Origin of the sequence: Glycomyces tenuis DSM 44171, assembly GCF_000427885.1 — a bacterium.
In the GTDB taxonomy this organism is placed as follows: Bacteria; Actinomycetota; Actinomycetes; order Mycobacteriales; family Micromonosporaceae; genus Glycomyces; species Glycomyces tenuis.
In genome coordinates, this window is record NZ_ATYW01000009.1 from 1 (window position 1) to 227,259 (window position 227,259).

The 227,259-nt window shown below is 71.2% G+C and carries 199 protein-coding genes, 2 tRNA genes, 1 pseudogene and 1 riboswitch (1 of these 203 only partly in view); of the genes and pseudogenes, 75 read left to right on the forward strand and 127 right to left on the reverse strand.

What is annotated here, in order from left to right; genetic code table 11:
* The coding region (locus tag YWW_RS29860) for an integrase core domain-containing protein (RefSeq protein WP_155830144.1) at positions 1–236 on the forward strand (236 nt) is incomplete at its 5' end.
* 170 nt (positions 237–406) lie between these two features.
* Positions 407–2,071 (forward strand): recombinase family protein, encoded by a 1,665-nt coding sequence (locus tag YWW_RS35075; protein WP_081687399.1) that lies wholly within the window; start codon positions 407–409, stop codon positions 2,069–2,071.
* Here YWW_RS35075 and YWW_RS0111675 read toward each other — a convergent pair.
* From YWW_RS0111675 to YWW_RS0111725, 11 genes are all read right to left on the reverse strand, one after another.
* Positions 2,034–2,110: transfer RNA gene (locus YWW_RS0111675), tRNA-Pro, on the reverse strand. The two genes, YWW_RS35075 and YWW_RS0111675, sit on opposite strands and share 38 nt — an antisense overlap.
* Before the next feature lie 83 nt (positions 2,111–2,193).
* A complete protein-coding gene (gene der, locus YWW_RS0111680) occupies positions 2,194–3,555 on the reverse strand; it encodes a ribosome biogenesis GTPase Der (protein WP_026930259.1) in 1,362 nt (453 codons plus the stop codon).
* A complete protein-coding gene (gene cmk / locus YWW_RS0111685; protein WP_026930260.1) occupies positions 3,548–4,228 on the reverse strand; it encodes a (d)CMP kinase in 681 nt (226 codons plus the stop codon). The genes der and cmk overlap by 8 nt, the downstream gene beginning before the upstream one ends.
* 84 nt (positions 4,229–4,312) lie before the next feature.
* Entirely contained in the window at positions 4,313–4,687 is a 375-nt protein-coding gene (locus YWW_RS0111690) for a YccF domain-containing protein (protein ID WP_026930261.1), read from the reverse strand.
* A 274-nt stretch (positions 4,688–4,961) separates the two neighbouring features.
* Positions 4,962–5,699 (reverse strand): pseudouridine synthase, encoded by a 738-nt coding sequence (locus YWW_RS0111695; protein ID WP_026930262.1) that lies wholly within the window; start codon positions 5,697–5,699, stop codon positions 4,962–4,964.
* The gene (gene scpB, locus YWW_RS0111700) at positions 5,686–6,450 is read right to left on the reverse strand and encodes an SMC-Scp complex subunit ScpB (RefSeq protein WP_026930263.1); all 765 of its coding nucleotides are present in this window, start codon (positions 6,448–6,450) and stop codon (positions 5,686–5,688) included. The genes YWW_RS0111695 and scpB overlap by 14 nt, the downstream gene beginning before the upstream one ends.
* Complete coding sequence (locus YWW_RS29865; RefSeq protein WP_245595405.1) at positions 6,443–7,309, reverse strand: segregation and condensation protein A; 867 nt, start codon at positions 7,307–7,309, stop codon at positions 6,443–6,445. Before YWW_RS29865 ends, scpB begins: the two co-directional genes overlap by 8 nt.
* 87 nt (positions 7,310–7,396) lie before the next feature.
* Positions 7,397–8,320, reverse strand: coding sequence for an AAA family ATPase (locus tag YWW_RS0111710; RefSeq protein WP_035699269.1), 924 nt, complete (start codon positions 8,318–8,320; stop codon positions 7,397–7,399).
* A 173-nt stretch (positions 8,321–8,493) separates the two neighbouring features.
* A complete protein-coding gene (ald, locus tag YWW_RS0111715; protein WP_026930265.1) occupies positions 8,494–9,612 on the reverse strand; it encodes an alanine dehydrogenase in 1,119 nt (372 codons plus the stop codon).
* Positions 9,613–9,813: 201 nt separating this feature from the next.
* On the reverse strand, positions 9,814–10,449 hold the full coding sequence (locus tag YWW_RS29870) for an NUDIX domain-containing protein (RefSeq protein WP_051325691.1): 636 nt from the start codon (positions 10,447–10,449) through the stop codon (positions 9,814–9,816).
* Positions 10,450–10,500: 51 nt separating this feature from the next.
* A complete protein-coding gene (locus YWW_RS0111725; RefSeq protein WP_026930266.1) occupies positions 10,501–11,040 on the reverse strand; it encodes a TetR/AcrR family transcriptional regulator in 540 nt (179 codons plus the stop codon).
* Positions 11,041–11,137: 97 nt separating this feature from the next.
* Between YWW_RS0111725 and YWW_RS29875 the strand changes: the two genes are divergently transcribed.
* Entirely contained in the window at positions 11,138–12,655 is a 1,518-nt protein-coding gene (locus tag YWW_RS29875; protein ID WP_051325692.1) for an MFS transporter, read from the forward strand.
* A gap of 58 nt (positions 12,656–12,713) precedes the next feature.
* Here the strand turns inward: YWW_RS29875 and YWW_RS0111735 are convergent, their stop codons facing one another.
* The 12 genes from YWW_RS0111735 to YWW_RS0111790 form a co-directional block, all read right to left on the reverse strand.
* Positions 12,714–14,414, reverse strand: coding sequence for a CTP synthase (locus YWW_RS0111735; protein ID WP_026930267.1), 1,701 nt, complete (start codon positions 14,412–14,414; stop codon positions 12,714–12,716).
* 70 nt (positions 14,415–14,484) lie between these two features.
* Complete coding sequence (locus YWW_RS0111740; RefSeq protein ID WP_026930268.1) at positions 14,485–16,713, reverse strand: hypothetical protein; 2,229 nt, start codon at positions 16,711–16,713, stop codon at positions 14,485–14,487.
* A 7-nt stretch (positions 16,714–16,720) separates the two neighbouring features.
* On the reverse strand, positions 16,721–17,899 hold the full coding sequence (locus tag YWW_RS0111745) for a glycosyltransferase family 4 protein (RefSeq protein WP_026930269.1): 1,179 nt from the start codon (positions 17,897–17,899) through the stop codon (positions 16,721–16,723).
* The gene (gene murJ, locus YWW_RS29880; protein ID WP_051325693.1) at positions 17,896–19,524 is read right to left on the reverse strand and encodes a murein biosynthesis integral membrane protein MurJ; all 1,629 of its coding nucleotides are present in this window, start codon (positions 19,522–19,524) and stop codon (positions 17,896–17,898) included. The genes YWW_RS0111745 and murJ overlap by 4 nt, the downstream gene beginning before the upstream one ends.
* On the reverse strand, positions 19,521–20,405 hold the full coding sequence (locus YWW_RS0111755; protein WP_026930270.1) for a hypothetical protein: 885 nt from the start codon (positions 20,403–20,405) through the stop codon (positions 19,521–19,523). The genes murJ and YWW_RS0111755 overlap by 4 nt, the downstream gene beginning before the upstream one ends.
* Positions 20,406–20,415: 10 nt before the next feature.
* Complete coding sequence (locus YWW_RS29885; protein WP_051325694.1) at positions 20,416–21,348, reverse strand: copper transporter; 933 nt, start codon at positions 21,346–21,348, stop codon at positions 20,416–20,418.
* Positions 21,345–22,526 carry a putative cytokinetic ring protein SteA gene (gene steA, locus YWW_RS0111765; protein ID WP_425402692.1) on the reverse strand — a complete coding sequence of 394 codons (1,182 nt, stop codon included), beginning with the start codon at positions 22,524–22,526 and terminating at the stop codon, positions 21,345–21,347. The genes YWW_RS29885 and steA overlap by 4 nt, the downstream gene beginning before the upstream one ends.
* A 145-nt stretch (positions 22,527–22,671) precedes the next feature.
* A complete protein-coding gene (recN, locus tag YWW_RS0111770) occupies positions 22,672–24,408 on the reverse strand; it encodes a DNA repair protein RecN (protein ID WP_026930272.1) in 1,737 nt (578 codons plus the stop codon).
* 84 nt (positions 24,409–24,492) lie between these two features.
* Positions 24,493–25,386, reverse strand: a complete 894-nt coding sequence (locus YWW_RS0111775) for an NAD kinase (RefSeq protein ID WP_081687403.1) — start codon at positions 25,384–25,386, stop codon at positions 24,493–24,495.
* Between the two features lie 5 nt (positions 25,387–25,391).
* Positions 25,392–26,189, reverse strand: coding sequence for a TlyA family RNA methyltransferase (locus YWW_RS0111780; protein ID WP_026930274.1), 798 nt, complete (start codon positions 26,187–26,189; stop codon positions 25,392–25,394).
* 113 nt (positions 26,190–26,302) lie between these two features.
* Complete coding sequence (locus YWW_RS0111785; RefSeq protein ID WP_026930275.1) at positions 26,303–26,512, reverse strand: hypothetical protein; 210 nt, start codon at positions 26,510–26,512, stop codon at positions 26,303–26,305.
* Complete coding sequence (locus YWW_RS0111790) at positions 26,509–26,925, reverse strand: phasin family protein (protein WP_026930276.1); 417 nt, start codon at positions 26,923–26,925, stop codon at positions 26,509–26,511. The genes YWW_RS0111785 and YWW_RS0111790 overlap by 4 nt, the downstream gene beginning before the upstream one ends.
* Positions 26,926–27,358: 433 nt before the next feature.
* Between YWW_RS0111790 and YWW_RS0111795 the strand changes: the two genes are divergently transcribed.
* Positions 27,359–27,697: an SCP2 sterol-binding domain-containing protein gene (locus tag YWW_RS0111795; protein ID WP_026930277.1), complete on the forward strand. Its 339-nt coding sequence runs from the start codon at positions 27,359–27,361 to the stop codon at positions 27,695–27,697.
* A 196-nt stretch (positions 27,698–27,893) separates the two neighbouring features.
* Complete coding sequence (locus tag YWW_RS0111800) at positions 27,894–28,241, forward strand: SCP2 sterol-binding domain-containing protein (RefSeq protein WP_026930278.1); 348 nt, start codon at positions 27,894–27,896, stop codon at positions 28,239–28,241.
* 74 nt (positions 28,242–28,315) lie between these two features.
* On the opposite strand, the gene YWW_RS0111805 is transcribed toward YWW_RS0111800, so the two are convergent.
* Genes YWW_RS0111805 through YWW_RS0111840 form a run of 8 tightly spaced genes read right to left on the reverse strand, consistent with a single transcriptional unit; the run spans position 28,316 to position 39,293 of the window.
* Complete coding sequence (locus YWW_RS0111805) at positions 28,316–29,347, reverse strand: HAD-IIA family hydrolase (RefSeq protein WP_026930279.1); 1,032 nt, start codon at positions 29,345–29,347, stop codon at positions 28,316–28,318.
* Positions 29,322–30,899: a hypothetical protein gene (locus YWW_RS29890; RefSeq protein ID WP_051325695.1), complete on the reverse strand. Its 1,578-nt coding sequence runs from the start codon at positions 30,897–30,899 to the stop codon at positions 29,322–29,324. The genes YWW_RS0111805 and YWW_RS29890 overlap by 26 nt, the downstream gene beginning before the upstream one ends.
* A 49-nt stretch (positions 30,900–30,948) precedes the next feature.
* On the reverse strand, positions 30,949–32,205 hold the full coding sequence (gene tyrS, locus YWW_RS0111815; protein ID WP_026930280.1) for a tyrosine--tRNA ligase: 1,257 nt from the start codon (positions 32,203–32,205) through the stop codon (positions 30,949–30,951).
* 42 nt (positions 32,206–32,247) lie between these two features.
* The gene (locus YWW_RS34055) at positions 32,248–34,101 is read right to left on the reverse strand and encodes an RNB domain-containing ribonuclease (protein ID WP_051325696.1); all 1,854 of its coding nucleotides are present in this window, start codon (positions 34,099–34,101) and stop codon (positions 32,248–32,250) included.
* 56 nt (positions 34,102–34,157) lie between these two features.
* Positions 34,158–34,877, reverse strand: coding sequence for a cupin domain-containing protein (locus YWW_RS0111825; protein ID WP_026930281.1), 720 nt, complete (start codon positions 34,875–34,877; stop codon positions 34,158–34,160).
* 2 nt (positions 34,878–34,879) lie between these two features.
* Complete coding sequence (locus YWW_RS29900; protein ID WP_035699256.1) at positions 34,880–35,791, reverse strand: DUF6807 domain-containing protein; 912 nt, start codon at positions 35,789–35,791, stop codon at positions 34,880–34,882.
* A gap of 40 nt (positions 35,792–35,831) precedes the next feature.
* Positions 35,832–36,929 (reverse strand): Gfo/Idh/MocA family protein, encoded by a 1,098-nt coding sequence (locus tag YWW_RS0111835; RefSeq protein WP_211228525.1) that lies wholly within the window; start codon positions 36,927–36,929, stop codon positions 35,832–35,834.
* Between the two features lie 54 nt (positions 36,930–36,983).
* Complete coding sequence (locus YWW_RS0111840) at positions 36,984–39,293, reverse strand: beta-glucosidase family protein (protein ID WP_051325697.1); 2,310 nt, start codon at positions 39,291–39,293, stop codon at positions 36,984–36,986.
* Between the two features lie 272 nt (positions 39,294–39,565).
* Between YWW_RS0111840 and YWW_RS0111845 the strand changes: the two genes are divergently transcribed.
* Positions 39,566–40,591 (forward strand): LacI family DNA-binding transcriptional regulator, encoded by a 1,026-nt coding sequence (locus YWW_RS0111845; protein ID WP_026930284.1) that lies wholly within the window; start codon positions 39,566–39,568, stop codon positions 40,589–40,591.
* A 16-nt stretch (positions 40,592–40,607) separates the two neighbouring features.
* Here YWW_RS0111845 and bioB read toward each other — a convergent pair whose 3' ends face one another.
* Positions 40,608–41,675 carry a biotin synthase BioB gene (bioB, locus tag YWW_RS0111850; protein WP_035699251.1) on the reverse strand — a complete coding sequence of 356 codons (1,068 nt, stop codon included), beginning with the start codon at positions 41,673–41,675 and terminating at the stop codon, positions 40,608–40,610.
* Positions 41,676–42,256: 581 nt separating this feature from the next.
* Between bioB and YWW_RS0111855 the strand changes: the two genes are divergently transcribed.
* The gene (locus YWW_RS0111855) at positions 42,257–43,168 is read left to right on the forward strand and encodes a C40 family peptidase (RefSeq protein ID WP_245595414.1); all 912 of its coding nucleotides are present in this window, start codon (positions 42,257–42,259) and stop codon (positions 43,166–43,168) included.
* Here the strand turns inward: YWW_RS0111855 and YWW_RS29905 are convergent.
* Complete coding sequence (locus tag YWW_RS29905) at positions 43,128–44,171, reverse strand: TerC/Alx family metal homeostasis membrane protein (RefSeq protein WP_081687405.1); 1,044 nt, start codon at positions 44,169–44,171, stop codon at positions 43,128–43,130. The two genes, YWW_RS0111855 and YWW_RS29905, sit on opposite strands and share 41 nt — an antisense overlap.
* Before the next feature lie 271 nt (positions 44,172–44,442).
* Here YWW_RS29905 and YWW_RS0111865 point away from each other — a divergent pair, with 271 nt between their 5' ends.
* Complete coding sequence (locus YWW_RS0111865; protein ID WP_026930287.1) at positions 44,443–44,736, forward strand: antibiotic biosynthesis monooxygenase; 294 nt, start codon at positions 44,443–44,445, stop codon at positions 44,734–44,736.
* Between the two features lie 287 nt (positions 44,737–45,023).
* Here YWW_RS0111865 and uvrB read toward each other — a convergent pair whose 3' ends face one another.
* The gene (gene uvrB / locus YWW_RS0111870; protein ID WP_026930288.1) at positions 45,024–47,081 is read right to left on the reverse strand and encodes an excinuclease ABC subunit UvrB; all 2,058 of its coding nucleotides are present in this window, start codon (positions 47,079–47,081) and stop codon (positions 45,024–45,026) included.
* A 147-nt stretch (positions 47,082–47,228) separates the two neighbouring features.
* Here uvrB and YWW_RS0111875 point away from each other — a divergent pair, with 147 nt between their 5' ends.
* On the forward strand, positions 47,229–48,581 hold the full coding sequence (locus YWW_RS0111875; protein ID WP_155830148.1) for a hypothetical protein: 1,353 nt from the start codon (positions 47,229–47,231) through the stop codon (positions 48,579–48,581).
* Between the two features lie 66 nt (positions 48,582–48,647).
* Here YWW_RS0111875 and coaE read toward each other — a convergent pair whose 3' ends face one another.
* The 4 genes from coaE to YWW_RS0111895 all read right to left on the reverse strand — a co-directional run bounded on the left by coaE (position 48,648) and on the right by YWW_RS0111895 (position 55,065).
* Positions 48,648–49,838, reverse strand: coding sequence for a dephospho-CoA kinase (coaE, locus tag YWW_RS0111880; protein WP_026930290.1), 1,191 nt, complete (start codon positions 49,836–49,838; stop codon positions 48,648–48,650).
* Between the two features lie 68 nt (positions 49,839–49,906).
* Positions 49,907–51,406, reverse strand: coding sequence for a 30S ribosomal protein S1 (gene rpsA, locus YWW_RS0111885; RefSeq protein ID WP_026930291.1), 1,500 nt, complete (start codon positions 51,404–51,406; stop codon positions 49,907–49,909).
* 281 nt (positions 51,407–51,687) lie between these two features.
* On the reverse strand, positions 51,688–54,387 hold the full coding sequence (gene polA / locus YWW_RS0111890; protein WP_026930292.1) for a DNA polymerase I: 2,700 nt from the start codon (positions 54,385–54,387) through the stop codon (positions 51,688–51,690).
* 60 nt (positions 54,388–54,447) lie between these two features.
* Complete coding sequence (locus YWW_RS0111895) at positions 54,448–55,065, reverse strand: ANTAR domain-containing response regulator (RefSeq protein ID WP_026930293.1); 618 nt, start codon at positions 55,063–55,065, stop codon at positions 54,448–54,450.
* Between the two features lie 196 nt (positions 55,066–55,261).
* Between YWW_RS0111895 and YWW_RS0111900 the strand changes: the two genes are divergently transcribed.
* Positions 55,262–55,338, forward strand: a tRNA-Leu gene (locus tag YWW_RS0111900).
* A gap of 144 nt (positions 55,339–55,482) precedes the next feature.
* Here the strand turns inward: YWW_RS0111900 and YWW_RS0111905 are convergent.
* Entirely contained in the window at positions 55,483–56,916 is a 1,434-nt protein-coding gene (locus tag YWW_RS0111905) for an MFS transporter (protein ID WP_026930294.1), read from the reverse strand.
* A 99-nt stretch (positions 56,917–57,015) separates the two neighbouring features.
* On the opposite strand from YWW_RS0111905, the gene YWW_RS0111910 reads away from it, so the two are divergent.
* A complete protein-coding gene (locus YWW_RS0111910; protein WP_211228529.1) occupies positions 57,016–57,870 on the forward strand; it encodes a helix-turn-helix transcriptional regulator in 855 nt (284 codons plus the stop codon).
* 39 nt (positions 57,871–57,909) lie between these two features.
* On the opposite strand, the gene YWW_RS29910 is transcribed toward YWW_RS0111910, so the two are convergent.
* The 5 genes from YWW_RS29910 to YWW_RS29915 all read right to left on the reverse strand — a co-directional run bounded on the left by YWW_RS29910 (position 57,910) and on the right by YWW_RS29915 (position 62,842).
* The gene (locus YWW_RS29910) at positions 57,910–58,578 is read right to left on the reverse strand and encodes a DJ-1/PfpI family protein (RefSeq protein ID WP_051325698.1); all 669 of its coding nucleotides are present in this window, start codon (positions 58,576–58,578) and stop codon (positions 57,910–57,912) included.
* A 58-nt stretch (positions 58,579–58,636) separates the two neighbouring features.
* On the reverse strand, positions 58,637–60,436 hold the full coding sequence (locus YWW_RS0111920; RefSeq protein ID WP_026930296.1) for an alpha/beta fold hydrolase: 1,800 nt from the start codon (positions 60,434–60,436) through the stop codon (positions 58,637–58,639).
* Positions 60,433–61,020: a TetR/AcrR family transcriptional regulator gene (locus YWW_RS0111925; RefSeq protein WP_035699231.1), complete on the reverse strand. Its 588-nt coding sequence runs from the start codon at positions 61,018–61,020 to the stop codon at positions 60,433–60,435. Before YWW_RS0111925 ends, YWW_RS0111920 begins: the two co-directional genes overlap by 4 nt.
* Positions 61,021–61,290: 270 nt before the next feature.
* Complete coding sequence (locus YWW_RS0111930) at positions 61,291–61,719, reverse strand: tautomerase family protein (RefSeq protein WP_026930298.1); 429 nt, start codon at positions 61,717–61,719, stop codon at positions 61,291–61,293.
* 100 nt (positions 61,720–61,819) lie between these two features.
* On the reverse strand, positions 61,820–62,842 hold the full coding sequence (locus tag YWW_RS29915) for an RNA polymerase subunit sigma-70 (protein WP_051325699.1): 1,023 nt from the start codon (positions 62,840–62,842) through the stop codon (positions 61,820–61,822).
* Between the two features lie 84 nt (positions 62,843–62,926).
* Between YWW_RS29915 and YWW_RS34060 the strand changes: the two genes are divergently transcribed.
* From YWW_RS34060 to YWW_RS0111950, 3 genes are all read left to right on the forward strand, one after another.
* Positions 62,927–63,730, forward strand: a complete 804-nt coding sequence (locus YWW_RS34060; protein WP_026930299.1) for a GNAT family N-acetyltransferase — start codon at positions 62,927–62,929, stop codon at positions 63,728–63,730.
* 118 nt (positions 63,731–63,848) lie between these two features.
* Positions 63,849–65,543, forward strand: coding sequence for a proline--tRNA ligase (locus tag YWW_RS29925; RefSeq protein WP_051325700.1), 1,695 nt, complete (start codon positions 63,849–63,851; stop codon positions 65,541–65,543).
* A 213-nt stretch (positions 65,544–65,756) separates the two neighbouring features.
* Positions 65,757–66,308, forward strand: coding sequence for a hypothetical protein (locus tag YWW_RS0111950; RefSeq protein WP_026930300.1), 552 nt, complete (start codon positions 65,757–65,759; stop codon positions 66,306–66,308).
* Positions 66,309–66,409: 101 nt separating this feature from the next.
* Here the strand turns inward: YWW_RS0111950 and YWW_RS0111955 are convergent, their stop codons facing one another.
* The 7 genes from YWW_RS0111955 to YWW_RS0111985 form a co-directional block, all read right to left on the reverse strand.
* Positions 66,410–67,261 carry a sortase gene (locus YWW_RS0111955; protein ID WP_051325701.1) on the reverse strand — a complete coding sequence of 284 codons (852 nt, stop codon included), beginning with the start codon at positions 67,259–67,261 and terminating at the stop codon, positions 66,410–66,412.
* 8 nt (positions 67,262–67,269) lie between these two features.
* On the reverse strand, positions 67,270–69,906 hold the full coding sequence (locus YWW_RS0111960) for a hypothetical protein (RefSeq protein WP_155830149.1): 2,637 nt from the start codon (positions 69,904–69,906) through the stop codon (positions 67,270–67,272).
* 15 nt (positions 69,907–69,921) lie between these two features.
* Positions 69,922–71,574, reverse strand: coding sequence for a phosphate ABC transporter substrate-binding protein PstS (locus tag YWW_RS0111965; protein WP_035704428.1), 1,653 nt, complete (start codon positions 71,572–71,574; stop codon positions 69,922–69,924).
* Positions 71,571–72,710, reverse strand: a complete 1,140-nt coding sequence (gene pstA / locus YWW_RS29930; RefSeq protein WP_081687406.1) for a phosphate ABC transporter permease PstA — start codon at positions 72,708–72,710, stop codon at positions 71,571–71,573. The genes YWW_RS0111965 and pstA overlap by 4 nt, the downstream gene beginning before the upstream one ends.
* Before the next feature lie 8 nt (positions 72,711–72,718).
* Entirely contained in the window at positions 72,719–73,741 is a 1,023-nt protein-coding gene (gene pstC / locus YWW_RS29935; protein ID WP_051325702.1) for a phosphate ABC transporter permease subunit PstC, read from the reverse strand.
* A gap of 54 nt (positions 73,742–73,795) precedes the next feature.
* Positions 73,796–74,158: a YegP family protein gene (locus YWW_RS0111980; RefSeq protein WP_155830150.1), complete on the reverse strand. Its 363-nt coding sequence runs from the start codon at positions 74,156–74,158 to the stop codon at positions 73,796–73,798.
* Between the two features lie 90 nt (positions 74,159–74,248).
* Positions 74,249–75,157 carry a phosphate ABC transporter ATP-binding protein gene (locus tag YWW_RS0111985; protein WP_081687407.1) on the reverse strand — a complete coding sequence of 303 codons (909 nt, stop codon included), beginning with the start codon at positions 75,155–75,157 and terminating at the stop codon, positions 74,249–74,251.
* A gap of 364 nt (positions 75,158–75,521) precedes the next feature.
* Between YWW_RS0111985 and YWW_RS0111990 the strand changes: the two genes are divergently transcribed.
* Positions 75,522–76,646: a PstS family phosphate ABC transporter substrate-binding protein gene (locus YWW_RS0111990; protein ID WP_026930306.1), complete on the forward strand. Its 1,125-nt coding sequence runs from the start codon at positions 75,522–75,524 to the stop codon at positions 76,644–76,646.
* A gap of 79 nt (positions 76,647–76,725) precedes the next feature.
* On the opposite strand, the gene YWW_RS0111995 is transcribed toward YWW_RS0111990, so the two are convergent.
* Positions 76,726–77,523 (reverse strand): inositol monophosphatase family protein, encoded by a 798-nt coding sequence (locus YWW_RS0111995; RefSeq protein WP_026930307.1) that lies wholly within the window; start codon positions 77,521–77,523, stop codon positions 76,726–76,728.
* Positions 77,524–77,685: 162 nt separating this feature from the next.
* On the opposite strand from YWW_RS0111995, the gene YWW_RS0112000 reads away from it, so the two are divergent.
* On the forward strand, positions 77,686–78,264 hold the full coding sequence (locus YWW_RS0112000) for an AAA family ATPase (RefSeq protein ID WP_035699209.1): 579 nt from the start codon (positions 77,686–77,688) through the stop codon (positions 78,262–78,264).
* 20 nt (positions 78,265–78,284) lie between these two features.
* Here YWW_RS0112000 and YWW_RS0112005 read toward each other — a convergent pair whose 3' ends face one another.
* A complete protein-coding gene (locus YWW_RS0112005; protein WP_026930309.1) occupies positions 78,285–79,733 on the reverse strand; it encodes a DHA2 family efflux MFS transporter permease subunit in 1,449 nt (482 codons plus the stop codon).
* A 191-nt stretch (positions 79,734–79,924) separates the two neighbouring features.
* Here YWW_RS0112005 and YWW_RS0112010 point away from each other — a divergent pair, with 191 nt between their 5' ends.
* Positions 79,925–80,311: a winged helix-turn-helix transcriptional regulator gene (locus YWW_RS0112010; RefSeq protein WP_026930310.1), complete on the forward strand. Its 387-nt coding sequence runs from the start codon at positions 79,925–79,927 to the stop codon at positions 80,309–80,311.
* A 42-nt stretch (positions 80,312–80,353) separates the two neighbouring features.
* Here YWW_RS0112010 and YWW_RS0112015 read toward each other — a convergent pair whose 3' ends face one another.
* Genes YWW_RS0112015 through YWW_RS29955 form a run of 7 tightly spaced genes read right to left on the reverse strand, consistent with a single transcriptional unit; the run spans position 80,354 to position 93,102 of the window.
* Positions 80,354–82,240, reverse strand: coding sequence for a glycoside hydrolase family 127 protein (locus YWW_RS0112015; RefSeq protein ID WP_035704431.1), 1,887 nt, complete (start codon positions 82,238–82,240; stop codon positions 80,354–80,356).
* On the reverse strand, positions 82,237–83,061 hold the full coding sequence (locus YWW_RS0112020) for a carbohydrate ABC transporter permease (protein WP_035699207.1): 825 nt from the start codon (positions 83,059–83,061) through the stop codon (positions 82,237–82,239). The genes YWW_RS0112015 and YWW_RS0112020 overlap by 4 nt, the downstream gene beginning before the upstream one ends.
* Positions 83,058–83,927 (reverse strand): carbohydrate ABC transporter permease, encoded by an 870-nt coding sequence (locus YWW_RS29940; RefSeq protein ID WP_051325704.1) that lies wholly within the window; start codon positions 83,925–83,927, stop codon positions 83,058–83,060. The genes YWW_RS0112020 and YWW_RS29940 overlap by 4 nt, the downstream gene beginning before the upstream one ends.
* A gap of 13 nt (positions 83,928–83,940) precedes the next feature.
* Positions 83,941–85,242: an ABC transporter substrate-binding protein gene (locus YWW_RS0112030; protein ID WP_026930313.1), complete on the reverse strand. Its 1,302-nt coding sequence runs from the start codon at positions 85,240–85,242 to the stop codon at positions 83,941–83,943.
* A 50-nt stretch (positions 85,243–85,292) separates the two neighbouring features.
* Positions 85,293–87,947, reverse strand: a complete 2,655-nt coding sequence (locus YWW_RS29945) for a beta-L-arabinofuranosidase domain-containing protein (RefSeq protein ID WP_051325705.1) — start codon at positions 87,945–87,947, stop codon at positions 85,293–85,295.
* Entirely contained in the window at positions 87,944–88,990 is a 1,047-nt protein-coding gene (locus tag YWW_RS29950; RefSeq protein ID WP_051325706.1) for a family 43 glycosylhydrolase, read from the reverse strand. The genes YWW_RS29945 and YWW_RS29950 overlap by 4 nt, the downstream gene beginning before the upstream one ends.
* A 26-nt stretch (positions 88,991–89,016) precedes the next feature.
* On the reverse strand, positions 89,017–93,102 hold the full coding sequence (locus tag YWW_RS29955) for an Ig-like domain-containing protein (RefSeq protein WP_081687409.1): 4,086 nt from the start codon (positions 93,100–93,102) through the stop codon (positions 89,017–89,019).
* A 260-nt stretch (positions 93,103–93,362) separates the two neighbouring features.
* On the opposite strand from YWW_RS29955, the gene YWW_RS0112050 reads away from it, so the two are divergent.
* Together YWW_RS0112050 and YWW_RS0112055 are read left to right on the forward strand one after the other, a co-directional pair.
* The gene (locus YWW_RS0112050) at positions 93,363–94,391 is read left to right on the forward strand and encodes a LacI family DNA-binding transcriptional regulator (RefSeq protein ID WP_026930314.1); all 1,029 of its coding nucleotides are present in this window, start codon (positions 93,363–93,365) and stop codon (positions 94,389–94,391) included.
* 63 nt (positions 94,392–94,454) lie between these two features.
* A complete protein-coding gene (locus tag YWW_RS0112055) occupies positions 94,455–95,288 on the forward strand; it encodes an aldo/keto reductase (protein WP_026930315.1) in 834 nt (277 codons plus the stop codon).
* 90 nt (positions 95,289–95,378) lie between these two features.
* Here YWW_RS0112055 and YWW_RS0112060 read toward each other — a convergent pair whose 3' ends face one another.
* Entirely contained in the window at positions 95,379–95,969 is a 591-nt protein-coding gene (locus tag YWW_RS0112060; protein ID WP_026930316.1) for a DNA-3-methyladenine glycosylase I, read from the reverse strand.
* Between the two features lie 287 nt (positions 95,970–96,256).
* On the opposite strand from YWW_RS0112060, the gene YWW_RS0112070 reads away from it, so the two are divergent.
* The 3 genes from YWW_RS0112070 to YWW_RS0112080 are packed head-to-tail and all read left to right on the forward strand — an operon-like array spanning position 96,257 to position 99,241.
* Complete coding sequence (locus YWW_RS0112070; protein WP_051325707.1) at positions 96,257–97,549, forward strand: cytochrome P450; 1,293 nt, start codon at positions 96,257–96,259, stop codon at positions 97,547–97,549.
* Between the two features lie 54 nt (positions 97,550–97,603).
* A complete protein-coding gene (locus YWW_RS29960; RefSeq protein ID WP_051325708.1) occupies positions 97,604–98,371 on the forward strand; it encodes a class I SAM-dependent methyltransferase in 768 nt (255 codons plus the stop codon).
* 33 nt (positions 98,372–98,404) lie between these two features.
* Complete coding sequence (locus YWW_RS0112080) at positions 98,405–99,241, forward strand: class I SAM-dependent methyltransferase (RefSeq protein ID WP_026930319.1); 837 nt, start codon at positions 98,405–98,407, stop codon at positions 99,239–99,241.
* A 15-nt stretch (positions 99,242–99,256) separates the two neighbouring features.
* On the opposite strand, the gene YWW_RS0112085 is transcribed toward YWW_RS0112080, so the two are convergent.
* From YWW_RS0112085 to YWW_RS29965, 3 genes are all read right to left on the reverse strand, one after another.
* Positions 99,257–99,877, reverse strand: coding sequence for a VOC family protein (locus YWW_RS0112085; RefSeq protein ID WP_026930320.1), 621 nt, complete (start codon positions 99,875–99,877; stop codon positions 99,257–99,259).
* 51 nt (positions 99,878–99,928) lie between these two features.
* Positions 99,929–100,390 (reverse strand): PPC domain-containing DNA-binding protein, encoded by a 462-nt coding sequence (locus tag YWW_RS0112090; RefSeq protein ID WP_026930321.1) that lies wholly within the window; start codon positions 100,388–100,390, stop codon positions 99,929–99,931.
* Between the two features lie 594 nt (positions 100,391–100,984).
* Positions 100,985–101,794 (reverse strand): TetR/AcrR family transcriptional regulator, encoded by an 810-nt coding sequence (locus YWW_RS29965; protein WP_211228530.1) that lies wholly within the window; start codon positions 101,792–101,794, stop codon positions 100,985–100,987.
* A 77-nt stretch (positions 101,795–101,871) separates the two neighbouring features.
* Between YWW_RS29965 and YWW_RS0112100 the strand changes: the two genes are divergently transcribed.
* Entirely contained in the window at positions 101,872–103,674 is a 1,803-nt protein-coding gene (locus tag YWW_RS0112100) for an ABC transporter ATP-binding protein (protein ID WP_081687411.1), read from the forward strand.
* Between the two features lie 2 nt (positions 103,675–103,676).
* A complete protein-coding gene (locus YWW_RS29970; protein ID WP_155830159.1) occupies positions 103,677–105,500 on the forward strand; it encodes an ABC transporter ATP-binding protein in 1,824 nt (607 codons plus the stop codon).
* Between the two features lie 74 nt (positions 105,501–105,574).
* Here YWW_RS29970 and YWW_RS0112110 read toward each other — a convergent pair whose 3' ends face one another.
* The 5 genes from YWW_RS0112110 to YWW_RS0112130 all read right to left on the reverse strand — a co-directional run bounded on the left by YWW_RS0112110 (position 105,575) and on the right by YWW_RS0112130 (position 109,696).
* Entirely contained in the window at positions 105,575–105,901 is a 327-nt protein-coding gene (locus YWW_RS0112110; protein WP_026930323.1) for a hypothetical protein, read from the reverse strand.
* A gap of 399 nt (positions 105,902–106,300) precedes the next feature.
* On the reverse strand, positions 106,301–106,780 hold the full coding sequence (locus YWW_RS0112115) for a GNAT family N-acetyltransferase (protein WP_026930324.1): 480 nt from the start codon (positions 106,778–106,780) through the stop codon (positions 106,301–106,303).
* A gap of 66 nt (positions 106,781–106,846) precedes the next feature.
* Positions 106,847–107,644, reverse strand: coding sequence for an energy-coupling factor transporter transmembrane component T family protein (locus YWW_RS0112120; RefSeq protein WP_026930325.1), 798 nt, complete (start codon positions 107,642–107,644; stop codon positions 106,847–106,849).
* Positions 107,638–109,080, reverse strand: coding sequence for an ABC transporter ATP-binding protein (locus tag YWW_RS0112125; protein WP_026930326.1), 1,443 nt, complete (start codon positions 109,078–109,080; stop codon positions 107,638–107,640). The genes YWW_RS0112120 and YWW_RS0112125 overlap by 7 nt, the downstream gene beginning before the upstream one ends.
* A gap of 7 nt (positions 109,081–109,087) precedes the next feature.
* Entirely contained in the window at positions 109,088–109,696 is a 609-nt protein-coding gene (locus tag YWW_RS0112130; RefSeq protein ID WP_026930327.1) for an ECF transporter S component, read from the reverse strand.
* Between the two features lie 33 nt (positions 109,697–109,729).
* Positions 109,730–109,832: riboswitch (TPP riboswitch) on the reverse strand.
* Positions 109,833–109,952: 120 nt separating this feature from the next.
* Here YWW_RS0112130 and YWW_RS0112135 point away from each other — a divergent pair.
* Positions 109,953–110,294 carry an MGMT family protein gene (locus YWW_RS0112135; protein ID WP_081687412.1) on the forward strand — a complete coding sequence of 114 codons (342 nt, stop codon included), beginning with the start codon at positions 109,953–109,955 and terminating at the stop codon, positions 110,292–110,294.
* 53 nt (positions 110,295–110,347) lie between these two features.
* On the opposite strand, the gene YWW_RS0112140 is transcribed toward YWW_RS0112135, so the two are convergent.
* A complete protein-coding gene (locus YWW_RS0112140; RefSeq protein ID WP_051325741.1) occupies positions 110,348–110,887 on the reverse strand; it encodes a DUF1349 domain-containing protein in 540 nt (179 codons plus the stop codon).
* A 111-nt stretch (positions 110,888–110,998) separates the two neighbouring features.
* Here YWW_RS0112140 and YWW_RS0112145 point away from each other — a divergent pair, with 111 nt between their 5' ends.
* Positions 110,999–113,110, forward strand: coding sequence for a RecQ family ATP-dependent DNA helicase (locus YWW_RS0112145; RefSeq protein ID WP_051325710.1), 2,112 nt, complete (start codon positions 110,999–111,001; stop codon positions 113,108–113,110).
* 19 nt (positions 113,111–113,129) lie between these two features.
* On the opposite strand, the gene YWW_RS0112150 is transcribed toward YWW_RS0112145, so the two are convergent.
* From YWW_RS0112150 to YWW_RS0112160, 3 genes are all read right to left on the reverse strand, one after another.
* Complete coding sequence (locus YWW_RS0112150; protein ID WP_026930331.1) at positions 113,130–113,945, reverse strand: SGNH/GDSL hydrolase family protein; 816 nt, start codon at positions 113,943–113,945, stop codon at positions 113,130–113,132.
* A gap of 119 nt (positions 113,946–114,064) precedes the next feature.
* A complete protein-coding gene (locus YWW_RS0112155; protein ID WP_051325711.1) occupies positions 114,065–114,850 on the reverse strand; it encodes an SGNH/GDSL hydrolase family protein in 786 nt (261 codons plus the stop codon).
* A gap of 143 nt (positions 114,851–114,993) precedes the next feature.
* Positions 114,994–115,938, reverse strand: a complete 945-nt coding sequence (locus YWW_RS0112160) for a DMT family transporter (RefSeq protein ID WP_026930333.1) — start codon at positions 115,936–115,938, stop codon at positions 114,994–114,996.
* Between the two features lie 122 nt (positions 115,939–116,060).
* Between YWW_RS0112160 and YWW_RS34065 the strand changes: the two genes are divergently transcribed.
* Entirely contained in the window at positions 116,061–116,684 is a 624-nt protein-coding gene (locus tag YWW_RS34065) for a hypothetical protein (RefSeq protein ID WP_026930334.1), read from the forward strand.
* On the opposite strand, the gene YWW_RS0112170 is transcribed toward YWW_RS34065, so the two are convergent.
* Complete coding sequence (locus YWW_RS0112170; RefSeq protein WP_026930335.1) at positions 116,681–117,184, reverse strand: Lrp/AsnC family transcriptional regulator; 504 nt, start codon at positions 117,182–117,184, stop codon at positions 116,681–116,683. The two genes, YWW_RS34065 and YWW_RS0112170, sit on opposite strands and share 4 nt — an antisense overlap.
* A gap of 90 nt (positions 117,185–117,274) precedes the next feature.
* Between YWW_RS0112170 and YWW_RS0112175 the strand changes: the two genes are divergently transcribed.
* Complete coding sequence (locus YWW_RS0112175) at positions 117,275–118,483, forward strand: MFS transporter (protein ID WP_035704436.1); 1,209 nt, start codon at positions 117,275–117,277, stop codon at positions 118,481–118,483.
* Between the two features lie 49 nt (positions 118,484–118,532).
* Complete coding sequence (locus tag YWW_RS0112180; protein ID WP_026930337.1) at positions 118,533–119,735, forward strand: sulfotransferase family protein; 1,203 nt, start codon at positions 118,533–118,535, stop codon at positions 119,733–119,735.
* A gap of 94 nt (positions 119,736–119,829) precedes the next feature.
* Here YWW_RS0112180 and YWW_RS0112185 read toward each other — a convergent pair whose 3' ends face one another.
* Positions 119,830–120,804, reverse strand: coding sequence for a carbohydrate ABC transporter permease (locus YWW_RS0112185; RefSeq protein ID WP_026930338.1), 975 nt, complete (start codon positions 120,802–120,804; stop codon positions 119,830–119,832).
* The gene (locus tag YWW_RS29980; RefSeq protein ID WP_081687415.1) at positions 120,801–121,745 is read right to left on the reverse strand and encodes a carbohydrate ABC transporter permease; all 945 of its coding nucleotides are present in this window, start codon (positions 121,743–121,745) and stop codon (positions 120,801–120,803) included. The genes YWW_RS0112185 and YWW_RS29980 overlap by 4 nt, the downstream gene beginning before the upstream one ends.
* 387 nt (positions 121,746–122,132) lie before the next feature.
* Here YWW_RS29980 and YWW_RS0112195 point away from each other — a divergent pair, with 387 nt between their 5' ends.
* The 3 genes from YWW_RS0112195 (at position 122,133) to YWW_RS0112205 (ending at position 126,805) form a co-directional block, all read left to right on the forward strand.
* The gene (locus tag YWW_RS0112195; RefSeq protein ID WP_026930339.1) at positions 122,133–123,140 is read left to right on the forward strand and encodes a hydroxyacid dehydrogenase; all 1,008 of its coding nucleotides are present in this window, start codon (positions 122,133–122,135) and stop codon (positions 123,138–123,140) included.
* A 126-nt stretch (positions 123,141–123,266) separates the two neighbouring features.
* The gene (locus YWW_RS0112200) at positions 123,267–126,209 is read left to right on the forward strand and encodes a glycoside hydrolase family 2 TIM barrel-domain containing protein (RefSeq protein ID WP_026930340.1); all 2,943 of its coding nucleotides are present in this window, start codon (positions 123,267–123,269) and stop codon (positions 126,207–126,209) included.
* 113 nt (positions 126,210–126,322) lie between these two features.
* Positions 126,323–126,805 (forward strand): deaminase, encoded by a 483-nt coding sequence (locus tag YWW_RS0112205; protein ID WP_026930341.1) that lies wholly within the window; start codon positions 126,323–126,325, stop codon positions 126,803–126,805.
* Between the two features lie 49 nt (positions 126,806–126,854).
* Here YWW_RS0112205 and YWW_RS0112210 read toward each other — a convergent pair whose 3' ends face one another.
* Together YWW_RS0112210 and YWW_RS0112215 are read right to left on the reverse strand one after the other, a co-directional pair.
* Positions 126,855–128,858 (reverse strand): acyltransferase family protein, encoded by a 2,004-nt coding sequence (locus YWW_RS0112210; protein ID WP_026930342.1) that lies wholly within the window; start codon positions 128,856–128,858, stop codon positions 126,855–126,857.
* A 264-nt stretch (positions 128,859–129,122) separates the two neighbouring features.
* Complete coding sequence (locus YWW_RS0112215) at positions 129,123–130,319, reverse strand: Gfo/Idh/MocA family protein (protein WP_026930343.1); 1,197 nt, start codon at positions 130,317–130,319, stop codon at positions 129,123–129,125.
* 110 nt (positions 130,320–130,429) lie between these two features.
* On the opposite strand from YWW_RS0112215, the gene YWW_RS0112220 reads away from it, so the two are divergent.
* A complete protein-coding gene (locus YWW_RS0112220) occupies positions 130,430–131,251 on the forward strand; it encodes a helix-turn-helix domain-containing protein (RefSeq protein ID WP_155830151.1) in 822 nt (273 codons plus the stop codon).
* A 94-nt stretch (positions 131,252–131,345) separates the two neighbouring features.
* On the forward strand, positions 131,346–132,098 hold the full coding sequence (locus tag YWW_RS29985; protein WP_051325714.1) for an alpha/beta hydrolase family protein: 753 nt from the start codon (positions 131,346–131,348) through the stop codon (positions 132,096–132,098).
* Positions 132,099–132,161: 63 nt separating this feature from the next.
* On the opposite strand, the gene YWW_RS0112230 is transcribed toward YWW_RS29985, so the two are convergent.
* Together YWW_RS0112230 and YWW_RS0112235 are read right to left on the reverse strand one after the other, a co-directional pair.
* Positions 132,162–132,422 carry a hypothetical protein gene (locus tag YWW_RS0112230; RefSeq protein ID WP_026930345.1) on the reverse strand — a complete coding sequence of 87 codons (261 nt, stop codon included), beginning with the start codon at positions 132,420–132,422 and terminating at the stop codon, positions 132,162–132,164.
* Complete coding sequence (locus YWW_RS0112235; RefSeq protein ID WP_026930346.1) at positions 132,419–133,231, reverse strand: phytanoyl-CoA dioxygenase family protein; 813 nt, start codon at positions 133,229–133,231, stop codon at positions 132,419–132,421. Before YWW_RS0112235 ends, YWW_RS0112230 begins: the two co-directional genes overlap by 4 nt.
* 70 nt (positions 133,232–133,301) lie before the next feature.
* Between YWW_RS0112235 and YWW_RS0112240 the strand changes: the two genes are divergently transcribed.
* From YWW_RS0112240 to YWW_RS0112255, 4 genes are all read left to right on the forward strand, one after another.
* Positions 133,302–134,066, forward strand: coding sequence for a helix-turn-helix domain-containing protein (locus YWW_RS0112240; RefSeq protein ID WP_026930347.1), 765 nt, complete (start codon positions 133,302–133,304; stop codon positions 134,064–134,066).
* 495 nt (positions 134,067–134,561) lie between these two features.
* On the forward strand, positions 134,562–135,296 hold the full coding sequence (locus YWW_RS0112245) for a GOLPH3/VPS74 family protein (protein ID WP_026930348.1): 735 nt from the start codon (positions 134,562–134,564) through the stop codon (positions 135,294–135,296).
* Between the two features lie 23 nt (positions 135,297–135,319).
* Positions 135,320–136,825, forward strand: coding sequence for an APC family permease (locus YWW_RS0112250; RefSeq protein WP_026930349.1), 1,506 nt, complete (start codon positions 135,320–135,322; stop codon positions 136,823–136,825).
* Positions 136,822–137,451, forward strand: a complete 630-nt coding sequence (locus tag YWW_RS0112255; RefSeq protein WP_051325715.1) for a GNAT family N-acetyltransferase — start codon at positions 136,822–136,824, stop codon at positions 137,449–137,451. Before YWW_RS0112250 ends, YWW_RS0112255 begins: the two co-directional genes overlap by 4 nt.
* Positions 137,452–137,562: 111 nt before the next feature.
* Here the strand turns inward: YWW_RS0112255 and YWW_RS0112260 are convergent, their stop codons facing one another.
* From YWW_RS0112260 to YWW_RS0112275, 4 genes are all read right to left on the reverse strand, one after another.
* Positions 137,563–138,618, reverse strand: coding sequence for a serine hydrolase domain-containing protein (locus YWW_RS0112260; RefSeq protein ID WP_026930351.1), 1,056 nt, complete (start codon positions 138,616–138,618; stop codon positions 137,563–137,565).
* Positions 138,615–139,145: a PadR family transcriptional regulator gene (locus YWW_RS0112265; protein ID WP_026930352.1), complete on the reverse strand. Its 531-nt coding sequence runs from the start codon at positions 139,143–139,145 to the stop codon at positions 138,615–138,617. The genes YWW_RS0112260 and YWW_RS0112265 overlap by 4 nt, the downstream gene beginning before the upstream one ends.
* Positions 139,146–139,377: 232 nt before the next feature.
* Positions 139,378–141,486, reverse strand: a complete 2,109-nt coding sequence (locus YWW_RS0112270) for a catalase (protein ID WP_026930353.1) — start codon at positions 141,484–141,486, stop codon at positions 139,378–139,380.
* Between the two features lie 116 nt (positions 141,487–141,602).
* The gene (locus tag YWW_RS0112275; protein ID WP_026930354.1) at positions 141,603–142,562 is read right to left on the reverse strand and encodes an SDR family oxidoreductase; all 960 of its coding nucleotides are present in this window, start codon (positions 142,560–142,562) and stop codon (positions 141,603–141,605) included.
* Between the two features lie 147 nt (positions 142,563–142,709).
* On the opposite strand from YWW_RS0112275, the gene YWW_RS0112280 reads away from it, so the two are divergent.
* Positions 142,710–143,552 (forward strand): helix-turn-helix transcriptional regulator, encoded by an 843-nt coding sequence (locus tag YWW_RS0112280; protein ID WP_245595408.1) that lies wholly within the window; start codon positions 142,710–142,712, stop codon positions 143,550–143,552.
* 60 nt (positions 143,553–143,612) lie between these two features.
* Here the strand turns inward: YWW_RS0112280 and YWW_RS0112285 are convergent, their stop codons facing one another.
* A complete protein-coding gene (locus YWW_RS0112285) occupies positions 143,613–144,194 on the reverse strand; it encodes a hypothetical protein (protein WP_026930356.1) in 582 nt (193 codons plus the stop codon).
* Positions 144,195–144,274: 80 nt separating this feature from the next.
* Positions 144,275–144,499 carry a hypothetical protein gene (locus tag YWW_RS0112290; RefSeq protein ID WP_211228533.1) on the reverse strand — a complete coding sequence of 75 codons (225 nt, stop codon included), beginning with the start codon at positions 144,497–144,499 and terminating at the stop codon, positions 144,275–144,277.
* 82 nt (positions 144,500–144,581) lie between these two features.
* Here YWW_RS0112290 and YWW_RS34070 point away from each other — a divergent pair, with 82 nt between their 5' ends.
* Complete coding sequence (locus tag YWW_RS34070; protein WP_051325716.1) at positions 144,582–145,061, forward strand: MarR family winged helix-turn-helix transcriptional regulator; 480 nt, start codon at positions 144,582–144,584, stop codon at positions 145,059–145,061.
* A gap of 295 nt (positions 145,062–145,356) precedes the next feature.
* Here the strand turns inward: YWW_RS34070 and YWW_RS34075 are convergent, their stop codons facing one another.
* Together YWW_RS34075 and YWW_RS0112310 are read right to left on the reverse strand one after the other, a co-directional pair.
* Positions 145,357–145,923, reverse strand: a complete 567-nt coding sequence (locus YWW_RS34075; RefSeq protein WP_162145943.1) for a helix-turn-helix transcriptional regulator — start codon at positions 145,921–145,923, stop codon at positions 145,357–145,359.
* 302 nt (positions 145,924–146,225) lie between these two features.
* On the reverse strand, positions 146,226–146,969 hold the full coding sequence (locus YWW_RS0112310) for an MBL fold metallo-hydrolase (protein ID WP_026930358.1): 744 nt from the start codon (positions 146,967–146,969) through the stop codon (positions 146,226–146,228).
* Positions 146,970–147,098: 129 nt separating this feature from the next.
* On the opposite strand from YWW_RS0112310, the gene YWW_RS37765 reads away from it, so the two are divergent.
* The 6 genes from YWW_RS37765 to YWW_RS30005 all read left to right on the forward strand — a co-directional run bounded on the left by YWW_RS37765 (position 147,099) and on the right by YWW_RS30005 (position 153,259).
* Entirely contained in the window at positions 147,099–147,230 is a 132-nt protein-coding gene (locus YWW_RS37765) for a hypothetical protein (RefSeq protein WP_281170998.1), read from the forward strand.
* A 104-nt stretch (positions 147,231–147,334) separates the two neighbouring features.
* Positions 147,335–148,612 carry a YcaO-like family protein gene (locus tag YWW_RS0112320; protein ID WP_051325718.1) on the forward strand — a complete coding sequence of 426 codons (1,278 nt, stop codon included), beginning with the start codon at positions 147,335–147,337 and terminating at the stop codon, positions 148,610–148,612.
* Entirely contained in the window at positions 148,591–149,178 is a 588-nt protein-coding gene (locus tag YWW_RS0112325) for a hypothetical protein (RefSeq protein WP_155830152.1), read from the forward strand. The genes YWW_RS0112320 and YWW_RS0112325 overlap by 22 nt, the downstream gene beginning before the upstream one ends.
* Positions 149,175–150,830 carry a hypothetical protein gene (locus YWW_RS34080; RefSeq protein WP_155830153.1) on the forward strand — a complete coding sequence of 552 codons (1,656 nt, stop codon included), beginning with the start codon at positions 149,175–149,177 and terminating at the stop codon, positions 150,828–150,830. Before YWW_RS0112325 ends, YWW_RS34080 begins: the two co-directional genes overlap by 4 nt.
* 12 nt (positions 150,831–150,842) lie before the next feature.
* A complete protein-coding gene (locus YWW_RS0112335) occupies positions 150,843–151,490 on the forward strand; it encodes a nitroreductase family protein (RefSeq protein ID WP_026930362.1) in 648 nt (215 codons plus the stop codon).
* Positions 151,487–153,259, forward strand: a complete 1,773-nt coding sequence (locus YWW_RS30005) for an ABC transporter ATP-binding protein (RefSeq protein ID WP_051325719.1) — start codon at positions 151,487–151,489, stop codon at positions 153,257–153,259. The genes YWW_RS0112335 and YWW_RS30005 overlap by 4 nt, the downstream gene beginning before the upstream one ends.
* Before the next feature lie 218 nt (positions 153,260–153,477).
* On the opposite strand, the gene YWW_RS35955 is transcribed toward YWW_RS30005, so the two are convergent.
* Complete coding sequence (locus YWW_RS35955; RefSeq protein WP_155830154.1) at positions 153,478–153,639, reverse strand: hypothetical protein; 162 nt, start codon at positions 153,637–153,639, stop codon at positions 153,478–153,480.
* Between the two features lie 199 nt (positions 153,640–153,838).
* Here YWW_RS35955 and YWW_RS0112350 point away from each other — a divergent pair, with 199 nt between their 5' ends.
* Complete coding sequence (locus YWW_RS0112350; RefSeq protein ID WP_026930363.1) at positions 153,839–154,690, forward strand: arylamine N-acetyltransferase family protein; 852 nt, start codon at positions 153,839–153,841, stop codon at positions 154,688–154,690.
* Between the two features lie 49 nt (positions 154,691–154,739).
* Here YWW_RS0112350 and YWW_RS0112355 read toward each other — a convergent pair whose 3' ends face one another.
* On the reverse strand, positions 154,740–155,237 hold the full coding sequence (locus tag YWW_RS0112355) for a hypothetical protein (protein ID WP_026930364.1): 498 nt from the start codon (positions 155,235–155,237) through the stop codon (positions 154,740–154,742).
* A 220-nt stretch (positions 155,238–155,457) separates the two neighbouring features.
* Here YWW_RS0112355 and YWW_RS0112360 point away from each other — a divergent pair, with 220 nt between their 5' ends.
* Entirely contained in the window at positions 155,458–155,892 is a 435-nt protein-coding gene (locus YWW_RS0112360; protein WP_051325720.1) for a universal stress protein, read from the forward strand.
* A gap of 57 nt (positions 155,893–155,949) precedes the next feature.
* On the opposite strand, the gene YWW_RS34085 is transcribed toward YWW_RS0112360, so the two are convergent.
* Together YWW_RS34085 and YWW_RS38240 are read right to left on the reverse strand one after the other, a co-directional pair.
* Positions 155,950–156,840 (reverse strand): phosphotransferase, encoded by an 891-nt coding sequence (locus tag YWW_RS34085; RefSeq protein WP_051325721.1) that lies wholly within the window; start codon positions 156,838–156,840, stop codon positions 155,950–155,952.
* A gap of 31 nt (positions 156,841–156,871) precedes the next feature.
* Positions 156,872–157,258: pseudogene (locus tag YWW_RS38240) on the reverse strand (arginase family protein); the annotation flags it as partial.
* Between the two features lie 78 nt (positions 157,259–157,336).
* Between YWW_RS38240 and YWW_RS0112370 the strand changes: the two are divergent.
* From YWW_RS0112370 to YWW_RS0112380, 3 genes are all read left to right on the forward strand, one after another.
* On the forward strand, positions 157,337–158,191 hold the full coding sequence (locus YWW_RS0112370; protein ID WP_026930366.1) for a class I SAM-dependent methyltransferase: 855 nt from the start codon (positions 157,337–157,339) through the stop codon (positions 158,189–158,191).
* A gap of 62 nt (positions 158,192–158,253) precedes the next feature.
* Positions 158,254–161,544 carry a DUF4132 domain-containing protein gene (locus tag YWW_RS34090; protein ID WP_155830155.1) on the forward strand — a complete coding sequence of 1,097 codons (3,291 nt, stop codon included), beginning with the start codon at positions 158,254–158,256 and terminating at the stop codon, positions 161,542–161,544.
* A gap of 218 nt (positions 161,545–161,762) precedes the next feature.
* The gene (locus tag YWW_RS0112380) at positions 161,763–164,342 is read left to right on the forward strand and encodes a family 78 glycoside hydrolase catalytic domain (protein ID WP_026930367.1); all 2,580 of its coding nucleotides are present in this window, start codon (positions 161,763–161,765) and stop codon (positions 164,340–164,342) included.
* Between the two features lie 24 nt (positions 164,343–164,366).
* On the opposite strand, the gene YWW_RS0112385 is transcribed toward YWW_RS0112380, so the two are convergent.
* Together YWW_RS0112385 and YWW_RS0112390 are read right to left on the reverse strand one after the other, a co-directional pair.
* Positions 164,367–165,083 carry a response regulator transcription factor gene (locus YWW_RS0112385; RefSeq protein ID WP_051325723.1) on the reverse strand — a complete coding sequence of 239 codons (717 nt, stop codon included), beginning with the start codon at positions 165,081–165,083 and terminating at the stop codon, positions 164,367–164,369.
* On the reverse strand, positions 165,076–166,512 hold the full coding sequence (locus tag YWW_RS0112390) for a sensor histidine kinase (protein WP_051325724.1): 1,437 nt from the start codon (positions 166,510–166,512) through the stop codon (positions 165,076–165,078). Before YWW_RS0112390 ends, YWW_RS0112385 begins: the two co-directional genes overlap by 8 nt.
* 108 nt (positions 166,513–166,620) lie before the next feature.
* Between YWW_RS0112390 and YWW_RS0112395 the strand changes: the two genes are divergently transcribed.
* The 3 genes from YWW_RS0112395 (at position 166,621) to YWW_RS0112405 (ending at position 168,686) form a co-directional block, all read left to right on the forward strand.
* Positions 166,621–167,226 carry a DedA family protein gene (locus tag YWW_RS0112395; RefSeq protein WP_051325725.1) on the forward strand — a complete coding sequence of 202 codons (606 nt, stop codon included), beginning with the start codon at positions 166,621–166,623 and terminating at the stop codon, positions 167,224–167,226.
* On the forward strand, positions 167,223–167,777 hold the full coding sequence (locus YWW_RS0112400) for a CDP-alcohol phosphatidyltransferase family protein (RefSeq protein ID WP_026930371.1): 555 nt from the start codon (positions 167,223–167,225) through the stop codon (positions 167,775–167,777). Before YWW_RS0112395 ends, YWW_RS0112400 begins: the two co-directional genes overlap by 4 nt.
* 162 nt (positions 167,778–167,939) lie before the next feature.
* Positions 167,940–168,686: a DedA family protein gene (locus YWW_RS0112405; RefSeq protein WP_026930372.1), complete on the forward strand. Its 747-nt coding sequence runs from the start codon at positions 167,940–167,942 to the stop codon at positions 168,684–168,686.
* On the opposite strand, the gene YWW_RS30020 is transcribed toward YWW_RS0112405, so the two are convergent.
* The gene (locus YWW_RS30020) at positions 168,608–169,255 is read right to left on the reverse strand and encodes a TetR/AcrR family transcriptional regulator (protein WP_051325726.1); all 648 of its coding nucleotides are present in this window, start codon (positions 169,253–169,255) and stop codon (positions 168,608–168,610) included. The genes YWW_RS0112405 and YWW_RS30020 overlap by 79 nt on opposite strands.
* A 59-nt stretch (positions 169,256–169,314) precedes the next feature.
* On the opposite strand from YWW_RS30020, the gene YWW_RS0112415 reads away from it, so the two are divergent.
* A complete protein-coding gene (locus YWW_RS0112415) occupies positions 169,315–169,767 on the forward strand; it encodes a nuclear transport factor 2 family protein (protein WP_026930373.1) in 453 nt (150 codons plus the stop codon).
* A gap of 69 nt (positions 169,768–169,836) precedes the next feature.
* On the opposite strand, the gene YWW_RS0112420 is transcribed toward YWW_RS0112415, so the two are convergent.
* Complete coding sequence (locus tag YWW_RS0112420; protein WP_026930374.1) at positions 169,837–171,015, reverse strand: ROK family protein; 1,179 nt, start codon at positions 171,013–171,015, stop codon at positions 169,837–169,839.
* Positions 171,016–171,257: 242 nt separating this feature from the next.
* Between YWW_RS0112420 and YWW_RS0112425 the strand changes: the two genes are divergently transcribed.
* Positions 171,258–172,295, forward strand: coding sequence for a glycoside hydrolase family 5 protein (locus YWW_RS0112425; RefSeq protein ID WP_026930375.1), 1,038 nt, complete (start codon positions 171,258–171,260; stop codon positions 172,293–172,295).
* Between the two features lie 263 nt (positions 172,296–172,558).
* On the opposite strand, the gene YWW_RS30025 is transcribed toward YWW_RS0112425, so the two are convergent.
* On the reverse strand, positions 172,559–173,434 hold the full coding sequence (locus YWW_RS30025) for an SDR family NAD(P)-dependent oxidoreductase (RefSeq protein ID WP_211228535.1): 876 nt from the start codon (positions 173,432–173,434) through the stop codon (positions 172,559–172,561).
* Between the two features lie 102 nt (positions 173,435–173,536).
* Between YWW_RS30025 and YWW_RS0112435 the strand changes: the two genes are divergently transcribed.
* Positions 173,537–174,118: a TetR/AcrR family transcriptional regulator gene (locus YWW_RS0112435; protein ID WP_211228536.1), complete on the forward strand. Its 582-nt coding sequence runs from the start codon at positions 173,537–173,539 to the stop codon at positions 174,116–174,118.
* 4 nt (positions 174,119–174,122) lie between these two features.
* Here YWW_RS0112435 and YWW_RS0112440 read toward each other — a convergent pair whose 3' ends face one another.
* Both YWW_RS0112440 and YWW_RS30030 read right to left on the reverse strand, forming a co-directional pair.
* Positions 174,123–174,860: an SDR family oxidoreductase gene (locus tag YWW_RS0112440; protein ID WP_035699912.1), complete on the reverse strand. Its 738-nt coding sequence runs from the start codon at positions 174,858–174,860 to the stop codon at positions 174,123–174,125.
* 124 nt (positions 174,861–174,984) lie between these two features.
* Positions 174,985–177,312, reverse strand: coding sequence for a M28 family peptidase (locus YWW_RS30030; RefSeq protein ID WP_051325727.1), 2,328 nt, complete (start codon positions 177,310–177,312; stop codon positions 174,985–174,987).
* 142 nt (positions 177,313–177,454) lie between these two features.
* On the opposite strand from YWW_RS30030, the gene YWW_RS0112450 reads away from it, so the two are divergent.
* Positions 177,455–177,676: a hypothetical protein gene (locus YWW_RS0112450; RefSeq protein ID WP_026930378.1), complete on the forward strand. Its 222-nt coding sequence runs from the start codon at positions 177,455–177,457 to the stop codon at positions 177,674–177,676.
* Positions 177,677–177,744: 68 nt separating this feature from the next.
* Here YWW_RS0112450 and YWW_RS0112455 read toward each other — a convergent pair whose 3' ends face one another.
* The 3 genes from YWW_RS0112455 to YWW_RS0112465 all read right to left on the reverse strand — a co-directional run bounded on the left by YWW_RS0112455 (position 177,745) and on the right by YWW_RS0112465 (position 181,236).
* Positions 177,745–178,176, reverse strand: a complete 432-nt coding sequence (locus YWW_RS0112455; protein ID WP_026930379.1) for a hypothetical protein — start codon at positions 178,174–178,176, stop codon at positions 177,745–177,747.
* 112 nt (positions 178,177–178,288) lie between these two features.
* Positions 178,289–178,777: a hypothetical protein gene (locus tag YWW_RS0112460; RefSeq protein ID WP_026930380.1), complete on the reverse strand. Its 489-nt coding sequence runs from the start codon at positions 178,775–178,777 to the stop codon at positions 178,289–178,291.
* Entirely contained in the window at positions 178,774–181,236 is a 2,463-nt protein-coding gene (locus tag YWW_RS0112465; protein WP_026930381.1) for a molybdopterin oxidoreductase family protein, read from the reverse strand. Before YWW_RS0112465 ends, YWW_RS0112460 begins: the two co-directional genes overlap by 4 nt.
* 190 nt (positions 181,237–181,426) lie before the next feature.
* Between YWW_RS0112465 and YWW_RS0112470 the strand changes: the two genes are divergently transcribed.
* Both YWW_RS0112470 and YWW_RS30035 read left to right on the forward strand, forming a co-directional pair.
* A complete protein-coding gene (locus tag YWW_RS0112470) occupies positions 181,427–182,527 on the forward strand; it encodes a cellulose binding domain-containing protein (RefSeq protein WP_051815766.1) in 1,101 nt (366 codons plus the stop codon).
* Between the two features lie 177 nt (positions 182,528–182,704).
* Entirely contained in the window at positions 182,705–183,568 is an 864-nt protein-coding gene (locus YWW_RS30035; protein ID WP_051325729.1) for a serine hydrolase, read from the forward strand.
* On the opposite strand, the gene YWW_RS37770 is transcribed toward YWW_RS30035, so the two are convergent.
* On the reverse strand, positions 183,562–183,870 hold the full coding sequence (locus YWW_RS37770) for a LysR family transcriptional regulator (RefSeq protein WP_026930383.1): 309 nt from the start codon (positions 183,868–183,870) through the stop codon (positions 183,562–183,564). The two genes, YWW_RS30035 and YWW_RS37770, sit on opposite strands and share 7 nt — an antisense overlap.
* Positions 183,871–183,953: 83 nt before the next feature.
* On the opposite strand from YWW_RS37770, the gene YWW_RS0112485 reads away from it, so the two are divergent.
* The 4 genes from YWW_RS0112485 (at position 183,954) to YWW_RS0112500 (ending at position 189,042) form a co-directional block, all read left to right on the forward strand.
* Complete coding sequence (locus YWW_RS0112485) at positions 183,954–184,922, forward strand: MBL fold metallo-hydrolase (protein WP_026930384.1); 969 nt, start codon at positions 183,954–183,956, stop codon at positions 184,920–184,922.
* Positions 184,909–185,745 (forward strand): MBL fold metallo-hydrolase, encoded by an 837-nt coding sequence (locus YWW_RS30040; RefSeq protein ID WP_035704442.1) that lies wholly within the window; start codon positions 184,909–184,911, stop codon positions 185,743–185,745. The genes YWW_RS0112485 and YWW_RS30040 overlap by 14 nt, the downstream gene beginning before the upstream one ends.
* A gap of 148 nt (positions 185,746–185,893) precedes the next feature.
* Positions 185,894–187,960 (forward strand): cellulase family glycosylhydrolase, encoded by a 2,067-nt coding sequence (locus YWW_RS0112495; protein ID WP_026930385.1) that lies wholly within the window; start codon positions 185,894–185,896, stop codon positions 187,958–187,960.
* 77 nt (positions 187,961–188,037) lie between these two features.
* Positions 188,038–189,042: an NAD-dependent epimerase/dehydratase family protein gene (locus tag YWW_RS0112500; protein WP_026930386.1), complete on the forward strand. Its 1,005-nt coding sequence runs from the start codon at positions 188,038–188,040 to the stop codon at positions 189,040–189,042.
* Here YWW_RS0112500 and YWW_RS0112505 read toward each other — a convergent pair.
* Genes YWW_RS0112505 through YWW_RS0112545 form a run of 9 tightly spaced genes read right to left on the reverse strand, consistent with a single transcriptional unit; the run spans position 189,039 to position 199,918 of the window.
* A complete protein-coding gene (locus tag YWW_RS0112505) occupies positions 189,039–189,968 on the reverse strand; it encodes a S66 peptidase family protein (protein WP_035700010.1) in 930 nt (309 codons plus the stop codon). The genes YWW_RS0112500 and YWW_RS0112505 overlap by 4 nt on opposite strands.
* Positions 189,965–191,959, reverse strand: coding sequence for a prolyl oligopeptidase family serine peptidase (locus tag YWW_RS0112510; protein ID WP_026930388.1), 1,995 nt, complete (start codon positions 191,957–191,959; stop codon positions 189,965–189,967). The genes YWW_RS0112505 and YWW_RS0112510 overlap by 4 nt, the downstream gene beginning before the upstream one ends.
* Positions 191,956–193,290 carry a M20/M25/M40 family metallo-hydrolase gene (locus YWW_RS0112515; RefSeq protein WP_026930389.1) on the reverse strand — a complete coding sequence of 445 codons (1,335 nt, stop codon included), beginning with the start codon at positions 193,288–193,290 and terminating at the stop codon, positions 191,956–191,958. Before YWW_RS0112515 ends, YWW_RS0112510 begins: the two co-directional genes overlap by 4 nt.
* Complete coding sequence (locus YWW_RS0112520; protein WP_026930390.1) at positions 193,283–194,116, reverse strand: M55 family metallopeptidase; 834 nt, start codon at positions 194,114–194,116, stop codon at positions 193,283–193,285. Before YWW_RS0112520 ends, YWW_RS0112515 begins: the two co-directional genes overlap by 8 nt.
* Complete coding sequence (locus YWW_RS0112525; RefSeq protein WP_026930391.1) at positions 194,113–195,099, reverse strand: ABC transporter ATP-binding protein; 987 nt, start codon at positions 195,097–195,099, stop codon at positions 194,113–194,115. Before YWW_RS0112525 ends, YWW_RS0112520 begins: the two co-directional genes overlap by 4 nt.
* Positions 195,096–196,100, reverse strand: coding sequence for an ABC transporter ATP-binding protein (locus tag YWW_RS30045; protein WP_051325731.1), 1,005 nt, complete (start codon positions 196,098–196,100; stop codon positions 195,096–195,098). The genes YWW_RS0112525 and YWW_RS30045 overlap by 4 nt, the downstream gene beginning before the upstream one ends.
* Positions 196,097–197,011 (reverse strand): ABC transporter permease, encoded by a 915-nt coding sequence (locus tag YWW_RS0112535; protein WP_026930392.1) that lies wholly within the window; start codon positions 197,009–197,011, stop codon positions 196,097–196,099. The genes YWW_RS30045 and YWW_RS0112535 overlap by 4 nt, the downstream gene beginning before the upstream one ends.
* Positions 197,008–198,084, reverse strand: a complete 1,077-nt coding sequence (locus tag YWW_RS0112540) for an ABC transporter permease subunit (RefSeq protein ID WP_026930393.1) — start codon at positions 198,082–198,084, stop codon at positions 197,008–197,010. The genes YWW_RS0112535 and YWW_RS0112540 overlap by 4 nt, the downstream gene beginning before the upstream one ends.
* A gap of 10 nt (positions 198,085–198,094) precedes the next feature.
* Entirely contained in the window at positions 198,095–199,918 is a 1,824-nt protein-coding gene (locus tag YWW_RS0112545; protein ID WP_026930394.1) for an ABC transporter substrate-binding protein, read from the reverse strand.
* Positions 199,919–200,256: 338 nt separating this feature from the next.
* Here YWW_RS0112545 and YWW_RS0112550 point away from each other — a divergent pair, with 338 nt between their 5' ends.
* Positions 200,257–200,631: a VOC family protein gene (locus YWW_RS0112550; RefSeq protein ID WP_026930395.1), complete on the forward strand. Its 375-nt coding sequence runs from the start codon at positions 200,257–200,259 to the stop codon at positions 200,629–200,631.
* Positions 200,632–200,662: 31 nt separating this feature from the next.
* Here YWW_RS0112550 and YWW_RS0112555 read toward each other — a convergent pair whose 3' ends face one another.
* Positions 200,663–201,553: an SMP-30/gluconolactonase/LRE family protein gene (locus YWW_RS0112555; protein ID WP_026930396.1), complete on the reverse strand. Its 891-nt coding sequence runs from the start codon at positions 201,551–201,553 to the stop codon at positions 200,663–200,665.
* Between the two features lie 364 nt (positions 201,554–201,917).
* Between YWW_RS0112555 and YWW_RS0112560 the strand changes: the two genes are divergently transcribed.
* The 4 genes from YWW_RS0112560 to YWW_RS0112575 all read left to right on the forward strand — a co-directional run bounded on the left by YWW_RS0112560 (position 201,918) and on the right by YWW_RS0112575 (position 207,017).
* Positions 201,918–202,682: an IclR family transcriptional regulator gene (locus YWW_RS0112560; protein WP_026930397.1), complete on the forward strand. Its 765-nt coding sequence runs from the start codon at positions 201,918–201,920 to the stop codon at positions 202,680–202,682.
* A 323-nt stretch (positions 202,683–203,005) separates the two neighbouring features.
* The gene (locus YWW_RS0112565; protein WP_026930398.1) at positions 203,006–203,791 is read left to right on the forward strand and encodes an MIP/aquaporin family protein; all 786 of its coding nucleotides are present in this window, start codon (positions 203,006–203,008) and stop codon (positions 203,789–203,791) included.
* 55 nt (positions 203,792–203,846) lie between these two features.
* Entirely contained in the window at positions 203,847–205,379 is a 1,533-nt protein-coding gene (gene glpK, locus YWW_RS0112570; RefSeq protein WP_026930399.1) for a glycerol kinase GlpK, read from the forward strand.
* 12 nt (positions 205,380–205,391) lie between these two features.
* Positions 205,392–207,017: a glycerol-3-phosphate dehydrogenase/oxidase gene (locus tag YWW_RS0112575; RefSeq protein ID WP_026930400.1), complete on the forward strand. Its 1,626-nt coding sequence runs from the start codon at positions 205,392–205,394 to the stop codon at positions 207,015–207,017.
* Between the two features lie 38 nt (positions 207,018–207,055).
* On the opposite strand, the gene YWW_RS0112580 is transcribed toward YWW_RS0112575, so the two are convergent.
* Complete coding sequence (locus YWW_RS0112580) at positions 207,056–207,583, reverse strand: winged helix-turn-helix domain-containing protein (protein ID WP_026930401.1); 528 nt, start codon at positions 207,581–207,583, stop codon at positions 207,056–207,058.
* 90 nt (positions 207,584–207,673) lie between these two features.
* On the opposite strand from YWW_RS0112580, the gene YWW_RS0112585 reads away from it, so the two are divergent.
* Positions 207,674–208,930 carry an MFS transporter gene (locus tag YWW_RS0112585; protein ID WP_026930402.1) on the forward strand — a complete coding sequence of 419 codons (1,257 nt, stop codon included), beginning with the start codon at positions 207,674–207,676 and terminating at the stop codon, positions 208,928–208,930.
* Positions 208,931–208,933: 3 nt separating this feature from the next.
* On the opposite strand, the gene YWW_RS0112590 is transcribed toward YWW_RS0112585, so the two are convergent.
* Together YWW_RS0112590 and YWW_RS30050 are read right to left on the reverse strand one after the other, a co-directional pair.
* On the reverse strand, positions 208,934–209,452 hold the full coding sequence (locus YWW_RS0112590; protein ID WP_211228538.1) for a GNAT family N-acetyltransferase: 519 nt from the start codon (positions 209,450–209,452) through the stop codon (positions 208,934–208,936).
* Between the two features lie 40 nt (positions 209,453–209,492).
* Positions 209,493–209,684, reverse strand: a complete 192-nt coding sequence (locus tag YWW_RS30050) for a hypothetical protein (RefSeq protein ID WP_035699933.1) — start codon at positions 209,682–209,684, stop codon at positions 209,493–209,495.
* A gap of 58 nt (positions 209,685–209,742) precedes the next feature.
* Between YWW_RS30050 and YWW_RS0112600 the strand changes: the two genes are divergently transcribed.
* Complete coding sequence (locus YWW_RS0112600) at positions 209,743–210,609, forward strand: sigma-70 family RNA polymerase sigma factor (RefSeq protein WP_026930404.1); 867 nt, start codon at positions 209,743–209,745, stop codon at positions 210,607–210,609.
* A gap of 60 nt (positions 210,610–210,669) precedes the next feature.
* On the opposite strand, the gene YWW_RS0112605 is transcribed toward YWW_RS0112600, so the two are convergent.
* The 9 genes from YWW_RS0112605 to YWW_RS0112645 form a co-directional block, all read right to left on the reverse strand.
* On the reverse strand, positions 210,670–212,781 hold the full coding sequence (locus YWW_RS0112605) for a beta-galactosidase (protein WP_026930405.1): 2,112 nt from the start codon (positions 212,779–212,781) through the stop codon (positions 210,670–210,672).
* Positions 212,782–212,860: 79 nt separating this feature from the next.
* Positions 212,861–213,769 carry a carbohydrate ABC transporter permease gene (locus tag YWW_RS0112610; protein ID WP_211228539.1) on the reverse strand — a complete coding sequence of 303 codons (909 nt, stop codon included), beginning with the start codon at positions 213,767–213,769 and terminating at the stop codon, positions 212,861–212,863.
* On the reverse strand, positions 213,766–214,695 hold the full coding sequence (locus YWW_RS0112615) for a carbohydrate ABC transporter permease (protein WP_026930407.1): 930 nt from the start codon (positions 214,693–214,695) through the stop codon (positions 213,766–213,768). The genes YWW_RS0112610 and YWW_RS0112615 overlap by 4 nt, the downstream gene beginning before the upstream one ends.
* Positions 214,692–216,053 (reverse strand): ABC transporter substrate-binding protein, encoded by a 1,362-nt coding sequence (locus tag YWW_RS0112620; RefSeq protein ID WP_026930408.1) that lies wholly within the window; start codon positions 216,051–216,053, stop codon positions 214,692–214,694. Before YWW_RS0112620 ends, YWW_RS0112615 begins: the two co-directional genes overlap by 4 nt.
* Entirely contained in the window at positions 216,050–217,138 is a 1,089-nt protein-coding gene (locus YWW_RS30055) for a LacI family DNA-binding transcriptional regulator (protein WP_211228540.1), read from the reverse strand. Before YWW_RS30055 ends, YWW_RS0112620 begins: the two co-directional genes overlap by 4 nt.
* Positions 217,139–217,311: 173 nt before the next feature.
* On the reverse strand, positions 217,312–218,649 hold the full coding sequence (locus YWW_RS0112630; protein ID WP_026930409.1) for an NAD(P)/FAD-dependent oxidoreductase: 1,338 nt from the start codon (positions 218,647–218,649) through the stop codon (positions 217,312–217,314).
* Positions 218,646–218,903, reverse strand: a complete 258-nt coding sequence (locus tag YWW_RS0112635) for a (2Fe-2S)-binding protein (RefSeq protein WP_026930410.1) — start codon at positions 218,901–218,903, stop codon at positions 218,646–218,648. Before YWW_RS0112635 ends, YWW_RS0112630 begins: the two co-directional genes overlap by 4 nt.
* Positions 218,900–220,081, reverse strand: a complete 1,182-nt coding sequence (locus YWW_RS0112640; protein WP_035700025.1) for an FAD-dependent oxidoreductase — start codon at positions 220,079–220,081, stop codon at positions 218,900–218,902. Before YWW_RS0112640 ends, YWW_RS0112635 begins: the two co-directional genes overlap by 4 nt.
* 180 nt (positions 220,082–220,261) lie before the next feature.
* Positions 220,262–221,161, reverse strand: a complete 900-nt coding sequence (locus tag YWW_RS0112645) for an NAD-dependent epimerase/dehydratase family protein (protein WP_026930412.1) — start codon at positions 221,159–221,161, stop codon at positions 220,262–220,264.
* Between the two features lie 133 nt (positions 221,162–221,294).
* On the opposite strand from YWW_RS0112645, the gene YWW_RS0112650 reads away from it, so the two are divergent.
* Positions 221,295–222,248, forward strand: coding sequence for a GlxA family transcriptional regulator (locus YWW_RS0112650; RefSeq protein ID WP_026930413.1), 954 nt, complete (start codon positions 221,295–221,297; stop codon positions 222,246–222,248).
* Between the two features lie 66 nt (positions 222,249–222,314).
* Here the strand turns inward: YWW_RS0112650 and YWW_RS0112655 are convergent, their stop codons facing one another.
* Positions 222,315–224,228, reverse strand: a complete 1,914-nt coding sequence (locus tag YWW_RS0112655; protein WP_026930414.1) for an elongation factor G — start codon at positions 224,226–224,228, stop codon at positions 222,315–222,317.
* 168 nt (positions 224,229–224,396) lie between these two features.
* On the opposite strand from YWW_RS0112655, the gene YWW_RS0112660 reads away from it, so the two are divergent.
* A complete protein-coding gene (locus YWW_RS0112660) occupies positions 224,397–225,605 on the forward strand; it encodes a serpin family protein (protein ID WP_051325734.1) in 1,209 nt (402 codons plus the stop codon).
* A gap of 52 nt (positions 225,606–225,657) precedes the next feature.
* Positions 225,658–226,407, forward strand: coding sequence for a hypothetical protein (locus YWW_RS0112665; RefSeq protein WP_026930416.1), 750 nt, complete (start codon positions 225,658–225,660; stop codon positions 226,405–226,407).
* A gap of 3 nt (positions 226,408–226,410) precedes the next feature.
* On the opposite strand, the gene YWW_RS0112670 is transcribed toward YWW_RS0112665, so the two are convergent.
* Positions 226,411–227,049 carry a maleylpyruvate isomerase mycothiol-dependent enzyme family protein gene (locus tag YWW_RS0112670; RefSeq protein WP_026930417.1) on the reverse strand — a complete coding sequence of 213 codons (639 nt, stop codon included), beginning with the start codon at positions 227,047–227,049 and terminating at the stop codon, positions 226,411–226,413.
* Positions 227,050–227,255: 206 nt separating this feature from the next.
* Between YWW_RS0112670 and YWW_RS0112675 the strand changes: the two genes are divergently transcribed.
* Positions 227,256–227,259 carry the start of a hypothetical protein gene (locus YWW_RS0112675; protein WP_035704444.1) on the forward strand. 434 nt of this gene lie beyond the right edge of the window, so the window shows 4 of its 438 coding nt (coding positions 1–4); its start codon is at positions 227,256–227,258; its stop codon lies beyond the right edge, outside the window.

Consider the following 227,259-nt stretch of genomic DNA (forward strand, 5'->3'; position numbering starts at 1 on the left):
AATCGCGGGCCCGGGTCGGATCCTCGGCTGACAACGCCCTCGCCGAATCGTTCAACGCCACGCTCAAACGAGAAGTCCTGCAAGGACGCCGGACCTTCGCGAACGCATTGGAGGCTCGCTTCCAGGTCGAGTCCTGGATCACCGATTACAACACGACCCGGAGACACTCGTCTCTGGGCCAGATCTCACCGATCGACTACGAACAACGGCAAGCTAGCCTCGCCATCGCCGCATAGGACGGTGTCAACACCAAAGGGGTAAGCCCCCCGTCGTGAACGACTCGACACTGCCGCACTCACCCGACTGCTCGCCGACCTCGCCGAGCAAACCGGGACGAACCCACCCCAGCAGCACCCGACCCCGTTCCACCCCGACCGCCCGGACGGAACAGAGAAGGACTAACCCGATGACCAAACCACGACCCCGCGCCGTCGCCTACCTGCGCGTCTCCACCACCCGCCAGATGGAGACCGACTTCGACCCCGACGGCAACTCCATCCAGACCCAACGCGAAGACTGCCAGGCTACGGCCGACCGCTACGGCTTCGACCTGGTCGACGAGTACTTGGAGCCCGGCAACAGCGCCACCTCGATCACCAAGCGCCCGGTCTTCCAACGCCTCCTCAAACGTATCAACGAGACCGGCGACATCCAGGCGGTCATCATCTACCGCCGTTCCCGCGCCTTCCGCGACGAGTGGGACGCGGCCATCACCGGTCGCGAACTCAAAGACCACGGCGTCCGCCTGATCTCCGCGCACGACTACACCGACGACACCGCCGAAGGCCAACTGGTCGCCTCGGTCCTGGACAGCATCAACGCCTACCAATCCCGCGCCCAAGGCAACGACATCAAACGCAAGATGGCGGGCAAGGCTGCCCGCGGCGGCACCCCCGGCCGCGCCAAACTCGGTTACCTGAACACCCGCGAAGGCATCGACGGCCGCACCGTCGCCACTATTGCCATCGACCCCGATCGGGCCCCGTTCATCCACACCGCGTTCGAGCTGTTCGCCACCGGCAAGCACAGCCTCCGGTCGCTGCGCGATGCGCTCACCGCCGCCGGGCTGCACAACCGGCCGACGAAGGCCCACCCGGCGGGCACCGAGGTCGCCGCGAGCCAGTTGGAGAAGATCCTGCGCGACCGCTACTACCTGGGCTATGTCGTCTGGAAAGGCCAAGAATATCCCGGCCGCCACCAACCCTTGGTCGAGCCCGAGCTGTTCGCCCAGGTCCAAGCAGTCCTGGACCGCCGTCACCGTGGCACGCGCGAATCGGTGTGGCGCCACTACCTCAAGGGTCTGCTGTGGTGCGCCCGCTGCGGCGCTCGACTGGTCTTCGAGCCCGCCCGCTCCCGCGACGGCCGCCCGCACTTTTACTACCGGTGCATCAACCGCCAAGGCCACCGATGCGACCTGCCCCGCTTGCGACTCACGGTCATCGAACACGCCGTCGAGGCCCACTACGCCACCATCGCCATCACCGAGACTGAACGGACCGACATCCGCGCCGCACTCAGCAAGCAGATGCAGGCCCAGCAAGCCACCACCAAGGAACTGCGCAGGCAACTCCGCACCGAACTGACCCGCCTCGACCACCGCGAAGACGCCTACCTCGACCTGGTCGGCGACCCGGCCTGGCCCAACGAGAAACTCACCCGGAAAATCCAGGAGATCCGCCTTGAACGCGACCGCCTCCACCAACGCCTCGCCGAGGCCGAAACCACCGACTACGCCACCGCCGAGCGCCGCATCACCGCCCTGCTCGACCTCCTAACCGACCCTCGCAAGCTCTACCGATCCATGCCCGACGACCACCGACAAGCCTTCAACGACCTCTGCTTCGACAAGCTCTACGTCGACGCCGACACCCCCGACGATCCGGCAATTACCAGCGCCGACCACGCCGCCGCCTACGCGCCACTGGGCCGCTACTGCGGCAAGCCCATCACGAACCTGTCCGGCAACAGGCAAAGGGACCGCAGCTTTCGCCACGGCCCCTCGCAAAGTGCCGAATGTTCAAACGAACGTTCTATGGTCGGGCTGACAGGACTTGAACCTGCGACCCCTTGACCCCCAGTCAAGTGCGCTACCAAGCTGCGCCACAGCCCGTTTTGCCGCCTTGACGGCGGCGGTGACAACTTTAGCCTATCGCTTGGGGTGCCTCTGAGGCGAGGTCCCCTCTGTGAGGCGGGCTATTTTCGTTTGCGAGGTTCGCGTGGTTTGACGGCGAGTTCGATCGGGGTGCCTTTGAAGCCGAAATCCTCGCGCAGGCGGCGCTGGAGGTATTTCAGGTACTGCTTGTCGAGCTTCGCGGTGGTGAAGAGGATGAAGCGCGGCGGCTCGGTGCCCGCCTGGGTGGCGAAGAGGATCTTCGGGGCCTTGTTGGCCCGGACCGGGTGCGGGTGGGCCGACTGGAGGGCGCTGATCCACTGATTGAGCTCGCCGGTGGCGATGCGCTGGGCCCAGCCGTCGAGGGCCTCGCGGAGGGCAGGGGCGAGCTTGGCGATGGCGCGACCGGTCAAGGCGGAGACGTTCACACGAGGAGCCCAGGCGACCTGTGCCAGCTCGCGGTCGATCTCCTTCTCGAGGTAGTAGCGGCGGTCCTCGTCGACTAGGTCCCACTTGTTGAAGGCGAGGACCATGGCACGGCCGGACTCGACCACTTGGGTCAGGACGCGCTGGTCCTGCTCCGAGATCGGCTCGGAGGCGTCCAAGAGGACGACGGCCACCTCGGCGGCCTCGACCGCGGACTCGGTGCGCAGCGAGGCGTAGTACTCGGTGCCCGAGGCGAACTTGACGCGTTTGCGCAGGCCGGCGGTGTCGACCAGCACCCAGTCCTCGCCGTCGATCTCGACGAGGGAGTCGACCGGGTCGACGGTGGTGCCGGCGACGTTGTCGACGACGGCGCGCTCCTCGCCGGAGAGGCGGTTCAGCAGGCTCGACTTGCCGACATTGGGGCGGCCGACGAGAGCGACGCGGCGCGGGCCGCGTTCCTTGAGCTGGCCGGTGGGCTTCTCGGGGAAGGCCCAGACGACCTGGTCGAGCAGGTCGCCAGAACCGCGTCCGTGCAGGGCCGAGACCGGGTGGGGTTCGCCCAGGCCGAGGCGCCACAGGTCGGCCACATCGGCGTTCTGGCGCTCCGAGTCGACCTTGTTCGCGACGAGGATGACCGGCTTCTTCGCACGGTGCAGGATGCGCGCGGCGGCTTCGTCGGCGTCGGTCGCGCCCACGCGCGAGTCGACGACGAAGAGCACTACGTCGGCGGTGCGGATCGCCAGTTCGGCCTGCGCGGCGATCGCCGCGGCCATGCCCTCGGCGTCGGGGTCCCAGCCGCCGGTGTCGACCAGGCTGAAGTCCCGGCCCGCCCACTCGGCGTCGTAGGCGACGCGGTCGCGGGTGACGCCCGGTTCGTCCTGGACGACGGCAGCGCGGCGGCCGAGGATGCGGTTGACCAGCGTCGACTTGCCGACGTTGGGGCGGCCGACCACGGCGACCGTCGGGACCGGCCCTCGCTCGACCTCGTCGAGTTCGGCCCAGGTCGCTTCGTCAGTCATTGATGTCCCTGTTGTTCAGCAAAGCCAAGATCTTCGCGACGACCTCGACGATCGGCAGCTCGGTGGAGTCGATCACCGTGGCGCCGTCGGGGGCCTCCAGCGGTTTCGTCGTCTTCGAGTCCGCCCCGTCGCGGCGGGCGATGTCGGCCTTCGTGACCGTTTCGTCTGCCCCGAATTCGAGGGCGCGCCTCCTGGCGCGGGCGTCGGGGTCGGCGGTGAGGTAGACCTTCACGTCGGCATCGGGGGCGACGACCTCGATGATGTCGCGGCCCTCGACGACGATGCCCTTCTTCGCCTCGGCGATGATGCGCTGCTGCTCGGCGATGAGGAACTTGCGGACGGCCTTGTTGCCGGCCACGGCGGAGACGGCCTTGGTGACCTCGTCGCCGCGGATGGCCAGGCTCGCGTCCTCGCCGTCGAGGCGGGTGAAGGGGTCTTCGGGGGTGGTGCCGAACTCGAGTTTCGCGTTCTTGACGGTCTTGGTGACCTGCGCGGTCTGGGAGGGGTCGACGCCGGCGTTGAGGACCGCGAGGGTGGCGGCGCGGTACATCGCGCCGGTGTCGAGGTAGGCGGCGTCGATAGCGGTCGCGAGTGTCTTGGAGACGGTGGACTTCCCCGCTCCCGAGGGACCGTCGATCGCGACGACCGGTGCGCTCGTGTTGTGCTCAGGCACTGTCTCGCTCCGTTCTTCTACTGCAAACCACGCAAACCTACATCATGCCTGGATGCGGTGTGGTTCATCCCCGACGGCGGCGCGTCAGGGGGCGTCGACGACGCGCGCGCCCATCGGCCACAGTGCCAGCGGGATCATCTTCCAGTTCGCCACGGCGAGCGGGATGCCGATGATCGTGATCGCCTGGAGCGCACCGGTGACCAGGTGCGCGAGCGCCAGTTCCCAACCGAACAGCACCAGCCACAGGACGTTGCCGAGCAGTGAGAGGCACCCGGACGAGGGGTCGCGCACGACGGTCCGCCCGAACGGCCACAGCACGTATCCCGCCAGCCGCATGTTCGCGATCCCGAACGGGATCGTGACGATGAAGATGCAGAACAGGAGACCCGTGAAGAAGTAGCCGATGGCGAGCCACAGGCCGGCGAGCACGAACCAGATGATGTTGAGAATGGTCTTCACGCCGAAAGCCTAACGGGCCCTTGCCGGGCTTGTCGGTACAGCTGGCTAGAGGGTGGCCGGTGGATCGGGGCGAGGCGGTGTCCGAGTCCGTTTGTTCGCTCGCAGTGCCAAGGTACGGCTCGCCAGCGTTGCCAAGAGGGCGGGGCGCCCGGATCCCGGTGTTGGATCCGGGCGCCCCGACAACGCAGCCTTCCGAGCGCAGCGAGCACGATGTCGGGTGGCGGTGGGCGACGGGCGGGCCGGATAGCGCCCGTCCTGATCCGCCGGCCACCTTCTAGAGTCCGACCTCCCGGTACAGCTCGCCCACCTCGTCGGGGGTGAGCCTGCGGATGGTGCCGGGTTTGAGGAGCCGCAGCTTGACCGGGCCGATCTCGGTGCGGACCAGCCGCGAGACGCGGTGCCCGACCTCCTCCATGAGCCGCCTCACAATATGCTTGCGTCCCTCGTGGATGGTGATCTCGATCAACGACTGCCCCGCGTGCTCGTCGATGATCTTCAGCTTGTCGGCCTTCGCCGGGCCGTCCTCGAGTTCGACGCCCGCCAGCAGCCGGTTCCAGGTGGGCTTGTCCAGGATTCCGTTGACCTGCGCCCGGTAGACCTTCGGCAGGCCGTGCGAGGGGTGCATGATCCGGTTGGCCAGCTCCCCGTCGTTGGTGAGCAGCAGCAGGCCCTCGGAGTCGGTGTCGAGCCGCCCCACGTGGAAGACCCGCTGCTCGATGCCGCCGGTGAAGTCGCCCAGGCAGGTGCGACCCTCCTCGTCCTCCATGGTCGAGACGACCCCGCGGGGCTTGTTGATCGCGTAGTAGACGGTGTCGACGTCGGTGATCACGCGCTTGCCCGAGACGTGGATGACGTCGTTGGCGGGGTCGACGCGCTGGCCGAGGCGCGCGGCCTCGCCGTTGACCTTCACCTTGCCCCTGGCGATCAGGTCCTCGGCGGCCCGCCTGGAGGCGATCCCGGCCTGGGACAGCACCTTCTGCAGGCGAATGCCCTCTGCGTCAGCGTTGTTCATCATCCTCGATATCCGTCACGTCGTCCGGCAGGAACGGGGCCAGATCAGGCAGCTGATCGACCGAGTCCAAGCCGAGTTTCTCCAAGAACAGGGTGGTGGTGCGGTACAGCGTCGCCGTCGAGTCGGGGTCGGAGCCGCACTCCTCGACCAGTCCGCGCGCCAGCAGCGTGCGGATGACCCCGTCGCAGTTGACCCCCCGGATCGCCGAGATGCGACCCCTGGTGACCGGCTGCCGGTAGGCGACGACCGCGAGCGTCTCCAGGGCCGCCTTGGTGAGGCGGGCCGAAGCGCCGTCGGTGACGAACCGTTCGACGTAGCGGGCGTAGTCGGCCCTGGTGTAGAACCGCCATCCGCCGGTCTGGCGACGCAGGTCGAACCCGCGCCCGTCGCCAGTGTATTCGGCGCTCAATCGGCCGAGCGTCTCGCGGACCTGCGTTAGTGGCCGCTCCAATACCGAGGCCAGGAACTCCTCGGCCAGCGGCTCCTCGGCGACCATGAGGATCGCCTCCAGGACGGCGCCGAGGTCGACGTCGTCGGGCACGGGCATCGGGGCCGCCCGGGGCGGCTCCTCGGCGGCCGCCCGGGGCGGCTCGGGGGCGTCCTGCGCGGCGACGGCCTGCGCGTACTCGTCGCTCGTGTCCGCCGGCTCGTCGTCCGGAGTGTCGGGCCTGGCCGCGGCCCCCTCCTCGCGCTGCCACGGCGGCCGCCACTCGGCGACCTGAGCCTCCAGGGAATCGGGCTGCTCACTCATCTGTCTGGTCCTCCCCCGTCTGCGGACTGCCCGCGTACTCGTCGACCTCGATCTCGGTGGCTCCGGTGCCGCCGAGCCAGCGCACCGTCAGCTCGCCGAGCGCCTGCATCTGCTCGAAGCCGACCAGCGCCTCCCGGTAGAGCTCCAGCAGGGCCAGGAAGCGCGCGACGACCTCCAGGTGGGTCTCGCAGTCGGAGACCAGGGCCCGGAAGGTGGCGGTCTGGACGCGCTGGAGCCGCCTCGAGAGGATCACGGCGTGCTCGCGCACCGAGACGCGCTGCTGGTGGACGTGGTCGGTGCCGACCTGGGGCGGCGGTTTGGGCTTCATCGCCCTGCCGGCCAGGGCGGCCAGCTGCTCGGGGGTGATGTCGAGGTCGAGTTCGGGGAGCAGGCCGCGGAACCGCTCTTCGAGGCCGGCCGCGCGCGGCATGCGCGCCGAGGCGGTCTCGGCGAGGGCGGCGAGGTGCCCGGCGGCCTCCTTGTAGGCCTTGTACTGGAGCAGGCGGGCGAAGAGGAGGTCGCGGGCCTCGAGCAGCGCGAGGTCCTCTTCGTCGTCGACGGCGGTGTTCGGCAGGAGCCTGGCGGTCTTGAGGTCGAGGAGGGTGGCGGCCACGAGCAGGAACTCACTGGTCTCCTCGAGGTTCCAGGCCTCGTCGAGGGCGGTGACGTAGGCGATGAACTCCGAGGCGATCTGGTGGAGGGCCAGTTCGGTGACGTCGAGCTTGTGCTTGCCGATCAGCTGGAGCAGCAGGTCGAACGGCCCCTCGAAGTTGTCGAGGCGGACGTGGAAGCCGGTCTCGGCCTCCTCCGGTTCGGCCTCCCGCCGGGTCGGGACGGAGCTTCGCTGCTGGTCGGTCACGCAGGCAAGCTTAGACGGCGGGCAGAGCACGGTCCTTGTAACGGTCCGTACCGGAGCCGCGGGGAGGAATCGGGCGGTCTCCGGCGCTCACTTGTCGGTGGCGGCTATCAGCTCTCTGGCGAGCTGTCGGTAGGCGCGGGCGCCGGAGGAGGCCGGGGCCCACGTGGTGATCGGCTCGCCGGCGACGGTGGTCTCGGGGAACCGCACGGTGCGGGTGATGACGGTGGAGAAGACCTTGTCGCCGAAGGCCTCGACGACCCGCTGGAGCACCTGCCTGGAGTGGGTGGTGCGCGAGTCGTACATGGTGGCGAGGATGCCGTCGAGCTCGAGGTCGTAGTTCAGCCGCTCGCGGACCTTGTCGACGGTGTCGAGCAGCAGCGCCACACCGCGCAGGGAGAAGAACTCGCATTCGAGCGGCACGAGGACCGAGTGCGCGGCGGTGAGCGCGTTGACCGTCAAGAGGCCGAGCGAGGGCTGGCAGTCGATGAGCACGAAGTCGAAGTCGGGGATGACCGGCCGCAGCACCCGAGCGAGGGTCTGCTCGCGCGCGACCTCGTTGACCAGCTGGATCTCGGCCGCGGACAGGTCGATGTTGGCCGGGAGGAGGCGCAGGCCCGCCACGTTCGTCTTCATCATGACGTCGTCGATGTCGACGTCCTCTTGCATCAGGAGGTTGTAGACGGTGAGGTCGAGCGTGTGGGGGTTGGTGCCGAAGCCGACGGACAGCGCGCCCTGCGGGTCGAAGTCGACCAGGAGGACCTTGCGGCCGTACTCGGCCAGCGCGGCGCCGAGGTTGATCGTCGTGGTGGTCTTTCCCACACCGCCCTTCTGGTTGGCCATGGCGATGACGCGGGCGGGACCGTGGCGCTCCAGGGGCTGGGGCTGGGGGATGTCGCGTTTGCCCGTGTAGGTCTCGGGGTCGGGCGAGGTGAAGTCGCCGTCCGAGTCAGCGGGCGGCACTTGCGCGGAGCGCAGGGCCTCCCACTTGTCATTGCTGTCCACACTGCTCATTTCTTCACGCCTCCGGGTGCAAGGACGGCACCGGGTGCCGGGCGTCTCACCGTTTGCCTGTTACTGCGACTGTACGTCAGTGTATCGATGGTGTCGACGGCTTGGGAGACTCCGAGGCACCCGGCGTGAGATCGCCCGCTGTCGGCTCGGGTTCGGCCTGGGGACAAGCGGATTCAGCTCGCGAGGACGCGCTCCACCGATGTCACCGGAAGGTGGTGGGTGAGCGCGACCGGTTCGTTGGTGACCTCGCCGGCGTGGGTGTTCAGGCCGCGGGCGAGCGCGGGGTCGGAGGCCAGCGCCTCCCGCCAGCCGAGGTCGGCCAGCTTCATGACATAGGGGAGCGTGGCGTTGGTCAGCGCGTAGGTGGAGGTGTTCGGGACCGCGCCGGGCATGTTGGCGACGCAGTAGAAGAGCTTGCCGCCGTGGGTGAAGGTCGGCTCGTCGTGGGTGGTGGGCCTCGAGTGGGCGAAGCAGCCGCCCTGGTCGATGGCGATGTCGACGAGGACCGCGCCGTCCTTCATCTCGGCGAGGACGTCGTCGTCGACGACGGTGGGGGCCTTGGCTCCCGGGACGAGGACGGCGCCGATGACGAGGTCGGCCTCGCGGCAGGCGCGCTTGATCTCGAAGCGGTTGGAGACGACGGTGCGCAGGCGGCCCTGGTAGAGGTCGTCGGCGACGTGGAGCTTGTCGTTGTTGAGGTCGAACAGTTCGACGTCGGCGTGCATGCCGACGGCGATGGCGGCGGCGTTCATGCCGGACACGCCGGCGCCGATGATGACGACTCGCGCGGGGCGCGTTCCCGGCACGCCGCCCAGGAGGATGCCGCGGCCGCCTTCGGGCCGCTGGAGGTGGTAGGCGCCGGCCTGGACGGCGAGGCGCCCGGCGACCTCGCTCATGGGGGCGAGGAGCGGCAGGCGCCCGTCGGCGGTCTGGACGGTCTCGTAGGCGATGGCGGTGACGCGGTGCTCCAGGAGCGCGTCGGTGCATTCGGCGCTGGCGGCGAGGTGGAGGTAGGTGAACAGGGTCTGGCCGGGCCGCATGCGGTGGTACTCGCCCTTGACGGGCTCTTTGACCTTGAGGACGAGATCGGCCGCGGCCCAGGTCGCGTCGGCGTCGGGGAGGATGAGCGCCCCGGCTTCGCGGAAGTCGTCGTCGGTGATGGCCGAACCGAGGCCGGCCCCGGACTCGACGGCGACGTCGTGGCCGGCGGCCACCAGTTCGTGGACGCCGGCTGGGGTGAGGGCGACGCGGTACTCGTTGTTCTTGATCTCGCGGGGGACGGCGACTTTCACGGCACGGGTTCCTTCCGAAACGTTGGGCCTGTTCACCAGTCGGTTTGCGACTCGTGGAGGCAGTCTATGTCGCGCCGTGCCCGAACTCGCGGCTTTCCCTTGTGAGGAGCCGCGCGTCGTCGGGTGGCGCCTTCGCCGATGATCGTATCGGTGCGATGCCGCCCTTGGCTATGAGAACAACGTTTCGAAACTATGTCGCCTTCACTTCGAAGCCTCGAGGTGGAGTCTGGCGAGGTTCAAGGCGAGTGCGCACACGCCGTTGCGGATCTCGCCGTCGGCGACGGCGGCGAGGGCCTTGTCGAGGTCCCACCAGACGAGTTCGATGTGGGTCTCCTCGTCGGTGCGTTCGTGGCGCTCGGCCTCGGGGACGCGGCTGAGCCCGCTGGCGAGGAAGTAGTGGATCCGCTCGTTCGAGATGCCCGGGGTGGTGTAGAACTCGCCGAGGCGCACCCAGTGGTCGGCGCGCAGGTCGACCTCTTCGGCGAGTTCGCGGGCGGCGCACACGGCGGGGTCCTCGCCTTCGACGTCGCGCAGGCCGGCCGGGAACTCCCACAGGACCTCCTTGGCGGGGACCCGGTACTGGCGGATGAGGCCGACGCGGCCGCTCTCGTCGAGCGGGACGGCGACGACGGCGCCGCAGTGGACGAGGAACTCCCGGCGGGCAACGTTCGGCGACGCTTGCGAGCCGTCAGTTGGTCCAGCCGACGCCGGCGAGCCGTCAATCGGCCCGGCCGACGCCGGCGAGCCGCCGCCCGGCATCGCGACGGTCTCGGCGACCAGGTCGTAGCACCAGCCGTGGTGGATCTGCTCGGTCTCCAGAACTCGGTATTCATGCACGGCGCCCACCTTAGCCGCGCCCGGGGGCGCGGGCCAGCGCCACGAGCGCCCCTACCGGCCGCCGGATTCGGTGATCAGCCGTTCGAGGACGGCGTCGAGGAGCTCGCGGCGGGGCAGCGGCAGGCCGGACAGGGCCGAGAGGAACAGCCCGTCGCCGACGAGGCGGACGATCTCGGCGGTCACCGGGTCGTCGATCGTCTCGTGGAGCGCCTCGGACCATCCGTTGAAGATGAACATGAGGTCGTCCCTGGCCCGCTCGGAGAGCTCGTCGGCGCCGCGCAGTGCGGTGAACAGCGCCCACAGGGCCGCCTCCGACTCCTCGGATTCGAGCTGCGAGGCCCGGATGAAGGCCTCCACCACGCCGGTGCGGCGGGCCTGGGCCAGGCGCTCCTCCTCCAGGACGCGGAAACGGCCGGCCAGGCCGTCGTAGAGCTCGGCCTTGGATTTGAAGTGGTAGAGCAGGCCGCCCTTGGACACGCCGGCCTCGGCGGCGACCTTCTCCAGGGTCACCCCGGAGCTGCCCTCGTCGACGAGGATCCGCTGCAGCGCGTTGAGAATTCGGTCACGAGTCGTGATCTGCGGTTGCGTCATGGCCCCTCCACGCAGATACTATACCGTCCGGACGGTACAGCACTCCAATGCCGTTTCACACCTTCGACCCACCGCCGTCACAGCAAAGGAGGCACCGATGACCGATGCGGACCGTGCCGCGCCCCGCCGGGCGCGCCTCACCGGCCGCCAGTGGGCGGCGCTGGCGGTCCTCGTGCTCCCGGTGCTGCTCATCTCGATCGACATGACAGTGCTCGGCTTCGCCGTGCCCTTCCTGTCCGAAGACCTCGCCCCCACCAGCTCGCAGCTGCTGTGGATCGTCGACGTCTACGGCTTCGTCCTGGCCGGGCTGCTGGTCACCATGGGCTCGATCGCCGACCGGATCGGGCGCCGCAGGCTGCTGATCATCGGCGCGGCCGCCTTCGCGGCCGCCTCGGTCGCCGCCGCCTACGCGCCGACGGCCGAAGCGCTCATCGCCGCCCGGGCCCTGCTGGGGCTCGCGGGCGCGACCCTCATGCCGACCACGCTGGGGCTCATGCGGAACCTGTTCACCGACGACCGGCAGCGCCTGTTCGCCATCGCCGTGTGGGGCACGGGGTTCTCGGCCGGTTCGGCGGCCGGGCCGGTCCTGGGCGGCTGGCTGCTCGAGCACTTCTGGTGGGGTTCGGTGTTCCTGATGGCCGCGCCGGTCTCGCTCGCGGTGCTCGTCGCCGCCCCGCTGCTGCTGCCCGAGTCGCGCAACGCCGAGCCGGGCCCGGTGGACTGGGGCGGGGTGGTGCTGTCGTTCCTGGCGATGTTCCCGTTCGTGTACGGCGTCAAGAGCTTCGCCGAGCACGGCCTCTCGGCCGTCGCCGTCGGCGCGATCGGCCTCGGCGCCGTGGCCGCCTGGCTGTTCGTCCGGCGCCAGCGGCGCCTGGATCACCCGCTGATCGACGTGGCGCTGTTCGGGCTGCGGCGGTTCAGCGCCTCGATCGCCACGAACTTCACGATCGTGTTCGCGCTGATCTCCTCGCTGTTCCTGCTGACGCAGTATCTCCAGTTGGTCCTGGGCTACTCCCCCATGCGGGCCGGGCTCCTGCTGCTGCCGGGCATGGCCGTCTCGATCGCGGCCGGCCTCGTCGCCGTGCGCCTGTCCGAGCGGTTCGGGCTGGTGCGGATCATCGTCGGCGGTCTCGGCTTCGTGATCGTCGGCTTCGGGGCGCTGGCGTTCATCGGCGTCGAGTCGGGCGCGCTGCTGGTCGTGGGCGCGTTCGTCCTCATCAGCGTCGGCGCTGGCCTGGTGCAGACAGTCACCAACGACGCGATCATCGCCGCCGCGCCCGCCGAGCGGGCCGGGGCGGCCGCCGCGATCTCGGAGACCGCGTACGAACTGGGCGGCGCGATGGGCGTGGCGCTGCTCGGCAGCGTCGCCACCGGCATCTACCGCAGCGAGCTCGACGCCGCCCCGGGCGGCGCCCCCGAGGCGGCGAAGGAGACGCTCGGCGAGGCCGCGCACGTGGCCGAGACACTGCCCGCCGAGGCCGGGGAGGCGCTCATGGACGCGGCGCGGACCGCGTTCACCGACGGGCTGCGGGCGACCTCGGTCATCGGCGCCGTCCTGGTGGCCGTGGCCCTGGTGTTCGTCGGCCGCGCGCTGCGCGCCAGAGCGGCCGAATAACGGCGCAGGCGGTGGCGGGGCCGGGCGACGTCGTTCGCCCGGCCCCGCCGTTCGCGCGTCAGGCCGCTTCCGTCCCGAGGTCGAGCTGCTCGGCGGCGGCGCGCTTGAGGGCGGCGGCCACGAGGCCGTCGAACAGCGGGTGCGGGCGGGTCGGCCGCGACTTCAGCTCCGGGTGGGCCTGCGTGGCGACGAAATAGGGGTGGGTCTCGCGGTCGAGCTCGATGAACTCCACCAGGCGGCCGTCGGGCGAGAGCCCGGAGATCACGAAGCCCGCCTTGGTCAGCTGGTCGCGGTAGGCGTTGTTGACCTCGTAGCGGTGCCGGTGCCGCTCGGTGACCTCGGTGACCCCGTACGCCTCGGCCACCAGCGAGCCCTCGGTGAGCCTGGCGGGGTAGGCGCCTAGGCGCATCGTCCCGCCCATGTCGCCGCGCCCGGCGACGATGTCGGTCTGGTCGGCCATCGTGGAGATGACCAGGTGCTCGGCCTTGCCGTTGAACTCCTCGGAGTCGGCCTCGTCCAGGCCGCACAGCTCGCGCAGCCCTTCGATGGCCATGCAGTGCAGGCCCAGGCAGAGCCCGAGCGTGGGGACGAGGCGGGTGCGCGCGTAGGTGAGCGCGGCGATCTTGCCGGGCACGCCGCGCTCGCCGAAGCCGCCGGGAATGACGATCGCGTCCACACCGGACAGCGCCTTCGCGGCCCCGTCCTCGGTCTCGCAGCGGTCCGAGACGACCCAGCGGACGTTGACCTTGGCGCGGTGGGCGAAGCCCGCGGCGTGCAGCGCCTCCACGACGGACTTGTAGGCGTCGGGCAGTTCGACGTACTTGCCGACGATCGCCACCTCGATGGTCGAGGCGGGGTTGTGGACCCGGTCGAGCAGGTCGTCCCAGGAGGTCCAGTCGACGTCCTTGAACGGCAGGTCGAGCTTGCGGACCACGTAGGCGTCCAGGCCCTCGGAGTGGAGCGTCTTGGGGATGTCGTAGATCGAGGGGGAGTCGGGCGCCGAGACGACCGCGGCGTCGTCGACGTCGCAGAAGCCGGCGATCTTCTGCTTCAGGCCCTGGGGCACGGGCCGGTCGGAGCGGCAGACGATCGCGTCGGGCTGGATGCCGATGCTGCGCAGCTGCGCCACGGAGTGCTGGGTGGGCTTGGTCTTCATCTCCGAGGACGCGGCCAGGTACGGCACCAGGGAGACGTGCAGGAAGAAGCAGTTGTCGCGGCCGATGTCGTGGCGGTACTGGCGGATCGCCTCCAGGAACGGGAGCGACTCGATGTCGCCGACGGTGCCGCCGACCTCGGTGATGACCACGTCCGGCACGCGGCCGGTCTCGGGGTCGGGGTCGGCCATGGCCGCCAGGCGGGCCTTGATCTCGTTGGTGATGTGCGGGATGACCTGCACGGTGGCGCCGAGGTAGTCGCCGCGGCGCTCCTTGGCGATGACGTCGGAGTACACCTGGCCGGTGGTGACGTTGGCGCGCTTGGACAGGTCCCGGTCGAGGAAGCGCTCGTAGTTGCCGATGTCGAGGTCGGTCTCACCGCCGTCGTCGGTGACGAACACCTCTCCGTGCTCGTAGGGGTTCATCGTGCCGGGGTCGACGTTGATGTAGGGGTCGATCTTCTGCATCACCACGTACAGGCCGCGCGCGGTCAACAGGTTTCCGAGACTGGCTGCGGTCATGCCCTTGCCGAGGGCGGAGGTGACCCCGCCGGTGACGAAGAGGTGCTTCGTAGAACGAACCTGACCGTTGACGGCGCTGGCCAAAGCGAACTCCCGTGGTTATCCGTGCTGATCGAGCGGTTCGCCGCCGAGGCGCAGCCGCCGGTGGATCGCATCATCCACGGGATTCCACACTAACACTTTCCCCGTCGTTCTCCTCGTCGACCCACGAGGGCGCGTCGACGATCATCGCCGAGTACTGGCCGTCCTTGACGTGGGCCCTCGCCAGCACCCGGTGGCTCATGATGATCGCGAGCGGCACCATGACCGCCAGCGCCGAGCCCAGGCTCATGAGGCCCTTGCCCAGGAGGAGGCCGGCGATGGCGGAGCCGACGACGGCCGCGGAGAACGCGGCCCGCAGCGGCGGGTAGAGCCCGAAGGCGCGCCGCAGGCCCCCGCCGGGGCGCAGCAGCACCATCCAGCAGTACAGGCCCGCCATGACGGCCAGGACGCTCAGCGGCGAGGTGAAGACGGCGACGACATTCGAGCCGACCCCGGCGCCGATGACACCGCGCGTCTCACCCATGAGGTCGGCCAGGAACGCGCCGAGCGCGCCCCGCTCGGCGACGGGCCGCTGGTAGTCGATCCACGACAGGCCCAGCAGGACCACCGCGCCGGCCAGGCCGGACCAGAGCAGGCGGGCGAAGGTGAACCAGCCGCCGGTCGCCAGGGCGGCGGCCAGGCAGGTGCCGACGGTGAGGGCGACGGCGGCGGGCACGGAGTCGCCGAGGAAGCCCGCGGAGACGACCATGACGCCGAGGCAGCCGATGCCGGCCATGACCGGGGACTGGAAGCGGCGCGGCAGCCGCGAGGCCGCCACGGCGGCGAGCAGCCACAGCGAGGCGATGAACATGCCGGTGGCGACCGGGCCGAGCTCGCCGGAGGCCGAGTCGGCGACGGTGTAGTCGCCCAAGAGCGTCCCCAGTGGAGCGGAAGCGTGGATGAGCATGGCCGTCATGGTGACGAGCAGGCCGAACACCGAGACGGCGACCATGAGCGCGGCCGGGGTGTGGCGCCGGGGCAGGATGATCGCGGCCACGGCGCACACGGCGCTGACGGCCAGCGCGGTGGCCGGGCCGACGAGGTCGGGTCGCGGGGCGTTCCACCAGCCGAAGAAGTCGGCGAGGATCCCGGCGGCGACGAACATGGCGCACACGAGGGCGACGACGATGTTGGCGCGCATGAGCCACAGCGGCGGCGGTTTGACGCCCGGCTCCCCGGCCCGGCGCAGCAGGTGCAGCAGCGGCCAGGCCACGAAGGTCAGCGCGAAGAACAGCAGCACTTGCAGCCATTGCGTGTTGGGTGCGGCGTCGGCGGCGGCGATGAGCCTGGTGTCGGTGTCGTCGAAGACCGCCTGGCGCTCCTCGTACGGCAGCGTGTCGGAGACGGCGCCCGCGGCGGCGCCGGTGACGTTCTCGGGCAGGGGCGCGTCGAGCAGCGTCAGGATCGTCGCGGTCAGGTCGGTGAGGTGGAGATAGCCGGGGCGTTCGGCGGACAGGTCGAGGAGGTTGTGGCCGTCGTCGCCGCCGAAGTTCGCGATCGCGGCGAGCAGCCGGTTGGGCTCGGTGGTCTGGCTCATGCCGGCGACCATGAGGGCGGTGTCGCCCTCGCGGGCGTCCATGAGCTCGCCGACGGTCGCGTCGAGGGCGGTCAGCGCGGCGGCGCGCTGGCTCTCCTCGATCGGCAGGACGCCGCCGTCGACGACGGTGAGCGGGCATTCGGCGAGCAGCTCGGTCAGGGCCTCGCCTTCGGGCAGGTCGGTCTCGTAGTCGGAGACGCGGCCGACGGAGTTGGCGGTGGCGTAGGCCGCGCCGGGGCCGACCGCGGTGGCGCACGAGGTGCCGGCGGCGAGCATGCCGAGCTCGGTGCCCTGGTCGAGTTCGCGGTTGAGCTCGACGATGTCGGTGAGGCCGTCGACGGTGGCGCCGGCGTCCTCGGCGGTGATCTGCTCGGAGCCGGCGGGGCCGCAGCTGGGGGTGTCGCCGAAGGCGGTGCTGGTGGCGGGCGAGCCCGCCGAGAGGGTGAGCCAGCCGTCGAGCGTGCAGGTGAAGTTGCGGGCCGAGTTGGTGTTGAGCTCGGCCAGGGAGCCGTCCGCGGCCAGGGCGCTCAGGTTCGGGGTGGTCTCGGGGTCGATGTCGGTCCAGGTGAGGCCGCCGACGCCGAGGAAGGTCACCGATTCGACGGCGTCGGGGACGCGCTCGTCGGTCGGTTCCGGCAGGATCTGCCAGGCGGCGAAGGCGGCGAGGACGGCGACGACCGCCCATGCCGCCACGGTGGCGCGGTGGTGGGCCGCGGATCTGAGGAACCGGCGGACGAAGCGTCCGGGTTCGAACTTCTCCAGCACAGGTCGGCTATCTTCCGGTCAGTTCGAGGTAGAGCGCGTCGAGCGCGTCGAGCATCTGCGCTTCGTCGGGCCAGGTCGCGGCCTTGGCGAGGCCCGCTTCGCGGAGCGAGGCGAGGCGGGCGGGGTCGGCCAGGAGCGAGCGGACGGCATCGTCGAAGGCGTCCGCGTCGCCGGTCTCGGTCAGGACGGCCGCGTCGCCGACCAGTTCGGGGATGCCGCCGGTGCGGGTGGCGACGAGCGGGACGCCGGCCTGGAGGACCTCCTGGGCGAACAGCTGGCGGGCCTCCCAGCGGCTGGTGACCACGGCGAGGTCGGCGGCGGCGAGCAGGTTGCCGACGTCGGTGCGGTGGCCGAGCAGGCGCACATCGGCCCCCGAGGCGTCGATGAGTCCCTGGAGGCGCCCGCGCTCGGGGCCGTCGCCGGCAATCGCGACCACCGGGGCTCCACTGAAGGTGCGAGCGCTGCTCGCTCCGGTTTGGGGAGCGGCGTCGCTTGCGACGCCGGCGGGCGGGGCGACGGGCGCGGGCCTCGAGGCGCCCCAGCGGCTCGCGACGCCGATGAGCATGTCGTAGTCCTTCTGGACGTGCAGTCGCCCAACCGAGAGGACGAGGGGGCGATCGCCGATGCCGAGCTCGGCGCGGATCGCGTCGGCGTCGCCGGTGGGGAGGCGGGGCGGGGCGGCGACGGGCGCGAGCCTGGCGTCGGCCGCGCCGAGGGCGACGAGGTGGTCGTGCAGGTCCGAGGAGGCGGCGAGGGCGACGTCGACACCGCGGGCCAGGCGCTTCTCGATCTGGTCGGCGAGCCTGCGCTTGAACCCCGAGGTGATGAGCTGGTTGTGCCAGGTGGTGACGAGCGCGGCGTGCCTGGGGCGGGCGGCCATCGCAGTGATCCCGGCGGTCAGGCCGTGGGCGTGGACGACGTCGACGCCGCGGCCGGTGACGCCGCGCAGGGCGCCGCGGGCGGCCCAGACGGCCAGCGGCAGCTCGGGCGAGGGCTTGGCGGTGATCGGAGCGGGCGCGAAGCGGGCGCCTCTGGAGCGGAAACCGAAACGCTCCTCGGTCTCGGGAGGCCCGACGACGAGGACGGCATCGCCGCGTTCGACCAGGCCGGACGCCACGGAGGCGACATGGGTGCCGATGCCGCCGGTCGAGGGTCCCAGCACCAGTGCGATGCGTCGGTGGCTCACTGGTCTTCTCCGCTCTGCTCTGCTTCTTCGGTCGCTCGTATTGTGCCAGCCCTGCGCCGCACCGCACGAAGTACGGCGTGGTGGTCGACGAGCGCCGCCACCCCAACGTAGACGAGGGCGGCGACCGCTCCGGCCGCGACGCCTTCGGCGACGGCGAGGGCGATCGAGCCCGCGTGGCCCCACCACTCGATGAGCGCCCGCGCGGCGGCGACGGCGGCGGCCGTCGCGCACAGCGCGGCGGCGAGCGCCCTGCCGAGGCCCTTGAGGCTCGCGGCGCCGGTGTTCCTGGCGACGGCGGCCGTGAGCGCGATCCCGGTGACGGTCATGCCGATCGACCAGCTGATGGCCAGGGCGAGCGTCCGGTGCTCGACGTCCATGGTGCTCGAGAGGACGATCGCGCTGACCGCGGCCGCGGCCCATCCCGCCACGGTGGCCGCCGCGGCGGCGTAGGCCCGGTCGACGGCGTACAGGCCCCGTGAGTAGACGGCGAACATCGAGTAGCCGAACAGGCCGAACGCGAAGCCGGTCAGGGTCGCGCTGATCTCGGCCTCGGGGGCGCCGTGCTGGACCTTCCCGAGCACTGTGGCGATCGGTTCGGCCACGCCGGCGAGCGCGGTCACGCCGAGGCCGGAGAGCACGAGCACGACCCGCCCGGCGGCGGCGATGGTGCGCTGGTAGGCGCGGGTGTCGCCGACGGCGTGCGCCTCGGACAGGTTCGGGTAGGCGGCCGTGGCGAACGGCACGGCGAGGACCGCCCACGGCAGCAGGAAGAACGTCTGGGCGACGGTGAAGACGACCACCGGCCCGGGACCGGCGTCGTTGGCGAAGCGCAGCAGCACGAACTGGCACAGCTGCTGGGCGCCGAGGGTGATGATGCCCGCGATCGCGAGGGCCTTGACGCTGGCGTTGAGCTCGGCGTCGAACTTCCACGTCGGCCGCAGGCGCAGCCCGAGGCGGCTCAGCGGGATGAACAGGCATCCGGCCAGGACGGCCACGCCGAGCGTGGTGCCCAGGGCGAGGAGCAGCAGGTCGTTCTGGGAGACCCGCTCGGCCTCGCCCTCGTTGCCGGTGAGGACGCCGTAGGCGACGTACACGCCGATCATGGTGACGCTGGACAGCAGCGGCGCCAGGGCGGGCCAGGCGAACCTGCGATGGGCCTGGAGGACGCCGGTGAGGACGACCGCGATGCCGTACATCGGCAGCTGCGGTGCGAAGAGCACGAGCATCTCGGTGCCGGTGTCGATCGTGGCGGGAGTGACGTTGGCGCCGGCGACGAGTTCGACCAGCGGCCGGGCGAAGAGCGCGACCGCGGCGGCGATCGGGATGAGCGCGCTCAGCGCCCAGGTCAGCAGCGCCGAGGCGATGCGGTCGACCTGCTCGGTGTCGCGGCGGGCGAGCGGGGCCGACAGCAGCGGCACCGCCAGTGCCGCCAGCGCGCCGCCGGCGACGAGCTCGAAGATGAGGTTGGGGATGGCGTTGGCGCTCTGGTAGGCGGTGCCGAGCGTGGCGTACCCGACAGCCCAGGTGAACACCAGCATCCGGCCGAATCCGGCCAGGCGGGAGCCTATGGTGATCGCACCGATGAGGGTGGCGGCACGACCGACTTCGCGTCGGGTGTCCGTCACGCCTTGTTCCGGCCCATTTCGTCCAGTTCACGCAGCACCGGGGTATCGGCGATGACCTGGGTGAAGCTGACGCGCTCGCTCGCGGCGATGAGCGCGGCGATGCCCACGAGCGCGACGTGGCGTCCCACCGGTCCGGTGCGGGCTATGTAGGACAGGCCGAGCAGGGCGCCGACGGCGTTCGCGCCGCAGTCGCCGAGCATGGTCTTGCCCTCGAGGTCGTCGCCCATCGCGGCGGCCGCGGCCGCCGACACCGCCAGGGCGGTGTTCGCGCCGCTGGAGGCCGTGCTGCGGGCCTTGGGGCCCGCGGGGCGCGAGAGCGGAGCGGCGACCGCGGAGGCCACCTTGAGCGCCCGGCCGGGCCGCAGGTCGAACAGGTTGAGGAGGTTGGCGGCTCCGGCGATGACGCCGCCGCCGACGCCGATGTTCCACAGCCGGGCCCATCGGCCCTCGGGGCGGCGGTCGGAGACGGTGTCGACGAGCGCGGACGAGGCCAGCCCGGTCGCGGAGATGCCGACGATCTTCACCAGACCGGCCGAGACGCGGCCCTTGAGCAGGGCCGAGAGGTGACCTTTGAAGCCTTTGGCCTTCTCGCCCTTGGTGTCCGCCATGTCGTCGTAGAGTCCGAGCGCGCCGGTGGCGAGCCCGGTGGCGGCCGCGGCGGCCGCGTAGGCCGGGGAGGCGGCGCCGGCGACGGCGGCGGCGGTCGCGCCGATGGTGACGCCCGGTCCTTCGGCCAGGCTGACCGTATCGCCTCGGTGGTTGACGCGTTCGAGGTCCTTCGACCATTTGGAACGGCGGACGGCGCTGATCGCGGCGATGGTGCCGCCGGCGGCCAGGCCGCCGAGGAACGCCCGTCCAGCTGCGCGGGTTAGCTGGCTCATGGGCGGAATCCTAGGCCGCTCCGGGAAGCTGGCCTTCATTGCCCTCCCCGGTGCCCAGGTGGTACACGCTGCCGTCGGTGATGAGCTCGACCAAGGCGATGACGGCGGCGATCTGCCCCTGGGCGGTGTTGACGTTGTCGACCGTGGAGACGGGGACCTCGACGTCCTCGCCGCGCAGCGCCAGGACCGGGTTGCCTTCGCCGGCGGAGACCGAGGCGGCGTAGACGGTCGGGTCGTCGACGGCGAAGGCGGTGGCGACGCTGACGACCCCGGTGTTGCGCTCGTCGGCGTCGGAGTCGGTGGCGACCGCGCCGCCCACGAGGATGACCCCGGTGGCGTCGCCGGTCGGCTCGGATTCGACGGTGAGCGTCCCGAGCTCGGTGAGGCCGGTGGTGACGGTGGTGATGTCGGCGGGGGTGATCTCGACGGGCGCGCCCTCGAAGCTGCCGGTGGTGACGGCGGCGAGGACGGCGCTCATGGCGGCGACGCCGTCGTAGGTCACGGGCGCCTCGATGGTGTCGGGGGTGACGCCGTCGACGAGGCCGGCGAGCTGGTCGTTGTTGGCCGGGTCGAGGAAGTCGTCGAGCAGGGAGATGCGTCCGGCGCTGGCGGCGCCGGAGTAGCCGAGCATCTCCTCGACCTCGTCGACGACCTCGGTCTCGGCGCCGGGCATGGCCACGAGGAGGATGTTGTGGCCGGCGAGCCTGCCGTCGAGGTAGGAGGGGGCGATCTCGGAGGCGAAGGACTGGTCGTCCTCGAGTTCCTCCTCCAGCGCGGCGATCTCGTCGCGCATCGCGTTGTTGCTGTCCCGCAGGCTCTGGCTGGTGGCCTCGAGCGCCTCCATGGCCGGCCCGTTGAGGGCGGCGGTGCCGAGGATGAGGCCGATGGTGAGGGCCAGGAAGACCGCGGTGAGCGAGACGAGGTGGTAGCGGAAGTTGATCACGAGAAGAGCCTTTGGATCTGGAAGAGCAGGCCGTCCCACCAGTCGGCGATGACGTCGATGAAGGAGCGCCCGACGGTGGAGATGGCGACGGCGGTCGCCATGGCCGCGAGAGCGGAGACGATGAGCAGCAGCAGCGCGGAGATCGACATGTCCTGGCGGTAGAGCCGCGAGACGCCCTTGGCGTCGACGAGCTTGCCGCCGACGCGCAGCCGCGTGAGGAACGTGGAGGCCATGCCGCCGCGGCCCTTGTCGAGGAACTCGACCATGGTGACGTGGGTGCCCACGGCGCAGATCAGCGAGGCGCCCTTCTCGTCGGCCATGAGCATGGCGATGTCCTCGGAGGTGGCGGCGGCCGGGAACGGGATGGCCGGGACGCCGAGCTTGTCCATGCGCTCCATGCCCGGCGCGCGCCCGTCGGCGTAGGCGTGGACGACGATCTCGGCGCCGCACCGCAGGGCGTCGTCGGAGACCGAGTCCATGTCGCCGACGATCATGTCGGGCGTGTAGCCGGCCTCCAGGAGCGCATCGGCGCCGCCGTCGACGCCGACCAGGACCGGCTTGAACTCGCGGATGTAGGGCCGGAGGACGTCGATGTCCTCCTTGTAGTTGTATCCGCGGATGACGATGAGCGCGTGGCGGCCGTTGAAGTCGGTCTTGACGTCGGGCACGCCGACGCCGTCGAGCAGGAGGTCGCGTTCGCGCTTGAGGTACTCCATGGTGTTGGCGGCGAACGCCTCCAACTGGACGGACAGGCCCTCGCGGGCGGCCTCCATGTCGGCGGCGACGCTCTTCTCGGTCTGGAGTTTGCCCGCACCGATCTCGTTGCCGCCGAGGAGGATTCGTTCACCCTCCACGGTGACGGTCTTGCCTTCGCGGACCTTGTCGAAGATCTCGTCGCCGACGTCGTCGATGAGGACGACCCCGCCCTTGATGAGGACCTCCGGGCCGAGGTTCGGGTAGCGCCCGGAGACGGACTTGGCGGCGTTGACGACGGCGGCCACGCCGGTGGCGACGAGGGCGTCGGCGGCGACGCGGTCGAGATCGACGTGGTCGATCACCGCGATGTCGCCGGGTTCGAGGCGGCCGCACAACCGCTTCGTCCGGCGGTCGAGTCGGGCAGTGCCGACCAGCCGGTCGTCCCCGGAGGGCGACTCCGGGTTCCGGCCGGGCAAACGCAAGCTAGGTACACGCATCGTGCATCATCATGCCACTCGTACTCCACAACAGGGCAGCGGCGCGCCCTCTCGGCGGGCCCGCGAGCCGTGTTTTCTCCCTCGCGGCGAGCCCGCGAGCCGTGCGTGCGCCCGGCTGCGGCTCGGGAGGTCAGGCCTTCATTTTGGCAGCTTCCGCCAGCAGTTCCTCGGCGTGGGCCACACCCAGGTGGGAATCGGGCATTCCGGCGAGCATGCGAGCAAGCTCACGCGCCCGCGCGGCGTCGTCGACGACGCGGACGCCGGAGACGGTGACCGCCCCGGAGGTGTCCTTGCTGACGACGAGGTGCCGGTCGGCGAAGGCCGCCACCTGCGGCAAGTGGGTGACGACGAGGACCTGGTAGCGGCGGGCGAGCTTGGCCAGGCAGCGGCCGATCTCGACGGCGGCCCGGCCGCCGACTCCGGCGTCGACCTCGTCGAAGACCAGCACCGGCGGGCCACCGATCCCCGCGAAGACCACTTCGATGGCGAGCATGACGCGGGACAGCTCGCCTCCCGAGGCGCCCTTGTGGAGCGCGGCGGGGACGGCCCCGGGGTGCGGCTGGAGCAGCAGTTCGACGTCGTCGGCGCCGTCCTCGGTGGCGCCGGAGATCGCGGTGTCGACGACGAGGTCGACGCCGCCGCGCCCGGCGGGGCGCGGCTCGACGGCGGCGGTGACGGCGGCGTGCGGCATGGCCAGGCCGCCCAGCTCCGCCGAGACGGCCTCGGAGAAGCGCTCGGCGGCGGCCAGGCGCGAGGCGCGCAGCTGCGCGGCGGCCTCGCCGGCGCGGGCCGAGAGCTCGGCGCAGCGGGCCTCGAGCTCGGCGACGCGCTCGTCGGAGACGTCGAGCTCGCCGAGGCGCTTAGTGGCGTGCTCGGCCCAGGCCAGCACGCCGGGCAGGTCTTCGGCGTACTTGCGGTACAGGGATTTCAGGGCCGCCTGGCGCTGGTAGATCTCCTCCAGGCGGCTCGGGTCGGCGTCGAGCTCGTCGAGGTAGCGCGAGAGGTCGACGGCGGCCTCGGACAGCAGCGCGCCGGCCTCGGCGAGGCGCTCGGCGAACTCGGCGAGCTTGGGGTCGTCGGCGGCGTCGTGCTCGAGGGCGCGGGCGGCGCCGCCGACGGCGTCGGCCGCTCCCCCGTCGCCGGTGGCCGGGTCGCCGGTCAGCGCGCCGTGGGCGGTGGCGGCGGCCAGGCGGAGCGTCTCGGCGTTCTGGAGGCGGCGGGCCTCCTCGGCGAGCTCGGCGTCCTCGTCCTCCTGCGGGTCGACGGCGGTGATCTCCTGGAGGCCGAGGCGGAGCATGTCGGCCTCGCGGGCCATGTCCCTGGCGCTGGTGCGCAGGCGGGACAGCTCGGCGGTGCTCTCGTTCAGTTCGATGTAGATCGCGCGGTAGGCGTCGATGAGCTTGCCGTGGTCGGCGCCGGCGAAGCGGTCGAGGGCAGCGCGCTGCTCGGCGGGCTGGAGCAGCCGCATCTGGTCGGACTGGCCGTGGACCGAGATGGCGAGCTCGCCGAGTTCGGACAGGACGCCGACGGGGGCGGCCCGGCCGCCGACCCAGGCGCGCGAGCGCCCTTCGGCCGAGACCGAGCGCGACAGCAGCAGTTCGCCGTCTTCGAGCTCGGCGCCGGCCTCGATCGCGCGTTCGCGCAGTTCGAGGGAGTCCTCCCCGACCACGAAGCGGCCTTCCACGACGGCTTTCTCGGCGCCGATGGGGGCACGGGAGGCCCGCCCCCCGAAGAGCAGGCCCAGACCGGCGACGACCATGGTCTTCCCAGCGCCGGTCTCGCCGGTGATACAGGTGAGGCCGGGGGCAAGCGGAAGCGTGGCGTCGGCGATCACGCCCAAGTTCTGGATGCGAAGCTCGTCCAACACATCCCCGAGCCTATCCGGTCGCTCCGACAGGCGCCGCCCGACGCACCCGCCGATCTTGGTACACCGGTTCGATATGCGGCGGCGCTACATGCGACCGTGGCGCCAACCGTCCACAGGCAGGGAGAGTTTCGAGACCAAACGGGACGGGAAGGACCGCTCGGACATGCGCACCAGCTTCACCGGGCGCGGCGAGCGGCGGATCGTCACGGTCGAGCCGGCCGTCAGCTGGGCGATCTGCTTGCCGTCGGCGATGAGCGCCCCGGCCGTCCCGATCGACTCGACGCCGATGCGGATCTCCGAGGAGGAGTGGATCACCATCGGCTTGGCGAACAGGGCGTGCGCGTTCATCGGCACCACCACCAGGGCGTCCACATCGGGCCACACGACCGGTCCGCCCGCGGACATGGCGTGCGCGGTGGAGCCGGTGGGGGTGGCGCAGAGGACGCCGTCGCAGCCGTAGCGGGAGATGCGGGAGCCGTCGATCTCGATGATCACTTCGAGCATCCGCGCGGGCTCGGCCTTCTCCACGGCGATGTCGTTGAACGCCCACGAGGCCGTCCGCTCGCCGTCGGCGCCGGTCGCCTCCACGGCGAGGGTCGTGCGCTCCTCGACGGTGTAATCGCCTTCCAGCAGGCGCGAGACGACCGTCTCCAGCTCCCCCGTCTCGGCCTCGGCCAGGAAGCCGACCTTTCCGAAGTTCACGCCCAGCAGCGGGACGTCGGACTCTGCGGCCATCTTCGCCGAGCGCAGGACCGTGCCGTCGCCGCCGAGGGCGAGCACGATGTCGGCGGCCGCGCTGGAGCCCTCGTCGGCCACCAGCAGCGCGTCGGGGCGGCACAGCGATTGGACCTCGCCGGAGAGGATGCGCGCGGCCACGCCCGCTTCGCGGAGGGCGGCGGCGATCTTCTCGGCCAGCTCGGCCACGTCCTGGCGGAGCGGGTGGGTCACCACCAGGACTCGGCTCGGTTTCTGCTGCACAGCGCTCAACCGCCTTCCCTTTCCGACGCCACCGCTTCGAACACCGCCTCGGGGGCCAAGGTATCCGCGCCGCGGCGCATGCGGCAGAAGAACTCTACATTCCCCTTGGGGCCGGGCAGCGGGCTCGGCACCACGCCTGTGGTCCCCCACCCAAGCAGGCGGGCCGCCTCGATCACCTTCAGGACCGCGTCGGCGCGCCGCGCCGGATCGGTGACCACCCCGCCCGAGCCGACCTGGCCCTTGCCGACCTCGAACTGCGGCTTGACCATCGGCAGCATCGTGCCGTCCGGTCTCGTGCAGGCGGCCAGGGCGGGCAGGACCAGTTCCAGGGAGATGAACGACAGGTCGCCGACGGTCAGGGCGACCGGCCCGCCGAGCCGCTCAGGGGTCAGGTGCCGGACGTTGGTCCGGTCGTGGACGGTGACGCGCTCGTCGGTCTGGAGTCTCCAGGCCAACTGCCCGTAGCCGACGTCGACGGCGAGGACCTCGGCCGCGCCACGGCGCAGCAGGACGTCGGTGAAGCCGCCGGTGGAGGCGCCCGCGTCGAGGCAGCGCATCCCCGCCGGGTCGACGCCGAAGGCGTCGAGGGCGCCGATGAGCTTGTGGGCGCCTCTGGAGACGTAGTCGTCGACCTCGCCGACGAGTCGGATCGAGTCGTCGCCGGTGACGCCGGTGGCGGCCTTGGTGGCCCGGATGCCGCGCAGGTGGATGCGCCCGGCCGCGATCAGCTCGCGGGCGTGCTCGCGGGAGCGGGCGATCTTGCGGCGGACGAGTTCTGCGTCGAGTCGGTTGCGCGCGGGCATGAAGTGGTGGCAGTCTTTCCAGGCTATGGCGTCGGGCGATGCGAATCAGTCGGCTCTCGTTGCGGCCTCTGCGAAGCCGTCAATTGGCACCCACGGCGATGCTTGCGGAGCCGTCAATTGGCATCGTCGACATTGCTGAGGACCTCCGAGAGGCGCTGCTGGACGCCTTCGAAGACGGCGACGTGGTCGGTCACGGCCAGCTCGGGCAGCGATTCGAGCTGCCCGAGGGCCGTTTCGACCTCGGCTTCGATGTCGGCGTCGACGCCGCCCGTGTCGGCGCTCAGCCGCCCGGCCAGGTTCGCCGGCGTTGGCGCGTCGCTCATGCCGGCTCGTCGGCCTGCGGCTCAGCGGGGCTCTCTGCGCGCTGGGCGGTGAGGGTGGCGGGCGTCCGAGCGGCGCGGGCCTCGGCTTCGGCCAGGCGCGTGCGAAGCTCCCGGATCTCCTCCTCGTAGTGCTCGAGGCGGAGGTTGATGTCGTCGAGATCGGTCTGCGTGGCGACGCCGAGCCGGGTCAGTCCGGCGTCGACCTCGGCGCGGATGAGGCGCCCGATGTCGGTGACGGTGCGCGAGCCCTGGCTGCGGACCTGCTCGGCACCCGAGCGGACGTCGGTGCGGAGTCGTTCAGCGCCGCTCTTGAGGTCCTCACGGACCTTTCCGGCCATGTCGCGGGCGCGCTGGCCGGACTCGCCGGCCATGCTGAAGACGGTGTCGAAGTAGGCGCGGGCGGTGTCTGCCATGGCGCTCTCCTCCCTGTTCGACTGGATACTCGACTCGCAGGTGTCGCCGCCGGGCCTGGCCCGGCTACACCAACGGTACTGCCACGGTGTCCGGAGCGGATCGCCACCGACACGCGGGAGTCCGCGGGTGGCGGCGAGCCGCGAGTCCACAGATCGCGGCGCTGGCCGCTCTCCGTGTCCACCGATCACCAGCATCATAATGATGCGAATTTCAGTCTACACGATGTCATCACGATGTCAATTCACAGAGCATCGGCATCACCGCTCTGCCGATCCACGGCTCGGAAGCGTCGCCGCAGCGCCCATTCACGGCTCGCAGGCGTCGCCGTCCTGCACACTTACGGCTCGCAAGCGTCGCCGTGGTTGTACCGACCGGTAACCTTCTGGTGGGGCGCACCGCCGCGTCTCCGCTCGAATCGAACAGGAGGGCACCATGGCCACCGTCGACGAATGCCGGACCGCCTTGGAGCAGTTCGCCGCCAATCTCGCCGCGAATCCGAAATCCGTCCGCAAGCTCACCGGGTTCCAGCGCACGCTGGCCTGCGACATCACCGACTTGAGCACCTCGTTCCACGGGAGGTTCGACGGCGGCAAACTCGTCGACATCACCGACGGGGACGAGCCGGACGCGCAGATCCGCATGATCGTCTCCTCCGACGACCTGGTGAAGCTGGTGGCCGGCGAGCTGGACTTCATGAAGGCCTTCAGCGCGGGGCGCGTGAAGATCAAGGCGAACATGATGGACCTGATGAAGCTTCGCGGGGTCCTGTAGCGGACGCCGCTCACCGGGCCGGCGGCCGCACGGCCCGCCGGCGCGGTCGACGATGTCCGATATGCCTGGTCACCGACGTCACCCTCCGTCACCGTGTTGTGGACTCCCGGTCGGACGCAAAGGCTTCGGCGGCACGTTGTAATCTTCTGCCGAGCCGAGCTCTTCGTGCTGAAACTGATCTGATCGGGAGGACCGTATGGCCACTGTAGACGAATGCCGCAACGTACTGGAGAAGCTGGCGGGCAAGGTCGCCAAGAAGTCTGGCGACTTCGACGGACTTGACGGGTTCGAACGCACGCTGGCCTGCGACATCACCGACCTCAACGTGTCCTTCAACGCCAAGATCTCCGAAGGCAAGCTGACCGACCTCATGGACGGCGACAACGCCGACGCCGAGGTTCGCCTCTTGGTCGCCTCCGACGACCTGATCGCGCTCTCGAAGAAGGAACTCAAGCCCGCCAAAGCGTTCCTGACCGGCAAGATCAAGGTCAAGGCCAGCGTCAAGGACCTCGCCAAGCTCCGCAAGGCCCTGAAGGTCGACTGAGGACCGCCCGGCTCCCGGGCGTTCCGAACGAGAGAGCAATGAGCCCGGACCGCGGCGGCGGTCCGGGCTTTTCGCTACCCCAGCAGCTTCTCGGCCGCCGCGCCGACCGGCTTCGGCGGCCGGTTCGGATCACACTGCCGCATATCGCTTGCGGCCCAGGTCAGTTCACATAGAGCACGCCAGCCGTCCAATTCGGCTCCTTCGCCGCTGAGCCGCACGACTCCGTCGTGGAGGGCGGCGGTCCAGCCGCCGCACTCGACGCTGTCCACCTCCTCGTTCCACTGCGGCTCAAGGTGGGTCTCGGTCAGCGCGGCGATGCTCCACCCCAGGTGGGTGGAGCGCTGCTCGGGCGGCAGCCGCAGTGCGTCCTTGGGGGCGATGACGCCGGTGAACACCAGCAGGGAGTCGATCCCGACGCGGTTGGCCCCCTCGATATCGGAGTCCGGACGGTCGCCGACCATGATCGCGCGCCCTTCCGGCTTGCGGGCCAGCGCGGTCCGGTAGATCGGCTGCTGCGGCTTGCCGGCGACGAGGTCCGGGCCGCGGCCCAGCGCGGTCGCGACGGCCTGCGCCATCGCGCCCATGCCCGGCAGCGGACCGTCGGGAGTCGGCAGGGTGGCGTCGAGATTGGCCACCGCCCAGAACGCGCCCCCGCGGGCCGCGAGCGTCACGTCCGCGAGGTCGCGCCAGGTGGTCTCGGGGGTGTACCCGAACGCCACGGCCCGGGCCTCGCGCGGCTCGTCGGTGAGGGTGAGGCCGGCGGCCTCGACCGCGTCGTGCAGCGCCTGCGAGCCGGTCGACAGGACCTTGGCACCAGTGCCGAGGCGCTCGGCGATGCCCGCGGCGACCACCTGCGCCGATGTGAGGACCTCGTCGGCCTTGGCGGGGATGTCCATGCCGCGGAGGGCTTCGGCGACGGTCTCGGGGCTGCGAGAGGCGTTGTTGGTGACGAACACCGGCTCGCAGTCCAGGCCCGGCAGCGCCGCGACGGTGGGGGCGGCCTCGGGGATCGGCTCGTGGAGCAGGTAGACGACGCCGTCGAGGTCGAGCAGCGCCAGGTCGTATGCGGCGGCGAGCGCCTCAGTCGCGGCGTTCAGTCGCGTCATCGGATTCCTTAGGAGTGGGGGTCGTGTCACCGGCTTCGGGTTCGGTTTCCTCGCCGGTCTCGGCGTCGTCGTCCGCGTCCTCGTCGTCGGTGTCTTCGTCGAGCTCGTCCTCGAACTCGTCGTCCAGTTCGTCTTCGAATTCGTCGAAGTCGACGCCTTCGAGTTCGAGCAGCCGCTCGGCCGCGCCGGTCTCGCCCGAGACGTCGGCGGCGACGGCCTTCGAGAGCCATTCGCGGGCCTCATCGTCGCGGCCGTCGGCGAGCAGGCCCTCGGCGTAGGCGTAGCGCAGGCGGGCCACCCACGGCTCGGTCTTCGGGGAGTTGAGGGCGGCGACCTTGAGCATCGCGGTCGCGGCCTCGCCCATGCCCATGTCGCGGCGGGCGCCCGAGGCGACGATGAGCAGCTCGACGCGGGACTCGGGGTCGATGCTCTCGTCGTCGCCGTGCTCGCGGTAGAGGTCGACGGCGCGCTCGGGGTGGCCGGAGGCGCGCTCGCAGTCGGCGATCATCGCGATGTGGTCGCGGTTGCCGCCGAGCCGCTGGGCGGCGCGGAGCTCGTTCATGGCCAGCTGCCATTCGCCGGCGCCGTAGGCGGCCACGCCGGTGACCTCGCGGACGATCGCGACGCGGGAGGCCTTGCGGCGGGCGTAGCGGGCCTGTTCGAGGGCGCCTTCGATGTCGTCCTCGGCCAGCAGCGCGGCGGTGGCGATGAGCCGGTTGCCGACGGCCTCGGCGAGCTGCTTGTTCAGGCTGCGGAGCCCGGCCTTGGTCTCCTTGTCGAGCTGGTCGAAGCCGTACTCGAGGCCTTCGGGGAGGTCGGGCGCCTGGTCGGACTCGCCGCGGCGGATCGGGCCCTCGTGGCCGGCCTCGCGCTCCTCGAGCGGACGCAGGGCGTCGCGGCCTCGGCGCGGCTTGCCGTCACGGCCGACCCGGTCCTCGTCGTCGAAGCGACGGCGGTCGTCGCGCCCGGGGCGGTCGTCGCGGCGGTCGAACTGGCGGCGCCCACCGCGGTCGTCCCGGTCCCGCCTCGGACGGTCGTCCCGGTTCCGGTCGTCATACCGGCGAGGACGGTCGTCGCGGTCGCGGCGGGGCCGGTCGTCATTGCGGTAGCCGCCTCGGCCGCCGCGGTCGTCGCTGAAGCGGCGCTCGCGGTCGTCGCGGCGGTCGAACTGGCGGCGCCCACCACGGTCGTCCCGGTCCCGCCTGGGCCGGTCGTCGCGGCCCTCATAGCGCCTCGGACGGTCCTCGCGGTCCCGGTTGTCGTACCGGCGGGGCCGGTCGTCCTCGCGCCTCGGGCGGTCGTCGCGGTCGCGCCGGGGCCGATCGTCGCGGCCCTCATAGCGCCTGGGGCGGTCATCGCGGCCGTAGCGGGGGCGGTCGTCGCGACGGTCGCCTCGGCCGTAGCCGCCGCGGCCGGACCTGCCGTCGCGGTCGCCGTAGCGGCGCTCGCCGCCGCCCTGCCGGTCGCGATCGCCGCCTTCCCTGCGCCCGTAGCCGCCCCGGCCCCCTCGCCGGTCGTCTCCGCCCCTGCGGTCACGGCCATCCTCAGCCACGTGGCTCTCCCCCCATGTTCACCCGAGCAAAACCAATCAAGTGTATGCCTCAGGCGAGCAGCTCGACTCCGGCGACGGTCTTTTTTCCGCGCCGGATCACTGCGTAGCGGCCGTGCAGCAGGTCAGCGGCGTCGAGCGCGGCGCCCGCGTCGGTCACCCTGACGTTGTTCACGTACGCGCCGCCCTCCTTGGCGGCTCTGCGGGCCTCGCCGAGGCTGGCGACCACGCCGGACTCCTTCATCGCCTCGGCGACGGTCACCTCGGGCTTGTGGAGCTCGGCCATGCCGGCCTCCACCAGCGCCGCGCGCAGCGTCGCCTCGGGCAGCTCCGCGAGCTCGCCGCGCCCGAACAGCGCCTGCGAGGCGGCGACGACGTGCGCGGTCTCCTCGGGGCCGTGGAGCAGCGTCGTCAGCTCCTCGGCCAGCGCCTTCTGGGCCAGTCGGGCGGCGGGCTGCTCGGCGGTGGCTCGCTCGAGCTCGGTGATCTCCTCGTGGCTCTTGAACGAGAAGTACTTCAGGTAGCGCACCACGGAGTCGTCCGCGGAGTTGAACCAGAACTGGTAGAAGGCGTACGGGCTGGTCAGTTCGGCGTCGAGCCACACCGCGCCGCCCTCGGTCTTGCCGAATTTGGTGCCGTCGGCCTTGGTCACCAGCGGCGTGGCGAGCGCGTGGACGCTCTCGCCGGAGCGGCGGCGGATGTAGTCGACCCCGGCGGTGATGTTGCCCCACTGGTCGGATCCCCCGAATTGGAGGGTGCAGCCGTGGCGACGGTGGAGCTCGTAGAAGTCGTTGGACTGGAGCAGCTGGTAGGCGAACTCGGTGAAGGAGATGCCCGACTCCAGGCGGGCCTTGACGACCTCCCTGGCGAGCATCTTGGAGACCGGGAAGTGCTTGCCGACGTCGCGCAGGAAGTCGACGACGCTCAGCTCGCTGGTCCAGTCGAGGTTGTTGACCGCGACGGCGGCGTTCGCACCGTCGTAGGTGACGAACGGGGCCAGCTGCCCGCGGATCTTCTCGACCCATCCGGCGACGACCTCCGGCGGGTTCAGCACCCGCTCGCCGGTCTCCTTGGGGTCGCCGATCTGCCCGGTGGCGCCGCCGACGAGCAGCAGCGGGCGCAGCCCGGCCAGCTGGAGTCTTCGGGCGGTCAGCACCTGCATCAGGTGGCCGACGTGCAGACTCACCGCGGTGGGGTCGAAGCCGACATAGAACGTCACGTGCCCCGCGTCGATGTGCTCGCGCAGAGCGTCGAGGTCGGTCGATTCCTGGATGAGGCCGCGCCAGGCGAAGTCGTCGAGAATATGCACGGTCCCATTGTGCCTTAGCGGGTGAAACGCGTTTTCGGATGTTCAGGGGATCTCGTCGGCGCCGGCGGCCTCACGCAGGCGCAGCGCGGCCTCGATGTGGACGCGCATGATCTCAGCGGCGGCGTTCTTGGCGGCCTGCTTGGTCGGGCCGAGGCCCTTGGCGTCGAGGTCGACGCCGCTGTCGGCGAGCCGGGCGACGGTGCTGCACGTGAAGACCCGTTCGTGCGCGGGGCCTTCGGAGAGGAACTCCCAATCGAGGCCGCGGATGATGCCGCGGGACGCGTAGATCTGGACGGCCTCGACCGGGCTCCGCTCGGGGTCGACCAGGGCGGACTTCGGCGGCTCGGCCGGGGCGGGCCCGGGTCCGTCGTCGAGGGACAGGTCGGGCAGTTCGGCGAGCGCGGCGGCCAGGGCCAGGGCGGCGTGGTTGCGGGCGTCCTTCTTGGTGCGCTGGACGCGCTCGGGTGAGCGGCGCCGCCGCTCGTCGAAGCGGATCTCGAGCGCGGCGGCGAAGGCCGGGGCCCCGGCCCGGCCGGCGGATTCGAGCTCCCAGACCATGTCGGCCGCTCCGATGGGGCCGCCGAGGCGGTCCTGGAGGTACTTGTTCACCAGTGAGATCGCCTGGTGCGGTTCCTCGGCGAGCCGCCGGTTGAGCGTCGCGCGGAGCGCGGCGAACGCGGGGGCCTTGCCGTAGAAGTAGACCTCGGCGAACTCGCGCAGTTGGAGCTCGCCGGCATCGAGGCGCCGCTCGGCGTCCGCGGCGAGCCCGGCGGGCGCCTCGCCGCGGTCGACGGCGACGCGCAGGACCTTCGCGAACTCCGTATAGGTGAGCGCGGCGAAGTCGGCCCCTCCGAGGCGGCGTTCGGCCTCTTCCTTGGCGCGCTTGCGGAAGTGCTCGCTGGTGCGCTCGCGCTCGGCGGCGATGCGCGCGTTGAGCTCGTCGGCGAGGACGGTGAGCTCCGCTGCGGTGTACGGGCTGGGCTCGCCGGCGACGGCGGCCAGGAGGATCCGCTGCGTGACCAGGTCCGGGTAGCGGCGGATGGGGCTGGTGGCGTGGGTGTAGACGGGCAGTCGGAGGCCGTGGTGGCCGTGGACGGTGGCCCCGTAGGTCGCCGAGCGGGCGACCATGCGCATGCGGGTGCGCAGCATCTCGAACGCGGCGGTGTCGCCCGAGGCGGCGACGGTGTCGAGTTCGTCGCGCAGCTCGGACGGGTCGCCCGCGACGGCGGCCAGTCGGTGGTTGCGGAACAGGATCGGCAGGTCCCGTCCGGCGGCCCAGGCGGCGATCCGGGCATTGGCGGCGACCATGAACTCCTGGACGATGATGTACCCGGAGTTGCGTTCGGCGGCCTGGAGCCTGACGAGGTGGCCCTCCTCGTCGGTGGCGAAGCCGCTGAGGAGGTCGTAGAACGCGAGGGCGCCGGTGGCGCGGCGGGCGGCGAGCATGGTGTTGGCGAAGCGCAGCGCCAGCGCGAGGGTCGGGTGCAGCGGGTGGGCCGGGTCGGCGGCGGCGTCGGCGGCCTCGCCGTGGGTCATGGCCCAGGAGCGGGTCAGGCGTCCGGGGCCGAGCTCGACGTCGCGGACGCGGCCTTCGGCGTCGACGCGGAGGTGCACGGCGAAGGTCTCGTTGACGCGGCCCGCTTCGAGGGAGGCGAGGTCCTCGACGGGCTGCGGGAGCATCCGCTTGGTGTACTCGGCCCGGTAGCGGGTGTGGACGCGGCTGCGGGCCTCGAGGTCGGCGGGGAGGCCCGCGGGGACGTGGTCGGCGACGCGGGCGATGTGGACCCACACGTCGTATCCGTCGCCGCGGGGTTCGATCCAGATGGCGTCGTCGCGGTCGACGGTGGTCTCGGCGTCGATCATGACGCCGGTCTCGGCCGGATTGTAATCGCCCAACTGCGCTCCTTCGGTGTCCAGCGACGATGGTAGTCGCCGCCGGACACCGAGGGTAGTCACGGGCGCAGGTCGAACGCCTCGAGGCGTCCGCACATGCCCCAGCGGCGGGCCGGAGCGCCCGCGTTGGAGACGTGCGCGTCGCACAGGTGCGTCCCGTCGGCGCGGGCGAGCGCGTCGAGGTGTCGCCCGGTGGCGTCGGCCTGGGCCTTGGGCCCGCCCTCCCAGAGCGGGCGCCAGGTGTCGACGCGGCCGGAGACGAGCGAGGCGGCGGCCGTCCACAGCGGCTCCATCGCCTCGGCGCCCTCGGATTCGACGCGTTCGCGCAGTTCCAGGTAGCCCTCGACGGCGAGGTCGCGGCGGCGGCGGGCGGCGGTCTCGCGTTCGTCGTCGCCGAGGCCCTCCGCGGCGGGCGCGCCGGTGACGGCGGCGTAGGCCTCGGGGTCGGCGAGCGTGTCCGCCGGGTAGGTGAGGACGGCGTCCCCGGCCTCGGGGATGCCCGCGTTCTGCATGACGACGGTGACCTCGAGGTCGCCCGAGCCGTTGATGAGCCGGTGGACGGTCCCGGGCGTGAACCACAGGACGGTGCCGCGGGCCAGCTCGTGCCGTGCGAAGCCGTCGGCCGAGAGCGTCTCGACCGCGCCGGTGCCGCGCGTGACCACGTAGCCCTCGGTGGAGGCGGTGTGGAGGTGCGGGGAGCCGCCGGCCTGGCCGTCGGCGGTCGGCCAGTCGTAGACGGTGACGATGGAGACGGCCGTGCCGCCGGGGAATCCGCCCACGGCTACCCCAGCCCGGCCAGTTCGGCGGCGGCGGTCTCGGCGGCCTTGGCGGCGCCTTCGACACCGGTGTCGCCGTTGACCACGGCCACGGCGTGGCGGAGCGTGACGGTCTGGCCCGGTGCCATCGGCAGCTCGGTGTCGAAGAACGGCGCCGGGCAGACCGCGGCGAACGGGGTCGATCGGACGAACCACTTGACCGGCGCGCCGGGGTTGTCGGGGTGGTCGGTGAACACGAGCGTGGAGGAGGCGTCGACCGAGTCGTGCCTGCCGCAGAAGGCCATCCAGTCGCCGCGCACGCCCATGAGCTCGTCGCCGCCCTCGCCGTCGGCGGTGTAGACGCGGCCTTCGGTGAACGAGCGCGGTCCGCGCCAGAAGAAGCCGCCGTAGCCGGCGTTCTCGCGGCCCTCGGTGGTGGGGCTGCCCATGACGACGGTGTCGCCGGTGTCGTTGGTGAACGCGGTCGAGAAGGACAGGGCCCAGGACTCCTCGGACAGGACGGCGACGGCGAAGGCGCGCCGCTCGGTGAAGAAGTGGCGCTTGTCCTCGGTGATCCACTCCAGTTCCTCGACGACGCGGACGCCCTGCTCGTCGGTGGTCAGCTCGGTGAAGGAGCGGTGCTCCATGGAGCCGTCGTTCTTCTCGTCGACGTATCCCTTGCCGCGGCGGAAGGTGCGCCCGCCCCAGAAGTTCTCGGGGCCGCAGTTCGGCAGCGACAGCGCGATGCCCTTGTGCCACACGTGGTCGTGGGGCCGGTAGAGGCTGACCTGCCGGCCGGCGAGGTCCCGGATGGGCTCGAAGTAGGGCCGGGGGGACTCGAACTGGTCGTTGTCGGGTCGGTAGACGTAGCGCAGGAGCTCCAGTTCGCCCTTGGCGATCGAGAGCGCGGTGCCATTGTCGTCGAGCTTCAGCGTCATCGTTGTACTCTCCGGTTGCTTCGGTCGGTGGTCTGGGCGGTCACTTGCGGTCGGGCCAGGGGGCACCGGACCCGTCCATGCGCTGGTAGAACGGCGAGGTGGGGTCGATGTCGCCGGCCCGGACGGGCTTGCCGGTGAACGCCGAGGCGTAGACGGCGGTGATCAGCTCGAGGGTGCGCCGGGCGTCGTCGACGGTGACCGGCGGGGCGGTCTTGCCGTCGAGCGCGTCGGCGATCGCGGTGAACTGGGCGCCGTGGCCGGAGGCGCGGCCCCGCGGCTCGCCGGCCCAGGCCTGGTTCACCTCGTCGGCGCAGGCCTCGAGCGGGGTGATCGTCCAGTTGTCGTCGCCGTAGCCGTAGAGGTGGTCGAGTTCGACGGTGGCGCAGTCGAAGTCGAGCCGGATCTGCGAGGTCTCGCGGGGGCTGAGCAGCGAGTTCGTGATGGATACGCTCGCGCCGTTCTCGAGGGTGACGATGGCGTGGGAGACGTCCTCGGTGTTGGTGGTGCGGCGGTGCCGGTGGGCGGTGGCGACGACCTCGGCCCAGGGGCCGACGATGGACAGCAGGGTGTCGATCTGGTGGATGCCGTGGCCCATGGTGGGGCCGCCGCCCTCGGTCTCCCAGCGGCCGCGCCAGTCGACGGCGAAGTAGTCCTCGGGCCGGTACCAGAGGGTGTCGCATTTGGCGACGGCGAGGGCGCCGAGCACGCCGGAGGCGAGCATGTTCCGCACCCGTTCGGCGGCCGAGCCGAAGCGGTGCTGGGAGATCACCGTGAAGTCGCCTTTGGAGGCGGCCGCGGCGGCGGCGATCCGGTCGTGCTCGGCCAGGCTCAGCGCCGGGGGCTTCTCGCAGATCGCGCCCACGTCGGCTTCGAGGGCGGCGACGGCGCCGTCGGCGTGGACGCCGGGCGGGGTGCACAGGTCGACGAGGTCGAGGTCCTCGGCGGTCAGGAGCCCTTCGATCGAGGCGTAGCCGCGTTCGACGCCGAACTTGTCCTTGAAGGCTTCGAGGCGTTCGGTGTCGGGGTCGACGGCGGCCACCAGTTCGATGCGCCCGGCGAGGCGGTCCCTGAGGCTCTCGGCGTGGAGGTGGGCGATGCCACCCGTCCCGACGATGGCGAGGCGGTAGGGGGAGGACACAGGAGAGCTCCTCAATGCGAAGTGTGTAAGCGTTTTCTTGGCGTTTACTGCATACTAACCGACTATGGCGTCGGTCTCCAGGCGCCTGGTGCCGGGCTCGATGCGCCTCGACTCGGTGACCTGGACTTCGAGGGTGCCGACGATGTCGTCGGCCGAGCGCGCCAGGCGCAGTTCGAGCGAACCGGCCTCGACGACCCACTCGCCGTCGACGCCGATGAGCGCGGCCATGTCGAGGGGCATCCTGAACCGGGCCTCGGCGGACTCCCCGGCTCCGAGCCTGAGCTTGGCGAAGCCGACCAGCCGCTGGACGGGCCTGACGGTCGAGGCCACCGGGTCGTGCAGGTACAGCTGGACGACCTCGACGCCGGCCCGGGGGCCGGTGTTGCGCACCCGGACGGCGACCTCGACGGTCCCCTCGGGCGCGACCTCGGCGTTCGAGCGCAGCTCCGGCTCGTCCCACTCGAACCGCGTGTAGGACAGGCCGTGCCCGAAGTGGAACAGCGGCGTCGGGTCGACCGTGGAGACCTCGCTGCGGCGGGCCAGCTGGGGGCCCAGGTAGGTGGCGGGCGGCGAGTCGGCCCGCGCGGGGACTCCCACGGGCAGCCGCCCCTCGGGCTCGGCCGCGCCGCAGAGCACCTCGCCGATCGCGGCGGCGCCCTCCTCCCCCGGCAGGAACGCCTGCACGATCGCGGCGGCGCCCGCCGCGGCCTCGCCGAGCGCGTACGGGCGCCCGGAGACCACGACGACGACGGTGGGCGTGCCGGTGGCGATGACCGCTTCGAGCAGCTCGGCCTGGCGGCCCGGCAGCGCGTGGCTGGCGGCGTCGCACCCCTCGCCCGAGGTGCCGCGCCCGAACATGCCCGGACGGTCGCCGACGGCGACGATCGCCAACTCGGCGCGGGCGGCGGCGCGGGCGGCGGCCTCGATGTCGGCGTCCTCGGCGTCCAGGACCGAGCCGCCCGCGGCGTGCTCGATCCGGGCGCCGGGCAGTTCGGCGGCGAGCCGCTCGACGAGCGTCGGGACCTCCACGCCCAGGTCCACGTGCGGGTACCGGCTGTCGGGGCCGGGAGCCTCGGCGTCGGTGCGGCCGTGGTGGTTCGGGAAGGCGTAGCAGCCGAGCATGACCGCCTTGTCGTCGGCGACCGGGCCCACGACGGCGAGGTGCTTCGGCGATGCCAAGGGCAGGGTGCCGTCGTTGGACAGCAGCACGATCGAGCGCCTGGCGCACTCGGCGGCCAAGGCGCGGGCCCGCGGCGGGTCGAGGTCGACCTCGGTCGGCGGCTCGGGCAGCTCGTCGAGCAGGCCGAGTTCGATCTTCTGGGTCAGGACCCGCTCGGCGGCGCGGTCGACGGCGTCCTCCTCGATCGCGCCGGAGCGCACGGCGTCGAGCAGCGGCGCGCCGTAGCAGTCCACATTGGGCAGCTCCACGTCGACGCCGGCGGCCAGGGACAGGCCCGCCGCCGCGGAGCGGTCGGCGGCGACGCCGTGGAGCGAGTTGAGGAAGTTGACGCCGAAGTAGTCGGCGACGACGGTGCCCTCGAAGCCCCACTCCTCGCGCAGGACGCCGGTGAGGAGGCGGTGGTTGGCGTGGGAGGGGACGCCGTCGTTGGCCGCGTAGGAGGCCATGACCGAGCCGGCGCGGCCGATGCGCACGGCCATCTCGAACGGCGTCAGGTAGGTCTCGGCGATCTGGCGGGGGCCCATGTGGACCGGGCCGAAGTTGCGGGCCGCGTGCGAGGCCGAGTACCCGGCGAAGTGCTTGATCGTGGCCAGGACCCCGCCCTCCCGGAGCCCGGCGACGTAGGCGCCGCCGACGGTGCCGTTCAGATACGGGTCCTCGCCGATGGTCTCCTCGGTGCGGCCCCAGCGGGAGTCGGCCACGACATCGAGGACGGGCGCGAGTCCCTGGTGGACGCCGACGGCGCGCATGGTCTCGCCGATCTGGCGGGCCACGGCGCGGACGAGCTCGGGGTCGAAGGTCGCGCCCCAGGCGAGCGCGGTGGGGAAGATGGTGGCGCCGTGCGCCATGAACCCGGTGAGGCACTCCTCATGGACGAGCGCGGCGATGCCGAAGCGGTTGGAGCCCTTGATGTGCCGCTGGAGCGCGGCGAGGCGGGCCGCGCCTTCGGCGGGCTCGACGGCCGCCGACCCGAAAGGGCGCGTCAGCTGGCCCAGGCCGTGGACCATGGCCTCGTTCTCGTCCAGACCGCCGGTCTGCTCGCTCTGATGGGGGGCCATGTCGCCGGCGTCGCTGTCGACGCCGCGCCACAGGCCCACCAGCTGTGCGCATTTCTCCTCAAGCGTCATCCGCTTGACCAGACCGGCCGCTCGCTCGCTCGGCTCTGCAGGGGTGTCGGTGTCCATGCCACTCCACTCAACGACCCGCGCGATGCTACCTGGGGGGCGGCGACAGGCCGATAGTTTCTGAAAATTTTCTGATCGATTTCGATACAGGTTTGCACACCATAACATTGATTACGCGGGACTTCTAGCACCAGATGTCTCCGAGAATCCGAGTCGCGGACGGCGAATCACTCAAGCGGACGCCGAAAGTTTCGGACACGGGGCGGGACCACCTGGTATCCGCTATAGGATGTCGACGGCTACCGTGGAAAGCATCGACACCGGGAGGACCCTTGACTGAAGCCGAACACGGGCGGGTCACGATCCGCACCATCGCGGACGAGGCCGGCGTCAGCGTGCCCACGGTCTCCCGCGTCATCAACGGCCGCTCCGACGTCGCCCCGGAGACCCGCAAACGCGTCGAAGAGCTGCTGACCGAGCGCGGCTACCAGCGCCGACGCTCCACGCGGGCGCCCAGCCGCAACGCCCGCCTGGTCGACCTCGTCTTCAACGAGCTCGACAGCCCCTGGGCCGTCGAGATCATCCGCGGCGTCGAGGACGCGGCCCACTCGGCCGGAGTCGGCACCGTCGTCTCCGCGGTCCACCGCCGCCGCGCCTCCACCGAGCAGTGGCTCGACAACCTGCGCACCCGCGCCTCCGACGGCGTCATCCTCGTCGTCTCGCAGCTGTCCTCGCCCATCCTGGAGCAGCTGCGGCACCTGCGCGTGCCCATGGTCGTCCTCGACCCCTCCGGCGGGCCCACGATGGACGCGCCCGCCATCGGCGCCACCAACTGGGCCGGCGGCCTCGCCGCCACCGAGCACCTCATCGAGCTGGGGCACCGCCGGATCGGATTCATCCACGGCCCCAAGCAGGTCCTGTGCTCACGGGCCCGCTTCGACGGCTACCGGGCCGCGCTCGAGGCCGGCGGGATCGAATTCGACCCGGCCCTGGTCTACGACGGCGACTTCTACCACCAGTCCGGCTTCGACGCCGCCAAAGAGCTGCTGGGGCTCGACGACGCGCCGACGGCGATCTTCGCCTCCTCCGACCAGATGGCCTTCGGGGCCTACGAGGCGATCCGCCAACGAGGGCTGCGCATCCCCGAGCACGTGAGCGTCGTCGGCTTCGACGACCTCCCCGAGTCGCGCTGGACCTCACCACCGCTGACGACGGTGCGGCAGCCGCTGTCCGAAATGGGAGCGCTGGCAGCGCGGACCGTCCTCGACATGGCCGCCGGCAACGACGTGGAGACGCCGCGAGTGGAGCTGGCCACCGAGATGGTGGTGCGCGAGTCGACCGCCAGGCCCGGCCGCTGAGCGGAGCCGCCCGCGCTCAGGCGTTCGGGGCCCTGTCGGTGCCCGCGCCCCGGCGACGCACCCGGACCGCCTCGCGCACCGCCTCAGGCGCCTCCTCGAGGCCGAGCGGCACCATCCCGGCGTCCGCGATGAGCTCCAGGTCCTCCTTGGCGGCCTGGCCCTCACTGGTCAAGTAATCGCCCAGGAAGATCGAGTTGACGATCTGCAACGCCAGGCCCTGCATATGCCGCAAGTGGACCTCGCGCCCGGCTGCGAGCCGGACCTCGGCGGCCGGATTGGCCAACCGCACCATCGCCAGGATCCGCAGGCAGCGGCGCGGGTCGAGCTCCCAGGTGCCCTCCAGCGGCGTGCCGTCGAAGGGCAGCAGGAAGTTCACCGGGATCGAGTCCGAGCCGAGCTCCCGCAACCCCAGGGCGACCGACACCAGGTCGGCGTCGGACTCCCCCATGCCCGCGATGAGCCCCGAGCACGGCGACATGCCGGCCTCGCGCGCCGCGCGGACCGTGTCGACCCGGTCGGCGAAGGCGTGCGTCGAGCAGACCTCCGCGTAGGCGTCCTCGGAGGTGTTCAGGTTGTGGTTGTAGGCGTCGGCGCCCAGCTCGGTCAGGCGGGCCGCCTGGCCCTCCCCCAGCAGCCCGAGGCAGGCGCAGACCTCGACGCCGGGACTGGCACCCTTGACCGCGGCGATGGTCTTGCCGACCCGCTCGACGTCCATATCGCTCGGTCCGCGTCCACTGGCGACCAGGCACACGCGCGAAGCGCCCCCGGCGACGCCGGCCGCGGCCTGCGCGGCGGCCTCCTCGGGAGACAGCCACGTGTACTTCAGCACCTCGGCCTTCGAACCGAGCCGCTGCGAGCAGTAGTTGCAGTCCTCGGGGCACAAGCCGCTCTTGAGGTTCACAAGGTAGTTGAGCTTGACCCGGTTCCCGAAGTGGCGGAAGCGGAGTCGGGCGGCGGCGGCCACGACGTCCATCAGCTCGGCGTCGGCGCTCGACAGGACCGCTTCGAGGTCGGCGGCGGCCGGGGCCCCTCCGGTGTCGGCGGCTGCGGAGAGGCGGTCGAGGGCGTCGGTGACTCCTGGCATGGCCAGATCCTGCCACACCCCGGGCGCCGCCGGTCCCCGGCCACGTCGGCGGCCGAATCACCGGCGCGGCCGAGGGCGACCACCGAGCGGCGCCCCCGGTTTCCGTGCTCGATCCGGCCCGCGCCGCGAGGCGACTGCGAGCGACCGCTCACTCGCAGTGCCGCTGTGCGGAGCCGCAATACCGTGTATACTCTGAACCGGTCAAAGGCGAGAACCAAGCCGAGAAGGCCCTACCGCAGGACATGCGGGACGTCAAGCTTGTGGAGTCCGTGACAGACCGCTGAGCAGCGGCGATGGACGCAAACACCCGCGAGGGAAGGAAGCAGGAACCCGCCCGTAGCGCCACCGTCCCGTACGGAGGCCGAGCCGGGAATCTTCGTCCTTTCAGGTCGAAGAGGATGTCAGATTTAGTGACGGTCGTAGGCGACAACCAAGCCGAACTGGCCGTACCGCAGGGCCTTCGGTGCTGATAGCGCGCGGTAGTGGGCAGGCCCTCTGCCGCGCAAGACATCTGAACCACCCGACCGTTCCGGAGAGAATCAAACGTGCCGATCGCACCAGGACAACCCGCGTTGATCGCCGTGGCAGTCGCCACCCTGTGGGCCCAGCCTTCGGCCCCGGGTCCCGAAGACCGACTGGCGCTGGGCGTCCCGTCGGCCATCAGGGAATGGGTGGCCCGGCTCACCAGCGACGTCCGCGCCCACGGGCTCAAGGGCCGGGTGCGCACCCAGTGCCTGCTGGGCACCGAGGTCGAGGTCATCCAGCTCGGGGACCGCTGGGCGGAAGTGGCGTGCCCGACGCAGGAGACGTCCGGGTGGGTCCCGATCGACCAGCTGGTCAATCCCGCGGAGGACGACACGAAGGGCACCGAGCACCTCGTGAGCGCCACGGCCACGGCCATCCGCGACGAACCGGGCGGCGACGTCGCCATCCCCGGCGTGACCATGGGGACGCGGCTGCGCGTGGTCGGCCCCGGATACCGCGGATGGGTGCCGGTGGCGCTCCCCGGGCCGCAGCAGCCCGGCTGGGTGCCCCAGCGGGACCTCTCCCCCGAGCCGGTCGGCGCTGCCGAGGGCGAGCCGCCGGCCACCGGCATGGCCACGGCGGGCCTGGACGCGGTGAAGCTCGCGCAGCAGCTGCTGGAGATCCCCTACCTGCACGGCGGCATCAGCGCCTACGGGATCGACGCGCCCGGTCTGGTGTGGATCGTCTACCGCCGGCTCGGCATCGAGACGCCGCGGTTCAACGAGCGGCTCGTCGAGACCGGCGAGGCGATCGACTTCGACGACGTCCTGCCCGGCGACCTGCTGTTCCTCGAGCACGGAGGCGACCCGCGCATGCCGGCCATCGTGGCCGAGCGCACGCAGGCCGATCTCCCCGAGGTGATCTTCTCCTCGCCGGTCTACGGCAAGGTCGTGATCGAGTCGCTCAAGGACTCCGAGCTCGGTCAGATCACCGCTTGCCGACGTCTGCCGTCTCGGGCGTCGGCGTAGACTCCCTCGACTCGACGGCGAACAGCTCGGCCCACGTCCGGCCCTCGCGGCGCAGAATGATCCAGTTGGCGACCACCACGGCGGTCAGGACGGCGGCGATGAAGCCCAACGACAGCCAGATGGGCACGTGCGGGAGGTGGAGGGGCTCGCCCCCGTTGAGGAACGGCAGCTGGTTCGCGGCCAGGCCGTTGATGATGAGCTTGATGCCGATCCAGCCGAGGATGGCGGCCAAGCCCAGCGACAGGAACCGCAGGTGGCGCAGGAGCCCTGCCAGCAGGAAGTAGAGCTGGCGCAGGCCGAACAGCGCGAAGAGGGTGGCCGTCCACACCAGGTACGGCTCCTGCGTGAGCCCGAAGATCGCCGGAATCGAGTCGAGCGCGAACAGGATGTCGGTGGAGCCGATGGCGAGCATGGCCAGCATGAGCGGTGTCACGTAACGCTGGCCGTCGACGCGTGTGAGCAGACGCCCCTTGTCGTAGTCCGGGGCGACGCGCAGCCGCGACTTGGCCCACCGCATGAATCTGGTGTCGGGCGCGGTCTCCTCGTCATTGCCGCCTTTGAGCTGCCCCCACGCCGTCCAGATCAGGATCGCCCCGAAGATGAGGAACACCCAACTGAAGCGCTCGACCAGGACCGAGCCGAGGCCGATGAAGACGCTGCGCAGCACGATCGACAGCACGATGCCGACCAGCAGCACGCGGGACTGGAGCTTGTCGGGGACGCGGAATGCCTGGATGATCAGGAGGAATACGAAGAGGTTGTCGACCGAGAGGGCCTTCTCGATGAGAAAGCCGCCCAGAAACTGGGCGCCGAACGCGGAGCCCTGCGTCACGAACATGACGCCGGCGAAGACGAAGGCGGAGGCGATGTAGACGCCCGACCAGATGGCCGCCTCGCGCATGCTGGGACGGTGGGGGTTTTTGACGGCAAGCGTGAGGTCCAGAATGACGACCGCAGTCAGCACTGCGACGGTGAGGGCCCAGACCCATGCTGGGAGTTCCAATGTGTTGCCTTCCTTGTTGCCTGGAGGGTCACATGGTCTCTCCCAATCCGCAGGATCAGCGCCACCGGAGTCTGTCGGCAGGCTCGTGCATTGACGATGACACTAACAACGCTGCCTCGCGTTGCGGGATACTCCCCATATACCGATTTTGTTTTGCTGGAGCCAATTATGCACGGGCATATCCGACTCGCCGTCAGTCGGATATGTGACTCGTCTCTCGAGACAGCGTCTGGTTTACTGAAGGGTTCAGCGTCTGTGCGAGGCTCCGCTGGTGGTCTTGGAAATCGCTGAAATCAGTATCACCCCCGGTCAAGAAGACGCTTTCATTCAAGCTTACCGTGGAGCCAGGGAGCACGTCGCCGTCTCGCCCGGGCTCCGCTCGATGCGCATGACGCGGGGCGTCGAATCGCCGAGCCGGTTCGTGCTCCTCATCGAGTGGGACTCGGTCGAGGCCCACGAGCAGGGCTTCCGTGCGACCGAGCGCTTCGGCGCCTGGCGCGCGGCCATTGGGCCGTACTTCGCGAAGCCACCGGTGGTGGAGCACTTCGAAGACGTCGATCAGTGATGCGGTGATTGGCGGGCGGGCCACGGCTTGGCCGGCCGTGTCCCACCCGCCTTGTTCGGTTGTGCGCGCGGTCTGATGCAGGTGCCGCGGCGCGGGTGCCACCCCGCGTCGCGATCTTTCGGCGGTCCGCGCGGCCCCCATCAACCGCCTACCTACACCAAAACTGAGCCCAGCGTTTCATAGGAAGTCAAGACCTTCAAGGAAAAGTTTTGCCCTGTGGATAACTTCGGGATCCGGCCTCGTCCAGTCGGCGCTTCGCCTGAAGTCCGAGCGGCACGGCCGCGAGGTCAGGCTCCGGCCTCGTCCAGTTGGCGCAGTTCGCGCTTGAGGTCGGCGATCTCGTCCCGGTAGGCCGCGGCCAGCTCGAAGCGGAGCTCCCTGGCGGCGGCGAGCATCTGCTCGTTGCGTTCGTCGATCTGCTGGACGATCTCGGAGCGGACCTTCGCCGTTCCCTGTTCCTGCTTCGCCTTGCCGCGCTGGGGCCGGGTCTCCTTGACGAAGCCCTCGGTCTCGGCGGCGGTGTCGTAGAGGTCCTCCATGATGTCGGCGATGCGCTTGCGCAGCGGCTGCGGGTCGATCCCGTGCTCGAGGTTGTACGCCACCTGCTTCTCGCGGCGCCGGTCGGTCTCTTCGAGGGCGGCCTTCATCGAGTCGGTGAGGTTGTCGGCGTACATGAGGACCGTGCCCGAGACGTTGCGGGCGGCGCGGCCGATGGTCTGGATCAGCGAGGTGGAGGAGCGCAGGAAGCCCTCCTTGTCGGCGTCCAGGATCGCCACGAGCGACACCTCGGGCAGGTCGAGGCCCTCGCGCAGCAGGTTGATGCCGACCAGGACGTCGAAGTCGCCTCGTCGCAGTTCTCCGAGCAGTTCCACGCGCCGCAGCGTCTCCACTTCGGAGTGGAGGTACTGCACACGGATCGAGTTGTCGAGGAAGTAGTCGGTGAGGTCTTCGGCCATCTTCTTGGTCAGGGTGGTCACGAGCACCCGCTCGTCCTTGGCGGCGCGTTCGCGGATCTCGTGCATCAGGTCGTCGATCTGGCCCTGGGTGGGGCGCACTTCGACCTGGGGGTCGACCAGGCCGGTGGGGCGGATGACCTGCTCGACGAACTGGCCGCCGGCCTGTTTCAGCTCCCAGGGGCCCGGGGTCGCCGAGAGGTACACCGTCTGGCCGACGCGCTCGCGGAACTCCTCGAAGCGGAGCGGCCGGTTGTCCTGGGCGCTGGGCAGGCGGAAGCCGTGCTCGACGAGGTTGCGTTTGCGGGAGGCGTCGCCTTCGGACATGGCCCCGATCTGCGGGACGGTCTGGTGGGATTCGTCGATGACCGTCACGAAGTCCGAGGGGAAGTAGTCCAGCAGTGTGTGCGGGGGCGAGCCGGCGGGGCGTCCGTCGATGTGCCGCGAGTAGTTCTCGATGCCGTTGCACGACCCGGTCTGCTTCATGTTCTCCAGGTCGAAGACGGTGCGCATGCGCAGGCGTTGGGCTTCGAGGAGCTTGCCCTGGGATTCGAGTTCGTTCAGCCGTTCTTCGAGCTCGGTCTCGATGTCGCCGATGGCGCGGGCCATGCGTTCGTCGCCGGTGGCGTAGTGCGAGCCGGGGAAGATCAGGACCCGGTCGACCTCGCGGATGACTTCGCCGGTGAGCGGGTGCAGGTAGTAGAGCCGGTCGATCTCGTCGCCGAACATCTCGATGCGGATCGCCAGTTCCTCGTAGGCGGGGATGATCTCGATCGTGTCGCCTCTGACGCGGAAGGTGCCGCGGGTGAAGGCGATGTCGTTGCGCGAGTATTGGACGTCGACCAGGCGCCGCAGGAGCTTGTCGCGGTCCCATTCCTGGCCGACGGCGACCTCGGTGGCCTGTTCGAGGTATTCGGCGGGCGTGGCGAGGCCGTAGATGGCCGAGACGGTGGCGACGACGACGACGTCGCGCCTGGTCAGCAGCGAGTAGGTGGCGCGGTGGCGCAGCCGTTCGACCTCTTCGTTGATCGAGGCGTCCTTCTCGATGTAGGTGTCGGTCTGCGCGACGTACGCCTCGGGCTGGTAGTAGTCGTAGTAGGAGACGTAGTACTCGACCGCGTTGTTCGGTAGGAGTTCTCTGAGTTCTTTGGCGAGCTGTGCGGCGAGGGTCTTGTTGTGGGCCATGACGAGCGCGGGCCGTTGGAGCCGCTCGATCAGCCAGGCGGAGGTGGCCGATTTGCCGGTGCCGGTGGCGCCGAGCAGCACTACGTCGCGTTCGCCGGACTCGACGCGCTCGGTCAGTTCGGCGATCGCCGCCGGTTGGTCGCCGGCCGGCTCGTATTCGCTGACGACTTGGAAGCGCCCTTCGGCGCGGGGAATGTCGAATGCCACGTGCCAACCGTAGCCCGGGCCTCCGACATCGGTCCCGCTCGGCGGTGACTTTTCGGGCGCTGGCTCGTTGGACTCTGCGTGAGCACCACTAGACGAATGCGCGGCTCCGTGGGCGCGCCGCCTTGGAAATCGGCCCTGATGTGGGTCATGGCCGTCATCATCGCGATCGGGGCCGTCGGATGGTTCGCCGTCTCGTGCGGGGCCGATCGCGCCGGTGCGGAGCGCCCGGTCACTGAGGAGGAGGCCGCGGAGCTGGCCGCGTTGCGCTACCGGAATCACACGTCGGGGCCGGTGGCGGTGCGCATGGTCTTCCCTGCGGGGGGTGAGGAGGTCGTCGTCGACGGGTTCCTGGATTGGGGTCGTCCGCTGCTGTACGCGCGCATGCCGGGCGCTGAGGGCGGGCAGCGTCTGGTGCAGGCGGTTCCGGGGCTGGTGGCGACGCACGCCGACGATGAGGCGTTCGACGGGGCGCGGGTGCCGGATTCGGGGTGGACTTCGCGGCAGATGCTGGTCGGCGGTTCGGAGCCGGCCGACTCGGTGTTCGATGTCTTGGCCTCTTCGCTGTTCACGTTGACCGCGGAGAGCGGCGACGATCCCGCCTATCTGGCCGAGCATGCGATGTGGCGGGAGGACGGCGTCATCGACGGCGAGCCGGTCGACACGTTCCGCGCTCCGATCATGGTGGAGTCGAGCGAGGAGACGAGCGCGAGCCCGGAGGCCCTGTATTCGCTGGACGATCAGGGTGACATCTGGCGGTTCCAGGTCAATGTCGGCGGTTCGGAGCTGGCGACGGTCGATTTCCTGCGGAAGGTCGACTTCGACGCCTCGGGTCTGCGTCCGGTGGATCTGCTCGGTGGTCCGGCGGTCTCGCCTGCGGCGGTCGATGGTGATCTGGCGAGGACGATCGCGCAGGTCAGGTCGGCGAACTGGGCGGAGTCGGCGGTGGTCGAGATGACGGTGCCGGTCGCGGACGGTCAGGTGGCGCGGGTGCACGGCTCCGTCGACTGGCGCACGATGACGGCGTATCTGAACGTCGAGGAGGCTGAGGGGCATCGTTTGCTGCTGGCCCGGCCGGGCGGTATGGCGAGTATCGGGGCCGATTCGTCGGAGTTGCCCGATCCGCTGCCGGCGGAGGGCTGGGAGGCGCATGCCTTGGATGAGGAGGACATCGCGGAGTATTTCGGGCCGGTGGAGACGTTGGCGTACCGGCTGCTGGAGATGAGCGCCGAGGAGGCCGCGGACGCGGACGAGGTGGCGGAGCAGGCTTCGCAGCTGCGTGTCGACGAGGCCGGCGGGGAGAGGACGCATGTCGTGGAGTTCCCGGTGGCCGGGGATGCGGAGGCGGCCTCTGGTGAGTCGGCGTTCCGGTACCACATCACCGGTGAGCGGCTGTCGGAGGTCGAGATGATGACGTCGTTCGGGGTGGCGAGCGCGGAGCTGGAGTACGAGGACTATCCGATGGTGGCGATCCCGTGGGCGGTCAGCGACGTGATCGGCTGACGGGGTGGGTTCGGGTGGATCCGGCCGGTCGGCCGGATCCACCTTTTTCGTGTTCGGGGCCTGGTCTCAGCAGACCGGGGGGTGCCAGGCCGTCTGTTCGGCCCAGCGGTTGGCGCGGGGCCAGGCTTCGCGCACGAACCAGGGTTCCTTGGCGTCGGCGTAGGCCGTGGCCGAGTCGACCTTGGCGGCGAGCATGCCCTTCTCTTGGGCGTAGTCGGCTCTGGCTTGCGGTTCGGCGCGGAGCCAGTCGCGGAACAGCAGCGCGAACCGCTGGCCGGGGCTGTCGATCGGCCGGAAGTGGACGTGGGCGAGGTTGCCTGGGTCGGCGTAGCCGTAGAAGCGTTTCTCCCATTCGGAGACGTCGGGCTGCTCCGGTTTGGGGTCGTCGAAGGCGGCGCGGCCGAAGAAGCCGGCTTCGCCGAGCGCGTTCTCGAGCATGTCGACGGCTTTGAGGGTCACGACGGTGACCTGGATGTCGATGATGTCCTTCGCGGGCAGGCCGGCGACGGCCGTGGAGCCGACGTGGTCGATGCGGACGGCGCTGGGGCCCATGACGCGGCGCAGGCGCGCGGCGAGGTGTTCGAAGCGGCGCGGCCAGGCCGGGTCGGATTCGACGAACTGGAGTTTCTCGGGCCGTTTCTCCTTGGTGCCGAGGCGCAGGTTGTCGGCGAAGGGGACGATGCGTTCGTCCCACAGCATCGCCACGCGCCGTTCGATCTCCTCGAGGCCTTCGCCGTTGTGGAGGACGACGTCGCATACTTCGCGGCGTTCGGCGTCGCTGGCTTGGGCGTCGATGCGTCTGAGGGCGTCGGCGCGGTCCATGCCGCGTTCGACGAGCCGTTCGAGCCGGAGCTCTCGCGGCGCTTCCACGTCGATGGCGAGGTGGAAACTCGGTGCTCCGCCGGTTTCGGCGAGCAGGGGGATGTCTTGGACGACGATGGCGTCGTCTTCTTGGGCGGCGGTGAGCTCTCGGGCTCTCTGGCGGACTCGCGGGTGGATGATCGCTTCGAGTTCGGCGCGGGCGTGCGCGTCGTTGAAGACGATGCGGGCGAGTCGGGCACGGTCGAGGGCCCCTTCGGCGTCGAGGACGCCGGGGCCGAAGCGGGAGACGACGGCGGCGAGGCCGTCGGTGTCCTGGGCGACGACGTCTCTGGCGAGTGCGTCCGCGTCTATGACGTAAGCCCCCAGTTGGGCGAGCTTCGCCGCGACCGTGCTTTTACCGGCTCCGATGCCACCGGTCAATGCGACTTTAAGCACATGTAGAACACTACCCGCCCCGGGCGAACAACCTGGGACGGGTAGTGGTCTGTCAGCTTAAGGAGTGACTAGCTTCCGGCGAGTTTCTCGCGCAGTGCGGCGAGGGCCTCGTCGGTGGCCAGCGTTCCCGAAGGTTCGGCCGGGGCCGACGTCTTCTTCTCGGCGGACTGCTTCTTCGCGCCCTTGTCGCCCTTGGGGGCTTCGCCCTCGGCGGGCTTGGCGGGAGCCTCGGTGATGACGCGCTCGGCGATCTGCTTGCCGTGCTCCTCCCAGCGGGTGCGGGCTTCGGCGTACTGGCGCTCCCACTCTTCGCGGGCCTCGTCGTAGCCTTCCATCCACTCGCCGGTCTCCGAGTCGAAGCCCTCCGGGTAGATGTAGTTGCCCTGGTCGTCGTACTGGGCGGCCATGCCGTACAGGGTCGGGTCGAACTGCTCTTCGTTCTCGACGAAGGCTTCGTTGGCCTGCTTGAGCGAGAGCGAGATCCGGCGGCGGTCGAGGTCGATGTCGATGACCTTGACCATGGCGTCGGAGCCGACCTTGACGACCTGCTCGGGGACCTCCACGTGGCGTTCGGCCAGTTCGGAGATGTGGACCAGGCCTTCGATGCCGTCCTCGACGCGGACGAACGCGCCGAAGGGGACGAGCTTGGTGACCTTGCCCGGCACGATCTGGCCGATCGCGTGGGTGCGGGCGAACTGGCGCCACGGGTCTTCCTGGGTGGCCTTCAGCGACAGGGAGACGCGTTCGCGTTCCAGGTCGACCTCGAGCACCTCGACCTCGACCGGCTGGCCGACTTCGACGACCTCGCTGGGGTGGTCGATGTGCTTCCAGGACAGCTCGGAGACGTGGACCAGGCCGTCGACTCCGCCGAGGTCGACGAAGGCGCCGAAGTTGACGATCGAGGAGACCGTGCCCTTGCGGACCTGGCCCTTGGCGAGCTGGTGCAGGAACTCGGTGCGGACCTCGGACTGGGTCTGCTCCAGCCAGGCGCGGCGTGACAGGACCACGTTGTTGCGGTTCTTGTCGAGCTCGATGATCTTGGCTTCGAGCTCGCGGCCGACGTAGGGCTGGAGGTCGCGCACGCGGCGCATCTCCACCAGCGACGCGGGCAGGAAGCCGCGCAGCCCGATGTCGAGGATGAGTCCGCCCTTGACCACTTCGATGACCGAGCCGCGGACGACGCCGTCCTCGTCCTTGATCTTCTCGATCGTGCCCCAGGCGCGCTCGTACTGGGCGCGTTTCTTGGACAGGATCAGGCGGCCTTCCTTGTCCTCCTTCTGGAGGACGAGGGCCTCAACGTGATCGCCCACAGCGACGACGTCTTCAGGGTCCACGTCGTGTTTGATCGACAGCTCGCGCGAGGGGATGACGCCCTCGGTCTTGTAGCCGATGTCGAGTAGGACTTCGTCCCGGTCGACCTTGACGACGGTACCTTCGACGATATCGCCGTCGTTGAAGTATTTGATGGTCGCGTCGATCGCGGCAAGGAGATCCTCGTCAGAGGCGAATTCGTCGACCGTGGTGCTGTTTTCAGCGTTGCTCGAGGTGGCCTCGATGCTGCTCGTCATGTGGGCTGGTGCTCCGGATACGTTCAGATTCGTCAGCTCGCGCCCGCGCCATCCCAATGTGCGGCTCCGTAGGCGTCGCCGTTGAGTGCCAAATGTACAGCTCCGCAGGTGGTTGCCGCGAGACGCGAATGCTCGCATTTACATTGCGCCCGGCCGTCCTGCCGTTAGCGGCCTCGTGTCCTGCTCCCTACCGAGGACACGGACAGACCCGGGCCAATCCAGGTTACCGTGCGCGATAATTCCACGCCAGTCCGGGCTGGTACTGGTGTTGATCGACACCGCTAATGCGCCGCCGCCTCCCAGGAATCGCCGAATCCGGCCGAGACGGTGAGGGGGACGGCGAGTTCGGCCGCGCCGGACATCTGCTCGCGCACGAGATGCTCGAGCCGCTCGGCCTCCCCGGGGGCGACTTCGCACACCAGTTCGTCGTGGACCTGGAGGAGCACACGGGAGTCCAGGTCCGCCTCGCGCAGCGCCCGGTCGACGCCGAGCATCGCGGTCTTCATGATGTCGGCGGCGCTGCCCTGGATGGGGGCGTTGAGCGCGGCCCGCTCGGCCATCTCGCGCCTCTGGCGGTTGTCGGAGGCCAGGTCGGGGAAGTAGCGGCGCCGGCCCATGATCGTCTCGGTGTAACCGGTCTTGCGGGCCTGTTCGACGACGGTGTGCAGGTAGCTGCGGACCTTGCCGAAGCGGTCGAAGTAGTCGTCGGACAGCTGCTGGGCCTCTTCGGTGGAAACGCCGAGCTGCTGGCTGAGCCCGTAGGTCGACAGGCCGTAGGCGAGGCCGTACGACATGGCCTTGATCTTGCGGCGGTGCTCGGCGGTGACCTGGGCGGGGTCGACGGCGAAGACTTTGGCGGCGACGACGCGGTGGACGTCCTCGCCGGACTTGAACGCGTCGATGAGCCCTTCGTCGCCGGTGAGGCTGGCCATGATGCGCATCTCGATCTGGCTGTAGTCCATGGTCATCAGCGATTCGAAGCCGTCGGAGACGACGAAGCCCGCCCGGATGTCGCGCCCGGCCTCCGAGCGGACGGGGATGTTCTGGAGGTTCGGGTCGGAGGAGGACAGGCGGCCGGTGGCGGCCACGGTCTGGTGGAACGTGGTGTGGATGCGCCCGTCGGTCTGGATGGTGGCGCGCAGGGTGGCGACGATCTGCTTGAGCTTCTCGACGTCGCGGAACCGCAGCAGCCGCTCCAGCAGCGGGTGCCCGGTCTTGGCGTAGAGCTGCCCGAGTGCCTCGGCGTTGGTGGTGTAGCCGGTTTTGGTGCGTTTGGTCTTGGGCATCTTCAGCTCGTAGAAGAGGATCTCCTGGAGCTGCTTGGGCGAGCCGACGTTGAAGGGGCGCCCGACGATCTCGTGGGCGGCGTCGGTGGCCTCCTTCGACTGGGCCGCGAAGCTCGCCTCGATGTCGGCGAAGTGGCCTTCGTCGGCGGCGATGCCGGTGATCTCCATGCGCGCCAGGACGCCGGTGAGCGGGTATTCCATCGCTTCGGCGAGGCGGGCCTGCTGGCGTTCGGCGAGCCGCTCGGTCTGGACGGCGGCGAGCGAGCCCACGGCGCTCGCGGCGGCGCAGTCCGCTTCGAAGCGGGACTTGTCGTCGGCCATGGCCGCGTCGAGGCCGACGAGGGTGCCCTCGCCGGTCTCCTGCGCGGCGGTCTCGATCTCCCGGCCGAGGTACTGCATGGCGAGGTCGCCGAGGGCGTAGGTGCGCTGCTCGGGTTTGAGGAGGTAGGCGGCGATGACGGTGTCGGCCCGCAGCCCGGCCGGTTCGGGCCAGCCTGCGGCGTCGGCGCCCCAGTTGAAGCCTTTGACGTCGTGGACGATCTTGCCGCGCGAGGCGTCGGCGAGCCAGTCGGTCCAGGCCCGCTCGTCCTCGGCGTCGAGCTGGGCCGGGTCGAACCAGAGCGCCTCGCCGCCTTCGGCCAGGGCGATGGAGTCGAACGAGCCCGCGCCCGAGGCGAAGGCGCCGGCGTAGGCGATCGCGACGTCGCCTTCGCGGGAGCCGAGCCAGGCGGCCATGCCGCCGGGTTCGAGGCGCGCGGCCCGGACGTGGTCGACCTCGGCGTCCTGCGGGGCCGCGCCGCCGACGGCGCGGTCGCCGAGGCTGGTGTTGATGCGGTCGCCGAGGGTGCGGAACTGGAGGGCGTCGAACAGCCGGTTGGTCTCCTCGACCGACCAGCCCTCCCAGGCCAGGTCGTCGACGCCGCGGGGCAGGTCGAGGTCGCAGACGAGGCCGTTGAGCCGGTAGTTGCGCAGGACGTCGTCGAGGTGCTCGCGCAGGTTCTGGCCGGCCTTGCCGCCGATCTCGTCGACCTTGCCGACCAGGCCGTCGAGGGAGCCGTATTTGACGATCCACTTCGCGGCGGTCTTGGGGCCGACGCCGGGGACGCCGGGCAGGTTGTCGGACTTCTCCCCCACCAGCGCGGCGAGGTCCCGGTAGCGGGCGGGTGTGACGCCGTACTTCTCCTCGATGAGGGCGGGGGTGTAGCGGGCGAGGTCGGTGACGCCTTTGACCGGGTAGAGCAGTGTGACCGATTCGCCGACGAGCTGGATGGTGTCGCGGTCGCCCGAGGAGATGAGGGTGTGCGCTCCGGCCGCCTCGCCCTGCGTGGCGAGGGTGGCGATGATGTCGTCGGCCTCGTAGTGCTCCTTGCTGAGCCACGCGATGCCGAGCGCGTCGAGGAGTTCCTGGATGATGGGGATCTGGCTCTTGAACTCCGCGGGGGTCTCGGCCCGCCCGTCCTTGTACTCGGCGTACTCCTCGGTGCGGAAGGACCGGCGCGAGACGTCGAAGGCCACGGCGATGTGCGTCGGCTTCTCGTCCCTGAGCAGGTTGATGAGCATGGACGCGAAGCCGTAGACGGCGTTGGTCACCTGGCCGTCCTCGGTCGAGAACTTCTCGGCGGGGAGCGCGAAGAAGGCGCGGTAGGCCATCGAATGGCCGTCGATCAGCAGGAGGCGGGATTGCGAAGCGGTCACGCCCCAGAGCCTAGCGAGTGCCTCCGACAAGTCCGGTGCAAGCCCGGGGCGGCATGTCCGCTATTCGGCGTCCTGGGCTTCCTTCTCCTTGGCCTCTTCGATGACGCGGGTGGCGACGTCCCGCATCGACAGGCGGTGGTCCATGGCGGCGCGCTGGATCCAGCGGAACGCGTCGGGTTCGGCCATGCCGTACTGGGTCATGAGCAGGCCCTTGGCGCGGTCGACGAGTTTGCGGACCTCGAGGCGTTCGGTGAGGTTGTCGACCTCTTTCTCCAGGGCCGTCATCTCGGCGAAGCGGGTGAGCGAGAGCTCGATCGCGGGCACCAGGTCGGACTTCTGGAAGGGCTTGACGAGGTAGGCCATGGCGCCGGCCGAGGTGGCGCGGCTGATCAGGTCGCGCTGGCTGAACGCGGTGAGGATCACGACGGGGGCAATGCGGGCGGAGACGATCTTCTCGGCGGCCTGGAGGCCGTCCATGATAGGCATCTGGATATCGCAGATCACCAGGTCGGGCTGGTGCTCTTGGGCGAGCCGGACGGCCGCCTCGCCGTCCGCGGCCTCGGCTACGACCTCGTAGCCCTCCTCGGTGAGCATCTCGGCCAGGTCGAGGCGGATGAGCCCCTCGTCTTCGGCGATGAGCACGCGCTTTCGCGGCTCCTCGGCGGCCTTGCTCGTCATGCGTGTCCGTACCTTTCATGCGCGTCTGGTCGGTCGGGCGTGCGGCAGTGAAGGCACACCAGGAAGTTAGCTTATCCGGCGCGGCGGGCGGGCGCATCTCCCTATGTCGAGCGTTTCGGACAGTAGGCCCCATCAGTCACCGGCCGTATCGCGGGGGTATCATGTTCTGCGGTCCAGGCCTCAATGGTCGGAACCGGGCCCGGTATTCCAATTGGCAGAGAAGACGGATTCAAAACCCGTACAGTGTGGGTTCGAGTCCCACCCGGGCTACCACAGGCACCGCACCTGAACAGCGGAAACGGCACTTCGACCTGAAGTGCCGTTTCTCGTTTCGCGCGCTGTTCCCAGGCCCCGTAGCAGGGCCCGCAGCGGCATCGCCGAACAGCGCCCGCCGCTTCGGGCGTTTCGCGTGCTGGTTCAGGGGGTTGTGGGATCGGTCGTCTTGCGGCGGAGCGCGGCGGCGGCGATCACCGGGCCGAGGAGGCACACCGCGGCCGCCGTGGCGAAGGCGGCCCGCAGCCCGCCGAGGGTCGCCAGCTCCCCTGCCGTGGCGGTGAGCGCCTCGGTGCGGGCCGCGGCCACGGCGGTCAGTCCCGCGATGCCGACGGCGCCGATGAAGGTGGGCATCTGGGCGAGGCCGCCCGCGACGCCCTGGTCGGCCTCGTCGAGCCCGGAGGTGATGGTGGTGATCGCCGCGACCACCGTCAGCACGTGTCCGAAGCCCATCACCGCCGAGCCGGACAGCAGCAGGGCGAGCCCGCCGGCGGCGGGCAGGAACGCCAGCGCGGCGGTGCCGGCGGCTTGCGCGGTCAGACCGATCGCGATGGCGGCGGGGGCGCCGCGGGAGCCGATCAGGCGCGAGGCGATCGAGCCGGCGGCCAGTGCCGCGGCGCCTTCGCCGAGGAAGGCCAGGCCGGTCTGGAGCGCGGTGAATCCGAGGACGTCCTGCATGTGGACGCTCAGCAGCAGTGTGGCTCCTCCGCACATGCCGAAGGTGATCAGTCCGACGGCCATGCCCCACTTGACCGTGCCGCGGCGCAGCAGCCGCGGCGGCACCAGGGGGTTGGCGTGCCGGGACTCGACCGCGAGGAAGGCGGCGAGCAGCGCGGCCGCGCCGGTGAGCGACACGAGTGCGGGCGGGGCGGACCAGCCGGTCTCGCCGCCGGTGGTGATGCCGTAGACCAGGGCGAACAGGCCGGTGCTCGCCAGGACGGCGCCGGGGACGTCCAATCGGGCGGCGGTGCTCGGGGCCGGGTCGGGCAGCACGGTGAGCGCGCCGACGATGATGAGGGCGCCGATGCCGAACAGGAGCAGCATGGTGGCGCGCCAGTCCATGCCGGAGGTGATGAGGCCGCCGCCGATCGTCCCGACGACGAAGCCCAGGGACAGCAGGGCGCCGTTGACGCCCATCGCCTTGGTGCGTTTGGGGCCTTCTTCGAACGCGGTGGTCATCAGGGCCAGCGCGGTCGGTCCGATCGCGGCGGCGGCGACGCCCTGCCCCGCCCGGGCGGCGATGAGCATCGCGGGTGAGACGGCGAGCCCGGCCAGCAGCGAGCAGGCGGTGAAGCCGGCGACGCCGAGGACGAACAGTCGGCGGCGGCCCACCAGGTCAGAGGCTCGGGCGAACAGCGGCATGAGCGCGGCGGTCGGCAGCAGGCAGGCGGTGGCGACCCACTGGAGGCCGCCGGTGGTGGCGAAGTCGAGGTCCCGGCCGATCTCGGGCAGGGCGACGGTGATGATCGAGTAGTCGAGGCCGGTCATGAACGTGGCGCCGCACAGGGTGATCAGGATTAGTCGTTCGCGCGCGCCGAGCCGTTCGCCGGGGCGGCTTGTGATGGAGTCGGTTGCCATGACGGCGATCCTGCGGTGGAACGGGGCCCTTGGCCAGAGCCCTGTCGGGGGTACCACTGGCAGGTGCAGCTTGCGGATCGGCGAGGCAGAATGGTCGGCGTGCCTTCTGCTTCCCCCATCGGCGCGTTCCTGCGTTCGCGGCGCGCCCGGCTGCGGCCCGGCGACGTCGGCCTGGGCGAGGGCGTGCGGCGGCGCCGGGTCCCGGGATTGCGTCGTGAGGAGTTCGCGCCGCTCGCCGGTGTCAGCGTCGGCTATTACACCCGGCTCGAACAGGGGCAGACGCCGAACGTGTCCGATGCGGTGCTCGACGCGATCGCCAGGACCCTCCGGCTGGACGAGGAGGAGCGCGCCCACCTGTACCGCCTGGCCCGTCCGGATCGCCGAGCGAGCCCGGACACCGGCCCGGACCGGCTGCTGCCGGGGCTGCGCGCCGTGGTCGACTCCATAGTGGATCTTCCGGTGCTGGCAGTGGGACGTGCAGCGGATTACCTGGCCTGGAACAGGTTGGCGCACGCGCTGTTCGCGTGGAACCAGGATTTCGCGGCCGCCGGGCGGCGCGACCCGATGGCCAATATCGTCCGGCAGGACTTCCTCGACCCGATGGCGCGTGAGCTGCACGTCGATTGGCGGCAGAAGGCCGTCGACGGCGTGGCCTACCTCCAGGTCGCGGCCGGGCGGTATCCGAGGGATCGCGCGATCGCCGCCTTGATAGCCGAACTGCGCGAGGCCAGCGGGGAGTTCGTCGAGATCTGGGAGACCCATCCCATCGGCACCTGCGCCACGACGACCCGCCGCTACCGCCACCCGGCCCTGGGCGAGTTGACCCTCACGGCCGAATTCCTGCGTTCGCGGGACGACGCCGGGCAGGGCGTCTCGATCTTCAGCGCCGCGCCGGGCTCGGAATCCGAAGCGAAGCTGCGGCGGCTGGCCGCCGAACTCGCTCAGGCGTCCTGAGCAGTGGCCCGGCGGGGCCACTGCTCAGGACGAGCGGTGTCAGGCGTTCCGTGGTGTCGGGAGGGTGGCGTGGTCGGCCATCGACGGGCCGATCAGGTCGAGGGCGGGTCTCCAGAGCGACACCGGTGCGGACTGCGGTGAGCCGGCGTCGAAGGGGGGCCGCGGGTCGTATTCGAGGGCCAGTTGCACCGTCTTGGCCGTCGTCGCATCGCTTGCCCGAGCGAGCAGGGCGAGCGCCATGTCGATGCCGGCGGACACCCCGGCGGCAGTGACGACCTTGCCGTCGACGACGACTCGGTCGTCCACCGGAACCGCGCCGAACCCCGCCAGTCCGGCCCGGAACGCCCAGTGGCCGGTGGCGCGGCGACCGGTGAGGAGTCCGGCGGCGGCCAGGAGCGTCGATCCCACGCAGACCGACGCCGTCCAGTGGCTGTGCTCGTGCGCCTCGCGCAGCCAGGACAGCAGCTCCTCGTCCCGGACCGCGTTGAGCGCTCCGGGACCGCCCGGCACCAGGACCACGTCGGGGCGGGCGATCTGGGCATAGGCGGCCTCGGCGACCAGGTTCAGGCGCTCCCGGTCGTCGCGGACGGGCCCGACGGCGCCGGCGACGAAGGTGACCGTCCATCCTGGCGCGAACGCCAGCACGGTGTAGGGGCCGACGGCGTCGAGGGCGGTGAAACCGGGATACAGCGGGATGGCGACGTGCATGGTGATTCCTTCGTTCGTGGGTTGTGCGTGGCGTGTGCATGGGGTGGCGGTGCGGCGCTCACCGCCGCTCGGGCGGCGGGGTCGACGCGATCGCCGCGGCGAGCCGGTCGGGGTGTGTCAACTGGGGATGGTGACCGGCTCCGGGGATGACGGTCGTCCTCACGTTCGCGAGCGCGTCCACCAGCGGCCGGGCGTCCGGCGCGAGGGGATCGTTTGCGCCGACGACGAGGTGCACCGGGCCCCGATGCCGTTGCAGCAGGGCGCGGAGCCGCTGACGCCACTTGCGGTCGGAGGCGGCGGACGCCAGGCCGGCCACCCTCTCGGCGACTCCCGGTCGCCGCAGGTCACTGACCACGGACTCGAGGGCCGGCCCCTGGGAGCGGTCGCCGGTCAGCAGTTCCGCCAGATCGGCCGCGTCGGCCCGCCGCAGTTGCCACCGGATCAGGGGTCGCGGCGCGGCGCGGCGCGGCTGGAGGAAAAACGGCGACACCAGTGTCAGGCTCGGCCGGCGGTCGGGGTGCGCGGCGGCCGCTTCCAGGGCCACGGCGGCGCCTATCGACTGGCCGATCAGATGGACGCCCTCGCCGCCGTCGGCGAGCAGCGCCGCCGTCCACCGGTCCCAGCCCGAACGGCCCGTGCCCGGGCTCATTCCGGTGCCGGGCAGGTCGACCGCTCGCGTCTCCGGGAGCAGTTCGACCACGCGCGCCCAGGAGTCGGCGTTGACGGGAAGGCCGGGCAGGATCACGCGCTGCGCTTCGGCGTCGCCGAGCTCGAACGTGCGGGCGCCGCCGACCCGCGTGAACCTGCGGCCCGGTTCCGGCGCGGCCCCGAAGCGGTGCGCGGCCAGGTGATCGGCCCAGGCCAGGATCGAGTCCATCGTGTCCGGTTTCTCGAGCCCGTGGCGCTCGGCCAGGGCGTTCGCCGCGTCCGTCGGATACCGGTCGTCCGACAGGAAGGTGAGCGTCTCGGGGTCCGCCTTCGTCAGGCGCCGTGGGAGCCGCTTGAGGACCTGGGCCGGCACCCGTGTTCGGGGCACGCCGACGCGGTAGTGCGCGCCGACGCGGCCGAGGAGCTCGGGCAGCGGCGGCGTGTGCTCGTCGAGCAGCCAGTATGAGGTGTCGACGGTGCTGGGGTCGGTGGGGAGCATCGCCATGAACCTCGCCACGTAGTCGACCGGGATCACCGGGACGAACGTGGTCGGGCCGCCGGGAAGCGCCGGCAGGCCTCCGCGCCACAGGTGCTCCAGTGTCGTCGCCAGGCCCAGCTGCTGCTCGGCCTCCCCGGTGCGGCTGTCGCCGATCACCGTGGCGGGGTTGACGATCGACCACGGCACGCCCAGCTCTCGCGCGCGTGCTTGCACGACGGCGTCGGCCTCCTTCCGGGAGGCCTCGTAGGGGCCTTCGCGGTAGGCCTGCTCGATGCGGTGCTCGCTCCAGGGCACGGCCGCGGGGTCCTGGCCGCCGACCCGGTACCCGGACACCTGGACCAGTCGCTCCAGTCGCGGGAGCCGCGCGGCGAACGCCACGACCGCCTCGGCACTGCCGACATTGGCGCGCCGCGCCTCCTCGACGCTCATGCCGAAGCGGTAGGCGCCCGCGCAGTTGTGGATCTCGGTGATGTCCGTATAGGCCGCCGGGCCTCCTGGCAGCAGGTCCGCGGCCTCGAAGTCGACGCGGACGTCAGTCGGCGCCTCGGGGGCGCCGTGCGCCGCGAGCCAGGCGCGGAGCCGCTCGTACGATGCCGGGGTTCGGGTGGCGACGCTGGTGCGGGCTCCGGCCCGGAGCAGTTCGAGCACCAGGTGCCGTCCAATCTGGCCTGAGGACCCGAACACCAGGGCATGCCGTTTCGCGTCCGTCACGGCCCGGTCCTCTCGAGCATCGTGGACAGGAGTGTCTCGGCGGCCCGCAGTGGTCCGACGTCGCGCTGCGCGCGCGAGACGATGGTCGCGCCTTCGACCATGCTCACCACGGCCGTCGCCAGTGAGCGGGCCTTGTCGACCGGGTGTCCCTCGGCCGCCAGGAGGGCCGCGAACGAGGCGATCCAGGTTTCGAAGGCCTTCGCGCACGCCTCGCGGAGGCGGTCGTCATCCGCCCCCATCTCCAAGGTGACCACCGATACCGGGCAGCCCAGCCGGAAGTCGCTTCGCGTGAGGATCTCGCACAGCACGTCGACGACCCGGGAGAGGACCTCCCGTGGTGTCGCCGGGCCCGGTTCCGTCCGGTCGATGAGGGTCTGGAACCGGGAGGCCGCGAGCGCGATCGCCGCTTCCCCCATGGCGCGCTTGCCCTCGGGGAAGTGGAAGTACAGGGAGCCTTTCGGGGCCCGGGCGTGCGCCGTCACCGTGTTCAGCCCGGTGCCGGCGTAGCCGCTTGCCTGGATGAGCTCCAGCATCGACTCCACGAGTCGCTCCCGGGTCCGGGCGCCTTTTGAGGTGTCAGTCATGATGAGATAATAGACCAGTCTACATATTTTTTGCATCGGGGGTCCGGGGCGAAGGACCGAGCCGAATCGCGAGCTCCGCGGCACGGGACTTCCCTTCCATCCCACGGGGTGTGCGGGTGCACCGACGAGCGGGGCGGGCGCCGCCCACCGGTGACATCCGGTGGGCGGCGCCCGCCCCGCAAGGCGTGGCCGGCTCGGAGGGCCGCCCGATCCTCGGCGAGGGGGCGGGGAGGGTATGGAGCCGCTCGCCGGCGCCCCTTGCTCAAGGGGTCAATCGGCCCGGCTCTCGCCCGCGGCGTTGAGTTGGTCCACCGCCGCGACGATCTCAGGAGTGTCGCATTGCAGACCGGACCTCCAGCCGACGTTCTGGAGCGGGTACTCGTTGATGAGGATCAGGGTCTCCTCGGTGTTCGCCAGCTCGGCATAGCCGCTCGCGATCGCCGCCGTGATCTGCTCGACGAGCTTGCGCTTCGCGTCGAGGTCGTGGAACTCGGGCGCCTCGATCGAGCAGACCGGCCGGACCGGTTCGGCCCCCACCTGGCCGTCGACGGCGATGTTCTCGGCCGGATGCTCCCGCAGCCATCCCCGGTGGTCGGGGAACCGGTACGTCTCGTGCATCGCGCGAGTGACCTCTGCGAGGACCTGCCGCTTGGCTTCGGGCGCCGCCCCCTCGGGGACGTCGATCGTGAACACGGGCATGGGTTGTGCTCCTTCTTGTCTGGATGGATCGTCTGGACGGATGTGGCGGATCGCCGCTCGGCCGCAGGTGGCGAACGCGAGGCCGCGCGGCGGGAACTGGTCACATGGCGACCTCCTGCGCGTGGGGCTCGGGAGGGAGCGGGTCCGGCAGATCGAAACCCGCCAGGATGCGGCGTTCGCGGAATACGACGATCCCGCTGAGGGCGGCCCCGGCGGCGTCGAGCACGTGGAGGCTTTCCGGCCGCCACTCACCGGTCTCGCCCTGCGCGTAGAGGACGACCGCGGGCTGAGTGTTGGCGGCCGTCGCCACCGCCCGCCAGCGCCGTTCCCCGATTCGGGCGCCGAGGAACGCGCCGACGTCGGCGCGGCCGCGGAACCAGGAGGGGTTCGGCGGCATCTCCAGCGTCACGTCCTCATGGAGGAGCGAGACCAGGCCGTCGACGTCGGAGGACACGAACGCCCGCGCGTACGCCTCCAGCCGCTCCAGCTCACGCTGCTCCTCGGGCTCCCGAATCCGCTCCGCGGCGGGTGCCGCCTCGCTCAGGCGGCGCCGAGCGCGCTGCAGGTGGTTGTTGACCGAGGGCACGGTGAGGTCGAGCATCCCGGCCACGTCGGCGGCCGGGAACATCAGCACGTCACGGAGCACGAGCACCGCCCGCTGCACCGCCGAGAGGTGTTGCAGCGCCGCCACGAACGCGAGCCGCATACCGGAGCGAGCGGCCGCCTGCGACGCCGGGTCGGCCCGATCGTCGTCGAGCGCGCGACCCGGCAGCGGCTCGATCCACAGCGTCCCCGGCGCTTCGTCGCCGAGCCGACCGGTGTCGACCGGCGCGGACAGGTCCGAGGGGAGCGGGCGCCGGGCCGCGGCCCCGCGGGCGTCGAGGCTGACGTTGGTGGCGATCTTGTAGAGCCAGGTGCGCATCGAGCTCCGCCCTTCCCATCGATCACGGAACCGGAAGGCCCGGAGCAGGGTCTCCTGCACCGCGTCCTCGGCGTCCTCGGCCGAGCCGAGCAGGCGATAGCAGTGCGCCAGCAACTCGGTCCGGTACCGGGCGGCCGGCTCGTCGAGCTCCCTCGGGCCGGCCGCGGGCCCGTCGGATATGCGGGCGATCTCTTCGGTCATACATGGGTAGACCGTTCTCGGCCCGGATTCTGCTCGCTCGCGACCGATCCGTACCGCGACCGGGGCGGGTCTATCGTGGGGCTCATGAACGATCGCATCACCGCCGACGGTGCGGCCTGGCCGCGGTTCGAGGCGGCCGTGGAGGACTTCTGGTCGCTCGGCGGGGAGGTGAGCGCCCACGACGGCTATGAGCTCGTGCGCCACCGGGCCGCACCGGACCATCCACTGGGCAACTTCTGCCGCGGGCTCCGCACCGCGGCCGCGGCGGAGAGCATCCGCGCCCACGGCGACGACGCGGCGGCGCCGCTGCCGCCGCGTGTGATCATCGACACCGAGGCCCCGCCCGCGGTCGAAGCGGTCCTCGCCTTGAACGACTGGGCGCTCGAGCGGCTCCTGGTCCTCGAACTGGCCGCCGATGTGCCCGTTCCCGAGCCGCACGGCCTCCAGGTGCGGCATGCCGACGGCGAGGAGGACTGGCGCGAGATCGAGCGGCTGTTCCGCATCGACCACCTGGAGGAGGACGCCCGCCACGGCTCGCCGCCGCGTCCGCCCGAGCTGACGCGCTCGGCGGTCGCGCTGCGGCGCGCGCTCGGACCGCAGGTGCGCTACCTGCTCGCGGAAGGGGACCGCAGTGTCGTGGCGACGATCGCGGTGTGGGTCGGCGGCGAGGGCATCGGGCTGATCGAGGACGTCTTCGTCCACCCCCGGGAGCGGGGCTCGGGGGTCGCCACGCAGATGCTTCGCCGCGCCGTCGCCCACGCCCGGGGCCGCGGCGCCGGCTCGGTCCTGATCGGAGCGGAGATCGACGACACCCCGAAGCACCTGTACCACCGGTTCGGCTTCCGCCCGGTCGGCGTGCAGCACAGCTACCACAGGCCCACGCCCTGACCCGCCCGAGAGCCGGTGTCACCGGCCGAGACCGCCTGCGGCCGCAGGCGCCGGCGGCACTCCCTACAATCGACCGGGTCGTGATCACGCCGTCCGCATCGTTCCTGGAGGTATCCGAATGCGCTGGTCCCAGCTGTACACGCCGACACTCCGCGAGGACCCCGCGGAGGCGGAGGCGGCCAGCCACAGGCTGCTGGTCCGCGCCGGGTTCATCCGCCAGCTCGCCGCCGGCCACTACACCCTGCTTCCCATGGCGATGCGGGTGCGCGAGAACGTGGTCCGGATCATCCGCGAAGAGATGCAGCGGATCGGGGGCCAGGAGTTCCTCCTGCCGACGATGCACCCCGCCGAGATCTGGAAGCGCTCGGGCCGCTACGACTCGGTCGACGTCATGTTCAAGCTGACCGACCGCAAGGGCAACGAGCAGGTCCTCGGCCTCACCCACGAAGAGGTCTTCGCGACCCTGGGCGCCGAGCTGCGCTCCTACCGGCGGCTCCCGCAGATCTGGTACCAGTTCCAGACCAAGTTCCGCGACGAGGCCCGCCCGAAGGCGGGGCTGCTGCGCGTCCGCGAGTTCACCATGAAGGACTCCTACTCCTTCGACCTGGACGAGGCGGGCCTGGACGCCTCCTTCGAGGCCCACCGGGCCGCCTACGAACGCGTCTTCGCCCGCCTGGGCCTCCCGGCGATCGCGGTGAACGCCTCCTCAGGCGCGATGGGCGGGTCGGCCTCGACCGAGTTCATGTGCCCCTCCGAGGCCGGCGAGGACTTCGTCGTCCGCTGCCCGGCGTGCGGCTACGCGGCGAATGTCGAGAAGGCGGGCTCCCGGCTCGATCCCGTCCACGACCCGGACTCGACCGAGCTCGCGCCGTTCGACACCCCCGGGGTGCGGACCATCGACGACCTCGCGCGGGTCCACGGTGTGGCCGCCGACCGCCAGGTCAAGACCCTCGTCTACGTCCTCGACGGCCGGCTCACGCTCGTGCTGCTGCGCGGCGACCACGCCCTGGTCGAGCAGAAGCTCGCCGACGCCACCGGCGCGGCCCGGATCCGTCCCGCGCACGACGAGGAGATCGCCGAGGCGCTCGGCGCCCGACCGGGCAGCCTCGGCGGCGTCGGCGTCACCGGGCTGCCCGTGATCGCCGACGCCGCGCTCCGCGGCCGCCGCGGCATGGTCACCGGCGCCAACCGCGACGAGGTGCACCTGCGCGGCGTCGACGTCGAGCGCGACATCGCGCCCGGCCGGTGGGCCGATCTTCGGGAAGTCGCCGCGGGCGAGCCCTGCGGGGACTGCGGGAGCGCGCTCGAGGTCGTGAAGTGCATCGAGGTCGGCCACATCTTCAAGCTCGGCCGCAGGTACGCCGAGGCGTTCGGCGTGACCGTGCTCGACGCCGAAGGGCGGGCGGCGACACCGATCATGGGCTCCTACGGCATCGGCGTGGAGCGGGCGATCGCCGCGATCGTCGAGACCCACCACGACGAGTCGGGGATCGTCTGGCCCGCCGCGGTCGCCCCGTTCCAGGTCGACATCGCCGCCCTGGGGGACGATCCCGAGGTCGTCGAAGCGGCCGACCGTCTCTACCGCGAACTGGCCGAGGGGGGCGTCTCGGTCCTCCTCGACGACCGCGACGAGCGGCCCGGCATCAAGTTCAAGGACGCCGAGCTGTGCGGCATCCCGCTGCGGGTCACCGTCAGCAGGCGGGGCCTGGGCGAGGGCACCGTGGAGGTCACCGAGCGGTCCACCGGCGCGACCGAGCGCCTCGCGCCGGGCCGGGTGAAGGGACACGTCGCGGCGAGCCTGAGCGGCTCGTAGTCCTGCGCGGCCCGGGCGTCCGCCGCCTCGCGGAGACGGCCACGGCGCGGACCGCCCATATCGGATATGTCTTCGTCGCCGGGTGAACAAGCATGCTCCGGTCGCTGAATTGGCGCGGAAATGTCGATCAGCGCATTTCGATGGAATGGCCTTATAGGTACGCTCCAATTGATTGCAAGTCGCTTTCGAACTCCCCCGAGATCGGAGAGATCCATGCTCACCCGACTGACACAGGGCCTGATCGGTTCGGCGATCATCGTGTCCATTGCGCACTTCGGCGCCGCCCCCGCGGCCGCCGAGGACCCCGTCCCTTCGCCCGAGACGGCGGCGTCGGCCTCCCACTGGTCGCAGGGCACCAGCACGCTGACGCTGGAGAACACCACCCTGGCCACCTTCGAGTTCGAGGGCGTCCGCCACTTCCCGCTCTTCGCCGACAAGACCGTCGACGGAGCCACCACCTACGCGTTCGACGTGGTCGGCGACCCGGGCGACGGCACCACCGAGCTGTTCGGCGGCATCTCCTTCTACCGCGACGGCGGTTGCGCCATCGTCTCCGACCTGGTGATCGACCCGGCCGGCGACACGGTCACCGGCCGGGTGAACTTCGGCGAGCCCGTCGCGCTGTTCGTGCTCGGCGGCGGCACCGATGAGGGCACGGCCTGGCACTTCACCGCCGACGGCGCCGCCGCATTCAACGAGGAGCTGGGGATCACCTCGTTGCGGCCCGGCCGCATCCTCGGATACGACGCGACCGCGATCGACTGACCGGAACAACGATTCACGGCCTCGGGCCCCGGCGAAACCCAATCGACTCGCCGGAGCCCGAGGCCTTTCATTTCGCGCGGATGGAATCGCGCAGAGCATGGTCACAGCAGATTCGGAAACAGACGCATGGCGGCCTCATAGACATTCCACAGGACCGCCGCCATGACCGGGAATCCCATGATCCAGGTTTCACGGCGACCCAGTCGATGCTTCGTCCACAAGAGTCCCACGAGCGCGACGGCGAGCGCCTGGAGCCACAGCACCAGCTCGAACCATCCGCCGCTGTCCTCCGCCATGGCGATCTCGTCGGAGGTGACCGGTTCGACGGCGATCGCCTCGGTCACCGCCCCCGCGGCGAGGGTCCGGTCGGTGAGCGTCGCGTCGACGTAGATCGTCTCGGTCGGCCTGAACGGGTCCCCGACGGCGGTGACCAGCACCAGCCAGGTCCCGCCCGGTTCGCGAGCGGCGATCGGGTCGCCGTCGCGGCGGACCCGGTCGACCCGGAACACGAATTCGCCGTCGGGCGTGACGACTTCGATCTCGTCGCCGGGGTCGAGCCGGTCCAGGTCGGCGAACGGGGCGCCGAAGGCGGCATGGCGGCCGTAGATCACCGACAGGCCGGTCTGCCCCGGCAGCACCGAGTCGCGGCGGTGCCCGAGGCCGGCCGTCAGGTCCTCGGCGGTCGTGCCCTGCACCACGACCTGGTGCTCCAGGCCGATGGCGGGGATGTCCACCGACGCGATCGGCGTTCCGGGCGGGATGGACTCCAGCACTTCGCCGGGGTCGGCGATCTCGGCGTCCATCTCGTCGCGCAGGACCTGCTGTTCGCGGTCGGCCTGCACCGGGGACAGGGCGACCGCGAACAGCACCAGGCCGAGCGCGCCGACCGCGACACGGGCCAGCGCCGGGGCGACGGCCCGGGCGACGCCCCTGACGGATGAGGGTCGTCTCATCGCGCCCCTCACCTCCGCCGGACCAGGGACGCGCTGAAGACGAAGGCTCGCTTGAACGGTCTGGCGGCGAACCGGAGCAGGCGGCCGGTCCGGCTGTCCGGATCGGTGCCGATCGCTCCCGCCGAGGCGGAGGCGAGGAGGGCGGCCGCTCCGACGGCGAGCGCGACGGGCAGGGCCCAGGTGGCCCAGCCGGCGCCGATGGCCTCGGTGGATCCGGCCTGTGCGAACTCGTCGCCGGTGTAGGCCGGGCCCTGGGCGTCCTCGTCGGCGGGCGGCTGCTCGCCGCCGGCGGGGACCTCGCCTCCGGTGCCTCCCGGCGGGACGTCGCCGTTGCCGCCGCCGGTCGTGCCGTCGCCGCCCGGCGGGGTCAGCTCGCCGGGGTCGTCGATCGGCGGCAGGACCACCTCGGTGCCGTCCTGCTCCCGGACGGCCTGCGCGGCGGCCAGGGTCTGCTGGGCGAGTTCGGGCGGCAGCGCCAGGTAGCCGGGCGGGAGCCAGCCTTGGGCGAGGCCGTAGACCTGCCCCGGCCCGGCGGCGTATTCGAGGAGGTTCGCGTAGCCGTCGGCAGTGGTCTCGTCGAGTCCGGTGGTGGGCGCCGCCCCGTAGACGAGCATGGTGCCCGGGTAGCCGCCGGTCTGGGCGAGTTCGTCGTAGTCGAGCTGGATGGTGCCGCTCGTGTCGTCGAGCGTCCCGGACTGGACGGCCCGGAACATCGCCGTCTCGGTGGGCGAGGCGAAGACCGGCGCGCCGTCGGCGGCGGTGCCGCCGGTGGACAGGTTCGCCAGTGGCAGGCGGTACCGCTCCGCGGTGGCGAGGTCGACCAGGCCGATGATGCTGCGTTTGCCGACGACCTGCGGAGCAGAGCGATCGGAGAAGGCGCTGCTGCCCACCTCATCGACGGCGGTCTCTTGGAGCGGATGCGCGTTGACGATCGTGCGGGCCCCGATCTCGCGGAGGTTGGTGCTGCTCTGCGCGAGCAGGTCGTGGAGGATCTCGCCGACATAGGGGCAACTGCCGACGCTCGGGCCGGCATCGCCGCAGCGGAGTCCGACGGGGTCGTACGGCTGCGGGACCGCGGGGTCGTCGGGGGCGATGCTCCAGTCGTCACGCCATTCGAACGCCTCGACCGGCAGTTGCCAGTCGGTGAAGACCGGGTTCACCCGCATGCCCCATGGGTCCTTCTCACCGGCGAGGAACGCCGCCGCGTCCGGGTCGGCCAGGATCCAGCGGGTGACCGCCTCGGGGACGTCGCCGACGCCGGAGGGGAGGACGAGCGTCGCCATCGGGGCGCCGTCGTCGCCGTCGACGCCGTGCCCGGCGTCGAGGTCGATGTGCGGGTTGAGTTCCTGGAACTCGTCGTCCGCCAGGAGGTCCGTCGGCTGGTTCGGCAGGAAGTCGCAGAGCCAGCGCTGGCCGTCATTGCAGAAATTCCCGCGGTAGCTCTGGGTGAGCAGCTTGGCGACGAGTCGGGCGTTCAGGTTCATCTCGGTGACCTGTTTGCTCTCGGCGTCGTCGATCATGAAGGCGATCCCGAATCCCGATACGGCCATCGGGGCGTGCACGGTGGGCCGGTCGGCCCCTTCCACCGGGCGGCTGCCCAAGGTGAAGTCGTGGCCGCCGCCCAGGTACTGCGCGCGGGCCAGGCTCTCGCCACTGGGCGAGTACGCGACCGGCGTGCCGTTCTCGGCGCCGCACATGGCCGGGATCCAGCTGTACATCGCCTCGGCGGCCAGCTCGCTGCCGGCGGTGGGGAGGCGTTCGGCATCGGTGAGCTCGCAGTAGCCCTCTTCGGGCGCGAAGGTGAGCGGGAAGACCACCCGGTTGCGCCAGTTGGAGCCCGACAGTGCCACATCGAGGTTGCGGCTCCTGGCGAGGTTGGTGTTGGTCGGGGCCTCGATGCAGGTCAGGCGTTCGGAGGGAGAGAGGGTCTGGTCGCAGTCCATTTCGCGCACCGGGACCACGACCAGGGAGCACTCGGTCACCGGCTCGCCTTGGGCGGGGCTGCGCCCGCAGCCGAGCGAGATGGGGCTCTCGTCGCCGGTGCGGACCTGGAAGTCCATCGCGCCGGTGCCGTCCTGGGCCGTCATGGCGACCTGGTTCGCCTTCCCGAAGGTGCGCCAGTCGTCGGGGTAGTCCTGGCTGCCGGGGAAGATCTCGTAGCTCCGGCCGTAGACGTCGACGAACGGCACGTTCAGCGAGAGCGGTTCCGGAGCGGCCTGGGGCTCGGCCAGGTCGAGTTTCGGGGGTATCCTCCGCTCCTCGGTCATGCACTGCTCGCGCACCGGTGCCTCACCCGCGGCGTGGTGGCATTGGAACACGACGACCGGGAAGTGCAGGTCGTTCACGCGGTTGCCGAGGCCCACCGGCACGTCCTGCGAGGCGGTGGAGGGCAGGAAGCCGGACCATTCGATCCGCACCGCCTCGTTGCGCAGGTCCTCGGTCTTGCTGACGCTCACTCGGCCGGTGCCGCCGTCGGCAAAGTCGATCTGCCGGCTCTCACCGCCGGTCTCCTGGGCGGCGGACGGTTCGGGTGCGGGTATCGGCAGCACCGTGACGGCGGTGACCGCCGCAGTGAGCGCGAGCGCGGCAGTCAGAGCGCGACCGAGGCGCGCCCGCGGCCCTCGTCGCAATGTCGGGAATCGCATTGGGATCAGCCTCCGTCAGCCGGTTTCGGTCGATGGTCGGGACGCCCGCCGAGCGGCGCGGCCGGTCAGGTATCGGGCCGCGAGCGTGGGGACGATGAGGATGGCCAGCAGTTGCACGGCGGCCAGGACCGCCGCCGACATCGGCAGCGCCTCGGCTTCGGCGGAGGCGAGGTCGGCGCCGCCGAGGCCGCCGTCGCCTTCGCCGCCGCTGCCGATGGGCAGGCCGGTCTCCGGGTCGATCAGGGCGCCGTCTTCGCCGGTGGCGCCCGCGGTCGTGCCATCGGTGCCGTCGGCGCCGTCGGCTCCAGCGCCGGTGCCGTCGGTGCCGCCCCCGGTCCCGTCCGTGCCGGTGTCGTCGCCGCCCGAACCGCCGCCACCGCCGGATTCGTCACCGCACGGCCCTTGCCCCTGGCGGTCGCATTCGGGGATCTCGGGGGCGATCTCGGCCAAGAGGTTGCGGTCCGGGTCGCTGCCGTCGAAGGTCGGGTTGTTGCACTTGGCGGGGTCGGTGAGTTCCTCGCCCTCGTTGCCGGGGATGCGGTGGACCTGCTCGAAGCCGGCCTCCACCAGGTTCAGCGGCAGCGGCGAGTATCCCAATGGTCCGGCGCGGCGCTGCCCCTCGCATAGGAAGTAGAAGGCGAATCTGCTGAGCGCCCGTCCCTTGTCCTCGTTCATGCCCTCGCTCGTGTCGGTCGGGAGGATCATGTACGAATAGGACGAGAGCGGGTAGGCGCGCTGGTCGGAGTGGTTGTAGACGCCTTCGAGCTTCTGCGTCAGGTACACCGCGGGGTCGGTGTTCGCGGTCTCGATCTCGGCCTCGGTCAGCGCCACCGCCACGTTGTACTGCGTCGGATGGACGTAGTACCCGGCGTCGTTGAGCACCTTGGCCACCGGCCAGTCCCGCTCCAGCGCGTACGAGTACTCGACGAAGCCGATGGCGCCGTCGCCGTAGGAGGCGCTGACGTAGCGCTGGATGCCGTCCGATCCGCTCTGGGCCACGAACTCGTTGCCGGGGTTGGGGTAGTACGAGGTCAGGCCCGAGCGTCCGAAGAACGGCCGCCAGATGTCGGGGTACTGGCTGTCCAGATAGGTGGTGAACTGGGCGGTGGTGCCCGAGCCGTCGGAGCGGACCACCGGGATGATGTCCTTGTCGGGCATCTCCACGCCGTTGTTGTCCTCGGTGATCGCCGGATCGTTCCACTTGGTGATCTGGCCGGTGAAGATCTTCGCGATGGTCTCGCCCGAGAGCCGCAGGCCCTCGTACGGCTCGCCGCGGACCTGGATGTTGTACATGAACGCGGTGCCGCCGGCGACGATCGGCATGTACCCGAAGCCGCGTTCGGGGATGCCGTCGCTTTCGCCGCGCTCGTCCCTGCCGCCCTGGTAGGGGATCTCGGTGACGCCGAAGTCGGTCTGGCCGCTTCTGAAGTCGGCCCGGCCGCGGGTGGAGCCGACCGGGTTGAAGTTGACGGTGATGCCGTTCGAGGCGATGTCGCCGATCCAGGTGTTGAGCGCGTTGAAGCTCCAGGTCGAACCGGAGCCGTTGATCGGCGGCAGCCGCTGGGCGCTGGCGGAGCCGGCGGCGCCGAACACCATCACCAGCACCGCGGTCACCGTGAGCGCCAGCAGCCTGGAGAGCCGGCCGCGGTGTGTCCTTGCGAGCGTCATGAGCGTCTTCCTCCGCGGTGGGTCGCGATGATGCGGGAGATGACGAAGAGGATCAGCACGATGGTCAGCAGGACCGAGGCGGCGCCGAAGGCGCGCACCACCATCTCCTCTTCGGGGAGCCGGGCGTTGTTGTAGATGAACGGCGGCAGTGAAGTCTGCCAGCCCGAGAGCGGGTTGGCGTTCAGGAAGTTCGTGTAGCCGGCGGTCAGCACCACCGGTGAGGTCTCGCCGACGCCGCGCGCCACGCCGATGATGAGCGCGGTGGCGAGGGCCGGCCTGGCGGTCGGGAGGACCACGTGCCATACCGTGCGCCATTGGGAGGCGCCGAGGGCGAGGCTGGCCTCCCGGAGCCCGCCGGGGACCAGCCGCAGGCCCACGTCGGCGGCGCGGGTGATGATCGGCAGCATCATCACCGACAGCGCCAGGCTGGCGGCGAGGCCGCTCTGCTCCACGCCGAGGGCCAGGATCAGGGCGACGAGGATGAACAGGCCCGCCGCGATCGACGGCAGCGCGGTCATCGCCTCGACGATGGTGCGCACGATGCGGGAGAGGCGGCCGCGTACCTCGCTGAGGAACACGGCGCAGGCCACGCCGAGCGGGAGCGTGAAGGCGATGGACAGGCCCATCATCTCCAGGGTGCCGACGATGGCGTGGCGGATGCCGCCCTGGGAGAGGTCGGTCGAGTCGTCGAAGACGAGGTCCTCGGTGTAGAAGTTGGCGTGGACCAGCGCCTCTCCGCCGCGCCAGAAGGTGTAGGCGATGACCGTGACCAGGGCGGCGGCGACCACGACCGCCGCCGAGCGGACCACCGCGGCGGCGATGCGGTCGACGAGGACGACGCGGCCGTGCCGTTGCACGGTGACCAGCGCGTACAGCAGCAGGAACGCGATCCACCAGCACAGGACGAAACCCAGGAGGCCCTCGGTGGGCAGCACCCGATGGTAGAGGATCCACACCAGGCCGAGCGAGCCGGCGGCGCTGCCGACCTGGGCGATCCGGTCGTCGGCGTCGGCCGAGCGGATCCGCCTGGGCGCGTCGGCCTCCTCGACGGCCGGCTCGTCCGGGTCCGGTTCGGTCGCTTGCGCTTCGGGCGGTTCGGTGTCCGCCCCGGTCTCCTTGGTGGCGACAGTGGTCATGGGCTCCCTCAGATCTCGGTGGCCGCACCGCTGCGGCTGCGCGACACCACTGCCGCGGCGATGGTGTTCACGATCAGGGTGAAGACGAACAGGACGAGGCCCGCGAACATGAGCGCGGACAGCTGGAGCGGGGACGATTCGCCGAAGCGCAGGATGATCTGGGAGGCGATGGTGATCGTCCCGTTCTCGAGGATGCGGAGCTTGACGTCGAAGGCGGGGACGATGATGAGCGCGATCGCGATCGTCTCGCCGAGGGCGCGTCCGAGTCCGAGCATGGTGCCGCCGACGATGCCGCTGCGGCCGAACGGCAGCACCACCGATCTGATGACGCCCCAGCGGGTGCCGCCGAGCGCCAGCGCCGCCTCCCGTTCGCCGGCGGGCGCCTGCGAGAACACCTCGCGCATGACGGCCGCGCAGACCGGCATGACCATGAGCGCGACGGCCACGCCGGCGATGAACGCCGAGGAGGTGTACTGGTGGGCGGTGTTGTTCCAGTTGGTGGTGTCGGGGTCGGCGCCTGGCACGTCCAGGATCGCGATCCAGCCGAAGAAGTCGTGGATCCATCTGGCGATGTCGGCGAGGTAGGGCTGGAAGAGGATCAGGCCCACCAGGCCGTAGACGACACTCGGCACGGCGGCCATGAGGTCGACCAGGGCGATGAGCGTGCGCCGGGCCCGGAGCGGGGCGTACTCGGTGATGAACAGCGCGGTGGTCAGCGCGAACGGCACCGCGATCGCGATCGCCACCGCGGCCACGGTGACGGTGCCGACCAGCAGCGACAGGACGCCGAGCTGGTTGGTCTCCAGGGCCCACCGGTGCTCGGTGAAGAAGCTCCAGCCGAACTCGTCGAAGGCGATGCCGGACTCGGAGAACATGAACACGCCGATCGAGGCCATGATGGCCAGGACGAGCAGGCCGACGGCGCGGGCGCCGCCGCGGAAGACGCGGTCGGCGACGGGGAGGCCGGGGTCGATCGCGCGGGGAGTGTCGACGTCGACGGTGGCGGTGCCGACGGGTTTCGCGTTGGTCACCGGAGTGCCTCTTCTCTGTTCGCTCGGGTGCCGATGCGCCGGCGCGGTGCGGTGCTATGCGCCTCGGCGCGGCGGGCGCGCGGCGGGCGCTTCGGCGAGGCCGGATTGGAAGTCGTCGGCCAGGTCGACGAAACGGTCGATGGCGCGCAGGCAGTCGATGCGGCGGGAGTACGGGGCCGCCGAGCGGGCGATGGCCTCGCCGCCGTCGTCGAGCGACCACGACCAGGTGCCGTCGTCCTCGTGCACCAGTCGGGGGCGCTTGACGAGGGCCACTTCGGCCACGCGCCGCATCTGCGCGGTGCATTCGGCCCGGGTGGCGCACTGGCAGCCGCCCGTCGCCATCGTGCGGTTGTTGCCGCTGAGGAGTCTCCAGAGGAACCCGCCACCGTTGGCGGGCCGTATGTCGAAGCGAACCATGGGCATCTGCTTCTCGTGTGGCGGCCTCGGCGGCCTGCCCGGTCGGGGCGGGGTCGGGCCTTGTTCATGGGCATGGTCGCCATCCGTCCGCTAGCCGAATCGGCCGTGGATGTAGTCGGAGGTGCGCGGGTCGCTGGGGGAGCCGAACATAGTCTCGGTGTCGGCCTGCTCCACGACGGAGCCGGGGCTGCCCTCTTCGGCGAGGAAGAACGCGCAGTACTGCGAGACGCGGGCGGCCTGCTGCATGTTGTGGGTGACGATGACGATGGTGACCTCGTTGCGCAGTTCGGCGATGGTCTCCTCGATGCGGCGCGTGGAGGTGGGGTCGAGCGCCGAGCACGGCTCGTCCATCAGGAGCACGTCGGGCTGGACGGCGAGGGACCGCGCGATGCACAGCCGCTGCTGCTGTCCGCCCGAGAGCGAGGATCCGGGTTGGGAGAGGCGGTCCTTGACCTCGCGCCACAGTCCGGCCTTGGTCAGGCACCGCTCCACCAGTTCCTGCCGTTCGTCGCGGCGACGGCGGCCGCCGGTGAGCTTGAGTCCGGCGGTGACGTTCTCGTCGATCGACATGGCGGGGAACGGGTTGGGTTTCTGGAAGACCATGCCGATGCGGCGCCTGGTCTCGGTGACGCGCTGGCCGGGCGCGTAGATGTCGGTGCCGTCGAGGCGGACCTCGCCGGCGAGGGCGGCGCTCGGCACCAGTTCGTGCATCCGGTTGAGGATGCGCAGGAATGTGGACTTGCCGCAGCCGGAGGGGCCGATCAGCGCGGTGACGCTGCCCGGCTCCATGGTGAGCGACACGCGTTCGAGGACCTTGTGGTCGCCGAACCAGGCGGAGACGCGGTCGGCCTCCAGCTTCGCGCCGAGCGCGTCTGGCGCCTCCGCCTTCGGTTGGACGGCGGTGACGTCGGGGACCTCGGGCAGGACCGCCGTCGCCGTGCCGGCGGCTGGCGCCGGGGACGGGTCGTCCGCGGTTCCGGAAGACTCATTCGAATGCATTGTGGGGGGTTTCCTTTGCGGGCTCATTGCATGATCACCACTCGCAATCCAAAGAGCACGGTATGTCCCGGGAGACACAAAGGAGTGAACGCGAAGTTCACTGGGCATGGCCTGTGATTTACCCCATATGACATATACGGCAAAGGGGGCGAAGGCGTGTCAGGCGAGGGCTTCGGCGGCGTCTCGGCGGCGGCGGCGCGGCGATGAGCCGCCCACCTGGGGGCGCAACGGCTCCTTAACCATCCGGGCATGGCCAGTTGACGAACACTTGGCCGTCATGTGGTGGCAACCGAACCTGTGAGCGACGACGCTCGTAATTGCTTCGATGCGAAGCGTCAACCATGACAGGGATAAGGAGTCCCCCATGCGAATCATGGCAAGAGCCGCCGCCGCGGCCGCCGGGCTGGCGATCGCCGCCGGCAGCGGATTCGGCACCGCGTACGCCGACCCCGGCGACTACACCCCGCCGTTCCAGCCGGACGGCGGCGACATCATCGGCGTCGGCTCCGACACCACCCAGTTCGCCCTCAACGACCTGGCCCAGGCCTACAACGCCACCGAGACCGTGCCGCCGCGCGTGGCCTCGTGGGACGCGTTCAACCCGGACACCGGCCTGCCCGGCGACGACATCTGGGTCGAGGACACCGACGGCGACGGCGTCCAGGACGCGAACGAGACCATCGTCCGCCCCAACGGCTCCTCCGACGGCATCGACGAGCTCCGCCGCGACGAGGCCTGCGACGGGACCAGCGACAGCCTGGTCGAGTTCGCCAGGTCCTCGCGGCCCCGCCGGGCCGACGACAGCCAGTGCGGCGGTGTCGCCGGCGGGCCGCAGGTGCTGTTCTTCCCGTTCGCCACCGACGACCTGCGCTATGTCGTCAACGGCGACAACCAGGCCGTCGGCGAGTTCCCCGGTGACAGCGCCGGCACCAACGCCCCGCTCGACCTGACCACCGCCGAGATGATCGCCATCTACACCTGCGACGCCACCCAGTGGAGCGACCTGCGATCCGAGCTGCCGGCCGAGACGATCAACCCGCTCGCTCCCCAGGACGGCTCCGGCACCCGCCAGGCGTTCCTGGACTCCCTGCAGTTGGACACCTTCGGCTCCTGCGTGGACGACACCGTCCAGGAGCACGACGCGCTGCCGGTCGACGGCGACCCGAACGCCATCGCGCCGTTCTCGGTGGGGCGCTTCAACACGGAGGTCCCGGCCGACGCGAACGGCGACAAGCCGGTGCAGGTGAGCACCGGCGGCTACCTGCTGTCGCGGCCGCTGTTCAACGTGGTCATCGACCAGACTCCCGCCGACGGCACCGCCCCCGGCGGCGTCGACCCGAAGCTGCACGGCTTCTTCGGTGACAACAACGCCGACTTCGGATGGATCTGCTCGGATGAGGCCGCACCGGTCATCGAGGCCGCCGGGTTCACCCCGCTCGGCACGATCGACGAGGGCGAGTTCACCAACCCCTGCGGCATCGGCCAGTAACCGGCACCGCGCATCACCCTCCCGAAGGCCGGTGCGGCGGTCGGGTTCCGACCGCCGCACCGGCCCGAGTCGTGCGGGTTCACACCGCCGCAGCGAGGCGTTCGCACAGTTCGGAGGCGAGCGCGGGCGCCGCGGCCACCACCGAGGCCGAGCCCGGCCCGAACGCCTCGCCGCGGCGGTCGAGCACCGCCGCTCCGGCCTCGCGGGCGATGACCACCCCGGCGGCGACGTCCCACAGGTTCGCCTGCGGGTGCACGGTGGCGTCGAAGCGGCCGGCGGCGACCCAGCACAGCTCCAGTGCCGCCGAGCCGATCAGGCGGATGCGCTGGACGCGCGGGACGAGGTCGGCGATGAGCCGCATCCGCTCGGCATTGATCGCAGGCGAGCGGTCGGCCAGCGCGAAGTCGGGGAGCGCGACCAGGGCCTCGGCGAGGTCGTCGGTCGCCGAGCACGCGATCGCGTCGCCGCTCAGTGAGGCGCCGAGACCGGCCGCCGCGCTGAAGCGCTCCCCCAGCGAGGGCGCGTCGACGACGCCGACCACCGGGTCGCCGTCGCGCGTCAGCCCGAGCGAGACGCAGAACGTCGGCAGGCCGTGCACGAGATTCACGGTGCCGTCGATGGGGTCGAGCACCCATTCGTACGGCGATCCGGTGCCGCCGCTGACGCCCCGCTCCTCGCCCAGGAGCGGGATGTCGGGGGTGGCCTCGGCCAGGAACTCGCGGAGCCGGTCCTCGACGGCGAGGTCGAGGTCCGAGGCGAAGTCCCTGTCGCCCTTGCGTTCGAGCGTCCGCCTCGTCTCGCGGCCGGACTCGATGAGTTCGACGGCGAGGTCGGCGGCGCGCTCCGCGATCGCCAGGTATTCGGAAAGCTGAGTCACGGGCCCCATTCTCACCGACCGCGGCGCCGCGGACCGTGAAATGTGGCCCGGACAACGCGGTCCGGCGCGGCGGGGCGGCCTCCGGCCGCTCGGGCCGGCCGCCGGCTTCCCCTGGGTGAAAAGGCTTTGCGGCCCTGCGGCACGGCGGGCACAATCGCGGTCATGACCGACACGATGCCAGGCTGCCTCGTCCTCACCGGCACCCCGGGGGCGGGGAAGACCACCGTCTCGCAGCTGGTGGCCGAGGCGCTGCCGCGGTCCGCGCGGCTCGACGGGGACGTCATGGCCCACTTGATGGTCAGCGGCTGGGCAAGCTACTTCGACGAGCGGGGCGAGTGGAGTCCCGACCCCGAGGCGCGGCGGCAGTTGCAGCTGCGCACCGTCAACCTCTGCTCCGTGGCGAACAACTTCGCCGAGGCCGGGTACACGCCGGTCGTCGACCACGTGGTGGAGACGCGCGAGGAGCTGGCGTTCCTCACCGACCGGCTGCGGGCCCGGCCGCTCATGCTCGTGGTGCTCGCCCCGCCGCTCGAGGTGGCCCGCCACCGGAACGCCACCCGCCCCGAGGAGCACCGGGTCCACTACGACTTCGCGCCGCTGGCCGCCACGATGCGCCGCGAGCTCGGCGGCGTCGGCTGGTGGCTCGACTCGGGCAAGATGACGCCCGAGGAGACCGCCGCCCGCATCGTGGCCGAGGCCGCCGAACGCGCGGTCGTGGCGCCGGAGGCCCTGGCCGCCTGAGCGGCAGGGCCTCCGAGGCGTCAGGCGACGCGTTCGACCTCGGCTTCGACGGCCTCGGCCTTGCGGGTCTTCAGCATCGTCGCGGCGACGACCAAGCCGACCACGACGAAGACCGCGGCGATCGTGTAGCCGGTCCGGTAGCCTCCGGTCAGCGCCTCGGCGGTCGATCGCCCTTGTTCCAGCAGGCCGTCGGTCCGAGCGGCGACCGCCGTGCTCAGCACCGCCAGTCCGACCGCGCCGCCGACCTGCTGCGCCGTGTTGAACAGCCCGGAGGTGACCCCGGCGTCCTCGGGGCGCGAGTCCGACATGCCCAACGACATCAGCGCCGGCATGGTCAGTCCGAAGCCGAGCGGGGCCGTCAGCATGCCCGGCAGCACGTCCGCGGCGTAGGAGCCGTCGGCGCGCATCTGCGCGAACAGGACGAAGCCGACGACCATCAGCGGAAGCCCGGTGAGGACGAGCGGTCGGGCTCCGAAGCGGGCCAGCAGTCTCGGCGCGACGGCCATCGACACGACGGCGATCACGATCGGGGCGGGCAGGAACGCCAGCCCGGCCGCCAGCGGCGTGAAGCCGAGGACCTGCTGGAGGTACAGGACCGTGAAGTACATGAACCCGAACGCCGCCCCGACCATGAGCGCCTGCGCCAGGTTGGCCCCGGCCACATTGCGGGAGCGGAGGATCCGCAGCGGGATGAGCGGAGCGGCGGCCTTGGACTGGCGCCAGAAGAACCCGGCGACGAGGACCGCGGCGAGCGCGCCGAGACCGAGCGTGCGAGGCGAGCCCCAGCCGTACCGCTCGGTCTCGACGAGGGTGTAGACGGCCAGCATCAGGCCCGAGGTCACGAGGGCCGCGCCGATGACGTCGGCCCCGGCCCGCAGTCCGACGCCGCGGTCGGCGGGCAGCAGCCTCCAGGCGAGCGCGGCGACGGCGAGGCCGATCGGGACGTTGACGTAGAAGACCGCCTCCCAGCCCAGGGCGTCGGTGAGGACGCCGCCGATCACACTGCCCGCGGCGCCGCCTCCGGCGGAGGCGAAACCGTAGACGCCGATGGCCTTCGCCTGGTGCTCCGGTTCGGGGAAGATCGTGACGATCATGCCGAGGAGCCCGGCGGCGGTGACGGCGCCGCCGATGCCCTGCACGAAGCGGGCGGCGAGCAGGAGTTCCTGGGTGTCGGCCAGGGCGGCGGCGGCCGAGGCCGCGATGAACAGCGCGAGACCCGCCAGGAAGACCTGTTTGCGGCCGATCAGGTCGCCGAGCCTTCCGGCGAGGAGCAGCAGGCCGCCGAAGGGGATCACATAGGCGTTGACGGTCCACACCAGGTTCGCCTGGGAGAACGCGAGGTCCTCGCGAATGGCGGGGAGCGCGACGTTGACGATGTTCTGGTCGAGGATGATCATGACCTGGGCGGCGGACAGGACGATGACCGCGAGCCAGCGGGTCCGCAGGCTCTGATCGGTTCGGGTGCTCATCGGGGTTGCCTCTCGGGATCACGTGGGGAACGATTTGTTCCTGAGGCAATGATGTGTTCCAATGGAGGGATCCGTAAGAAGGCACTTCGATGTGCCAGAGGGGACATGCGTGTTCCTCTCCAGGTCGACCGGCCTGGAGGCCGAGAGTGAATTGCGGCACAGGCGTGTCGCCGCCGCGAAGGAGCAGGCCCATGGACGACGACTGCGTCCTGCCGAAGTCCGACGTGCAGGCCGAGGCCTGCCCCATCGTCCAGGTCATCGACCGCGTCGCGGGCAAGTGGGCGGTGTCGATCCTGGTGGCCGCCACGAGGGCCCCGGTCCGCTACACCGAGCTCGAACGCAGCATCCCCGGCATCAGCCGCCGCATGCTCACGCTGACGCTGCGCAACCTCGAGCGCGACGGCCTGCTCACGAGAACGGTGCACGCCACCGTGCCGCCGAAGGTGGAGTACAGCGCCACCGAGAGCGCGCGGGAGCTGTACGCGCACCTCAACGGCCTGCTCGAGTGGGCCGAGCGCCACCAGCCCGACATCATCGAGGCGCGCCGGGAATACGACCGGCTCCAAGCGGCCGCCTGAGCCGGCGGGTGGCTCGGCCCGCGCCGAGCCACCCGCTTCCCTCTATTCGGTCGGCAGCCAGACCCGCATCGTGGCCGGTTCCCTCGTGGCCCGCAGGTGGAACGGGATGAGCCCGACCTCGACGGCCTCGCGTCCGGTCTCGGGGCCCGGATCCGGCCCGTACGGCCAGGCGTCGGCGCTCCGGTGGACGTGGCCTGCGACGGTCACCGCGCCGTCGTGCCCGACCGGGGCCTTGCCCGCGTCCACGGTCAGCTCGGCGACGTCCGCCCCGCCGGGCAGGTCGACCGACTCGGCGCACAGCACGAGCGGGCCCTGCTCGACGGCGACGCAGCCGCGCACCGCGTCGATGCGCGGGTCCGGCCTGGTCCAGCGCGGCGCCACCGGCAGTTCCAGGCGCACCGTGTCGCCGACGGCGAAGTCGGCCGTGACGCTCACCGCGCCGGGCTCGACCTCGCGCCGCTCCCCCGACGGCCCGGTCAGCACCGCGCCCTCGGCCCAGGACGGCACCCGCAGGCCGAGCGTCCACTCGCCGGCCTCGTTGCGCTCGACGCGGACGGCGATCGTGCCGCTGTCGGGGTAGTCGGCCTCGACGGCGAGCTCGACCGGCCCGCCCGCCAGCTCGGTGGCGACGGACGCGGGCATGTACTGGTGGATCTGGAGTCCGGCCTCGTCGGCGGTGGCGACGTACGCCGAGAGGGAGGCGAAGGTGCGGGCCAGGTTCGTCGGGCAGCACGAGACGTCGAACCAGGGCGCGCGCCGCCCGCGCGCCGCCACGTGCGGCATGGCGCGGTCGGCCGGAGGCTCGGGGTCGGCGGTGCGCTGGTGCAGCGGGTTGGCGTAGAAGAACGACTGCCCGTCCGGCGCGGCGGCGCCGGCCAGAATGTTCCAGGCGACCCGCTCGATCATGTCGCCGTAGGCGGTCTCACCCGTCGCCAGGAGCAGCCGCCACGCCGTCATCACCGCGGCGACGCCGGCGCACGACTCGGCGTAGGCCCGGTCCGGCGAGAGCGAGAAGTCCTCCCCGAAGGCCTCGTCGCTGTAGCGCGAGCCCATGCCCCCGGTGAGGTGGGTGCGCCTGGCGAGGGTCCGGTCCCATTGGCGGCGGACGGCTTCGAGCAGCTCGCCGTCGCCGGTCTCCACCGCGACGTCGATCGCGCCCGAGGCGAGGTAGAGCGCGCGGACCGCGTGGCCGCGCAGCACCTCGGCCTCGCGCACCGGCACGTCGTCCTGGGAGTACTCCGGCCCGGGACCGCCCCGGCCGAGGGTGTCCCGGCCGTATCGGTCGATGAAGGCCTTCGCCTGGTCGAGGTACCGCCGCTCGCCGGTGGCGCGGCCGAACTCCGCCAGCGCGACCTCGATCTCGGCGTGGCCGTCGAGGCGTTCGAGGCCGCCGGGCCCGAACACGTCGCAGACGTGGTCGGCGACCTTGCGGGCGATCTGGACGAAGCCGTCCTCGCCGCGGGTGCGCAGGCGCGCGACGGCGGCCTGGAGGAGGTGCCCGTAGCAGTACAGCTCGTGGCCCCATTCCAGGTTGGAGTAGCGAGGTTCCTGCCCGGGGTGCCCGAAGCGGGTGTTGAGGTAGCCGTCCGGTTCCTGGGCGGCGGCCATCCGCTCGGTGAGGCGGGCGAACTCCTCCTCCAGCCCGGGCGAGCCGGTGCGGCCGATCTCCCAGGCCATGGCCTCGGCGAGCTTGTAGACCTCGGAGTCGGAGAACTCGCGTCCGGCGCGCTCGAACGGCTCGCCGGAGGCGGCCTTCTCGAAGTTGGCGATCCAGCCGAGTTCCTCGAGCCAGTGGAGGCAGTGCCGGATCTGGACCTCGGCGTTGGTCCGCTGCCTGCGGCCCCAGTACCCGCCGGTGATCCGGACCTCGTCGATCCCCAGCGGGCGCAGTGCCCCTCGGGAGGGCAGTACCGGTATGGACTTGTTCATCCTTTGATTGCTCCTGACATGAATCCTCGGACATAGTGACGTTGCAGCAGCGCGAAGAGCACCAGGCAGGGCAGGGCCATGACGACCACGCCCGCCTGGGTGGCGCCGAAGTCGACGGCTCCCATCGACTGCTGGCGGAGGTTGGCGATCGCCACCGGCAGCACGGCCTTGTCGGCGTCGCTGACGAGAATGAGCGGCGCGATGAAGTCGTTCCAGGCGGCCAGGAACGAGAACAGGCCGACGGTGATCAGGCCGGGCCACACGGCGAACAGCATGATGCGGGTGAGGACGCGCAGCGAGCCGCAGCCGTCCACCATGGCCGACTCCTCGATCTCCTTGGGCACCGCCTCGAAGGAGATGCGCATCATGAACACCGCGAACGGCAGCTGGTAGAGGGTGAGGACGAGCGCGAGCCCGAACAGGGAGTTGCGCAGTCCTATGTCGCCCAGCTGGGTGTAGAGCGGGATCAGCAGGGTGCTGTAGGGCACCATGAGGATCGCGATGGTCAGCAGGAACAGCGTGTCGCGCCCGAAGAACTTGAAGCGCGCGAAGGCGTAGCCGCCCAGGAACGACAGCAGGAGCGTGAACGCCACCGTCAGCACCGACACGTAGGCGCTGTTCCACAGGTAGCGCAGCAGCCCCGAGTCGTATTCGAGCAGGGTGGCGTAGTTGCCGAAGCCGAAGCCGTCCTGCTGGTTCGTGGCCCCGTGGGGCGCGACGGAGGCGTACCCCGTCCACAGCAGCGGGAACAGGAACAGCACGGCCAGGCCGCCGCCCAGCACGTAGAACGAGGTCGTGCCCCAGATTCCGCGGCGCGTCATCGGTCCCTCCTCAATGCCCGGAACTGGGCGATGTTCAGCACCAGCAGCGCCAGGAGCACCACCACGGAGACGGCCGCCGCGGCGCCGAGGTCGAAGCGCTGGAACGCCTCGCGGTAGATCAGCTGCACCACGGTGACGGTGCTGTTGTCCGGCCCGCCCTTGGTGAGGATGAAGAACTGGTCGAACGCCAGGAGCGATCCGGTGATGCTCAGGATGAGCACCAGTCCGAGCGCGGGGCGCAGCAGCGGCAGCGTGATGTGCAGAAACGACTGCCAGCGGCTCGCGCCGTCGAGCCGGGCGGCCTCGTAGACGTCGGGCGGGATGGCCTGGAGGCCCACCAGGAAGATGATCATGAAGAAGCCGGCGAACTTCCACACGATGAGCACGACGGTGGACAGCAGCGCCATGTTCGGCGTGCCGAGCCACGAGATCGGCTCGTCGGTGATGCCGAGCCCTTGCAGGATCGGGTCGAGCGGGCCGATGGCCGGGCTGTAGAAGCCGAAGAACAGGAGCGAGGCCGAGGCCAGGCCGAGCGTGGTCGGCAGGAAGTAGGCGGTCCGGAGGAAGCCGGTGCCCTTCCTGGTGCCGGACACGAGCACGGCCAGGCCGAGCGAGAGGGCCACCAGGATGACCACGACGATGCCGGTGTATTTCAGGGTGAAGCCGACGGCGGGCCAGAACAGGCGGTTGTCGCCGATGGCGGTGTAGTTGTCGGGGAGGTTGACCCCGAGGTCGCCGGCCAGCAGCGGCCAGTCGGACGCCGACATGCGTCCGACCAGCAGCAGCGGCGCGACGAAGAAGACCAGCACGAACAGCGCCACGGGTGCCGCGTAGGCCGCGCCGGCCAACTTGCGCGAATATCGCATATGGAGTTTCGTCCTAACCGCTCAGCGAGTCCGTGATCGCGTCGTTGAGGGCGCTGAGGTCGGCGTTCGGGTCTCCGTACACCGCCTCTCTGACCAGCGGCAGCCACGGCCCCTGCGGGTCGTTGAAGGTCTGCCCGAAGTTCTGCGAGTACGGGGTGCGGCCGATGGCGACCAGGTCGTTCATGACGACGGCGTTCGGGTTGTCCGCGTAGTGCTCGTTGTCGGCCAGGTCGGTGCGGGCCATGATGTCGCCGTTCGCGGCCAGGACGTCGATCTGCGTCTCCTCCTCCAGGCTCCAGCGCAGGAAGTCCCACGCCTGGTTGGGGTGCTCGGAGTTGGCGCTGATGCCGATGGAGTCGCCGCCGACGAAGGTGGACTGGCCGCCGCTGGGACCGGGGATGGGCGCGACGCCCATGTTCAGGTCCTCGGGCATGAGGCCGAGCATCGTGGAGGGCATGGGCATGACGCCGATGTTCCCTTCGGGGAACAGGCCGGTCCAGGTGGCGCCGGGTTCCTCGGCGTGTCCGGGGGCGACGGCGCCGTCCTCGACCAGGCCCCGCCAGATCGAGTAGACCTCCTGGGCCTCGGGTGAGTCCAGGAGCGACTCGGTGCCGTCCTCGTTCATGACCTCGGCGCCCTCGGCCCAGATGGACGGCCACCACGTGAAGACGTAGCAGCCGCCGCAGTTGCCGCCGAAGAAGGTGCCGTGGATGTCCTCGCCGAGCTCGCTGATCGCGCGGGCGTGCTCGGCGAACTCGGCGAGCGTGGCCGGCGGCTGCTCGGGGTCGAGGCCGGCCTGCTCGTACAGGTCCTTGTTGTAGAACAGGACCGACAGGTCGAGGGTGTGCGGGACCAGGTACTTCCGCTCGTCGACGGTGCCGACGTCGATGTGCGAGGGGGCGAGCGCGTCGGCGTACTCGAGCGAGTCGATCCGGTCGGTGATGTCGAGGTAGGCGCCCGCGGAGGTGAACCGGGGCGCGAACACGACGTCGATGGCGAACAGGTCGGGCAGCTCCTGGTTCCCGGCGGCGGTGCCCACGCGCGTCTGGTAGTCGTCGGTCGGGATGACCGACAGCTCCACCTGGTTCTCGTGGGTGGCGTTGTAGGCGTCCACGAGCGCCTGCGACTGGGCCTCGGTGGCGGCCCTGGTCCACATGGTGAGGGTGGTGCCGTCGTCGACGCCCTCGAGGACGACCTCCTGGTCGCCGCCGCCTCCGCTCCGGCCGTCGCCGCAGGCGGCGGCGAGCAGCGCGACGGCGGTGGCCGCCGCGACCGCCGAGGCGGCGCGCCGAGCCGGGCGCTTGTCGAATCTCATGATGACCTGTGCTCCTAACGGTAAGGGATCAAAGGGGTTCGGGCGGTGGGCTATCGCCTCCGCCAGTACAGGTGGTACGGCTCGCCGTTCGCGATGTGGAACGGCGCGAAAGTGCGGCCGTCGGCGGTGAAGTGCAGCGGCTCCTCGCCGGGTTCGAACGCCGCTTCGAGGTCCTCGCCGACGGCGAGGTCGATCAGGCCGGTCTCGAGGTCGTCGCCGACGGCCTCGTGCTGGATCGCCAGCAGTGTCGGCCCGTAGTAGACGGACTGGACGGTCGGGTCGTCGACGGCCGCCTCGGTGTGGAGGCGCAGCGGCATCGACACGTCGACGACGTCGCCGTCCCTCCAGCGGCGGCTGATCGCGGCGTACGTGCCGGGTTCGGCGTCGATCTCCTGGTCTTCGCCGTTGACGGCGACGGTGAACTCGCTCGCCCAGGCGGGGACGCGGAGCGCCAGGGCGAACCGGCCTCTGCCCCTGCCGTTCAACGTGAGGCGGCTGGCGCCGTCGTAGGGGTAGTCGGTCGACTGCCGGACGGTGAGGCGGCGGTCGGGCCAGTCGAGTTCGGAGGCCGTGTAGAGGTTGACGTAGAGGGTCGTGCCGTCGGCGGCGGCGAAGTAGACCGAGTCCTGGTATTTGGTGTGGTTCTCCATGCCGGTGCCGCCGCAGCAGGTGCCGGTGTTGCCGTACTGGCGCCACCGGCCGGGGCGCACGGGCACGAAGTAGGTGACCTCGGGGCCGGTGGTGCTGTCGGCGTCGCGCCGGGAGGCGAGGATCTGGTTGTACAGGGCCCGCTCGTAGTACTCCATGTACTTCGCGTCCTCGGTGTGGAAGAACAGGTTCCGCGAGAGTTTGAGCATGTTGTAGACGGTGCAGGTCTCGGCGTGGTTGGGGTCGTTCGGGTACTGGTAGAGCGAGCCGGCGATGACGTCCCGGGCGCGGAAGATCTCGCCGACGCCGGTGCCGCCGTGGCTGTAGGCGCGGTGGGGCACCACCATGTCCCAGAAGTTCTCGGCGGCGGTGCGGTAGTCCTCCCCCTCGCCTCGCTCGTACATGCGCAGGTAGCCGGTGAACTGCGGGACGTGCTGGTTGGCGTGCTTGCCGTCGAGGCTGTCGACGCCCGCCGCGGTGTCGGCGAGCAGCGCGGTGTTGTCGAACAGCTTCGCGGTCTCGAGGAACTCGGGCCGGTCGGGGCGGAGCCCCGCGAGGCTCGCCAGGCTCTCGTTCATGCCGCCGTACTCGCCGGCGATGTAGATGGACCACATGCGGTCGAGGCTCTCGCGCGGCAGCGCCGAGAGCCGGGAGTGGATCCATTCGCCCATGCCGGCGGCGATGTCGAGGGCGGTGGCGTTCCCGGCGAGGCGGTGGGCGTCGAGGAGCCCGGCCATGATCTTGTGGCAGGTGTAGTAGGGCGCCCAGATCCCGGCGTTGCCGCCGTAGGCGGCGAACTCCTCGAGCCGGATGAACTGGGTCTCGGGGTAGGCGGCGAGGAAGCCGGGGTGGCGTCCGCCGTCGGTGGGGGCGATGACGCGGGCGTCGCGGCCGTTGCCGGAGGCGTCGGCGGCCACCGGTCCTGGCTGGTCGTCGAAGCGGTACCAGGCGACGTTGCCGCCCTCGCCTTCGCCGGCGGCGAGCGCGGCGACGCGGTCGGCGTCGAGGGCGCTGTCGAAGACGGCGAACTCGTCCACGGTGGCGCCCAGGTATTGGACGCTCCCCTGCGGGTACTGGCCGCGGCCGATCCAGTTGGCGGCGGTCGCGCCGAGCTCGGCGGGGGTGAGCGCGACTTCGGCGGTCCCGGCGGCGACGCCGTTGACGTACAGGGCGGCGGTGCCGCCGCCGAGGGTCACGGCCAGGTGCGTCCACTCCCCCGTCGGCAGCGGCGCTGCGCCGGTGACGCCCTGTTCGGCGTCGGCGCCGCCGGTGGTGATCGTGAAGCGCGGGTACGGTTCGTCGTCGCTCGCGCGCACGGTCAGGCACATGTGCGCCTCGGCGCCGGAGCCGAAGTCGAAGACCTTCGCGCCGTTCGCGAGCGAGGCGGGGTCCTGGTTCGGGTCGGGCAGGTCTTCGGGGTCGACGGCCGCGAGCTCGATCCAGGCGGCGACCGTGATCTCGCTCAGGCCGTCGACGAGGCCCTCGGGCAGCGCGAGGTGCTCGGCGTGTCCGAGGGGCGATCCGCTCAGGCGGATCGCGGTGCCGCTGCGGCCCTCGACGCGGGGCGTCGGCTCGGCCGCGGCGGCGGCCAGCGCGGTCTGGCATTCGGCGAGGCCGTCCACCAGGTATGCGAGTTTGCGGAGGTAGGTCTCGTCGCCCGAGCCGGCGTAGGCCTGGGCGAGCATGCTCAGGAAGTGGCCGCTGTAGTGGCCTCTGAGGTAGCCGGTGGCGTTGTCCCAGCTGCCGGGCGGTGAGGAGCCGTCGGGGAGGTCGATGCCGGCGGCGGCCCGGAAGTTGTGGAGCATCCGGTCCGGTCCGGCGAGTTCGCCGCGGTCGGCCTCGTAGCCGAGCGCGTAGCCGAGCATCCGGTCGCGTTTGGCGGTGAAGACGCTGTCGTCGAGCGTGACCTGGTCGAGGCCGAACGGCTCGACTCGCCGCGGGTTCGCCTTCGGCGGCTGCGCGGTGGCGGCTTCGCTCGTCAGCGCCGCGACGGTCGGCGCGGCGGTGGCCAGGGCGCCGAGTCGCAGCGCGGTCCTTCTGGAGACAGGGAGGCTCATGCCCCGTCACCTCCTGTGGTCTGGTCGACTTTCCGGATGGTGCCGTCGGGGTTGAAGTAGAGCTCGTCGATGGCCACGGAGCGGCGGAAGTTCCCGCCGCCGGGCGCGTCGGCGGTGTGGTAGACCATCCACCACTGGCCGTCGAACTCCATGATGGCCGGGTGGTTGGTCGTGGAGGTGACCTGGCCGAGGACGACGCCGCGGTGGGTCCAGGGGCCGGCGGGGTCATCGGCGGTGGCGTAGCGGACGCACGCGTACGAGGAGCTGGTGACGCAGTCGGATCCGGCGTTGGAGGCGTAGGCCATGTAGTAGGTGCCGTTCCGCTCGAAGATCCACGGGGCCTCCCAGAAGTCGGTCAGGCCCTGCGGGGTCGTGACCGGGCTCGCCAGGGAGGTCATGTCCTGGTCGAGCAGGGCCATGCGCGGCTGCCAGTAGGAGCCCCAGTACAGGAGGATCCGGCCGTCGTCGGCGATGTGGACGGTCGGGTCGATGTTGAGCGCCGAGGAGTTCGGCGTGGCGTCGGAGACGAGCGGGGCGCCGATGGCGTCCTCGTAGGGCCCGAGCGGGTCGTCGGCGACGGCGACGCCGATGTTCATCCAGCCGTCGTCGGTGTTCCCGTCGACGGAGACGAACCAGTAGTACCGGCCGTCGGGTCCTTGGACGACTTCGGAGGCCCAGGCGTTGGCGCCGGCCCAGTCGAAGGTCTCGAGGGAGAGGACGGCGCCGTGGTGGGTCCAGGCGGCGGGGTCGTTGTCGGGTGCGGTGGAGGAGAAGGCGTGCCATTCGTCCATGACGAACGCCTGCTGGCCGGGGGCGGCCTCGTCGCGGCCGGTGAAAATGTAGGCGGTGTCGCCGACGACGAGCGTGGCGGGGTCGGCGGTGTAGATGTCGGTGACGATCGGGTTGGCGGCGGCGCCCGCGTCGGCGGACTCGGTGGTCTGCGCCTGCGCGGCGAGGGCGGTCTGGAGGGCCCCTGCGAGGGCCGCCGCCGAGGCGGCGGCGAGCAGGATCCTCGTTCTGGGTCGCTTCGCGGACTTCAGCATGGCTTGCTCCTTGTGCCGGTCGGAGTTCAGCTGGGTTCGATGACGGTGACGACGGCTTCGGCGGCCAGTGAGGTGCCGTCGACGGTGCCGCCCACGGTGAAGGCGCCCGGTTCGGCGTACTGCGAGGGGTCGATGCCGTCCCAGGTCACGGTGGTGGTGACGTTGTCCTTGGAGCCGTCGTTGTAGACGGCGGTGACGGTGGCGGGCAGCTGCGGTGGGCTGCCGGCGACGGTGGTGACCTCTTCGGCCTCCAGGGCGGTGATCTCGACGTCGTCGTGGAGTCTGACGTGGACGGTGGCGCTCGCGTCGAGGGCGAGCCCGGTGACGAGGCCGCCCACCTCGGTGCTGGTGGCCGGTTCGGCGACGTCGTCCTCGCCGATCTGCTGCCACACGACGGGGAGGTCGAGGCGGGTGCCGTCGGCGTAGACGCAGGTGACGGTGGAGGGCAGTTCGGGGACGACTCCGGCGACGGTGGGCTGGTGGACGTGCCGCACCGATGCGGGGGCCTCGGCGAAGACCTTCCATTCGAGGACGCCGACGGAGGCGCCGTCGCTCTGGAGGACGGCTCTGAGGCCGGTGGTGGTCACCGGGTCGAACGCGACCTGGTTGTACTGGTCGGTCTCGACGCCGTAGGGGCCGTCGGCGGCCACGTCGACCCATTGCTCGCCGTCGCGGTACTGGAGGGTCCACGAGCCCGGGGCGCGCACGCCGCCGCCGTCGTCGAAGAAGTACATGTCGGCGGACTCGACGCGCACGGGCGTGTCCCAGTCGAGCTGGACCCACTGCTCGCCCTGCTCGGGCCAGGTGCCCCAGCGGGGGTTGGTGCCGTCGTTGGAGCGCGGCGGCTCGATGCCGTCGTTGACGGCGTCGGCGTTCTCCCACGAGGAGGTGTAGGACGCCGTGGCCTCGGCGACGGTGGCGACGTTGACGCGGTCGTCCGGCGGCGCGACGGTGAGGGCCACGGTCGAGGAGGCCTGCCGCTCGCCGTCGTCGGCGGTCAGCTGGAGCGTGTACTCGCCCGCCTCGGTGAAGGTGGCGACGGTGGTCGCGGCGGCGGGGTCGTCGAAGACGACCGAGCCCGGCCCGTCGACGAGGGACCACTGGCTGGTCAGCTCGCCGCCGGAGGGCAGGCCGTCGTCTTTGACGGTGCCGGTGAGCGCGGCCTGGAGGGGTTGGCGGAACGTCTGGTCGTGGCGGGCGACGACGTACGGCGTCGCGTTCTCGGCGGCGGGGACGTCCGCTTTGGAGCGGAAGGCCTGGAACTCCTTGAGGCCGGTGGCGTGGCCCGCCTGGTGGTCCATGACGACGCGGATGCGGTCGGTCGTGACGTCGTCGAAGGTGATCTGGTTGTAGTTGGCCTGCGGGATGGCCGGTTCGGCGGCCTGGCCGGTGACGGGCACCCAGTCGGTGCCGTCGTGGTACTCGATCCGGTAGGTCTCGGGTTCCAGCAGGCCGTCCGCGGTTCGGTCGCGGTAGAAGTAGAGCCGGACGCGGTCGACGTGCTCGGCCTTGTCGAATGCCACTTCGTACCAGTCGGTGTCGTTGCCGGACCCGGCGCTGCTCCAGTACGGGGCGTTGACGGTGGTGCCGTCGACGGCGCCGTCGACGCTGGTGCCCTCGGCGGTGTGGGAGGCCGAGGCGGTGGCGCCTTCGGCGAGGTTCTCGGCGTCGCCGGTGAGGTCGGCGCCGGCCTTGGCGAACACGTCGACCACGCGGCCGTCGAGTTCGACGTCCTGGGGGGCCGCCATGTCGGGGGCGGGCCGGCTGTAGAGGACCTCGCCTTCGCCGCCGGTGAGTTCGACCTGGCCGTTCTGCGGGTTCCACACGGCCGGGGCGAGGCTGTCGAGGGTGAAGGCCCGTTCGCCGTCGACGTAGACCGAGTAGCCCTCGGGCACACCGGGGTAGTGGACGGTGCCGTCGCCGGGCTCGTCCCAGGTGATGGTGAGGTCGGAGCCCCGGTAGCGCAGGTGGTTGACGGTGAAGTGGTCCCAGCCGATGTCGATCGGCGAGAGCTCGACGGCGTTGTCGGTCCTGGGCCTCAGGCCCATGGCGTCCTCGACGAAGGTCCAGATGCTCGAGCCGAGCGTGGTGTGGTGGATCCAGGAGCGGTAGTCGATCTGCTGGGTGTCGGGGTTCCAGTCGGCCCAGAACTCGTTGGCGTCGGGCCAGGCGGTGTCGCCGCCGATGTAGGAGGCCCAGGCGTTCCAGTAGAGCAGCGCCTTGTAGTCCTCGGCGGTGATCGCGTCGGTGTCGTAATCCCGCAGCACCGAGGAGAACAGGCGGAACTGGACGGTGGAGTTGATCTGGGAGAAGTTGTTCGAGCCGGGGAAGCCGGCCTCGGCGGCCTCGGCCTTGTCGGCCTGGTTCGCGGTGTAGAAGGGGAACAGCGGGTACTCGGCCGGGTCGGCGAACAGGCGCAGCGCCTCGGTGTAGGGCTCCTCGTTGGGGACGGCGCCGACCGAGAAGGGGTAGTAGTTGTTGATCTCCTTCCACGGGACGTGGTCGCCGGTCTCGGTGTGGACGTGTTCGAACAGCTGCGTCTCGGGGTTCCACAGGACGTCGGTGATGGCGCCTTGGATGTTGTCGGCGATCTCGCGCATCTCGGCGGCGTCGGCCTCGTCTCCGAGGAGCTCGTAGGCTTCGGCGGCGGCGAGGGCGCCGGAGTACTGGTAGGCGGATTCGGCGCGGTCGAGGTTGCCCTCCCTCCAGTGGAAGGAGACCGCGTCGGCGTCGTTGCCGGTCATCGCGCCCCAGTCGTACTCGATGAGCCAGTTGTCGTCGGTGTCGAAGGTCTCGAGTTGGCCTCTGACGTCGCCTTCGGCGTAGCGGGCGAGGTTCTCGACGATCGGCGTCTGGCCGCCGTGGATCTGGTAGCTGCGCCAGGCGGCCTCGGCGATGTACTGGGTGTAGGAGTTCGACCAGTTCTCCGGGTCGCCGGGGTTGTCCATGAAGCGCCCGCCTCCGGAGCTCTCGCCGGTGGAGACCCACGGCCCGTACGAGTAGACGGGGTTCCTCAGGTACTTGAGGTCGTCGATGAACATCGGCACGGTCAACGCGATCGCGTTGTTGTAGCCGGTGACGCCCTCGATCGAGGTCGGGAACTGGAAGTCGTTGCCGGGGATGTCCGCGTCGAGGTAGTTGTAGCGCATCAGCCACCAGCGGTAGTAGATGAACTTCTTGATCTCCTCGTCGGGCACGTCGAAGTAGGGGATGTTCTCGGCCCACCAGCGGTTGTAGGTCTGGACGTGCTCGGCGAAGGCGTCGTCGGGGGCGGCGTCGCGGTAGGCGGTGTACTCGGTGGCCGATTCGGGGATCTCGTCGGTGATCATGCCGAGTTGGACCTTGATGGTGGCCGACTCCCCCGCGTCGAGGGCGAGCTCGCCGGTGAGCGCCCCGTCTTCGGGGGTCAGGCCGGTGCCCGAGAGGCGCGGGAAGACGGTGGTCAGGCGCTCGCCGCGGGAGTTCTGGACGTCCAGGACGCCGGTGAGCTCCTCGCCTTCGGCCTGCCAGGCGAAGTCGGAGCCGACGTGCAGGGGGACGGTGGCGGCGGCGCCGTTGTTGGTGACGGTGACGTTGGCGACCGCGACATTGTCGTGCGTGATGAACTTGTCCACTTCGGCGGTCAGGTTATCGCTCTCATGGACGCTGTGCCAGTGGCTGGGGGTCTGGCGGCGCTCGTCGAGGACCTCGGTGAATTCGGCGTCGCCGATGTCGATGGTGAAGCCGTCGGTGTTGCTGGCGCGGTCGAAGAAGGGGTCGTAATAGGCCAGCTGGCCGCCGAAGCCGATGACGCCGGGCTCGTGGACGCGCATGAGCAGCGCCCGGCCGCGGGTCATCAGCCACTGGTCGCCCGCGGGATCGGCGCCCTCGCGGGCGAGCAGGCGGTCCATCCAGAAGTCGGTGCCGTCGGCCTCGGCCTCGAACATGGCGGGCATCATGCCGTCCACGGTGTACTCGGCGGGCTCGTCGGGGACGGCGTCGCCGCCGGTGAACTCGGGGAATCCGATGGTCTGCTCGGCTTCGGCCCGGTCGCAGGCGGCCATGAGGCCGGCGGCGAGGACGAGCGTGGCGGTGGTGGCGAGGAGTCGGGTGGACGGATGCGTGGGCGCCATTGCGTGCCTCCGTGGGAGCGGCAGGTCGAATCGGGGGAAGGCCGAAAATAACCGAAAACCTTTTCGGGTATGCTGCTGAACGAAATGCTATGGCCTCACAGCGGTCGTTGTCAATGCATTGATCCCAGTGAATTGCAGCCGCGAGGAGACGGCGGGCGTCGCCCCGCCGAAAGGCGGGACGGCAAACTTTCCGCTCGTCGGCTACAGTCGACGCGTCGGCGCCCGAGTCTCGGCGCGCGACCGGCACGAAGGAGGACGTGATGGCCAGACCGAGCGGTTCGCGCGGCGCCCGCACCGCGACGTTGTCCGATGTGGCCAAATTGGCGGGCGTCTCGGTCGCCACGGCCTCCAAGGCCCTCAACGGCCGCAACCATGTGCACGCGCAGACCCGAGCGAGGGTGCTCGACGCGGCGGCGCAGCTGTCGTTCTCCCCCAATTCGCTGGCGCGCGGCCTGCTGGCCGGGCGGAGCGGGACGGTCGGGCTGCTCACCTCGGACCTGGTGGGCCGCTTCAGCCTGCCGATCCTCATGGGCGCCGAGGACGCCTTCGGCGCCGGTCAGGTGTCGGTGTTCCTGTGCGACGCGCGCGGAGACGCGATCCGCGAGCGCCACCACGTGCAGGCGCTGGTCAGCCGCCGGGTGGACGGGCTCATCGTGGTGGGCAGCAGCACCGATCCGCGCCCGCCGCTGGCCGATGCGGTGGACGTGCCGGTGGTCTACGCCTACGCGCCGTCCGAGGACCCGGAGGACCTGTCGATCGTGCCCGACAACGTGGGCGCGGGACGGATGGCCGTGGAGCACCTGATCGCCTGCGGGCGGACGAGGATCGCGCACATCAGCGGCGACCGGGACTACAGCGCGGCCAGGGACCGCGTGGCCGGGGCGACGGCGGCCCTCGATGACGCCGGGCTCGAGCCGGTGGGTCAGGTCTCGTACGGCACCTGGTCCGAGGGCTGGGGGCGCGCGGCGGCGGGGATCCTGCTGGACCGGCACCCCGAGGTCGACGCGGTGCTGTGCGGCAGCGACCAGGTGGCCCGGGGCGTGATGGACACGCTGCGGGAGCGGGGCCGGACCGTGCCCGACGACGTGGCGGTGATGGGCTTCGACAACTGGGAGGTCCTGACGACCGGCGCCAGGCCGCAGTTGACCAGTGTGGACATGAACTTGGAGGAGCTGGGTCGCACGGCGGCCCGGGCCCTGTTCGACGCCATCGACGACGAGCACGACCGCGGCGTGCGGACGATGCGGTGCCGCGTCGTGCTCCGAGGCTCGACGGCCCCGCTGAACTGACCGCCGCGAGCCGTCCGGCGTTGGTACCGTTGCTCCGTTTGCGAGACGAAGGGACCACGGCAGATGACCTCGACGACGTTCGACATCGGCGGCGAGCTGACGGTGCGTCGCCTCGGATTCGGTGCCATGCACCTGATGCCCGCACCCGCGCCGGTTCGCGAGGCCTCCATCGCCGTCGCCCGCAAGGCGGTCGCGCTGGGAGTCACCCTGATCGACACGGCGCACATGTACAGCTGGGGCGGCAACGAGGAACTCCTGGCCGAGGCACTGCACCCCTACCCCGACGAGCTTCACATCGCCACCAAAGTGGGCGTCTCGCTCGTCGACGGCGAATGGCGCTACGACGGGCGGCCGCCGGTGCTCCGCGACGAGGTCGACCAGGCCCTCCGGCGCCTCCGCCTCGACCGCATCGAGCTGCTCCAACTGCACCGCATCGACCCGGACACCCCGCTCGCCGATCAGCTCGGCGTTCTCGGCGAACTTCGAGCGGAGGGCAAGATCGGCCACATCGGCCTGTCCGAGGTCACCGTCGACGAGCTCGATCGAGCGCGCTCGATCGTCGAGATCGCCAGCGTGCAGAACCGCTACAACCTGCTCGATCGGGAGCACGAGCCCGTGCTCGAGGCCTGTGAGGCGGCGGGGATCGCGTTCCTGCCCTGGCGGCCGGTGGCCGCGGGGAACTCCGGGGCGCGGGCCGAGGTGGCCGCCGTGGCCGCCGAACTCGGCGCGACCGCGACGCAGGTCGCTCTCGCCTGGCTGCTCGCCCGCTCCCCGGTGATCCTCCCGATTCCGAGCACCACCGGTTTCGATCACCTCGAGGAGAACCTCGCCGCCGCGCGCCTCGAACTGACACCGGACCACTTCGACCGCTTGGACCTGGTGTCCGAGCGGGGTTGAGGCCCGAGGGCGCCGCGAGTCCCACGATGGCGCCCGGTCCGGGTGACGGCGGCCCCCGGAACGGCCCGTCCCGACTCGCGGAGCGGCTCCTCAGCGGCCTTCGCTCTCCAGCGCGGAGGCCACGTGGCAGTCGGCCAGGTGGTCGTCGACCATGCCGACCGCCTGCATCATGGCGTAGGCCGTCGTCGGCCCCACGAAGCGGAATCCGTTCGCCTTCAACGCCTTCGACAGCGCCTTGGACTCCGGCGTCGTCGCCGGGACGTCGCCGACCGTCTTCGGGCGCTCCCGTCCGGCCGGGGCGAAGGACCAGATCAGCTCCGTCAAGCCGCCGCCGAGCTCCAGCGCGGCCTTCGCGTTGGCGATCGTCGCGGCGATCTTCGCCCGGTTGCGGATGATTCCCGCGTCGCCGAGCAGGCGCTCCACGTCGGCCTCGGTGTAAGCCGCCACCGCCTCGATCCGGAAGCCGTCGAACGCGGCCCTGAACCCCTCTCGCCGTCGCAGGATCGTCAGCCACGACAACCCCGATTGGAACGCCTCCAGGCTGATCCGCTCGAACAGCTCGTCGTCGCCGCGGAGCGGCCTCCCCCACTCGCCGTCGTGGTACTCGCGGTACAGCTCGGGCTCGGCTCCCCACGGGCATCGCGCCAGGCCGTCGGCCCCCACTATCACGCCGTCCTCCACATGGCCTCCTCTCTGCGGTGCCCGCTCGCGCAGGCGCTCTCGACGGTACGGCCGGGTTCCGACACTGCCGGGGCGCGACCGTCCTCATAGATGACCTCGATGGCTCGGCTCGGCCCCGGCACCCGCTGGACGCTGCCGTTCTGACAGTTGCGTGACATGGACAACAAAGGTTACGATTCGAACACTGTCGGCGACCCCACCCGCCGATGAGCTCTGGCCGAGTTGATCCCCATCGGGAGCTCACCGAGGACCAAAGCGACCCTTTGAGGTGACATATGAATACCAGCATGCCGATTCCGACCGTCTCGGGCGCCCGCCCGGTGGTCGGGCACGCCGTCGAGCTCACGCGCGACCCGCTGGGGCTCCTCCGCCGCGGCAGCCGCGAGCACGGCTCCATGTTCCGGCTGCGGCTCCCGTTGAAGGACACCGTCGTCCTCCTCGGCTCCGCGCACAACAAGCTCACCTTCGACGAGACCGACCGGAAGCTCTCGATCCGCACCGCCTACCCCTTCTTCCTGCGGATGTTCAGCCCGGACTTCTACTTCTTCGCGCCCTACGACGAGTACAAGCGCCAGCGCCAGGTGGTGCTGCCGCGCTTCCAGGGCCGCCAGCTCGACACCTACGTCGAGATCATGGAGCACGAGGCGGCGTCGTTCATGGACCGGCTCGGCAGAGAGGGCGAGTTCACCGTCCCCGACGGCTTCGGGCCGCTCATCATGCGCGTCGCGGCCCGCTCGTTCCTCGGGGAGCGCTTCGCCGAGACCACCACCGACTGGTTCGGGGAGTTCCGCCGCTTCTCCGAGGGCACCGACTTCGTCACCCCGGGCTGGCTGCCCGTCCCCCACCTGCTGCGCAGCCGCGCCGCGGGGCGGCGCATCCGCGAGCGGCTCCAGCGGATCATCGACGGGCGCCGGGCCCGGCCCGGCGACGGCGGGGACTTCCTGGACTACTTCGTCGAAGCCGAGTACGACGACGGGACGCCGGTGCCCGACGACATCCTCATCCACCTGATCATCATGCTGGTGTGGGCGGGCCACGAGACGACCACCGGACAGATCTCGTGGGGCCTGATCGACCTGATCCGGAACCCCGCCGAGCTCGAGCGGGTGCGCGAGGAACTCGACGGCCTCCCCGAGACCATGAACGCCAAGGAGGTCCGGCGCCTGGCGCATCTGGACCGGTGCCTCCACGAGTCCGAGCGGCTCCACCCCGTCGCGTCGATGACGGTCCGCAGCACCGTCGAGCCCATGGAGGTCGACGGGTACGAGATCCCGAGCGGCTCGATGGTGATGATCTCGCCGGCGATGACGCACCGCATGGAGGAGGAGTTCCCCGAGCCCGAGTCCTACAGGCCCGACCGGTACGTGGAGGAGCCCGAGCAGCTGCGGCGGCTCATCGGCTTCGGCGGCGGACTCCACCGGTGCCTGGGCATGCGCTTCGCCTACCTCGAGATGACGGTGGTGCTGGCGCGGCTGTTCCAGCGCTACGACTTCGAGCTGCTGAACACGGACCCGCAGCCGATCACCGGCCAGGGCGCCCGGTGGCCGGAGTCGACGAGGGTGGCCTACCGGCGCCGATGATCGCGGCGCGTAATTCGCTTGTCCGGACCGGCCAGCCCTGACATGGTGGGGCGCATGAGAACGGAACCCGCCTGGCACACGTTCGAGCGCGTCGCCGACTCCTACGACGAGGTGCTGCCGTTCTTCACCATGATCGGCGAAGCGCTCGTCGAGGCGCTCGACCCGGCACCGGGCACGCGGATGCTCGACGTGGGCGCCGGGCGCGGCGCACTGGTGGGCCCGGCGCTGCGGCGCGGATGCGCCGTCAGCGCCGTCGACGCGTCTGGAGCCATGGTCGCCCGGCTCCGAGCCGAGCATCCAGAAGCCGACGCGAGGGTCATGGACGCCCAAGACCTCGACTTCGCCGACGGGGCCTTCGAACTGGTCACCGCCGCGTTCGTGGTGCATCTGCTCGACGATCCGGCGCGCGGCGCGGCCGAGGCATTCAGGGTGCTCGCACCGGGAGGCCGGTTCGCGATGACCATCGGCGCCGCGCCGCTGCGGCCCGAGCCCACAGCGATCCAGGACGCGATGGACGCCCTGTTCGCCGAGTTCAGCGCGTACCTGCCTCCGGAGGGCGGCATGGGTTCGGCCATCGCTCCGCAGGAGCTGCTGGCCGAGGCCGGCTTCGTCGACGTCGAAACGCGCCACACCGAGGTCGTCATCGACGTCCCCGACGGCGACGTGCTCTGGGACTGGGCGCTCTCGCACGGGTACCGGGCGTTCATCGAGGACCTCCCCGCGGAGCGGCGGGAGGAGATGCGGCTGCGGATGCGGGTCGTACCCGGCCCGGGCGCGGTCATACAGCGCGCCAATCCGCTCCTGATCGGCCGCAAGCCTTAAGCAAACCCGACCCTACGACCACGGGATCACCATATGACGACCTTTCATGAAACCTGGGCCGAGTGGCTCGAGGCGAACCGCGCGATGTGGGACGAGCGCGTCCCCATCCACGCCGCGAGCGAGTACTACGACCAGGACGCCTTCCGCAAGGGCAAGGACGAGATCCGCGACTTCGAGGCCGCCGAGGTCGGCGACGTCACCGGAAAGCGGCTGCTCCACTTGCAGTGCCACATGGGACAGGACACGCTCTCCTGGGCCAGGCGCGGCGCGGCGAAGGTGGTCGGCCTCGACTTCTCCGAAGCCGCGATCGAGGTGGCACGCGGCCTGGCGGCCGAAGTCGGGATCGGACCCGACCGCGCCGAATTCGTCGTCTCGGACGTGTACGAAGCCGCCTCGGCCGTGCCGGACCCGGACTACGACATCGTCTACACCGGCATCGGCGCGCTCGACTGGCTGCCCGACGTACGGCGCTGGGCCGAGGTGGCCGCGTCGCTGGTCGCGCCGGGCGGATTCCTCTATCTCTCCGAGTTCCACCCGGTCACGCACGTGCTGGGCTGGGGCGAGGACAGGACCATCGAGTACGACTACTTCGACGCCTCGCCTCAGGTCACGGACGAGCCGGGCACTTATACCGATTTCAAGGCCGAGACGGTCAACAACCTCAGCTTCGAGCGGCTGCACACGCTCGGCGACATCGTCTCCGCGATCGCCGCCGCGGGCCTTCGCGTTGAGTTCCTCCACGAGTTCGACATGACGATGTTCCAGCGCTACGCGGGGCTCGAACGCGGCGAGGACGGCTGCTACCGCGCGCCGAAGGGGCAGCCGCGACTGCCGTTGATGTTCTCGCTCAAGGCGTCGCGGGCGGCCTGACCGCCCGACGGCCGCTCAGTGGAAGACGACCAGGCCCGTCTCGCCCAGCAGCGTCGCCGCCAGCGCCTGCCGGTTGCCCGGTTTGATCTGGAGGGTGGCGCCGATCGTCTTGAGGCGGTCCTCGACGGTCTCGGGCTCGGGATGGACGGCCTCGAGGCTGACCAGCGGCGCCACCGGCAGCTCGACGGACGGGTGCGGGGTGCGGCCCCAGTCGATGAGGAACGGGACGAGGCCCCGGTGCCCGTGCTCGTAGTCGAGCGTCAGCCGCCACCTGAGCTCGCCGCCGTCGGGGGTGTGGCGCGACATCACCCACGGCGTGCCTGGGTCGTAGCCCGCCTCACGCGCGGTCTCGACGGCCGCGTCGACGTTCTCGACCTGGACCGCCCAGGTCACCAGCCGCGCCTCGGTGAGCTCGTCGATCCCGAACGGCCGCGGGCGGGACGGTTCGCCTTGGTCGGGGTCGGGCCCGATGATCTCGAGGTAGGCGCCTTCGCCGAGGCCGAGCAGATGGTTGGCGGTGCCGAGGCCGGGGTGCCTGCCGCCGGGCGCGGGCTTCGTGCCGGTGAGGCGCGCCACCTCGGCGACGGTGGCGTCGAGATCGGGCGTGGCGAGGACGAGATGGTCGAGCGTAGACATGCGGTGAGTCTAGTATCGTTCCGCCTCATCCGTATCGGACTCGCGCGCGTGTCAGTCTTCGAAGGTCAGGACCGGCACGTCGTACAGGGCCCGGTTCTTGACCCGGCGCGCCTGGGGGGCGGTGACCTCCACGATGATCATCTCGGTGAGGAACTGCACGGTGGCGGCGAGCAGGTGGCTCGTGTAGCCAAGGGCTCCATGCTGTCTGGCGCCGACGCTGAGGTGGATGTGCGGCGACACCGTCTGACTCTCCTCGTCCCAGGCGAGGCTGCCGGCGCCGACGGCCTCGAGATTGGTGAGGTGGACGGCCGACCACACGGGGGCCTCGGGGTCCTCGGGTTTCTGGCAGGTTCCGGCGAGCTCGGCCTCGGACATCCCGGCGAGGAACAGCGGGATGTATCCCTGGCGGACGCCCGCCTCCTCGCATGCGCCGCGCAGCGCCTTGAAGAAGTCCTCGCCGTGTTCGAAGGTGACGGCTATGGTCCGTCCGATGTCAAGGGGCTTGAGCTTCAATGGACGCTCCTTCGGGTGGGGCGTGCTCGGACCGCTTCGCCCGAGACGTCCCGATGTCTTTGGGCGCACTGCGGTTCGGTGGTCGGACACGGTCGGGAGCGGCGTTGCTCCGGCGATGCCCGGCGCACGGCCGAGAGACCGGTTCCGGGCGCGACACGGCGGGGACGGTGTGGGTTCCGTGGTATCCCTGGCCTTCGGTCACCACACGCGGATGTCGCGTTCCAGTGTCTCCCAGCATACTTCACAGACGACCGCGGTGTTTCCACTCGAGATCGCAGCTCGGCGGGTGACAGCGCGGCTGGGGCCTGTTTGAGCGTTCCGGGCGAGGCGGTATCCGCGTCCATGTGTTCGCTCGCAGTGCCAAGGTACGGCTCGCAAGCGTCGCCACGAGGGCGGAGGGGCGCCCGGATCCCGGTGTTGGATCCGGGTGCCCCGACAACGCAGCCTGCTGTTCAGGGCGAGCGCAGCGAGCACGATGTCGGGCGGTGGCGGGCGACGGGCACACGGCCGGCCGCCGCGCAGCGGCGTCCGGTTCGGGTGGTGGTGGGCGACGGACAGGCCGGGCAGCGCTCGTTGGGGGTTCGCGAGCAGGTCCTAGAGCCGGTCCGGGTCGGCCAGTTCCTCGAAGATCTCGTCCTCGGCATCGCGCAGGACCTGCTCGACCGCTCTGCGCGTGTCGTCCTCGCCGGGGGCGTAGGCGACGCGGCAGTCGGCCTCGGCGCGGGAACCGGTGTCGTGGAAGGCGGTGTCGGGCGCGTCGGACGGCTCGGCCTCCCGGCGCATGAAGTCGCCGATCCCGTGCTCGAGCAGGCGGAACGCGTGCTCGGCGGTGGCGACCGCGTCGGGGTAGATCTCTTCGGGCGTCTCCCCGGCGTGGATGCGCTGGAGGTTGGTCTGGGCGAGGATGTGCTGCGTGTGCATCAGCTGGGTGGCGACCAGGCGAGCGGTCAGCTCGGAGCTGCCCTCTTCGATGAGCGCCTGCGCCAGCAGCTCGGAGGCCTGCCGGCGGTGGTCCATGGCCTTGAGCGCCAGGCCGGGCGTCTGCCTGACGATCCGTTGCACCCGCAGCACCAGCGGGTGCAGGCTGAGACCGGCCATCGGTTCGTGGTGCTTCAGCATGCGAAGGAAGTACGCCCGCAGCGCGCTGTGCGGCGTCTGGCCGACAGGGCGCGACCGCACGACGTTGGCGGGTTCGCTTATATGCGCTTTGCCGCCGGCGAGGACCAGGTCCACCTTGGTCGGGAAGTAGTTGAAGACCGTCGCCTTGGAGACCTCGGCCGCCTCTGCGATCTCGGCCACAGAGACGTTGTCGAAGCCCTTCTCCTCGAACAGGGACAGGGCGGTCTCCATCAGCAGCACTCTGGTGGCGTGCTTCTTGCGCTCCCGCAGGCTGAGTTCTTCCACACTTTCAGTGTACCAGATCAAAATATGAACCGAATAAAAACTTGTACTCGGTCAATCATAGGGCTATGGTTGCCCACATGCCAGAAACCCGTCCATCCCCGTCCGCCTCGGCCGGGGCCCCGCCCGACGCTCCGGCCGAACCCGGCGGGCTCGTCCGGCTGCTGCGCGGCCACCTGAGCCCGTACCGGCGGCAACTCACCATCACAGTCCTCTTGCAGCTCGTGCAGACGCTCGCGATGCTGTACCTGCCCACGCTGAACGCCGACCTGATCGATCACGGCGTGATCGTCGGCGACACCGGATACGTGCTCCGGCACGGCGCGATCATGCTCGGCGTGACGCTCGTCCAGATCACCGCGGCCGGCGCCGCGGTCTTCTTCGGCGCCCGCGTCTCGATGGCCCTCGGCCGCGACCTGCGGAACGCCATCTTCGAGCGGGTCCAGTCCTACTCGCGGCGCGAGGTCGACCGCTTCGGGGCGCCCTCGCTGATCACCCGCACCACCAACGACGTCCAGCAGATCCAGCTGCTCGTGGTCATGTCGCTCATGATGCTGCTGATGGCCCCGGTCATGGGCATCGGCGGGCTCGCCCTCGCGCTCGGCCAGGACGTGCCGCTGTCGGGCGTGCTGCTGGTGGCCATCCCGATCCTGGTCGTGGCGATGCTCGCCATCATCCGCGCCATGATCCCCTCCGCCAGGGCGATGCAGGAGCGGATCGACTCGGTCAACCGGGTCATGCGCGAGCACATCACCGGCATCCGGGTCATCAGGGCGTTCGTGCGCGACCGCCACGAGCAGGACCGCTTCGGCGAGGCCAACGGCGACCTCATGGCCGTCTCCCTGCGGGTCGGCCGCATCCAGGCGTTCTTCGGCGCCACCGCGATGGCCATCTCGAACCTGACCTCGATCGCGGTGGTGTGGTTCGCGGCCGGACGCATCGCCGACGGCGGCATGCAGGTCGGCTCGCTCATCGCCTACCTGAGCTACGTCTCCCAGATCCTCATGGCCGTCATGATGTCCATGGGCGTGTTCATGATGGCCCCGCGCGCCAAGGTCGCGGCCGGGCGCATCCTGGAGGTCCTCGACACCGAGCCGAGCGTCGCGATCCGGCCGGAGCCGGTCACCGCGCTGCCCGGCCGCGGCGAGCTCGAGGTCAAGGACGTCACCTTCCGGTACGAGGGCGCCGAGGAGCCGGTGCTGCGCGGCGTCGACCTCATCGCCGGGCCCGGCGAGACCACGGCGGTGATCGGGTCGACCGGCTCGGGCAAGACGACGCTGCTGAACCTCGTGCCGCGGCTGTTCGACGTGGACGGCGGAGCGGTGACGATCGACGGGGTCGACGTGCGCGAGATGGACCGGGCCCTCATCGCCTCCACCGTCGGGCTGATCCCCCAGCGGGCCCACCTGTTCTCGGGGACGGTGGCCTCCAACCTGCGTTACGGGGACCCCGAGGCGAGCGACGCCGAACTGTGGCGGGCGCTGGAGATCGCGCAGGCCGCGGACTTCGTCCGCGCCATGCCCGACGGCCTGGAGACGGCGATCGGCCAGGGCGGCTCCACGGTCTCCGGCGGCCAGCGCCAGCGGCTGGCGATCGCCAGGACCCTGGTCGCCCGCCCCAAGATCTACCTGTTCGACGACTCCTTCTCGGCGCTGGACACCGCCACCGACGCGGCGCTGCGCCAGGCGCTGTCCTTCGAGATCGCCGACGCCGCGCTCGTGATCGTGGCGCAGCGCGTCTCGACCGTCCGCGACGCCGACCGGATCGTGGTCCTCGACGCCGGCCGCGTGGTCGGGGTCGGCACGCACGAGGAACTGGTGGAGGGCAACCCCGTCTACGCCGAGATCGTCGATTCCCAGCTGTCCCTTCAGGAGGCGTTGTGACCATGATGAGGCCGGGGGGCGACCCGGCGGACGCCCAGGCCGCGGACTTCCGCGGCACCACCCTGCGGATCCTGCGCATGCTGCGCGCCGACCGGCTGCGCATCGCCGGGATCGTCGTCTTCGCCGTGGCCAGTGCCGCCGCGATGCTCGCCGTCCCGCGCATCCTCGGCGACGCGACCGACCTGGTGATCCAGGGCATCGGCGACGGCGGCGTCGACTACGCGGCGCTGGCGCGCCTGCTCGGCTTCGGCTCGGCTCTGGCGGCCGGCTCGTGGCTGGTCACCGTCGCCATGGGCCGGACCATCGCGGGCCTGGCCCAGCGCATGGCGTACGAACTGCGCCAGGCCGCCGACGCGAAGGTCGCCTCGCTTCCTCTGCGGTACTTCGACTCGCGGCCGCGGGGCGAGGTGCTCTCCACGGTCACCAACGACATCGACAACCTGACCCAGACCGCCCAGCAGGTGTTCCAGCGCATGGTGTTCAGCCTGCTGATGCTCCTGGGCGTGCCGATCATGATGCTCACGATCTCGCCCCTGCTGACCCTGGTGGTGCTGCTGACGGTGCCGCTGACGCTGTGGGGAGCGAAGGTCATCGGCAAGCGTGCCCAGCCGCGGTTCGGCCGGCAGTGGGCGGCCACCGGGAAGGTGAACGGGCACGTCGAGGAGATGATCACCGGGCACCAGCTGGTGACGGTGTTCGGCCGCCAGGACGAGTCGGTGGCGATCTTCAAGCGCCACAACGACGAGCTGTACACCGCGGCCACGAGCGCGCAGTTCCTGTCCGGGCTGATCGCTCCGGCCCTGGGCTTCCTGGGGTCGGTCACCTATGTGCTGGTGGCGGTGATCGGCGGTCTGCGGGTCGCCGCCGGGTCCATCTCGATCGGCGAGATCCAGGCGTTCATCCAGTACACGATGCAGTTCTCCGGGCCGGTCAACCAGATGGCCGCGATGTCGAGCCAGATCCAGTCGGCCGTGGCCTCGGGCGAGCGGATCTTCGAGCTGCTCGACGCCGAGGAGCAGAGCCCCGACCGGGCCGCCGAGCCCGGCGCGCTGGACACGGTGGAGGGGCGGGTGGCCTTCGAGGACGTCTCGTTCAGATACCTGCCCGACGAGCCGCTGATCGAGCACCTGTGGCTGAGGGCCGAACCCGGCCAGACCATCGCGATCGTCGGCCCGACCGGTGCCGGCAAGACGACGCTGGTCAACCTGCTGATGCGCTTCTACGACCTGGACGCCGGGCGGATCACCGTCGACGGCCGGGACATCGCGGCGATCACACGGGAACGGCTGCGGCGGCGCATCGGCATGGTCCTCCAGGACACGTGGCTGTTCGGCGGCACGATCGCCGAGAACATCGCCTACGGCAGGCCCGAGGCCACGCGGGACGAGGTGGTCGCGGCGGCCTCGGCGGCGCACGCCGACCACTTCATCAGGACGCTCCCGGACGGCTACGACACGGTGATCGACACCGACGAGGGGAGCCTGAGCGCGGGCGAGCGGCAGCTGATCACCATCGCGCGGGCCTTCCTGATCGACCCGTCGATCCTGATCCTGGACGAGGCGACCAGCTCGGTCGACACCCGCACCGAGATGCTGGTGCAGCAGGGCATGGTGGCGCTCCGGCAGGGCCGCACGAGCTTCGTGATCGCCCACCGGCTGTCGACCATCCGCGACGCGGACGTGATCGTGGTGATGGAGCACGGCCAGGTGGTCGAGCAGGGCAGTCACGAGGAGCTGCTGGTCTCGGGCGGCGCCTACGCCCGCCTGTACACGGCGCAGTTCTCCCAACCGGCCGTTGAGGAAGCGGAGGAGGCTCCTATCGGATAGAGGCAATCGAGCGGAAACCAGCCGGCGCGGCCCGAATCGAGAACACCAGAGCGCGGTTCGGGCCGCGCACCGCGTCAACTCAGGATGCCGGTGGAGCAGCGGCGATGCCACCACGGTCCCGGCGGCGCGTGCGGGTCGGGGAGCGTGCGCTCGAGGAAGCGCCGGTCGATCGGTTCGAGCAGCCGCCGCAGCTCCGACGCGGACTTTCGGGGCACCCGATGGAGGGCGAACTCCAAGATGTCTCTGGGCGGCGGCCCGAAATAGAGGTAGTCGTATTCGAAGTACTCGCAAGGTGCGGTCAGCCAGCGGTAGGGGCCGAACGCGCGTCGCCGCCAGGTCATGAACGCGGCCGAGATGTCCCCCGGGTCCAGGCGGGGGTCGTGATGTTCGAGCCGCCGCATCGCCGCGGTGAGCGAACCGGACGCACCCGGGATCCGGGCTATGCGTATCGGCCGCCAGGGCTGGGGGCGGGAGGGCTGGGAGGCGCGTACTCGCGCGGGCGGCCTACGCGGCATCGCCCTTTCTGTTGTCGATGGTCACGCCGATCATTGTGCCCCATGTCGTCTACGGCCCGGCTGCCTGCGTAGGAACCATCGGGGCCGCACGCCGACCCCGCATCGTCACGGGCCGGTCTGTCGCCACGTCGTTTAGGCGAAACGGTGCGCACACCGCCCGGCGGGAGAGCGGCGTCCTGCCTTCGCCGTCCCGGTCTGCAGCGGCGGGCGCGTACCGGCCGGCAGGGGAACGGCGAGGGCGACGCCGCCGCGGTTCCGGCCGACGGCGCCGCACCGGAGTGTCCCTCAGCTCAGGACCCGCTCGAAACAGATCGACAGGGGCGAATCGCGGTAGTGGCCGAACGGGGGGATCCTCCGAAAGCCCTCGCGTTCGTAGAAGCGCTGCGCGGCACGCTGCTCGGTGCCGGTCTCCAGGCGCAGTGCGCTGCGGCCGTGCTCCATCGCCTTCGCCTCCAGGGCCCGCAGCACCGCGACCGCGGCGCCGCCGCCGCGCGCCCGGGGCGCCACGTACATGCGTTTGACCTCGGCCGTGGCCGCGTCGATCCACCGCAGGGCGCCGCATCCCACGGCCTCGCCGTCCGCGGGGTCGAAGGCCACCAGGAACAGCGCGACGTCCTCTTCTGAGGGAGGCGGTCCGGGCTCGGTGTCGCGGCCGCCGTAGGAGGCGTTGATCTCGTCCCTCTGGCGGGCCCGCAGTTCGCTTCCGGCGGCGTCGTCCCACGGCCGTTGTTCGACCCGCCACCGGGTCCCGGTCGTCTGGGTCATCGTCTGCTCCTCAGGACGTGCGTGCCACGGCTGCGGGCAATGGTACGGGCGCGGGGCCGGTTCGAGTCAGATCAGCATCTCGAAGGTCCCGAGGGCCGCGCTGACCGCTACGGCGGCGGCCGAGACGGCGACCGCCGCCGCCAGGAGGAGCCAGTCGGGCGCTCGCATGCGCTGCACTCTGGCGTGGGTGCGCGGCATCTCGGAGTCGAAGCCCCTGGCGTCCATGGCGGCGGCGAGGCGGCCGGCCCGGCGCATCGCCCCCACCAGGAGCGTGAACATCGTCGAGGCGAACAGGCGGGCCCGCCGCAGCGGGTTCCGTCCGCCCTCCATGCCCCGGGCCCGGCGGGCGGTGGTGATCTGCCGCCACTCCGCGCCGAGGAGCGGGAGCATGCGCAGGGCCGCGAGGGAGCCGATGGTGAACCGCGGCGAGGTGCGCAGCTGCTGTGTGAGGGCGTCGGCCAGGTCGGTCGGGTCGGTGGTGGCGAAGCCCAGCACGCCGACCGTCGCGGCGACGCAGACCCGCAGTCCGATCGCCACGCCGTCGGTCAGGGCGCCCGCACCGATCTCCAAGGGGCCGAGCGACAGGAGGGTCGTCCCGGTCTGCTCGGCCGCGAAGACGGTGTTGGCCGCCGCGACGGCTCCGGCCGCGAACCACAGCCACCGCAGGCGGCGCAGCAGCGGTCCCCATTGGACTCCGCTGAACGGTGTGGCGACGGCGAGGGCCGCGAGCAGGAGCAGCGGCGTCAGCCAGTCGGCGGCGACGAGCGCCGCGGTCGAGACGGCGATGACCGCGAACAGCTTCGTCACCGGGTTGGCGCGGGCGATCGGCGCGTCCGGTCCGCAGATCGGTGCGATGGTCAGCATCGGCGCGTCTCCGAGCGGACCCTGCCGTCTTCGAGCGCGATCTCGCGGCTCGCCAGGGCGGCGACGAAGTCACGGTCGTGGGTGACGGCCAGGATCGCGGTGCCGTCGTCGCGGATGTCGGCGGTGAGGTCGACCAGCTCACCCCAGGTGCGCCGGTCTTGGCCGAAGGTCGGCTCGTCGAGCAGGAGGACGCCGGGGGCGGCCGCCAGCGCGCCGGCGACCGACAGCCGCCGGGCCTCGCCTCCGGAGAGCGTGTGCGGGTTGGCCTCGGCCAGCGGGGCGAGGCGGAGGCGTTCGAGCAGTTCGGACACGCGGGCGTCGATCCTCTCCCGGGGCCATCCGGCGGCGCGCGGAGCGAAGGCGAGTTCGTCGCGGACGGTGGCGGTCACGAACTGGTGCTCGGGGTCTTGGAAGACCGAGCCGACGCGGGTCGCGAGTCGGTTCGCCGGGAGCCGGTGGAGCGGCGTCCGCTCGCCGGGGACGGTCGCCTCGCCCCGGGTCGGCTTGACCAGGCCGCCCGCGAGGAGCGCGAGGGTGGACTTGCCCGAGCCGTTCGCGCCGGTGACGGCGAGCAGTTCGCCCGCGCGGAGGTCGAAGTCGACGCCGTCGAGGGCGGGCCGGTCCGCTCCGGGGTAGGTCAGCGAGAGCGACTCGCCGTGCAGGCGCGACTCGCCCGGAGTGCCGCCGGGATGGGCGGGGAGGGGAGCGCCGGGGACCCAGACGCCCTGCGCGGCAAGGGTGTCGCCGTGCTCGGCGAAGACCGCTTCGGCGGGGCCGTCGGCGAGGAGTTCGCCGCCGGGGCCGAGGGCGACGACCCGGTCGACGAGGTCGAGGATGTCGGCGACGCGGTGCTCGACGACGATCAGTGTGGCGGGGGTGTCGGTCAGCGCGGCCCTCAGTGCCTCCCGGATCGCTCCGGCGCCTTCGGGGTCGAGGTTGGCGGTCGGCTCGTCGAGCAGGATCAGCTCGGGCCTTCGCGCGAGGACGCCGGCGAGCGCGAGGCGCTGCTGCTCGCCGCCGGAGAGGGCGTGGGTCGGATGCCCCATGGGGTAGGGGAATCCGACCGCTTCGAGGGCTTCGCGGACGCGCGGCCAGATCTCCTCGCGCGGCACGGCCTGGTTCTCGAGTCCGAAGGCGACGTCGTCGCCGCTGCGGGCCATGACGAGTTGGGTCTCGGGGTCTTGGAAGAGCATGCCGACGCAGCCGCGTCGGGAGGCCGCGTCTTCGCCGTCGAGCAGGACTCGGCCGTGCCGCTCGCCGGAGTCGGTGGTGAGCAGCCCGGCGAGCGCGGCGAGCAGCGTCGACTTGCCCGAGCCGGAGGGGCCGAGCAGCAGGACCCGCTCCCCCGCCTCGACGCGCAGGTCGACGTCGGCGACGGCCGGGGCTCGGCGCCCGGCGTGCCGCCATGTGAAGCCGCTGAACTCGACCGAGATCATCGGCCGGTCAGATCCTGGCCCGTTCGCGCCCGGCCGGGAAGCGGTCGAGGACGCCGGTCGGCAGCATGGCCTTGACGAGGGCCTTGGAGCCGAGGCCGGCGACGAGGGCGCCCGAGAGCATCGCGAAGGCGATGTAGGGGACCTGGTAGGTCCACAGCTCGTAGTTGGCGTAGTAGACGACGACGTCGTACAGGGTGGCCGCGAGGCCGGCGAGCGCGCCGGCGGCCATGGCGGTCGGGGTGCCGAAGCGCCGGTAGCGTCCGGCCGCGAAGGCGAGTTCGCCGCCGGCGCCTTGGAAGATCCCCTGGTAGGCGATGAGCACGCCCCAGGGGGAGCCGAGGTACAGGGAGATGGTGGAGGCGAGGAACTCGGTGAGCAGTCCGGCGCCGACGCGCCGGACGATCAGCGGGGCGAGGACGGCGGGGATGAGCCAGACGCCGTAGAGGACGCCTTTGAGCGGGAGCAGGAAGGCGAGCGCGGGTTCGAGGCCGGCCCAGGCGAAGTTCCACGCCCAGAAGACGACGCCGAAGGCGACGGCGAGGACGGCGCAGGTGACGATGTCGAGGGTGCGCCAGCGTGCGCTGGAGGCGAGGGCGGGGCTGTCGGCGGTAGGCATGGGCGCTGCCTTTCAAGGTGCATGGACGCGACGCGACAGCGGCAGACGACTTCCTACGCCGGTATTACCCGGATCAGGTGTGAGGGTCTGCGGTCGGTTCCGCACTCTCAGCCAATCGGCTCCCCTGTCAGCTTCGACGTTAACACCACGCGAACGGCCCATAGCGCGACTGGCGCGCCTCAGTGGCGCGCGACGCCCCCGGGGGGCGTGGTGGGCTGCCTCCGCGGGCGCGCCGGCGGACCGTAGATTGGCTCAGATGGCGACAGAGCAGGATTGGGAACTGGTCCGGCGCGTGGTGGCGGCGCTGCCCGAGGGGACCTGGACGTCGTACGGCGACCTCGCCGAGCTGATCGGCACCGGGCCGCGCCAGGTCGGGGCCTACATGCGGGACGGCGACGTCCCGCGGGCCTACCGCGTGCTCACCGCGAGCGGCAAGGTCTCCGCGGGTTTCCGCTGGTCGGACGGCCGGACGGGCCGGGACGTGCCGGATCTGCTGCGCGAGGACGGCGTGTCCGTCAGCCGCGGCGGCGTGGCCGACCGGTCGCAGCGCATGTACGTCTACGACCTGCGTCTGCTCGCGATGGAGCTGGCCGACTGAGCCGGCGGGTCGGCGCGGCGTGAGCGCCGACCGCGTGCTCGGCGCGGATTCGGCTAGTGCAGGTTCTCGTCCGGTTCGACCAGCTGCCAGGCGCTGAACGAGACGGTCAGGCCCGAGCGGGACGGCGCGCAGCAGAACGGCCCGGCCTTCGCGCTCGCGTCCCCGGCGAACGGGGCGAGGCGGACGAGCCGCCACGGCTCGTCGTCGACTCTGGCACGGATGGCCACCGCGTCGTCCATGCGGCTCGCGCGGACGGTGACGTCCCTGCCGGCCCATTCGGGCACGGGCCCGGTGGACCAGTCCGAGTAGGTGTCGGTGACGACCGCGCCGAGTTGCAGTGCGCCGTCGGCGTATTCGACGCCGGCCTTGATCCAGCGCTCCTCGTCGACGCGGATCATCAGCCCGGCCTGGTCGAACTGGGAGTCGAACGCCGCCGCGAAGGTCACCTCGACGGCGCGCTCGCGGTCCCATTCCTCGAGCAGGGAGTGCTCGTTGTCGTTGATGTACCCGTAGGCGGTGCGCCGCCAGGCGTCGCTGCCCTCGGCGGCGGTGACCAGCAGGCGGTCACCCTCTTCGACGGCGCTCACCGGCATGGTCGTCCAGCTGCCGGCCTTCCACGGCACGGCCAATGGTGTATCGGTAGTCACAGTGCCAAAGCGTAGCGGTGCCGCGGTCCGTCACACCAGTGCGGTACAACGGTTGGCATGGCAGGAATCGGGAGCACCGCGGTGAACACGGCCAGAGACGAGGCGGAGCGCCTGCTCCGGGCCTTGGCGGGCGAGGGCGCGCGGCTGCGCGAGGACCAGTGGCGGGCGATCGAGGCGCTGTGCGACGGCTCGGGCCGCCGGGTGCTGCTGGTGCAGCGCACGGGCTTCGGGAAGTCGGCGGTGTACTTCGTCGCCACGGCGCTGCTGCGCCGCCGCGGCGCGGGCCCGACGGTCATCGTCTCGCCGCTGCTGGCCTTGATGCGCAACCAGATCGAGGCCGCCGAGCGGGCGGGGGTGCGAGCGCGGACGATCAACTCGGCGAACCTGGAGGAGTGGGACGCCATCACCGAGGCCATCGCGGCCGACGAGGTCGACGTGCTGCTCATCAGTCCCGAGCGGCTGAACAACCCGGCCTTCCGCGACTTCCAGCTGCCGAAGCTGGCCGCGGGCTGCGGGATGCTCGTGGTCGACGAGGCGCACTGCATCTCCGACTGGGGCCACGACTTCCGGCCCGACTACCGGCGCATCGCCACGTTCATCGACGGCCTGCCCGAGTCGGTGCCGGTCCTGGCGACGACGGCGACGGCGAACGCCCGCGTCAGCGCCGACGTCGCCGAGCAGCTCGACCGGGACGGTTCGGAGACGCTGGTGCTGCGCGGGAGCCTGGACCGGGAGTCGCTGCGGCTGTCGGTCGTCGACCTGCCGGACAACGCCCACCGCATGGCATGGCTCGACGAGCGCCTGCCGAAGCTGCCGGGCTCGGGCATCGTCTACACGCTCACCGTGGCCGCCGCGGAGGAGGTCGCCGAGTACCTCGGGGGCCGGGGCCACGCCGTGGCCTCCTACACCGGCCGCACCGACAACGCCGAGCGGCTCGAACGCGAGGAGGCCCTGCTCGGCAACGAGCTCAAGGCGCTCGTCGCCACCAGCGCGCTCGGCATGGGCTTCGACAAGCCGGATCTGGGTTTCGTCGTGCATCTGGGCGCGCCGTCCTCGCCGGTGGCCTACTACCAGCAGATCGGCCGCGCGGGCAGGGCGTGCGACCGCGCCGAGGTGGTGCTCATGCCGGGCAGTGAGGACCGGGCGATCTGGGACTACTTCGGCTCGCTGTCCTTCCCCGCCGAGGACGCGGTGCGCCAGACGCTGCGGGTGCTGGCCGAGGAGGGCCGACCGCTGTCGACGGCGGCGCTGGAGGCGCGCGTGGACCTGCGGCGCACGCGCCTGGAGATGATGCTCAAGGTCCTCGACGTCGACGGCGCGGTCCGCCGCGTCAAGGGCGGCTGGGAGGCCACCGGCTCCGAGTGGGTCTACGACGCCGAACGCTATGCGACGGTGGCGGCCGCCAGGAAGCACGAGCAGCGGCGGATGCTCGCCTACGAGGCCACCGGCGAGTGCCGCCTCCGGTTCCTCAGGAGCGAGCTCGACGACGAGGGGGCCGCGCCGTGCGGGCGGTGCGACAACTGCACCGGCGAGCGCGCCGAGGCGGACGTGTCGTCCGAGGCCCGCGGCGAGGCCGCCGCGGCGCTGTCGCGGCCGGGCGTGGTCTTCGAGGCGAAGCGGATGTGGCCCACCGGGTTGCAGGCGATCGGCATCGACCTCAAGGGCCGGATCCCGGCCGAGCGGAGCGCCGAGCCGGGGCGGGCGCTGGCCAGGCTCTCCGACATCGGCTGGGGCGGGCCGCTGCGCGAGCTGCTGTCGGACGGCGCGGACCGCGAGGTGCCCGACGACGTGTTCGCCGCGGTGGTCGAGGTCCTGGCGGCCTGGGAGTGGAGCGAGCGGCCCTCGGCGGTGGTGTCGATGGGTTCGCTGACGCGGCCGCGTCTGGTGAACGGCCTGGCCGAGCGGCTCGCGAAGCTGGGGCGCATGGACTGGCTCGGCCCGCTCGGGCGCCCGCCGGGAGCGGCCTGGGCCGCGCGGCGCGCGAACAGCGCGCTGCGGCTCCAGCAGGTCCTCGATTCGTTCACCGTGGGCTTCGCGGTGCCGGAGGCGAGCGTGCTGCTGGTGGACGACGTGCGCGACAGCGGCTGGTCGATGACGGTGGCGGCGGCGCGGCTGCGCGAGGCGGGCGCGACGGCGGTGCATCCGCTGGCTCTCGCGCTCCAGGCTTGAGCTCGGGGCCCGGCCGGGGTCAGAGCGCTTCGCTCAGGGCGGCGTAGTAGCCCGCCTCGTGGCCTTCGGCGGTGGGGTGGAAGGAGCCGGTGCCGGTGTAGCCGTGGAGCCAGGGGTCCTCGTCGCACACGGCGTGGCCCTCGAAGGCCTCCCGCACGTCCACATAGGTGAATCCGTGGGCTTCGGACCGCTCCGCGACGACCTCGGAGAGCATGTCGGCGCCGAGGTTCATCAGATCCTGCTCTTCGGCGCTCACGTGCGGGATCGACTCGCAGGGGCCCTCGCCGTTGAACAGCCGGGGGTAGCCGATCACGTAGACCTCGGCGGCGGGCGCGCGGTCCTTGATGCCCGTGTACGCCTCGTCGAGCAGCGTGGGCAGCTCGTCCTCGATGGCCTTCACGGCGTCGTCGAGCGCTGGGGTGCAGTCGTGCTCATCGGGCATCATGCAGGCGGCCAGGGAGACGCCCCAGCCGATGTCGTTGCCGCCGATGCCGACGGTGACGAGGTCGGTGCCCCGGCTCAGGCCGTCGAGCTGCTCGTCGAGCAGGTCGTCGGTCTCCGCGCCGGAGCAGGCCGCGAAGTCGAAGTCGACGCCGAGGTCCTCGGCGAGCAGTGAGGGGTAGGCCCGTTCGGAGCGCAGGCATTCCTCGTCGGTGTAGGCCTCGGCGCCGGTCCCCGAGGAGTAGGAGTCCCCGAGGGCGGCGTACTCGAAGCGGTCGGTCTGGAAGCGTCCGGTCTGGGCGGAGGCCGCCGAGAGCACCAGTACGACGGTGGCGGCCGCGGCCACCGCGATGGCGGCGACGGCCCCCGCCGCCGCTCGTCCGCCCGGTCTCATGCGATCCCCTCTCGTGTTGTGGTCCTCGCCGATTCTATTGGCGCGCGCCAGGGCCCGTTAACCTCACTCCGGGAAGGGCGTTGAGCGGCGCGGACGTCGACGCCGCCGGCTCGCGCGGATCACAGTGCGGCGGTGATCGCGGGCAGGTAGCCCTTGGCGTGACCGGGACGCTTGGGGTGGTACGAGTCCCCCACCGGGTAGGTCAGGCCGTGCAGCCATTCGTCGTCGTCGCACACGGCGTGGCCCTCGAACTCGTCGCGGACGTCGACGTAGGTGAAGCCGTGGTCGACCGCGGCGCTCTCGATGACCTCGGAGAGCAGGTCGGCGCCCTGATTCATCCGCCGCTGCTCCCCCTCGCCGATCAGCCCGAAGGCGTCGCAGGCCTTCGTGGCGGAGAACAGGCGCGGATAGCCGAGCACGTACACCTCGGCGTGCGGCGAGCGGGCGGCGATGTCGCTGTAGACGGCGTCGAGCAGGCCCGGCAGCTCGTTCTCGGCTATCCGCTCGGACCGCTCGATGTCGCCGGTGCAGTCGTAGGCGGGGATCATGCACGCCACGACGGCCTCGTTCCAGTCGATGTCGTTGCCGCCGACGGTGAGCGTGACGAGGTCGGTGTCCTCGTCGAGGGCGGCGGCCTGTTCGGCGAGCACGTCCCCGGTGGTGGCGCCGAAGCAGGCCTCGAAGCTCAGTTCGGCCCCCAGCCGCTCGGCGAGGAGCGCCGGGTAGGCCAGGTCCGAGCGCTTGCAGGCCGAGTCGGTGTAGGAGCCGGTGCCGCTCCCCGAGGAGTAGGAGTCGCCGAGGGCGACGTAGTCGACGGTCGTCCGGGCGTGGGCGGCGGCGGGCAGCGCGGCGGACAGGGCGAGCGAGACGGCGGCGAAGGTCGTGATACGTCGCAAGGTGTGCATACGGGACTCCGTTCGAATCGTGGTCGACGGCGGAACCGTATACTCAACAGTGGATAATATTCATGAAATCGCCGAAAATCGCGCAGTCGGCCGCTCCGCGCCGTACAGCGCCTTCGAGGCGCATATGCGGCACCGCGGGGCCGCTACCGCACGGGCGGCGCGACCGGTTCGACCGGCTGCGGCGCCGCGGCGGCGACCTCGGCCGCCGCTTCGGGGCGGCGGCTCTTGGACCGCGAGACCGCCACGCCCAGCAGGCACAGCGCCCCGCCGGCGAGGGTCAGCCAGCTCGGCACCTCGCCGAGGAACGCCCACGACATGAGCACCACCAGCGCCGGGACGATGTAGGTGGTGGCGCCCATCTTGCCGGCGGTGGTGCGCTTGAGCGCGTACGCCCACGTCATGAAGGCCAGCGCGGTGGGGAACACGCCGAGGAAGACGACGTGGAGCGTCGCGGCGGCGGGGGCCTCGCCGAGCTCGGAGGCCAGCGCGGGCGCGAACGGCAGGCACAGCACGGCGGCGATGGTGGAGCCGAAGGCGGTGAACTGCAACGGCGAGGTGTGGCGCAGCGCCGGCTTCTGCGCCACGACGCCGATGGCGTAGGTGACGGCGGCGATCAGGCACAGGACGACGCCGAGGACGGAGGTGGCGCCCTCGCCGGACATGGAGAGGCTGACGACGAGCACCCCGGCGAAGGAGACGGCCATGCCGATGAACAGCCGCGGCGCGAAGCCCTCCTTCAGGACCCAGCCGCCGAGCAGCGCGATCAGGATCGGGCCGATGTTGACCACGAGCGCGGCGGTCCCGGCGTCGACCAGCTGCTCGCCCCAGTTGAGGGCCACCATGTAGACGCCGAACCACAGCACGCCGGCGGTGACGATCCCCGGCCACGCCCTGCGGTCGGGCAGGCCCTCGCGCCGCAGCGCCCAGATCGCGAGCAGGACGACGGCGGCGATGCCCATGCGCCCCAAGGTGAGCGGGCCGGGCTCGACGTACCGGCCGGCGTCGCGGATCGAGACGAACGCCGAGGACCAGAACAGGACGGTGACGCCCGCCGCCAGGGCGGCCGCGGTGCTGGATCGTTGGCTCATGGTGAAGCCTTTCTCCATGGGGGACGGGGCGTCGGGTCGGCGCCAAGGCGACGGTAGCACCGGGGGGCGACAGTCGGGAACCGGAATTCTCCCGGAGGCGTCCAAGGGGTATGCATGCACAAATGACACTTTTCAGACTGCTCCCTGTCGCGGCGCTGCTCGCGCTCGCCGCCTGCGGAGCCGGCGAGCGCGGCTCGGACGAGCCGGAAGGCGGATCGGGCCAGGGCGAGGCGGAGGAGACGGTCTACCAGGGCGCGCTGACGGTGCTCGAGAACGAGGAGCACGGCCCGCAGCTGGCGGGCGTCGTGGCCCAGTCCTATCCGCCGCAGGGCGGCGGCCTCGACGTCGCGGGCTGGGACTGGGCGGCCGTCGAGCACGAGGAGGCGGCGGGCACCCGGTGGGGCACGTACCTGGTGACCGGCACCTTCGACGGCGAGGCCCTCGTGCTCACCGAGGAGCCGGTCCCCGCCGGTGAGATCGACATGGCCGACTACCCGCACCTGGAGCACACCGAGCCGCCGGCCCCCGAACCGGCCGAGGAGCTCTCGGACGCAGAGCTCCAGGGCATCGTCGACGACCTCGCCGAGCGCTTCCCTGCGGTGGTCAACAGCGGCCGGCCCGACACCGAGCACGGCGTGGCGCGGATCGACGCGACACTGGTGACCCCCGAGCTCGAGTCGTACGCGGCCGAACAGTACCCCGAGGGGGCGGTCGTGTTCGCTTCGATGCTGAAGCAGGTTCCCTAGGGCCGTTGCCAGCCTTCGGCGTCGGTGACCTCCCGCTCGAGGACCGACGGCTCGAGCGGCCGGTCGTCGTACTGCGTGGACAGCACGATGTGGGTGCGCATCTCGCCGTGCTCGCCGAGCCGCTCGACGAAGCCTTCGAAGTGCGTCAGCGACGCTGAGCGGACCTTGAGCATGGTGCAGTACTCGCCGCTGAGCTTGTGGATCTCGGCGATCTCCGGGTAGTCCTCGGCTCCCGAGGTGCGCAGCAGGCACTGGCCTCTCGCGCACCGCAACTGGACGAACGCCAGCAGCGGCTGCCCGGCCCGCTCGGGGTCGACCCGCGCGGCGTAGCCGGTGATGACGCCGGACTCCTCCAGTCGCCGGACCCGCTCGGCGACCGAGGGGGCCGAGAGGTGGACGCGGCGGCTCAGCTCGTTGTACGACAATCGGGCGTCGCGCTGGAGTTCGGCGAGGATCTTCCAGTCGACGTCGTCGAGTGCTGCCGAACGGAACGCGTTCATGCCCGAATTCCTTTCGTTCGCAACGCGGGCGGGCCCGATCGCACCTCGTCGCCCATTCACGCGGGCCCGGATGCTCCATAACCTCATGGCATGGGAATCCACGGTACTGCCGCGGCCGCCGCGACGGGGCCGCGATCGGACGCGGGCCGCCGCGCGGTCCGGACGCTCTGGGCGGCCTGCGTCATCGGCGGTTTCGCGCAGTCGCTGACCGGGACGGCCGCTTCGCTGCTGGCGCACGAGGTCGGCGGCACCGGCGCCGCCGGGTGGCCGCAGACGGCGCAGGTGGCGGGGGCCGCCGGCGCCGCCGCGCTGGCCTCGCGCCTGACCGTCTCGCTCGGCCGCCGCCGGGCCTTGGCCGCGGGCGCGGCGAGCGCGGCGGTCGGCTCGCTCGTCGTCACCTCGGGCGCCCTGGCCTCGGCGCTGGCGCTCATCGTGGCGGGCAGCGCGCTGCTCGGCGCGGGGGGCGCGGCGGTCATGCTCTGCCGGTACGCCGCCGCCGAGACGGTGTCCGAGCCCATGCGGGCCAAGGCGATGGCCTCGGTCCTGACCGCGACGACGGTCGGGGCCGTCGCCGGGCCGAACCTGCTGGCCCCGGCGAGCCGCGCCGCCGCGGACCTCGGCCTGCCCGCGCTCGGCGGCGCCTACGTCTTCGGGGCGGCGGCGTTCGCGCTCATGGCGGTCGTGCTCGCGGCCGGGCCGCGGGGAGCGGCGGCCGGGGCACGGGCGGCGGAGGCGGACGCCGAGGCCGCCTCGACCGCTTCGGCGGCGCCGGGCCTGACGGTGCTCGCCTTGTCCAATCTGGTCATGGTCGCGGTGATGACGATGGCACCGGTGCAGATGGAGCACGCCGGCGGGCACTTGGGCGGGATCGGGTTGATGGTCAGCGTCCACATCGCCGGGATGTTCGCGCCCTCGCCGGTGAGCGCGCGTCTGGTGGGCCGCTTGGGCGCTCGGCGCGCCGCGGCGCTGGCGGGCTTGGTGATGGCCGCCTCGTGCACTCTGGCGGCGGCCGACGCCCACTCGACGGCGGCGCTCACGGCGGCGATGGCGCTGCTCGGCGCCGGGTGGAACCTCGGCCTGGTCTCGGGGAGCGCGCTGCTGACGGCCTCGCTGCCGCGCGAGGTCCGGCTGCGCCGCGAGGGCCTGGGCGAAGTGGTCATGGGCGTCGCCGCCGCCCTCGGCGGTCTGGCGTGCGGGCCGCTGGTAGCGGTGGGCGGGTACCCCGCGCTGGCGGCGTGCGGCGCGGTGGCGGCAGCCCTCGTCCCCGGTCTCGTCGGCCGTCTGGACCAGCGGGTGTGACTGTGCGAGAATGGCCCGACCCCATCGGACTATGAGGAGCCACCCCCGAATGCGCCGCAAGTCTATGACCACGAACGTGCTCAACGTCCTGTTGAAACCGACGGCGGTGAGCCAGCGCCGCCCCGACCGCGTCTTCGACTCGATCGTCGCGAAGGCCGAGAAGGCCACCGGCGGCGACGCCGCCGCCGTCTCCGGGTTCATCGAGGAGTTCCGCTTCCTGATGCGGTGCTTCACCACCGATTCCGCTCTGAGCCCGATGGGGTGGCAGAGCGTGGTGGGCGACCTGCGAAACCGCATCGAGAACCGCCTGCGCGTCCAGCGCATCCTCGCCGAGACCCCGGCCGTCGCCGATGAGACGATCGAGCGGCCCGTCTTCATCGCCGGGCTGCCGCGCACCGCCACCACCTTGGCCCACAACATCATCGCCAAATCGGCCGACCACCGCGGGCCGGCGCTGTGGGAGTGGATGTTCACCGATCTCGACCGCGGCGAGGCGACGAAGCGCCGCCATATCAGGGACACCCAGCGGATGGTCGGCACGTTCATGCGCCTGGCGCCGGCGTTCAGGGTCATCCACCCGCTCAACGCCGAGAAGCCCGACGAGTGCAACTACCTGCTGCCGCACGGCAGCCACCACCTGGCGCGGGTGCTCATGCCGGAGTACCACGAGTGGCTGAAGGACCGCGACCACCTGCCCGACTACGAGTACCTGAAGCAGGCGCTCCAGGTCCTCCAGTACGGCAGGGAGCGCAAGCGGTGGATCCTGAAGTCCCCCATGCACCTCGAACGGATCCCGGCGATCCTGAAGGTGTTCCCCGACGCGACGATCGTGTGGACGCACCGCGACCCGGTCACGGTGATCGGATCGCTGTGCTCGATGGTCGAGGCGACGCAGACGATGCACGTGCGCCGTCCGGACCTGCACGGCATCGGGAAGATGTGGCTGGACGTCCAGGTGACGGCGATCGAGCGGGGGCGGGAGGCGCGCGTCGCGGCCCCGCGGGAGGCCTTCGTCGACGTGCCCTACACGTGGCTGAACGCCGAACCGCACGAGAAGGTCCCGAAGCTCTACGAGCTGATCGGCGCGAAGTGGACCGAGGCCGACGCCGACAACCTCGACGGCGTGCTGGCCCGGCCCGGGATCGGACGCCAGCACGAGTACGAGCTGTCGCGCTATGGGCTGAGCCCGACCGAGGTCGAGCGGGCCTTCGGGGACTACCCGCAGCTCGTCGAGACGCTGCGGCTCACCTGAGCGGCGGCCGCGGCGGGCGCATCCCTCTCTCACGCCCGTCCGTCGCGGCCGCTTCCCGTCCGCGCCGGAAGCGCGGCCCGCTCCGGCCCGCACCTCACTTGAGACTGCCCAGCGTGACCCCCGAGCGCCAGAACCTGGCCATGGCGATCATGAAGATCGCCAGGGGGATCGTCGAGAGCAGCGAACCCATGATCACCAGGCTCGTCAGGTCGGTGCCCGACTCGACGCGCTTGCCGGCCCACGCGTACAGGCCGAGCGCCAGCGTCCACTTGTCCGATCCGCGCAGCATCATCAGCGGCAGGAAGAAGCTGTTCCAGGCGCCGACGAACGCGAGCAGGAAGATCGTGGCCGCCCCGGAGGTCATGATGCGCACGACGATCTGGAAGAACAGCCGGAGCTCCCCCGCGCCGTCGACGCGGGCCGCGTCGAGCAGCTCGTCGGGGACCGAGGAGTCGCAGTAGACCTTGGCGAGGTAGACGCTGAAGGCGTTGACGAAGGAGGGGATCAGGACCGCCCAGACGGTGTCGACCAGGCCCATCTTGCTGAACAGCAGGTACAGCGGGAAGGCGAGCAGCATGCCCGGCACCAGGAAGGTGGCGACGACGAAGCCGAGGGCGATGCTGCGACCGCGGAAGCGGAACTTCGAGATCCCGTAGCCGGCGGCCAGGGCGATGACCGTGCTGACCAGGGCGCCGACACCGGAGTAGAAGACGGTGTTCAGCGTCCAGCGGACGAAGACGCCGTCGTCGTAGGTGAGGACCAGCTTCAGGTTCTCGACCAGGTTGAAGTCCCCGAACCACAGCCCTTCGAGGCCGGGCGAGGCGTACAGGTCCCGCTGGTCCTTGGTGGCCGAGACGATCAGCCACCAGACCGGGGCGACGGAGTAGACGAAGAACAGTCCGAGTCCGGCGAGGACGAACAGCTGGCCGGTGCGGGACTGCCCGTGCCCGACCGGCATGTCCTCGGCGGCCCTGGGCCGGCGCCGGCGTCTCGGCCGGGAGGGCGGCGCCGCGCGCCGGGCCGTCTCGTGTGCGGTGCTGTCGTCGGCGGTTCTGCTGGGTGCGGTCATGTCGTCGGCCTGTTCGCGAGCTTGTAGTAGACGAAGGAGACGATCCCGATGACCAGGGCCAGCAGCACCGACACCGCGGCGGCGTAGTGGTAGTTGTTGGCGTCGAAGGCCTGGTTGTAGATGAACAGGATCGGCGTGAAGTCCTTGGTGACGGTCTCCGGTGAGATCTGGCGGAACAGCAGCGGCTCGTTGAAGATCTGGACGAGGCCGATGATCGAGAGCATGCCCACCAGGGCCAGGGGCGCGCGCACGTGCGGGATCTTGATCGACCAGGCGATGCGCCATTCGCTCGCGCCGTCGACGCGGGCGGCGTCGAACAGCTCGCGGGGCACGCTCAGCAGCGCCGCGTAGATGATGAGCATGTTGAAGCCGATGGTGTTCCAGATGATCAGGTTGCCGATGGAGACCCAGAGCATCTCCGAGGCGAAGAAGTTCACTCCGAGGCCGAGATCGGCGAACACGGGCGTGAGAGGCCCCGAGCGGGGGCTGTAGATGTAGATCCACATGAGGGCGGCGACGATGCCGGGGACCATGTACGGGACCAGGAAGCCGAGCCGGAAGAACCGCACGGCCCGCCGCTTGGCCATGTCGAGCAGGAGCGCCATGGCGAGGCTGATGGCGAGCATGACCGGCACGACGATGAAGGCGAAGACCAGGACCCTGGTGATCGCCGCCCAGAACGTCGCGTCCTCGAATGCCTTGGCGAAGTTGTCGAACCACACGAACTCGGTGGTGGTGCCGCTCAGGCCGAGCCCGGAGGTCTGCTCTCGGAAGAACGCCTGCCAGACCGCGTAGCCCAGCGGGATGATGAACAGCAGGACGAATCCGGCGAAGAACGGCGCGGTGAACGCCGCGCCCTTCCATTTGAGCGCGGACGTCCAGTGCCGGGGGCGGCGGGCGTCGCCGACGTCGGCGTCGGGTGCTGCGCCTGTGGAGGTCACTGCATCGGGTCCCTTCTGGTCTGCTCGGCCGGGCGGCCGCCGCCGCGGTGCCCGGCGCCTCGTGCGCGGGCCGGTTCGGCGAGGCCCGCGCGGCACGTCCCAGTGTCGTCGACGCCTGACGGGGCGGTCGTTCGTCTCGGGGCGAGCGGTCCATCGGATGATAGATAACGGTCTCTAAAAATCTAAGTGCGGCCGGTCACGAACGCAAGCCGACGATGCGGAATCGTTACCTCATAGTCGACCGGTTCAAGCTCATGAAGGAGAATATGCACTTCAGAAGGCCGCTCGGCGCGAAAGGAAAATTGCCCTCCATGCGCTATCGACAAGAGGGCGGGCTGGCTCTACGGTAGAAACCGATATCTATCCGTGCCGACTGAAGGACCTCCAGTGGCTGATCGACCCCGCGCCCTGTTCGCCATGGGCCCCGAACACCTCCCCCGGTTGTTCCCCGAGCCGTTGATGCGGCGACTGACCGCCGTCCTCGACATCGACCCCGGGACCGTGGCCGAACACTTCGACGAGCCGCGCGCCGCCGCCGCGCTCGCCGAGGCGGAGGTGATCGTCTCCAGCTGGGGAGCGCCGAGACTCGACGCCGCCGCCGTCGAGGCCGCGCCCCGGCTCCACACGGTCCTGCACACCGCCGGCTCGGTCAAATGGCACATCACCCCCGCCGCATGGGACAGGGGCCTCGCCGTCTCCTCCGCCGCCGGCGCCAACGCCGTCCCCGTCGCCGAATACACCCTCGCCTCGATCCTCTTGGCCGGCAAGGGCATCTTCGACCTCCGCGAGGACTTCCGGGCGAAGCGCTCATTCGTGCTCGGCCGCGTCCACCCCCACGTCGGCAACTTCGGACGCGTCGTCGGCGTCATCGGTGCCTCCAGGATCGGCCGGAAGGTCATCGAACTGCTGCGGCCCTTCGACCTCGAAGTCCTCTTGGCCGACCCCTTCGTCGACGAGACCGAGGCCGCCGCCCTCGGCGCGCGGCTCGTCGAACTCGACGAGCTCGTGGCCACGGCCGACATCGTCTCCGTCCACGCCCCCGACCTGCGCGAGACGACGAACCTCCTCGACGCCGCCCGCCTGGCGGCCATGAAGGACGGCACCGTCGTCGTCAACACCGCCCGCGGGAACCTCGTCGACACCGAGGCCCTCACCGCCGAACTGCTCGCCGGGCGCCTGTCCGCCGTCCTCGACGTCACCACCCCCGAACCGCTGCCGACCGAATCGCCACTGTTCGACCTGCCCAACGTCTTCCTCACCCCGCATGTGGCCGGATCGCAGGGCAACGAGCTGTCCCGGATGGGCCTGTACATGGTCGAGGAGGCCGAACGCCTCGCCGCCGGGGAGCCGCTCCGCCACCGGGTGGACCCGGCGACCCTGTGGCGACAGGCTTGAGTGTGACACCGGTCTCACCTGGCTGCCCCGTCGCCGCAAGACGGCTAAGCTCCCGCGAGGCGGCGCTCGGGACGGGGCACGCGCCCGGTGGCGCCGGACGGACTGCATATGAAGGGAACCGTGGCGATGAGCCGAACTGATTCCGACAGCGATCTCTCCTACGTGGAAAATGTCAGCCCTGGCAGTGGGCGCCTCGCTCCTCGTGCTGCGCTGCCGTCTGATGCGGTCGTGTTCGGCCTCGACGGCGAGTGGCGTTTTCGGCTCGCGGCGGGGCTGCATGATCTCACCGAGGGCTTCGAGCGGCCGGACTGCGACGACGCGGGCTGGGAGACGCTTGCGGTGCCGTCGATGTGGCAGATGCAGGATCTCGACGGGGCGGCCCCGTACGGGAAACCGCAGTACACCAACACCGTCTTCCCCTTCCCGGTGGATCCGCCGCGCGTCCCCGACGCCAACCCGACCGGGGAGTACCGGCGCGTCTTCACTCTCCCGGCCGACTGGCCCTCGGCCGGTCGCACCGTCCTGCGCTTCGAGGGGGTCGACTCCTGTTTCGCGGTGTGGTGCAACGGGGTCCGGCTCGGGGACGGGAAGGGTTCACGCCTGCCGACCGAGTTCGACGTCACCGAGTACTTGGTCGAGGGGGAGAACACGGTCGCGGTGCGTGTCCATCAGTGGTCGGCCGGCTCGTATCTGGAGGACCAGGACATGTGGTGGCTGTCGGGCATCTTCCGGCCCGTCGCTCTCGTGCATCGTCCCGAGGGCGGCATCGATGATGTGTTCGTCCATGCCGACTACGACCACACCACCGGGCTGGGCGCCCTCCGCGTCGAAGCCGACGCCGAAGGCGCCCGGGTGAGCGTCCCCGAACTGGGCATCGACATCGCCGTCGGTGAATCGGTCGCGGTCGAGGTCGAGCCGTGGACGGCTGAGACGCCGCGCCTGTACGACGCCGTGGTGTCGACTCCTGTCGAGACCGTCAGACTGCGCTTGGGTTTTCGGACGGTGACGGTCGAGGATGGTCTGCTCAAGGTCAACGGGCACCGGATCCTGCTGCGGGGGGTCAACCGCCACGAATGGGACCCCGAGAACGGACGCACGCTGTCGGCCGAGACGATGCGGGCCGATCTTGAGATCATGAAGCGGCACAACATCAATGCGGTGCGCACCAGTCACTACCCGCCCGACCGGCGGTTCCTGGATTTGTGCGACGAGCTCGGCGTGTGGGTCGTGGACGAATGCGATCTGGAGACCCACGGGTTCATCCATGTCGGCTGGAAGGGCAACCCGTCCGCGGCGCCGGAGTGGCGCGAGGCCTACCTCGACCGGATGGCCCGCATGGTCGAGCGCGATAAGAACCATGCCAGTGTCATCATGTGGTCCCTGGGCAACGAGTCCCACACCGGCGCCAACCTCGCCGCGATGTCGGCTTGGGCCAAGGANCGCGACCCCGGCCGCCCCATCCACTACGAGGGCGACTGGGACTCCGGCTACGTCGACGTCTACTCCCGCATGTACGCCGACCACGCCGAGACCGACCTGATCGGCCAGGGCGCCGAGCCCGCGACGACCGACCCGGCGCTGGATGCGCACCGNNGNNGCNTNCCGTTCATCCTGTGCGAGTACGCGCACGCGATGGGCAACGGCCCCGGCGGNCTCGCGGAGTACCAGCGNCTGTTCGAGCAGCACCCNAGGTGCCAGGGCGGGTTCGTGTGGGAGTGGATCGACCACGGCATCCGCCGGCGCACTCCAGGCGGCCGTGAATGGTTCGCCTACGGCGGNGANTTCGGCGAGCCGCTCCACGACGGCAACTTCGTCACCGACGGCCTGGTCTTCCCCGACCGGACCCCCTCCCCCGGCCTCGTGGAGTACAAGAAGGTCATCGAGCCGGTCACGATCACCGTCGACCCCGGCTCGGCGACCGTGGGCGTGACCAGCGGATACGACTTCACCGACACCGCCCACCTGCGCTTCGGCTGGGCCTTGGAGGACGACGGTGCGACCGTCGCGGAAGGCGAGCTCGACGTGCCGGTCATCCAGGCGGGCGGCTCGGTGCTCGTCTCTTGGCCTGCGGCGCTGCGCGAAGCGGCCGCGACACCCGGCAACGGTGAGCGGTGGCTGACCGTGACCGCAACACTCGCGAAGGATCGCCCGTGGGCCAAGGCCGGACACACGATCGCCTGGGGCCAAGGGCGCATCGAAGCGGGGAAGCCGCTCGCCGAGCGCTCGCAGGCGAAACCGGCCGAGCCGTTCGTCCCCGGCGAGATGCCTACGGCCAGCGCGGTCTTCGACGCCCACCACCGACTGGTGCAACTGGGCGAGCTGGAATTCGAGGGGCCGCGCCTGGACCTGTGGCGCGCGCCCACCGACAACGACCGCCTCGGCTGGCACGGCAGCATCGCCGAACGCTGGCGCAAGGCAGGCCTGCACCGCCTAGAGCACAAGACGCTCGACATCGCCACAGAAGACGGGTGCACCGTGGTGCGCACGCGCGTGGCTCCCGCCGCCACCGACCTCGCGATGGAGGCGGTCTACCGCTGGCGCTTCGAGGGCGCGGCCAGAGCCTGGCTGACGCTCGAGACCCGGCCGCTCGGCGAGTGGGACTTCCCGCTGCCGCGACTCGGCCTCAGGATGGCCGTGCCGAAGGCGTTGGAACAGATCACCTGGTTCGGCGGGGGGCCCGGCGAGGCCTACGCCGACACCCGCGCCGCCGCCCGCATCGGCCGCCACAGCGCCACCGTCGCCCAAATGCAGACCCCGTACGTCTTCCCACAGGAGAACGGCTCCCGCACCGACGTTCGCTGGGCGACCCTGACAGGCGAGGGCCCCGGCCTCACCGTGCACGGCGCCCCGCACTTCGCACTGACCGTGCGGCCGTGGACCTCCGAAGACCTCGACACGGCCGAGCACCCCACAGACCTGGNCGAACGCGACCGGATCTACGTCAACCTCGACGCGGCACTCCAGGGCATCGGCACAGCCTCATGCGGACCGGGCGTACTCCCACAACACCGGCTCACCCCCCGCCCGACCGTATTCACCCTCGGATTCCAGGCAACTGGCCGAAGGTGATGTCGAAGGCCACGCCGAAGTGGGTGACCACACTCATCCGCGCCCTGGCCATCTGAACAGGCGCTACGCTCAAGACGGGATCGGACCGGAGAAGACGCTGGTGGAGAGACTGCATGGAGCTGAATTCAATGGACGAGGTACACCTGGCGCGGTGTGTGGCACTGGCACGGGCCGCGGCCGACGCGGGCGATGGGGCGTTCGGTTCGATACTGGTCGACAGCGCCGGACAGGTTCTGGCCGAGGACCTCAACCGGGAGACGACAGCGGGCGACCCGACGGCACACCCCGAACTGGCCCTGGTCAGGTGGGCGATCGCGTCACTCGAACCGGATGCCCGGGCCGCCTCAACTGTCTACACCTCCGGAGAGCATTGTCCGATGTGCGCTGCCGCTCATGCCTGGGCCGGACTCGGACGCATCGTCTACGCCGCATCGAGCGCGCAACTCGCGCAGTGGCGCGCCGGATGGGGGCTTCCCTCAGCGCCGGTCCGACCACTTTCGATCAACGAGGTGGCTCCGGGAATCACTGCGGTGGGCCCGGTTCCCCCCTTCGACGACCAGATGCGCGAGGTGCACGCGAACGCGCTCCCGAAGTGATTCGAGACCGTCCGGCCCGGCGGGATGCGGGCTCGATAGTCCCCGGTGTTCACCAGCCGGTGGCCTCCAGCACTGTCTGCTCCACAAAGGGCGCCAGCGTCGCCGAGTACGTCGCGGTGATGTGCGACTTGTCGCGGTAGGTCAGGATATTGCCGATCGCGGCCGGGCAGGTCCCCTCCGGGCACACGTACTCGGTGAGGTCGGCGAGGTGGACGTTGTCCGGCACGTTCGCGAGCGCCAGAGCCGGGTCGGTCTCGGCCTGGCTCGGCGCCGCCTCGTCGGCGCAGGCGTCCACGCCGTGCAGGCCGATGCAGTCCTCCGGGTAGTGCCCGATCCGGGGCAGGTCGCGGAGCGCGAGGACGTCGATGCCCCAGTGGTCCAGCTGGTGCCAGCGGTTCACGAAGCCGGTATAGGTCTGCTCGCCGTCTTCGAGCGCCCGGGTCGACAACGTCACGGCCAGGTCCGGGCGCAGCAGCTCCAGCTGGTCCATGACCCACCGATTCCACTCCATGCACTCGGGGTACACCTCGCCGCCCGGGTCGTACAGGACGCCCGTGCTGAACTGGCACGAGCTCTTGGTGAACACCAGCAGCCGCCAGCCGTTGTCGAGCGCGGCCTGTTCGAACGCGGGGAACCAGTGCCCGATTCGCGACGCCCCGACCAGCGCGATCGTGTGCTCGCCGCCGAGGTCGCCGTAGGCGCAGACGCGGCGGGTCTGATTGTCGCAGCCTTCGTCGTAGTAGTACGGAATGTCCTTGATCTCCGCGAGCGGCGGGATCATCGGCATGTCGTCGTCTTCGAGCTGAGCGAACAGCTCCGGGTCGGTGAGCGCCTCGGCGCCCAGGTAGACGTCGCCGCTCTCGAGCGCCTGGTCGATCTTGCCGTCGAGGCGCTCGGTGCGCTCGACCAGTTGCGCCTGCGCCACGCTCGCCACCCCCAGCACCGGGACCAGGAACGCCGCCGCCACCGCGACCGACTTCCCCCGGCTGAACCGGCGCCGCCTGGTCGGCAGTACGCGGTCCTCGACCGCCCACTTGGTCAGGAACGCCGCGCCCAGCGAGAGCGCCAGGACCGCCAGTCCGCCCAGGATGGACGCGCTCCGTTCGGCGTTCAGGTACAGGTACACCACCAGGATCGGCCAGTGCCACAGGTACAGCGCGTACGAGCGGTCGCCGAGCGCCGTCATCGGACCGGAGGCCAGGAACCGGTCGACCGCCCAGCGCTTGCCGGTGGTGCCGGCCAGGATCACCAGGATCGCGGCGCCGACCGGCCAGAGCGCGATATAGCCGGGGAACTGGTCCGACACGTTGAACAGCGCGCCGCACGCGATCAGCGAGAGCACGCCGATCCAACCGAGGGCGAAGCGGATCCACACCGGTATCCGAATCATCGGCAGAGCCATCGCGAGCATCCCGCCGAGCGCGAACTCCCACATCCGCGTCCCGGTGCTGAAATACGCCCAGGTCTGATTCTCGGCGGTCGCGGCGATCGAATAGGGCAGCGAGACCGCCAGCACCAGCGCGCAGGCGGCGAACGCGACCTTTCGCAGATGTCCGCCGACCACCTTGACCACCAAGGCGACCAGCGCCATGAGTGCTATCCACACCAGGTAGAACTGCCCCTGGATCGATAGTGACCAGAAGTGCTGCAAGGGACTGACCGGGTCGCTCCGATTGAGATAGTCGACCGTGCGCGCGGCGAGGATCCAGTTCTCGTAGTAGAGGGCCGAGGCGAGCGTCTCGGACATGACGGCGTGCGTGCGGTACCACGGCATCCACAGCCAGGCGATCACCGCAATGCCGAGCAGGACCACGGCGGCGGTCGGCACGAGCCTGCGCGAGAGGCGGGTCAGGAACACCACCGGCATGAGACGGCCGTGCTTCTCGTAGGAGCGCACCAGCGAACCGGTGATGAAGAACCCGGTCAACATGAGGAAGACGTCGACACCGCCGGATACGCGGCCGAACCAGATGTGATAGACGGCGACCAGTAGAACCGCGAAGGCCCGCAGCCCTTGGATCTCAGGTCGGTACTCATCGCGGAGATCCACCATGCCACCATATGGTACGCGGTTGGCGCAAAGGCGAACTTCCCATGTGAGACGAGCGAACCCCAGCCGAAACCGGTGCGACTTCGGCGAGACCCCGAACAGGAGCTTTTCTTCATCGTGCCGCGATGCCTGCGGGAACCCGTCCCTCATCACGGTCCTGTGGGATCAGTCGCGGGAGGCGCGCTCGACGTGTCGCAGGCGATGGACGCCGCAGCGGTGCTTCTCGGCCGCGTGCTCCGCCGTGATGACGAGGAGAGCGGCCGGTCGCTACAGGCCCTCGGGCGCGTCGCCGAAGTCGTCGATGCGGAGGCGTTCGCCGTCGCGCAGGGCGGACTCGTGGGCCACGAGGCCCGGGAGGGTGTAGCGGGCGGCGGCCCAGGCGTTCACGCTCGGGAGGCGCTGCTCGTTCACGGCGGTCACGAAGTCGTGCGCGAGCAGCTGGTGGCTGCCCATGTGCCCGTTGCCGAGCCCTTTGAACTCGACCGGCAGGAGGGAGGTGTCGTGCACGGGCGCGTGGCCGGAGATGAAGGAGTCGTGCAGCGCCGGGTCCACATTCGCCAGCATCGGGTCGTCGGCGCCCTGGCCGGGTTGCACCAGCTCGGTGAGGTCGTGCAGGGGGCCCGACCGTTCGTGCCAGAAGGTGGAGCGGGAGTTCTGCTCGAGGATGCCTTCGGTGCCGTAGAAGGCGAACCGGGACTCGGGGATCCAGTTGGCGAGGCCGACGCGGCGGAACTCGTTGGTGCGCATGCTGCCGCCGCCGGCCGTCTCGAACAGGGCGGTGGCGTTGGAGAAGTCGTTGTCGAACATGCTCACGGACTTGTCGAAGACGCCGTCGCCGCGCTGGTCGGGCACGCCGATGGCGCTGACACTGACGGCGTGGGTGTTCCAGGCGCCGAGCACGCCGCCGATGGCGTGGGTGGGGTACGTCATCGGCGGGAAGCTGGCGGTGCGCTTCCAGTCCGCGCCGCCGCTGTACTGGTAGGCGGTGTAGAAGCCGTGGTCCATGTCGTGCACGTAGTCGCCCTCGGCGTAGAAGAGCCGACCGAACGCGCCTTCGGCGGCCTTCTGCCTGGCGAGCACGGTGACCGGGTGGTAGAAGCTCGTCTCGCCCATCATGTAGGTGAGGCCGGTCTCCTTGACCGTGTCGATGATCGCGGCGATCTCCTCGACCGTGAAGGCCATCGGCACGGCCGAGTAGACGTGCTTGCCCGCGCGCAGCGCCCGCACCACGAGCGGCCCGTGGGTCCACCGCTGTGTGAAGACCGCGACGGCGTCCACGTCGGAGGCGAGCATCGCGTCGAAGTCGTCCTCGACGCCCGCCAGGCCGAGCTCGCCCGCGAGGGAGGCGGCGCGCTCGGCGAGGAGATCGGTCACGGTGACGCGCGAGACCCCGGGGTGGGCGTTGAACAGTTTCGCGAACGCGCCGGCGAACTGCCCGGCGCCGACGAAGCCGATGGAGAACACGGCGACACTCCTTGATGATCGAGGCTGATGGTGCGACCGGTGTCGGGCGCTGCGGCACCACCGTATAAGTTCTGATCGGAGAACTCTTCACTGATTGGAGCGAGTTTTTCTTGGATCCTCAGTTCGGGATCGCACCGCCGGAACTCGTGGGGTGGGCCGGGCGACCGATCCTCATGGACACCGCCCACCAGCACGACGACCTGGAGATCAACTTCGTCGCCGAAGGCGGGACGATGCTCTACCTGTTCGGCGGCGAGACCGTCGAGATCGGCCCCGGGTCAGTGGCCGCCTTCTGGGCCGCCGTGCCCCACCAGCTCGTCGCGAACGCCGCGACCCGGACTCACTGGGTCCACGTGCCGTTCGCGACGTTCCTCGGCTGGGGCCTGCCGACCGCCCTGATCGGGCGCCTCCTGTCGGGCATGCCGCTCATCGCCCCGCCGTCCGCGGTCATGGCCTCCGACCCCGCGAACTTCACCCAGTGGGCCGACGACCTCGCCAGCGCGCAGCCGGAGCGCCGCCGCATCCTGCTGCTCGAAGTCGAAGCCAGGGTCCGCCGCCTCGCACTGGACGCACCGCAGGAACCGACGCGCTCGTACTCCGGAGGCGATCCGGCGCTGCGCCATGTCGTCACGATGGTCCGGCACATCGCCGAGCACTTCCGCGAACCGTTGACCGTGGCCGACGTCGCCGCCGCCGCGCGCCTGCATCCCAACTACGCCATGACGCACTTCGGCAGGGTCGTGCGCACCACGATCATCGACTACCTCACCCGCTGCCGCCTCGCGGAATGCCGGCGCCTGCTCGTCACCACCGACCTGCCGATCGCGGCCGTCGCCGCCGATTCCGGCTTCAGCTCGGTCAGCCGCTTCTACGCCGCCTTCAAGACCGAATGCGGCGTACCGCCCGCCACCTACCGCCGCCAGCACCGATGACGGCCGGGTGCACACCGGATCTCCCGGCCGCGGTCGATGATCGCACCACCGGTGCACTTCAGACATCCCCTTTGACCAGTTAGGTTCGCACGCAATGGAATACTTCGACATCGAGCACGACGGCCGCGCGCTCCGCGGTGTGCTGCACCTGCCCGCCGCCGCGACCGGCGTCCCGGCGGTCGCGCTCTGCCACGGCTTCGGCGGCAACCGCGCCGAGTTCGGCTACACGTTCGTCCGGCTCGCCGAGCGCCTGGCCGAGCGCGGCGTCGCCGCCTGCCGGTTCGACTTCGCCGGCTGCGGCGACTCCGACGGCGACTTCGACGACCTCACGGTTTCCGACCAGGTCGCACAGGCCCTCGCGGTTCTCGACGCCTTGGCCGCTCACCCCGCGGTCGCCCCAGAGCGCCTGTCGCTCATGGGCATGAGCCTGGGCGGACTGACCGCGCAGCTCGCTGCTGCGCGGCGCCCGGTCCGGTCGCTCACGCTGTGGGCCCCGGCGGCGGGGGCCGTGGACATGGACGAGGCCGCGGCGAAGCGGCGCGCCGACGCCATCGCCGAGTTCGGATACGACGACTTCGGTGGCCTGCCGGTGCGTCAGCGGTTCGTCGACGACGCAGAGGGCATCGACCCGTTCGCCGACGCCGCCGCATACTCCGGCCCGGTGCTCCTGGCCGTCGGCACCGAGGACTTCGTGCTCGGCCCCGAACTCCTCGAGCGCTACCGGAGCACCTACGGCGACCGGCTCCACCGGCACGTCTTCGACGGCGTCGGCCACGGCTTCGAGACCGTGTCCGCACGCGAACGCCTCGTCGAGCTGACCGCGTCGTTCATCGAACGTCGCGCCTGAGCGCTTCAGGGCGGGCCGCGCCGTTCCGTGACGCCGACCGCCCGGATCCCACGGGCTTGCGGTTCACTCCAGCTTCTCGAAGAAGAATTCGTGCTTCATGTACGAGGTGTCGTACTCGTGCCCGGGGTACGGCGGGATGAGCTGGGAGGCCTGGAACAGCCGCCAGCCGTCGCGCAGGGCCTCGGTCCCGGTGTCGTACGGCGGCAGGTCGCTGTCGCCGGTGGTCGGCTCGGTCTTGCCGGTCCCGTCGTAGAAGGCCCAGGCCAGCACCTCCGAGTCGAGCGCGGAGTTGTTCAAGTAGAGAACGAGGACTTGCTGTTTCACGCGACCCTCCCGGGGCGGTTGGCGACGCGGGTCGCCCAGAGATCGATGTCGAAGGAGGCGTCGCCGGTCATGGCGCGCCACAGTTTGATGCGGTTGTAGACCTCGAGGCGGCCGGTGGCGTGTTCGCACCAGGGGAAGTGCCGGCCGAGCTCATGGGCGATCCGCGGGTCGTCGAGGTCGCTCGTGTCCCAAAGCCGCACTTGGGGAACGGTGGGGTTGAAGCGGATCTTGAACATGTAGCGGCGGGTGTCGGAGTCGTTGCGCCGGCCGCCGTGCCAGATGCCGTGGTGGAGGAGGACGACCGTGCCGGCCGGGCAGGTGAGCCGGGACTGGCCGCGCAGGTTCTGGTAGCGGCCGGTGTCGGACTCGTTGGTGCGGCGCAGATGCGAACCGGGGACGGACAAGGTGCCGCCCATGGTGCCGGTGACCTCGTGCGGGTAGTACATGAGCTGGACGTCGAAGGCGTCGGGACGGGTGTCGATGATGGCGTCGGCGTGGAGCGCCTGGGCGGCGCCCTCGCGCGGCTCACGGACATGGAGGGCGTGGTGGTCCACGGTCGGGTCGGGGCCGATGAGGCTGTGCAGCGCTCCGGCGACGGCTGGGGTCTCGATGAGGCGGCGCACGAAGGATCCCTCCTCGTACACCTTCGGGACCGGCTGTCCGTAATAGGCCACCGGGATTCCGGCGTCGAAGACGCCGATGGCCTCTTCGTTGAGGTCGTCGGGTATGACGGCGTCCATGCGGTGGAAGCCGGTCGCGACGAAGCGCGCGACCTCGACCGATGACAGGAGTGGTGCTGTGGTTGTCATGAGACGAGCGTATGGAGTATCTTGCCTGCTGTAATGGGTTGTAATCACCGACTAGTGGTTGGTTTTCACTATGCGGACCGTGGTCTTGCATCTGGACGAGCCGCCCGAGGTCGCCAACGCCGGGGTCTCGGTCCACGGCGTGACCGTGCGGTCCGAGAGCTTCCGTCTGCCCGACCTGTGGCAGCTGCACCTGTACTTCTATGAAGGCGAGCTCGAAGTGGGCGGCACGACCCACCCCATCAAGCCGGGGCGCGTGAGCCTGATTCCGGCCGACGCGGAAGTGCACTTCCGTTACCGCGGCCGCTCCGAGCACCTGTACGTCCATGCGCGCCTTGCCGATCGGGGCGCGGTCCACCAGGTGCCCGTCATGCGGGACGCCGGGGCCGCCGTGCCGATCCTCGACGGCATGCTGCGGCAGGCGATCGCGGCCGCGGCGCACACCCCGGCCCGGGCGAGCGCCGAGGTCTGGGCGTTCCTCTGGCGGCTGACGCAACTGCGGCCCGCGGAGCACGGCGGGCACCCTGCGGTCGCCGACGCGCTCGCCTATATCGAAGGGCGTTTGCCGAAGACGATCACCGTCCCTGATGTCGCGGCGGCGGTCGGCGTCTCCCATAACCACCTCACCCGCCTCTTCAGGGCCGCCACCGGCACCACCGTGGTCGCGCACATCCGACGCCGCCGTCTCGAACGCGCCGCCCACCTGCTGCGCGAGTCCACGCTCTCCATCCCGGCCATCGCCGCCTCGGTCGGCATCCCCGACCTCCAGGCCTTCAACAAGGCCTGCCGCCAGGAGCTGGGAGCGTCGCCGCGCGCGATCCGCGCCGCGACCGGGTGAGCTTCCACTGCCGCTCGGAGCCGCCGTGGCAGCTCCATCTCCGTCAGTCGCCGCCAACGATCGGCGCAAGCCGGTCGGCGACACCGTGCCCTGCGGGGACGGGTTCGGGCATGACGTCGCCGGGACGGGCGAATCCCGGGGAGGTCGGCGCCTTCCGGCATTCTGCGGTCCTTAGCGGTGCGCGGTCACATTGCTCGACCACAATGGATTTATTTGGGCACGCGCGCACCACTGGAAACGGATGTAACAGTCCAACGAACATTTTTCGCTCGCGAAAGCAGATTCCAGGCTTCAGAGGCTTGCCAAAGCACCACCGGCGCGGTTAGCTGTGCACAGATGGCCACACCACGACACATCTCGCGATAACCGAGCACCGATCGGCTGAACGGGCCGACCGCTCCGCTCCAGGCCCGACCCAGGGGGCCAGTGTGCCGACAATCCCATCAGATCCCGGTGGCCCTTCCATGTCCGAACCTGTCCACCTGCGAAAGGGCCATGAACATCCCCCATGAGATGCCGCCCGAGCTGCCCCGAGGCGACGGCAGAACTCCCGAGATCGAAATCCGCTGGAGAGTCGCGACGCCCGCGAGCTCGATGTTCGAGCCCACCGACGAGCTGGTCCTGTGCTGCCTCGACCAGACCACGTGGCGGCCGGTCACCCACCAGCGCGTCATCGGTCTCGGACTGGCCGCGTGCGTCATGGGACAGCTGCTGGCCGCCCGCCAGGTGCACCTGGTCGACCGGTCGATCGTCATGTCCCACTCCGCGCAGGCGCCCACCATGGTGATGCCGCTCGAGGTCTGGGAGATGGTCAAGGCCGAGCACACCGCCCAGCAGGTCAAGACCTGGCTGCTCTTCCTCGCGGAGCAGGGCATGGGAACAGGCCTCTTCGTCCGCGTCACCGAGCGCATGGCCTCCCGAGGGCTCGTCGCGATCGACCGCAGAGGCCGACGCGGTCGACGCACCGCCTACTTTCCCGCCGACCCGTCCGCCGCGGCGTGGCCGCTGGTCCGGATCAGGCAGGGCATCAAGCGCGACGCCCTCGAAGGTCGGGACGCGTTTCTGGCGGGCCTCTTGGCGCGCATGGGTTTCGAGCCGCTTCTCACCGACAGCGGCGCCGACCGGACTCGACTCGACCGAGCGATCCGCGCCATGGAGATGCCCATGCAACAACTCCTCACACATCTCGACGTCCTCGTCGGCCAGGCCGCAATGACGAGGCGCTTCTAATACCTGAAAGAAGGGATACTTCCTTGTCCTCCACCTCTCCGCCCCAGATCGGTTCGATAGCCGATCGCCTTGCCGCCGATCGTCTCGGAGTCATGGGGCTGCTGCACTTCTCGCTCACCGCAGCCACGCCCCTGACCGTCATCGCGGGCGTCACCGTCACCGGATGGGCGCTCACCGGGCAGATCGGCATACCGGTCGCCTTCGCCGCCATCGGCGTCGTCCTGGTGCTGTTCTCAGTCGGCTACACCACCATGGCCCGCCACATCTCCAACGCGGGCGCCTTCTACGCCTTCGCGGCGAAGGGCGTCTCGCCGACCGTCGGCGTCGGCGCCGCCCTGATCGCGTTGGTCGCCTACACGGGACTGTCGCTCGGCCTGTACGGCCTGGTCGGCGTGGCCGCCGCACCGCTCATCGAGAGCTGGACCGGCTGGGCCGCGCCCTGGTGGGTGCCCGCCGTCGGCCTGTGGCTGCTGGTCACCGTGCTCGGCACCCGCGCCGTCGATCTCAACAGCAAGTTCCTCGCCGTCCTGCTGAGCCTGGAGATGGCCATCATCGTCGTCTTCAGCGTCTCGAACCTCGGCCACCCCGTCGAGGGCACCCTCCACTTCGATGCCCTCGACCCCACCCTGTTGTTCACCTCCATCTCCGGTGCGCTGCTGGTACTCGGATTCCTGGGAATGGTCGGCGTCGAGATGCCGACCGTCTACTCGGAGGAGACCAAGAACCGCAGGCGGACGGTGCGCATCGCGACCGTCCTGGCGATCCTGATCCTGGCCGTGCTCTACACGATCGCGTCGTGGTCGATGACCGTCGCCGTCGGCCCGGACAACATCGTCCAGGCCGCCCGCGAGATGGACCTCGGCGTGTTCTTCATGCTCATCGAGGAGCAGATGGGCGCCACCATGGCCACCATCGCGGAGGTGCTGCTGGTGACCAGCGTCGTGGCCGCCGCGATCTCCTTCCACAACACGGTCGCCCGCTACACGTTCGCGCTGGGCCGCGAACACGTCCTGCCCGCCGCCCTCGGCGCCACCTCGGCCCGCACCGGAGCGCCCATGCGGGCCTCCCTGGTCCAGTCCGCGATCGCCGCCGTCGTCCTCGTCATCTACATCGCCGCCGACCTCGACCCGCTGGTGGACCTGTTCTACCTGTTCGGCACCTCCGGCGGTTTCGGCATCCTGGTGCTGGTCACGCTCGTCTCCGGCGCCGTGGTGAAGTACTTCTGGCGGAACCCGCGCGGCGAGACCGCCTGGAACACCCGTCTCGCCCCGGCACTGTCGACGGTCCTCCTCATTGCCATCACCACGATGGCGATCGTCTCGTTCGCCGACCTGCTCGGCGTCGGCCCCGATTCACCGCTGCCCACGGCGGTGCTCGTGATCTACGCGGCCGTGGCGGCCATAGGCATCACCTGGGGCCTGGTGCTGCGCAGCGCCAAACCGGAGCTGTACGCGCGGATCGGCACTGGCCCGGACGCCGTCATGGAGGAGACCGCACCCGAACCCGCCGAGGCCGGTGATCGACCGTGAACGGCGTGATCATCGAGACCGGTCACAGCGGGCCGAGCGCACCCGTCGCCGACCGGGTCGCCGCGGCCTTCAACACCTTGGACGTCGCCGAGTGGCTCGTCCCCGACGACCCCGCGGAACGGCACCGGATCATGGCCGGCCAGTTCGAGATGCTCATCGGCCCCGCACTGGACGGACACGGGCATGTCGACGCCGGCGTCGACCTCGACGGCGGCCTGGTCGGCGTGGCCGTCTGGCTCGATTTCACCCGCGCCGACTTCCCGTCCCCGCCTTTCTACGACGAGCGGCTCGCGGAGCTGTGCGGTGAGCACCTGCCCCGGTTCCAGGCGCTCGACGAGGCGTTCGGACGCCATCACCCGGACCCGTCGGCCGAGCCGCACCTGCACCTCGCGTTCTGCGCCGTCGACCCGGCCCACCAGCGCAAGGGCCTCGGTGCGCTCCTGCTCCAGCAGGGCCTGGCGCGGCTCGACAAGAGCGGCGCCGCCGCCTATTTGGAGGCCGCGAACAAGCCGCTGACCGACTGGTACGGCAGGCACGGCTTCGAGGGTCGCGGCGAACTCGTGCTCCCCGAGGGCCCCAGCATGTACCCGATGTGGAGGGCGCCGCACGGCGCGAAGTCGAACTGAACCGGTCGTTGCGGGGCCGCCGCGCTTGCGCGGCGGCCCCGCAACGATCGCCTCGTCGTGTGTCCAGCCGCCGCCTCGGCTTCGCGGCTTCCGGAGTGCCTGCGTCGCCGCTCATCGCAGTTGAGCGATGAGCCGCAACAGGAGCGGGTACGGAAGGCTGCGGGGGCGCATCTGGTTGACGGTGCCTGCGACGTAGAGGTCGCGTTCGGGGAGGTGGTAGAGCACGCTTCCGAAGGCGCCCGAGTGGCCGATCATCGCCGGGACCGGCGTGAGCGGTGACTGCCAGCGGGGGAGCTGAAACCGCATGATCCCGATGCCGTAGTCGATGGGGACGAGGCGCGAGAACACCGAGTTCCAGTGCGCGGTCATCTCGGCCAGGTACCGCGCGGGGAACAGCTTCCCTCCGATGAAGGCGCGGAGGAATCGCAACTGGTCAGGCGGCGTCGACACCATCGCGCCGTCGGGCGGGAACGAGGCGATCGTCTTCGGGATGCGCAGCGGTGTTCGGCCGTGCAGGATCGTCGCGACCTCGCCGTGGCGATCCAGCGTCCCAGGGGTGAACAGCCACGTGTCGCGCAAGCCGAGCGGTTCGGTGATCCGCTTGCGGACGGCCTGGTCGTAGCTGCCGGAGGTGAGCACCTCGATGACGCGTCCGAGCAGCTGGTAGTTGGTGTCGCAGTACTGCGCCCTACCCGGTGCCGAGGGGGCGAATCGGCTCGGCATGCGCCTCGCCATCTCGATGAAGTCCTCGAAGGACCAGGCGGCGTCGGCGCGGAGCATGTCGCCCATGAAGGTGGTGCCGTCGGGGCGCTTCTGCTCGAAGTAGTCCGGTATCCCCGAGGTCTGCGACAGCAGTTCGCGCACCGTGACGGCCGCGCCGTGGTCGCGCCCCCCGTGCGTGTTCAAGCCGCGCATCGTGTCCTCGCCGAGCAGCTCCGCGGCACGGGTGTCGAGCGTCAGAGCCTCCTCGTCGCGAAGTTGCATGATCATCGCGACGGTGTACAGCTTGGTGATGCTGGCGATGAAGTAAGGCCGGGTCGCGTCCCCGTGGCGCCAGGCGAATCCGGTGGAGGGCTGCTCGATGGCGAGGCTCAGCTCCGACACTCCGGGCTTGGCGGCGTAGCGGGCCGCGATTCGATCGAGCCTGGTGGAGAGCGGCGAGGTCATGGCGTGATCCGTTCGAATCGTCGTTCGGTGGCGTCGAGCCACTCGAGTTCGGTCTTGGCGTGAGCGATGCCGTTGGCGAGCGTGGCCAGACGGAGCGTATGCCCGATCTCGCCGGTGTCCGCCGGGACGGCGATCGCCTCCAAGGCCGCCAGCTGCTCGCCCACTTCCCGTCGGCGGGCGTGCAGCAGTTCGCGTATCGCCTCCGGGCTCATCCTGCCGGCGAAGAACAGGCGCGCCAGGAAGGGTTCGCGCGTCGGCGGCGTCCGCAAAGGCGATGCGAGCCACCGGTCCAGTTCGGCCAGTCCCTGCTCGGTGGCGCTGTGGAGATGCAGGTTGGGGCGTTCGTCCTGCACCACGGTGCGGCGGGACGCCAGGCCGTCCTCCACCAGGCCGGAGAGGGTGCGGTAGATCTGCGACTGGTCCGCCGTCCAGAAGTGCCCGACGCTGTCGTCGATGACCTTCTTCAGCTCGTAGCCGCTCATCGGCTGGATTGACAGGATCCCGAGGATGGCGTACCGGAGTGACATGGGAAGATGCTATCACGAATATATGTGCTGACCTATATGAGACAAGGCATATATACGGGTGCGGTGGACCCCGCTCGAACGGCGTTTCGGCGAGGGGCCCGTCAAGGCTTGAGCCGCCTTCGGCTTCCCTGTGCGGGGGAGAACGGTGCGACGGCCGCCCGCGGCGTCCACGAGGCTCACCGAGTACGGTCATCGGCTTCACGGATCGGCGCGCCGGTCGGCGGCGAGCCGGCTAGGCGGCGACGTCGTCGGTGCGCCTGGTCCAGCAGCGGTGGTCGGCGATCTGATCGGCGAACGAGTCGAGGAACGCGGTCGGCAGCTCGGCGCCGTGCGCCGTCGTGGTGACCACGCCCTGATCGACGACGGGGTCGGTCCCCTCGGCATAGGCAGTGCCGACGCGGGCCGCGCGCAGCACCTTCAGGCCCGCCCCGAACGCGGCGACGGCCTTGGCGTGCTTGTACGCCTCTGCCACGAAGTGAAGCGCTCGGCCGTCGCGGCCGAGCGCTTCGGCGCTGTCGGGCCCGCACGGGACGGCGACGGCGTCGTAGAGGACCGACGCCATGGTCGGGAGCGCCCGGTCGGCCTGGACGTCGTCACCGGCCCCGGCCCGAATGGTGCCGTCGGTGAGGCCGACGACCTCGGGGACGGCTCCCCGTCCGCGCAAGTCCTCGACGAGGCGGGCGAGCCCGGCGCCGTCGACGCCGTCCGCGGCGAGGATCGCGATCTTCCGGGTCGCGACGTCGCGGACGCGGTCGGTGATCTGCGAGAGCGCCGGCGAACGCTGCCCGTGGTTGGGCCTGTCGGTCTCGGTCGGCGCCGGCACGCCGATGCCCGCGGCCACCCTGCGGGCGAGGTCGAGGTCGATGTGGCGCAGCTGCTCGACGACGCGGACGCGGATGTCGTGCCTGGTGACCTTGCCGAGTTCGAAGCGGTACGCGGCGACGATGTGCTCGGCCTCGACATCGGTCATGGAGTTCCAGAACAGCGCGGGCTGGCTGTAGAAGTCCTTGAAGCTCTCCGAACGCCTGCGGATCTTGGCGCCCTCGACCTTCTCGGCGTAGTGCGTGTAGGCGCCCTCGCCGCCCGGTCGCGGCCGGTCGCCGCTGATCGAGTTCTTGTTGTAGGACGTCTCCGAGGTGTGCACGCGGTGCTGGCCGTAGCCGTCGCGCTGGTCGTTGTGGACTTCGGCGACGGGCCGGTTGACCGGCAGCTGCGCGAAGTTGGGGCCGCCGAGTCGGATGAGCTGGGTGTCCAGGTACGAGAAGTTGCGGGCCTGGAGCAGCGGGTCGTTGGTGAAGTCGATGCCGGGCACGACGTTCGCGGTGTGGAACGCGATCTGCTCGGTCTCGGCGAAGAAGTTGTCGGGGTTGCGGTTGAGCGTGAGCTTCCCGACCGGCCTGACGGGGACCTGCTCCTCGGGGATGATCTTGGTGGCGTCGAGCAGGTCGAAGTCGAACGCGAACTCGTCCGATTCGGGGACGAGCTGGACGCCGAGCTCCCATTCGGGATAGTCGCCCGCCTCGATGGCGTCCCACAGGTCGCGGCGGTTGAAGTCGGGATCGGCGCCGGCCACCTTCTGGACCTCGTCCCAGATCAGCGAGTGCGTGCCGAGCTTCGGCTTCCAGTGGAACTTGACGAAGGTGCCGCGGCCGCCCGAGTCGACGAGGCGGAAGGTGTGGACGCCGAAGCCCTGCATCATGCGGTAGCTCCGGGGCAGGGCCCGGTCGGACATGAGCCACATGATCGCGTGGAGCGTCTCGGGCTGGAGCGACACGAAGTCCCACAGCGTGTCGTGGGCGGACGCGGCCTGCGGGATCTCGTTCCGCGGCTCGGGCTTCACCGCGTGGACGAAGTCGGGGAACTTCACGCCGTCCTGGATGAAGAACACCGGGAAGTTGTTGCCCACGAGGTCGTAGTTCCCCTCCCGGGTGTAGAACTTCACGGCGAAGCCGCGCACGTCGCGGACGGTGTCGGCCGAGCCGCGCGAGCCGGCCACGGTGGAGAACCGCACGAACACGGGCGTGGTCCGGCCCGGGTCGGTCAGGAAACCGGCGGTCGTGTAATCGGCCAGCCAGGAGTCGTAGGGCTTGAACTCGCCGTAGGCGCCCGCCCCGCGGGCGTGGACCACGCGTTCGGGGATGCGCTCGTGGTCGAAGTGAGTGATCTTCTCCCTGAAGTGGAAGTCCTCCATCAGGGTCGGGCCGCGCTCGCCGACGGTGAGCGCGTCGTCGGTGTGGTCGACGCGCACGCCCTGCTGCGTGGTGAGGGACTGGTCGTCGTCGACGGCTCTGACGGCGTCGAGCTGTTCGTCCTTGCTGTCGCGGGCGGCATCGTGGGCCATTGCGCATCTCCCCGTCGGCGCTCATGGTGATCGGGCGATCACCTCCATGCCCGTACACGGTAAACGGCCCAGGGCCGGGTCCGAGCCGTTTCGGGCCAGCCGCATGCGAGGGCCGTTCACCGGCCGCCGCTCTCGGCGTCGGCATAGGACACCTGCGTGAGTTCCTCGGAGACCCGCCAGATGCGCCGGGCGTCATCGAGGCCGCGAATGCGGGAGTAGAGCCGCTGCTCTCCAGGGGAGCCGCCCAGGTGGCCGGGCCCGCTCGGCCCGTAGAGCCGGCCGCTCCTGGCGGCGGGGGAGCTCGCGGCGTAGAGCGCCGGAAGCTGCGCGGTCTCGACCGTGCCGACGAGGATGCCGCGGGCCGACATGGCCCGGATCACGCGCACGCCCATCGTGTCCTTCTCGCGCCCGACCTCGGGGCGGGCGGAGAGCAGGCTCGTCGGCGCGACCCCCGGATGGGAGAGGTTGCTCGTGACGCCCCAGCCTGCGGCCCGCGACCGCCGGTCGAGCTCGAGGCCGAAGAGCCCGAGCGCGATCTTCGACTGGCTGTACGCGCGGAAGGCGTGATAGGACCGCTTCCAGTCGAGATCCTCCCAGTTGACGGCGTGCCGCCTCGCCGCGACGGAGATCTGCGAGGTCACGCGAGCCCGTCCGGCCCGCAGGAGCGGCAGCAGGCCCGCCACGAGGGCGAAGTGCCCGAGGTGGTTGGTGCCGAACTGCAACTCGAAACCGTCGGCGGTCGTCTGCCGGTTCGGCGGCGTCATGACCCCGGCGTTGTTGACCAGGATGTTGATCGGCCGGCCCTCCTTTCGCAGGGTCTCCCCGAGCGCCGCGACCGAGGCGAGCGAGGACAGGTCGAGTTCGCGCAGCGACACGGCCGCGTCCGGGTGCCTGCGGCGGATCGCGGTGACGGCGGCCTCCCCTTTGCGCGTGTTCCGAACCGGCAGCAGCACCTCGGCCCCGGCCGCGGCCAGCCTCGCGGCGATGCCGAGTCCGATGCCGTCGCTTCCCCCGGTGACGACGGCGAGAGCGCCGGACAGATCGGGGACGGTGATGTCGATCGTTCTGCGTGGCATGGTTGCGCTCCTGAGTGTCGTGCCTGCTCCTCCATCGTCCAAGAACTCGGCCGCCGTCGTTCAGGGTCGCCGTATCCGGGGATCGTCGATCCGTGGATACGGCGGTGATCAGGCGGTAGAAATGGGGCGGTATCCGAGGAGGCGCGTATGGTGATCGACCGGACCGGGCTCGCGGAGTTCCTCCGGCGCCGTCGGGACTCGCTGCAACCTGAGGACGTCGGCCTGCCGCGCGGGCCGCGCCGCAGGACCAGCGGGCTGCGGCGGGAGGAGGTGGCGCAGCTCTGCCACATGTCGACCGACTACTACACGCGGCTCGAGCGGGAGCGCGGCCCCCAGCCGTCCGAGCAGATGATCGCCTCGATCGCGCAGGGCCTCCGGTGCTCGCTCGAGGAGCGGGACCACCTGTTCCGGCTCGCCGGACACAACCCGCCCGCGCGCGGCTCGGTCGGCGACCACATCGGCCCCGGCCTGCTCCGCATCCTCGACCGCCTGTGCGACACCCCGGCGGAGATCGTCACCGAGCTCGGCGAGACCTTGCGGCAGACACCGCTCGGCGTCGCGCTGACCGGTGACACGACCGGCTACACCGGCCCGGCCCGCAGCATCGGCTTCCGCTGGTTCACCGACCCCGCCTCGCGTCGGATCTACCAGGCCGACGATCATCCGTTCCTGTCGCGCATGTTCGCCTCGGGCCTGCGCGAGGTGGTCACCATGCGGGGGCCGGGCTCTCGCGCCGCCCACCTCGCCGAACTGCTGCTGGCCCGCAGCGAGGAGTTCCGAAAGCTCTGGAGCGAGCACGAAGTGGGAGTCCGCCCCAAGGAGGTGAAGCGCTACCTCCACCCCGAGGTAGGCGCGCTGGAGCTGAACTGCCAGCGGCTGTTCGACCCGGACCACGGCCACTCGCTGCTCGTCTACACGGCCGTTCCCGGCAGCGAGAGCCACGAGAAGCTTCAGCTGCTGTCCGCCGCCGGGGTGCCGACGGCCCGCTGAACGAGCGCGAACGGACCGCCCCCGCGGTGTCTCGCCCGTCGGGCGGCAATGCCCTGGATCCTATGCGGGGACCGCCTGGCGGCGGGTGGTGATGACGGCCGACATCGTCGCGGCGAGGGCCAGTATGTATCCGGCGAAGAGCCATGAGGCGGGCCGCCAGTCGGTGATGGTGAGCAGCGTGATGACCGCGCCGATGCCGATGAGGGGGTAGAACATGACGTGCTCGGAGTGCGGGTCCCTCCACGCCTTGCGGACGGTGGGGACGGCGGCCGCGGCGTCGGCGAGGACCACGAACAGCACGGCCAGGCCGGTGTGGCCGAGTCCGAGCCAGGCGGCCAGGGCGACGACGGCGGTGGAGCCGCAGGCGAGGTCGAAGGCGCTGACCTTGACGGCGCCGTGACGGCTGAGGAACGAGGCGGTCAGGACGATCAGCGGGCTGATGCCGGCGCCGAGGGTCTGCACCGCCGGGAGCCCGATGCCGCCGTCGAGTTGGGCGAAGAAGCCGATGAGCGGCGCGGCCGCCCACAGGGACCAGGTGACGCGGTTGGGGCGGGCGCGCCCGGCCAGGGTGGCGCGAGCGTAGTGGACGCTGCCGAACAGCGACAGGACCGAGCTGAGGAACACCCAGTGCGGATCGAGCATCCGTGAACCCTACGTGATCGTTCCTCTGGTTCCCTCCCGTCGCGCTTCTCGCCGTCCCGCCGACAGGGACGCGGCCCGGTTCAGCGGCGTCGCCGCCAGGGCGCCGCCAAGACGGCCAGCCCCGCGAGGAATGCGACCACGCCGGCCGCCAGCCAGCCGCTCGAGCCGCCGGTGACGGGTTCGCACTCGGCGACGCACAGGATCGGCTGGATCTCCAGCAGCGCCGCGCCCTGCGCGATCCACAGCAGCCCCAGTGCGCTCACGACCGCGCCCGCGGACAGTCTCAACGCTCTACGCCAGTTCACCGATGCACTTCCTCCGGGTCGACGACAGTTCCGCCCGACCGGACCAAGAAGATCAGGCTACCTTATAAGGTAGCCTGATAATATGACCGACGCCAGTACGACCGAGCGGGCGGCCCTGCTGCCGCAGGTGATCATCCAGGCCTTCGACCTGGTCCTCGATGAGCTCTACCGCCATCTGGTCGAGACGGGCCACGACGACCTGCGGCCCACCCACTGCCTCAACGTGTTCCGCTTCATGGACTGCGACGGCACCCGTCCCGGCGTCCTCGCCGCCAGGGCCGGGATGACCCCGCAGGCGATGGGGGAGCTCGTGAGCTACCTGGAGCGGCGCGGCTACGTCCGGCGCGTCCAGGACCCGGGCGACGGCCGCGGCCGCATCGTGGTCTACGCCGAGCGCGGAACCCGCGCCGCCGAGGTCGCCGAGTTCTTCTTCGCCGACCTGGAGCGGCGCTGGGCCGTCGTCGTCGGGGCCGAGCGCCTTGACGAGATGGTCGCCGTGCTCGCGCGGGTCCTCGAGTCCGCGGCTCGGTCCGAGACCGAGTCCGGTCCCAGCGGGCGTTGAGGCGATGCCGTCGAGAAGGGAAGCGGCGCAGCGGTCCGGACCACCCGAGACCATCGCGGGATCAGCGCTCGCGGGCGGGGGCGCGGTGGGAACGCCGCATCGCTCCCGGGAAGCCCGGTGCTGTTCGGCCGAGGTCGCAAGAGGTGTTCGGGCCGGGGCTGAGCGTGTCCATCACGGGCGGATGGAGTACCGGGCGACGGTGCGCCGTCGTCCGTTGCGGAGGCCGGTCGGTGCCAGCACCGTCCGAGGCCCTAAGCCGGGATTGCAGGTGTCGTGCGCCGGGAGGCGCGGGATCTCATGGCAGCAGGCCCCGCCGCATGGCGATGGCCACGGCGTGGGCGCGGTCGCGGGCGTCGAGCTTGCGGTACATCCGCTTGGCGTGGGTCTTCACCGTCTCCTCGGAGATGAACAGATCGCCTCCGATCTCGGCGTTCGACTTGCCCTCGCTCATCGCCGCGAGCACCTGGAACTCCCGCTGGGTCAGCGTCGCCCCGGTCGGCTGCGAACGCCGGCGGGGCGCCGCCACGGCGAGACCGGCCAGATTCTGGCGGGTGAACATCAGCGCCTGGGAGAACGCGACCAGGATCTCGTCGGTTCCCCGCGAAACCGCGCGCAGCACACCCAGCGCCCCGGCGGCGGCCACCGTCGCCGCCGTGCGCGGATCGGCCACTCCCGACAGCAGTACGGCGGTGTGCGGGAAGCGGATGCGGACGGCGCGGACGAACCGGGCCGGGTCGGGCGCGACCAGGGCGACATCGGCGAGCACCATGTCCACCTGGCGCCGCGCCAACTCGACGAACAGCGCCGGCGCGCAGTCCACCGCCCGGACCATCGGGGTCAGGCCCATCCGGCTCGCGCACATCGTTATCGCCTGTCCCGCCCGCGGATCCCGTACATAGACCAATACGGTTTTCACATCATTGTGCCTTCCTGAGGTCGTTCGACCGCCCTCGACCGTCGAGGACGCTGATGCAGCGGCGTCGACGCAGCGGAGCGACCATCCAGGGCCGGACGCGGGGCCGCCCTCGGCACCCGCCACCGGATTGACGACCATCATTCATGCCGCCGCATCATGAATGGCATAACGAGGCTCATGCGTCACGGTTACGGCGAAGACGTGCCATCCGATAGTGAACTTTGGACACCGCTTCCCCGGGCGGCGGCTCAGTCGAGGTCGATCACCATGCCGGTGTCGGCGATCGCGACCTCGCCGTCCCACGCCCGCCCGGCCGCCTCGATGAACGCCTGCGGCTCCGATCCGGGCCACAGATGGGTCAGCAGCAGGCGGCCCACACGCGCCCGCGCGGCATGCCCGGCGGCCTGCCGCGCGGTGGAGAGCTCCCCGGCGAGGTCCGCGGGCATCTCCTCGGCGTAGGTGGCCTCGGCGATGAGCACGTCCGCCCCGCGTGCCAGCTCGGCGATCACGGGGCTGGGCCCGGTGTCGCCGGTGTAGACGAGCGACCGCCCGCCCCCCTCCAAGCGGATGCCCGCGTTGGGCCTCGAATGCGGCAGCAACCGGGTCGTGACGTCGAACGGGCCGATCGCGAACCGTTCGCCCGGGTCGAACTCGTGGAGCCGGTAGGCCTCGTCCAGCATCCCGGGCCGGTCCAGCGCGAGGACCGCCGCGAGCTCTCCGGGCGGCGCGTAGAGCGGCAGCGCGGGCGGCGGGGTGTCGACCATGGCCCTGGCGCGCAGCAGCGGATTGAGATCGGCGCAGTGGTCGGGATGCCCGTGGCTGAACAGCGCCGCGTCGACGCCGTGCGGCGCCGAATGCTCCAGCAACCGCGGGAAAGCGGCATGACCGAGGTCCATGACGAGCCGGAACCCCTCGTGTTCGACGAGGAATCCGCTGCAGCTCCCACCGGCCGACGGCCACGCGCCGCAACTCCCGAGCACCGTGATCCGCACGGCTTCCACTCTACGACCGACGCCGTGCGGAATCCGTGCAGGCCCTGTGCGTATCCGGCACAAGATGCTTCCGAGCGGTGCTCCACGCGGACACGGAGCGCCGCCGCTCGCAACGAGGAGGATGCCATCGTGGACAAGCTCGAACAGGAACTCGACCTGCAGATCGAGGAAGAGGACGCCGAGATGAGTCCCGACGTCAGGGACGACAATGGTGATTGCTGTGCCGGCTGCGTCGGTGACTGCCACACTCGGGTCCCCTGAGCACCGGCACGACATTCGGGGCCGGCGCGCCGGCGGCGTCAGCGCGGCCCCGAACATCCCGATCGACATCGTTCAGAACCGGACACCGAAGCGGAAGGGGCGCAATGGAGGTTCTCGAGTCGCTTGAGAGGCTGGTGTCGCCGTTCGGGGTGGTGTCGGCCGTCAAGTCCTCCGTGGGGTGGAGCCCGGAATCGCTTCACGGATTCGCGGGGACCGTCGGAGTGCTGCCCGAGGACCGCGGGGACTCCCCGGTCGCCTGCGCCGGCCGGTCCCTGCTGTCGCCGGACGACGCGAGACTCAAGGCGATCGCGGAGGGGGCCGAGCGATACGCTGCGGCCGACATCCTGGGGGAGGAGCGCGTTCGGCGCTCCGGCGACGACGTCCGAGACGACCAGGACTTCCTGGAGCCGTGGAGGTACCCCGCCTGCTCGCCGTCCGAGTACGGCGACCCGAGATGCCCGCTCAGGCCCTTCGACGGCGCGCAGCCGATCCGCTGGTCCCCGGGCGTCGACATGCGAAGCGGCCGAAAGACCTGGGTCCCCTCGACGATGGCCACGTACCAGCTCGGCGATAAGACCGAGTCCGAGCGGTTCTCCTATGACATATCGACCGGTTTCGCGGTCCATACGCGACCGGACGAGGCCGCTCTCAGGGGCCTGCTGGAGGTCGTCGAGCGGGACATGGTGAGCCTCGTCTGGTTGCAGCGGCTACGGCTGCCGCTGGTCGATGACGACGCCCGTTCGGAATCGGTTGTCGGTCTCATCGCGTGGCTGCGGCAGCGGTTCGTCGAGACATACCTCTTCGATGCGACGTCGGATCTCAACGTCCCGACGGTCTACTGCCTCTTGACCTCCGAATACGATGACCGATGCTCCCAAGTGGTCGGAGCTGCGGCGGGGCGCCGCATGTGCGACGCGGCGGAGAAGGCCGTCCTGGAAGCCGTGTCCATCATGAGGATCGTGCGAGAGCGCCGAAAGGCCGTCGCCGGGCCCGAGGACATCGGCGATGTCCTCGACGGGGCGAGCTACATGGGTGAACGGACCAGGTCCGGTGCCTTCGACTTCTTGACCGAGGGTGCCGAGAAGCGGCGTCGGCGGTGCCGCGAACCGCTTCCTGAATCGGCGACGGCGGCGCTGAAGACCGTCGTCGACCGCTTGCACCGTCTGGGCTACCGGGCCGTCCGAGTCGATCGGACCGTGAAGGAGCTGCGGGAAGCGGGCCTGACGGCCGTCAACATGGTCGTCCCGGACCTGCAACCGATGAGCCTCGACCCCTTCGCGCAGTTCAAGGCGCATCCCAGGCTCTACGAGGCGCCGGCTCGGATGGGCTACGGAGCGCATGGAGAGGAGGAGCTCAACCCATGGCCGCAGCCGTTCGCGTAGCAGCCGCAGAAGTGATCGCGCTGGACCCGTTCGGGAAGGCGATCGCCGCCGAGCTGGGCCGTCACCGCCCGGTCCGCCGGATCGCCTCGTGGCGAACCCCGGACCAGGTGGCGGGCGAGCACCGCGAACCCCGCATAGTCGCCGGAGGGAAGGACCACCCGAACTGGGACGCCCTCGGCGATCAGGCGATCGCCGACCGGGTCTGCTGGCTTCCCGCGATCCTCAAGGACACGAAGATCGACATCGGTCCCCTGATGCGACCGGGCGGCGGAGTCTGCCACCGATGCGTGCGGACCCGCGAATGGCAGCACGAACCGCATCGACGGACCATCGCGATCCTCAAGGCCGCGGGGGCGGTCTCGGAGCGCCTCGGCTTCCTTCCCGGTCATGTCCGGCTGGCCGCGTCGGTACTCGAAAGAATGCGTTCGGACGACGCGGCGGCGAACCGGATCGTCTCGATCCGGCTGCTGAGCGCCGCGCCCGTCTCGTCGCACACCGTCATCGGTGTCCACGGCTGCGGCACGTGCGCGTCATCGCGGCCCACCGAACCGGATGGAAGGCAGTGAGTATGCGGGCGACGGCGCGGAACCGCCCCTGGAGGCCGCGGCTCAGCCCCGGCGCCGACATCGTCGCGACACCCGAGGGGGCCGTGGTCGCCTCCGGTCCGCGGCGGCTCGTCCTGAAGGGCGCCTCGGCGCCGCTGGTGGCCTCGGAACTCCTTCCCCGTCTCGACGGGGGTCACAGCGTCGAGGACCTCGCCGCGGCCGCGGGCATGGGCGTCCCGCAAGTCGAACTGGTACTCGGCATGCTCGACGAGCGGATGCTCCTCGACTCGGAGCCGGAGCCGCCCGGGGAGGGCCTCACCGCCGAGACGCTCACCTACTACGCGAGGCACCGGCACGCTCTCGGCGCTCACCGCGACACCGCGTCGCTGCTGCGAGCCCTCGATCGCGGCGTCGTATTGTCCGGCGCGACGGGTGCCCTGACCGGCCTGCGGGCGCTGCTGACCGAAAACGGCGTCCGAGCCCATGTGGCGACGGAGGACTGGGCCGAGGAGCGGCGGGGAACCGGCGGGGAGCCAGCACTCGTCGTCGACATCGGACCTCAGGTGGCTTCGGCGCCCACGACGCCGGTCCCGCCGGGCCGAGCGGAGACGCCCCGCCTCCGGGTCCGCCTTTCGGGGACCCACGTCGAGATCGGCCCCTACTTCCTGCCCTCCCTGCCCGGCTGCGACGACTGCATCGACCGGAGCAGACGCCGACACGGCTGGTCGCAGACCGACCACATCGGCCCCCGCGAGGCCGACGTCCACTCCGCCCAAGGTCTGGCGGCGGGCGAGATCGTCAACTTCCTGGCCGGTTCCCCGCTCTTCCTCAAGCCTTACCAGGTGCGGCGGATCGACCTCGAGCGGTGGCACAGCGAAGACCATTGGATGACGCCGTATCTCGATTGCCGCGCCTGCAACGCCGAACCGCATGCCGAACCGGCCGATGACGAAGCCCTGGTGCACGCATACGAACTGGCGCAGGCTCGCCCGCCGCTGCCCGTTCGCACGGACGAGCCGGTGTCGGCCGGGCGGCGGGAGCAACTGCGCGGGCTCGAGCTGGTCCGGGACGCCTTCGAGACGCATCCCCGGCTGAAACTGCCTGAGGTCGACCCGCCGCTGGAGGGGAGGCTCGGCGACCCCGCGCCCGCCGCGGCGACCGGTTTCAGCGCCGATCTGCTCGGCGCCGTCCTGAACCTGGTGGCGGGGTTCCGATCCGAGCCCCCCGGAGAGGACCGCCGATGGACGCCGTCCGGCGGGAACCTCGGCTCGGTCGAGGCTTACGCGATCATCCCGGCCGGTGTGCCCGGGCTTCCCGGAAACCGATTCAAGTACATGGACCTCGGCCACGAACTGCTGGCGGTCACGCCCGAGCCGATCGACTCGGCGAGTCTCGACGCGCTGACCGGACCCGGTTTCGACGCCTCGGAATACGACTGCCTGGTGCTGCTGGTCAGCGACCACCGGCGGATCGCGGAGAAGTACGGCGATTTCGCCGTCAGGCTGAGCCTGTTGGACGTCGGCTGCGCGTCGTCCCAGCTGCATGCCGTCTGCGACGCCCTCGGATGGGACACGGTGTTCGCCCGCGAATGGGCGCCTGAGTTGAACCACGAGCTGCTATTGCACCGGACGGGGCAGGCCATCGCCGCCGTCGCGGGCGTCCGCGGCCGCTGAGAGGAGCCACGAATGCCGATCTTCGCCGAAGACGAACCCGCGGCCGCGGTCAGGTCGATGATGTGGTCGCGCCAAGGGGCGGCGGCCCGACCCCAACGGCGCACCATCGCGGCCGACGCCGGGACGCCCCTGCGCGAGGCGCTCCGCCGCCGTCGTTCCCACCGCGAGTACACGAACGCCCCGGTGCCGGCGGCGCTGATCGACCTGGTGCTGTCGACCGCGCTGCAGACGCACCGAGCGCAATGGGGTGCGCTCGACGACGAGGGAGCCGCCCTGGGGCCGTACCTGCTGGTGCGTGAGGGCCGGGGCCGCGATCCGCTCTACCGGGTGCGATCAGGGCTCGAACGGATCCGCGCGCAGGACACCGGGAAGCTCGCATGCGCATTGGCCGAGCACTACGCGGCGGCGCCGGTCATGCTGCTCATCACCGGCCCGGCCGGTCCCGGCGCGGCGCACCGATACGGCGACCTGCTGACCCGCGCGGGGGCCCTGGGGCACGCGTTCTGGATGGCGGCGGTCGGCTTCGGGCTCGACGGCTGCATGTTCGGCAAGGCCTGCTCCGAGTTCACCGGCTTCCTCCGGCGCGGCGGACGCGATGCGCGGCACCTGCTCACCGTGACGATCGGCTACGGTACGGCGCCCTCAACCGAATCCGCATGAGCGCCGCTCCCGCCGCCGAACCGCAGTGGAACGGGCGCCGCGTCGTCTCGCGGATGGCGAAGCGGTTCCGACCCTACCGGTGGCAGGTACTGCTCTCATCGCTGATGGTCCTGTCGAGTGTTGGCCTCGGTATCGCCGGACCGTTGATCCTGCTGCGCATCGTCGATGAGGCCCTGCCGGAACGTGACCTGGAACTGCTCGCCTGGCTCTGCGGCTCCCTCGTCGGCGTGGGGGCGCTCTCCGGTGCGATGGCGTACTGCCAGTCCGTGCTCACCTCCTGGACGGGGCAACGGGTGATAGCCCGGCTTCGGGCCGACACCTACGATCGGGTCGCGGCCCAGCCGCTGACCTTCTTCGGTCGTGGCCACTCCGAGGTGCAGTCGCGCATGATCAGCGATATCGGAGCCGTGGAGCGGCTCGTCACCACGACCGCCCAGTCGTTCATCGGCTCGCTGGCGAACCTCATCGGCTTCGTCATCGTCATGGTGATCTTGAGCTGGCCGTTGGCGGTCGTCTCCCTGGCCGCCGCGTTCCTGCTCAGCCTCCTCAACAACCGATTCGCCCGACGCAGGAAAGCACTCTCGAAACAGCGGCAGCTGCTGCTGGCCGAGTTGATGAAGCGGCTCGGCGAGCACATGTCGTTCCAAGGACAGCTCCTGTCCAGGACGATGAACCAAGAGGCCGCTCAGCGCGCGAGGATCGTCGCCGGTTGCGACGACATCCGCGACACCGTGGTGAGGCAGGCCATGGTCGGCGCGGCCGCGGCCAGCCTGGTTGCGCTGGCCTTCGCGTGCATTCCGCCGCTGATCTACTGGATGGGTGGAACCTTCTTCGCCGACCTGACGATCGGCACGATCCTGGTTCTGGTCATGATGCAGCTTCGGCTGTCCGGCCCCATCCAGTCGCTCCTGCGGATCAGCGGCAACCTGCAGACCTCCACGGTCGTCTTCGAGCGGATGTTCGAGTATCTGGACCTGCCGATGGACGAACCGGCACCGCGGGAGCCGGCGGGCCCGCGGCCCCCCGCTTCGACCATCCGGCTCCGCGAGGTCTCCTACACGTATCCGGGCCGTGACGGTCCCGCGCTCGACAAGGTCAGCCTGCGTCTCCCCTCCGGGACCGCGACGGTGATCGTGGGTCGGAGCGGCTCGGGGAAGAGCACGTTGGCGATGGTGCTCGCGGGCTTGATGTCGCCGTGCTCGGGAACGGTCGAGATCGACGGCCGGCCGGTGACCCCCGAAGCGCTGCGGCGAATCGTCACCCTGGTGCCGCAGGACCCCGTGCTGTTCGATTGCTCCCTCCGCGAGAACCTCGCCTTCGGAGCGAGAGCGGCTTCGGACGAGGCGATCGAACGGGTCGTGGCCCTGGTCGGTCTCGACCGCATGGTCGCCGCGCTCCCGCAAGGCATCGGGACGCGCGTCGGCGACGGCGGCCGTGCGCTTTCGGGAGGGGAGCGGCAGCGCATCGGACTCGCGCGCGCCATGCTGGCCGACTGCCGGATGCTGGTCGTCGATGAGCCGACCGGCTCGCTCGACGGCATGACCGCTCGGCAGGTGTACTCGGTGCTGCGCGAGCACACCGCCGACAAGGCGCTGGTGCTCATCACCCACCAGGACATCGAGCTTCGGCCCGGAGATCGGGTGGTGTCGGTCTCCGACGGCCGCGCGTCCTATTGCGGGGAGCGGTTTCCAGCCCATGAGCGAATGCACCGGTCAGTGAGCCGAAGCGATGACCTCGGACGCGAATCCCGCCCTCGAGCCTCCTCGTAGGCTCCGTTTCACTCTAACGACCGGCGCCTGCCGGTGTCGGGATCGATCCCGACACCGGCAGGCGCCGGCCTTGCCGTATCCGTGCTTGGCGAGCGAGGAGTGCGCCTCCCGCTCACGAAGCGGGTGCGGCTTTCGCCCGCGACGGATACGGCTTCTCGAACCTCATGGAAGGGCGCGGGGCCGCTCCGAACCGGTGCGGTGCCGCGCCCAGCGCCCCGTCAGCTCCAGCAGGCGGGGTGACCGGGGTTGCCGCAGACCTGGACCTCGAAGTCCGCGCTGGTGGTGGCCTGCGCCGGGGCGGCGGCCAGCATGAGCACGGCAGCGGCCGCGGCGGCCGCCACGGCGGCAGCGCGGCCGAGGTACCTGAATGATTTGGACATGTGTCCTCCTCTGAGTCGGGATTCCGGTGACACCGCTCGGGCGATGAGCGAGCGGTGATCTCCAGATTGGATCGCGCCCGCACGGAAACGGCACGGATCCGCCACGTCCTGAGCGAGACCGTCGACTCGCCCCGGCCCCACGGCCCCGAAGTGGCGCCGGAGGCGGAATACGAGTCGTGGCGGGGATGTTGTCCTCCACATGTGGAACAGCGAGGAACTCGACCTCGGCGCCTATCTCGCCTTCCTGAAGTACGAGGGCGACCGTCTCCCCACCATGGAGACGCTGCGAGCCCTGCAACGCGCGCACGTGCTGACCGTGCGGTGGGGCACGCTCGACAGCTTCCTGCACCGTGAGGTGCGGCTCGACCTGCCTTCGGTGCAGGACAAGCTGGTGCGCCGCGGCCGGGGCGGCTACTGCTTCGAGCACGTCCTGCTCTTCGCCGCCGTCTTGGAGAAGCTCGGCTTCCACTTCACCGCCGTCTCGGGCCGGGTGCAGCTCGGCGCGGACTCCCGCAGGCCGCGCCCGGCGACGCACGCGATGCTGCTCGTGGAGCTGGACGGCACGCGCTGGCTGAGCGACGTCGGTTTCGGCGCCAGCCCCTTGGAGCCCATCGAGCTGGCGGACGGCGCCCGGAGCGAAGCGGGCCCGTGGCCGTACCTGCTGCGGTGGCAGGAGATCACCCACGGATCGCCGGGCTGGGCCGTGCATCAGATCGGCGACGGACCGGAAGGGCCGGAAGGCTGGACGGTGCGGCAGGTCTTCACCGAGAACCCGCAGTACCCCGTCGATTTCGCGGTCGGGAACCACTTCGTGGCCTCGAACGACCACTCCCCGTTCGTCATCCGCCCGTACGTCCAGCGGCTGCGCCCCGACCGGCTCGACGCGCTCGACGCGCTCACGTGGACGACCGAGTACCCGGGCCGGGCCCCGACGAAGGAGACCGTCCGGCCGCACCAGGTGCCCAAGCTGCTCGACGAGGTTTTCGGAATCCGCACGGACCCCGAGGAAGCCGAGCTGCTGGCGAGTCGGCTGGCAGACCTGACGACCTAGCGCCGAAGATGCCCGCTCGGGAGCCGGACGGCGTCGCGGTCGCGCCGACTCAGCGGGCGTCGCGCTTGGCCTGGCGGCGCGCTCCCTTGGCCATGCTGGAGGCGCGGCGTTTCCGCGTCGCGGGGGAGGGGGCCTTGGCTCGTGGCGCGGTGGCCGGTCGGGTCCGCCGCTCAGGTGCGGCAGGCCGTGGAGGCGCGGTGTTCCTCGCCTTGCGGACGGCGTCGAGGCGCAGGTTCTTGAGCTCTGTGGCGCTGCGGCGGGCCGCCTGCGCCAGAGCCCTGCTCACCCTGGCGAGCGCGTCCTCGAACACCTCGGCCTTCTGCGCGTTGCGCAGGTTCTTCGGTCTGGCCTTGCCGCGGCCGCCGTGCTCGACCACCTTCGCGCCGCCCTCGCGACGGTAGAGGCCGACGTACTTGTTCCGGGCGCGCCGCACACGGTCGTGCAGGTGCGCCAGCGCGTCCTCGTCGAGTTCGACCAGCCGTTCCCTCTCGGTCTCGCGGACCAAGGACAACTCGTTCTCGTTGAGTGAGTTGAGCAGTGCCTTCATATGGAGAGCCCCCGTTTCGGTGCGTCGGCCGAGCCGGACGAGGCGAGGCCGACTCATCTGAGCATCGTAAACGCAGACCCGCTCTCGACCTGACGGTTTTCGGATTCGCCGCCGATCACTCGGCGGGTCGGACGACCACCCCGCACATTCGGGAATTCGACCACGAACGCCGCGTCCTGGGCGAGACTGAAGAGAGCTTGCCCGGGAAAGGATGATGGTGATGCCGCAAAAGCAGCAGCAGGTCGTGGTCGGCATCGACGGCTCGGAGCCCGCGGTGCGGGCACTGCGATGGGCATTGGGATACGCCGAGCAGACGGGCGCGAGGATCGAGGCCGTCCATGCCTGGCAGATCCCGGCCATGTACGGCACGGCGGTGGCGGCCGTGCCCAGCGGGGAATTCCGCTCCGCGGCCGAGCGAGTGCTCAGAGAAACGGTCGACGAGGCTCTCGGCGAGCACGGCGGCCTCGACGTCGAACGCGTGACGGAGATGGGACATCCGTCGAAGGTCCTGGTCGAACACTCCGAGGGAGCGGACCTGCTGGTGGTCGGCAGCCGCGGCCGCGGCGGCCTCGTCGGCACCCTGATCGGCTCGGTGAGCCTGCACTGCGTCACCCGTGCCGCCTGCCCGGTGGTGGTGGTCCGAGCCGAGGACTGAGGCCGCGGAAGCCGACTGCCCGGGCGTCAAGGCCGAACCGCCGCTGCGGCGCTCGGTTCACAGGGCGGCGCCGCGAAGATCCCGGAAAGCGCGCGCTTCCGCGGCGGTGTAGTCGTCGTCGGGCGCTCCCGGCCCCCGTGCGGTCCGGTTGCGGCAGATCTCCACTCGCAGCCCCTCGCGGATCAAGGGGACGAGGTCGGCCCGGTCGACCCTTCGCCTGCCGGTTCGGGCGTAGGCGTCGAGGAAGCCCCCGGCTCGTTCGAGCATGATGGCGTTGCCGGCCGGGTTCTTCGACAGCTCCCATGCCGCCCAGGCGAGTTCGCGTTCGGGATGGTCCACCCGCAACTCGTCCCAATCGATCAGCCCCGCGATGGCGCCGTCCCGGCAGATCAGGTTTCTGCGATAGAAGTCCCCGTGCACCGCCAAGGGCTTCGACCGCGCTCGCCGCTCCCAGGCGAGCAGCGCCGCGTCGAGCGCCGGATCGCTCAGGTCCTCCCAGTGAGCGCACCGCTCGCACCGCGGAACCGGAAGCGGCCGTCGCCCGCCGAGGTTCAGCTCCTCGGCCGCCGAGTGGAGCCGCGCCAGCAGTTCGGCGGCCTGCCGACGAGCCCTCGGCTCGTCACGGTCGAGCTGCGCCCCCTCGATCCAAGGCCATACCGAGACCGGTCGGCCCTTCCACACCGCGACCGTCCGGTGATCGGCGCCCCTGAGCGGGGCCACCGCCTCGGGGACCGCGGCGGCGAAGCGCTCGACGACTCGGTACACCCACTCCAGGTCGCTCGCCGACCTGGTCTCCGGGCTGACGCGGACGGCGAATCCGCCGTCCCGCGAGACCTTCCAGATCTCGCATTCGTCGCCCAGGCCCCGGACCGGTGCCGCCCGCCCGGCCGACAGGCCGTAACGCTCCTCGAGGAGCGCCACCAGCGACTCGTTCATCCGCCCGGCCATCACGACACTCTACTGACCGACGAGTCTCCGGTGTGTACAGGTCCGAGCCGCCGTCGACGTAGAGCAGCGCCGGCCGAACACCGCTTCGGACGAAGCCCGCGACCACGCCGACGGTGATCGAGCAGTCGCCGCCGACGACCACCGGCGTCTGGCCGGCCTCCAGGATCCGCGCCACCCCGGACGCGGTCTGCTCGGCGACCTCGGCCACGACGGCGGCGTGCTTGCCGTCGGGACGCTCGTGGTCGGGCCGCCAGCGAAACGCCATCACGTCCCCGTGGTCCTCGGCCCCGCCGGGCAGCAGCTCGACCAGGCCTGCCGCGCGGATCGCCGCCGGGCCCTTCTCCAGTCCCGGTGTGTGCGCCCCCGCGCTCGACGGCACACCGAGCAGTCCCCATCGAACATTCATGACGGTCATCATCACACCGCTCCCCGACAGGTCTCCCTACGGCCGCGGAGATCCGGAGCCCGGCTCCGGCCGTTTGAGTAGAGTGTCGCTGTGGCGAATGAAACGATGCGACAGAACTGGACGGACGGGGCGGCCGGGTGGGTGGCGAACGAGGCGATCCTCGACGCCGTGTTCGCGCCGGTGACGGCGGCGATCCTCGAACAGGCCGCTCCGGTGGCCGGGCGGCGGTTGCTCGACGTCGGCTGCGGGACCGGGACGCTGCTCGCGAAGAGCGCCGCGGCGGGCGCCGAGGTCGTCGGCGTGGACATCTCCGAGGGCATGGCCGCGGCCGCACGCCGCCGCGTGCCCGAGGCGACCGTCCTCATCGCCGACGCGCAGACCGAAGACCTCCTCGCCGAGACCTCCGGGGCGCCGTTCGACCGGGTCGTCTCGCGCTTCGGCGTCATGTTCTTCGAGGACCCCGAGGCCGCGTTCGCGAACGTCCGCTCCGCTGCCGCGCCCGGCGCCCGGCTCGTGTTCGCCTGCTGGCGAAGCGAAGAGGAGAACCCGATATTCAGCCTCGGCTCGCAGATCCTCATCGACAGGCTCGACCCGCAGCCCGAGCCGTCCGCGCCCGACGCGCCCGGGCCGACCGCGTTCGCCGACGCCGGGCGGACGGCCTCGATGCTGGCCGCCGCCGGGTGGGACTCGGTGAAGGCCGACGCCCTCGATTTCACGTGCGATTACGGGATCGACGGCGGCGACGGTGTCGAGGAGCGGCTCGCCACGATCCTCAACGGCGGCACCGGCCGTCTCGCCAAGGAGCAGCTGCTGCCCCGCCTCGGCGAGGAAGGCTGGGAGTCCCTCGTGGACGAGGTGCGCGCCGAGCTGCGCCGCCACCGCGTCGAGGGCGTCGTCCGCTTCCCCGGCGCGGTCTGGATCGTCACCGCGAGCAACCCCGCCTGAGACCGGGCGTTCGAATCGACGTCCCGGCGGCGCTGTCGTACTGGGTTCTTATGCTCCATGGCGTGAACACGACTGACTATCCCTCCATCGCCGGCGAGGACACCGTCGACATCCCCGAATCCTGGGCCTCCGAGCTCCTCGACCGGCGCGGGCGCGGCACGCCCCGGCCCGTCGAGATCGGCCCCGACGCGGTGCGGGAGCTCCAGAACCGCTTCGCGCGGTACGAGAACGACATCGAACGCGCTCTGGCGCGCCTCGAGGACCCCTCGTACGAGGCGCCGATCAGGGCCGGGATCGCCGGGACCGGCGACCCGCTCGAGGCCGCTCTGGCGGCGCAGCTGCTCTCACGGGCCGCCGCCGGACGGCGCCGCGATGTGGGCGACCCGACCAGGGCCTGGATCGCCGGACGCGGCGTCGGCTTCGCCGCCGAGGCCGTACTCGAACTCGCGGCGCACCTGGTGGTCTGGTACGCCTACCACGGGGGCGACGGCCCGGTGTCCATCCGCACCGTCGATGTCTCGAGCCTTTTCCGCAGCCCCGAGACCGTCCGGTGCATCGAGCCGCTGCGCTCGATCCTCGCCGCCCTCCCCGACGAGGAGTACGAGACGGTCCGGGCCGCCGTCGACCGACGCAGGACCACCGAGGCCCACCGCTTCGCGGCCGCGATGCTCATGCCCGAGCAGGAGGACTGGACGCGCGAGGCCGTAAAGCTGTACGCCGCCTCCCGCAAGCGCTGGTCCGTGACCGACTCGCTGTGGGTCATGGTCTCCAGCGGCGTGCACGTCGAGCTCGCGGACGTCACGAAGCTCGACCGCTACCAGGCCCACAACGGCGGCGTCGCCCGCGTCGTCGATGCGCTTGGAGCCGACGCGCTGCCCATCCTGGTCGCCACCCTCGACGACGACGAGCGGCCGAGCGCCGAGTTCCGCGACGAGGCCTACGACGCCATCGGGCGGCTGCCGTCCGAGGACGCGATCGGGTTCCTCATCGAACGCTCGAGCCTGCCGCAGGCGGCTGCGGCGCTCAAAGCCGCCGCCGCGCGCTTCCCGGTGCGGACCCTGAGGGCCGTCGCGGCGCGCTGGACCACCGCCACCGTGTTCCTCAAGGCGCGCCTGGCGGGGCTCGTCCGCGCGGAGCTGGCCGACCGCATGTCCGAACTGGAGCCGCCGGACCGGTCGGCGATCGAACGGCTGCTCCAGTCGACGCGGCCGGCGCCGCCGGCCGAGACCGCGCCACCGGTGTTCACCACGCCCCCGTGGACGCCGTTCAAACCGTCCGCGAAGAAGACCGCGGCGGACGGCCTCACGCCTCCGCCGGTGGACGAGCTCCGCTGGGCCGAAGACGAACGCCGATCGTGGGCCGAGGGCGTCGGTTCGCCGTACGAGGGGCGCCATTACCTGAAGACCGAGGGCTTCTGGCAGCGGAGCCCCTGGGGCGCCACCATCGCTCCGGGCCACTACTACTTCATGGATATGCTGGCGTGGGCCCCCGACGAGGTGGCCCTGCCCGGTTACGAGCGGTGGGAGGGCGCCGCCGACACCGCCTCGCTCGCGACGGTCCGCGCGATCCTCGCCCGCTACGGCGAGGCCGCCGCGCCGAGGATCCAGGAGCTCATCGCCAAGAAGCCCTCCTGTCGGCCCGCGCTGCTGCCGTTCGTGAACCTCGGCGCCGCCCGCATGGCCGCCGCCTGGGTCTCGCGAAGCCGCACCGACCGCGCGCACGGCCGGGCCTGGCTCGACCGCCACCCCGCCGAGGCCGCCGCGTTCCTCATCCCCGACGCACTGGGCAAGAACGCCAAGGAACGGCAGTCCGCCGAGGGCGCTCTGCGGTACCTCGCCGCCGAACACCGGGAGACGCTCGACAAGGCCGCCGCCGCGTACGGGCCCGGAGCCGCCGAGGCGGTCGCCGCGATCGTCGACGCCGACCCGCTCGACCCGCGGCGGCGCGTCCCCAAGCCCGCCGCGTGGGCCGACCCGGCGATGCTGCCGCCCGTGCTCCTGAGCGACGGGCGCGGCCGGCTGCCCGACGACGCGACGCGGACCCTCATGACCGCGCTCGCGCTCGACGACCCCGATCGCCTGTACCCGGGCGCGGACCTGCTCGCCGCCGAGTGCGACCCGGCCTCGCTGACGGCGTTCTCGTGGGCCCTGTTCGAGCTGTGGGCCGCCGCCGGTTCGCCCACGAAGGACGGCTGGGCGATGGACCAGCTGCGGCGCTTCGCCGACGACGACACGGTGCGCCGCCTGACCGCGCTCATCCGCGAATGGCCCGGCCAAGGCCAGAGCCGCAAGGCCGTTCGGGGCCTGGAGACCCTCGGCCACATCGGCTCCGAGGCCTCGCTGCGCGCCGTCCAGGGCATCGCCGCGAACGGGGAGTTCAAGTCGCTCAAGAAGACCGCGGCCGCGCAGATCGAGGTCATCGCCGAGCGCCTGGAGCTGACGCTCGACCAGCTCGCTGACCGCCTCGTGCCGGATTTCGGGCTCTCCTCGGATGAACCGCTCGTCCTCGACTACGGCCCGCGCTCGTTCACCGTCCGGTTCGACGAGCAGCTGAAGCCCTACCTCGTCGACGAGCGGGGGAAGCGCCGCGCGAGCGCGCCCAAGCCGGCCGCGAAAGACGACCAGGAGCGGGCGCAGGCCGCGCACGAGCGCTTCACGACCCTCCGCAAAGAACTCAAAACCACCGCGGCCGAGCAGGTGAGGCGCCTCGAAGCGGCGATGGTCGACCAGCGGTCGTGGAGCCCGGCGGAATTCGGGCGCCGCCTCGTGGACCACCCGCTGATGTGGCAGCTCGCCCGCAGGCTCGTCTTCCAGGCCACCGCGGGAGCTTCGTCGACGTCGTTCCGGCTCGCGGAGGACCGCACGCTCGCGGACCTGGACGACGAGCTGTTCGAGCTCCCGGAGGACGCGGCCGTGCGCGTGGCGCACCCGCTGTCCCTCGGCGGCGAGCTCGCCGACTGGGCCGAGGTCTTCGCCGACTACGAGATCCTCCAGCCCTTCGAGCAGCTCGCCCGGCCGGTCCTGACGCTCACCGACGAGGAGCGCTCAAGCGGCAGGCTCGCCCGCTTCGAGGGCGCGAAGGTCGGCGCCGGCCCGATCATCGGGCTCCTCAGGCGCGGCTGGCGGTACGGCACCCCGACCGGAAGCCGCTACAGCTACTGCGTCTACCACGAGTTCCCCGAGGGCGGCTGGCTGGTGATCGACCCGAGCCCGGGCGTGCACCCCGGTTACGGCGACGACGGTGACCAGGTCCTCCGCGAGGTCGCGGTCGCCCTTCCCGAGGACGGCGCGGTCGACCCGGTGCGGCTCTCGGAGGCCCTCGCGGTCGTCGCGCGCCTCGCCCGCGCCGTCTAGGGAGGTCGCCCGGCACGGGCGCGCCCGTGCCGGGCGACCTCCCCGGGCCGGTTCGGCTCCGCCGCCAGGAGTCCAGAGCGGTCCCGGCGCGGACGCCGAGGCGGCGTCACGGACATGTTCAAGGACGGCGTTCGCTCGGGCGAGGCCGTCTTCAACCGCCAGATCGCCGCCGGACTCACCTCCGGCGCCGTCAAAGACCGAACCGACCGGGAGCACCGATGCACACGACCGTCCACGCCCTGCGCGCCGAATACCGCACCGACTCGCCGTTCGTCGGCGCGCCCCGCCCGCGCCTGTCCTGGAAGACCGAGACGAGCGCACCGGACTGGATCCAGACCGGAGCCGAGGTCGAATGGAGCCGTCCGGGCGCGACCGCCGTCGCCCGGGTCGAGGGCCGCGACTCCGTCCTCGTCCCCTGGCCGTTCGAGCCGCTGCGCCCGCGCGAGCGCGGCAGCGTGCGCGTGCGCGTGAGCGGCTCCGACGGCGCCGACTCGGCCTGGAGCGAGCCGCTCGAGATCCGGGCCGGGTTCCTCGGCGACGGCGAATGGACCGCCCGCTTCGTCACCGTGCCCGAGCCCCCCGACACCGGCCGGCCGGCGCTGCTGCGCCGCGAGTTCGACGTGCGGCCCGGGCTGCGGGCCGCCACCCTGTACGCCACCGCACGCGGGGTCTACCAGGTCGAGCTCAACGGCGTCGCCGTCGACGACGAACGGCTCAAACCGGGGTGGACGGCCTACCGGCACCGCCTCGTCCACGAGACGACCGACGTCACCGCGCTGCTGCGGCCGGGCCCGGCCGCCCTCGGCGCCGCGCTGGCCGGCGGCTGGTACACCGAGCGGTACGGCTTCCACGGCCACGCCAGGCCGTTCTACGGCGAGCACCCCTCCTTCGCCGCGCAGCTCGTCCTCGAATACGAGGACGGCACGTCCGAGACCGTCGCCACCGGCGACGGCCCCTGGCGGGCCACCGCGGACGGCCCGCTCACCGCCAGCGGCATCTACGCCGGCGAGTCCTACGACGCCCGCCGCGCGCTCCCCGGCTGGTCCTCGCCCGGATTCGACGACACCGGCTGGCTCGACGCGCGGCCCGACCGAGCCCGCGCGACACCGCCGGTCGCCCGCACCGCGCCGCCGGTGCGCGCCACCGAGGAGCTCGCGGTCGAAGAGGTCATCACCACCCCCAGCGGGCGAACCGTCGTCGACTTCGGACAGAACCTGGTCGGCCGCCTCCGCATCCGCGTCTCCGGCCGCGAAGGCGACACCGTCGTCCTCCGCCACGCCGAAGTCCTCGAGCACGGCGAGCTCGGCACCCGCCCGCTGCGCCACGCGAAGGCCACCGACTCCTACACGCTCGCCGGCACCGGCACCGAGACCTGGGAGCCGGCGTTCACCTTCCACGGCTTCCGCTACGCCGAGATCCAGGGCTGGCCCGGCCGGTTCGACCCGAAGGACGTCACCGCCGTCGTCGTCCACTCCGACATGGACCGCACCGGCTGGTTCGACTCCTCGCACGAGTCGATCAACCGCCTGCACGCGAACGTCGTCTGGGGCATGCGGGGCAACTTCCTGTCGATCCCCACCGACTGCCCGCAGCGCGACGAGCGCCTCGGCTGGACCGGCGACATCCAGGCCTTCGCCCCCACGGCCGCCTACCTGTTCGACTGCGACGGATTCCTCGCCTCCTGGCTCGAGGACCTCGCCCTCGAGCAGACCCCGGACGGCGCCGTCCCCTTCGTCGTGCCCGACGTGCTCGACTCGACGCGGACCCCGGCCGCCGCCTGGGGCGACGCGGCCACGGTCGTGCCCTCCGTCCTCCACGAGCGCTTCGCCGACCGCGCCGTGCTCGAACGGCAGTACCCCAGCATGCGCGCCTGGGTCGACCACATCGCCGCCATCGCCGGGCCGCGCCGCCTGTGGGAGGGGCACTTCCAGTTCGGCGACTGGCTCGACCCCGACGCCCCGCCCGACGAGCCGGGCAAGGCCAAGACCGATCCCGACATCGTCGCCAGCGCCTACCTCCACCGCTCGGCCGCGCTCCTGGCCCGCGCCGCGGGCGAACTGGGATCCGCCGAGGACGCCCGCCGCTACGGCGCCCTCGCCGAGGAGGTGCGCGCGGCGTGGACGCGCGAGTACGCCACCGCGGCCGGGCGCCTGGTCTCCGACGCCCCGACCGCGTACGCCCTGGCGATCGTGTTCGAGCTCGTCACCGATCCGGAACTGCGCGCGGCGATGGGCGACCGGCTCGCCTCGCTCGTCCGGCGCGACGGATTCCGGATCGGCACCGGCTTCGTCGGCACGCCGCTCATCCAGGACGCGCTGGTGCGCACCGGCCACGCCGAGACCGCGCGGCGGCTGCTCCTCCAGACCGAGAACCCCTCTTGGCTGTACCCGGTCACCATGGGCGCCACGACCGTCTGGGAGCGCTGGGACAGCATGCTCGAGGACGGCACCGTCAACCCGGGGGAGATGACCTCGTTCAACCACTACGCCTTCGGCGCCATCGCCGACTGGCTCCACCGCGCCGTCGCCGGACTGGCGCCGCTCGAACCGGGCTACCGGCGGATCGCGATCGCGCCGCTGCCGCTGGCGGGGATCGAGTGGGCCGCGACGGAGCACGAGACGCCGTACGGCCGAGCCGCCGTGCGGTGGGAGGCCCGCGACGGGCGCGTCACCGTGCGCGCGACCGTGCCGCCCAACACCACCGCGCATGTCGACCTTCAGGGGATCGACCGCCACGAGGTCGGCAGCGGCGAGCACGGCTGGACGATCGACGACCCGCGCTCGGCGGGAGAGGAGTGACACCGGACCGCCGCGGGGCCGGTCTCAGCGCTCGCCGTCGAGCCCGGCCTCGTAGGCGATGATCGCCGCCTGCACGCGGTTCTCGATGCCGAGCGCGGTGAAGAGCGCGCTGAGGTACTGCTTCACGGTGCCCTCCGACAGGTGCAGCGCCTGCGCGATCTGCGCGTTGGACCGCCCCTTGCCGACCTCGGCGAGCAGCTCGCGCTGCCTGGGCGTGAGCGCCTCGACCGCCGCCCGCGCCCGGGTGGCGCGGTCGGCGCGTTCGCCGGTCTGCCGCCGGAGCAGCCAGCGGCCGACCCGGGGCGAGAACGCGGCGCCTCCGGCGGCGAGGGCGCGCACGCCCGCGATCAGGTGGCGAGGGTCGTCGGACTTCAGGAAGAAGCCGAGCGCGCCGAGCCTGATGGCCTCGGCGATGTAGGCCTCGTCGGAGAAGGTGGTCAGCATGGCCGCCGGCGGGGCGGCCCGCTCCCCGCCCATCCGCTCGAGCGCGCGGATGCCGTCCAGCCGCGGCATCTGTACGTCCAGGAGCACCACGTCGAGCATGCGGTGGCGGACCAGGTCGAGGGCCTCGGCGCCGTCGGCGGCCTCGGCCACGACCTCGATGTCCCCGGCGGTCGCGAGAATGGCGGCGATGCCCGCGCGCACGAGCCGGTCGTCGTCGGCCAGGAGCACCCGCACCGGCCGCTCGGGCGTCGGCGCGGGCCGTTCGCGACCGGGGGAGTCGACGGGAGGCTCAGGCATCGGGCGCGATCGTCTCCTTGGAGACGACCCGCTCGTCCGCGAAGCAGATGCGGAAGACGTCGTCGCGTTCGAAGAAGCTCACAGAGGCCTCATAGTAATGGCACTCCGCGCCCGGCGGTTCGGGGACGAACGATCGCGGGGCGTCGAGCATCTCGACCTGCGGCAGCCGACGCTCGGTCTCGACCCTGTCGTCGCCGACCTCGATGGCGGCGAAGCGATCGGGCGGCAGGACCGACGCGACGGTGGCGTACACGAAGTACCCGACGGTGCTCAGGACGAGGAGCAGGAGCATGGCCGAGGGGACCAGCCAGGCCTGCCGCATCGCCTTGCGGCGCCCCCGCTTGGCGTCGGCGGCCTCCTCGGCGAGGAGGCCCAGGCGCGAGGGCCGCTCGTCGGCCGAGGCCGTCGACGGCATCGCCGTGCGGGGGAGCCGCATGGTGAGGACGAAGTCCTCGTCCCGCTCGGTTTCGAGCGCGCCGCCGAGGATCGCGACCCGGTGCCGCAGCGCGAGCAGGCCGTGGCCGCTCGGAGCGGTCGGCGGCCCGGCAGGCGGCGCCGGATTGCGCATCTGGAGCACCACCAGGTTCCCTTCGAGGCCGATGGCGAGGCGCACCTCCGCGCCCGGGGCGTGCTTGGCGGCGTTGGTCAGCCCTTCCTGGAGGGCCCGGAGCAGCGCGGCGTGCGTGTAGTCGCTGAGGGCGTCCTCGACGCTCGGCTCGACGGTGCCGTGGACGGTGACGCCCGAGGCGCGCGCGCGTTCGATCACGTCGCCGATCCGCAGACCGCTGAGCGAGGCCGTGACGCCCTCGGCGCGTTCGCCGAGGAGGTGGACGGTCTCCCCGAGCTCTTCGGAGGCCGCGGCGGCGTTCTCGCGCATCTGCCGCATCTCGGCCCTGACATGCTCGGGGAGCCGTTCGTCGAGGGAGAGCCGGGAGGCCTGTACGGCGATCAGCGTCAACCGGTGCCCCAGGCCGTCGTGGATCTCACCGGCCATCGCCTCCCGCTCCCGCGACACGGCCTGCTCGATCCGGGCCTCCTGCTCCCGCGCCTCGGCGAAGGCCAGCTCCCAGCCGCGCCGGACGTAGTTCCGCCGGGCGCGCGACAGGGCGACCACCAGCGCGGCCGTGAGGAAGCAGAAGGCGTAGACCATGCCGGTGAAAAGGCCGACGATGGAGTCGGACCACGCGAACTGCCCGACCAGCGTCGCGGTGAGCAGCAACGAGGTCACGGTGACCGTGATCTGCGGCATCGGCACGTCCACGAACGCGATGAGCACACCGGCGGTGGTCACGACGACGGCCAGCGCCACCGGCACCAGGTTCCCCGTCCACAGCGTGGCGAATCCGAGGACGATCCCCACCAGGGCCGCGGCGGCCGTGTGCCCCGCGCGGGCGAGCCAGGTCGTCGGAGGCGGATCGTGGTCGAGCATCCCTCTACGATAGGGAGCGCGGCACGGGACGGACACTGACGAAAGCGAGTGTCCGCACTCGCCTTCGGCACTGCCGGTCGGTACGGTGTCCTCCCTAACGTTGCCGGCATGCTCGCCCAATTCACCCAGCTGCTCGACACCGTCGGCGAATACGGCCCGGCGGTGCTCGCGACCGTCTTCGCCGTCGCCGCCGTGGAGGCGCTCTTCGGCCTCGGCGTGTTCGTGCCGGCCGAGACGGCCCTCGTCTTGGCGGCGGTCGCCCTCGCCGACACGCCGCTGCTGGCCGCCGCGGTGATCGCCGCCGCGGCCGGGGCGTTCGTCGGCGACCACCTCGGCTACGGGATCGGAAGAAAGCTGGGGCCGAGGGCGGCGGAGACCGCCGCGGTGCGAAGGCTCGGCCCTCAGCGCTGGGAGGAGGCGATGCGCTTCGTCCGGCGCCGCGGCGTCGGCCTCATCGTCGTGGCCCGCCTGCTGCCGGGCGTCCGGACACTGGTGTCGGCGGCGGGCGGGGCCGCGCGGCTGCGCTACGCGCGTTTCGCGATCGCCACCGCCATCGCCTCCGTGGCGTGGTCGATGCTCTGGGTCCTCGGCGGTGCCTGGATCGGCTCGGCGCTGCTGCGCCTGGTCGACGACGCGACGGTGCCCGTGCTGGCCGTGGCCGCGGTGCTGACGGTCGGATTCCTCGTCTTCCGACGGACGCGGAGGAGCGCATGAGCGGCGCCGAACCGCGGCTTTGGGCGCGCTCGTCCTGGCGGACCGTCCCCAATCTCGTGACCGCGGCCCGGTTCGCGTTGATCGTGCCGATCACGGCGCTGTTGCTGACCGGCGCGGCGCCGTTCGCGGCCGCGCTGCTCGCGGCGGTCTTCGGCGCGACCGACTGGGTGGACGGCCGGCTCGCCCGCCGACTGGGCCAGGTGAGCCGCGTCGGCGCGGTGCTCGATCCGCTCGCCGACCGCATCGGCATCGGGTGCATCGCCCTCGCCCTGGCGCTTGTCGGCGCCGTGCCGTGGTGGCTCGTCGCCGTCTTCCCCGCGGTCGACCTGCTCCTCGCGGGGGTCTTCGCGGCCCGCGGGCGCAGGCCCGAGGTCAGCCGGATCGGGAAGATCCGCACCGGCGTCGCCGCGGTCGCCATCGTCGTGGCGGTGCTTGGCACGGCGCCGGGCCTCGACGCCGTGTCGACGGCGGGGCGGCTCGGACTCGCGTGCGCCGCGCTGCTCCACCTCCTCGCCGGAGCCGGATACCTGCGCCGGCTGCTCTCCGAGTGAGCACCGCGCCCTCGCCGAGCGGGGAGGGGTGCAGTTTCCTGTACCGCGGCGCTCGGGGAAACTGACACCAGGTGTACAGCCAGCGGTATTTCGCGCGATTGGGAGAAACCATAGCGTTGGCCCCATGAGCCAGCGTTTTCCACTCGACACGGCGGGTCCGGCATGGACCCGGTGACCTTCGTCGGCGAGGTCCTGAGCCGCATCGAGTCCACCGTGGTCTCCCTGGGAGCCTCGCCGTGGCTCCTGCTCGTGGTCCTGCTGCTGTGCTGCGTCGACGGCTTCCTCCCGCCGGTGCCCAGCGAATCGATCGTGATCGCCGTGGCGACCCTGTCGGTCATGGGGGAGGTGCCGCCGCTCTACCTCGTGGCCCTCATTCTGTCGGCGGCGCTCGGCGCGTGGTGGGGGGACCTGATCGCCTACTCCATCGGCTCCCGGGTCCCCTTGGAGCGCCTGCGGCTCTTCCGAGGCCCGCGCGGGAGAGCCGCGCTCGCCAAGGCCGCCGACTCGCTGGACCGGCGCGGCAGCACCATCCTGCTCTCGGGGCGGTTCATCCCGGTCGGGCGGATCGCCCTCAACATGACCGCGGGCGCGGTCGGCCACCCCAGGGAGCGGTTCGTGCCGATCGCGGCCGGGGCCGGTCTGCTGTGGGCCTGCTACTCGACCGTCATGGGCATCGGGGCGGGGCACCTGCTCCGCGACAGCCCGCTGGCGGCCATGGCCCTCGGCGTCGCCGCCGGCGTGCTCATGGGCCTGGTCATCGACAAGCTCATCGGCCGGGCCCGCTCGATGCTCGCCTCCCGGCGGGCCGCTGCGGAGGAGCGGCTTCGCCTTCAGCCCACGTCCGGAGCACCGGAACGCTGCTCGGACACGGCGCCTTCGAGGTCGACGATCGAGCGGTCGCCTCGGTAGCCGAGTGCGTCCAGCGCGGCGTGGACGCTTCGCGCGACGAGGACACTGTCGACCGGGGCGAGGCCGGGCATGACCACGTGCATGATGAGCGGCCCGGTGAGCAGGTCGGCGATCCAGCCGGGGTCCGCCCCCTCGGCGATCTCGCCCCTGGCCGCGGCCCGATCGAGGATCACCTGCGTGTAGGCGCGGCGCGGGCCGAGGTACTCGGCGAGGAAGGACGCCCCGCGCTCGGGGTGGGCGTCGATGTCGGCGAGCCATCCGGCGAAGCCCCGTGTCACCACCGGGTCGGTGAACAGCCGCCGCTGGCGCCGTTGCACTTCGACCAGGTCGCCGACGATGGTGCCGGTGTCGATGTCCTCGTCGGTGCCGTGGCGGGAGGCGAGCAGCCGCGGCACGACGTCGGTGAGGCTTCGGAACCGCCGGTAGAACGCGGGCTTGTTGGTCCCGGCCCGTTCCACCACCTCGTCGATCGTGACACGGGGGTACCCGCGTTCGGTGATCAGCTCCGCGACGGCGCGCAGGATGTCCTGGTCGGTGGAGGGCTTGCGAGGGCGACCGGCATGACTCATAATGTTACCAATAGTAACGTAAATATGAGCGGCGGCGTAGGTCGCGATCGGAGGCAGACGTGTACAAGCGGATCGTCAGGGCCAAGGTGCGTTCGATCTTCGAGAAGATCAACGGCGGTGACTACATGCCGATGGTGGACGGGCTGGCCACCTCGTTCGAGTACCGGTTCCACGGCGACCACGCGCTCGGCGGAAGCCGCACGAGCAGGGACGCCATGGTCCGCTGGTGGGAACGCGCCTTCCGGCTGCTGCCCGGCGCCGTGTTCGACGTCCAAGACGTCGTGGTGAACGGCGGCCCGTGGCGCACCCACGTGGCCGTGCGCTCGCGCGTCTCGGGCGAGCTCCCCGGCGGTGCCCGCTACGAGAACACCGTCTTCCAGTTCCTCACCCTCGTCTGGGGTCGCGTCACCTCGGTCGAGACCATCGAGGACCTCCAGGTTCTCGAACGCGCGCTCCGCGCCGTCGCCGAGGCGGGCCGGCCCGAGGCCCTCGAGGCCCCCATCACCGGCTGAGACCGGAACGCCCGGTGCCGCCACAGCGACATCCACGCCGCGCCCCCGGCCGCCGCCGTTCGCCTCCGCTCACGGCCCGGTCCCGAGGGCCGAGTCCAGGATCCGGTCCTTGAGGTCGTCGTGGGCCGAGTCCAATGCGCCGATCGCGACCGCGTCGCCGTACACCGCCGACGGGATGACCCGCTCGCCGAAATCCTCCGCCCTGTCCCGCACATGGCCGAGCAGGGTCTCGCCGCCCGCGCGGGCGATCTCCCCGGCCAGCACGATCTGCGGCGGATCGAGCAGGCACTTGAGCAGCCGGAGCGCCGCGGCCACCCTGGTGGCGTACTCGTCCAGGAAATCCGACGCCCCTTCCCCGACCGCCGCGGCGAGGACGGCGGGGGCGTCGTCGCCCTCGATCCCGTGTGCGCGCCCCAGCTCGGCGACGGCGGGAGCGCCGAGCCAGTCCTGGAACGTCGGGTCGTCCGCTCCGGTGCGGTCGGGCGAGACCGGGACGTAGCCGAGCTCGCCCGCGGCCCCGTGCAGCCCGGTCAGCAGGCCCCGTTGCAGATCGATGCCGACGCCGAGGCCCTCGCGCCCCAGCCACAGCACGACCAGGCCGCCTGCGGCCTCCGGGTTGCGCCGCTCGGCCACGGTGGCCGCGTTGACGTCGTTGTGGATCTCGATCGCGGCGCCCAGCTCGGCCTCGAGCGAGGTGCGCATGCGCAGCTCCGACAGGCCGGGGATGTCGGCGTGGCCGATGGTGTCGGTGTCGGCGTCGTAGGCCCCCGGGACGGCGATGTGGAGGGTCGCGATCCGGTCCGGGTCGATGCCGGCGACCTCGGAGGTCCGACGCAGCAGGTTCAGCACGGCCCGGTCGGGCGGGACGGCGGTGAAGTCGACGCGCATCGCGGACGAGGCCTTCTCGTGCCCCTTGAGGTCGGCGATGGCCACGGTGATGCCGTCGGGCTCGCGCAGGGTCGCCGCGGCGGCGAAGGCGTAATCGGCGTTGACCGTGTAGACCTCGGCCTTGGGCCCCGCCTGCCTGGCGGTGGTGCGCCCCGCCGTGACCGCCAGCCCTGATTCGAGGAGTCGGGACATGACGTGGGAGGCGGTGGGCTTGGCCAGGCCGGTGAGGCGGCGCAGCTCCACCCGGGTCAGCGTCTCGTTGTCCATCAGGTGGTAGAGCGCGGCCCGCTCGTTGATGGTGCGCAGCAGGTGGGAGGAGCCGGATGGGACCGGGGGAGGAGGTGGGCCGGTGCTCCGCATGGACGTCCTTCTTCCGTTGCGTCTGACGACCGCCGGGCTCGCCCCCGCGCGGTGCCGCGGGATCGGGCGGGCGGCATTGGTCATTGTAGTTGACTGTCGTTCTCGCGGACGGTGACGTGGTGTTCCCACATTTGCGCAGCATAGAAGCAATATTGATCTTGATAGATCTATTGACTTCGACCTCACTCCTCCGTAATGTCGCCAGTGATAGTAAAATTACCTAACCAATAAGGGAGGCTGAGATGACCTCGTCCCCGCGATGGCGACGCCTGCTGGGCCTGTTCGCGGTCCTCGCGGTGTCGGCCGCGCTCTACCCGCTCGGATCCGGCGTCGCCAACAGCGACCCCGCCACTCCGCTCACCCCCACCGCGCAGCACGGACGGCTGCACGTCTGCGGGACGAAGCTGTGCGACGAGGCCGGCGAGCCGGTGCAGCTGCGCGGCATGAGCACCCACGGCCTCCAGTGGTACTCGCAATGCCTCGACGGCGCCTCCCTCGACGCCCTCGCCGGCGACTGGGGCGCCGACATCGTGCGCCTGTCCATGTACATCCAGGAGGACGGCTACGAGACCGACCCCGCCGGCTTCACCGCCAGGATGCACGAGCTCATCGACGCGGCCACCGCCCGAGGGCTGTACGTCATCGTCGACTGGCACATGCTCACCCCCGGCGACCCCCACTACAACCTGGAGCGCGCCCGGACCTTCTTCGACGAGATCGCCCGCGAGCACGGCGACCAGGACAACGTCTTCTACGAGGTCGCCAACGAGCCCAACGGCGTCTCATGGGACCGGATCAAGTCCTACCACGAGCAGATCATCCCGGTGATCAGGCAGCACGACCCCGACGGCGTCATCCTGCTCGGCACCGCCGACTGGTCCTCGTTCGGCCTCTCCGGCGACTCGAGCGAGCAGGAGGTGATCGACGACCCGGTGAACGCCTCGAACATCATGTACACCTTCCACTTCTACGCGGGCACCCACGGCGACCGGTACCTGAACGCGCTCTCGCGGGCGGCCGACCGACTCCCGGTGTTCGTCACCGAGTTCGGCACCCAGAACTCCGCGGGCGAGGGCGCCAACGACTTCGCCATGTCCCAGCGGTACCTCGACCTGATGGAGGACAAGGACGTCAGCTGGGTCAACTGGAACTTCTCCGACGACCACCGCTCCGGCGCGGTCTTCGAGCCGGGCACCTGCCCCGACGGGCCGTACACCGGGACCTCCCGGCTCAAGGAGGCCGGCGTGTGGATCCGCGACCGGATCCTGGAGGGCGGCTGAGTCCCCTTCGGCCGCACCGGCACGCCGCCCCGACCGGGCCGCGCTGGTGCGGTCAGGACTCCAGCGGGCCCAGGTCCGGCTCGGCGACGAAGCGGAGCATCGCCTCGTTGCGGCCCCGCCGCGGCACCGGCCCCGGGACGCACAGCGTGCGGAGCGGCCGCCGCGGCGCGGGCCCTCCGCGAGGGGCGCGGCGGTCCGCGCCGGCGGCCGTCTGAAACGTGCTCGGGGCCGCGGACCGGCGCGGCGGCCGGTCGCCGTGGGCGTCAGAGTGCGGCCGCCTGGCCGACCAGGCGGGCGCTCTCGTCCCAGAGCCGGTCGCAGCGGGCCGGGTCGGTGGTGTGCGGCGCGGTGGCGACGGCCTCGCGTTTGACGAAGAACCGCCCGGTGACGCCCTCGACCTCTGGGGAGGTCGCCAGCCACGTCGGCGTGTCGGCGCCCGCCTCGGGGCCGCCCGGCGAGACCATGAGCTGCGAGACCGCCCCGAAGGCCCGGAGCAGGCCGCGGTTGTGCTCAAGCCCCAGGCGAGTGCCTCGGATGACGCCGGGGTGGGCGCCGTTGACCGTGATCGCGGTGCCTTCGAGTCGGCGGGCGAGGGCGTAGACGAACATGGCGTTCATGTTCTTGGTGCGCGCGTAGGCGAGGAAGGGCCGGAAGCTGCGCACGCTGCCGAGGTCGCGAATGGTGTTCAGCTCCAGGTGCTCGACGTCGATCGGAACCCGTGTGAGCCCCTGCGGCGAGCCGCCGACGACCACGAACCGCGCGGGGCGCCCGCCGATGGGTTCGACCAGGGAGCGCATCAGCAGGTAGGGCGCGAGGTGGTTGACCGCCAGGGTGCGCTGGTGCCCCTCCTCGGTGCGGTCCGCGATGTCGGCGATGACGGCGGCGTTGCTGACCACGACGTCCGGGGGCGGGTCGGCCAGCCGCTCGGCGAGGTCGCGGACGTCGCCGAGCAGCGAGAGGTCGGTGCGTTCCAGCCGCAGCTCGGCGTGCGGCACTTCGGCGAGGATGCGCCGACGTGCCTGTCCGAGCCGTTCCTCGCTGCGGCCGACGAGGGCGACCCGCATCCCCTCCGCTGCGAGCTTTCTGGCGATGGCCTCTCCTATGCCGGAGGTGGCCCCGGTGACTACGGCGTTCCTCATCGGTGGCATGGCTCGGTCCCTTTCGATCGCGAATCGGCTCCTGTTAGGTTGATGCTGTCAACCTAAGCCCGTAGGTTGACGTTGTCAACCATGGGAGGCGTGATGAGCAGCACACGTGAAGCACTGGTGGGAGCGGCCGCCCGGCTCCTGGACGAAGGCGGCGTCGAAGCGGTGACCCTGCGCGACGTGGGCCGCCTGGTGGGGGTCTCGCACAACGCCCCGTACAAGCATTTCGCGGGCAAGGAGACCCTGCTGGCGGCGATCGCGGTGGGGGAGCTCCGCGGGCTCCACGAGCTGACGGCCGAATCGATCCGGCGCGAGCCCTCGCCCCGGGCCGCGCTGCGGACGGTGCTGCACGACTACATCGCTTGGGCGCAGCGGTATCCCGAGCGGTTCAAGCTCGTGTTCAAGCCCTGGACCGTCGATTCGGCGGAACTGGCCGAGGCCGCGACGCTGACGCAGACCGCGTTCGTCGAGCTCGTCGCCTCCGCTCAGGAGGACGGCGCGCTGCCGTCCGGCGACTCGGAACGCCTGGCATCGCTGCTCCGCTCGCTGGCGCACGGGGCCGCCGACCTCGCGCTCGCCGGTCACCTCGCCGACGGCGGCAAGGGCAACGCGTCCCCCGGCCACCTGGTCGACGACCTGCTCGGGTACCTGCGAGTCGCCGCCCGCTCGGCCGCCTGAGGAGTCAGTCCATGTTGTGGCCGCCGTTGACGGTCACCCGTTGGCCGGTGACGAAGCCCGCGGCCTCGGACGCGAGATAGGACACCGCGGCCGCCACGTCGACGGGCCTTCCGATGCGGCCCACCGGGACTTCGGACACATACCCGGACAGGTCGGCCTCGGAGAGCTCGCCGTGGCGCTCCACCGGCACCCAGCCCGGCGCCACCAGGTTGACGGTGATCCCGTCCGCCCCGAGCTCCCTGGCCCAGGAGCGGGTCAGGCCCCACTGGGCGCCCTTCGCCGCGACGTACGCCGAGTGGCCGGGCAGGGCGCGCTCGAACATGTCCGATCCGATCTGGATCACCCGCCCGCTCCCGGCCGCCCGCATGTCCGGCAGCACCGCGCGGAGCAGGAGCGTGGGGCTCTTGACGAAGAACTCCAACTGGTCGAGGTGGTCGCGCCACTCGAGCCGGTCGACGGGCGTCTCGGGCTGCGGGCCGGTGGCGTTCGCGACGAGCACCCCGACCGGCCCCAAGGCCGCTCTGACTCCTTCGGCCAGCTCCCGCACGGCCGCCTCGTCGGTGACGTCGGCCCCGAAGGCCTCGGCGGTCCCGCCCGCCGACCTGATGTCGGCGACCACCTGCTCCGCTCGGGACCTGCCCGCCGCGTAGTTGACGGCCACGGCGAAGCCGTCGGCGGCGAGCCGCCGGGCGATGGCGGCCCCGAGGCCACGGGAGGCTCCCGAAACAAGGGCGACGGTCATGGGCTCCTCCAGAGGCGCGGGGGACGGTGTCGGGAGTCGCGCCGGTCGGCGCCACTCGCCCAGCGAGCCTATGCGACGGCGCCCGCGCCGGTGCGCGCACCGGCCGCCCTCTTGCAGAGCTCTTTCACGCCGTCGCCGCGGCGGCGACGGTCACCGTGTCGGACAGGCGGTCGTTCGAGCGCATCAGCCCCTCGGGCCGCTCGGCGAAGCCGTCGACGCCTTCGAGCCCGTGGGTCTGGTCGAACACGGTGATGTCGAACAGGTGGGCCTGGCCGTACAGGGTGACGGCGAAGCCCTCGGTGGGAAGGTCGTAGAACCAGATCCGGCTCGGGGCGTCGGGATCGGCGGGCGGCTCGATCTCGATGGCGGCGGTCGTGCCGTCCGCGAGCGCGACCTCGGCGCGCTCGGGATCGCCGTAGACGGCCAGCCACATCGTGTCGGCCCCGCGAGGCGAGGACACCCGGAGCGTCTCGGAATCGGCGTAGCGCGAGGTGAACACGGCGCTGGGAGGCTCGACGTCGATCGGGTCCGCCGTGCCGTGGCCGCTGCCCGGCAGGGCGGACTCGTTGTAGGCCCTCGGCAGCCCCGAGTCCTCCATGCCGTCCTCGGTGACGTACCCGGCGGTCCAGACGGATCGGTCCCGGTCGATGGACACCCAGGCGGCCACGCCGGTGTCCGCGTCGATCACATAGGACAGGAACGCCTGGCGCGGGCGCTCGTCGTCGAAGCGGTCGACGGCCAGCCCGGCGCCGATCAGCGCCAGCGCGGTCACCGCGGCCACGGCCGGAACGGCCCCGCCGACCCGCCCCTCGAAGCGGCGGCACATCGTCAGGATCGGCAGCGCGGGGGCGGCGAAGAGGACGATCAGGACCGCCGGGACCGCGGCGAGCTCCATGCCGAAGGCCTCGATGAGGTTCGACGTCCAGCTCAACTGCACGACGGCCGGGACGAGCGCGACCGCGAAGAGCGCGTAGCCGAGCAGCCGCGCCCGCCGCGAGCGCGGCTCCAGGAGCATCGCCGCCAGCAGCCCGACTCCGGCGAAGGCGGGCACGGCGAACACGAACGACACCCCGGGCACGGCGAAAGCGGTGACCAGCCCGAGGACGGCGAGCCACACCGTCGGCGCGAGCGCGGCGGCGGCCTCGCCGAGCAGGCCCCGCACGGCCGCGTACCACGCCGTCAGCGCCGCCAGACCGAAGACCAAGAGCGCCAGGTAATACCAGGTGCGGTCGAACAGCAGCCCGCCGGTGTCGGCGTAGCCGGGACGCACGGCCTGGAGCGCGGGCCACAGCCCCATGGCGGCGACGGCCGCGAGCGCCACCGGGACGGCGAAGGAGACGACGGCGACGGCCAGGCGGGGCAGGCTCAGCAGGCGCCGCGCCCGGGCGAGCGCGGCGGCCGCGGCGACGGCGGCGAGGCCGAGCAGCGCCACGGGGACGTTCCAGCCCTCGCCGTAGTGGACGAGGAGGCCGAAGAAGCCGAAGAAGGTCTGATCGCGATCGGTCTCGAGGTCGGCCAGGTCCATGCCGACGAGTTCGCGGGCCGTGCCGAGGGTGTTCTCGCCGTGGTGCTGGAGACTGGCCGGATCGAGGTGCTCGGTGTCGTCGTACGGCGAGTGGTACCAGGAGGCGCCGCCGATGAACGCGTTGTTGAGGCCCACGTACCCGGCCGCGTGGAAGCGGGTGAAGTCGGTGTCGTTGGGCAGCTGCCGGTACGCCTCGACCGCCGAGGAGTCGCCGTGCGGGTGCGGTGCCGCCTCGGCGAACACGTCGATGAGCGCGGCGTTGTCCGCCGAGGTCTCGAACATCAGCGACGGCCCCGAGACGCCGCGCGCCTCGAGGTTGAACACGACGGTCGGCGCTTCGCCCGCCGGATGGGCCCTGGCGTAGGCCTCGGCCCCGAACAGGCCCATCTCCTCGCCGTCGGTGAGCAGGACGACCAGGTCGTTGCGGTACGGCCCTTCGAGACTCAGGGCCCTGGCGGTCTCGACGAGGGCGGCGACCCCGGAGGCGGCGTCGGCGGCGCCCGGCCCGGACGGCACCGAATCGTAATGCGAGGTCAGCAGGACCGTTCCGGTGGAGTCGGCACCGGGGAGCGTGGCGACGATGTTCTCCACGACGCCGAAGCGGATCAGCCCGTCGATCTCCCCTTCGTCGCGGGCCAGCTCGGTCTGCACCTCGACCTCGAAGCCGAGCGCGACCAGCTCCGCCACCAGGAGCTCGCGCACCCGGTCCTTCGCCGGAGTGCCCATCGGATGCGGCTCGACCGCCATGGCCTCCACGGTCTCCCAGGCCCGCTCGGCGCTGAACTCGGAGGCGGGCGCGTCGGCCGGCGCGGGCTCGGGCGAGGACGAGTCGATCCACCAGTTGGCCACGCCGAGCGCCGTCAGCGCCAGCAGCAGCGCGAGCGCCGTCCAAGGCCGGTTCGGCAGGTTCAGGATGCGGCCGCGCATGATCGTTCCTCCAGCCTCGACGCTGATGGGCGCCCTCACTCTACTGCCGGGTGACGCCGGTCACCGGACCGCCTCGACCGCGCGGCGCCCGGTGACACACGGATGTGGACCATCTGAGGCCGCCCGACGATAGCGTCGCACCATGATCGAGAACAACGACCGCTCGCCGAAACGGCGAGGCACCGCACGATTCGCACGCGTCATCGCCGCCGGTTCGCTGGCGGTCGGCATCGCCGCGGCCGGTTTCGGCGCCCCGGCGCTCGCCGACGGGGACGGCACCCGCGTGACCGGAACCGACCCGGACGGCACCCGGGTCACCGGCACGGACCCGGACGGCACCCGCGTCACCAGCTGGGACTGGTGACCCGAGCGCAGCGCGAACAGGGCGCCCGGTCGGGCATCGTCCGGGCGCCCTGCGGCGTTCGGGCGGCCTCAGCCCATGGCGAGGACGAGCAGCGCGCTGATCCCGATGGCCGCCACGGCGATCAGGACCGCGTCGCCGATCACCACGTGGCGGTGCAGACCCGGTTCGGGCTCGGCCGTTCCGAACGTCAAGGGGCGGGCGAACGGCGCACTGCGTTCGAGCATGCTCGTCATCCCCGGACCGAAGCGGTCCACGGTGAACTCCTCCCCGCGCTCGATCGAGCGGGCGCCGCGCTTCGCGACGCGCCGCACCGTGAAGCCGAAGACGAAGGCGGCCATGCCCAGGAGCCAGAGCGGCGCGTCCTCGTCGACGTTCCCGGTGGCGAGCAGTGCGCAGAAGAGCACCACGCCGACGCAGGCGAGCACGGTGCCGCCCCAGAAGAAGAGCAGCCAGGACCGCTTGCGGGACGGCGGAGTCGATGAGGACGGAGACGATGGCACGGTCGGCCTTTCGAGGCGGTGGGGGCGGATCGGTTCGCCGCGTCGGATCCCAGGGATTGTAGTCGGCGAAGGCTCCTCCCGCCCCGGATCACCTCGCCGGTCCGCGCCGCCCTCAGTCGGCGACCATGATCTGTGCGGCGTTCTCCTTCAAGGCGGCGTTGGCCCAACGCAGTTGGCGCAGCGTGTCCGGATGGCACGCCTTCGTGAGCTCCAGCAGCTCGCGGTCCTTCAGCGCTTGGGCGGTCTGCGCGAGGACCTCCCAGTCCAGTGACACGCCGGCGGCCGCGCGGTGGAGTCCGCGCAGGTCCCGTATCACCAGCATGGCCGGGTCGTGGTGGCGGCCGAGCAGCTCGGCGCCCTTCTGCCGCACCGCGGCCAGGATCGCCGGATCGCCCTGCGGCGCGGAATCGAGGTGCAGCCCGTAGTCGCGTCCGACCTCGGCGAGCCTGCGGACGTGCCGCTGGGACCAGCGGGCCAGGTCGCGGCCGAGGTAGAACAGCTCATGGTCCGCCTTGTGCCGGTCCGACACGGCGAGGAGCTCGCCTGCCAGCTCGTTCTCCGAGCGATGCAGTTCCTTGATGGCCATGCCCACGCGCTTCATCGCCCACCTCCGTGCGGACCGCTCGTGTCCTCGCCCGCCATGGCGGGCGCGCCGCCGCGCGTCGGCTCCATCTCCCGCGTCACCGGTGCCGAGCCGGTGTTGGTGGGCGCCGCGGCGGGCGTCCCGTCGCCGGTGCCGATGCGTTCGAGGCGCGCGGCGGCGGTCTTGAACAGCGGCTGCTTCGACGCGGGATCCCAGTCGGTGATGGTCAGCTCGTTCGCCGCCCGCCCGTCCCCGCCCTCCGGCGCGAGACCCGTGGTGTCCCAATAGCCGTAGTGGAACGGCAGGAAGACCACCCCGGGCCGGACGCCGCTGACGCGCAGGCGGGCCTCGACGCGCCCGCGCGGAGTGGCGACCCGGAGCAGGTCGCCCTCCTCCCAGCCGCGCTCCGCCGCGTCCTCGGCCGACATCTCCACCCACACCTCCGGCGCGGCGTCCCGCAGCTGGGGGACCCGGCCGGTCTTCGTGCGCGTGTGGAAGTGGTAGAGCGTGCGCCCCGTCGTCAACACGAAGGGGAAGTCGTCGTCGGGCTGCTCATGGGGCGGCAGGTACTCGGCCGCCTTGATGACCGCCCTGCCGTATGGGTTCATCGACCGGTACTCGTCCGGCTCCAGAGGAGCTCCGGTGACCAGGTCGCGGCCGTAGCTCTCGCAGTACTCGGGGTCGCTCCAGAACCGCCCGTCGGCGTACAGGCGCTCGGTGCCCTCCGGGTGCTCCTCATTGCACGGCCACTGCACGCCGCTGCCGCGGAGCCCGTCGTACGACATGCCGGTGTAGTCGCACGGGCGGCCCTCCGTGCACCGCTTCCACGCCTCGAACGCCTCCTCCGGGCCGCTCCACTTGACGAGCGGCTCGCCGTCCTTGTCGCGCAGGTCCAGGCGGCGGGCGTAGTCGATGAAGATGTCCAGGTCCGAACGGGCCTCGCCCGGTGGGTCCACCGCCTTCTCCGAGAGGTGCACGGTGCGGTCGGCGTTGGTGAAGGTGCCGGTCTTCTCGCCCCACGTGGCGGCCGGGAGTACCACGTCGGCCAGTCGGGCGGTCTCGGTGAGGAAGAGGTCCTGCACCACCAGGAACAGCCGCTCCTGGGCGAGGATCTCGCGGACGCGCCCCAGCTCCGGCAGCGACACCGCCGGATTCGTGCCGCTCACGTAGAGGAACCGTATGGAGCCGTCCTCGACGTAGCGCATCATCTTCATCAGGTGCGTGGGGGCGCTGTAGTGCGGTATCCGCATCGGGTCGATGTTCCAGACCCGCGCCAGGTCCTCCACCTGCGACTCGTTGGACCAGTTGCGGAACCCGGGAAGGTCGCCGTCGGCGCCGCACTCGCGGGCGTTCTCCGCGGTGGGCTGGCCGTTCATCTGGAGGATGCCGCAGCCGGGCGCGCCCAGTTTGCCGCGTACCAGGTGGACGTTGTTGACCTGCACGGCGGCGGCCGTCGCCTGGTGGGACTGGTAGAAGCCCTGGAGCACCGTGGACAGCAGGCGCTCGGCGCCGCCGATGAGGCGCGCCGCCTCGGCGATGTTCTCGGCCGGGACGCCGCAGACGAGCGCGGCGAGCTCCGGGTCGCAGTCGGCGACCCGCTTCGCGAGCTCCTCGAAGCCGACGGTGTGCTCGTCGATGTAGGCGCGGTCGATCCAGTCGTTGCCGATGATGTGGTGGAGCAGCGCGTTCATCAGCATCACGTTGGTGCCCGGCCGCGGGGCCAGGTGCACGTCCGCGGCGGCGGCGACCGGGGTCCGCCGCGGGTCCACGCAGACGACCGCGGGCGGGTTCGGCCCGGCGAGGCGGTCCAGGACGCGGCTCCACAACACGGTCTGGGTCTCGGCCATGTTGTGGCCGTACAGCGCGATGACGTCCGCGTGGTCGATGTCGGTGTACGAGCCCGGCTGGCCGTCGCAGGCGAACGACTCCTTGAGCGAGGCGGCCGCGGTGGCGGTGCACAGCCGGGTGTTGCCGTCCATGTGGTTGGTGCCGATCCCGCCGTGGCCGATGACCGCGAGCGTGTAGTACTCCTCCAGGAACAGCTGGCCGGTGGTGTAGAAGCCGATCGAGCTCGGCCCCGATTCCCGCAGCAGCTCCCCGGTCCGGCCGGCCACCGCCTCCATGGCGGTGTCCCAGTCGGTCTCCACCAGCCGCCCCTCGCGTCGGATCAGGGGGCGCGTGAGTCGGTCGCCGTCGTTGTTGGCCTGCCAGCCGAACAGGTCCTTCGGGCCTAGGCGGCCGTGGTTGACCCTGTCGACCGCGCGGCCGCGCACGCCGGCGATGCGGCCGTCCTTGACGGCGATGTCGAGTCCGTCCCCGTTGGAGTGGAGGATCGTCGACGACTGCACCCATCGGTCGACCTCGGCTTCGCTCAGGCCCTCCTCCAGGTACGTGTCGACCCTGACCGGCCAGGGCTCTCCGGGTGCGTAGGGCGTACGCGTCCCCCATGGCTCCGCGATTCGATCACGCTCGGGCATGTCCACACCAGTACCCGGCGCGCGGAACCGCAAACGCGCGCGCCGGAAGATGTAATATTTACATACTTGACTATATAAATTACTTCTTGTTACGATCCTCATACCGATTGGGAGCGCTCCCGGCACCTGGCCCACGACTCGCTTCGGGCCGGTCTCCGCGCCCCGACCACCCCCGCACCGAAGGATGGACATGCAAGTGAATCGAAACAGCAGGAGACTGGCGGTCACCGCCGCCGCGGTGGCGGCGCTCGGCGCGGGCGCGCTGCCGATCGCCTCGGCGAACCAGGCGCACGCCGCGGCGGGCTGCGAGGTCGACTACCAGGTCATCAGCGACTGGGGCGGCGGCTTCCAGGCGAACGTCGCGATCACCGCCGACGAACCCATCGACGGCTGGGAGCTCACCTGGGACTTCCCGGCCGGCACGACCGTCAACAGCGCCTGGAACGTCGACTGGAGCCAGAACGGCGCCGCCTTCAGCGGATCCGACGTCGGCTGGAACGCCGTCATCGCCTCGGGGCAGACCCGCGAGGTCTTCGGATTCATCGGCTCCGGCAGCGCCGAGGCGCCGACCTCGATCGCCGTCAACGGCGAGCTGTGCGACGGGCAGGCCGACCCGAGCGAGACGCCGAGCGACGACCCGACCACCGACCAGCCGACCGAGCCGGTGTCGATCATGCCGCTGGGCGACTCGATCACCGGCAACCCCGGCTGCTGGCGCGGCAACCTGTGGGCGCTGCTGGACGGCGCCGGGTACGACGTCGACTTCGTGGGCTCGCAGTCCCAGTCCTGCGCCCCCACCGGCTCCGACCCCGACCACGAAGGCCACGGCGGCTACCTGGTCACCCAATCGGTCGCGAACGGCGACACGCGGGCGTGGCTGGAGGCGAACACCCCCGACGTGCTGCTGATGCACTTCGGCACCAACGACGTCTGGTCGGCGATCCCGCCCGCCCAGATCCTCGACGCCTACACCGCGATCGTGGAGGACCTGCGCGAGCTCAACCCGGACGCGATCGTCCTGGTCGCCCAGATCATCCCGCTCCACCCCGACGAGTCCTTCGGCTGCACCGAATGCCCGCAGCGCGCGATCGACCTCAACGCCGAGATCCCCGGCTGGGCCGCCGAGCTGACGACCGAGCGCTCGCCGATCGTCGTCGTCGACCAGCACACCGGCTTCGACCCCGCGACCGACACCTACGACGGCGTCCACCCCGACGAGGACGGCTACGTCAAGATCGCCGCGAACTGGTTCGCGGCGCTCGACGGCATCCTCCCGCAGCCGCGGTCATAGGAGCTTCGAGTGCGCAGCGGCGTCGGCCCCGCGAGGGGTCGGCGCCGCGCCTCCTCGACCGGTGGGCGCCGGTCGGATCAGCCGCCGGCGCCGCCCGCCCGCCGCTCGCGGGNACCTTGTTCCAGTCCCCGGCCGCGCGGGCGCCGGGGCACGGGACGCAGAGAGGGGGCACCGGCCTTGATCGACTCGTTCTTCGAGCCGCTCGGCGCCGTCGCGCACGCGCACATCAGGGACCTGGACGACGGCCGCGGCCTCGGCGTGCGCGAGACCGAGCCGGTCATCCTCGTCTCCGTCATCAAGGTCTTCATCGCCTGGGAGTTCCGCCGCCAGGTGGAGGAGGGGCTGATCGACCCCACCGCCCCCGTGCGGGTCACGGCCGCCGACCGGCTCGGCGGGACCGGGACCGCCGGCTTCCGCCACGACGCCACCCTCAGCGTCGAGGACCTGGCCGCGCTCATGATGGAGGTCTCGGACAGCACCGCCGCCGACCTGGTCACCAGGCACATCGGCGCGAAGGCGCTGCGGAGCCTACCCGCCCGCCTGGGGCTGGAGGGCACGCGGCTCATCGGCAGCCCTCGGACGATCCTGGAGGACGTGGCCCGCGACCTCGGCGTCTCCGACCTGGAGGCCCTGGCCCACGTGCTCGCGAACGGATCGGTCAGCACCGAGGAGCTGCGCGGCACGAGCGCGTGGGACCCGCTGCGCACCAACGTCTCGACGGCGGCCGACATGACGGCCTTCCTGCGCCGCGTGTGGGCCGGGCCCGAGTCGATCCGGCGCGACGTCCGCACCTGGATGGGACGCCAGCTCACCGGCGGGCGGCTCGCCCGTCTCGCGCCCAGCGAGGTGCGCTCCTTCGGACGCTCCGGTTCGCTCCCGGGCTGGCTCAACGAGGTGGTGGTCTGGGAATGGCCCGACGGCCGCCGCCACGCCATCGCGGTCTTCGTCCGGACCGGCCGGGGGAACTTCCGCGAGGTCGAGCTGGCCATGAGCCGGGCCGCCCTGCACCTCGCCGAGCAGCTCGACCGCGAAGGTCAGTAGATCTCCGACCAGGGGCGCGGCGGCTCCGCCCGCTCCTGCGCGGCCGCCCGGCCGACGAGCGTCCGCATCCTGCGGTACCGGCTCAGCAGTTCCGGCGCCTCGCGCATGAGCGTGTGGCCCGCCGAGGTCAGGGACACCTGCTTCCCGCTCCGGTCGAACAGCTCGGCGCCCAACTCCTTCTCCAGGCGCCGGATGCGCTGGCTCAGCGGCGGCTGCTCCATCCCGAGACGCTCCGCCGCCCTGCCGAAGTGGCGTTCCTCACCCACCGCCAGGAAGCACTCCAGGTGTCGCATGATGTCCATGCGGCGACGATATCAATCCCCGTATCGGCCCATATCACCGTTGATATTGGACATATCCGGGCGGCTTCGGCTTGACTGCGGTCATGGAAGAACGACAACAGAGCACTGGAGTGACACGGCGCCGCCTGTGGATCACCGCGGGGACCGGCGCCGCCCTCGTGGCCGGCGGGAAGCTGGTCGGGGACGGCGCCCTCACCGCGTCGGCCGAGGAGGCGGGGCAGGAGGACCGCCCGCCGGTCGAGGCGCGGTGGCTCGGCACCAACGCCTGGGAGCTCAAGAGCGAGCACGCCACGGTGCTCATCGACCCGTGGGTGAGCCGCTTCCCCACCGGCGCCTACAAGGGCGGCGCCGACCCGGAGACCGACATCGAGGTGTACCCCGAGGTGATCGACGAGCACGTCGCGGCGGCCGACTGCGTGCTCGTCACGCACGGGCACTGGGACCACATCGCGGACGTCCCGTACGTCGCCTCCCGGACCGGCGCGACGGTGCTCGGCACCGAGACGCACCTGAACCTCCTGCGCGCCATGGACGCCCCCGAAGCACAGCTGGGGCAGGTGTCCGGCGGCGAGCTCTACCGGTTCGACGGCTTCACCGTCGAGGTGTTCCGCTCCTCGCACTCGGCGAGCGGCGAGCACAAGCGGATCCTGTTCTCCGGCAGCCGCCTCGGCGAAGTGCCGAAGCGGCCCAAGCGGATCGGGGACCTCGTCGAAGGCGGCAGCCTCACCTACCTGGTGGATTTCGGCGGCGTCTCCTTCTTCAACGCGGGATCGGCGAACGTCCTGGGCCGGGAGATCGAGGGCGTCCGACCGACGGTGCTGTTCCTCCAGCCCGGCGGCGGCCACACGCCCGACTACGTCGAGCGCCTGCTGGAGGCGACCGGCCATCCGCCCTATGTCGTCCCGACGCACTGGGACGACTTCGACGAGCCACTGACCGAGCCCGCGGTCCCCGCCGGGGACTGGGAGGCGGTGCGCGACCGCGTCGCCGCCGCCAGCCCCGAATCCGAGTTCATCCTCATCGACCACCTGGAGAGCCATGTCTTCAACTGAGATCACCGTCCGCTGGCTGGGCACGAACGCCTGGGAGATCACCGGGAACGGTGCGACCGTCCTCGTCGACCCGTGGGTGACCCGCTTCCGCACCGGGGCGCCCAAGGGCGAGGAGTGGGACATGGACACCCCCTTGACGATCGACGAGGCGGCGGTGGACGAGCACATCGCGGCGGCCGACTGCATCCTGATCACCCACGGGCACTGGGACCACATCACCGACGTCCCGTACGTGGCCGCCAAGACCGGCGCGACGGTGCTCGGCACCGAGACGCACCTGAACCTGCTGCGCGCCATGGACGCTCCCGAAGCACAGCTGGGGCAGGTGTCCGGCGGCGAGCTCTACCGGTTCGACGGCTTCACCGTCGACGTCTTCGAAGCCCACCACAACTCGAGCGGCAGGCACAAGCAGCTGCTGTTCGCGGGCAGCCGGGTCGGCGAGGTGCCCCGGCGCCCCGAGACCGTCAGGGACCTGGTGGAGGGCGGCAGCCTGGCCTACCTGGTGACGATCGGCGAGGCGCGGCTCCTCATCGGCGTCACGACGAACTTCCAGGAGCGGGAGATCGAGGGCGTCCGGCCCACGCTGCTGTTCATGCAGGCGGGCAGCCGGAACAGCCCGCGCTACGAGGAGCGGCTGCTGGAGGCGACCGGCCGCCCGCCGTACGTCGTGCCGACGCACTGGGACGACTACGAGGAGCCCCTGACCGAGCCCGCGGTCGACTGGCTGGGCGCGGAGCGGTTGGGGGAGAAGGTGTCCGAGCTCAGCCCCGAATCGGAGTTCGTCCTCCTGGACCACCTGGAGTCCTTCACCTTCGAAGGCTGAAGGGGCGCCCTGTTGTGATCTGAGACGTGTGGGACACGAGCGATTTGACAAAGTTGGGTCTTCCAACTTAATCTGATATCGAGGGATGTCGATCAGTCCTGTGTGGCTGCCGTCCCTCGATCATTGTCTACAGATATGGAGCAGTCTCATGCGAGACGCGATGCGATGGACCCGAAGACGGGTCATATTGGCCGTATCGTCCATTGCCGCCGTGTTCGTCGGAATCGGGGTCGCCCTGCCCATGGCCGCCCAGGCGGCCGAGGGGTGCGAAGTCGACTACGCCGTCCAGCACCAGTGGCCCGGCGGCTTCACCGCGAACGTGAGCGTGACCAACCTCGGCGACCCCGTCAACGACTGGGAGCTGGCGTGGACCTTCCCGTCCGGGCAGCAGATCACCCAGGCGTGGAACGCCGCGATCACCTCCTCGGGCGGAGACGTCACCGCGGCCGACGCCGGCTACAACGCCAGGATCGCGACCGACGCGACGGTCTCCTTCGGCTTCAACGGGTCCTGGTCCGGCGCCAACGCCGAACCGGCCGAGTTCACCCTCAACGGCGTCGTGTGCAACGGCGGCACCGGCCAGCCGACCGACCCCACGACCACGCCGCCGCCGACCGGCGGGGCGAACGCCATGGAGACGGTCGCCGCGATGCAGCCCGGCTGGAACCTCGGCAACTCGCTCGACTCGGTCGGCGCCGACGAGACCGCGTGGGGCAACCCGCGCATCACCCAGGAGCTCATCCAGAACGTCGCCGCCCAGGGCTTCAACAGCATCCGGATCCCGGTCACCTGGGACAACCACCAGGGCGGAGCGCCCGACTACGCCATCGACCCGGCATACCTCGACCGCGTCGAGGAGGTGGTCGACTGGGCGCTCGCCGAAGACCTGTACGTGCTCATCAACATCCACCACGACTCGTGGATCTGGGCCGCGGACATGCAGTCGAACCACGACGTCGTGCTCGACCGCTACAACACGATCTGGACCACGGTGGCCGAGCGCTTCCGCGACCACTCCGACAAGCTGCTGTTCGAGAGCATCAACGAGCCGCAGTTCAACAACGTCGACGACGCCACCGCGAACAGCCTGCTCGACGAGCTGAACACCTCGTTCCACCAGATCGTGCGCGACTCCGGCGGCAACAATGCGACCCGAGTGCTGGTTCTGCCGACACTCCACACCAATGCCGATCAGGTGTACCTCGACGCGCTGGCCGGAACCATCGCCTCGCTCGACGACCCGAACCTGGCCGCGACCATCCACTACTACGGCTTCTGGCCGTTCAGCGTGAACATCGCCGGCTACACCGAGTTCAACAGCGAAGTCCAGCAGGATCTGGAGGGCTACTTCGACCGGGCCCACGACACCTTCGTGGCCCAAGGCGTTCCGGTGATCGTCGGCGAGTGGGGCCTGCTCGGCTTCGACAGGCACACCGGCACCGTCGAGCAGGGCGAGAAGCTGAAGTTCTTCGAGTACATGGGCTATTACGCGAACGAGAAGGGCCTCACGCTGCAAGTGTGGGACAACGGTCAGCACTTCGGCCGCACCTCCTTCGAATGGAGCGACCCGGAGCTGTTCGCGATCATGGAGGCCAGCTGGACGACCCGTTCGGGCACGGCCTCCTCGGACCAGGTCTACGTCGAGAAGTCGAGTGCGATCACCGACGCGACGCTGACGCTGAACCTGAACGGGACCTCGTTCGAGGGCCTGCGCCACGGCGACACCGCGCTGACCGAGGGCTCGGACTACACCGTCTCGGGCGACCAGCTCACGATCACCGCATCGGCGCTCACCGAACTGGTCGGCTCGCAGGAGTACGGCGTCAACGCCGATCTGTACGCGGACTTCTCGCAAGGCGTCCCGTGGCGGATCAGCGTGATCAGCTACGACACGCCCGCCTTGCAGGACGCGTCCGGGACGACCGACGCCTTCGCGATCCCGACCCAGTTCAACGGCGACCAGCTCGCCACCATGGAGGCCGTGTACGCCGACGGCAGCGGCAACGCCGGCCCCCAGAACTGGACGTCCTACAAGGAGTTCAGCTACACCTTCGAGCCCGATTACGACGCCGGCTCGATCTCGTTCACCCCGGAGTTCTTCGCCGAGGTGAGCGACGGCAAGCAGGTGAACCTCACCTTCCACTTCTGGAGCGGCGAGACCCTCACCTACACCGTCACCAAGTCCGGAAGCTCCGTCACCGGCTCCGCCGGATAGCGCGGACCGCACGCGCCGGCAAGGGCTCTCACGGCGTGCGGGTAAGCTTGCCGCCGGTCTAGTCAGAAGGAGCGGACATGTCGAACTTGAAGGTCTTGTTCATCGGCGGCAGCGGCATCATCAGCGCCTCGTGCGTGCGCGAGGCGGTGCGCCAGGGCCTCGACGTGACCGTCCTGAACCGCGGCACGAGCACGCTCCGCCGCCTGCCCGAGGGTGTCACCAGGCTCACCGCCGACTCGAACGACCCCGACTCGCTGCGCGAGGCGATCGGCGAGGACCACTACGACGCCGTGGTCAACTGGGTCAACTTCGTGCCCGAGCAGGTCCAGCGCGACATCGACGTCTTCACCGGCCGCACCGACCAGTACGTCTTCATCAGCTCCGCCTCGGCCTACCAGACCCCGCCGAGCCGCATGCCCGTCGTCGAGTCCACGCCGCTGAAGAACCCGCACTGGCAGTACTCGCGCGACAAGATCGCCTGCGAAGAGCTCCTCGTCAAGGCCTACCGCGAGGACGACTTCCCGATGACGATCGTGCGCCCTTCCCACACCTACGACGAGACGCTCCTGCCCTTCGAGGCGAAGTGGAACGTCATCGAGCGGATGCGGGCGGGCAAGCCCGTCGTCGTCCACGGCGACGGCACTTCACTGTGGACCATCACGCACGCCCGCGACTTCGCCGTCGGCCTCGTCGGCCTGCTCGGCAAGGAGGCCGCGATCGGCGAGCCCTTCCACATCACCGGCGACGAGGCCCCCTCGTGGAACCAGATCTTCGAGGACGCCGCGGCCGCCGCGGGCGTGGCCGAACCGAAGCTCGTGCACATCGCCTCGGAGGCGATCGCCGCCGCGGTCCCCGAGTGGGGCCCGGGCCTGGTGGGGGACAAGGCGCACACGATGATCTTCGACAACAGCAAGCTCAAGAACCTCGTGCCCGCCTTCGGGCAGACCACCACGCCGTTCAAGCTCGGCATCCGCGAGGTCGTCGCCTGGTACGACGCCCACCCCGAGCAGCAGACCACCGCGCCCGGCGTCGACGCGATCCAGGACCGCCTCATCGAGGCATTCGGCCCCCGGTCCCTCTAACGCAGCGCCGGGATCTCGAACGCGAGCGTCCCGGCGTCGGCGTCCAGGACCGCCGGAACGCCGAGCGGGACCGTCAGCGACGGTGTGCAGTGCCCGAAGCCGAAGTCCTCGACGACCGGGACGCCCAGATCGCCGACCAGATCCGCCAGGGTCGCGTGCAGACGCCGCTCCCCGTTGTTCTCCACCCACGAGCCGAGCACGATCCCGGCGACGCCGCCGAGCCAGCCCGATCGCCGCAACTGCGTCAGGTACCGGTCGACCCGGTAGTCGTCCTCACCGGTGTCCTCGAGCAGCAGGATGCCGCCCTCGCAGTCGTCGCGGTGCTCGGGCGTGCCGATCCCGGACGCGAGGAGGCTCAGGCAGCCGCCGACCGTGACGCCCCTCGCCCGTCCCGGCGCGAGCGTCCGCGCGCTCGGCGGCGCGATCGTCTGCACCGACTCAGGGGAGAACAGGCTGCGCCGCAGGTGCTCCTGCATCGCCGCGCCCTCGATGAACCGCGACCAGTTCGGCATGGGCCCGTGGAGGGTGGCGACGCCGAGGCGGAGCGCGATCGCCTCGTGCAGGGCGGTGACGTCGCTGAAACCGACGAACGCCTTCGGCTCGGCGTCGGCGAGCGCCGCCCAGTCGACGAGGTCGATCATGCGCTGCGCCCCGTAACCGCCTCGGGCGCACACCACGGCCGTGAACGACCGGTCGGCCCAGGCGGCCTCGAAGTCGCGGGCGCGGTCGCCGTCGCTCCCCGCCAGGTACGGCAGGCGCGGATGGGTCTCGCGGACGTGCGGCATCTCGACCGGCTCCAGGCCCCACGACCGCAAGACGCCCAAGCCCTTGTCGAGCTGGTCCTCCGGGCCCGGCGTGGCCGGTGAGACGACCGCGACGCGGTCGCCCTCCTTGAGCCGCGGCGGCCTGCGCAGCGCCTTGATCATGCCCGCCACTCCAATGCCGCGCCCGCGGGCGCCTCGAAACCGAACACCCGAGCGTACAGCGCGTGCTCGGCCAGGACCGCGCTCACGATCGTGGACGCCCGCCGGAAACCGTGCTGCTCGCCCTCGTACGCGAGGTAGGCGTGGGGGATCCCCCTGCCCTCGACGCGCTCCAGCAGCCGCTCGCTCTGCGCGGGCGTGCAGATCGCGTCCTCCAGGCCCTGCAGCAGGAGGAACGGCGCCGAGATCCGGCCGGCGTGGTTCACCGGCGAGCGCTCGCGGTACCGCTCGGGCACCTCGTCGACCGGCCCGATCAGCGTGTGCAGGTACCGCGATTCGAAGTCGTGCGTCGCGTCGCCGAGCCAGCCCGACAGGTCCAGAATGGGGTACTTGATCGTCGCGCAGGCGTAGAGCCCTTCGGCCGCGGCAGAGGCCAGCGACGCGGCGGAGGTCCAGCCTCCGGCGCTGCCGCCCCTGATCGCCAGGCGCGAGCCGTCGGCGGTGCCCTCCTCGGCGAGCGCCCGCGCCACGGCCGCGCAGTCCTCGACGTCCACCACGCCCCACTGCTCGCGCAGCCGCTCGCGGTACTCGCGCCCGTAGCCGGTCGAGCCGCCGTAGTTCACCTCCGCCACGCCGATGCCCCTCGAGGTGAAGTAGGCCAGCTCCAGGTCGAGGGCGGCCCGGACGTGGCTGGTGGGCCCGCCGTGGACCCAGACCACGTACGGCGGCAGTTCCCCTGCCGGGGCCGCGAAGTCGGGATTGCGCGGCGGGTAGACGTGGGCGTGGACCTCGCGCCCGCCCGGACCGGTGAAGGTCCGGTGCTCCGGTTCGGGGTAGTAGGCGGGGTCGACGGGATCGGCGTGCGGTTCGCCGACGATGCGGACCTCGCCGGTGACGGTGTCGCAGGCGACGATCTCGTAGGTCCGGTCGGGCCCGGCGGCGAGGCCGAACACCGTGTCGCCCTGGGCGAGCAGCGACGGCGCCCAATCGGTCCACGGACCGCCGGCCACGCCGCTCATCGCCCCCAGATCGGGGTCGAGGACGCCGAGCACGCTCTCGCCCCGGCCGTGGACAGTGGCGATGCGGCCGTCGTCGAGGACCTGGAACCACCTCGAACCGATCGTCCACAGGGCCCCGGCGAACTCCTCCTCGGCCGGATACAGCTCGACGGTCTCCCCGGAACCGGGGTCGATCCGGTACAGGTTCCACCAGCCGGTGCGGTCGCTCGCGGCGATGAGCGTGCCGTCGGGCGCCCACTCGGCCTGCGGAACGGACTCCCCGCCGCCCCCGGCGACGGTCCGCACGTCCTTGAAGGCGCCGCCCGAGGTGACGGTGGCGACGCGCAGTTCCGTCTCGTCCCACGGCATGTCCGGGTGGTTCCAGGCGATCCACGCGACCGCCGTGCCGTCAGGGCTGATGCGCGGACCGGTCGTGAAGCGGTAGGCGTCGTCGGTCAGCTCGCGGACCGCCGCGCGGTCCTCGGCGGCCGAGCCGTCCAGCGGCACCGCCGCCAGGACCCGCCGCAGCTGCGTGGACCGCTTCCCGGTGAACTCCTCGAGGACCGCCCACACCTCGTCGCGGCCGGGGGCGAACCCCATGTCGCACCACCGCAGTCCGCTCGGGAACCGCGGCTCCGGGGTGATCGGGCGCGGCTCGCGCCCGCTGTCGGGCTCGAAGACGTAGAGCCGCTGGTCGTCGAAGTTCGAGAAGACGACCAGTGGCCCGTCGCCGGTCATGCGGCCGACCCAGGGCGTCCCGCCGTACTCGTGGACGCGGTTGCGGACGTTCCACGGCTCGGGCAGCACCGACTCGGTCGAGCCGTCGCCGCGGCGGCGGACCAGCGCCCGGCGCCCGCCCTCGGCCGGGCGCGGCTCGGTCCACCACAGCTCGCCGCCGACCGTGCCGAGGAACCCCGGCCGTCCGTCACCCGCCGCCACCATCTCCGCGGTGATCGGTGACGCCCAAGTGCCGCAAGGGGAGCGTTCCACGCTCATGCCCTCCTCAAGAACTCGTCGAGCACGCTCACCCCGAAATGCAGGCCCTCCACCGGGACGCGCTCGTCCACGCCGTGCGCGAGCCTGCCGTAGCCGAACTCGGGCGGCACCTTGAGCGGCGAGAAGCCGTAGCCGACGACGCCCAGGCGCGAGAACTGCTTCGCGTCCGTGCCGCCCGACATGCAGTAGGGCACGACGTGCCCTTCGGGGTCGAACTTCAGGACCGCCTCGCGCGCCGCCGCGAACGTGGGCGAGTCCACCGGCGCGCTGAGCGCCACCTCCCGGTGCTGGAACTCCCAGTCCACCTCGGGCCCGGTCAGCTCGTTCATCGTCGCGATGAACTCCTCCTCCCAGCCGGGCAGCATCCGGCCGTCCACCTGCGCGGCGGCGTGCTCGGGGATGACGTTGACCTTGTACCCGGCCTCGAACACGGTCGGGTTGGCGCTGTTGCGCAGCGTCGACTCGACCAGTTGCGCCGCCGGTCCCAGCCGCGCGAGCAGCGCGTCCACGTCGAAGTCCGCGTCGTCCAGGTCCGCCTCGACGCCGTACACCGCGGCCAGCCCGGTCAGGGCCGCGCGCACCGTCGGCACCAGCCGTACCGGCCAGCGGTGCCGCCCGATGCGGGCGACGGCCTCGGCGAGGATCGTCACCGCGTTGTGCGGGTTGGCCTTCGAGCCGTGCCCGGCCCGGCCGCGGGCGGTCAGGTTCAGCCACGCGGTGCCGCGCTCGCCCGCCCCGATCGGGTAGATCCGCAGCCCGTCGCCGCCGTGGAAGCTGTAGCCGCCCGCCTCGCTGACGCCCTCGGTGCAGCCTTCGAACAGCTCGCCGTGGTGGTCGGCGAGGAAGCCGGAGCCGTACTCGGCGCTCGCCTCCTCGTCGGCGGTGAACGCCACGACGACGTCCCGCCTCGGCCGCACTCCCGCTCTGGCCCAGGACCGCACCGCGGCCAGGATCATCGCGTCCATGCCCTTCATGTCGAGCGCGCCGCGGCCCCACACGATCCCGTCGCGGACCTCGCCGGAGAACGGGTCGACCGACCAGTCGGCGGCCGCGGCGGGCACGACGTCGAGATGGCCGTGCACCAGCAGCGCGTCGGCGGACGAGTCGTCTCCGGCGATCCGCGCCACCACGTTCGAGCGGCCCGGCGCCTTCTCGAGGATCACCGGTTCGGCGCCCGCCTCGGCGAGGCGCTCGGCGGCGTATTCGGCGGCCTCGCGCTCGCGGCCGTCGCCGCCGCCGCGGTTGGTGGTGTCGATGCGGATCAGCTCGGAGGTGAAGCGGACGACCTCCTGGAGCGAGCGCTCGTCGACGATCTGATCGGACTCAGCCATATTCCTCCTCCACCGCCGCGGCGGCCACGGTGGTGACCGCCTTGAAGCATCGGATTCCCTTGTACATCGTCTTGGCCTTGAAGGCGACTCTGCGCTCGTCGCTCTGGGACACCCCCGGAATGACGGTCGCCGCCCCGGCCAGGTGCTCGGCGTCGAACTCGACTTCGAACCGGTGCGGCCCGTTCACGGCCTTGTCGCGGCGCCCGGCCAGCGCCATCGCCTGTTCGGCCGCCCGCCGGATGTCGGCGGCGGTGCGAGCGGGAGGCCGGCAGACCGCCGCATAGCGCGAGACATAGTCCTTGACCGCCACGCCGACGGCGCCCGGCGCGTACCAGCGCGAATCACGGATGGTCTTGTCGTCGCCGGTCACCAGGATCACCGGCACCCCGAACTCGTCGGCGACCTTCGCGTTCAGGTAGCCCTCGCTGGCCGGGTAGTCGTCCAGCCACACGCCGGTGATGCTATTGGCCAGGTAGGTGTGCGCGAGCACCCCTTCGGCTCCGGCCCCCGCGTGGTAGCCGAGAAAGACGACGCCGTCGACGTCGCCGTGCTGGACGCCCTCCATCATGGACAGTTCCTTGTGCCGTCCGGTGAGCATCGAGGCGCGCTCGTCGAGCCGCTCCAGCAGCAGGTTCCGCATCGTCCAATGGGCCTCGTTGACCAGCACCGCGTCCGCTCCGCCGTCGAAGAGCCCGGCGATCGCCGCGTTCACGTCCCCGGTGAAGACCGGCCGCTGCCGCTCCCACTGCGGCCCGCCGGGCAGCACGTCGGCCGGGCACGTGACACCGGTGGCGCCCTCCATGTCGGCGCTGATGAGGATCTTCACGCCGCCGCCCGCCGCTCGATCCGGTGAAGGTGGCAGGCCACCCGGTGCCGCGACGCGTCGGCCGACAGCACCTCGAGGTCCTCGCGCTCGCACTGGTCCGAGACCGCCGAGGCCCGGCCCGAGGCGTACTCCTGGCAGCGCGGCCGGAAGCGGCATCCGCCGGGGATCTTCGCCGCATCGGGCAGCTCCCCGGACAGGACGATCGGCTTCGGCAGCGGCGAGTCGGGCAGGACCGACACCAGCGCCCGCGTGTACGGGTGCCGCGGCTCGGTGAGCACCTGCTCGACCGGGCCCTGCTCGACGATCCGCCCGAGGTACATGATCGCGATCCGGTCGGCGATGCTCCAGGCCAGGCCCAGGTCGTGGGTGATCACCAGCGCGCCGAGGTCCATCTCCTCGCGCAGCCGCAGCAGCAGTGCGAGGATCTCGCCGCGCACCGACGCGTCCAGGCTCGCCACCGGCTCGTCGGCGATGATGATGCTCGGGTCCAGGACCAGCGCGCCCGCGATCACCGCCCGCTGGCGCTGCCCGCCGGAGAGCTCGTGCGGATAGGACAGGAAGAACTTCTCGGCGGGCCGCAGCCCGGCCCGCGCGAGCGCGTCGGCGACCCGCTCGGTCTCGTCGTCGACCAGGCCGTGGATGCGCAGCCCTTCGGCCACCGCGTCGTAGATCGTGTGGCGCGGGTTCAGTGCGCCCGTCGGGTCCTGGAGGATCAGCTGGACCTTGCGGCGGTAGGCCTTCAGCGCCTTGGTGGAGTAGCGCAGCGGCTCGTCCCCGAAGGAGACCGATCCGCGCGTCGCCCGCTCCAGGCCGAGCAGCGTGCGCGCCAGCGTCGTCTTCCCGCAGCCCGACTCGCCCGCCAGAGCGACGATCTCGCCGGGCGCCACATCAAGGTTGACGCCGTCGACCGCCCTGGCCGTCCTCCCGCCCGGCAGGCCGAAGTCCACGCCGAGGTCTCTTGCGGACAAGAGCGGTGATGTCACTGGAGTGCCTCCTCGTCCGTCGAGGCGATCGGGTCGCCGGCCTGGGCCACGAAGCAGGCGCTGCTCCTGTCGCCCGCGCCCGGCAGCCCCAGCAGCTCCGGTTCGGCGTCGGCGCATTCGGCGACGGCGACCGGGCAGCGCGGCCGGAACGAGCAGCCCGACGGCAGATCGGCCGGGTCGGGCGGATCGCCGGCCAGACCCCCCGGCCGTTTGCGGGAGGCCGCGTCGCCGATGACCGGGAACGCCGCCCCGAGCGCGTGCGAGTACGGATGCCGGGCGTCGGCGAACAGCTCGCGGGCCGGACCGAGCTCGACGACGCGCCCGGCGTACATGACCGCGGTCCGGTCGCACGTGGCCGACAGCACCGACAGGTCGTGGCTGATCATGACCAGTCCGACGCCGCGCTCGGCCACGAGACCAGTGATGAGCTCCAGCACCTGGGCCTGCACCATGACGTCGAGTGCGGTGGTGGCCTCGTCGGCGATGATCAGCTCCGGGCCGCACGCCAGGGCCATCGCGATCATGACCCGCTGGCGCTGCCCGCCGGACAGCTCGTGCGGGTAGTTCCGCGCCCGCGAGGCCGGCAGGCCGACCAGTTCGAGCAGTTCGGCGGCCCTGCGGGACGCCTCGGTCTTGGTGACGTGCTCGTGCACCAGGATCGGTTCGGCGATCTGCGGGCCGATCCGCTGCACCGCGTTCAGCGAGTGCATCGCCCCCTGGAAGACGATCGAGGCCCCGACCCACCTGACGGCGCGCAGCCGGCCCCAGCCCATCGTGAGCACGTCCTCCCCGGACAGCAGGACCTCGCCGGTGACGGCCGCGGTCCGCGGCAGCAGCCGCAGGATCGCCATAGCCAGTGTGGACTTCCCGCAGCCGGACTCGCCGGCGACGCCGAGCGTCCGCCCCGCCTCCAGCGTCAAGTCCACGCCCCGGACGGCCGGGACCGCGCCGCGCGAGGTGCGGTAGGTGACGTTGAGATCGCGGATCTCGAGCAGCGTCACGGCGCCTCACCTCGCAGACGGGGGTTGAACACGGCCTCCAGAGCCCTGCCGCACATCATGAACGCGGCGACGACGATGAGGATCGCCAGGCCCGGCGGCAGCAGGTACCACCAGGCGTGCGCCGAGACCGCCCCGTTGCTGGAGGCGCGGTTGAGGATCGAGCCCCACGAGACGACGTTCGGGTCGCCCAGGCCCAGCCACGCCAGCGAGGACTCCATGAGGATCGCCGAGGGCACCAGCAGCGTCGCGCTCGCCAGTACCAGCGGCAGCACGTTCGGCAGGATGTGGCGGGTCATCTGGTGCCAGTGGCCGGCGCCGAGTGCCCGCGCCCGCTCCAGGTAGGGCCTGGCCTGCACGGTCAGCGTCTGGGCGCGCACCAGGCGGGCCGTGCTCGACCAGGACACGAGCGCGATGACGGCGACCGTGGTGGCGAAGCTGCGCCCCAGCACGGCCAGCAGCGCGATCGCCACGACCAGGCTCGGCAGCACCATGAACCAGTCGGAGACGCGCAGCGCGATCCAGCCGTACCAGCCGCCGACGTGGCCGCTGGTGATCCCGACGAGCGTGCCGACGAGGATCGCCGCGACCGTCGCGGTCAGCCCGATGAGCAGCGACAGCCTCGTGCCCCACACGGTCAGCGCCAGGACCGAGCGGCCGGTCTCGTCGGTGCCCAGCGGGAACTCGGCGCTGGGCGGGGACATGCGGCCGCCGGTGGCCTGCGTGACGCTCAAGGCCGAGGCGTCGATCAGCAGCGGCGCGGCCAAGGCGAGGAGCACGATCGCGCCCAGGACCACCAGGCCGACCATGCCGCTGCGCTGGGCGCGGTAGTCGCGCCAGGCGCGCGCCACCGCCCGCCTGCGCCGGGCCCGTCGCACCGCCCGTGGGGACATCGCTCGCGTCGCAGTGCTCATGACTTCCGGATCCTCGGGTCGATGAACCAGTACAGGATCTCCGCGCACAGCACCGCGATGATCGTCGAACTGGAGAACAGGACGAACAGGGCCTGGAGCATGGGCCGGTCGGGGTAGAAGATCGAGGAGACGAACAGGCTCCCCAGGCCCGGCCAGCTGAAGACCGTCTCGGTGATGATCGCGCCGTTGACGATGTTCCCGATCGCCAGGAACACCATCGTGATCGTCGGCAGCAGCGCGTTCGGGACGGCGTGCCTGCGGCGCACCGCGTCGTCGCGCAGGCCCTTGGCGCGGGCGGTGGTCAGGTAGTCGGCGCCGATCTCGTCGAGGATCGAGGAGCGCATGACCATCAGGTACCCCGCGTAGACCACCGCGGTGTAGGTGAGCACCGGCAGCACCATGTGGTGTCCGATGTCGAGCGCCTGCGACAGGAGGCCGTCGGGCGTGCTCGCCGAGCGCATCCCGTTGACGGGGAACAGCCCCAGGTAGCGGGCGAAGACCAGGATGACGATCATGCCGAGCCAGAACGTCGGCGCCGAGTACAGCAGCAGCCCGGCGGCGACATGGGAGCGGTCGAAGCGGCTGCCCTGCTTCCAGCCCGCGCGGGTGCCGATCCAGAAGCCGAGCAGGACGGCCAGGACGACGCCGGTGCCCGACAGCAGCAGCGTCGCCGGGAGCCGCTCGAGGACCAGCTCGGAGATCGGCTGGCGGTACTGGAGCGAGGTGCCGAGGTCGCCGGTCAGGGTGCCGGTGATGTAGTCGAGGAACTGGTTCCACAACGGCTGGTCCAGGCCCAGCTCGGCGCGCATCGCCTCCCGCTGCTCGGGCGTGACCGGGCGCTCGCGGGTGAGCTGGTCGATCGGGTCGCCGGCGATGAGCCGGAAGATGAAGAACGAGGAGAACAGCACCAGCAGCAGGGACACGGCGGCGCCGCTGAGGTGTTTGAGCAGGTAACGTCCGAATCCCGTGGTGACGCGGCCGGTGGGCGCGGTTCCGGGGCCTGCTGCCGGTGCCTGTTCCGCGGACGGGTCCCGGTCGGGGCCCCCGTCCGCGGAAGGTCGATGAGCGGTCATCGGATGCCGGTCACTCCCGTTCGTCGGCGGTGCTCCTGCGCCGCATGAAGAGGAAGGCGCCCCCGGCGACGAGGACCAGGAGGACCGCCCCCGCGCCCATGAGCACGCCGGTGGAGACGCCGCCGTCGTCCTCGCCCCCGACCGGCGTGGCGGACAGGAAGGACCAGATGAAGCCCTGCTGCCCGGTGATCATGCCGCCCTCGGCGGGCTGGACGGTGAAGTCGTCCACCCGCTCATGGTTGTAGGCCTCCAGGACGTTCTGGTAGTAGAGCCAGATGACCGGCGCGTCCTGGTAGAGGATCCGCTGCTGCTCCCTGACCAGCTCGGCGCGGGCCTCGGGGTCGGGCTCGACCACCTGCTGCTCGTGGAGGGCGTCGTACTCCTCGTTGCAGTAGAAGTTCTCGTGCGAGCGCTCCGAGCCGTCGGTGGTGGTCGGCAGCACCTCGCAGGTGTGCATGGCCAGCATCTCGGTCGGGTTGGGGCCCACGCCCCAGCCGGAGAAGGCGATGTCGTACTCGCCGAGGTAGACCAGGTCGTTCAGCGAGCCCTGCTCGATCGGCTCGGAGACGATCTCCAGGCCGAGCTCCTCCCACCACTCGGTCACGAACTGGACCACGTTGGCGTAGTCGGTGTAGTCGGCATGGTGGTAGAAGCGGAAGCTGAGCGGATCGCCGCCGCCGGGCATGGTGCGGATGCCGTCCTCGCCGCGCTCGTAGCCGGCCTCGTCGAGCAGTCGGTTGGCCTCGTCGATGCTGAACTGGACGAGCTCGTCGCCGCCGTCCCAATGCCACTGCTCGAAGATCGCGGGGATGATCGACACGGCCGGATCGCCGTTGCCGTCAAGGACCTTGTCGACCAGCTCCGCCTTGTCGATCGCGGTGTGGAGCGCTTGTCGCACCACCGGGTCGCGCAGCGCGGGATGGCCGTCGCCGTACAGTTCGCCGTCGGCGGTCTGGGCGCCGTGGTTGAGGATCAGCGAGACGAAGCGGCGGCCCTGGGCGTTGTTGACCGTGACGTGGTCCTGGCCTTCGAGGGCCTCCATCTGGGCCGGGTTGAGCCCCCTGACGAGGTCGACCTCTCCGGCCTCCAGGGCGGCGACGGCGGCGTCGCCCTCGCTGTAGTAGTCGTAGACGATCTCATCGAAGCCCGGCGCGCCGTCCCAGTACTCCTCGTTGGCCTCCAAGCGGACGAGCTCGTTGGCGCGGTACTCGCTGACCTGGAACGGGCCGGATCCGACCAGGGGCATCCGGTCGTTGGCGTCGTCGGCCGAGGGATCGGGGTAGGTCTCCCAGATGTGCTTGGGCACGATGAAGATCCCCGCATTGAGGACCTCGGCGGGCGCGGCCTCCTTGAGCGTCAGCACGAAGGTCGTGTCGTCGGGGGCCTCGGCGCTGACGAGGTTGCCCGCGAAGTCGATGTTCCAGTCGTGGATGGCGGGATCGCTGATGAGCAGGTCGTAGGTGTAGGCCACGTCCTCGGCGGTCAGGGACTCGCCGTCGGACCACTCGACGCCTTCGCGGATGGTGAAGGTCCACGTCAGGCCGTCGTCGCTTTCCTGCCACTCGCTGGCCAGGCCCGGCACCGGCTCGTAGTTCTCCGCTCCGGTCCTGATGAGAGTGTCGTACGTCATCAGGTTGGTCTCGTACGTGATGATGTAGCGCGACTTGAAGGGGTTGAAGGTGTCGACCTCCTGGTCGGTGGCGACCAGCAGCCGGTCGACCTCGCCGTCGTCCTGGGCGGCGGCCTGCGTCGACGTCGCGGTGAGGATGCCGGCGGACAGCGCCAGGGCGGCTCCGGCGGCCGAGAGCCGCCGCGTCATCGGTCTGGTTCTCATGAGGGGCGGTACCTCGCATTCGGATCCGAACGGATCGGTCTCCGGTCGTCGGGCTTCGGTGGATCGGATGTGGGGCTCGCGCGCTTCGCCGTGGCCGGAGTAATCGGGCCTTTGGTGTAGGGAACAGGATGACGGAAATCTTCTTCTTTTGTCAATGTTGCGGAGAAAGTTTTCAGGTGTGGCGATGTTTGCGAGCCGTTGACTGGCAGAGTTGGAGTCGAACTGGTATGCATTGACCCACCTTGGCCGACCGTCCCCATAGATTATGCGGAGCGCGGCCCCGGATTCCGCACTGGGCGGGCCGGCGATCGTGGGAACTGAGATGAGGAGAACCGAAGATGATTCGCAGGCTTCAGGCGGTCGCCTTGGACTGCGCGGACGCGGAGCGGCTCGCGGAGTTCTACGCCGTCCTGCTCGGCGGCCGGATCGTGGCGGACCCGGGGGACTCGGAGTGGGTGGAGGTGCACGGCTTCGAAGGGACGCCGCTGGCCTTCCAGCGGGTGCGGGACTACCGCCCGCCGCAGTGGCCGGGGCAGGACATGCCCCAGCAGGTGCACCTGGACTTCGACGTGGACGACCTCGACGCGGAGGAGCGGCGGGCGCTGGAGCTCGGCGCGACCGTGCTGGAGCGCACCGATCAGCTGCGCCCGGGCGCCAACTGGCGGATCTACGCGGACCCGGCGGGCCACCCCTTCTGCCTCTGCCTCCACTGAGGCGGGTGCGGGGCCGGGCCGCGGACCCCGGTCACAGGCGCCAGGCGCCGTTGGTGCTCAGCAGGAGCGAGTACACCGAGTCCGTGGCGCACACGAACAGGCGGTTGCGCTTGGGGCCGCCGAAGACCAGGTTCGAGACGGCCGGCTGGGGGATCGGCAGCGTCGCCAGCGGCGTCCCGTCGGGGTGGAAGCAGAAGACGTCGGCCGCCGCGGCCCACACGCGGCCCTCGACGTCGGTGCGCAGCCCGTCGAAGTTGCCGCCGGGCGATTCGGCGAACACCTCGCCGCCGCTCAGCGCGGCGCCGTCGACCGCGAAGGACCGGATGTGCCCGCGAGCGGTGTCGGCGATGTAGAGGCGCCGCTCGTCGGGGGAGAAGGCGAGTCCGTTCGGCCGCCCGAAGTCGTCGGCGACCCGCTCCACCTCGCCCGAGGCCGGGTCGATGCGGTAGACGTGGCAGCCGTCGATCTCAGGGGAGGCCCGGTGGCCCTCGTAGTCGCTGGTGATCCCATAGGGAGGGTCGGTGAACCAGACCGCCCCGTCGGCGGAGACCACCGCGTCGTTGGGGCTGTTGAACCGCTTGCCGTCCCAGCGGTCGGCCAGGACCGTGACCGAGCCGTCCAGCTCGGTGCGGGTCACCCGCCGCGCGCCCTGCTCGCACGAGACGAGCCGCCCCTGCCGGTCGAGCGTGTGGCCGTTGGTGTAGCCCGCAGGGGAGCGGAAGACGCTCACCGAGCCGTCGGTCTCGTCCCAGCGCAGCATCCGGTCGTTCGGGATGTCGCTGAACAGCAGATAGCGCCCCGACGGCACGTACACCGGGCCCTCGGTCCACCTGCCACCCGAGAACAGGCATTCGAGGTAGCCGTCGCCGGAGACGTCGAATCGCTTGTCGTGGACGTCGAACGACACTGGTGTGGTCTGCATCGGGGGTCTCCCTCGTATAGGCATCGTCGACCGCGAACTTACACCGCCGCGACCGCGCTTGCGGCCGGGCGTCCGCGGTGCTTCAATGGTCGCTCGCCGTGCGACGACGCCGCCCACGCCTCCGCAGGAGGCTCTCCACGGGCGTACCGGGACCTCCGCCCTCGCCTCCGGTGACGGCTGAGCCCTAAAAGGAGGGCCGCGCGAGCGCGCTGCGCCCCGGATGGTCTCCTGTAGCTGTGCCGCCCGCGCGCAGGCTGCCGTCGAGCCCGGACGGCCGGCCACACTTCCACGGACCGCTGGTCGGCAAAGGCCGATAGCGTTTAGCATTGTCGAACGCGGATGATCGAGGAACGGAGGCGCCCGGATGCCCAAGCACATCCAGTCGCTGGAGCGCGCCGCGGCGATGCTGCGGCTGCTCGCCGGGGGCGAGCGCCGGCTCGGCCTCTCCGACATCGCCTCCGCGCTCGGCCTGGCCAAGGCCACCGCCCACGGCATCCTGCGCACCCTCCAGCACGAGGGCTTCGTCGAGCAGGACCCCGACTCGGGCCGCTACCAGCTCGGCGCCGAGCTGCTGCGCCTGGGCACCACCTACCTCGACGTCCACGAGCTGCGCGCCCGGGCCCTGGTGTGGACCGACGACCTGGCCCGGTCCAGCGGCGAGGCGGTCTACCTGGGCGTCCTCCACCAGCAGGGCGTCCTGATCGTGCACCACGTCTTCCGGCCCGACGACAGCCGCCAGGTCCTCGAGGTCGGCGCCATGCAGCCGCTGCACTCGACCTCGCTCGGCAAGGTCCTGTCGGCCTATGACCCGGTGGCGCACAGCGAACTCGTCGAGGTCAAGCGCGAGCCCTTCACCGCCAGGACGGTGACCGAGCTCGAGGACGTCGAGCGCGTGGTCGACGAGACCCGCTCCCAGAGCTACGCCACCGACTACGAGGAGACCTGGGACGGCGTCGCCTCGGTGGCGGCGCCCGTCTTCGACCGGCACCGGCTGGCCGTCGGCGCGGTCGGCATCACCGGCGCGGTGGAGCGGGTCTGCCGCGACGGCGAGCTCCGCGCCGAGCTCGTCGCGGCGGTGCGGGACTGCGCGCGCTCGGTCTCCCGCGATCTGGGCTCCGGCCCCTTCTAAGCCTCGGCGCCCACCCGCGATCACGGTCTTCGGCGGCCTTCTCCTTCGATCCGCTGCCCGAATGGATTTCCCGCCTCGGATTTCCCTATGGGCCGACATGGTTCGGTAAGGTTCGATTTAGTCTGTGCTGTTCATCACACAGGACTTGACGTCGCAGTAACATAGGAGAAAGATTTTCGTACGTTGGTCGACATTGTCGAACACCTATCGCTTCATGGCGTTCGACGAGCCGGTGGGCCGACAAGCCCTTCCGTCGAGGCCGAGGGCAGCGGACGGCTCCCGGGCCCGCCTCGACACTGACAAAGAAGTCAAAGGAGTCACGGGTGTCCACTTCTGACATCATCATCGGCGAAGTCGTCGGTACCGCCATGCTGATCCTGCTCGGCGGCGGCGTCTGCGCCGCCGTCAACTTCAAGCGGTCCAAGGCCTACGAGGCCGGCTGGGTCGCGATCGCCTTCGGGTGGGGCCTCGGCGTCCTCACCGGCGCCTACATCGCCGCCGGCGTCTCCGGCGCCCACCTCAACCCCGCGGTCACGCTCGGCCTCGCCATCGAAGGCGGCACCGAGTGGGCCGACGTGCCGGTCTACATCGCCTCCGAGCTCGTCGGCGCGATGCTCGGCGCCTTCCTCGTCTGGATCGCCTACTACGGGCAGTTCAAAGACCACCTGGCCGAGCTCGACGTCCAGTCGGGCCCCGTCGACCGGGACACCACCGAGGTCCCCGTCCAGAAGGCCGGCCCGATGCTCGGCATCTTCTCCACCGGCCCCGAGATCCGGGCGCCGTTCCAGAACCTCGCCACCGAGATCATCGCGACCTTCGTCCTCGTGATCGCCATCCTCACCCAAGGCCTCAACGACGAGGGCAACGGCCTGGGCACCCTCGGCGTGCTCATCACCGCGCTCGTCGTCGTCGGCATCGGCCTCTCCCTCGGCGGCCCCACCGGGTACGCCATCAACCCCGCCCGCGACCTCGGGCCCCGCATCGTCCACGCGCTCCTGCCGCTCAAGGGCAAGGGCGGCTCGGACTGGGGCTACGCCTGGATCCCGATCGTCGGCCCGCTCATCGGCGCCGCCCTGGCCGGCGGTCTCTATACCGTTGCCTTCGCATAGCCATGAGACCAAGATCGACAGTGACCGACCCGACAACGACGTTCAGGAGCGCACTATGACCGACGCACACACCGCAGGCCCGTTCATCGCGGCCATCGACCAGGGCACCACCTCCAGCCGCTGCATCGTCTTCGACCGCGACGGCCGCATCGTCGCCGTCGACCAGAAGGAGCACGAGCAGATCTTCCCCCGGCCCGGCTGGGTCGAGCACGACGCCGCCGAGATCTGGAACAACGTCCAGGAAGTCGTCGCCGGGGCGATGGTCAAGGCCAAGGTCGTGCGCGAGGACATCCTCGCCATCGGCATCACCAACCAGCGCGAGACCACCATGCTGTGGGACAAGCGCACCGGCCAGCCGGTCCACAACGCGATCGTCTGGCAGGACACCCGCACCGACACGCTGTGCAAGGAGCTCGGCGGCGACGTCGGCCAGGACCGCTTCCGCCGCGAGACCGGCCTGCCGCTGGCCGCCTACTTCGCCGGACCCAAGATCGCCTGGCTGCTCGACAACGTCGAGGGCCTGCGCGAGCGCGCCGAAGCCGGCGACCTCCTGTTCGGCACCATGGACTCCTGGGTCGTCTGGAACCTCACCGGCGGCGTCAACGGCGGCGTGCACGTCACCGACGTCACCAACGCCTCGCGCACCCTGATGATGAACCTGAGCGATCTGAACTGGAACGAGGAGATCGCCGCGGCCATCGGCGTGCCGATGCAGGTGCTCCCCGAGATCCGCTCCTCCTCGGAGGTCTACGGCGAGGTCAAGGGCGGCACCCTCGGCGGGCTCCTCGGCGGCGTGCCGGTCGCCTCCGCGCTCGGCGACCAGCAGGCCGCCCTGTTCGGGCAGACCTGCTACGACGTCGGCGAGGCCAAGTCCACCTACGGCACCGGCACGTTCATGCTCATGAACACCGGCGAGAAGCTCATCCACTCCGAGTCGGGCCTGATCACCACCGTCGGCTACCAGATCGGCGAGGACGACCCGGTCTACGCCCTGGAGGGCTCGATCGCCGTCACCGGCTCGCTCGTGCAGTGGATGCGGGACCAGATGGGGCTCATCGGCACCGCCGCCGAGATCGAGACGCTCGCGTCCTCGGTCGAGGACAACGGCGGCGCCTACTTCGTCCCCGCCTTCTCCGGCCTGTTCGCGCCCTACTGGCGCTCGGACGCGCGCGGCGTCATCGCCGGGCTCACCAGGTACGTCACCAAGGCCCACATCGCCCGCGCCGTCCTGGAGGCCACCGCCTGGCAGACCCGCGAGATCGCCGACGCGATGACGAAGGACTCGGGCGTCGAGCTCGCCGCGCTCAAGGTCGACGGCGGCATGACCTCGAACAACCTGCTGATGCAGTTCCTCGCCGACGTCCTGGACGCGCCCGTGGTGCGCCCGATGGTCGCCGAGACCACCTGCCTCGGCGCCGCCTACGCCGCCGGCCTCGCCGTCGGCTTCTGGCAGAGCACCGACGACCTGCGCGCCAACTGGCGCCGCGCCGCCGAATGGACGCCCTCCATGGACGCCGAGCACCGCGAGGGCGAGTACAAGAACTGGCTCAAGGCCGTCGAACGGACCATGGGCTGGATCGAGGAGTAGAGGAGCAGGACCATGACCACCTTGCAGCGCGTCCCCGCCTCGGGGACGCACCCGACCGACGGCTCGCCCGGGTTCACCACCCTGAACCGGAGCCGTGCCGAGAACCGTGAGCAGCTGTCGAGGGCGACCTACGACCTGCTGGTGATCGGCGGCGGCATCCTGGGCATCTCCACCGCCTGGCATGCCGCCCAGTCGGGGCTGCGGGTGGCCCTGGTGGACGCCGGCGACTTCGCCGGCGCCACCTCCTCGGCCTCCTCCAAGCTCCTCCACGGCGGACTGCGCTACCTCCAGACCGGCGCGGTGAAGCTGGTGGCCGAGAACCACTTCGAGCGCCGCGCGGTCACCCGCGCCGTCGCGCCGCACCTGGCGAAGCCGCTCACGTTCTACCTTCCGGTCTACAAGGGCGGCCCGCACGGCGCGGCCAAGCTCGGCGCGGGCGTGTTCGCCTACTCGGCGCTGTCGGCCTTCGGCGACGGCGTCGGGCACCTGCTGAACCCGGTCAAGGCCAGGATCGACGTGCCCGAGCTGCGCACCGAGAACCTCAAGGCCGTGGCCGTCTACGGCGACAGCCAGATGAACGACGCCCGCATGGCGCTCATGACCGTCCGCGCCGCCGCCGAGTCCGGCGCGATCGTGCTCAACCACGCCGAGGTCACCGGCCTGCGTTTCACCAAGGGCCGCGTCAGCGGCGCCGAACTGCGCGACCGCGTCGACGGCGTCGAGTTCGGCGTCGACGCGCACGTGGTGCTGAACGCCACCGGCCCGTGGGTCGACCACCTGCGCCGCATGGAGGACCCCGGCGCCGCGCCCTCGATCCGCCTCTCCAAGGGCGCCCACCTCGTCCTCAAGCGGACCTCGCACTGGCGGGCCGCGCTGGCGACGCCGATCGACAAGTACCGCATCACCTTCGCCCTGCCGTGGGAGGACATGCTGCTGCTCGGCACGACCGACGAGGAGTACACCGGCGACCCGGCCGACGTGGCGGTCACCGAGGCCGACGTCGACCAGATCCTCGACGAGGCGAGCCTGTCGGTCCAGGACCGCCAGCTGCGGCGCGAGCTGATCACCTACTCCTTCGCGGGTCTCCGCGTCCTGCCCGGCGGGCCCGGCTCGACGGCGAAGGCCAAGCGCGAGACGGTGGTGACCGAGGGCAGGGGCGGGATGTTGTCCGTCGCCGGCGGGAAGTGGACCACCTTCCGCCACATCGGGCGGACCGTCATGCACAAGCTCGCGACGCTGCCGGGCCGCTCGATCGGCCGGGAGATGGAGCCGCTGGCGAACCTGCCCAAGCACCTGCCGCTGCCGGGCATCGCGAACCCGCACGCCGTCGAGCACCGGCTGCTCAGCGACGGCGGCAAGCCGGTCCCGCACCTGGGCGAGGACACGGCCGGACACCTGGCGACCCACTACGGCTCGATCGCCTTCGACATCGCGCGGCTGGCGGGGGAGCACCCCGAGCTGGCCGAGCGGATCCACCCCGAGGCGCCCGAGATCTGGGCGCAGGTCGCCTACGCGCGCGACCACGAGTGGGCCGAGACCGTCGAGGACGTGCTGCGGCGCCGCACCACCCTGATGATCAGGGGCCTGGACACGCCCGAGGTGCGGGCGAAGGCCCAGCGGATGCTCGATTCGAAATGAGGGAGCGCGGGCCGCGCCGAGCGATCGGCGCGGCCCGCTCATTCACGGTCCAGATCGGGGTGGATCGCCACGAACAGCGAATAGGGCTTCGCGCCCGGCCCCGGCTCCAGGTTCGCGAGCTCGTTGAACAGGCCCTTCAGGCGCCGCTCGAACTCCTCGTACTGCTCCTCGTCGAGCCGCAGGCCCAGCCTCGACACGTTCACCTGCGACGGGTCCGCCAACTGCGCGACCTCCGACTGGAACACCTGCAACATGGCCCCGGTCATGTCCGACCAGTACTGCTCGCCGAACTTCAGCCTCCACGACTTGCGCGTCGCCAGGTACGGGATCTCCCGCGCGCCGCGCGCCCCGGAGCGCTCCTCCTGGGCCGCCAGGAAACCCGTGTCGACCAGTTTGCGCACGTGGTGCAGCACCGTGGCCGGGTTGGCCCCGAGCCGCTCGGCGATCTCCTTGTTGGTCAGCGCCTTGTCCAGGCACAGCCTGAGGATCCGCAGCCGCACCGCCGAGGCCACCGCCTTCGCCTCCGCCTCGGTGGCCAGGGGCCGGTCGTCGTTCGCATCCGCCACGCCCTCATCGTAGCGGCATGAGCGATTGACTTTTCCCAATTGATTGGTAATACTCAATCGCATGACCCTTTTCCTCACCGGGGCCCGTTGATGGCCCGCCTCGGACTGCTCCGCGACCACGACTTCCGCGGGCTGTTCCTGTCCACCACCGTCAGCCAGTTCGGCCAGCAGGTCACCATGCTCGCCCTGCCGCTCGTGGCGGTCGTCGCACTCGACGCGAGCGAGTTCGAAGTCGGCGCCCTCGCGGCCATGACCACCCTCGCGTTCCTGCTCATCGGCCTGCCCGCCGGAGCCTGGGTCGACCGGTTGCGCCGCCGCAACGTGCTCATCAACGCCGACCTCGTCCGGGCGGCCCTGCTGATCACCGTGCCGATCGCCTGGTGGGCCGACGTCCTCACCATCTGGCAGCTCTACGTCGTCGCCCTCGTCAGCGGCGCCTTCACCGTCTTCTTCGACGTCGCCTACCAGAGCTACCTTCCCCACTTGGTCGGGAGGGAGAAATTGATCGAGGGCAACGCCAAGCTCGAGACCGTCCGCTCCACGGCGCAGCTGAGCGGACCGGCGCTCGCCGGCCAGCTCATCGGATGGCTCGGCGCGCCCATCGCGCTCTTCGTCGACGCCGTCACCATGGGCGCCTCGGCCCTGTTCGTGGTGCGCATCCGCCGCCGCGAGCCCAAACCCGAAGTCGCCCGCGACTCGAAGATCCTGAGCGAGGTCCGGGAGGGCCTGTCCTTCGTGCTCCGCAACCCCCACCTGCGGGCGATCGCCTGCTCGACCGGGCTGTACAACCTCTGGTCGTCCGGCTTCATGGCGATGCAGCTGGTGTACCTGGAGCGCGAGCTGGGGCTCACGGCCGGACAGATCGGCCTGCTGCTGTCGAGCTTCGGCGTCGGCGGCCTGCTCGGCTCCTTCGTGGCGCGCCCGGTCGCCTCCCGGATCGGCGAGGGCCGGGTGCTGTGGGTCTCCCTGGCGGTGACCGTCCCCGGGCTGCTGTTCGTGCCCGCCGCCGGTCCCGACTGGACGCTGCTCCTCGCCGCGGCGGGCATGGTCCTGCTCGGCATCGGAGCGGTCGTCTACAACGTCACCCAGGTGAGCTTCCGACAGCGGCTGACCCCCGACCGGATGCTGGGGCGCATGAACGCCACCATCAGGTTCCTGGTCTGGGGAGTGCTTCCGGTGGGCTCGCTCATCGGCGGCGCGCTGGGCGAGGCCTACGGCTCGCAGGCGGCGCTGTGGATCACCGGCGCGGGATGCTGCCTGTCGTTCGTGCCGGTCTTCCTCTCGCCGCTGCGGAACCTGCGCGAACTCCCGCGTCCCGCCGAGGAGGCCGAGCCGGCCGCCGTCTGAGCCTCAGCCGAACTCAGCGAAGGCGGGCGGATAGTCGAAGCGGCCCCGCAGCCCCTCGTGCCACGCCGCGAGGGGCCGCACCTGGAAGTGCGGCGCCCAGCGCTCGTCCTGAGGAGTGACGCCGAGCTCCTCGGCGAGCACGAAACCGAAGCGGCCGTAGAACCCCGGATCCCCCAGCAGCACGATGCCCGGCTCGTCGCGGGCGTCGGCGGCGCCGATCACGGCGTGCATCAGCGCCGCCCCGATGCCCTTGCCGTGCAGCTCGGGCTCGACCCCGATGGGGCCGAGCCCGAGGACCCGCTCGCCGGCGAGCCGCCCGTGGGTGCAGACGACGTGCCCGACGACCTTCCCGTCGATCTCGGCCACCAGCGACAGCTGCGGCACCCAGTCCTCGCCCGCCCGCAGCGCGTCGACGAGGTCGGCCTCGCCGCCGGAGGCGTGCTCGGCGGTGGCGAAGGCGGCGTCCTGGACGGCGTGGACCGCGGCCCGGTCGCGTTCGGTCTCGCGTCGAATCAAAGTCACCGGGCGAGTATCGCGGCCGATCCGGCCGACGGCAAGGCTTTTAGGGCACCGACCGGAGGAGACTGACGGTGCCGCCGTCCCGCCGGGCCACCTCGTCTGCGCGCTCAGGGCCCGCTCCGAGCACCCGGTCGCCGGGCCGCAGCGCCCACGACATCAAGGTGAGCACCGCGAACAGCCCGGTCCGGAACACGTGGACGGCTTCCGAGCCCGAGACGAGGTGCGAGCCTGTCACGCCGGCCCCTTCTGGCCGGTCAACACTGATGACCGACCACCCGAGGAGGATGTGACCGATGAGCGACGACGAATTCGCGGTGCAGCGTTTCGAGGAGCACCGCGCGCACCTGCATTCGGTGGCCTACCGGATGCTCGGCTCCGACGCCGAGGCCGACGACGCCGTCCAGGAGACGTGGATGCGTTTCGCCCGCACCGACACCGCCGACGTCGAGAACCTGCGCGGCTGGCTCACCACCGTCGCCTCGCGGGTGTGCCTGAACATGCTCAAGTCGCGCAGGACACGCCGCGAGGACCCGCTCGAGACCAGCACCGCCGCCGCCCGCCCGGCCGACGGCGTCGACCCCGAACGCGAGGCCGTCCTGTCCGACTCGGTCGGCCTGGCCCTGCTCGTGGTCCTCGACTCGCTCACCCCGGCCGAGCGCCTGGCGTTCGTCCTCCACGACATGTTCGCCGTGCCCTACGACCGGATCGCGCCGATCGTCGACCGCACCCCGGAGGCCACCAGACAGCTCGCCAGCCGCGCCCGCCGCCGCGTGCGGGGCTCGTCGCCGGTGCCCGACGCCGGCCACCGGCGCCGGGTGGTGGAGGCGTTCCTCGCCGCCGCCCGCGAAGGCGACTTCGAAGCGCTCTTGGAGGTCCTCGACCCCGAGATCGTGGTCCGCGCCGACGAGGCGTCCGTGCGGGCCGGAGCCCCCGAAGGCGAGGTCACCGGCGTCAAGGCGGTGGCCGCGATGTTCCTCGGGCGCGCCAAGGCCGCCGTCCCCGCGCTCGTCGACGGCGCCGTCGGCGCCATGTGGACGCACCGCGGCGTGCCGCGGGCGGTGCTCCACTTCACCGTCGAGGACGGCAGGATCGCGGCGATCGAGATCGTCTCCGACCCCGAGCGGATCGAGGCGTACGAGCTGTCCGCGCTCAAGGACTGACATCGCGAAGGGGCCGTTCGCGACCGGCATCCGGTCGCGAACGGCCCCTCCACGTGCCGTCTACTCCTCGACCAGGACCCGCACGTCCCAGGCGCCGAGCCGCAGCGTGTCACCCGAGGCGTACGAGCCCTCGCCCAGCGCGTCGCGCACGGCCGAGGGCAGCTCGAAGTCGACCTCGTCCCACGACCAGTTGTGGACGAAGCGCACCGTGCGGCCGTCGCCGGTCCGGCCGCTCGTCGCCGTCACGCTCGGGTGCGAGGGCCGCCAGGCGTCCTCCGGTGCGATCCACTGGAACAGGGCCTTCGCGAAGGCCGGGTCCGGGACCGTCCCGACGTAGGTGACGCGGCCCTTCCCGTGCGCCCTGGTCGAGGCCGCGGTGAACTGGCCGTAGTGCGGGTGGACGTACTCGGCCAGCGCCTCGGCCCCGTCGAGCCGCAGTCCGTCGGCCCAGCGCGTGGCCGCCGCGCCCTCGGGCAGCTCCAGCGGTGAGCCCTCGGCGGCGCGGACCGCCACGCGCCCCGAGAGGTTCGCGAACTCGTCGTACCAGGCCCCGGCCGCCTCGGCGAGCCTGCCCGGCTTGACCTCCAGGCGCGCCCGGGCCTCCTCGTCGCCGTAGCCGGTGCGCGGGCCCACGATCAGGTGGCCGCCCGCCGCGGCGTATTCGCCCAGCCAGTCCAGCTGCGCGTCGTCGGCGATGTAGAGCCCCGCGGCCACCAGCACCGGGTGCCGCTTCGCGAACGCCTCCGGGGCGTCGAGCTGCTCGACGTGGACGATCCTGGTCTGGAGCCCGGCGTCGAACGCGCCCCGGTAGAACGGGTCCACGATCGACTCGTACGACTTCGGGTCCGGGCCGCGGTCGCCGAGCGCCAGCTGCGGATGCGTAGCCAGGCCCCACTGGCTCGCCTTGGAGTACAGCACCGCCACATCCGCGTCCGGCGTCATGTCCGCCAGCAGCTCACCGGCCCGGCGCAGCTCGCCGCCGAGGACCGCGAGCTCGCGGTAGGTCCGGCCCGGCTCCCTGCTGTGCGGCAGGACGCCGCCCCAGTACGTCTCTGCTCCGAAGTGGAGCGTGTGCCAGTGCCAGTACTCGACCATCCGCGCCCCGCGCGAGACCAGCGCCCAGCCGGCCTGCCGCCACTGCCCGTCGTAGGCCGGCTCGTTGCTCCACGGCCCGCCGATCGCCTGCGCATTGGTCTCGGTGACCAGGAACGGCGCCTGCTTCGAGGAGAACAGCCGGTCGGCCGAGTGGTAGAGCGCCCAGGTGCCCTCGGTCATCCAGTCCTGGGCCTCGCCGTCGTCCTTCGGCAGCGCGAACGCGTCCTGCATCCGGTAGTACGGGTTCCCGGCGGTGACGTCGAGCCGCTCGGCGACCGCCCGGTCGTCCACGGCCGGACGCGGATAGGAGATGCACGTGGTCACGAACTGGTCCTCGCGCGCGTACTCGCGCGCGATGTCGGCCTGCCAGCCGATGAACTCGGTGGTCAGCTCGTTCTGGAACCGCCGCCACGCCAGGGCGTACTGCGGCTGCGCGTTGCCGTCGGGCCGCCACAGGTCCGCCCACGTCGAGATCCGGTGCGACCAGTACACCAGGCCCCATTCGCGGTTGAGGGTCTCGACGTCGCCGTAGGCGTGCCGCAGGTAGTCGACGAAGCGTTCGAAGACACCGTGGTTGTGGAAGATCTGGAGGCCCGGCTCGTTGTCGACCTGGAAGCCGATGACGGCCGGGTGGTCGGCGTGGTGGGCCAGGATCGCGCGGATCACCCGCTCGGCGTGGAACCTGAACGCCGGGTGCGTGTAGTCGACCTCCTGCCTCGCGCCCCAGCCGATCCGCTCGCCGGTCCGGTGCTCCCCGGCGATCTCGGGGTAGAGCCGCGCCAGCCACGGCGGCACGGCGTAGGTCGGCGTGCCGAGGATGACGCCGATGCCGCGCTCGCGCGCCCCGTCGAGGACCGGCGTGAGCCAGCCGAGGTCGAAGTCGCCGCTCTGGGGCTCCCAGGTGCTCCAGACCGACTCGCCGACGCGGATGACGGAGAACCCGGCCTCCACCATGAGGTCGAGGTCGGTCGCGAGCCGGTCCCGCGCGGGGCCCGACAGGAGGCCGCGCTGCGACTCCGGCTGGTACTCGTGGTAGTACGCGGCCCCGAACAGGATCGGGTTCGGCCAGTTCTGCATTGGTGGTTTCCTTTTTCTACTCGGAGAAGAGGGCCGGGGGTCGTCCTCGCGTGGCCCCGGCCCGGCTGTGGGGTTCGCTCTACTGCTTGACGGCCCCGGTCATCAGACCGGACTGCCAGTAGCGCTGGAGGAACAGGAACGCGATGATCAGCGGGACGACCGACAGGAGCGAGCCGGTGACGACCAGCGGGATGAGGTCGCCGCTCGCGCCGCCCGCGGCCGCCGCCTGGCCCTGCCAGCGCGCCAGGCCCACCGTGATCGGGTACAGGTCCGGGTCGTTGAGCATGATCAGCGGCAGGAAGTAGTTGTTCCAGGTGTTCACGAGGGTGAACAGCAGGACCGTCGCGAATCCGGGCGCGAGCAGCCGCAGCGTCACCTGGAAGAAGATCCGGAACTCGCCGGCCCCGTCGATGCGCCCGGCCTCCAGGAGGCTGTCGGGCACCGCGGACTGGACGTACACGGTCATCAGGAACAGCCCGAACGGGTTGATCAGCGAGGGCAGGATGATCGCCCACGGCGTGTCGGCGAGGCCGATCTGGCTGAACAGCAGGTACGTCGGGATCGCGAGCGCCGTGGTCGGCACCATGACCGCGCCGAGCACGATCATGAACATCGTCCGGTCGCCCCTGAAGCGGTACTTCGCGAAGCCGTACCCGGCCAGGGACGCCAGCAGCGCCCCGCCTCCGGCGGCGGTGATCGCGTACAGCAGCGTGTTGCCCATCCACCGCAGGAACACGTTCCCGTCGTGGGAGACGGTCCGCCCGATGTTGTCGAACAGGGCGAAGTCGCCGGAGAACCACAGCCCGAAGGTGGAGAACAGGTCCGTGCTGGTCTTGCTGGAGGACACCAGGAGCCAGAACAGCGGCAGCAGGAAGTAGGCCGCGGCGGCGAGCATCCCCACCGTCAGGACGGTGCTGCGCCCGCTCCTGCGCCCGGTGCGCCGTGCCCGCCCGGTGCGGGGGCGCTCGATCATCGTCTCAGCGGTCATGACCGGCTCCTGCGGTTGGTGAGGAACATGAACACGTACGAGCCGACCAGGATGACCATGCCCAGGATGAACGACACCGCGGCGGCGTAGTTGTACTCCTGGCCGACGAAGGCGAGGTTGTAGGCGTACAGGTTGGGCGTGTAGGCCCGGTCGATGACGGTGGGCGCCAGCCCTTGCAGCAGGTTCGGCTCGTTGAACAGCTGGAAGCTGCCGATGATCGAGAAGATCAGGCAGACCATGAGGGCGCCGCGCAGCGCCGGGATCTTGATGCTCCAGGCGGTGCGCCACGGCCCGGCCCCGTCGACCGCGGCCGCCTCGTACAGTTCGCCGGGGACGGCCCGCAGCGCGGCGAACAGGATCACCATGTTGTAGCCGGTGAACTCCCAGAACACGATGTTGGCGAGCGAGCCGAGCATGAGGTCGGCCCCGAGGAAGTCCGGCGCGCTCGCCCCGATCTTCTCGGCGAGCTGCGCGAAGGGCCCGAAGTCGGGCCCGTACAGGTAGCCCCACATGAGGGCCGCGATGACGCCCGGGACGGCGTAGGGCACGAAGATGCTCAGCCGCGCGAACCTGGAGAGGCGGACCATCCCGGTGTCGAGCGCGAGCGCGAGGAACAGCGCCACGACGAGCATGACCGGCACTTGCAGGAGGAAGAACAGCCCGACGCGGCCGATGCCGGTCCACAGCTCGGCGTCGCCGAAGGCCCGCGTGTAGTTCTCGAAGCCGACGAAGACGGTGCCGCCGACGAGCTGCTCGCGGAAGAAACTGAAGTACGCGGCGTAGATCAGCGGCACCAGGAACATCGCGGCGAACACGATCATGAACGGCGCGACGAAGAGGTACCCGGCCCTGCCCGAGCGGTTCGTCCTGCCGCGCCTGGCGGGCGCCTCGGCCCGCGCCTTCCGTGCGGTGGCGGTGGCGGTCATGACCCGGTCACCTCGAATCCCTGGTACTCGGCGTACTCGACGATGCGGTCCCGCCAGGCGCCCAGGGCGGCGACCGCGTCGGTCCGCTCGGTGAAGGCGGTGCCGACGGTCGCGGTGAAGTCGGCGTAGACCTGGTCCTGGAACGGCGCCCACTGGAAGTCGGGCGAGACGGTGTCGCTGATCTCGGCGAACAGGGCGTTGACCTCTTGGCCGCCGTAGAACTCCAGCTGGTCCCCGGTGAACTCGGGGTCTTCGAGGAGCTCCCTGGTCGGCGGGTAGAGGGACTGCTCGAACGCCATCGTCTCGATGCACTCGCGGTCGGTGTTGATGAACTGCGCGAAGACCGCGGCCGGGATCTCCTTCTCTGTGGTCGACAGGACCACCGAGGTGGACCCGCCCCAGTTCGAGGAGACCGGCGGGGCGTCGGCCTCCCACTGCGGGAGCGGCGCGACCCGCCATTTGCCGCTGGTCGAGGCGGCCGCGGTGGTGAGGAACGTCGGGGCCCACGCGGGCGCCACCCAGGTGGCGTACTTGCCGCGGTTGAGCGCCTGGTACCACTGGTCGTTGAAGTCGGCGTCGGTGGAGACCAGGCCCCGCTCGGCCAGGTCGCCCCAATAGGACGCGACCTTGACGGCGGCCTCGGACTCGAGGTCGACGCGCAGGTCCGCCCCGTCGGAGCCGGCGAAGGGGTCGGCGCCGGCCTGCCAGAGCATGGCCGCGAAGAACGCGCCCTGCGAGGGCGCGAGGTTCGTCAGGTACACCTCCGGGTCGGCGCCGTGGAGGACCTCGGCCGCGGCGGCGAAGTCGTCCCAGGTCGCCGGGACCTCGATGCCGTGGGCCTCGAAGATGTCGTTGCGGTAGAGCATGCCCATGGGGCCGGTGTCCTGCGGGATCGCCCAGATCTCGCCGCCGGTGCCGGTCGCCTGCGACCAGGCGAAGTCGACGAACTTCTCCTCGAGGCCCTCCATCGCGTAGGGCCGCAGGTCGAGCAGGTCCTCGGTGATCGCGAAGGACTGGATCATCTGGAATTCCATCTGCGCCACGTCGGGCGCGCCGTTGACCGCGCGCAGGGCCGTGCGGAGCTTCGAGTAGTGGCTGGCGCCCTGGCCGGCGTTGACGAGGTTCACCTTGATCGCCGGGTACGCCTCCTCGAACAGGGCGATCTCCTTCTCGATGCCGGGCACCCAGGTCCAGAACGTGATCTCGGTGGGGGTCCGCATGGCCTCGTCGATCTGGGCCTGCGTGACGCTGGTGGGATGGTCGGTCTTGTCGCGGGCGCAGGCGCCGAGCGCGAGTGGCGCGGCGACTGCGGCGGCGAACCCCTTCGCCGCCGCGCGGCGACTGAGGCGGGGATTCATGGCGCTTCCTTTCGTGGAGGGGCTTCGTTCTGCCGGTTCGGAGGTGGTGCCGTGGAGCCGCGGACGACCAGGCGGCGCCGCGGCTCGGCGTCGTCCGGCTCCGGGCCTCGGGGCGGCTCGCCGCGGAGGAGCCGCAGGAGGGCGTCCAGGCCGAGAGCGGCGTCGCCCTCGAAGTCCTGGCGGACGGTCGTCAGCGGCACGGTGAGGTAGGCGGCGGCGGGGACGTCGTCGAAGCCGACGAGGCTGACGTCCTCGGGGACGCGCCGCCCCGCCTCGGTCAGCGCCCGGACGCATCCGATGGCCATGTCGTCGTTCGCGCAGAACACGGCCGTCGCCTCCGGGAGCGCGGCCAGGCGCCGCCCGGCCTCGTACCCGGAGGCGGGGGACCAGTCGCCCTCGAAGTGCGGCGGGGGCTCCAGGCCCCGGTCGAGGTGGGCGGCCCTCCAGCCGTCGAGCCGCTCGCCGGCGGCCCACCACCGCTGCGGCCCGGCGACGTGCCAGACGCGGCGGTGCCCCAGGTCGAGCAGGTGCTCGGTGGCCTCGCGGCCGGCCGCGCCGCCGGACGCGCCGCCGGGGATGATCCGCTCGGCCGGGACGCCGGGGGCGTGCCCGAAGCTGATGAGCGGGACGTCCGGGTCCAGGCGCAGCCGCTGGCCCTCGTCGACGGGCTCGGAGATCACGATCCCGTCGACGCCCTGCTGGAGGAGCCAGTCGATGCCCGACTGGATCGAGTCCGGCTCGCCCGCGGCGGTGTTGGCCACCATGACGGAGAACCCGGCGGCGCGGGTGGCGCGCTCGAACGCCACGAGCAGCGAGGCCGGGCCGTACAGCGCGGTGCCCAGGGAGACGACGCCGAAGCGCCCGAAACGCCCGGTGATGAGCGCCCGTGCGGCCGTGTTCGGCCGGAAGCCCAGTTCGCGGGCGGCGCGCAGGACCTTCTCGCGGGCCTCGGCACTGACGTAGCGCTCGTTGTTGACCACGCGCGAGACCGTCTTCTGCGAGACTCCGGCCAGCCGCGCCACGTCGGTCATGCCCGGCGGGCGGCGCCGGGCTCCGGCCTCGGTCGGCGGCGGGGGCTCTGGCACGGCGCTCTCCTCACGGCTCGTCTGACTACGTAGTCAGAGGTACGGTACGCAGCGTCTCCCGATGCTGTCAAGATCACACGTGAGATTTTCCCGAAATCATCGGTGGGAGCGTTTGCGCAGCTAGTAGTCCACTTCGCACCGGCGCACGTCGAGGCCTCCCGTGGCCGGCGGCCTCACGGCCCCTCGTCCACCGGGACGTCCTCGGCGAGCTCGCCGAGCCGCACCGGCGCGGCGATCGGCCGCCGCGCGAAGGCGTCCGCCGTCTCCGGCAGGCCCGCCAGCTCGGCGACGCTCCGGCCGCAGATCCGGCCCTGGCACAGCCCGAGCCCCGCGCCGGTCGCCAGCTCGAGCACGCGAGCGTCGCCGACGTCCAGCTCCTCGACGGCGCGGCGGAACGCGCCGTACGCGACCTCCTCGCAGCGGCACACCGGCGTGTCCTCGCGCAGCCACTCCCGCCAGCCCGGCCGGAGCGGGTACGCCTCGGCCAGCGCGGCGGCGAACCGCCGCCCGGCCCTGACCCGGCGCATCGCCCCGATCGGGGCCCGCACCCGGGCGCCGAGCAGCTTCGCGGCGGCGGCGCCCGCCACCGCGCCCTCGGCCGCGGCCAGATCCGCGCCGCCGACGCCGGTCAGGTCCCCGGCGGCGAACACGCCCGGCACCGAGGTGGCCTGCGCGGCGTTCACCGCCACGAAACCGTCCTCGAGATCGCACCGGGCCGCCACCGCCAACTCCAGCTGCGGCGTGAAGCCGAAGCCGACGGCGACCGCGTCGACCTCGAAGCGCCGCAGGCTGTGCGGGACCGGCCGCCAGTCCCTGTCGAGCCGCGCGGCGAGCACCGCCTCCACCCGGTCCTTCCCGAACGCGGCGATGACCGCGCTGCGGCGGCACAGCGGGACGTCGTGGCGCGCCAGCGTCGCCGCGTACCGCGCCAGCTCCCCGGCCTTCGTCCAGCCCGCCAGCGCCCCGCCGGGGCGGGTGATGAAGCCGGGGACGGGGTCGCCCGCCTCGAAGATCGCCGTCACCCGCGCGCCCGCCTCGACCAGCGAGACCGCCGCCGACAGCAGGAACGGGCCGGTCCCGGCGACGATCACCCGCTCGCCGACCGCGATGCCCTGGTCCCGCGCCATCGCCCGCGCCGCCCCCGCGGTGCAGACGCCCGGCAGGTCCCAGCCGGGGAACGGCAGTGCCCGGTCGTGGGCGCCGGTGGCGAGGACCAGCGCCCGCGCCTCGATCGCCCGGCCCGTCCGCTCCGGGCCGTCGACCGGGCCGGTGCGCACGTGGACCCGGTGCCCGCCCGGCACCGGCTCGATCGCCCACACCGCCGATTCGGGCAGGTGCTCGACCTCGTCGGGCAGTTCGGCCCGCGCGCCCGCCCCGCGGGCGTCCCACCGGTGGCGGCCGCCGGGCGTCGGTGCGGCGTCGATCAGGACGACCTCCACGCCGAACGACGCGGCGGCCCTCGCCGCGGCCGTCCCGGCCGGGCCCGCCCCCACCACGACGACCCGCCTCACGAGGGCACCTCCGCGCCGTCCTGCGAGCGGATGTCGTCGCCCTCGGCCACCGGCCGCAGGCAGGCCCGCACGTCCGGCACGCCGTTGACCACCACCAGGCAGTCGAAGCACACGCCGATCCCGCAGAACAGCCCCCTCGGGCGGCCCCCGAACCGCGTGGTGCGCCACGAGTCCCGGCCTGCGGCCAGCAGCACGGCGGCGACGGTCTGCCCCTCCTCCGCGATGCGCTCCTCACCGTCCACTCGCACTCTCATGCGCCCGCCTCCAACGCCACCTCGGGCCGGTCGACCCGGAACGGTTCGGGGTCGACCACCGGCTCGCGGCCGGTGAACAGGTCCGCCAGCAACCGCCCGGTGGCCGCCGCCAGGCCGATCCCGGCGCCCTCGTGGCCGGTCGCGTGCCACAGCCCCGGCATCCGCGGATCCTCGCCGATCACCGGCAGCCGGTCGGGCGTGCACGGCCGGAAACCGCCGTAGGCCCGCATCACCGGCACCCCGGCCAGCCTCGGGAACAGGCCGATCGCCCCGCGCGCCAGGCGCCGCAGCACCTCGACCTCGAGGCCCTCGTCGAAGGAGGTCCCCTGGCGGCTCGACCCGATCAGCACCGTGCCCGATGCGGTCGACTCGACCACCGCCGAGAACCGCGGCTCGGCGTCCCCGCCGGCCACGGTGTCGACATGGCCGGAGTCGTAGACCTTGCGGCCGACGAAGCGCGGGAGCGGCGCGGTCACCAGGACCATGCCCCGCCGCGGCAGCACGTCGACGGGCGCGCCGACGGTCTCACTGAAGTGCCCGGCCCACGGCCCGCAGGCGTTCACCACCGCGCGGCAGGGGATCGCGTCGACGCCGGTGCGGACTCCGGCGACCGCGCCGGCGCGGTCGGCGACGATCCCCTCCGCCATGACACCACTGTGGACCTCGCCGCCGCGGGCGCGCAGGGCCGCCAGCAGCGCGGCCGTCGCCGGCACCGGCTGGAGCTGCGCGTCGTCGGGAAAGTGCGCCACGGCGGTGAGCTCCTCGGTCAGGTACGGCTCCATCTCGCGGGCCCGGTCCGCGTCGAGGTCCTCGACCGCCACACCGGCCGCGCGCTGTGCCGCGGTCAACGCCGCGAGCGGCCCGACGGCCTCCGCGGTCGTGGCGACCACCAGGCCGCCCTTCGGATCCCACCCGATCTCGGCCCGCCCGGGGCCGAGCAGTTCGCGCAGCTCGTCGAGCAGTTCGGGCCAGCGCCGCCGCGAAGCCGCGGCCAGCTCCAGCGCCGGTCCGGGCTCCTTGTCGGAGACGAGCACGTCGCCCTCCCCGGAGGCGGTCGTCGCACCGGCCGGTGCGCCGCGGTCGATCACGAGGACCCGCACACCGGCGGCGCTGAGCGCCTCGGCGCACGCGGCGCCGATGATCCCGGCGCCGATCACCACGACATCGGCCGACTCGATCCCGCTCACCTCCGACCCGTTCGCTCGCCTCACTGCCCAGAGTGGCACAGGAACGGCCGGGTTTGGGAGGTTCCGCGCGGGAGGCGCGCCATATCCCGGATCACCGGACGCCGCTCCGACCGGCACCCGCGCACGAGAGGCCCGGCCGGTGCGTCGCACCGGCTGGGCCCGCGGATCCGGTCAGCGCTCGCCCAGCACCTCGTCCAGCGCGGAGGCGTTGAGGCCGAACGCCTCACGGATCGCCGAGTCGTCGACGACGAACGGCCGGTCCGACATGTAGCTCATCTCCCGGAACTCGCTCCAGACCGGATCGGTGTGCCCCAGGAGCGACAGCTCCCGTTCGGTGAACTGCTCCAGCCGCGGCTCGGGAGCGCCCCGCAGCGCGGCGAGGCGGCTCGCGACCTCCCGGACCGTCGCGAGGATGACCGGGGCGTGCCACGCCCGGCCCCACGCCTCCTCACTGCGGCCGACCGCGACGAGTGCCGCGGCGACGTCCCCGATGTACGAGAACGAGTGGACCGCGTCGGGATTGCCGTCGACCAGTGCCAACTCGCCTTTGAGGACGTGCGGCTCCACCAGCCAGGTGAACGCCGAGAACGATCCCGCCCCGAGGAACTGGCCCGCCCGCACCTCGGTGACGCGCAACCGCCCGGCGTCGTGGGCCGCCTTGGCCCGCCGCCACAGCTCGGCGCGCACCTCGCCCTTGCGCGTGTGCGGCTCCATCGGGGAGTCCTCGGTGACCGTCCCGGTCGTCGGGCCGTAGCCGTAGTGGTTGCCCAGCATCACGTAGCCGGCTCCGGCCCGCTCCGCCGCGTGCAAGACGGACCCGAACAGCGCCGGCATGGTCTCGGGCCAGGTGTGATACGCCGTCGCGGCGGCGTTGAAGACGGTGGCCGCGCCCGCGACGGCCTCGGCCAGCGCCTCGGGCTCGCTCGCGTCGAGCGCGATCCGCTCGATTCCCGGGTGCTCGGGCCCGCCGCCGCTGCGGGTGATCAGACGGACCCGGTCGCCGCCGTCGGCGAGGAGGCGGGCGGTGGCGATCCCGGTCGCGCCGGCCCCGATCACGACTTGCTGTGCCATGGCGTGGTGCTCCATTCAGAACGGTGTTGCCAGTGGGTGAACCGCGGTGAGACGCTCACCGCCGGACCAACTCTCCGCCGCGGAGCGCGGGTAGCCTAGTGGCCTGAACGCCAGTCTTCCCAAGGATCCAGCCATGTTGAAGATCGCCGTGGTCGCCGTCCCGCCCGTCAAACCGTTCGACCTCTCGATGCCGTCCACCATGTTCGAGAGCGCCGTCGTCGGCGGCGAGCCCGGGTACGCGGTCACCGTGTGCACCGCCGAGCCCGGCGTGATCGCCTCCGGAGCGGGATTCGACCTGGTGGTGCGCAACGGACTCGAAGCGGTCGCCGAGGCGGACACGGTGATCGTGCCCTCGACCGGCAGCCGGTACGGCACCGACGAGCACGTCCTGGAGGCGCTGCGGGACGCCGCGGCCTCCGGCAAGCGTGTCGCCTCGATCTGCAGTGGAGCGTTCGTGCTCGCCCAGGCCGGCCTCCTCGACGGCCGGACGGCGACCACCCACTGGGGCCTGGCCGAGGAGTTCCGCCGCGCCCACCCAGGAGTCGACCTCGACCCCGACGTGCTGTTCGTCGACGAGGGGCCGGTCCTGACCGGCGCGGGATCGGCGGCCGGAATCGACCTGTGCCTCCATTTGATCCGCACCGACTACGGAGCGGCCGTGGCGAACTCGGCCGCCCGAGCGGCGGTGGTGACCCCCGTGCGCCAAGGCGGCCAGGCCCAGTTCGTCGAGACCCCGCTGCCGCCCGAGACCGGCTCCCCCTTGGGCGAGACCCGCGCCTGGGCGCTCCGGCACCTGGACCGCGCCATATCCCTGGAAGAGCTCGCCCGCCACGCGAAGGTGAGCCCGCGGACCCTCACCCGCCGGTTCACCGCCGAGACCGGCGTGACGCCGTTCCAGTGGCTGCTCCAGCAGCGGCTGCACCGCGCCCGCGAACTGCTGGAGTCCACCGGTTTCACCGTCGACCAGGTCGCGCGGCGCAGCGGCTTCGGCACCGCCGAGTCACTGCGGCAGCACATGGCCCGCCATGTGGGTCTGACGCCGAGCGCCTACCGCAGCGCCTTCACCCGCACCCCGGCCGGGCGCTGAGGCCGGTCCGCGTCGAGGGAACCCGAAGGCCTCGGCGCGGCATCGGGGGCGAGCCGCCGAGCTCGCTCAGTGCCGCCGCGGCGGCGTCCCCCGCACCGGCCGGTAGTGGTCGTGCTGGGCGACGAACACCGCCTGGCCCCGCGTCACCGACGGCAGGCGGGTCTCGAAGCCGACGACCGCCTCGGTCGCCATCGTCCCCGACAGGTACCCGGTGGTGGCCGTGCCGAACTGGCCGGCGATGTCCGCGGCGGCGTCGCGCAGCAGCTGGAGGACCACGCTCGACGAGCCGGCCGGGAACTCGATGTCGAAGCGGTGCACCGGCTCGAACACCCACGTCCCCGCCTCGGCCGACATCTGCTCGAGCAGCAGCCTCGTGACCTCCCGGAAATCGCCCGCGCTCGCCACGCCCAGATACCCGGCTGCCGTCAGCGCCACCCGGCAGTCCGTCACGGCCCAGCCGTAGGGCCCCCGCCGGAGCACCTCGTGGACGGTCTCCTCGACGGCGGCGTGCTGCGCCCGGGTCAGCGAACCGCGCTCGACCTCCAGCTCGTACCGCAGCCCCGAGTCCGGCTCGCCCGGCTCCAGCCGCAGCCCGACCGTCACCGGGCGCGAGGTCTGCGCCCAGGGGCCCAGCTCGTGCAGCGCCTCGACCGGACGGACGACACGTTCGATGTGGATCGCCCGGGACTGCTCGAACTCGACGGCGATCCCGAACTCCTCGGCCAGGAGCGAGGCCACCACCTCCTTCTGGACCTCGCCGTAGAGCCGCACCGCCATGTGGCCCGCCAGCTCGTCCAGGTGCGGGTCCACCAGCGGGTCGCGCTCGGCCAGGCTCGCCAGGGCCCCGCGGAGCCGGATCCGCTCGGACGGGTCGACGGGCCGGATGACCGTCTCCAGCGTCGGCGGCGTGAACAGGCCGCCCGAGGGCAGCTCGTCCGGCGAGCCGATCGCGTCGCCGATGCGGACCTCGCGCAAGCCGGTCACCTTCGCGATGCCGCCGGGCGGCACGGCGCCGTTCGCGGTCGCGGTGCCGCCGGTGAACACCTCCACGCCGGTGACCTTGCCCTTGCTGGTCTCGAGCTCGCCCTCGGCGCCCCGGCGGTAGGCCGTCACCCGATCGCGCGGCCGGAGCGTCCCGCTGCGCACCCGCACGTACGCGAGCCGCCGCCCGCGCTCGCCGTGCTCCACCTTGAACACCGTGCCGCGCGCCCGGCCCGAGGCATCCGCTTCTGGGGCCGGCAGGTACCGCCGGATGCCCTCGGTCAGCGCCGCGACGCCCGCGCCGGTCACCGCCGAGCCGAAGTACACCGGGTGCGTCACGCCGCGCCGCGCCTGCGCGGCGAGCTCGGCCTCGCAGTCGAGCGCCGCCAGTGGGTCGGGCTCGGCCAGGTAGGCGGCGAGGAACTCGTCGCTGCCGGCCGTCAGCACCTCGGCGGCCCGCTCGAAGTGCTCCTGGTCCTTGAACGCGTGCGGTTCGACCTCGGCCCCGGCGGTGCCGATGCCGCGGACGGCGCCCATCGGCAGGACCTGCGGCGTCAGCTTCGCGGCGATGTCGCCCAGCAGCTCGTCCTGCCGGGCGCCGAGCCGGTCGATCTTGTTGACGAACAGGATCGTCGGCACCCCCAGCCGCTTGAGGGTCCGCATGATGACCCGCGTCTGCGCCTGGACGCCCTCGACGGCCGAGACCACCAGGACCGCGCCGTCCAGCACGCGGAGGGCGCGCTCGACCTCGGCGATGAAGTCGGTGTGACCGGGCGTGTCGATGAGGTTGACGGTGAGATCGTCGAGGGCGAACGCGACCACCGCCGACTGGATGGTGATCCCGCGGCGCCGCTCCAGCTCCATGGAGTCGGTCTGCGTGCTGCCCGCGTCGACGCTCCCGACGCTGTCGATAATGCCCGCGTCGAACAGGAGCCGTTCGGTGAGACTGGTCTTACCCGCGTCGACATGCGCGAGGATCCCCAGGTTGAGATAGTTCAATGAATGTCCTCGGAAGAGAGATCTGCTGCCCTGGCGTGAAGAACTCCGCAGATTGGCGCATTGCGATCTCCCTTGTCGTCCGAGTTGACGTTCGGCCCGAGGCTAGGGCGCCGCCACCGCGGGCGCAAGCGGTTTTCCGGCGAGCACGATGGCGGTAGGGTGCGGGGCATGCGCATCACCGAGCGGAGAACGGCGATCGAACGGGCGCTCAAGCCCCGGGAGGTCAGGGCGGCCAACGAGCTGACGCGGCGGTGGTTCGCCTCGCGCCCGCATCCGCCGGCGGCGGCATCGGGGCTCGGCGTCTGGCCGCTGCTCGCCACCCTGGCGACCGGCGCGAGCGGCGAGACCGAGGCGGAGCTGCTCGACGCCGCCGGAATCGAACCCGAGCGGGCCGGCGCGATCGCCGGGACGCTGCTCGGCGCGACCCGCTCCTCCGACGCGATCCGCCTGGCGCTCGGCGTCTGGGCCGGCTCGGGGATCACGCTCGACCCGGACTGGGTCGAGGCGCTCCCGGTCGAGGCCGTCGGGACGCTGACCGGCGAACCGGACGCGGACCGGGCCACGCTGGACCTGTGGGCGTCCGAGGCGACCGACGGCATGATCGAGCGGATGCCGCTCGACCTGACGCAGCGGATCGACCTGGTCCTCGCGAGCGCGCTCATGGTGCGCACGCGGTGGGCCACCGAGTTCCGCGACATCGCGACCCGGTTCCGGGAGGGGCCGTGGTCCGGGCTCGGGCAGTGCCGCGTCCTGGCGAACACGATCCACGACGACGTGCTGCGCGTGACCGACGACGTCGCCGTCCTCACCGTGCCCGGCCAGGGCGCCGTCGACGTCCTGCTCGCGCTCGGCCGGGAGGGCCTCGAACCCGGGCGCGTCTTCGACGCCCTCGTCGACGCCGCGACCGACCGCACCTGGGGCCGCTCGTCCGAGGACATGGCGCCGGGGGAGGAGGCCCCGGGCGTCACGGTGACCGAGTACCGCTCCTCGCAGCCGCAGACCGCCCCCGAGGTCGGCGTCCAGACCGTCAGGTTCTCCGTCTCGGCCGACCTCGACCTGTCCGAGGACGCCGCCGCGCTCGGCCTGGTGCGCGCCTCCGACGAGGACCGCGCCGAGTTCGACCGCCTCGCCGCCGATCCGACCTACCTCAGCCAGGCCAGGCAGAGGTGCGTCGCCACGTTCAGCGCCACCGGTTTCGAGGCCGCCGCGGTCACCGCCATGGCGATGGCGCGCGCCGCCGGCATCCCGCAGATGAAGCACACGCACCGGCGGGCGTCGATCGTGTTCGACCGGCCCTTCGCCTACCTCGCCCGCCACCGGCCCTCGGGCCTGCTCCTCGTCGGCGGCTGGGTCGCCGAGCCCGAACGGGCCGCCTGAGCCCGCTCGGGCGGGCAGGTCCGAAGTCGACGCCGCTCCATAACATGGGGTGATGGACGAGAGGACATCGACGCTGCTGGGCGAGCCGCAGCGGTTCTGGGCGGCGGCCGAGGGTGCCGCCGCGCCCTCCCGGCGACCGGCGCCGGACCTGTCGGACCTCGCCGAGTTCACCGCTCGCGTCGAACTGCGCTCGCCGCGGTGGCAGGGGCCCGCCCTGCTGGCCGGGCTGGCGGTCTTCTGCGCCGTCTACGCCGCGATCCCCGCCGGCACGGGCCTGCTGACGCTGTCGCCGCAGGACCGCCGGATCGCCCTGGCAGTGCTCGCCGCGGCCTTCGCGGCGGCCGCGGTGGCGGTGCTCGTATGGGATCTGCGGACCAGGGCCGGCGCGTACCGCCGGGCCCATGCGGTCTTCCTCGAGCGCGGGATCGTCGCGCAGGGCTACACGACCTCCCTGGACGTCGGCCACGAGGAGTACCGGCCGGCGTGGGTGCTCATCGACTCCCGCGCGCCCGACGAGCGGGCGGCCCGCCTCTACTCGGCGTTCGACGCCTGGATCGACGCCGTCCTGGCGGACCGGAGGCTCCGTCGCCGGGTGGTGACCTGGCTCCGCACGGGCAGCGGGATCATCCCGAGCGAATCGCTGTTCGGCGCTGACGCCGCCGGCGGGCACCTCGTCGGTCCCATGTCGCGGGGGCACTGGAAGCTGCTGCTGCCGTCCGCCGGAGGCAGGTGGAAGGCGCATTCGATACTCTTCGCCGATCCTTCGGGCGAACCGCCACCTACGATCGGGTCGGGGGACTAGAGCCTACCGCTCGTCCTCCGGCGCCGCGTGCCAGCGCCATTCGGTCAGCCGCGCCCGCCCCGGCAGTGCCGTCCTCCCCGTGGACCACAGCAGCGCGGGCCACGGCTTCGCCTCGGTCGGCGCGTCCGGGAAGAGCCTGGCGAGCACCCGCTCGCACAGGTCCGCGGGCGGGTTCCACTCGAGGCCGAGCCCCTCGGCCAGGTCGTGCGTGTGGACCAGGATCTCGACGACGCCCATCGCCGCGAAGCCCTCCCGGTCCGCGAGTCCCATGGGGTGATAGGCCCGGACCTCCGGGGACACCGTGCGCACCATGGCGCTCAGCAGCGCCGCCGACGCCTCCAGCACCTGGAGCAGGCCCTCGGGGCCCGACTCCCGCTCGGCGAAGACGGAGCTCGCCGGACCGCCGCCGCGCCGCGCCTCGCACACGAACGGCACGACGCCGTTGATCGGCGGATGGCGCGGGCCCATCTGCACGGCGAAGGCGAACAGGTCGTCGGCGATGTGCTCCACGGTCTCCCAGCAAGTCCACTTCAGCCTCCCCGCCCGGTAGCTCCAGGCGTCGGGCTCGGCGCTCTTGAGCAGGTACACGGCCAGGTCGACGGCGAGATCGACGTCCTCTGCGGAGACGGGAGCGGCACTCATGAGAGCACGATACCCGTCGGGCGCCCTGCCGGGTCCGCCGCGGATATGCGAACCGCGGGCGGGCATGAGCGCGGCGACTCGGGGCGGCCTGCGCCCGTTCCGGCCGCCGCCTCGGTTACGGTGATGATCCCGGACCCCGCCACCGTCCCGGCGGGTCGGGCACCGCATCCCGAATCGCCCCGGCGACCGGTACGGAAGTAGGACTGATGG

What these genes read in the sequence shown, in the direction of transcription:
- YWW_RS35075 (WP_081687399.1), top strand. Translation starts at nt 407, where the DNA reads ATGACCAAACCACGACCCCGCGCCGTCGCCTACCTGCGCGTCTCCACC.
- der (WP_026930259.1), bottom strand. Translation starts at nt 3,555, where the DNA reads ATGACTGACGAAGCGACCTGGGCCGAACTCGACGAGGTCGAGCGAGGG.
- YWW_RS0111695 (WP_026930262.1), bottom strand. Translation starts at nt 5,699, where the DNA reads ATGAACAACGCTGACGCAGAGGGCATTCGCCTGCAGAAGGTGCTGTCC.
- scpB (WP_026930263.1), bottom strand. Translation starts at nt 6,450, where the DNA reads ATGAGTGAGCAGCCCGATTCCCTGGAGGCTCAGGTCGCCGAGTGGCGG.
- YWW_RS0111710 (WP_035699269.1), bottom strand. Translation starts at nt 8,320, where the DNA reads ATGAGCAGTGTGGACAGCAATGACAAGTGGGAGGCCCTGCGCTCCGCG.
- YWW_RS0111725 (WP_026930266.1), bottom strand. Translation starts at nt 11,040, where the DNA reads ATGACGCAACCGCAGATCACGACTCGTGACCGAATTCTCAACGCGCTG.
- YWW_RS29875 (WP_051325692.1), top strand. Translation starts at nt 11,138, where the DNA reads ATGACCGATGCGGACCGTGCCGCGCCCCGCCGGGCGCGCCTCACCGGC.
- YWW_RS0111755 (WP_026930270.1), bottom strand. Translation starts at nt 20,405, where the DNA reads ATGAGCCAGCTAACCCGCGCAGCTGGACGGGCGTTCCTCGGCGGCCTG.
- YWW_RS0111780 (WP_026930274.1), bottom strand. Translation starts at nt 26,189, where the DNA reads ATGCCCGCGCGCAACCGACTCGACGCAGAACTCGTCCGCCGCAAGATC.
- YWW_RS0111785 (WP_026930275.1), bottom strand. Translation starts at nt 26,512, where the DNA reads ATGAGCGACGCGCCAACGCCGGCGAACCTGGCCGGGCGGCTGAGCGCC.
- YWW_RS0111790 (WP_026930276.1), bottom strand. Translation starts at nt 26,925, where the DNA reads ATGGCAGACACCGCCCGCGCCTACTTCGACACCGTCTTCAGCATGGCC.
- YWW_RS0111795 (WP_026930277.1), top strand. Translation starts at nt 27,359, where the DNA reads ATGGCCACCGTCGACGAATGCCGGACCGCCTTGGAGCAGTTCGCCGCC.
- YWW_RS0111800 (WP_026930278.1), top strand. Translation starts at nt 27,894, where the DNA reads ATGGCCACTGTAGACGAATGCCGCAACGTACTGGAGAAGCTGGCGGGC.
- YWW_RS0111805 (WP_026930279.1), bottom strand. Translation starts at nt 29,347, where the DNA reads ATGACGCGACTGAACGCCGCGACTGAGGCGCTCGCCGCCGCATACGAC.
- YWW_RS29900 (WP_035699256.1), bottom strand. Translation starts at nt 35,791, where the DNA reads ATGACGCTGAAGCTCGACGACAATGGCACCGCGCTCTCGATCGCCAAG.
- YWW_RS0111840 (WP_051325697.1), bottom strand. Translation starts at nt 39,293, where the DNA reads ATGGACACCGACACCCCTGCAGAGCCGAGCGAGCGAGCGGCCGGTCTG.
- bioB (WP_035699251.1), bottom strand. Translation starts at nt 41,675, where the DNA reads ATGCCAGGAGTCACCGACGCCCTCGACCGCCTCTCCGCAGCCGCCGAC.
- YWW_RS0111875 (WP_155830148.1), top strand. Translation starts at nt 47,229, where the DNA reads ATGGCCGTCATCATCGCGATCGGGGCCGTCGGATGGTTCGCCGTCTCG.
- rpsA (WP_026930291.1), bottom strand. Translation starts at nt 51,406, where the DNA reads ATGACGAGCAGCATCGAGGCCACCTCGAGCAACGCTGAAAACAGCACC.
- YWW_RS0111895 (WP_026930293.1), bottom strand. Translation starts at nt 55,065, where the DNA reads ATGACGAGCAAGGCCGCCGAGGAGCCGCGAAAGCGCGTGCTCATCGCC.
- YWW_RS0111905 (WP_026930294.1), bottom strand. Translation starts at nt 56,916, where the DNA reads ATGGCAACCGACTCCATCACAAGCCGCCCCGGCGAACGGCTCGGCGCG.
- YWW_RS29910 (WP_051325698.1), bottom strand. Translation starts at nt 58,578, where the DNA reads ATGCACGTCGCCATCCCGCTGTATCCCGGTTTCACCGCCCTCGACGCC.
- YWW_RS0111925 (WP_035699231.1), bottom strand. Translation starts at nt 61,020, where the DNA reads ATGACTGACACCTCAAAAGGCGCCCGGACCCGGGAGCGACTCGTGGAG.
- YWW_RS0111930 (WP_026930298.1), bottom strand. Translation starts at nt 61,719, where the DNA reads ATGCCCGTGTTCACGATCGACGTCCCCGAGGGGGCGGCGCCCGAAGCC.
- YWW_RS29915 (WP_051325699.1), bottom strand. Translation starts at nt 62,842, where the DNA reads ATGACCGAAGAGATCGCCCGCATATCCGACGGGCCCGCGGCCGGCCCG.
- YWW_RS34060 (WP_026930299.1), top strand. Translation starts at nt 62,927, where the DNA reads ATGAACGATCGCATCACCGCCGACGGTGCGGCCTGGCCGCGGTTCGAG.
- YWW_RS29925 (WP_051325700.1), top strand. Translation starts at nt 63,849, where the DNA reads ATGCGCTGGTCCCAGCTGTACACGCCGACACTCCGCGAGGACCCCGCG.
- YWW_RS0111950 (WP_026930300.1), top strand. Translation starts at nt 65,757, where the DNA reads ATGCTCACCCGACTGACACAGGGCCTGATCGGTTCGGCGATCATCGTG.
- YWW_RS0111955 (WP_051325701.1), bottom strand. Translation starts at nt 67,261, where the DNA reads ATGAGACGACCCTCATCCGTCAGGGGCGTCGCCCGGGCCGTCGCCCCG.
- YWW_RS0111960 (WP_155830149.1), bottom strand. Translation starts at nt 69,906, where the DNA reads ATGCGATTCCCGACATTGCGACGAGGGCCGCGGGCGCGCCTCGGTCGC.
- YWW_RS0111965 (WP_035704428.1), bottom strand. Translation starts at nt 71,574, where the DNA reads ATGACGCTCGCAAGGACACACCGCGGCCGGCTCTCCAGGCTGCTGGCG.
- pstA (WP_081687406.1), bottom strand. Translation starts at nt 72,710, where the DNA reads ATGACCACTGTCGCCACCAAGGAGACCGGGGCGGACACCGAACCGCCC.
- YWW_RS0111980 (WP_155830150.1), bottom strand. Translation starts at nt 74,158, where the DNA reads ATGGTTCGCTTCGACATACGGCCCGCCAACGGTGGCGGGTTCCTCTGG.
- YWW_RS0111985 (WP_081687407.1), bottom strand. Translation starts at nt 75,157, where the DNA reads ATGCATTCGAATGAGTCTTCCGGAACCGCGGACGACCCGTCCCCGGCG.
- YWW_RS0111990 (WP_026930306.1), top strand. Translation starts at nt 75,522, where the DNA reads ATGCGAATCATGGCAAGAGCCGCCGCCGCGGCCGCCGGGCTGGCGATC.
- YWW_RS0112000 (WP_035699209.1), top strand. Translation starts at nt 77,686, where the DNA reads ATGACCGACACGATGCCAGGCTGCCTCGTCCTCACCGGCACCCCGGGG.
- YWW_RS0112005 (WP_026930309.1), bottom strand. Translation starts at nt 79,733, where the DNA reads ATGAGCACCCGAACCGATCAGAGCCTGCGGACCCGCTGGCTCGCGGTC.
- YWW_RS0112010 (WP_026930310.1), top strand. Translation starts at nt 79,925, where the DNA reads ATGGACGACGACTGCGTCCTGCCGAAGTCCGACGTGCAGGCCGAGGCC.
- YWW_RS0112015 (WP_035704431.1), bottom strand. Translation starts at nt 82,240, where the DNA reads ATGAACAAGTCCATACCGGTACTGCCCTCCCGAGGGGCACTGCGCCCG.
- YWW_RS0112020 (WP_035699207.1), bottom strand. Translation starts at nt 83,061, where the DNA reads ATGACGCGCCGCGGAATCTGGGGCACGACCTCGTTCTACGTGCTGGGC.
- YWW_RS29940 (WP_051325704.1), bottom strand. Translation starts at nt 83,927, where the DNA reads ATGCGATATTCGCGCAAGTTGGCCGGCGCGGCCTACGCGGCACCCGTG.
- YWW_RS0112030 (WP_026930313.1), bottom strand. Translation starts at nt 85,242, where the DNA reads ATGAGATTCGACAAGCGCCCGGCTCGGCGCGCCGCCTCGGCGGTCGCG.
- YWW_RS29945 (WP_051325705.1), bottom strand. Translation starts at nt 87,947, where the DNA reads ATGAGCCTCCCTGTCTCCAGAAGGACCGCGCTGCGACTCGGCGCCCTG.
- YWW_RS29950 (WP_051325706.1), bottom strand. Translation starts at nt 88,990, where the DNA reads ATGCTGAAGTCCGCGAAGCGACCCAGAACGAGGATCCTGCTCGCCGCC.
- YWW_RS29955 (WP_081687409.1), bottom strand. Translation starts at nt 93,102, where the DNA reads ATGGCGCCCACGCATCCGTCCACCCGACTCCTCGCCACCACCGCCACG.
- YWW_RS0112050 (WP_026930314.1), top strand. Translation starts at nt 93,363, where the DNA reads ATGGCCAGACCGAGCGGTTCGCGCGGCGCCCGCACCGCGACGTTGTCC.
- YWW_RS0112055 (WP_026930315.1), top strand. Translation starts at nt 94,455, where the DNA reads ATGACCTCGACGACGTTCGACATCGGCGGCGAGCTGACGGTGCGTCGC.
- YWW_RS0112070 (WP_051325707.1), top strand. Translation starts at nt 96,257, where the DNA reads ATGCCGATTCCGACCGTCTCGGGCGCCCGCCCGGTGGTCGGGCACGCC.
- YWW_RS29960 (WP_051325708.1), top strand. Translation starts at nt 97,604, where the DNA reads ATGAGAACGGAACCCGCCTGGCACACGTTCGAGCGCGTCGCCGACTCC.
- YWW_RS0112080 (WP_026930319.1), top strand. Translation starts at nt 98,405, where the DNA reads ATGACGACCTTTCATGAAACCTGGGCCGAGTGGCTCGAGGCGAACCGC.
- YWW_RS0112085 (WP_026930320.1), bottom strand. Translation starts at nt 99,877, where the DNA reads ATGTCTACGCTCGACCATCTCGTCCTCGCCACGCCCGATCTCGACGCC.
- YWW_RS0112100 (WP_081687411.1), top strand. Translation starts at nt 101,872, where the DNA reads ATGCCAGAAACCCGTCCATCCCCGTCCGCCTCGGCCGGGGCCCCGCCC.
- YWW_RS29970 (WP_155830159.1), top strand. Translation starts at nt 103,677, where the DNA reads ATGATGAGGCCGGGGGGCGACCCGGCGGACGCCCAGGCCGCGGACTTC.
- YWW_RS0112110 (WP_026930323.1), bottom strand. Translation starts at nt 105,901, where the DNA reads ATGCGGCGGCTCGAACATCACGACCCCCGCCTGGACCCGGGGGACATC.
- YWW_RS0112115 (WP_026930324.1), bottom strand. Translation starts at nt 106,780, where the DNA reads ATGACCCAGACGACCGGGACCCGGTGGCGGGTCGAACAACGGCCGTGG.
- YWW_RS0112120 (WP_026930325.1), bottom strand. Translation starts at nt 107,644, where the DNA reads ATGCTGACCATCGCACCGATCTGCGGACCGGACGCGCCGATCGCCCGC.
- YWW_RS0112125 (WP_026930326.1), bottom strand. Translation starts at nt 109,080, where the DNA reads ATGATCTCGGTCGAGTTCAGCGGCTTCACATGGCGGCACGCCGGGCGC.
- YWW_RS0112130 (WP_026930327.1), bottom strand. Translation starts at nt 109,696, where the DNA reads ATGCCTACCGCCGACAGCCCCGCCCTCGCCTCCAGCGCACGCTGGCGC.
- YWW_RS0112135 (WP_081687412.1), top strand. Translation starts at nt 109,953, where the DNA reads ATGGCGACAGAGCAGGATTGGGAACTGGTCCGGCGCGTGGTGGCGGCG.
- YWW_RS0112140 (WP_051325741.1), bottom strand. Translation starts at nt 110,887, where the DNA reads ATGCCGGTGAGCGCCGTCGAAGAGGGTGACCGCCTGCTGGTCACCGCC.
- YWW_RS0112145 (WP_051325710.1), top strand. Translation starts at nt 110,999, where the DNA reads ATGGCAGGAATCGGGAGCACCGCGGTGAACACGGCCAGAGACGAGGCG.
- YWW_RS0112150 (WP_026930331.1), bottom strand. Translation starts at nt 113,945, where the DNA reads ATGAGACCGGGCGGACGAGCGGCGGCGGGGGCCGTCGCCGCCATCGCG.
- YWW_RS0112155 (WP_051325711.1), bottom strand. Translation starts at nt 114,850, where the DNA reads ATGCACACCTTGCGACGTATCACGACCTTCGCCGCCGTCTCGCTCGCC.
- YWW_RS0112160 (WP_026930333.1), bottom strand. Translation starts at nt 115,938, where the DNA reads ATGAGCCAACGATCCAGCACCGCGGCCGCCCTGGCGGCGGGCGTCACC.
- YWW_RS34065 (WP_026930334.1), top strand. Translation starts at nt 116,061, where the DNA reads ATGACACTTTTCAGACTGCTCCCTGTCGCGGCGCTGCTCGCGCTCGCC.
- YWW_RS0112170 (WP_026930335.1), bottom strand. Translation starts at nt 117,184, where the DNA reads ATGAACGCGTTCCGTTCGGCAGCACTCGACGACGTCGACTGGAAGATC.
- YWW_RS0112175 (WP_035704436.1), top strand. Translation starts at nt 117,275, where the DNA reads ATGGGAATCCACGGTACTGCCGCGGCCGCCGCGACGGGGCCGCGATCG.
- YWW_RS0112180 (WP_026930337.1), top strand. Translation starts at nt 118,533, where the DNA reads ATGCGCCGCAAGTCTATGACCACGAACGTGCTCAACGTCCTGTTGAAA.
- YWW_RS0112185 (WP_026930338.1), bottom strand. Translation starts at nt 120,804, where the DNA reads ATGACCGCACCCAGCAGAACCGCCGACGACAGCACCGCACACGAGACG.
- YWW_RS0112205 (WP_026930341.1), top strand. Translation starts at nt 126,323, where the DNA reads ATGGAGCTGAATTCAATGGACGAGGTACACCTGGCGCGGTGTGTGGCA.
- YWW_RS0112210 (WP_026930342.1), bottom strand. Translation starts at nt 128,858, where the DNA reads ATGGTGGATCTCCGCGATGAGTACCGACCTGAGATCCAAGGGCTGCGG.
- YWW_RS29985 (WP_051325714.1), top strand. Translation starts at nt 131,346, where the DNA reads ATGGAATACTTCGACATCGAGCACGACGGCCGCGCGCTCCGCGGTGTG.
- YWW_RS0112235 (WP_026930346.1), bottom strand. Translation starts at nt 133,231, where the DNA reads ATGACAACCACAGCACCACTCCTGTCATCGGTCGAGGTCGCGCGCTTC.
- YWW_RS0112240 (WP_026930347.1), top strand. Translation starts at nt 133,302, where the DNA reads ATGCGGACCGTGGTCTTGCATCTGGACGAGCCGCCCGAGGTCGCCAAC.
- YWW_RS0112245 (WP_026930348.1), top strand. Translation starts at nt 134,562, where the DNA reads ATGAACATCCCCCATGAGATGCCGCCCGAGCTGCCCCGAGGCGACGGC.
- YWW_RS0112260 (WP_026930351.1), bottom strand. Translation starts at nt 138,618, where the DNA reads ATGACCTCGCCGCTCTCCACCAGGCTCGATCGAATCGCGGCCCGCTAC.
- YWW_RS0112265 (WP_026930352.1), bottom strand. Translation starts at nt 139,145, where the DNA reads ATGTCACTCCGGTACGCCATCCTCGGGATCCTGTCAATCCAGCCGATG.
- YWW_RS0112270 (WP_026930353.1), bottom strand. Translation starts at nt 141,486, where the DNA reads ATGGCCCACGATGCCGCCCGCGACAGCAAGGACGAACAGCTCGACGCC.
- YWW_RS0112275 (WP_026930354.1), bottom strand. Translation starts at nt 142,562, where the DNA reads ATGCCACGCAGAACGATCGACATCACCGTCCCCGATCTGTCCGGCGCT.
- YWW_RS0112280 (WP_245595408.1), top strand. Translation starts at nt 142,710, where the DNA reads ATGGTGATCGACCGGACCGGGCTCGCGGAGTTCCTCCGGCGCCGTCGG.
- YWW_RS0112285 (WP_026930356.1), bottom strand. Translation starts at nt 144,194, where the DNA reads ATGCTCGATCCGCACTGGGTGTTCCTCAGCTCGGTCCTGTCGCTGTTC.
- YWW_RS34070 (WP_051325716.1), top strand. Translation starts at nt 144,582, where the DNA reads ATGACCGACGCCAGTACGACCGAGCGGGCGGCCCTGCTGCCGCAGGTG.
- YWW_RS34075 (WP_162145943.1), bottom strand. Translation starts at nt 145,923, where the DNA reads ATGTGCGCGAGCCGGATGGGCCTGACCCCGATGGTCCGGGCGGTGGAC.
- YWW_RS0112320 (WP_051325718.1), top strand. Translation starts at nt 147,335, where the DNA reads ATGGAGGTTCTCGAGTCGCTTGAGAGGCTGGTGTCGCCGTTCGGGGTG.
- YWW_RS0112325 (WP_155830152.1), top strand. Translation starts at nt 148,591, where the DNA reads ATGGCCGCAGCCGTTCGCGTAGCAGCCGCAGAAGTGATCGCGCTGGAC.
- YWW_RS0112335 (WP_026930362.1), top strand. Translation starts at nt 150,843, where the DNA reads ATGCCGATCTTCGCCGAAGACGAACCCGCGGCCGCGGTCAGGTCGATG.
- YWW_RS30005 (WP_051325719.1), top strand. Translation starts at nt 151,487, where the DNA reads ATGAGCGCCGCTCCCGCCGCCGAACCGCAGTGGAACGGGCGCCGCGTC.
- YWW_RS35955 (WP_155830154.1), bottom strand. Translation starts at nt 153,639, where the DNA reads ATGTCCAAATCATTCAGGTACCTCGGCCGCGCTGCCGCCGTGGCGGCC.
- YWW_RS0112350 (WP_026930363.1), top strand. Translation starts at nt 153,839, where the DNA reads ATGTGGAACAGCGAGGAACTCGACCTCGGCGCCTATCTCGCCTTCCTG.
- YWW_RS0112355 (WP_026930364.1), bottom strand. Translation starts at nt 155,237, where the DNA reads ATGAAGGCACTGCTCAACTCACTCAACGAGAACGAGTTGTCCTTGGTC.
- YWW_RS0112360 (WP_051325720.1), top strand. Translation starts at nt 155,458, where the DNA reads ATGCCGCAAAAGCAGCAGCAGGTCGTGGTCGGCATCGACGGCTCGGAG.
- YWW_RS34085 (WP_051325721.1), bottom strand. Translation starts at nt 156,840, where the DNA reads ATGGCCGGGCGGATGAACGAGTCGCTGGTGGCGCTCCTCGAGGAGCGT.
- YWW_RS0112380 (WP_026930367.1), top strand. Translation starts at nt 161,763, where the DNA reads ATGCACACGACCGTCCACGCCCTGCGCGCCGAATACCGCACCGACTCG.
- YWW_RS0112385 (WP_051325723.1), bottom strand. Translation starts at nt 165,083, where the DNA reads ATGCCTGAGCCTCCCGTCGACTCCCCCGGTCGCGAACGGCCCGCGCCG.
- YWW_RS0112390 (WP_051325724.1), bottom strand. Translation starts at nt 166,512, where the DNA reads ATGCTCGACCACGATCCGCCTCCGACGACCTGGCTCGCCCGCGCGGGG.
- YWW_RS0112395 (WP_051325725.1), top strand. Translation starts at nt 166,621, where the DNA reads ATGCTCGCCCAATTCACCCAGCTGCTCGACACCGTCGGCGAATACGGC.
- YWW_RS0112400 (WP_026930371.1), top strand. Translation starts at nt 167,223, where the DNA reads ATGAGCGGCGCCGAACCGCGGCTTTGGGCGCGCTCGTCCTGGCGGACC.
- YWW_RS0112405 (WP_026930372.1), top strand. Translation starts at nt 167,940, where the DNA reads ATGGACCCGGTGACCTTCGTCGGCGAGGTCCTGAGCCGCATCGAGTCC.
- YWW_RS30020 (WP_051325726.1), bottom strand. Translation starts at nt 169,255, where the DNA reads ATGAGTCATGCCGGTCGCCCTCGCAAGCCCTCCACCGACCAGGACATC.
- YWW_RS0112420 (WP_026930374.1), bottom strand. Translation starts at nt 171,015, where the DNA reads ATGCGGAGCACCGGCCCACCTCCTCCCCCGGTCCCATCCGGCTCCTCC.
- YWW_RS0112425 (WP_026930375.1), top strand. Translation starts at nt 171,258, where the DNA reads ATGACCTCGTCCCCGCGATGGCGACGCCTGCTGGGCCTGTTCGCGGTC.
- YWW_RS30025 (WP_211228535.1), bottom strand. Translation starts at nt 173,434, where the DNA reads ATGAGGAACGCCGTAGTCACCGGGGCCACCTCCGGCATAGGAGAGGCC.
- YWW_RS0112435 (WP_211228536.1), top strand. Translation starts at nt 173,537, where the DNA reads ATGAGCAGCACACGTGAAGCACTGGTGGGAGCGGCCGCCCGGCTCCTG.
- YWW_RS0112440 (WP_035699912.1), bottom strand. Translation starts at nt 174,860, where the DNA reads ATGACCGTCGCCCTTGTTTCGGGAGCCTCCCGTGGCCTCGGGGCCGCC.
- YWW_RS30030 (WP_051325727.1), bottom strand. Translation starts at nt 177,312, where the DNA reads ATGCGCGGCCGCATCCTGAACCTGCCGAACCGGCCTTGGACGGCGCTC.
- YWW_RS0112450 (WP_026930378.1), top strand. Translation starts at nt 177,455, where the DNA reads ATGATCGAGAACAACGACCGCTCGCCGAAACGGCGAGGCACCGCACGA.
- YWW_RS0112460 (WP_026930380.1), bottom strand. Translation starts at nt 178,777, where the DNA reads ATGAAGCGCGTGGGCATGGCCATCAAGGAACTGCATCGCTCGGAGAAC.
- YWW_RS0112465 (WP_026930381.1), bottom strand. Translation starts at nt 181,236, where the DNA reads ATGCCCGAGCGTGATCGAATCGCGGAGCCATGGGGGACGCGTACGCCC.
- YWW_RS0112470 (WP_051815766.1), top strand. Translation starts at nt 181,427, where the DNA reads ATGCAAGTGAATCGAAACAGCAGGAGACTGGCGGTCACCGCCGCCGCG.
- YWW_RS37770 (WP_026930383.1), bottom strand. Translation starts at nt 183,870, where the DNA reads ATGGACATCATGCGACACCTGGAGTGCTTCCTGGCGGTGGGTGAGGAA.
- YWW_RS0112485 (WP_026930384.1), top strand. Translation starts at nt 183,954, where the DNA reads ATGGAAGAACGACAACAGAGCACTGGAGTGACACGGCGCCGCCTGTGG.
- YWW_RS30040 (WP_035704442.1), top strand. Translation starts at nt 184,909, where the DNA reads ATGTCTTCAACTGAGATCACCGTCCGCTGGCTGGGCACGAACGCCTGG.
- YWW_RS0112495 (WP_026930385.1), top strand. Translation starts at nt 185,894, where the DNA reads ATGCGAGACGCGATGCGATGGACCCGAAGACGGGTCATATTGGCCGTA.
- YWW_RS0112500 (WP_026930386.1), top strand. Translation starts at nt 188,038, where the DNA reads ATGTCGAACTTGAAGGTCTTGTTCATCGGCGGCAGCGGCATCATCAGC.
- YWW_RS0112505 (WP_035700010.1), bottom strand. Translation starts at nt 189,968, where the DNA reads ATGATCAAGGCGCTGCGCAGGCCGCCGCGGCTCAAGGAGGGCGACCGC.
- YWW_RS0112510 (WP_026930388.1), bottom strand. Translation starts at nt 191,959, where the DNA reads ATGAGCGTGGAACGCTCCCCTTGCGGCACTTGGGCGTCACCGATCACC.
- YWW_RS0112515 (WP_026930389.1), bottom strand. Translation starts at nt 193,290, where the DNA reads ATGGCTGAGTCCGATCAGATCGTCGACGAGCGCTCGCTCCAGGAGGTC.
- YWW_RS0112535 (WP_026930392.1), bottom strand. Translation starts at nt 197,011, where the DNA reads ATGAGCACTGCGACGCGAGCGATGTCCCCACGGGCGGTGCGACGGGCC.
- YWW_RS0112540 (WP_026930393.1), bottom strand. Translation starts at nt 198,084, where the DNA reads ATGACCGCTCATCGACCTTCCGCGGACGGGGGCCCCGACCGGGACCCG.
- YWW_RS0112545 (WP_026930394.1), bottom strand. Translation starts at nt 199,918, where the DNA reads ATGAGAACCAGACCGATGACGCGGCGGCTCTCGGCCGCCGGAGCCGCC.
- YWW_RS0112550 (WP_026930395.1), top strand. Translation starts at nt 200,257, where the DNA reads ATGATTCGCAGGCTTCAGGCGGTCGCCTTGGACTGCGCGGACGCGGAG.
- YWW_RS0112555 (WP_026930396.1), bottom strand. Translation starts at nt 201,553, where the DNA reads ATGCAGACCACACCAGTGTCGTTCGACGTCCACGACAAGCGATTCGAC.
- YWW_RS0112560 (WP_026930397.1), top strand. Translation starts at nt 201,918, where the DNA reads ATGCCCAAGCACATCCAGTCGCTGGAGCGCGCCGCGGCGATGCTGCGG.
- glpK (WP_026930399.1), top strand. Translation starts at nt 203,847, where the DNA reads ATGACCGACGCACACACCGCAGGCCCGTTCATCGCGGCCATCGACCAG.
- YWW_RS0112575 (WP_026930400.1), top strand. Translation starts at nt 205,392, where the DNA reads ATGACCACCTTGCAGCGCGTCCCCGCCTCGGGGACGCACCCGACCGAC.
- YWW_RS0112585 (WP_026930402.1), top strand. Translation starts at nt 207,674, where the DNA reads ATGGCCCGCCTCGGACTGCTCCGCGACCACGACTTCCGCGGGCTGTTC.
- YWW_RS0112600 (WP_026930404.1), top strand. Translation starts at nt 209,743, where the DNA reads ATGAGCGACGACGAATTCGCGGTGCAGCGTTTCGAGGAGCACCGCGCG.
- YWW_RS0112605 (WP_026930405.1), bottom strand. Translation starts at nt 212,781, where the DNA reads ATGCAGAACTGGCCGAACCCGATCCTGTTCGGGGCCGCGTACTACCAC.
- YWW_RS0112610 (WP_211228539.1), bottom strand. Translation starts at nt 213,769, where the DNA reads ATGACCGCTGAGACGATGATCGAGCGCCCCCGCACCGGGCGGGCACGG.
- YWW_RS0112615 (WP_026930407.1), bottom strand. Translation starts at nt 214,695, where the DNA reads ATGACCGCCACCGCCACCGCACGGAAGGCGCGGGCCGAGGCGCCCGCC.
- YWW_RS0112620 (WP_026930408.1), bottom strand. Translation starts at nt 216,053, where the DNA reads ATGAATCCCCGCCTCAGTCGCCGCGCGGCGGCGAAGGGGTTCGCCGCC.
- YWW_RS0112635 (WP_026930410.1), bottom strand. Translation starts at nt 218,903, where the DNA reads ATGAGAGTGCGAGTGGACGGTGAGGAGCGCATCGCGGAGGAGGGGCAG.
- YWW_RS0112645 (WP_026930412.1), bottom strand. Translation starts at nt 221,161, where the DNA reads ATGGCACAGCAAGTCGTGATCGGGGCCGGCGCGACCGGGATCGCCACC.
- YWW_RS0112650 (WP_026930413.1), top strand. Translation starts at nt 221,295, where the DNA reads ATGTTGAAGATCGCCGTGGTCGCCGTCCCGCCCGTCAAACCGTTCGAC.
- YWW_RS0112660 (WP_051325734.1), top strand. Translation starts at nt 224,397, where the DNA reads ATGCGCATCACCGAGCGGAGAACGGCGATCGAACGGGCGCTCAAGCCC.
- YWW_RS0112665 (WP_026930416.1), top strand. Translation starts at nt 225,658, where the DNA reads ATGGACGAGAGGACATCGACGCTGCTGGGCGAGCCGCAGCGGTTCTGG.
- YWW_RS0112670 (WP_026930417.1), bottom strand. Translation starts at nt 227,049, where the DNA reads ATGAGTGCCGCTCCCGTCTCCGCAGAGGACGTCGATCTCGCCGTCGAC.